Source organism: Paenibacillus sp. LX16, from assembly GCF_036252815.1.
Classification (GTDB): Bacteria; Bacillota; Bacilli; order Paenibacillales; family Paenibacillaceae; genus Paenibacillus; species Paenibacillus polymyxa_B.
Genome location: NZ_CP141152.1, coordinates 185001 through 415686 on the forward strand (window position 1 = coordinate 185001; position 230686 = coordinate 415686).

The following is a 230686-nucleotide window of genomic DNA, read 5'->3' on the forward strand; positions in this document are numbered from 1 at the left end:
AAACACACCACCGAAGCTATGGCTTGATGCTTTGCATCAGGGGTAGGGGAGCGTTGAATGTGGGTTGAAGGTGTACCGTAAGGAGCGCTGGACTGCATTCAAGTGAGAATGCCGGTATGAGTAACGAAAAGATCTGTGAGAATCAGATCCGCCGAAAGCCTAAGGGTTCCTGAGGAAGGTTCGTCCGCTCAGGGTAAGTCGGGACCTAAGGCGAGGCCGATAGGCGTAGTCGAAGGACAACAGGTCGAAATTCCTGTACCACCGTAATCCGTTATGAGCGATGGGGTGACGCAGTAGGGTAGTGACGCGGACTGATGGATGTCCGTCTAAGCAGTGAGGCTGGTGTGTAGGCAAATCCGCACATCGTAAGGCTGGGCTGTGATGGGGAGCGAAAATTATAGTAGCGAAGGTCATGATCTCAGACTGCCAAGAAAAGCCTCTAGCCAGGAGAAGGTGCCCGTACCGCAAACCGACACAGGTAGGCGAGAAGAGAATTCTAAGGCGCGCGGAAGAACTCTCGTTAAGGAACTCGGCAAAATGACCCCGTAACTTCGGGAGAAGGGGTGCCTCGGTAGGGTGAATAGCCCGAGGGGGCCGCAGTGAAAAGGCCCAAGCGACTGTTTAGCAAAAACACAGGTCTGTGCGAAGCCGCAAGGCGAAGTATACGGGCTGACGCCTGCCCGGTGCTGGAAGGTTAAGGGGAGTGGTAAGCCCTTCGGGGCGAAGCTATGAACCGAAGCCCCAGTAAACGGCGGCCGTAACTATAACGGTCCTAAGGTAGCGAAATTCCTTGTCAGGTAAATTCTGACCCGCACGAATGGCGTAACGACTTGGGCGCTGTCTCAACGAGAGATCCGGTGAAATTTTAATACCTGTGAAGATGCAGGTTACCCGCGACAAGACGGAAAGACCCCATGGAGCTTTACTGCAGCTTGATATTGAATTTGGGTACGATCTGTACAGGATAGGTGGGAGCCGTAGAATCTTGAGCGCCAGCTTGAGAGGAGGCATCCTTGGGATACCACCCTGATCGTATCTAGGTTCTAACTTGGTACCGTGAACCGGTGCGAGGACAGTGTCAGGTGGGCAGTTTGACTGGGGCGGTCGCCTCCTAAAGAGTAACGGAGGCGCCCCAAGGTTCCCTCAGAATGGTTGGAAATCATTCGAAGAGTGCAAAGGCAGAAGGGAGCTTGACTGCGAGACCTACAAGTCGAGCAGGGACGAAAGTCGGGCTTAGTGATCCGGTGGTACCGCATGGAAGGGCCATCGCTCAACGGATAAAAGCTACCCTGGGGATAACAGGCTTATCTCCCCCAAGAGTCCACATCGACGGGGAGGTTTGGCACCTCGATGTCGGCTCATCGCATCCTGGGGCTGAAGTAGGTCCCAAGGGTTGGGCTGTTCGCCCATTAAAGCGGTACGCGAGCTGGGTTCAGAACGTCGTGAGACAGTTCGGTCCCTATCTGTCGTGGGCGTAGGAAATTTGAGAGGAGCTGTCCTTAGTACGAGAGGACCGGGATGGACGTACCGCTGGTGTACCAGTTGTTCCGCCAGGAGCACCGCTGGGTAGCTATGTACGGAAGGGATAAGCGCTGAAAGCATCTAAGCGTGAAGCCCCCCTCAAGATGAGATTTCCCAATTAGTAAGACCCCTTGAAGACGACGAGGTAGATAGGTTGGGGGTGGAAGTGCAGTAATGCATGGAGCTGACCAATACTAATCGGTCGAGGGCTTATCCTAAAATAAAACGCAAATGAGTTTCGGATCCAGTTTTCAGGGTGTAACCTTGAAATTGCGCTTGATATTCCAAATCACTCTGGTGAGATACAGAATAACTTGCGGAGTTTTGCTAAGCGAGTCCGTTTATATGGAGAGATACCCAAGTGGCTATAAGGGGACCCTCTGCTAAGGGGTTAGACTGCGAAAGTGGTGCGAGGGTTCGAATCCCTCTCTCTCCGCCATTTAGGACAAGCTAGCGAAATGTTATGGCGGTGTAGCTCAGCTGGCTAGAGCGTACGGTTCATACCCGTGAGGTCGGGGGTTCGATCCCCTCCGCCGCTACCATACATACCCAGGAGGCTTAGCTCAGCTGGGAGAGCATCTGCCTTACAAGCAGAGGGTCGGGGGTTCGATCCCCTCAGCCTCCACCATTGTGCCGGTGTAGCTCAACTGGTAGAGCAACTGACTTGTAATCAGTAGGTTGGGGGTTCAAGTCCTCTCGCCGGCACCATTTTTGAATTTTGAAAAATCTAGGGAACTGTGGTGTAGAGGCCTAACATGCCTGCCTGTCACGCAGGAGATCGCGGGTTCGAATCCCGTCAGTTCCGCCATTTTTCAATTCAATAGTTTTACCGTACTAAAGTGGGAAGGGGTATCCCTCCGCACTTTATTTTTTTGTTAATGGATATGGCTCGGTAGCTCAGTCGGTAGAGCAGAGGACTGAAAATCCTCGTGTCGGCGGTTCGATTCCGTCCCGAGCCACCTTTATATGGAGGATTAGCGAAGTGGCCAAACGCATCAGACTGTAAATCTGCTCCCTTACGGGTTCGGTGGTTCGAATCCATCATCCTCCACCAGTTTTACGAGCCATTAGCTCAGTTGGTAGAGCACCTGACTTTTAATCAGGGTGTCGAAGGTTCGAGTCCTTCATGGCTCATCAGAAGTCATCAACTATAGGTTGATGACTTTTTTGTATTGTTTTAAGTTATGTTTTAATATAGCTTTTTTATTTTACGGTATCGACAGGTTATAATGAGTTCATTATATTCGCTTAGTGCTTATTCTATATTCTAAAAAAGTGAAGTGGTGATCGCGTGACTCTGGATACAGAATGGATTCAACAACAGCTTCAGAATATTATTCAAGCGCCTTTTACCATACTGCCTTGGTGCCCGGAAATGATGGCAGAAGGAGAGACAGCCGATTCAGTTATTCCGGATAGATCGTTTGTCCGTGACAACAAGTTATATTTTCCGTTTCGTGCGTCAGCAGGTGAACTGGCTGCCTTTGTGGTAGAGGCCAGATATTTGACGGATCGAGAACGTAAACTGGTTGAAGCGCTATTGGGGAACATGGAGCAGGTCTGGCAGAACGGTCCACAATTGTCGGACAACCCGATTTATAGCGAGGAAGAGCGGATGAATCGTTTTGGACAATGGCTCATACAGCAGGCTGCCAATCTAAACAGGGAAGAAGAGGTTCCTGATGAATTGCAGCTTCGTGATTCGCTATCAGCGTGTATGGTTCCGATTTTACTGAATGGCGAGGGAACCCAGGAGGGGGCTATTACTTATACGCAACTTCATCGATTGTTCGCGAGCTATTTTGGAGGGGATGTGCTGCTTACTCCATTGGACGAACAGTCTTGGCTGATTATGGCTAAAAAGGAGCTTTTATTAGGAGCGGACGATGAACGGGATAAAGACACTGAGTCCAGGGATGCAGATTTTACGGAATCGCTGGAGGAGGTTCTTACAGCTTTTAGCTTGGGCCTATATGAGCTTATTGCGAATGAGTGGGTGGGTGTATTCCATTTGGCGGTTTCTAAGCCTTCGATCCCTTTGCAAAGTCTCCCCCAAGAGCTGAATTTGTTATGGGAGACCATACATTTGGGCAAGATTTTTCATGTAACAGAGCACATCCACTTTTCATGGGAGCTTCATTTAGAAAGGCTATTAAACCGCATTCCCAAGGAACAACGCGTACTATTTTTAGAGCAGGTAATGAAGTCATCTGTCATACTGGAAGACTCAGAGACGATGGCTACATTAGATATCTTTTTTCAATTGGATTGTAATGTGAGTGAGACAGCTAAGCGTCTGTATGTGCATCGAAATACGTTAATTTACCGTTTGGACAAGATCAAACAGGAGACCGGATTGGACGTGCGGACGTTTAATGATGCAGTTTTGGTCAAGCTCTATCTCCTATTGTACAAAGTGACAAAAAGGAAATAGCATTTTTGTGCAGTTTGCGAATAGCCACGTTACGGGGACTAGGGTAAGATACAAGTAAGAAATGTATTCGATTTCATAACTTGATCTTAGGGAGGCAAAAGCTATGGCTGGTGTACGTTTAGAGCATATTTTTAAGAAATATCCGGGTGCAGATAAAGCTACAGTTGTTGATGTCAATTTGGACATTCAAGATAAAGAGTTTCTCGTATTGGTTGGTCCTTCCGGTTGTGGTAAATCTACTACGCTCCGTATGATCGCTGGTCTGGAGGAAATTTCAGACGGTAAATTGTACATTGGAGATCGTGTTGTGAACGACGTGGCTCCAAAGGACCGCGATATCGCGATGGTATTCCAATCCTATGCCTTGTATCCGCATATGAATGTATACCAAAATATGGCTTTTGGTCTGAAGCTCCGTAAGGTGAAGAAAGAAGAAATTGATAAACGTGTACGTGAAGCGGCTAAAATCCTTGATATTGAGCATCTGCTGGATCGTAAGCCGAAAGCGTTATCAGGTGGTCAACGCCAGCGTGTTGCCTTGGGACGTGCGATTGTCCGTGACCCGCAAGTGTTCTTGATGGATGAGCCACTGTCCAACTTGGATGCCAAGCTGCGTGGTCAGATGCGTGCGGAAATCACGAAGCTGGCTAAGCGTCTGGAAACGACTGTTATCTACGTAACCCATGACCAGGTCGAAGCCATGACGATGGGTGACCGGATTGTAGTTATGAAGGATGGTATTATCCAACAAGCTGCATCCCCAGATGAACTGTACAACCGTCCAGTGAATCTGTTCGTAGCTGGTTTTATCGGCTCTCCTACGATGAACTTTATCACAGGTAAGCTGGTTGAAAAAGAAGGTGCATTGCACTTTAATGCGCCAGGTCTGGATCTGTTCGTACCAGAAGGTAAAGGACAGATTTTAAAAGCGAAGGGCTATATCGGCAAAGAAGTGATCTTGGGTATCCGTCCTGAGGATATTCATGAAGAGCCTGTATTCTTGGAGGCTTCTCCGAATACGATCTTTACATCCACTGTGGATGTAACGGAAAATCTCGGTCATGAAATGCTGTTGTACCTGAGCGGTGCTGGAAACGATACGATTATTGCCCGTGTAGACGGACGCTCCAATACTCGTGATGGTGTTAAAGCGAAGTTGGCTGTTGATATGAACAAGGTTCATATTTTTGATAAAGAATCGGAATTGAGTATTCTGGTTGGCGAATAAGATTTGCCTCTGGAAGAGAGTCGCAGTTTCCCCCAAGCGGAGAACTGCGACTCTTTTTGTATATCGCATACGGCTACTAGCTTCGGCATTGCATTCATTGGAAAATTCCGATACGATGGGTACAATGGTGCAGGTCTAGATGCAGGCAGGGTTCGTTGGCAGGAGTCCTAGATGGGATCAACCCAGCTGTCGGAATAAAGTTAGCCTGGAACCATAGTGTTAAATTAAGTAGAGTGTGGATTGGTGCAGTGCAGCATAGACTGGCGTTGGGCTGTATGGTTAATAGGGTAAAGCTACATAAATCAAATGACGTATAGAATCCGGTTTTGCAGATGAAGGGGAGAATACAATGGCTAAACAGGTAAAGGTATCCGAGCTTGTACAGCAGTTTCAAATGGAAGTTATTTCCGGTGAAAAAGGTCTGCGAAGACTGATCACAGTGGACGATTTGAATCGCCCAGGTCTGGAGATGGCCGGGTATTTTGAATATCATACACAGGAGCGGGTACAGCTTCTGGGAAGGTCTGAGTTGGCTTTTCTGGGGATGCTGCCACCTGAGGAGCGACGGGATCGGATGGAGCGTCTGTGTACAGAGCTGACTCCATGCATTATCATCACGCGTGGTCTGGAGGTACCGGCTGAGTTAGTGGAGGCGAGTGCAGAGCGAGATATTCCTGTACTGCGCACTAATATGGCGACGACGATTTTATCAAGCCGCATCACAGGCTTTCTCGAAAGAAAGCTGGCTCCTACGGCGACTATTCATGGTGTACTGTGTGACGTGTATGGCGTGGGAATGCTTATCACAGGGAGTAGTGGAATTGGTAAAAGTGAAACGGCACTGGAACTGGTTAAACGTGGACATCGCTTGGTAGCAGATGATGCGGTAGAAATTCGGCAAACGTCCGATTTTCAGCTGCATGGTACAGCACCGGAGCTGATCCGTCATCTGTTGGAAATTCGTGGCGTGGGCATTATTAATGTGATGACGCTATTTGGTGCTGGTGCAGTTCGTAATAACAAACGGATTACATTGGTTGTCCGTCTGGAGGCATGGCAGCAGGACAAACAGTATGACCGTCTTGGTCTCGATGAGGAAACGACACGCATTATTGATACAGATGTTCCACTGGTTACGATCCCAGTTCGTCCGGGCCGAACTTGGCTGTTATTATCGAGGTTGCGGCGATGAACTATCGTTTGAAACAAATGGGTGTTAATGCAGCCCTGCAATTTACAAACAAGCTGACTGCTACGATTTCTGAAGATATGGAAGAGATGGACTAAGGTTTGTTCGTTTGCAAGGAAGAACGAGGAGTGAGAGAAACATATGTCAACGGCAACATTACTGCTGAATCCGATCGCTTTTTCAATCGGGGCAATCAAGGTCCACTGGTATGGGCTTATTTTGGGGCTGGCGGCGCTTGTGGGTTTATATCTCGCTATCCGTGAAGGAAAAAGATTCGGTATTCCGCAGGACTTTTTTATGGATATGCTGCTTCTGGTGTTCCATCAGCTATTATTGGAGCGCGTATTTATTATGTAGCCTTCAAATGGGAAGACTACCGAGATATCTATGGGATGTTTTTAAAATTTGGAATGGCGGTATGCGATATACGGTGCCTTGATCGGGGCCATTATATGTGCGGTCATTTATTTCCGGTATCAAAGGGTATAATTTCTGGCGTATCGCTGATATTTGCGCACCAGGTCTACTAATTCGGTCAAGCGATTGGACGCTGGGGTAATTTTGTCAATCAGGAAGCCTACGGTGGACCGACGGAAGAGCTTTTTGTTGCGAAATCAACTGCATCTGCCGGACTTCATTGTGAATCAGATGAACGTTAACGGGTGTTTCATCATCCTACATTTTTATATGAATCACTGTGGAGTATTGTAGGTGTGATTTTGCTGCTCGGCATTCGTCGTATGAAATTTGTACGTGCAGGCGAAATGTTTGCGTTTTACTTCATTTGGTACTCGATTGGTCGTTTTTTCATCGAGCGTGTACGGACGGACAGTTTGGCTTTTCAGGGACCGGATTGGCTCGCTTCCTTTGTAAATGCTCTGTGGTCTCCTATGGTATGGTTAGGGTTTGAACCAGGGCATCTGGACCCAAGTTATGGTAACGTACGGATATCACAAATTGCTGCCTATTTTCATTGTGGTGGCTGCCGTGATTTTCATTTTGGTTTCGTCGCCAGAAGGGCACATCTGTTGCTCGGTATAGCGACCCGATTATCTCCAACAAAGCAGGGATTGATCAGGTACCTGACGTGACGCCAGAACAGGTATCCCGTCCAGGACAAGATGCGGGTTCCTCCAACAGCTACGGCGGATAAGCTACCTAAGAAAGACACGGACGAGGGACAAGAAGGAGCATCTATGATAAATACGATTTTGTTTGATTTGGACGGCACCATCATGGATACGAATGAGTTGATTATCAGCACATTTCTACACATTTTGAATCAACCGGATGCTGATCCGCTGACGCGGGAGCATATTATTCCTCATATGGGTGGAACACTGGATGATCAACTCCGTACTTTTTCGGGATTAACGGATGTATCTGGGTTGGTTAAGGACTACCGTGCTTATAATCAGATTCATCATGATCGAATGGTGAAGCCATTTCCATATTCATTGAGGTTATTCAGGAGTTGCGTGCGAGAGGAATTAAGCTGGGGGTTGTGACAACCAAAATACGACCATCCACGATACGTGTACTTAATCTGTTCAATCTGACTTCCTCTATGGACTATATTGTGACGGTAGACGATGTAGAGCATCCAAAGCCACACGCTGAGCCAGTGCTCAAGGCCTTGGCAGGTTTGAATGCTGAAGCAGAGCACACATTGATGGTCGGAGACAGTTCTTTTGATATTTTGTCAGCTCAGGCAGCAGGTGTGAAATCGGCTGGTGTAGCTTGGTCGCTCAAGGGCGAGGAAACTCTGCGCGGATATGGGCCTGACTACATGTTGCATGATATGCGAGATTTGCTGAAGCTGGAGCTTCAAGGTGTCAATGTATCGTGAGAAAGGTGAACCGCTATCCTGTAGAAGGTCCCAATGCGTTGTGGCAGATTTATCGGACGGTAAGCCGCTGGAAAGGTATTAAGAACTTTATTTTTATACAGATTGCCCGGTATTGTCCTGTGCTTTCTCTGAAAAACGTCATTTACCGCAGAATGCTGGGAATGAAGGTGGGGCAACATGCGGCCTTCGGCCTGATGGTGATGGTGGATGTTTTTTTTCCAGAGCATATTACGATAGGGAACAATTCGGTCATTGGATATAACACGACGATACTGGCCCACGAATACCTCATTGAGGAGTATCGTATCGGTAAAGTGGTGATTGGTGATCATGTGCTGATCGGCGCCAACACAACCATTCTTCCGGGTGTCACCATTGGTGACGGAGCTATCGTAGCTGCCGGAGCGGTCGTGCATAAAGACGTGCCCGCAGGTGCATTTGTGGGTGGCAATCCGTTGCGTGATTTAAGACGCTCTGGTGTGGATGAGTAGTAAATAGCACAATAAGAAAGACCCCTTATGTATTAAGGGGTCTTTCTTGTGTTGTTTTTCTGTATAATAAGTGGGGTAATGCATGTTGATTATGTTTAAAAATTGATAAAAGACATATTTGCAAGGCGATATGGGAGCGTGTTGATTTGGTCAAAAAAGAACGTATACCAGAGCTTGATATTTACCGGGGAATATTAATTGCAGCTGTTGTTACCATTCATGCGACTTCAATGGCTTTAATTGATGCGCGTCATTCTCTATTGTTTTATCCTTTTTTATTTTTAAATGTGTTTAGTAGCTTTGCAGTGCCCGTATTTATTTTTGTGAGCGGGTTTGTTTTATTTTACAATTATGTCGATAGGCCGCTTCGTGGTAAGAATATGCTTATATTTTTCCGAAAAAGACTGATGTTTATTGTGTTACCGTACGTTTTGTTTTCTCTTGTGTATTATTTGACCTTGGTAACACGCGGGTTGATGCCGCTCAGTGATCTTCCGCTCGTGCTGTTAACGGGAAAGGCGTACACGCATTTGTATTATGTCATCATCATCATCCAATTTTATTTGGTCTTCCCGCTGTTGTTGAGGGGAGTGCAGCGCTTATGTCATTGGATATCGAGTCCGCGGAGAGCAGCCTGTATCATTTTGGCAGTAGGGTTAGTCATTCAATGGGGGTTTGTATTGCTGAACAAATATGTTTGGCAAGAGGAAAGAGGAAGTCTCGCGATTACGTATATCAGTTATTTTGCCTTGGGCGCAGCTGTAGCGATTGGATATGAAGGGTTTAAAAAGTGGCTTTTTCCAGTGTCAGGTACAGTAATTAGACGTGGTCAGTTGATCAGTTGGTGGGGGTTGTGGGTGGCTTGGCTACTCCTGGGTATAGCTTATGTACAAATATGGTTTGTAGCATACCGCAAAGCCATCTATGCAGACTCACTGATCTATGAACTGCTCCATAGTGCATATGCTCTCGTATCCGCGTTAGTGTTGTTTCAATGCTCGGTTTTATTATATCGTCATACTAACGATAGGCTGCGAATGTTAATCAGTTGGTTGGGGGCATGTTCTTTCGGTATTTATTTACTTCACCCGGCGTTACTGCGGGTGTATCGCAAGTTGGATTTGCATGGGACGCCGGTAGAATATATCTTCTCTGTTGCGGGTGGATGGTTGTTGGCGCTGTTTGGCTCATGGCTGATTGTGACGTTGTGTTTTCGATATGTACCATTCGCATGGATCGGTTTGGGCACGGTTCCGAAGTTTCCTTCCCGGAGTAAAGATGAACAGGTGAATAGCTAAATATTTTGATTTGGACTGTTAGCTTAAAGCTGGCAGTCTTTTTTTAGAGTATAGAATTTATAAATTTTCAGTGGAGCTAAACAACTCTATATGCACAAGAAAAATTAACGTAAGCGCGGTCTTGCTCCGTGAAAATACGTTGATAGATGTTTTTCATATAGGATTCATGTATTTTGCATTGGATAAAATATAGAGAGGGGCAGCTGCTTGGCGAATCTGTAAAAAAGGGCTGCGTCGTTCGGTTGACGTTCACAAGTAGAGCATGATAATATATCGAATATACTTTAGTTTGTTAGCACTTTACCATGATAAAGATATTGTGAAATCATGAGGTGATAGAGATGTCTAAGCCAAAAGGATTCGAGATCCCTGTAGGGGTTCGAGATTATCTTCCGCGTGCAGTGTCGAAGCTGCGGGCCATTGAACTGAATGTACTCGAATGCATGGAGCGTTGGGGTTACCGCCAGATTATGACGCCTACGATGGAATACTACGATACGGTGGGAGTGGCTAGTTCTACTTCCGATCGGAAGCTGTTTAAATTACTCAATAACCGGGGCACCACGTTGGTGCTGCGATCGGATATGACCGCTCCAATTGCACGGGTGGTATCTTCGTTGCTAAAGGAAGAGGAAGTACCGCTCCGACTTTCCTATCACGCAAATGTATTTCGGGCGATTGAGGAAGAGGCAGGAAGAGAAGCGGAGTTTTTTCAGACGGGTGTGGAGCTGGTGGGTGATGATTCACCTGAGGCTGATGCAGAAGTTGTAGCATTGGCAATTGCATCATTACAGGCAGCAGGGGTGAATTCTTTTAAAATTGCCATGGGACATGTGGGATTCCTGAACGGCTTATTTGAGGAAATCATTCCAGGCCGTCAGGCTGAACAACAAGCGCTAAAGGAACTGTTGCTCAGTCGTGATGTGGTGGGCTACCGAACAGCGATTGAAGCTTTGGGCTTGGCTCCTGAACACCGGGATAAACTTGAGGCTATTCTGCGGCTGCGCGGTGGAAAAGAAATTTGCGAACAGGCTACCCGTCTTAGTGTGGAGCAGCAGACGATTCAATCCATTGCACATTTGTGCGAGGTATGGGAAGTGCTGGAGGCTTACGGCGTGTCTGAGCATGTGTTAATTGACCTTACCATGATTGGGGATTTCTCATATTATACAGGAATGACTTTTGAGGGCTATGCGGCGGAGATTGGGTTCCCGGTATGCAACGGAGGTCGCTATGACAATCTGCTTCAGCAGTTTGGTCGATCCGTACCTGCAACGGGATTTGCATTGAAGACAAACCGGATCGTCGATGGTGTGGATGGTATCCAAATGGAAACGAAGCTTCCTGTACTTATCCGTTATGACGAACAGGGACGCCAAGAGGCGTTATCTGCAGCGGCAGAACTACGCGCAACAGGTCTTACTGTGGTGACAGGACTCACGGGCGGACCGGAAGACCGACGTCGTGAGCAGCAGGGCCTGTATGCAGAGGTATACAGCTATACAGCTGAAGGAAGACAGCCAGTACAAAGGAGGGAATTGCCATGACGGAAACATTGAAGGTAGCCATGCCAAAGGGACGGATTTATAAGCAGGCTTCTGAGCTATTTCGCCGAGCAGGGGTTCCCATTCCGCTGGATGTGGACGAGACGCGCAAGCTGGTCATCCCACTGCCCGAGCTGGGCATGGAATTTATCATGGCGAAGCCCGTTGATGTTCCTACGTATGTGGAGTACGGGGCGGCGGACATTGGCATTGTGGGCAAGGATGTTTTGCTGGAAGAAAACAAGGATGTGTATGAACTGCTGGATTTGGGCATTGCCCGTTGTCGGATGTCGGTGATTGCTTTACCAGATTGGCAGCCAGGTATTCGTCAGCGGGTCGCTACAAAATATCCAAATGTAGCTTCCCAGTACTTTCGGGAGCAAGGCCAGCAGGTGGAGGTTATTAAGCTGAATGGCTCCATTGAGCTGGCGCCGTTAATTGGTCTGGCAGACCGCATTGTTGATATGGTGGAAACGGGGCAGACCTTGCGGGAGAATGGATTGGTCGAGCAGATCAGCATACTGGATATTACCAGTCGTCTGATTGCCAATCGGGTCAGCTACCGGATGAAAAACAACTCGATTCAGGCATTGTGTGATCGATTGCATCAGGTGATTCCAAATACGGTGGCACCCCGGGAGTACATGAACTAAAGGAATAAGCCAATGGGTAAAGGGGCATTCTGCAAGCTTGCAAGTAAGGGGGAATGGACAAATGAAGATCGTATCAGCCCGTAATTTCAGTCTCCAACGGGAGGTGGATTACGGCACACCTGAGCAAAATGAGGCTGTGCGTACCATTGTTCAGTCGGTACGCCAAGAGGGGGATGAGGCTGTCCTGCGGTATACGCAATCGTTTGATGGTGTATCGCTGATAGCAGAGCAACTTCGTGTGACGGAGGAAGAATTGAAGGCGGCATATGACAAGGTAGAGCCTTCTTTTTTACAGGCGATTCGAGAGGCGGCGGATAATATCCGTGCTTTTCACATGAAGCAAAAACGTAATTCGTGGATGGATTTACAGCAGGATGGTAGCTTGCTCGGCCAAATTATCCGACCGTTGAAACGTGTAGGCGTGTATGTTCCGGGCGGTAAAGCAGCCTATCCATCCTCGGTGCTGATGAATGTCATTCCCGCTCAGGTGGCTGGTGTACCTGAGATTGTCATGGTGACACCCCCGGCGACAGGCGGCAAGGCAGGGATAGATCCATATACACTGGTAGCTGCGGCAGAGGCTGGTGTAACGGAAATATATAGGGTTGGCGGAGCGCAAGCGATTGCTTCCCTCGCTTACGGAACACATAGCATTAAACCAGTCGATAAAATTTGCGGTCCCGGCAACATTTACGTAGCGCTGGCGAAGCGCGAGGTGTACGGCGCGGTGGATATCGACAGTATAGCGGGACCAAGTGAAATTGTTGTGTTGGCTGACGACACAGCGAATGCCTCTTATGTAGCGGCTGACCTGCTTTCACAGGCAGAACACGACGAAATGGCCTCAGCCATACTGGTTACGCCCTCGCAACGCTTGGCCGAAGAAGTATCAGCTGAAGTACAGCGCCAATTGGCGGAGCTGCCGCGCAGAGATATTGCTGCTGCATCGGTGGAGGCATACGGGGCTATCATTGTCGTTGACACTTTAGAAGAGGGCATCCATATTGTAAACCGACTGGCACCAGAACATTTGGAAATTATGACAGAGCAGCCGATGGAGCATGTGGGTCTGATCGAAAACGCGGGGGCTATTTTCCTGGGAGCGTACAGCTCGGAGCCGGTAGGCGATTATTTTGCCGGACCTAACCATATTATCCCGACGAATGGAACGGCGCGGTTTTCTTCGCCAGTGGATATTGATGATTTTATCAAGAAGTCGAGTATGATCTATTACAGCAAGGAAGCGCTGCTGCGCAATGGAGAGACGATTATGCAGCTTGCCCGCCATGAAGGACTGGAAGGTCACGCACGGGCGATACAAGTTCGATTGGACAATGAAAAGAAGGCGGTGGATGGCGATGGGGAACGAAAATAACGTAACAGAACGTACAGGCAGCGTCAGCCGAAAGACGAATGAAACGGATATTCAGCTATCTTTTGCAGTAAACGGCACAGGGCAAGCTGAGATTGAAACGGATGTTCCGTTTCTGAATCACATGCTGGATTTGTTCACCAAGCACGGACACTTTGACTTGAATGTACAGGCCAGAGGGGATGTTGATATCGACGATCATCATACCGTAGAGGATATTGGTATTTGTCTGGGGCAAACCTTGCTGGAAGCGTTGGGTGATAAAAAAGGAATCAAGCGCTATGCCAGCGTCTTTGTACCGATGGATGAGGCGCTCGCGCAGGTTGTCATTGATCTGAGTAATCGCCCTCACTTTGAGTATCGTGCGGAGTATCCGTCACAGCAGGTAGGGAGCTTTTCGACGGAGCTGGTGCATGAATTTCTGTGGAAATTTGCGTTGGAGGCTCGCATGACGTTACACGTCATCGTTCACTACGGGCAAAATACCCACCATATGATTGAGGCGGTGTTCAAAGCGCTGGGACGTGCACTGGATGAAGCGACATCCATTGATCCGCGGGTGACGGGAGTGCCTTCAACGAAGGGAGTGCTGTAGTCCATGTCCATTGCCATTGTGGATTACGGCAGAGGCAATCTGCATAGTGTGAGCAAGGCGGTTGAGCGTCTTGGCTATGAGGCTGTAGTAACGGGAGATGCCCAGGTGATTCGTTCCTCTAGCGGTGTGATTTTGCCGGGTGTAGGAGCATTCGGGGATGCTATGGAGCATTTGCGTTCCAGCGGACTGGATCGGGTGATTCAGGAGGTTGCAAGCGCTGGACAACCACTGCTCGGTGTTTGTCTAGGAATGCAACTGTTGTTCACTCGTGGTGAAGAATACGGCAGTCACGAAGGGCTTAATATTTTACCAGGCGAGGTCGTTCGATTTGCTCCTAATCTGGGGGTTAAAGTGCCGCATATGGGCTGGAATCGTCTGCGTATGACTCAGCCGGATCATCCGTTGTTACAGGGCTTGGAGGAAGGACATGTGTATTTTGTGCATTCCTATCATGCGAAGCCGGAGGTCGAAGGTGATCTGCTGGCGGTGACCGACTACGGTGGGCCCGTAACAGCTATCGTGGGCAGAGGCCATGTATATGGCATGCAGTTCCACCCAGAGAAAAGCGGGGAAATGGGGATGCGACTGCTTCGTCAGTTTTTGGAACTAGCGGAAGCGGAAAAGCGAGCGTAACGATTCGTGAGTATGCAGTTGGTGGTACGCCAACTTTGGTCGTTGATTGATGTAAAGGCATATAGATGTTGAATAGCTCACAAGGGGGTCATACTTTGTTCACGATATACCCGGCGATTGATATTCGCGATGGCAAATGTGTACGACTGGTACAAGGAGATTATAACCAGGAGACGATATACAACGAAAACCCGGTGGAGGTTGCCCAAGAATGGGAGCGTTTGGGCGGCTCCTACATTCACTTGGTTGATTTGGACGGTGCTAAAGCAGGTCAACCGGTGAACGATGAGCTCATTGGGCGCATCGCTTCTGCGGTGCAAGTGCCTGTACAAGTGGGTGGCGGCTTGCGTACACGTGAACATGTGGAGCGACTGTTGTCGCTGGGCGTGAGCCGTGTGATCTTGGGTACGGCAGCGATTGAGGATCGTGCTTTTACGGAAGCAGTATTGGGTACCTACGGTGATCGGATCGCCATTGGTCTGGATGCACGGAATGGCTATGTGGCCACGCGCGGATGGCTTGAAACCTCGGAGGTTCGAGCGGATGAATTGGCTGCTGAGTTGGCCTCCAAGGGAGCGGAAATGTTCATTTTTACAGACATTTCCCGCGACGGAATGATGCAAGGCCCGAATGTGGAGGCTATCGTAGCGCTTGCGAAAAGCAGTGGACGAACCGTGATCGCTTCCGGCGGTGTCAGCAAGATGGACGATCTAATCACGCTGAGCACCTATGCGAAAGAGGGTGTAGGCGGTGCTATTGTGGGTAAGGCATTGTATACGGGCAGCATTGATTTACAGGTCGCCGTACAAGCTGTAGCAAAGGCATAGGGGGAGTAGGCATGCTGGCTAAACGTATTATTCCCTGCTTGGATGTAAAGGATGGCAGGGTGGTTAAGGGCGTTAATTTTGTGAACTTACGCGATGCAGGCGATCCGGTGGAATTGGCGGCACTTTATGATCGGGAAGGGGCGGACGAAATCGTATTCCTGGATATTTCTGCTTCTGTTGAAGGGCGTGCCACCATGGAAGAAGTAGTTCGTCAGACAGCCGGGGAAATTGCCATTCCTTTCACCGTAGGTGGCGGGATATCTCATGTCGATGATATGAAACGCATTTTGCGTGCCGGAGCTGATAAAATCGGCGTAAATACGGCGGCTGTTCGTAACCCTCAGCTGATTGCGGAGGGTGCGCGCAGCTTTGGCTCACAATGTATCGTTGTTGCCATTGATGCCAAGTACAACGAGGCGTGGGGCGAATGGGAAGTGTATACACACGGAGGCCGCACGCCATCTGGTATCCGCGCCTTGGCCTGGGCCAAGGAAGCTGAACAGTTGGGAGCCGGTGAGATTCTGCTGACCAGCATGAATGCGGACGGAACCAAGGACGGATTTGACCTGCCACTGACTTCCGCGGTATCGGATACCGTCGGGATTCCAGTTATCGCTTCTGGCGGAGCAGGCAAACAGGAGCATTTCTATGACGTGTTTACGGCGGGCAAAGCGGATGCTGGATTAGCAGCAACGATTTTTCACTATAAAGAAATAGGAATCCCTGAGCTAAAACGGGATTTGAAGCGCAGAGGAGTGGAGATACGATGAGCAACGAATTGAACCAACAGCTATCTCTGGAGCAGATACTGGATAATGTCCGCTGGAATGAGGCAGGACTTGTCTCGGCGATTGTGCAGGATGATGCTATGCTTCAGGTGCTTACGCTAGCCTACATGAACCGCGAGTCGCTGAAACTATCTTTGGAGTCGGGAGAGACCTGGTTCTGGTCACGTTCCAGACAGGAGCTGTGGCACAAGGGGGCTACATCGGGGAATACGCAAAAAATCACCTCCATCCAGCTGGATTGTGACGGTGATGCTCTGTTGGTACGTGTCATTCCGAGCGGTCCTGCCTGTCATACAGGAGCAACGAGCTGTTTTTTTCGTAATATATCCGCGCCAGGAACGGCTGTAGCCCCTGTTGCAGGAAATGCAGGAGACCACACGTTGGTAAATGATGTTTCCAGTGCTTCAGCAGACCGCTTTGAGGTACTTGCCCAGCTGGAGGCGATTATTAAGGAGCGCGAAGAGACACGTCCTGAAGGGGCCTACACGACTTATCTTTTTGATAAAGGTGTAGATAAAATCTTGAAAAAGGTTGGCGAAGAAGCATCCGAGACAATCATTGCCGCCAAAAATAAAGATAATGACGAACTGCGCCTGGAGGTCAGCGATTTGATTTATCACCTGCTGGTGCTGTTGCAGGAGCGCAAGCTACCGCTCGATGACGTGCTGGCTGAGCTGAATCGCCGTCATGAACGTCCTCGTCGTGATTAGTACGGTTTGTTGTAGTCTTGAAAGGGGGAGGGTCGCATGAAAATCGACTATCATACGCATCACGCCCGCTGCGGGCATGCCATAGGGAGTCTGGAAGAGTATGTACAGCAGGGAATTCGGCTAGGGCTGGATCAACTTGGCTTGTCCGATCACATGCCACTACTGCATGTAAAACCGGCTGACTATTACCAGGAAATGGCGATGCCTATGGAGGAGCTGCCCCGATACGTGGAAGAATGTTTGGAACTGAAGGAACGTTTTAAAGGGCAAATTGATATTCGTGTTGGCTTGGAAGGCGACTACATCGAGGGCTGGGAACGAGAAATCGAAGACATCATCACCGCGTATCCCTGGGATTATGTGATTGGTTCCGTCCACTTTCTCGGTGAATGGGATGTCACGGACTTCCGTCAGGTACACCATTGGGAAGGCAAAAATGTGCTTGAGGTGTACCGCATGTATTATGATGCGGTTTCCAAGGCGGCAGCTACCGGTTTGTATGACATCATGGGGCATTTGGATGTCATCAAGCGCTTCGGCTATCATCCGAGGCCGGAGGAAATGGAGGAGCTGCGTGAACTGGAGCGCGCTGCAATCTCAGCCGTTGCCCGTAGCGGTCGGACGATGGAATTGAATGCATCCGGGCTTTCGAAGCCCTGTGCCGAGATGTTCCCGAGCCGCCGCATGCTGGAAGAAGCTTTTTCGCTAGGCATCCCGCTGACCGTAGGATCGGATGCTCATGATCCGGCGAAGCTGTCCGAGCACTTGGAGAAGGCACGCGCGCTTCTATATGAAGTCGGCTATCGCGAGCTTGCCGTATTTCAGCATCGCGAGCGCTCGCTGGTGCCGCTGAGACTTTAATTATTACGTTTATTGGGTCTAAGTATCGTATCCAGTGGTTAGCCGAACGCTCCCTATTTATACAGGGAAAAAGCGCTCGGCTATTTAGCGTATCCTTATATGCATCTCTATAGGTATACAAAAGTGTATCCGTTTTTTGGAATGCGGCAGGATCGACTGTCAAGTCGTTTTGAAGTTGTGGTATACTGAAGGGTATGAACATGCCAGTTACTTTTAAAGGAGGTGCCTTGGTTATTTATGAAAGGGAAACATCTGCGAGTATCGGAACCTAGCCCTAAAATTATTGCTTTGCGTTTCGACGCATCTTTCTTTTTTGAGAAAGCTGTGCGCTCGCTTGATCGCAATCATTATGACAAGGCATTGAAATATTTTCGCAAAGCCGTTGAATATGAACCGGATAATCCGGTGAATCATTGCAATATGGCGGGTATATTATCAGAGATGGGGGATTATGCAGGTTCGAATGAGATCCTGTCCTCTGTTCTGAGTGACGTAGACTCGTCGATGACAGAGTGTTATTTCTATATGGCGAATAATTACGCTAATATGGAGCAGTTTGAAGAAGCGGAGAAAGCATTGGTCACGTACCTGGAGGAGGACGAAGAAGGCCAGTTTCTTGATGAAGCGGAGGAAATGATGGAGCTGCTCTATTATGAGCTGGACCGTCCAACGAAGCTGAACCGCATTAAGGCCCGGCAGGGAGTAGTAGAGCATGATCAGGCTCGTGTCCTGCTGGAGGAGGGGAAATTTGCTCAGGCAGCCCAGTTGCTCAAGCAAATTTCAGAGGAACAACCGGATATGTTCGCTGCGCGGAATAATCTGGCGCTGGCGTATTACTACATGGGATTGTTCCAAAATGCTAAGGCTACCATTATTCAAGTGCTGGAAGATGAGCCGGGTAATTTACACGCATTGTGCAACTTGGCGATCTTTTATCAGCACGAGGGCGGCGGCCCGGAATTGGATCGTCTGGTGCAGACTTTGGCGGTCACTATACCGTTTCAGGAGGAGCAGGTATTCAAGCTGGCGACCACTATGGGGATTCTCGGACGCCATGAGGAGGCCTACAGACATTTTCGCAGGTTGCTTCATGGCGATGGAGAGAACAATGCGGATGCTTCTTTGTACCATTACACGGCGGTAGCTGCCAGCAATACCGGAAGATATGCGGAAGCTCGGCGGCTGTGGAGTCATTTGCAAAAGCAGGATGCTTCCTCGGAAGTTCCGCGGTTTTTCCTGTCCCGACTGGAGGAACTCCAGCAGGAGGGGACACCGCTGCAAGTGCTCAGCTATCATTATCATCTCCCGTTTGAGGAGCAATTCCGCATGTGGGAGAAGTTTGGTGCTGACCAGGTGCCTGACAGTATGAAGAAGGACCCGCTAATCCGGTCATCCTTCTTCTGGGCCTTGCGCCACGGGGACCGGGCGACTCAGCTTCAGGTCATTCAGGCGTTAAGCTTGATCGGTGATGATGAGGTGCGTCAGGCACTGGAGTCCTTCGTAGAAGACCCGGACCAGGAGGATGAGCTGAAACGCCGTGCCTTGCAAGTATTGCAAGAGCTGGCGGAGCAGGGTGAGCAGAAAATGTACCCGGAAACGGAACATTCTGATCAGTTGGAGGTTGAGAACGATCCGCATACAATTGAAGGTGGTGTATCTGCTTCCCCGGTCGATCCACAATGGCAGGCAGTGCTGGATAAGGTACTGACCGTCATGAGCAAGCCATCAGATCCGGCCATGCAGCACGATTTGAGATCGCTTTGGCTGGAGTATTTGGATCGGCTTGCCCCGGAAGTTCCGATGGTTCAGCATACTGAGGGATGGGCAGCGGCGCTGGAATATTTGACAGCTAAAATGCATCATCATTCAGTCACCTATCAGGAAGTAGCCGATCGTTATGGTATTTCCGTATCGACCGTAAGCCGCTATGCGCGCCAGATTGACAGTGTGTGTGGTATCAAACAGAAGCTGAAGCAACCGCTCTCCACGTTTAAAAAGCAGGTCTGAGACCTGCTCCAAACATCACTTAAAGGAGGCAACAAACGTATGTATAAATCCATAATTATTGGTACAGGTCCTGCAGGCTACACAGCCGCTATTTATTTGGCACGCGCTAACATGAATCCGCTGATCATTGAAGGGATGCAGCCCGGTGGGCAGCTTACTACAACGACCGAAATTGAAAATTTCCCGGGTTTTGAGCAAGGTATCCTCGGGCCTGAACTGATGGATAATATGCGCAAGCAGGCTGAACGTTTTGGCGCTGAATTTACTTCCGGTTGGGTTGAGGAAGTGGATTTCAGCAAACGTCCTTTTAAAGTGAAGGTAGAGGGTAAAGGCATCATTGAGGCGGAGTCGGTCATTATTGCTACAGGTGCGTCCGCCAAATATCTAGGCATTCCGGGTGAGCAAGACAATGTAGGTCGCGGAGTCAGCACGTGCGCAACTTGCGATGGCTTCTTTTTCCGCGGGAAAAAGATTGTCGTGGTTGGCGGTGGCGATTCAGCCATGGAGGAAGCGAGCTTCTTGACCCGTTTTGCTTCCAGTGTAACCTTGGTCCATCGTCGTGATGAGTTGCGGGCATCCAAAATTATGCAAGATCGCGCGCGTGAGAACGAAAAAGTACATTGGGCATTAAACCGGACTCCTCTGGAAGTTGTGACGGGAGAAGCTGGCTTAAAGGGTTTGAAGGTTCACAATAATGAGACCAATCAGGATGAGCTGATTGAGGTAGATGGCGTATTCGTAGCCATCGGGCATACACCGAACACAGGTTTCCTGAACGGACAAATCCATACCGATGAACACGGCTATATTGTAGTGAAGCCAGGCACAACAGAAACGAATATCCCCGGAGTTTTTGCCTGTGGGGATGTACAGGATAACCGTTACCGTCAGGCTATTACGGCTGCGGGAACGGGCTGTATGGCGGCTATGGACTGCGAGAAGTATCTCGAAGGCAGTGCTGTTCACGACTGGAGCGAAACACTGAATCAATAAAAGAGTGTCTATAGTAGATAAAAAGGCTAACGGGAGAGCGAAGGAAGCCTCTGTTATGCCGTATCTTTTGTTCAGGAAGAGAAAGCCTGCTGCGTTTGCACAGGCTTTCTCCTTTTTATGGGTGCATGAGGTGAAAAGTTCCGCTAATCGTACACTTTTCAACAAGGAAGTGTCCTTGACCGTAACGGGGGCTTCAATTATAGTTGGAACGTAGGATTACTATTATGAAGTAGGAATTGTAAGCATATATTTCATACCAGGTTTTTAAGTAAACATAAAGGTGGCTTGGAACATGTCTGAAAGTATCTATGTAGGTGTCGATTTGGGCGGTACCGCGATTAAAGTCGGCATTTGTAATGAAAACGGACAGCTTTTGCACACATATGAGGGACCAACCGAAACCGATAAAGGTGTAGACGTTGTCATCGGTAATATCGAAAAATATGTGCGGCATATTGTTGAGCAATCTCCTTATGAGTGGGATCAACTAAAGGGTGTCGGTGCAGGCGTTGCAGGTTTTACGAATGTTCGTGATGGTATTATTGTCCTCGCTCCTAATATTGGCTTTCGTGACGTACCGATCCGTGCGCTCCTAGAGAACCGGATTGGCAAGCCTGTGAAAATAGACAACGATGCGAATGTTGCTGCGCTGGGTGAGGCTTGGGCTGGTGCAGGCAAAGGCATAGAAAACTGCGTATGCTATACCCTGGGAACAGGAGTAGGTGGCGGTATTATTATAAACGGTAAAATATACCAAGGTTCTTCGGGCATGGCCGGAGAAATTGGCCATATCAGTGTCGTACCTGATCTGGAGGCTATTCAGTGTGGGTGTGGCAAAATGGGTTGCTTGGAAACTGTATCTTCCGCAACAGGCATCATTCGTATGGCCAAGGACGCTGTGGAACGTGGCGACCGGACCTCTCTGGCGCTGGAAGATAAAATTGCTGCCAAGGAAGTATTTGATGCTGCTAAAGCTGGAGATGAGGTTGCGCTGCGTATCGTGAACCGGGCTGCCTTTTATTTGGGGAAATCCATGGCAGCGGTTGCCGCTGTGCTTAATCCAGAGTTGTTTATTATAGGCGGCGGTGTTTCTAAAGCAGGCGACTTTTTATTTGAAGAGATGCGTCGCGTATACGCCAAGCTGGCACCTGAACCGCTTCAAAAGGGTGTATATATCGTACCAGCGGTGTTAGGCAATGACGCAGGTATCGTAGGGGCTGCAGGGTTGCTGCTACGCTCCTGATCCACAGGTATTGATAATACGGGTACTGGCATAGAGCGAAGAAGCAAAAGGAGAGGGAAGTCCATATGACAGACAACCTAAAAAATGCTGCGCCGTGGGCAACGCTCATTATTATTACGGGGATGTCAGGCGCAGGGAAGACCATTGCGGTTCAGAGCCTGGAAGACTTGGGCTTCTTCTGCGTTGATAATTTGCCCCCTGTACTGATTCCCAAATTTGCCGAGTTGATTGAGCAGTCGAACGGTAAAATAGGCAAGGTGGCACTCGTAATTGATTTACGCGGACGAGAATTTTTTACTGCCTTGTCGGAATCTTTGAATTATATTAAAGATCATTTTACGATTCATTGTGAAATTTTATTCTTAAATGCGAATGATGGCGTTCTCGTACAGCGGTATAAGGAAAGCCGTAGACGTCATCCGCTGGCTCCAGACGGCATGCCTTTGGATGGGATTCGTTTGGAGCGCAAGATGTTGGAAGAACTAAAAAGCTCAGCTACACAGGTTATTGATACAAGTGTGATGAAGCCTGCAACCTTAAAGGCGAGGATTATTTCACGATTTTCTCATCTGGAGAGTAGTATGCTTTCCGTGAACATTACTTCTTTTGGCTTCAAGTATGGTATTCCCATTGATGCCGATCTTATATTCGATGTGCGCTTCCTGCCTAATCCCCACTATGTGGACCAACTACGTCCCCACACGGGACAGGATAGCGATGTATATGATTATGTCATGAAATGGCCCGAGACTCAGGCGTTCTTGACCAAGTTGCTGGATATGTTACACTTTTTGATTCCGCAATATCGCAAAGAAGGCAAAAGCCAGGTCATTATCGGCATTGGCTGTACTGGCGGTAAGCATCGTTCTGTTGCAATATCGGAGTATTTAGGAAAAATGCTGGGTTCCAGCGAGACAGAATCTGTTTCTGTTTCGCATCGGGATGCTGATCGGGACCGGCATTAATGAGGTGAAATCATGAAAGAGACCGGATCACAACGGGAGCGCCCACGTATTGTTGTTATGGGCGGCGGAACCGGCTTGTCCGTCATGCTGCGGGGCTTAAAGCAAAAGCCGCTAGATATTACGGCTATTGTTACAGTCGCTGACGATGGCGGAAGCTCCGGGATTTTGCGCAGTGAGCTGCAGATGCCCCCTCCAGGGGATATTCGCAATGTGCTGACTGCCTTGGCTGACGTGGAACCAGTGATGTCAGATATGCTGAAATACCGTTTCGGTGCGGGATCAGGATTGTCAGGCCATAGCCTGGGTAATCTGATTTTAGCAGCGATGACCGATATATCGGGAGATTTTGTAACGGCAGTGCGTGAGCTTAGCCGTGTATTTGCTGTCCGGGGACGTGTGCTACCGGCAGCCGAGGAAGGCGTTGTGCTAAGCGCTGAGATGGAGGATGGAACGGTGATTACTGGGGAGTCCAAGATCCCGGAAGCGGGCGGACGAATCAAACGCGTCTTTCTTGAACCGACTCACGTGGAGCCGTTGCCTGAGGCTGTAGAGGCCATTAATGAAGCCGATGCGATTTTGATTGGCCCCGGCAGTCTATATACCAGCATATTACCGAATTTGCTTGTACCTAAACTCGCTGAAGCTGTAGTAAAATCAGACGCTATCAAAATATTTGTCTGTAACGTTATGACCCAGCCTGGCGAAACCGATGGTTATACGGTAGGGGATCACCTGCAAGCTATTTTTGAGCATGTAGGGCATCATCTCTTCGACTATGTCATTGTAAATAACGGAGAAATTCCACCCCAAGTACAGGAAATGTATGCTGAGCAGGGAGCCAAGCCAGTTCAAGTAGACATGGGCGAGCTGACCGACCGGGGATATAAAGTGGTGGCAGATACATTAGTTCTGTTCCGCACGTATTTACGGCATGATGCCGACAAATTGAGCCAGCATATTTACCAATTGGTACAAAACTGGATATTAAGAAGGAGGTGAGTCCCTTGTCCTTTGCGGCACAAACGAAAAAAGAGCTTACGATGATTGAAAGCCAGTCCTGCTGTGAGAAAGCGGAACTATCTGCGCTCATACGTATGCTCGGATCCGTACAACTGTCGAATAAAAGGGTGATATTGGACGTGTCCACAGAAAATGCCGCGATTGCAAGGCGGATTTACTCCTTGATCAAGAAGCATTTTCAACTTCATATCGAACTGCTTGTACGGAAAAAAATGCGCTTGAAAAAAAATAATGTGTACATTGTCCGTATTCCCAATGGTGTGCAGCAACTGCTAAAGGATCTTTATATCGTCTCAGAAGGTTTCTTGTTCACTGACGGGATTAATCGGGATATCGTTCGGAAAAACTGTTGTAAGAGGGCTTATTTGCGGGGCGCCTTTATGGCAGGTGGATCTGTCAACAATCCTGAAGGATCGTCTTACCATCTTGAAATTTCTTCGATGTATGAGGAGCATTGTCAGGCACTCGTTGATCTTGCGAATGAATTTCATCTAAATGCTCGCTGTATTGAGCGAAAAAAAGGTTTTATTCTCTACATCAAGGAAGGCGAGAAGATCATTGAGTTGCTTAGCATCATTGGGGCGCATCAAGCCTTGTTCAAATTTGAAGATGTACGCATTATGCGAGATATGCGTAATTCCGTAAATCGCATTGTCAATTGTGAAACGGCTAATTTGAACAAGACGATCGGAGCTGCTGTCCGGCAAATTGAGAATATTAAGTTGCTGGAGAGGGAAGTTGGTTTGGAGACCTTGCCGGATAAACTGCGTGAAGTGGCAGAAATTCGGCTCGCTCATCCCGATTTGAATTTGAAAGAAGTCGGGGAAATGCTCAAAGGGGTCGTGAGTAAATCGGGTGTAAATCATCGACTTCGCAAAATTGATGAGATGGCTGACAAAATTAGGGGCGAAAATGGCCTGATTCCGTAAAAAGAGTGTCCATGGGGCTTTTAGCCCCGGTTTTTTTAGTTTTTTTTCTAGTGTCTGTCCCGGGTTAATGTTATAATGTGATAAATAAAATGGAGTAAGTAGTGTCCAGATTTATTTGATGAGGGGGTAAGCTGACATGTCAAAACATCCGGTAGTCGTACGCTTGAAAACAGGACTGCACGCCAGACCTGCTGCGTTGTTCGTACAGGAAGCGAATAAATATTCATCTGAGATTTTTGTGGAAAAAGAAGACAAAAAGGTTAATGCCAAAAGCATCATGGGTATTATGAGTCTTGCCATCAGTACAGGTACTGAAATCAATATTAGTGCTGAAGGTGCGGACGCCGAACAGGCTGTAAACGCTTTAGTAAGTCTGGTTAGTAAGGTAGAGCTGGAAAATCAATAAACAAAGATTTACTTTGTAATATGGTGTATGCTCTTAGTGAAAAGCCCCTTCGGGGCTTTTTTTTGTATACAGAAAAAAGTCTTCGAACGCTCCTCCGTTAACTGTTCTATGTGTGGATTTGTTGAATATAGAGACCGTATTAAGTTCAAGTTATAAATAATTAAAATTCCCGTGGTCATGCTCTGTTTCGGAAATTTGTATGCTTGGCTGCAACCTTTTTCCGTCATTTCCGTCTGGAAGGTACAAACATTTACAAGAAAGAGGTTGAATTCAATGAGACTTTGGACAAAAACAGTAGCCACGGCAGTTCTCGCAGGAGCATTAATGGCAGGGGGAGTAGCAGGAGGATTATGGACAGGGGCAGATCGTGCTTATGCTGCGTCAACAGCTTCGACGGTAAACGGTGTAATTAATGTGACTGGAAGCGGGGAAGTATTGGCGAAGCCCGATATTGCTTATCTCTCTATCGGTGTACAATCGGAAGGGAATACGGCAGCCGCTGCTCAAAAAGCCAATGCTACAAAATTGAACAAGGTTACACAACTGCTGAAAGAAAAGTGGAGCATCAGCGCAGATGACATTCAGACCAGCCAGTTTTATGTACAGCCTAACTACACCTATAACGAAAAAGAAGGGCAGAAGCTCAAAGGCTACACTGCCAACCATACACTTTCCGTCAAATACCGCGATTTGGATAAAATCGGTCAGTTGTTGGATGAGGCGACCAAGTCCGGAGCCAATAACGTAGATAATGTACGTTTTTCCGTGGAAAATCCTTCGACTTATGAAGAAGAAGCCATTACTAAGGCATTGGGAAGCGCACAATCTAAAGCCAGTGCTGTAGCTAAAGCAGCCAAACGCGGGTTAGGTGCTCTTGTGAATGTGACGGTAGATGGCGGAGAAGCACAAGTCTTTACACAACGTGAAAATGCCATGTCAAAATCGCTCTTGGATGTAGCGGGTAGCGGGACAGAGATACAATCGGGGCAAGTAACAGTGACAGTTCAGGTATCGGCTCAATACGAAATGAACTAAAACGGGCCATCAAACGAAGCCACAAGCCGCCTGCATCATGCGCAGGTTGGCTTGCTGGCTCTTTTTGTATATCGAAACCTTTTTGTAATGAGTCTGTCATAGCTAAGGGTTAGTAGGTGTACATATTGAAATCGGAGAGTGTACAGATTGTAAACTACATACAATAGGGTATAGATATAATAAGAAAAGTAATTATTACGCATAGACAACACAATCAATAACAGGAGGAATACTTAATATGAGTAAGCATACGAAAAAATGGGGTTCAGCACTGCTGGCAGCAGGGATTTTCGCAGGAGTCGCAGCTGTTCCCGTTTCCTATATCCAGGCAGCACCGACCAAACAGCAGCAAGCGGCAACACAGCAACCGGGAATCGCCATCCAATGGAATGGTAAAACGTTGCCCGCTAAAGGTGTTAAAGTGAATGGGAGTACAATGATTCCGGTGGCCGCACTGCGTGACAGCCTGGGGATTCCAGTAAGCTATGATGCGAAAACAGCGACATATACTGTAGGTAGCGGGTACAATAAACTTTACATTATGGCTTCTTCCTCGGATGCCTACGTCAACGTCAATGGAATCAATACACGTAGCATGGATGCCAAACAGATCGCTGGGAAGCTATACATTCCTATGAGTCTGCTGAAAGACTATCTAGGCATAGATGCTCAATGGAATGCAGCTCAGAAAACAGTAACGCTGAGTAAAAGCCAGCTAAATTCGATCACAATTGCGTCTCAAACCCTTCCAGCTTCGAGTAATGCGAAGGTGTCCTACAAGATTAAGTACCCGCAAATCAGCGGCAGCCAGCTGAATCCTGAGGCTCAACAGGCCATTAACAATATGCTTAAAAAGCATGCAGAGGGTATATTGGCAGCAGGCAAAAAGATGATGGCTGAGGGAGAGGCTACAACAGAAAGACCGTATGAGTTCGGAAATGATTTTGCGATTGCCTATAACAAAGATGGTATTCTGAGTGTGATTATGCAGGATTACTCGTATACGGGTGGCGCACATGGCATGACAGCACGTAAAGGATATACGTTCTCGCTCGCTGATGGTAAACTGCTGCAATTGTCTGACGTATTGAAGGCAAATCCGAACTACAAAAAGTTCCTCAATGCTGATTTGAAGAAAAAAATCGATGCGCTTCAGGCTGGCGAAGGATTCGGCAAATTTAAAGAGCTGGCGGCAGATCAGAATTTTTATGTAACGAACAGTGGAGTGACAATTGTGTTTGATTTGTATGATTATGCGCCATACGCGTATGGAATTCCGGAGTTTACCTATTCGTTCGGTCAATTGCAGCCTCAAGGCGGAAAGCCTTTTGCGGGACAGAATGAATAGTAGAAATAAACAAGTCCAATTGTCTATAACCTAAAAACAATAAAGCAAAAAAGCTGCCTTTCGGATAAGAACATCCGGGGCAGCTTTTTCATTTATCAGCTATCGAGAGCCGAATTTCTTCTCTTATACACCTTCTGGAGAGGAGCTAGTTAGCACTTTATCAATAATACCGTATTCCTTGGCATCATCAGCAGACATGAAGTAGTCACGGTCTGTATCTTTTTCAATGCGCTCCAGTGGTTGGCCTGTGCGATCTGCGAGAATGCGGTTCAGTTTATCACGCATTTTCAGAATGCGGCGTGCGCGGATTTCGATATCCGTTGCCTGGCCTTGTGCACCACCCAGTGGTTGGTGAATCATAATTTCACTGTTTGGCAAAGCAAAACGTTTACCTTTGGCGCCTGCATTCAGCAAGAACGCGCCCATGGAAGCCGCCATACCTACGCAAATCGTAGATACGTCAGGTTTAATGTATTGCATCGTATCGAAAATGGCCATACCAGCTGTAATGGAACCGCCAGGACTGTTAATATACAAGTGAATATCTTTTTCAGGATCTTCGGCAGCCAAAAACAGCATTTGCGCAATTATAGAGTTGGCTACAACGTCATTGACGTCCGAGCCTAACAAAATAATGCGATCCTTCAACAGTCTGGAATAAATGTCATAGGCGCGTTCGCCGCGGTTACTTTGTTCTACTACCATAGGAACATAGCTCACGTCAAAAAACCTCCCTTAAATATCGTTATTGGATTTGGTGGACATGCCGATTACACGTCCCTTATTTATAAACTGTTACCGTATTAACCATATGATAAACAATTTCAAACAAAAAGTCAAAGAAAGTCAAACTAATGATTAAAAAAAAGAGCCCTCAGCGCTCTTATTGGTTAAAACACTATATAGAAGCATTTATGCGTTCATTTAAAAATGGCGCGCCCGCGAGGAATCGAACCTCGATCTCAGGCTCCGGAGGCCTACGTCATATCCGTTGGACCACGGGCGCATAGTTCAATCAATGCAAACAACTAACTAATTAAACAGCTAATTGGAAACAAAGATGATTATATGATATACAGCAGTGAATTGCAAGCTTTTATTAAATGCGCATATTCAGGCAAATGGTTGAGAAATATAGGTTCAGATAGACTTGCATGTGGAGCAAATATTGGTTAAGATATACGTGGGACTTAAAAAGTTATCCCGGGACGTTTTAAGACCAGTTAGAGATAGAGCATTAGAGACAGAACTTAGAAGTGTGCGGGAGTGGAAAGCATGCGAAAGATATTAGAAATACAGAAGCAGCTTCTGCCCGACCTCATGGATGTTTTGAAAAAAAGGTACACGATCCTGCATCAGATTATGCTGTCCGATGTTGTTGGACGCAGAACGCTGGCAGCTTCACTGAACATGACCGAGCGCGTGTTGCGCGCCGAAACCGATCTTCTTAAAGCTCAGGGGCTAATTGAGATTGAGAGTGTAGGCATGAAGGTGAGCAAAGCAGGACTGGATCTGCTGGAACAGCTGGAGCCGATTGCGAACAACTTGTTCGGCCTGTCCCAATTGGAGGACCAGATTCGTCAAGCCTATGGTTTGAGGAAGGTGGTTGTCGTTCCAGGGGATTCGGATGCTTCTCCGTTAACAAAGCAGGAGCTGGGGCGCGCTGGAGCAAAAGCGTTGCTGAGTGTTATGGACGACGAGGATGTGGTCGCTGTAACAGGTGGCACGACGATTGCCGACGTGGCGGAACAACTGGCACTACCTTCTAATGGCCCGCTTAAGGGTGGGTGGTTTGTACCGGCACGCGGGGGTTTGGGAGAAAGCATGGAAATGCAGGCCAACACAATTGCTTCCACAATGGCTCGCAAGGTAGGCGCTCAATACCGTCTGCTCCATGTACCGGATTTGCTCAGCAATCATGCTTACAACTCCTTGCTTGAAGATACGAACATTCAGGATATATTGAACCTGATTCGCGAGAGTCGTATCATCATTCACGGGATAGGCAACGCCATAGCGATGGCACATAGACGTAAACTTGATCCCGAAACCTTTGCCCAGATCAGCAGTGAGGGGGCCGTTGCCGAATCGTTTGGCTACTACTTTAACGAAGATGGCGTCGTTGTTCACAGAATGCTGACGCTTGGACTCCGATTGGAGGACATTAGGCGTACCGATACGGTTCTAGGTGTAGCTGGAGGCAAGAGCAAGGCGGCCGCTATTCATGCGGTACTGCGTTTCGGGCAAGAAGACATTCTAGTCACCGACGAAGGCGCTGCTGCCGAGATTGTAAGTCATTATTTAAATGGTTAATATGGATTTATGAATGGTGTTGTCTTGACAGGCTTTCGGGTCTGTCTTGAATATATAAAACTAAACTAAACGAACTTTGGGAGGAACTCACTCATGACAGTTAAAGTTGGTATTAACGGTTTCGGACGTATTGGACGCCTTGCTTTCCGCCGGATTCAAAACGTGGAAGGTATTGAAGTAGTAGCAATCAATGACTTGACAGATTCCAAAATGTTGGCACATTTGTTGAAATATGATACAACACAAGGTACTTTCCAAGGAGAAGTAGAAGTACATGACGGCTTCTTCAAAGTAAACGGTAAAGAAGTTAAAGTTTTGGCTAACCGCAATCCTGAAGAACTGCCTTGGGGAGACCTGGGTGTAGACATCGTTCTGGAATGCACAGGTTTCTTCACAACTAAAGAAGCTGCTGAGAAACATTTGAAAGGCGGCGCTAAAAAAGTTGTTATCTCCGCTCCAGCTACTGGCGACATGAAAACTGTCGTTTATAACGTAAACCATGAAATTCTGGACGGTACTGAAACTGTAATCTCCGGTGCTTCTTGCACAACAAACTGCCTGGCTCCTATGGCTAAAACACTGCAAGACAAATTCGGTATCATCGAAGGTTTGATGACTACAATTCACGCTTACACTGGCGACCAAAACACTTTGGATGCTCCACATGCTAAAGGTGACTTCCGTCGTGCTCGCGCAGCAGCTGAAAACATCATTCCTAACACAACTGGTGCTGCAAAAGCCATCGGTCTGGTAATTCCTGAGCTGAAAGGTAAACTGGATGGCGCGGCTCAACGTGTTCCAGTAGCAACTGGTTCCCTGACTGAGCTGGTAACAGTTCTGGAGAAAAACGTAACTGCTGAAGAAATCAACGCAGCGATGAAAGAAGCTTCCGATCCTGATACTTTTGGATACACTGAAGATCAAATCGTTTCTTCCGACATCAAAGGTATCACTTTCGGTTCTTTGTTTGATGCAACTCAAACTAAAGTTCTGACTGTTGGCGACAAACAACTGGTGAAAACTGTAGCTTGGTATGACAACGAAATGTCTTATACTGCACAATTGATCCGCACGTTGGAATACTTCGCAAAACTGGCTAAATAAGAACAGTCTTATTGAGCAATAACATAGAGCGGAAACAGGTTATTGTTTCCGCTCTTTATATATCAAATGTGCCTTAAATTCCTGTTTCGTAAAATTATAAGGGTGCGGAGGAATATGGAGATGAATAAAAAGAGCGTACGTGATATAGAACTGAATGGAAAACGGGTGTTTGTTCGTGTAGATTTTAACGTTCCGGTTGAGGACGGTAAAATTACGGATGACAAGCGTATTCGTGAAACCTTGCCAACCATTAACTACCTGATTGAAAAAGGTGCAAAAGTTATTTTGGCGAGTCACTTTGGACGTCCAAAAGGTCAGGTTGTTGAATCCATGCGTCTGACTCCTGTCGGCGTACGTTTGTCTGAACTGCTGAAAAAGCCAGTAGTTAAAGTGGACGAATCGGTAGGCGAAGCTGTTAAAGCGAAAGTGGCTGAACTGCAAAACGGCGACGTGCTGTTGCTTGAAAATGTACGTTTTTATGCAGGAGAAGAAAAGAATGATCCTGAATTGGCGAAGCAATTTGCTGAACTGGCCGACGTTTTCGTAAATGACGCATTTGGTGCGGCACACCGTGCTCATGCTTCCACTGAAGGTATCGCTCATATTCTTCCAGCTGTTTCCGGCCTGCTGATGGAAAGAGAATTGTCTGTCATTGGTAAAGCTCTGTCGAATCCAGACCGTCCTTTTACAGCCATTATCGGCGGTTCCAAAGTAAAAGACAAAATCGACGTGATCGACAACCTGCTGAACATTGCAGATAACGTAATCATTGGTGGCGGTTTGACTTATACATTCTTCAAAGCTCAAGGTCATGAAGTGGGTCAATCTTTGCTGGATGAATCCAAACTGGACGTAGCTCTTGGATTTATCGAAAAAGCGAAGAAGCTCGGCAAAAACTTCTATCTTCCGGTTGATATTGTTGTGTCTGACGATTTCAGCGCTACGGCGAACACAGACATTGTGGATATCGACGGCATTCCTGCAGATTGGGAAGGCGTGGACATCGGACCAAAAACACGTAAAATCTATGCAGATGTGATCAAAAACTCCAAACTGGTTGTATGGAACGGACCAATGGGCGTATTTGAAATCGAGCCTTTCGCTGGTGGTACTCGTGAAGTAGCGGAAGCTTGCGCAACAACAGAAGCATACACCATCATTGGTGGCGGTGATTCTGCAGCTGCGGCTGAAAAATTCCACTTGGCTGACAAAATGGATCATATCTCCACTGGCGGCGGCGCATCCTTGGAATTTATGGAAGGCAAAGCACTTCCGGGTGTTGTTGCACTGAACGATAAATAATCAAACGCACTAAATAAAGCTTTAGGGCACCTAATAGTTAGGAGTTGAAACCATTGAGAACACCGATTATCGCGGGTAACTGGAAGATGTTTAAAACCGTACCAGAAGCTAAAACTTTCATCGAAGAGATCAAAGGCAAAGCAGAGGTTGCAGGAGTGGAAAGCGTGATTTGCGCACCATTTACGAATCTTCCTGCTCTGGTTGAAGCAGTAAAAGGCACGTCTATTAAAATTGGCGCGCAAAACCTGCACTTTGCAGAAGATGGTGCATTTACAGGTGAAATTAGCGGTGGAATGCTGAAAGATCTGGGCGTGGACTACGTTGTGATCGGACACTCCGAGCGTCGTGAATATTTTAATGAAACAGACGAAACGGTGAACAAAAAGGTTCATGCAGCATTCCGTCATGGCCTGACTCCAATCGTGTGTGTAGGCGAAAAGCTGGAAGATCGTGAAGCTGGACAAACCAAAGAGGTTGTAAAAGTGCAAACTGTAGCAGCTTTTGCTGGTTTGGCTAAGGATCAGGCTGCACAAGTAGTTGTTGCTTATGAACCAATCTGGGCCATCGGAACAGGCAAATCCTCCACTTCGCAGGATGCGAATGAAGTGATTTCCTATATCCGCAGTCTGATTAAAGAGCTGTATGATGAAAATACAGCAAATGCTGTACGTATTCAGTATGGTGGCAGTGTAAAACCTGAAAATGTTACTGAGTACCTGGGTCAAAGCGATATCGACGGCGCGCTCGTGGGCGGTGCCAGTCTTCAACCGGCGTCGTACATCGCGCTTGTTGAGGGGGCGAAGTAAGATGACAGCACCAAAACCGGTAGCTTTAATTATTATGGACGGGTTCGGACTGCGTGACACCGTGGAAGGCAATGCGGTTGCACAGGCCAACAAACCGAATTACGACCGGTATTTACAGCAATATCCTCATACAACGCTGACGGCTTCTGGCGAAGCAGTAGGTTTGCCGGAAGGACAAATGGGTAACTCTGAAGTGGGTCACTTGAACATCGGCGCAGGCCGAATCGTATATCAAGACTTGACTCGTATTTCGAAGTCCATCCGTGAAGGTGAATTCTACGACAATGAAACACTGGTTAAAGCAGTGCAACATGCCAAGAAGAACAACACGAAACTTCACCTGTACGGACTTCTGTCCGACGGCGGCGTGCATAGCCATATCAGCCATCTGTTCGCTATGCTGGATTTGGCGAAAAAAGAAGGCTTAACAGAAGTGTACATTCATGCTTTCATGGATGGACGCGACGTTATGCCTGACAGCGGTGTAGGCTTCATGCAGCAGCTGATCGCTAAAATTCAAGAAGTGGGCGTAGGCAAAATTGCGACTGTACAAGGACGCTATTATGCTATGGACCGCGACAAACGTTGGGAACGTGTAGAGAAATCCTACCGTGCAATCGTATACGGAGAAGGTCCTCAATACACAGATCCAATGGAAGCATTGAAAGAATCGTATGAAAAATCAGTGTTCGACGAATTTGTGGAGCCAACTGTTATTGTGAAGGCTGACGGAAGTCCTGTAGGGCTGGTCGAAAGCAATGACTCTGTTATCTTCCTCAATTTCCGTCCTGACCGTGCGATTCAACTGTCTCAGGTATTTACAAACGCGGACTTCCGTGGTTTTGACCGTGGCCCGAAATGGCCTAAAGATTTGCACTTTGTTTGCCTGACGTTGTTCAGCGAAACGGTTGAAGGCTTTGTAGCTTACGAACCGAAAAACCTGGATAACACGTTTGGTGAAGTGTTGGTTCAAAACAACAAAAAGCAATTGCGTATTGCTGAGACTGAAAAATATCCGCACGTTACTTTCTTTTTCAGTGGTGGGCGCGATGTGGAGCTTCCTGGCGAAACTCGTATTTTGATCAACTCGCCTAAAGTGGCTACATATGACTTGCAGCCGGAAATGAGTGCGTATGAAGTAGCGGATGCTGCTGTTAAGGAAATCGAAGCCGACAAGCATGATGCGATTATCCTGAACTTTGCCAATCCGGATATGGTTGGACACTCCGGTATGCTGGAGCCAACGATTAAGGCGGTAGAGACGACGGATGAATGTGTTGGACGTGTTGTAGATGCGGTTAAAGCCAAGGGCGGCGTGGTTATTATCATTGCTGACCATGGTAACGCGGATATGGAAATTGATGAGCAGGGACGTCCGTTCACAGCTCACACAACTAATCCGGTTCCGTTCATTTTGACTGATGAAAATATCGTTTTGCGTGAGCATGGAATACTGGCTGACGTAGCTCCAACGCTTCTGGATTTGATGCAACTTCCGCAACCTGCGGAAATGACAGGAAAATCTATGATTGCATCCCGCAAGTAAGCTTGATTTAATAAGTATAGGCTTGACCAATAAATCATGATTCACAAAGGAGATTAAGTACAAATGACTATTATTTCTGACGTGTACGCTCGCGAAGTCCTCGACTCCCGTGGTAACCCTACGGTTGAAGTTGAAGTATATCTGGAATCCGGTGCTATCGGTAGTGCTATCGTTCCTTCCGGTGCCTCCACAGGCGCTCACGAAGCTGTAGAGCTTCGTGATAACGACAAATCCCGTTACCTGGGTAAAGGCGTTCTGCAAGCTGTTAAAAACGTGAACGAAATTATTGCTCCTGAAGTAATCGGCTTGGATGCTGTGAACCAAGTAGAAATCGACACACTGATGATCAAATTGGATGGTACACATAACAAAGGTAAATTGGGTGCAAACGCAATTCTGGCAGTATCCATGGCTGTAGCTCGCGCTGCTGCTGAAGCTCTGGGCTTGCCACTGTACACTTACCTGGGCGGATTCAATGCTAAACAATTGCCAGTACCAATGATGAACATCGTTAACGGTGGCGCTCATGCCGACAATAACGTTGACGTACAAGAGTTCATGGTTCTGCCTGTAGGCGCTCCTACATTCAAAGAAGCTCTGCGTGTAGGCGCAGAAATCTTCCACAATCTGAAATCCGTACTGAACTCCAAAGGTTTGAACACAGCTGTTGGGGATGAAGGTGGTTTTGCTCCTAACTTCAAATCTAACGAAGAAGCTCTGTCCACTATTATCGAAGCGATCGAAAAAGCTGGTTACAAACCAGGTGTTGACGTATTCCTCGGTATGGACGTTGCTTCCACTGAGTTCTTCAAAGATGGAAAATATACTTTGGAAGGCGAAGGCAAATCCTTCACTTCTGCTGAGTTCGTTGACCTGCTTGCTTCTTGGGTTGATAAATACCCAATCATCACTATTGAAGATGGTTGCTCCGAAGATGACTGGGAAGGTTGGAAATTGCTCACTGAAAAATTGGGCAACAAAATCCAATTGGTTGGTGACGACCTGTTCGTAACAAACACAGAGCGTCTGGCTAAAGGTATCGATGAAAACATCGGTAACTCCATCCTGATCAAAGTAAACCAAATCGGTACGCTGACTGAAACATTCGATGCTATCGAATTGGCTAAACGTGCAGGATACACAGCTGTTATCTCTCACCGTTCCGGTGAATCCGAAGACAGCACAATCGCTGATATCGCTGTTGCAACAAATGCAGGCCAAATTAAAACAGGTGCTCCTTCCCGTACTGACCGTATTGCGAAGTACAACCAATTGCTCCGCATTGAGGATCAACTGGGTGAACTGGCTCAATACCACGGCCTGAAATCTTTCTACAACCTGAAAAAATAATATTGCGCAAAAATGCTGATGGCGTCTCTTGACTCATGGTTTATGATCATGAAGTCTGAACGCTCAAAGCTTTTACGCATGAATAAAACAGGCCTACTCGCCACCGCGAGCAGGTCTGTTTTTTGTTATTATGGATGTGTATGAGAATTTATAACTTTGCAAAGGCTTAATGGCTGAGTGACTTGCTATAGCAGTTGTTATCTACTGGAAGCTGTGGTAGAATAAAAATAGTGTTTTGCGTTAATTTCCGGCTATTTATAACATGATATGTACATGTTTTCATAAAAGAGGCTGTGTTGTTTTGCAAAACAGATGTATAAGCTCAGGAGGTGGGATTTTTCATGGAAATCTTTTTGAAAGTGCTGCTCGTTGTGTTCTCGATTGCTGTTATTGCGGTTGTTTTACTGCAAAAGGGGAAAAGCGCAGGTTTGTCCGGTGCCATCTCTGGCGGTGCTGAGCATCTGTTCGGCAAGACAAAAGCTCGCGGTATGGATTTGATTTTACAACGCGCAACTGCTGTTTTGGGTGCGGGTTTCATGATCGTTTCTGTTTTAGTTGCATTTTTTGCAAAATAAGATAAATATGTACCTTAAGCCTTCGTTTCGCGGGAAACGGGGGCTTTTTTTAGATTTTGGACAGGCAGGGATGCCGTCGATTAAATTCGTGTATACTAGGGTATGAGTATATTAAGAGCCTTGTATCAGGAGCAAGGACATGCGGATTTTATTACTGAAAATTAAAGGTCACCCGAGGTGGACAATATTATGATAACAGAGCAACAACTACTCGATTTTATGCGCGAGACCGCATACAAACCCATGACTTACCAGGAGCTAGAGCAGCACTTTGATATTAAGGATGCGGAAGATTTCCGTGAATTTCTTAAGCTTTTGAATGCCTTGGAGGAAGAGGGGAAAATTCTGCTGACCCGCACAAACCGTTATGGCGTGCCGGAACGGATGGATTTGCAGCGTGGGCGTTTGCAGGCTCATGCCAAGGGATTTGCTTTTTTGATTCCAGAGGACCGGGAGCACCCGGATGTATATATTCATGCGAACGACTTAAAGAGTGCGATGAATGGAGATACGGTACTGGTAAGAGTGACGTCGAAGGGACCTGCGGGTGGCCGATTAGAAGGCGAAGTTGTGCGGATCGTGAAGCGCGCAGTGCTTCAAGTAGTAGGCGTGTTTCAGAGCCACGAAGCATACGGTTTTGTTTTGCCGGATGATAAGCGCATTAACCGGGATATTTTCATTCCAAAGGATAGCTTCAACGGAGCTGTGAACGGCCAAAAGGTCGTTGTGCGCATTGTGAGCTATCCAGAAGGACGAGCTGCGGCGGAAGGCGAAGTGTTGGAGGTTTTGGGTCATAAGGATGATCCAGGCGTTGACATTTTGTCCGTTATTCGCAAGCATCAGCTTCCGGAAGCTTTTCCAGATGAAGTGACAGCGGAAGCGGAGAATGCTCCCGACGCGATTACGGAAGAAGAGATTGTACGTCAGGGACGGCGCGATCTGCGTGATAAGATCATTGTTACCATTGATGGTGAGGATGCCAAGGACCTGGATGATGCTGTCAATGTAGAGCGCATGCCGAACGGAAACTACCGTCTGGGCGTTCATATTGCCGACGTAGGGTATTATGTGCGTGAGAACTCCAAGCTGGATCAGGAGGCATATAACCGCGGTTGTAGCGTTTATTTGGTTGACCGTGTCATTCCTATGCTTCCACATCGACTTTCGAACGGAATATGTTCTTTGAATCCACAGGTGGATCGACTGACTTTATCCTGTGAGATGGAATTCAATGAGCATATGAAGGTTGTAAAGCATGATATTTTCACCAGTGTGATTAAAACGAAGGAACGGATGACGTACACTAACGTTCGCAAAATCCTCGAAGAGGAAGATGCTGAACTGATGGAACGGTACAAGGATCTCGTTGAAGTATTCGGCACGATGAAGGAATTGGCATTGAAGCTGCGTGCTAATCGAATGCGCCGAGGCGCGGTTGATTTTGACTTTGATGAAGCCAAAGTAATTGTGGATGATGAAGGCAAGGCCGTCGATATTGTGAAGCGGGATCGTACGATAGCTGAACAAATTATTGAAGAGTTTATGTTGGCGGCCAATGAAACGGTAGCCGAACATTTCCATTGGCTCAAAGTACCTTTCTTGTACCGGATTCATGAGGACCCAGATCCAGAGAAGCTGCAAAACTTTATGGCCTTCGCTGCTAATTTTGGGCACCAGATCAAAGGTAGAGGAAATTCCATTCATCCGCGTGCACTGCAAACGTTGCTAGAAGACATTCAGGGTACGAAGGAGCAAACCGTGCTTAGCACGATGATGCTGCGTTCGATGAAGCAGGCAAAGTATGATGCGGAGTCGACAGGGCATTTTGGATTGGCAGCGGAGTATTACTCTCATTTTACATCCCCGATTCGTCGTTACCCTGACTTGGTGATTCACCGTGTCATTCGTGAGGTATTGGAGAATGGAGGGGCTTTAACAGCCGAGCGTCAGGAATATTTGACTGCACGTATGCCTGATATTGCGCAGCAATCTTCCGAGCGTGAGCGTGTGGCTGTGGATGCAGAGCGTGATACAGAGCAGATGAAAAAGGCTGAATACATGCTGGACAAGGTCGGCGAGGAATTCGAGGGGATCATCAGCAGTGTAACCAGCTTTGGGATGTTTATTGAGCTCGACAATACGGTGGAAGGCCTGACGCGTCTGAGTGCGCTTACGGACGACTATTATCATTTTGATGAGCAGCATATGGCGTTGATTGGCGAACGCACCTCCAAGGTCTTCCGTATTGGGGATGAGGTTAAGGTTCGGGTCGCGCGCGTGAATATGGAAGATTACACAATTGACTTTGAACTCGTCGATATGAAGCAACGGCAACGCCGTGAACGCACGGGCGGTACAGGACAGGGCGGAGACTTTGCGCGTGGCGAGAGCCGTGGTAAAGGCAAAGGCCGAGAAGGGCGTGACCGCAAGGGCGGCAAGGACAATACTGGCAAAGAGCGTAAAGGCAGTCGTGATGTTACCGGGAAGCCAAAAGAGGCTGGCGCAGGTAACGGAGGTATTAGCACCGCAGGTCGCTCCGGGCGCGGCGGCGGAAACGGAACTGGAGCCGGATCAGCTAGCAGCTTCGGCTTTGGCAGTGGCAAGGGCGGGTATAACTCGCCAGCATCCGGGGCAAGCAAGCGACGGAAGAAGACGTCTGCCAGCGGTATTTTCATCGGCGGAGCAGCTACACCAGGTAGTGATGCCAGACCAAATGGTGAAGGCGCAGCACGTCGCAAGCGGAAGAATAAGGGTGGCAGTGGCGGCAATAGCACCGCGGGCTTTGTGCGGAAAAAGAAGAAGTAGGTAGCTAGAGCTTACTTACTTTGAAGGCTGGAGCTTCCATTGCAGTGAATGAAGCTGACTTGAAGCATAAGTTATACGGGCGGTTTCTGTCTGCTGTATTGGATGGAAGCCGCTTTGTTTTAAGTGTGATGTAAGTGTAAGTTAGCTTGACCTTTCTTGCTTTTACCATCTGAAATTTGTTACAATATATTTCTAGGCGGCTCTTTGTAGCCAGATTTTGATGCCTAGATTTCAAGAGTGAATTACGTTATTCATAAGGAGTGGTATTCATGGGTAAGAAGGCAGACGGGAAAGTGCTCGCCCAGAACAAAAAAGCTTCCCATGACTATTTTATTGAGGACACCTACGAAGCGGGCATGGTATTAACGGGAACGGAAATTAAGTCTCTACGGAATGGTCGCTCCAATATAAGTGATGCATTTGCTACGATCCGTAATGGCGAAATTCATATTCACAATATGCATATCAGTCCCTTTGAGCAAGGCAATCGTAATAATCCTACTGATCCGACGCGTACGCGTAAGTTGCTATTGCATAAAGAGCAGATTCGCAAGCTTATCGGTTTGTCCAAGCAGGAAGGCTACACGATTGTACCGCTCAAGATTTACGTTCGCAACGGTTATGCCAAGCTTTTGCTCGGATTGGGCAGAGGTAAAAAGCAGTATGATAAACGTGATGCTGCGGCTAAACGTGATGCACAACGTGATATCCAACGCGCTTTGCGTGAGAAGCAGAAAATTGCAAGATAAGTTGCTGTATTATTGGGTATGGTACAAATTACGTGGAGAAGTTACTTGTTCCTGTAATGGTGCTATTTTATAAGGCTTAAATAGCTTCATTTCGTTTCGTAATGACCTGTAATATGGTATACTAACGAAGTAGTCAGTTTTAAAGCTTTTAACTTTGTTCGAGTGTTGAATCCTAGGATTCAGCTTTTGATATTATGCATGCTTATGCTCCGGTATTTCCGGTTTTATCCGTGGAGCCCTTTTATAATAAGGGGGCGTTTATGGATTCGACGGGGATAGTTCGAGCATGGGTAGCGGGTAGTGGGGACGCGTCCGCTTCATCAACGCTAAAGCCTATTAAACGGCAAACAACAAAACAACTACGCTTTCGCAGCCTAAGAAACTGTGTGCGTGCTTCTACTCTGCATCGCCCATGTGACAGGGATAGGGGCTAACAAATAGTGGGATACGCTGTCTCATCTCCGCCTGTGGTGAGCTGAAGAAGATAATCAGGCTGACCCAACGTATAGCCGGTTACGGGGCGATACTCGGGTGACATCAAAACTGTGACTACACCCGTAGAAGCTTATGTGTCGTTATCTTCGGACAGGGGTTCGACTCCCCTCGCCTCCATTTGAGTAAGACAAGAAAGCCATCAGCCAGTGATTCTGGTTGGTGGCTTTTTATTATGTCTCTAGTAATTGAGTTGAAGAGGTTTTACACAACATGTAGCTTGAAGGTGTCTCTAAGTGTTCCTGCTGCTTTTTCACCGTAAGCAACCCAAGGATTGATCTTCTTTTAGAAAAAGTATTGACACGGATAGAAAAGTATTATATCTTTATATCAAGATAAATAAATTAAAGATAAAAACAATCAGAAAATTTTGAATAGGGAGGTATACACATGATCACCATTTTAGAAAGAATTAATCAGCTCGCAAAAAAAGCAAAGGAAGTCGGATTAACTGAAATTGAAAAAACGGAACAAACGGATCTTCGCAAAGAATACCTTCAAATCTTTCGGGGTTCTGTACAGAGCATTCTCTTGAATGCTACGATTTATGATCCGAATGGAGATGATGTTACTCCTGAAAAACTTAGAAAAGAACAGGCCCGTGTCACTAAGCAATAGATTTAATTTCGTCTAATATCTCTAATTTAATAATCTTTGAATGAATATAATATGGAGAGTGATTTTTATGTTGGCAAGTGGATTGTTACTGATACGTTTGGTGGTTGGATTGTTATTGGTGGGGCACGGAGCACAGAAACTTTTTGGCTGGTTTGGCGGTTATGGCCCAAAAGGTACCGGCGGTTGGATGGAATCGATCGGAATTAAGCCCGGGGTATTCATGGCAGTGTCTGCTGGGTTGATGGAATTGTTGGGAGGAGCTCTATTTGCTGTAGGATTGCTCACTCCACTGGCTGCATTGTTGATTACGGCGACTATGCTCGGAGCAATTTTCAAAGTACATGGCCCAAACGGGATCTGGGCAACAGCTAATGGCTATGAATATCCGCTAGTTCTTATTGCAGTCGTAATAGGTATTGCGTTGACAGGAGCAGGTTCATATTCCATTGATGCAATCCTTAATTAATACATGAACTTAGGTCATTAAAAGTCATCAACAATAAAAAACAAAGGTTTCTACAATTAAAGGAGGGTTTCATATGTCACTTCAAACTACAGGTATCCATCATATTACAGCTTTTGCCAGTAATCCGCAGGGAAATGTCGACTTCTATGCCGGCGTCCTGGGACTTCGGTTAGTGAAGAAAACGATCAACTTCGATGCTCCTGAGGTTTACCACTTGTACTTTGGCAACGATGCAGGAAGTCCTGGAACGATCATTACTTTTTTCCCTGCACCAGGAACTCCCAAAGGGCGAATCGGAGGTGGCCAGGTGGGCATAACCTCGTATGTGGTACCCCCAGGTTCACTTGATTTTTGGCAGCATCGTTTGCAAAGCTTTGATATTCAAGTTACGAAAACGAGCCGTTTTGCTGAACAATATCTTCAATTTGAGGATAATGAGGGCTTACGCCTTGAGCTTGTCGAGCGTGAAGCGGGAGCGAATAGTACTTGGTCTTACGGTGGCATTTCAGCCGATAAAGCAATTAAGGGGTTTGGAGGTGCCGTGCTATTTAGTGTCAATCCACAGAGAACGATGGATGCATTGGAGAGCATACTCGGATTTACGAAAATCGCTGAAGACGCCGAATATGCGCGTTATCAGTCCGTAGGAGAAATCGGCAACATCGTGGATGTTCCACTCGCCAAAATGGGTCTAGGCTTTGGTGGAGCAGGCACGGTACATCACATTGCATGGCGTGCAAAAGATTTCGAACAACATGAAGAATGGAGAAGCGCAGTCCAGCATTATGGCTATCAGCCGACTCCAATCATAGACCGCCAATATTTTAATGCTATATATTTCAGAGAAGCGGGCGGCATATTATTTGAAATTGCAACAGATCCACCGGGATTTGCTAACGATGAACCTGCTGAATCTTTGGGGCAGAAATTAATGCTGCCAGAGTGGTATGAACCGCAGCGGGCTCAAATCGAGGCCAATCTGCATCCTATTAAAGTGATAACATTAACGGAAAAACAAAAGTAAGAAAAAGTTGCATATGACTCTTCCATAAGACAGCTTGCCGAGTTTGGCCTGCTCCCATATGGAGGAGTCTTTTTATTACGGGAAAAATTCATGTGTCTCGTGCCCTTCCAGCCTCTTGCTATTCCACCAGCTTTTCAGACTTCACTAGCATTTCTCGTAATACGTGAGCGACTCGACTTTTCCGGTTCGCTGCTTTCCTTTTTATCAAGTGTAATGATTTTTTGTATGCATGAGTATGGCCTTGGTCGTAGAACTGCTTGGCTGCAATGCGTAGTGTTCTTCTTAATAACAGTGCTGATGAGCGTGTTAACCTAGAGCGGAATCCCCTGCGCAATACCCGCAATGTATTTTTGTAGGTCTCAAAATCCTCGGATGGAGGGATAAGGGCGAATAAATTTAACGAGGAGTCATTGAATCCGTAGGTTTCATACATGATTCTCAGATTTTCCGTATTTAACACGTTACCTCTGAGATAGGTGGGATGTTCCTGATGGTATCCGACCACTTCTTTTATGCAATAAAAAGGGATCTTCAAGCGATGCAGTCTATAGCCAAGGTCCCAGTCTTCGAGTCCATAGAGCACAAACCGTTCATTGAAACCTCCAATACGAATCAAGTGACTGCGTCTGATGGCTACACAACGAGTAACCAGCAGCATCCAGGGGGCTACGTCCGTTGAGGCAAATTGTTTCTGCGTATGGGGAGGAACCCTTGTGGGACTAACTACTTTAGACAGTGCACCCGTTTGGTGAAGGATATCTTCTGGGGTTATGATCGGAGTAATTTCGTTCGCTGCTTCATAGTCAGCATTCCATAAGTTGGACTGCGTAAGTATGTTGCGACATTGTTCTTTTTCTTCAGGAGAAAAGTCAGGGTAATAATGGGTAAAAGCATCGTCCCACGAGTGAGGAATGCCTGAAAGCACGGACTTGGGATATTTACGGTGATAACGGCTCACGATCCTAATAAATTCCGGTAATACTACAAAGTCAGCGTCGCAGAAGATGATGTATAACCCTTTTGCACGGCGCAGTCCCAAATTTCGAACGGCAGATCGACCGCGTTGTTCCTGATGTGACACATAGATAAGAGGATAGGATGCTTTGAAGCCTTCGACCATTTCTTTCGTTCCATCTGTAGAACCGTCATCAGCTACAATGACTTCGAATAGTTGCTTTGGATAGGTTTGTGTCTCAAATGAAGCGAGTGTAAGCAACAATTGCTGGACTCGATTATAGGTTGGAATGATGACGCTGTAGCGGATAGCCAATATGATCTCCCCCCCACCATTCTTATTAGTGAACGTATGAACAAGATAAATAATAACAATGTATTCAAGGATTTTAGCCTGGTCTAGTCAAACATCCCTCAAGGTTCGAAACAGGCTTGGTCTTATTACCGATATTAAGGTGGGGGGTTCTGTATTTTCTGCTGTTTTGCAGGTACGTTCAGTGGTGTTATGTATGTGTAATCATGGTATTATGCATAGAGATGTAAAGTAAAAGCGAGGGCACTTCCTATCCGCTGAAAGCCCACTCATCATATAGAAACAAACATGAGATGAAATGGGCAAGTTATGGTAAACTATATAGAGTTATAGAAGACCTGAAAGAGGAGTACTATATGACACAATTTGTCTATAAGCAAATTATTGACGATCTCAAGATGAAAATTTTTGCTGGAAAGTTTGCAGATATGAGATTGCCAGATGAACGTAGTCTTAGTGAGACTTACCAGGTTAGTCGTAGTTCAATTAAACGTGCTCTGACTAAAATGGAGAATGTCGGAATCATTTTCAAAAAACAAGGTTCCGGGACATTTATTAATCCATTATACATAAGAAATGAATCTATCTTTAACTATGAAGGCTCTAATCTAGGGGTCACTGATAATTTTCAAATGCATGGTAAAAAGCCAAAAATCAAAGTATTGAGTTTTGAGGTCATTCCGCCAACAGAAGAGCTACAGCGCGATTTGTTCTTGGAGACTCATGATTTTGTTTACAAAATTGTTCGCTTACGTCTATTTGATGATGATCCTTTTATGATTGAAACGGGCTATATCCCCATTAAAATTGTCCAAAATTTAAATCAGACAATTATCGAGGGGTCCATTTTTAATTATTTGGAAGACTCGCGGAACTTGGCCGTCACCAAATCTTTTTTATCCATTTTTGCAGAACCGTCCCAAGAGAATGATCAAAAGCTGCTACATTTAAATGAAAATGAGCCTGTAGGTATTATGGAAGGTGTGTTCTTTTTAGATAACGGTACGCCATTTGAGTTTTCTCATATGCGATTTCATTACAAATATTTAAAATTTAATACCTTTGTATCGGTTCACTAATGATAAGACTGGAGAATTCTCCAGTCTTTTTTTTATGGTTTTTAGAAAAGGGTTGGAGCCTGCGATAGCTTCGTTTATAACAAATTTTATTGGTTTATACTTCTATATATTTTAATGTAAGAGCTTTTTTACTGTCTTTTTAATTTATATTTCATAGTATGTTCAAAATTTCACAAAATTGGACCGTATCACTTGTGAAAAAGGTTGAATTTAATCGGCGCAGCGTTATGATGTACATGTAGATGAAATTTCCGGAAATAAATTACAAACAAAACTACTTAGGGAGTGGACACAATGTCGTTATCACCCGTGTTAGCAGATTATTCATCTAAAACATATTTAGAAAAACTTGATGCATATTGGCGTGCAACGAACTACATTTCGGTAGGTCAGCTTTATTTAAAAGATAATCCTTTGTTGAGAGAGCCTTTAAAAGATTCAGATGTGAAGGTTAAGCCTATTGGACACTGGGGCACAATTCCGGGTCAAAACTTTATTTATGCACATCTAAATCGTGTTATTAATAAATATGATTTGAGCATGCTTTACATTGAAGGTCCTGGTCACGGCGGCCAGGTTATGGTTTCAAATTCTTATCTGGATGGAAGTTACACTGAAATCTATCCGCAAATTACGCAAGATATCCCAGGCATGAAGAAATTGTTCAAACAATTCTCTTTCCCTGGCGGTATTGCTTCACATGCTGCTCCTGAAACACCTGGATCTATCCATGAAGGTGGAGAATTAGGCTACTCTCTTTCTCATGGTGTAGGTGCCATTTTGGATAATCCTGATCTGATTTCGGCTGTTGTTGTTGGTGATGGCGAAGCTGAAACTGGTCCATTAGCCGCTTCGTGGTTCTCTAACAGATTTATCAACCCCATCACGGATGGTGCAGTGCTGCCAATCTTGCACTTGAATGGCTTTAAGATTAGTAATCCAACGATTATGTCTCGTCAATCAAAAGAAGAATTGACCTCATACTTTAAAGGTTTAGGTTGGGAGCCGTTCTTTGTTGAAGGTGAAAATCCGGATCACATGCATCCAGAAATGGCGAAAGTATTGGATACGGCCATCGAGAAGATTGAAGCTATTCAAAAGAATGCGCGTGAAAATAATGATCTTACTCGTCCGGCTTGGCCGATGATTGTATTCCGTTCACCTAAAGGCTGGACAGGTCCGAAGGAATGGGACAACGTGCCGAATGAAAATTCATTCCGTGCCCATCAGGTTCCAATTCCGGTTGATCAAAAAAATATGCAGCACGCACCTGCTTTGTTAGAATGGCTGAATAGCTATAGACCAGAGGAATTGTTCGACGAAAACGGTCGTTTAAACTCTGAGCTTGCTGAAATTCTGCCTACAGGCGATAAACGTATGGGAATGAACCCTGCTGCGAATGCGGGTAACCTCATTAAAGACTTGAAATTACCGGATTTCCGTAACTATACGCTGGATAATTCCGTACCTGGTAAAGTGATTGCGCAAGATATGTCGGTTTTAGGGAAATACGTTAAAGATGTGGTTCTTTTAAATGAAGAAAATCGTAATTTCAGAATCTTCGGACCGGATGAAACGATGTCTAATCGCTTGGCTCCTGTTTTTGAAGTAACCAAACGCCAATGGATGGACCAAATTATTGAACCTAATGATGAATTCTTATCATCCTATGGCCGCGTAATTGATTCTCAATTATCCGAACACCAAGCTGAAGGATTGCTGGAAGGTTATGTATTAACAGGTCGCCATGGTTTCTTTGCAAGTTACGAAGCCTTCCTGCGTGTGGTTGACTCGATGATCACCCAGCACTTTAAGTGGCTGCGTAAAGCAACGGATCAAGGATGGCGTGCAGATATCCCATCACTGAATGTCGTAGCAACTTCAACAGTGTTCCAACAGGATCATAATGGGTATACACACCAAGATCCAGGTTTGTTAGGTCATTTGGCTGATAAAAAACCAGAATTTATTCGGGAGTATCTGCCAGCGGATGCCAATTCATTGTTGGCTGTTTTCGACACCATTTTAAACGACCGTCAAAAGATCAATTTGATTGTTTCGTCTAAACACCCACGTCCACAATGGTTTACTGCTGATGAAGCGAAAGAATTGGTGGATAAAGGGTTGAAGATTATTGACTGGGCAAGTACAGATCAAGGTGGAGAACCTGACCTTGTCATTGCTTCTGCTGGTACAGAGCCAACTATTGAAAGTTTAGCTGCAATTTCTATTTTGCATGAAAAACTGCCTGACTTGAAGATTCGGTACATCAACGTGGTAGATTTGCTGAAACTGAGAAGTCAAAAACTAGACCCGCGTGGATTATCCGACGCTGAGTTTGATCATTTTTTCACAAAAGACAAGCCCGTTGTTTTCGCTTTCCATGGTTACGAAGGTCTGATCAAAGATCTGTTCTTTGATCGTCACAATCATAACTTGCATGTACATGGTTACCGTGAGAATGGCGATATTACGACACCATTTGATATGCGTGTATTGAATCAAATGGATCGTTTTGACTTAGTGAAGGAAGCCGTTCTTAACTTACCTGACGCTGGGAAGTACACCAACATTGTGGATGAAATGGATGCTACGATTAAGAAACATCATCAATTCATTCGCGAAGAAGGCATTGACTTACCTGAGGTAGAGAACTGGGTATGGAAAGGCTTGAAATAAAAATAAAGACGCTTCAACCTTGTGTTGGACAACCAAGCAATTCAGCATGAAGTGGATTATATGATTTGGTAGTGGTATACAAGTGCCTGACCCCTTGACTTCAAGTATGATTTCAATGGGGATCAGGCGCTTTTTGATTTAGCACACAGAGAACTTGGTAGGGAAGTTACGAGCTAGTGGGTATATACATATATAGGGAACGGAATGTATTGTATTGGATTGCTATATTTTGCCGGAGCTTTGAAGAGGTGTTACGTTTATGAGAATAGTAAAGGAGGCTGTAATATGAACCAACAAATTCCGGAGAAGGTATTGAATGATGGCGTTAAAGTGCCCGTCATTGGATTTGGGACAGCTGGATTGAAGGGTGCAGACGGAGTGAGGGCGATTACCAGCGCGATTGATGCAGGTTACCGTCTGATCGACACAGCGTTCAACTATGAAAATGAGGGTGCTGTTGGGAAAGCGGTCCAGCAGAGCTCTGTGCCCAGAGAAGAATTGTTGATTTGCTCCAAACTACCGGGTCGCCGACATGCTTACCAAGAAGCCATTGTAACGATCGAAGAGTCATTATATAGAGGAGGACTGGACTATTATGATCTTTATCTGATCCATTGGCCGAATCCCCAAATTGATCGATATGTTGAAGCCTGGCAGGCGTTGATTGAGGCAAAGAAAAGGGGCTATATCCGTTCCATTGGGGTCTGCAATTTCTTGCCCGAGCATAATGAACGTTTAATTCGGGAAACAGGTGTCACGCCGAGCTTAAATCAAGTTGAATTGCATCCATTATTTAATCAGGAACATCAGCGTGCAAAAGATGCTAAACAGGGCATCGTGACGGAATCGTGGAGCCCCTTGGGTCGCGGTCACAGCATGCTGGAGAATGAAGAGATTGGGAAAATCGCTGCTGCTCATGGTAAAACGACTACACAGGCGATTTTACGTTGGCATATCCAACTTGGAGCAATCCCGATCCCTAAGGCCTCTTCTGTAAAACACCAAACGGAGAATCTAGATATTTTTGATTTTGAGTTGTCTCCAGAGGAAATGAACGTGATTTCGGCATTTAGCAGTGAGGATGGACGGATATGGGGGCAGGACCCCAAGTCCTATGAAGAACTATAATCAGGAACAATAATAGAAGGGTTCAAAAATCTGTCGCGGGTTTTTGGACCCTTTGCTTTTATAATAAAACGAACACACATCTGAAAGTGATCAATGGGCCAGTATGTATGGCTGGGATGAACATTTTTTACCGGATATGATGTATGATATGGTGGAATGTAGTCCTTTCGAAGGAGGTCATCATGGGGATTTTGTCAAGGTTTAGGGATATTATGAAAGTGAATGTTAACGCCTTAATGGATAAGGTGGGAGATCCGGAGAAGACCATTGACGATTATATGCGGAATTTGAACAGTGATCTAGGCAAGGTGAAAGCGGAGACGGCTTCAGTGTTGGCTGATGAGAGAAGGACGAAAAGAGCATTGGATGAATGCAAAGCCGAGATCAAAAAGCTCCAGCATTATGCCAGTAAGTCTGTGGAAGCTGGTAATGAAGAGGAAGCTCGAAAGTTTCTGGAGAGAAAAGGTTTGCAGGCGGAGAAATTGGAACAATTACAAACCTCCTATGATTTAGCTTCGACAAACGCCGTAAATATGAAGAAAATGCAGGAGAAGTTGGTGTCCGATATGGGGCAACTAGAAGCGCGGCACGCTGAACTTAAAGGGAAGATGGCGGTTGCCAAAGCACAGCAAACCTTGAATTCTATAGGTAGCAAGAATTATGCTTTCGAAGTTATGGAAGAGCAGGTGAACAGAGCGTATGATGAAGCGATGGCTATAGCCGAGCTTCGGGCAGGAACGAAGGACGACCTGGATGCCTTATTTGCACAATACGAGAAGAGTACGAATACAGAAGATGAATTGGCTGCAATCAAAGAAAAAATCAACCCTAAGGAATCATAACAGTATCTACATGAAGAGGTGAGCAGATGCCGGTTATCGAATACAAATGCCCCAACTGCGGCAGCGGCATGGTCTTTGACAGTGAGACAGGGAGGTTATCCTGTCATAGTTGCGGAAGAGAGGACAATATCGAATCTATTCCTGATCCTCTGATAAATCGTATTTTTTCAGAAGATGAGGCTCATGAGTATCATTGTAATAACTGCGGAGCGGTGATTATGACCGAAGTGGAGACGAGTGCAACGGTGTGCAGCTTTTGTGGTTCTGCCGTGGTTCTCGGGGATCGACTGACTGGGGAGCTGGCTCCAGCGCAGGTTATTCCTTTTTCAATCAGTAAGGAAGAAGCCATAGCTGCTTTCAAAAAATGGTGCAAGAATGGCCGTCTGACGCCGAATCGGTTCATGATAGCAGACCGAATCAAGGGAATAACCGGGATGTATGTGCCCTTCTGGTTATATGAATTACATAATAAAATTGAGGTTCAAGGTGAAGGTACCCAAGTGCGAACCTATACGAGTGGAGACTACGAATATACGGAAACGAAGCATTTTGATGTATATCGGAAAATCCGTTTGAATTATGTAAAGGTTCCGATTGATGCTGCGGAGAAAATGAACGACGAGCTGATGGATAAATTGGAGCCATTTCCATACGATCAGCTAAAACCCTTTAAAACGCCATATCTAGCAGGTTATATTGCGGAGAAGTACAGTTATAACGAAGAAGAGCTTTTCCCGCGAGTTAAAGAAAAAGTGAAGGAATATATTGATGCTTATATTCATTCTACGGTGTCAGAGTATACGGCCGTGAGTTATACGGAAAAGCAAATTGATACTACATTAAAACAAGCGGATTATGTCCTGCTCCCGGTGTGGGTCATACACTATGACTACAATCAATTGGAGCATACGTTTGCTATGAACGGACAGACGGGCAAGGTAGTCGGTAAGCCTCCGATTAGCAAGTTCAAAGTGACGGCTTGGTTTGCAGGCATTTTCGGCATTACTCTCTTCTCATTAAGGTTAATCACTTGGCTGATGATGGGAGGGGAATTCTATTGAAAAGACATAGAGCCATTGTAGCCGTCTTGTTGTTCTTTGCTGTTTTTCTGGCGCTTCCTATGGAAATGAAGGGCGAACCAGCTACGACAGAAATGAAGCCATTGATTTATGATGAAGCGGGTTTGCTCAATCAGGAAGAGTATGATGTGTTGAACGCTATGGCTAATCAATACGGAGCGGAAAGAGAAACGGACATTATTATTTATACTACCCTTAATCCCGACAATATGGATGTTATGAAGATGACGCAGGACTTTTATGATGACCATGGTCCGGGGTATGACAGATCTCATGGGAACGCGGTCATTTTAACGATGGATATGAGAAATAGAGAGATGTACTTGGCCGGATTTTATAAGGCAGAACGGTATCTGGATGATGACAGGCTTACTAAAATACGCCATGAGATTAGCCCGGATCTGACGAACGGCAACTATGGGCTGGCATTCCAAAAGTATATTCTGAGCGCGCACAAATATTTGGCCATCCGTCCAGGGGTGAATCCAGACAGTATATTTTTTAAAGGCTGGCTTCATTTGGCGGTTGCACTGGGACTGGCGGCGATGATCGTGGGCAAGATGGTTTCCAATTCTGGCGGTCGGGTTACGGTAAATCGACAGACCTACGAGGATGCGAACGCCTCAGGAGTTCTGGAGCATCGAGATCAGTATCTTCACACAACGACAACGAAACGGAAGATTGAAAAGAGCAGCAGTAGCAGCAGCTCAGGCGGTGGTGGCGGAACTACCAGCGGCGGTCATTCGCATAGCGGCAGCAGAGGATCATTTTAACTGAGGATTTTGTAAAAATCCAATAAGCGACTTTCAATAAATAATATATAGATCGAAATGGTCTAGTTCGTCTATATATTGCACTTTGGAGCGACTGGAATCGAATTTTGCAAAATCCTAAACTGAAAGGATGGATACAGTATGGGATTCTTCAGAAATCAATTTGCAAATGTTGTAGAATGGGAAGAATTTAGAGATGATATGATTTTCTGGAAGTGGAGTAATCGTGAAATTAAAAAAGGCAGTAAATTAATCATCCGCTCCGGTCAAGATGCGATTTTTGTAAATAACGGCAAGATAGAGGGTATTTTTGAGAATGAAGGGTCGTATAACATGGACTCTGACATTATTCCATTTCTATCCACCTTAAAAGGGTTTAAATTTGGTTTTAACAGCGGCATGAGGGTAGAGGTCTTATTCGTTAATACGAAGGAGTTTACGGTCAAATGGGGGACGCAGAATCCAGTGCTGATCCCGACCCCCCAGCTGCCAGGCGGTATGCCGATCCGTGCCAATGGCACATTTAATTTTAAAGTGAACGATTATGTTACGCTCATCGATAAGATCGCCGGAGTGAAGGACAGTTATCTCGTCGAGGATGTTAAAATACGCATTACTTCGGTGTTGGATCAGTTATTAATGAAGTGGATCAGCAGAGAAGGAAAGGACATGTTCAATCTGCAGGCGAATGCTTCTGACATTTCAAAAGGTATTCAAGAAGATCTGGATATGCAAGTGATGGACAATGGTATGACGATTACTGGCTTTCATGTGATGAGCTTCAATTATCCTCAAGAAATCCAAGATATGATTACGAAGACAGCTTCTCATGAAATGATCGGTAATCTGCAAAAGTACCAACAAGTGACGATGACGGACGGGATTGCATCGGGTAATGTAAAAGGCGGCGGTGCAGCTTCGGATATGGCGAGTATGATGATGGGGATGAATATAGCAAATGAAATGATGAAAAATTTGAACCCGAACCCAGAGCCTTCGGCTGAGACTCAGCCTACACCTGCTGCCCCCTCTCCATCTGGAGACGGTAATAAGCCCAATTTTTGTCCGAATTGCGGTACAAAAAATGAAGGGGCTAACTTCTGTCCGAATTGTGGACAAAAATTGAACGGATAACATAGCTATGGCCACACTTCTTTATTTCAGAAAAGCTCCGACTGGGTCAAGCAATCCTGTAAGCCGAAAGGCAGTTATCGCAGAGTATCTTCTGTGATGGCTGCTTTTTTATGTAGTTCGTTCAAGTATTTTCTTCATAAATCCGATTTATTGGATTGAAAAAGGTACTCAGGATAAGGTACTATAGCTATATAGTATGTATTTATATTAACTAATTAGTTATTACATTAATAAACTATAGGTATAGGAGCAACGATGATGACCAAATTCCAAGATCAAATCATTGCGCGTTACAAGTTTGATGATGCAGAGAACGTCGGCAAAGATAGCTCAGGGCAAGGTAACGATGGGGTTGCTTCAGGCACAGTAACACCTACGATTTCCCATGCTACCGGTAGAGCAGCTTTGACGCTTGAGGGAGGCCCCAACGGTACATCGTATATCCAGCTTCCTTCCGATCTATTCAAAGATGTAAGCGATAACACCGGTGTGACGGTTACTGCGTGGGTCAACTTCGGCAGATTCACAGATATGTGGGAACGTGTTTTTGACTTTGGTAAAGCCCATACAGGACCCTATATGTTCATGACACGGAATCTGCGCGGAACCCTTTTCACCGAGGCGGATTTATCCGTAGACCCGGGAAGAGGCTTTGTCAGGGATGAGTGGATGCACATAGCCCTGTCTGTGATCGGCACGGAAGGCGGCACATTAAGCAGTGCCGGTCCGGTGATATATGTCAATGGTGAAGTGGTAGCGGATGGTTCCATCAGCCAAACTTCCAGCGGTAACTATGCCAAGCTGCGTAAATGGTTCGAAACGTTTACAGACTCGTCCAACTACAGCAACAATTTTATCGGTCGCTCCCAGCATGCGGCGGATGTAGACTTTGCCGGCTCCGTTTCAGACTTTAGAATTTATAAAGCAGGCTTGTCGGCAGATGAAGTCATTGAGGTCATGTGCGATTCGTTGACAGATGAAGAGATCGTGAAGCTTGCTAGAGATAAATATTTGTCCTTTCCAACGACGATTGTGACCAAGGACTTATCTCTGCCAACCGTTCTGATGGGCGGTAGAGTAGAAGTGACCTGGAAATCCAGCCAACCTAGTATACTCTCTGACAATGGGCAGGTGCAAGCGATTACCTCCGCACAAGGGGTTACCGTCACAGCTTTGTTAACGAAGGGCTTAAGCCAGATTGAAGAAAGCTTTGAAGTATCCGTTCTTCCTGAACAGCTGCCTCCGTACACGCTGACCATTCATGGAAATAAGGAAGTACTGGATGTCAGCGAAGTGATGTACGGCTTGTTCTATGAAGATATCAATAACGCAGCAGATGGCGGGATTTATGCAGAACTCGTTCAGAATCGCTCCTTTGAATCTTTCGAGTTTGATACGTATTCCCATGCTTCCGGTGAATGCGGCTGCTCTACAGGACGGAACCGCAACCCGTTGTTTGCCTGGTCTGGTGATACGGACAAGATGACTCCACAACATAGCGGTGGATTAAATGAGTTTTTAGGCGCAAAAGACAAAGAAGTGAACTCTTATTATGTGACGGTAGCGGATGGTGCAACGATTCGGAACAAGGGCTTTTCCGACTCTAACCAGAATTGTGCCATGTCCATCCAAGAGGGCGCCAAGTATGAGTTTACCATCTGGGCGAAGGCCGATTCAGCGGGCACAATCACACTGCAACTGCAAGACTCGAATGAAAAGGCTATTAGTGATTCGGTAACGGTACAGGTGGAAGGTGACAACACGTGGAAGAAGTACGGCATCGATTCCAAGCTTGTGCTGACAGGCTCAGCTACGGTTCTCGGGCAACTGGCGCTTACATTTGAAGGGGACATTTCGGTTGATATGGTTTCTTTATTCCCACAAGATGTATGGGGCGCAGGAGAGGAAGAGCAATCCCCATCGGCACATGCTAACTTCCAGGGTAATCCTAACTACCGACTGAGAAAAGATTTGGTGAACGCACTGGTTGGCATGCATCCGAAGTTTTTGCGGTTTCCAGGTGGTTGTATTTCCGAGGGTTCATTTATATGGGAAAACGTATACGATTGGAAGGAATCGATTGGGGATATCGAGCTGCGCAAGGAAAACTTTAATGTATGGGGCTATATGATGACCATGGGTCTTGGTTATATGGAATATTTCCAGTTGGCAGAAGACCTGAATGCAGCTCCGCTTCCGGTTATGGCCTGCGGCGTGCTCTGCCAAGCCCGCTCGGATTATGCTCATCCCGCTGGAGGCGCATTGAGAGAATACTATATTAAGAACTTTACGGATCTGATCGACTTTGCGATTAGTGTGGATTTTGAACATAATGAATGGGCTGCTATGCGTAAAAAAATGGGCCATGAAGCTCCGTTCGATCTGCGTTATTTGGGGGTAGGTAACGAGAACTGGGGCACAGAGTTTTTTGCCAACTTTGAAGTGTTCAAGACATCGATTGATGAGTACATGGAGAAAAACTATCCGGGTTATGAGCTGCACATCATCTCCACGGTTGGCGCTCAAGCAGACGACGATGCATATCAGCAGGGCTGGAAGTTCTTAAGCGGTAATATGACTGGTTCGGCTAAGGTTGCTTTTGCAGATGGTAACCAGGTGACGGAAGAAACGGTAACCTGGTATGAGAAGCAAAAGGACTATATGGACACCATTGCAGACGAGCACTATTATCGTTCTAACGAGTACCTGCTGAATAACGTGGACCGCTATAACTACTACTATAGAGCTTATAACGTGGACGGCAGTATAAATTGGAAAGCAACATCAAAGGTTTTTGTCGGAGAGTACGCCTCAACGGATAAAAATACACTGGCAGGCGCTGTAGCAGAGGCAGCGGTGATGACGGGCTTCGAAAATAATGCCGATGTCGTTCGGTTGGCTGCCTATGCACCGCTGTTTAACAAGGTGCTGACAGATGGAACCTACAGATGGACGCCAGACTGCATCTGGTTCGATGACGAAACAGTGTGGTTTACGCCGAACTACTATGTACAGCAAATGTATGCTAAATATTTGGGGAATAAAGTATTGAGCACTTCTTTCTCTACGTACAAAAACGGCAAGCCAACGGACCTCATTCCTCAGGGTGGTATTGAAATTGCAACAGGCAACGCTGAGGTTATGATTAAGCGTGTGACTGTTACTTCCAACCAGGACGGCAGTGTGCTGCTGGATCAAGACTTTACCCAGGGATTGAATTCGGCCTGGCAGGTCATTCCCGGTTCCGTGGGCTCTACAGTGGAGGAAGGCAAGGGGCTTGTCCTCAAAGCTCAGGATAGCGGTCTGAATGGTCTGTACATCTTGAACGACAGCTGGAGCAATTACAAGGTAGAGGTGGTCGCTTCCCGCATTTCCGGCACGGACGGCTTTTATGTGGGTGCGGGTCTCACCGATATTTCTGCGGAGAAAAAGGACGTCGTTGAATACGCGATCGGCTATGGCGGCAAGGCTACCGGCGTGAAGGTTTACAAGCAAGGCATAGAAGGCTACACATTGGGTGACTACTCTTCCAGTACAGCGGCAGGTAACTTGAGAGCAGCTAGCTATGAAGAGTTGGCTGACAACACGGACTACACCATAACAGTGAACTACGGCGGTGAAACGGGCAGCAATCTGATTTGCTCATACACCGACGGCGAGACAACCAGCAAAGTGCTGGACTACAAGCTGGAGGCCTACAACAGAGACGTGTTCAACTCGGTAACCCAAGATGCTGAGCATGTATATGTGAAGCTGGTGAATGCCGACAACGTGGATAAGGTAACACAGCTGAATCTACAAGATTTGAATGTTGAGTCCATCGCTAAGCTGATTACACTAACCGGCGATTCCTCGCTTGTTCATGTACCTAACGTGAACAAGAAGAATGATGAGAAGGTAGTGCCTACCGAACAGCAGATCACGCTTCATTCGGATTCTGTCCTCTTAGACTTACCGGCCAACTCGGTAAATGTGCTGGTGCTGGATCTTAAACCTTTTCCCGCTTAAAAACAAAAAGGGGTGTCCCAAGTAGCCGTTTTATGGCTTTTGGAACACCTCTTTTTTTCTATGGATAAAATCGGAATGTTGAGTTAATTTCCCCGACAGGCATTACTGCGTGCTTCTGTTTACCAATTCACGCGGGTTGATGCCATCGTCTATCGTTAGCGGGGTAGGGGCTCCCGTAGCGATTCGCTCCCAGGGCACCATTTTAAAGTTCTGATTCAACTTTTTGCCATTTTGAAGATTTTCGTCATCTTGTGCAACGAAGATACCATGAGGGAAATTTTTGCCTAATCCGTAGCCGAGAACATCAATACCGTCTGTGACAGACGTACCGTCAACAGTAGGGCTCGCGCTGATCGTAAAGTTGCTTATATATGCATTGTCGCCTTGTCGTTCATAGATCGCATAGCTGCTGTTTCCTTGACTAGAGGCCATGAGATACCCCTTGCCATCTTTACCGTAATACAATGTAAGTCCTTCTATGTCATCGTGAAGTCTGCGCCCATCTGCAATATCCACACGTCGCAGCGGCTCGGATGAACCGTCTGGCTCGGCACTATACTTCCAAATGGCGTAATCCTCTTCAGCGATGTAGATCGTACCATATTCATCATCAGCAACCATGCCTTCGGATTGCGTAGCCAGCTTGAACTGGCGGACAAGCTTACCTGCAATTTTGCCGCTTCCGTCATCAGTTAGCTCATATTGTTCAAATTCACCCTCTTTGCCCAACACGAGCGCGTAAAATTTATCTGTCTTGAGGCTATGGTATAAGCTGAATCCGTACACTTCTTTCATAGATGCTTTAATAGGTTTGCCAACCACGTTGGTCAGCTTTCCTGATGCACCGTCAATGGCAAAGATATCGATCGTGTTGTTGGTTCGATTGGTTGCCCCTGCGATATCAATTTTTTTGCCGCCCAACGTGAAACCGTAACGAAGATCCACGTTATTCATTTTTCCGACCTTCATGTTTTGCAGTTGTTTGCCTTCCAGATCATAGACTAAAATCCCGCCGCCTTTATTGGTTGCTAAAATTCTACTTTTCTCCGGATCGACCGGGTTGAGCCAGATTGCAGGGTCGTCGGCTGCGTCTTCTCCATCTTCCACAGCTTCTGTTTCGGCAGAGGGGATTACTTTATAGGTGGGAACTGCGTCCTTAGGATCTGCATATTTGCTGTTCTCTGCTTCAAGCGCTGTAAGAAGTTTTGTAGGAAGATATACATTTCCATTCACTATTTTAATTTCCCGGTCCGCTTTTCCGGTTAGTCCAGCTAAACGATATTGCTTCTCACCAACTGTAAAGGTCCCAACAATGCCATTTTTCAGTTTGACCAAAACAGACTGGTCATCACTGTCCCATGTAATGGTCGCCCCCATTTTATCTGCCTGTGTTCGTAGTGGTGCATACCCGGATGGCTGAATGTCTGCCGCATGGGTCAGTTCTGGTGATACCAGAATCCCCGTTAACATGGCTAATAATGCTAGTTTAGTTGACTTCATATGTATGCCCCTTTTCTGAAGTGAAAATGATATAACTGACTCAGTATAAAGCGAGAATATGAAAAGGATACAATGAAAATGTAAAAGGAATGTAAAGGCGATGTAAGCATTCAATGGACTGGTTTCCAGTATTGTTGTCTGTAATTCTTTGGAGACATTCCGAATTTTTCTTTAAAGCATTTGGAGAAATAGCTTGCTTGGGAGAATCCCGTTTCCTCGGTGATTTGTTGGACGGACCAGTCGGTTTGTAGCAAAAGACTACGCCCTTGATCCAGGCGGTAATCCATTAAATACTCAAGCGGTGTGCGCTGGAAGGCGACCTTCATACATCTGGCGAGATAGTTCTGATGTACGTGAAAATGGGTCTCCAAATCTTTATTGGTGATTGTATTTTTGTAATTCTGTTTTAGGTATATTTCGATCTGTTCCGCCAACTTAGAGGAGCTGTCTTTATTATTCTGATCATACTCCAAACTCTGAAAAACATTCACAAACGTCTGTTGGGCCTCCCATAGTGCCAGTTTTCTAGGTTTTAAAGTAGAGGCTAGTAAATAGTCTAATTTCGAAAATAGCTCATGTGGATTCACCACTTTTTGAATTTTGGGCAAATGAATGGTCGTATGTTCTGAATGAAAGTGCAGCTCGGGAATGGGGGTGCTGGGTATAATAGGATTGGGCGAGGATTGTGCGCACCACATGCTATTGGTTTGAAAATGGAACCAGTAAAAGGAGGTTTGTTCTGTACATGCCTCAATGGGAAAATGATGTTTATCCGGTTCAAGAATGAGAGCGTAATTTTCAGTTACCTTCCACACTTCGTCCTCTTCGCCAATGTGCAGCAATCCTTCTTTAATGATTATTACGTCAAAATAACCCAGATTATACCGATTCGGGTGCCAATCCCCTTTTTGATATGTAGTAAAATTCCCCTCAATGAAATAAGGCAGCGGAGGGACAAGGAATGATAGAAAGTCTGTTTTGCTCATGGAAGCCAGCTCCTTTGTGTGTGAAATCGTATAAGTTTTAGTTAAAGATCGCGATTTTTTTTATAAATTCAGGTTGATAAAATAAGGACTGTAGCAAGGGGAGATCAGGTTAGCTTGTACGATATTATCATTACTTTATCCTTATTTTTTCAAAAATGAAAGCGTTCTATTTCCAGGAAGGGATGTTTATCCAATGAAAACGGCAAAGCCAGTTAAGCATGTCATCGTTGACGATTTATTTTGGAAAAAGTATAAGCAGGTTGTGGCGGAAGAGGTTATTCCTTATCAGTGGAAAGCATTAAATGATGAATTACCAGATACAGAACCCAGTCATGCGATTGAAAACTTTAGGATTGCAGCCGGGGAATCCAGTGGGGAGTACTATGGAACCGTTTTCCAGGACAGTGATCTTGCCAAATGGCTGGAGACGGTTGCCTTCAGCTTAAGGGATCATCCGAATCCTGCGCTTGAAGAGCGGGCTGATGAAGTGATTGAATTGTTGGGCAGAGCTCAAGCTGAGGATGGGTATCTGAATACGTACTATCTGCTCAAGGAACCCAATAATCGCTGGACCAACTTAAGAGACAATCATGAGCTGTATTGTGCAGGGCATTTTATAGAAGCGGCTGTTGCTTATTATGAAACGACGGGCAAAACGAAGTTTCTTCACATTATGGAGAAATACGTAGACCTAATTCAGCAGGTTTTTGGTACGGAAGAAGGGAAACGGAAAGGCTACCCGGGACATGAAGAAATTGAGTTGGCCCTGATCAAATTATACGACGTAACTGCAAAGGATCAATATCTCAAATTAGCGCAATATTTTATTGAACAGCGGGGACAGCATCCTATTTACTTTGCAGAGGAACAAGAAAAGAGAAAACATATTCAAACAGAGCCCACCTGGAATGATGATAACAACATTAATTTTGGCTTAGGCTTCGAATATCAGCAAGCACACCAACCTGTGCGGGAACAAAAAGAGGCAGTCGGCCATGCGGTGAGAGCGGTGTATCTGTATATAGCGATGGCGGACTTGGCCGCGAAAACAGGGGATGCTTCCCTGTTACAAACCTGTGAAACGCTGTGGGATGATGTAACGAATCACAAAATGTACATCACCGCAGGGATCGGTTCTACTGTAAACGCGGAAGCGTTCACTTGCCATCACGATCTTCCCAATGACAGCATGTACTGTGAGACCTGCGCCTCTGTAGGGCTGGCCTTTTGGGCCAATCGTATGCTGCGCTTAGCGCCAGACCGGAAATATGCCGATGTGCTGGAGCGTGCGCTATACAACGGAACGATTAGTGGGATGGACCTGGACGGGAAACGGTTTTTCTACGTGAATCCGCTGGAGGTTAACCCTTTTCAAAAATCCAGAAAAGATCAGGAGCATGTAAAAACAGAACGGCAAAAATGGTTTTTCTGCGCCTGCTGTCCGCCAAATTTGGCACGAATGATTGCATCAGTTGAGGACAATATGTATACCCAAACGGATGATACGTTGTATACGCATCTGTATATTGCTAGCAAGGTGAGCATGACTTTATCTGGTCATGAGGTTGAAATTACACAAACTCATCATTATCCATGGGATGCGGATCTAACCTTTTCGATCCACGTAACAGAGTCGACTTCCTTCAAATGGGCACTGCGGATTCCGGGTTGGTGCAAGCAGGCAGAGGTAAAGGTGAATGGGGAAGCTATATCATTAGACCATCTGGAAAATGGCTATATCGAGATTCAGCGTACTTGGAAGGACGGAGATGTGGTAACTCTGCATTTGGCTATGCCGGTTGAGCGCATTCGGAGCAATCCACTGGTCTCCATGAACCAGCAGCAAATTGCTCTCCAACGCGGCCCAGTCGTGTTCTGTCTGGAAGAAGTGGATAATGGGGCGAATTTGGCAGGATTAAGATTGACGAAGGACAGCCTCATTACAGAAGAGTTCAGCGAAAACCTGCTGGGTGGCATTGTAAAGCTGACCATAGAGGGACACCGGCTAAAAAATTCGAATGCATTATATAGCTCGGAGCCTCCTGAATTTGTTCCTCAACAAATTACCGCCATTCCTTACTACGCCTGGTGCAATCGGGCTAAAGGGGAAATGCGTGTATGGGTTTATGAATCATAATTCATTCGCATGGGGAGAGGAAAGATCATGAGTACGAGAATTGTGAGTACGGAACCACCGGAAAAGGCAGCAAGTACCGTTCCTTTTCATCGTAAAATCAGCTATTCATTAACGGATACAGCAGGCAATCTACTATACTGTGTTATTTCCAGTTATCTATTATATTTTTATACAGATGTGTTCGGTCTTTCTATTGGGATTGCCGGGACATTACTATTTATCACCCGTTTTATCGATGCCATTGATGCCCCGATTTGGGGCATCCTGATTGACCGAACCAAGTCAAAATACGGCCAGAGCAGACCCTATTTTCTATGGTTAGCGATCCCGTTCGCTGTGTTCATGGTCCTTACGTTTACGACACCCAATTGGAGTGAGTCGGGCAAAATTGCATATGCCGCCATTACGTATATCATAGCCGGCATCCTGTACACAGGAATTAGTACGCCGATTACGTCTATTCTGCCTAATCTGAGCACCAATTCCAATGAACGCGTAGTCTTGAACTCCTTCCGCATGGTCGGGGGGAATGTGGGTTTCTTCATCGCCACGACGTTTACGTTACCTTTGGTCGCTTTCTTTGGACAGGGAAATGATCAAAAAGGATTTTCCTTAACACTCGTTTTATTTGGAATCATGGCGATTATTATGTTTTTCATAGCGTTTGCCGATTTGCGAGAAAATGCAGCAGTGAAAACGAAATCCGTTCCGATTGCTAAAAGCTTTACAGCCATCAAACGAAACTGGCCTTGGATGCTCGTTGTAGCTGCCAACTTGTGTTACTGGATTGGTTTGAATATTCGTTCAGCAACGCTCATCTTTTATCTGCAATACAATCTGGACAGTAAGGACTTAGTACCTTTAATCAATGGACTGACCTCCTTACAATTGATCTCGATGGTTCTGATTCCGTTTTTCGCCAGAAAATTAAGTAAAAATGCGATTATGATTATCGGATTGATATTAGCTGCGCTGGGTCAAGTCGTGATTTTAATGGGAAGTACAGACTTAACTCTCATTATTATCGGCTGGATTATTGGTGCGTTAGGATCAGGCTTTGCATGTTCTATGCCGTTTGCGATGTTGTCAGATACAGTCGATTATGGGGAATGGAAAAATGGTATTCGGGCAAGTGGCTTCCTGACCTCCATTGGAAGCGCATTCTGTATTAAAGCGGGTAGTGGAATCGGCGGATTATTGCCAGCATGGATCATGGGCAGCACCGGTTACATCGCTGGGCAAGTTCAAACTCCTACGGCGTTGTCTGGCATTCAGTTCAGCTTTATCTGGCTGCCGTTTATCATCTTCTTGATCGGAATCATTCCTATGTTTTTTTATAAAAAATTCGAAAAGAATGAAGCTTCTATTCAACAAGATTTGATTGCGAGAAGATCATAGACATTCTTTTAACAAGGTTTTAATGACATATTAAGGCATTGTAATACTGCTCCAAAACCTGTTCACTGAGCTGAGCAGGTTTTTCTGTTATTTTCTATTCAAATGTGAGCAAGACCATTGACAGGATTTTCTTTTGGAGTAATACTTCTATGTAGAGAAAGTGTACAGAATCAGGAACTAGACACATCTAGCCTTGCAACTTTATACATTTTTTCGCCATGAAGGCTCTTCTGTTGAAGGGTTTTTTTCAATTTGAGAAAAAGAATGTGATGATATGAGTCAACTGAGTGTAAGGATGAGGACACATGGCTTTCTGAATAAGCATTTTTCAGGAGAGTCTATTGATTATCGACAGATTATTGCGCTGTTTATCCCGCTTCTGATTGATCAGGCTTTTATCGTGGGTCTTAATTTGGTGAACACGGCAATGATTAGCTCGTCGGGAATGGCGGCAGTCAGTGCTGTAAATATGATCGATTCTTTGAATATTTTTCTGATTAATGTGTTTGTTGCAGTGTCTACCGGGGGAACAGTTGTCGTAGCACAGTATAAGGGGAGCGGTAACGACCTCATGGTCTCTAAAGCCGCATCCGGCACCATTTCCTCCGTTTCCTTGCTGGCCTTATGTATCAGTTTGTTTATGATGGTTTTGTACAATCCGATTTTAAGTGTTCTGTTTGGTTCGGCCTCGCCTGATGTTATAGCTAACGGTAAGGTATATCTGCTGGGAAGCTGTATGTCTTTTGTGGGAATTGCAATCGTTGAGGCGGTGTGTGGAGCGCTGAGGGGGATCGGGAAGACGAGGGCATCGCTGGCTCTTTCGCTCATCATGAACCTCTCGTACGTGCTCCTCAATGTGGTATTCATTAATGTATTAGATATGGGTGTGCTGGGCATGACGATTGCCGTCAATGTGTCCAGATATGCAGGAGCAGTGTGCGCGCTGATCTATTTGGTCAGGGTAGATGATGACTTGCGTGTTCAGCTTAGAGATATGCTTTATTTTAATCTGGCTATGCTTAAAAAGATTCTGTTTATCGGGCTTCCCTTTGCAGCGGAACAGATGTTTTTCAATGGGGGCAAAATTTTAACCCAAATTTTCATTGTGAGCCTGGGGACCAATGCATTGGCGACGAATGCCATTTGCTCATCCCTAGCTAACGTGTTCCAAATCCCTGCGAATGCTTTGGCTCTTACGATTGTAACCGTGGTCGGTCAATGTATGGGGCGTCGAAATGTCGAGGATGCCCGGAAGTTTACCAAATCGTTTATTTGGCTATCGTCTTGTTCGTTTATTGTAATGGGATTAATCCTGATGCCTTTGTTTGAGCCGATGGTGGGGCTGTTTCATCCGCCTGCTGAAATCGTAGATGACATCTTTGTTGTCATACTGATTAATACGTTGGCCCAGATTCCGCTCTGGTCCATTGCCTTTATTACACCCTCTGCACTAAGGGCAGCAGGTGATTCAAAATTTACGTCCCTCACCTCAATGCTGTCCATGTGGTTGTGCCGGGTGGTGCTCGGGTATATTTTGGGCATTGTGTTTAACCTGGGGATTGTTGGTGTCTGGCTGGCTATGGATATTGAATGGGGCGTGCGGGGGATCGTCTTCCTTTGGCGCTTCCGCGGCAACAAATGGGTCCAGCATCGTTTGATCGACTGAATAGGTCCACTACCATAAAATTGACTTCTGGATGAAGGCATTTTACGGTAGTGGATTTTTTTCTATTTCTATACTTCGTTCAGGCCCCTTACTCCATCCTGATCCCTATATTGCCTAGCTGCGCTCCCTGCTGCATACGGTGGAAGGCTTGCGTTGTGTCTTGTAGAGGAAATACGCTATCTATAATCGGATGGAGTGCATGGCGCTCCATAAACTGAAGCATAGCTGCGAATTCCTCGCCACTGCCCATAGAGGTGCCGATGATGCTGATTTGAGGGAAAAATATAGACCGCAGCGGAAGGTCTATTCGGTCTCCTGAGCTTGCGCCAAATGTAACAATCCGACCGTTCGGCTTGAGGATATCAAAATATTTATCGAACGTAGCAGGACCGATACTGTCAAGGACCAGATCCACAGTGTCTCCGTTCATACTTTCTTTCCATTCGCTATGGCTGTCGAATGCATGATTAGCGCCATGGGCGAGGGCAGCCTGACTCTTTGCTTCGCTGCGTGATGTGACGGTGACCCGTGCACCTGCCGCTAAAGCCATAAGCATGGCACACGTGGCTACACCGCCACCAATACCGGGAATGAGGACGTGCTCACCCTCCTGCAATTGGCCTCTTGTGAAGAGCGCGCGGTAAGCGGTCAAAGCAGACAAAGGCAGCACCCCTGCTTCTTTCCATGAAAGGTATGCTGGCTTGCTGACCGCATTTTGGACGGGGATGATAACCGATTCAGCGAATGTCCCGTCTGAAGGTCCGCCCAGAATGGCTGGAACCAAGGGAACATGATGCGTATTCTCCCATCCGATACATGGATTGATAATTACATCGGTGCCTACTAGCGAGGTTGGGACACCATCACCCACAGCCTCGATCACGCCTGCTCCATCCGACCCCAGAATGAGTGGAGCATCGTTGGCTGTTCGATCTGCCATGAGGAATAGGTCCCGATGGTTCAAGCCTGCGGCTTTGAGTTTTACCTTCACTTCGTTGTGTCCCGGCTGTCTGTCCGTAATGTCTGTATACATCAGGCCCTCAGGGCCGCTTTTGCTGGCATGGATTACGGCTTTCATTTTAAAACCTCCCGTGGTTCGAGTTTAGATGTATTTGCATGTACATTGAATTGTACAGAGCGGCAAGCGTCCGGTAAAATGAACAAAATCGAACGTGAGTATCATAAATGATCATACCAAGCAGGTGACGTATACATGGAAAGCAGTGATTTGAAAATTTTTCAGGCTGTCGCTCGCGAGGGCAGTATCACGAAGGCTGCGCAAGCCTTGAATTATGTACAGTCCAATGTGACCTCGCGGATTCAGCAGCTTGAGGCACAACTGAACGTACCGCTATTTCGCCGATCTAATCGGGGAATGACGCTAACGTCGGCAGGAGAGAATCTGCTGGAATATGCGGATACCATACTGACCTTGCTGGACGAGGCTGTAAAGTCCACTCAATATTCAGACCATCCTGCGGGACCTTTGCGACTGGGGTCGATTGAGACGGCGGCGGTTACGCATCTGACTTCTTTATTGACGGAGTATCACGCTCAATATCCTGATGTCCATCTATCGCTTATGACAGGCATCACCCATGATCTCGTACAAAAGGTATTGAATTACGAATTAGATGGAGCGTTCGTCTATGGCCCCGTCGATGATCCGCATATAGAGTATGTTGCAGCTTTTGAAGAGGAATTGGTGCTCATCTCGGAACCAGGGAAAAAGGACATGAACGAGCTGCTTGCCAAGCCTATGCTGTTTTTCGACGTAGGGTGCACGCATCGTACAAGAGCGGAAAGCTTTCTGAGCGAAGCGGGTGTGGATGCCTATCAGGTTATGGAGTTCGGAACCTTGGAAGTCATTTTGGGTGGTGTAGCCTCTGGTCTGGGGGTGTCTATGTTGCCACAATCGTCGATTGCAAAGGCAGAGGAGGCGGGAAGTATTGCTTCTCATCGTTTACCTGAAAAATATCGCAAATTAGAGGTGTGGTTTGTTTATCGGCGGGATTCGGTTTACTCCAGTGCACTGTCAGGCTTGCTCCGCTGGATGAAAAAGGATGTTATACTTAACTGGGATTAAATTGACATCAGGGGTGTATCATTTGGAAGAACAAGATGTAACGAACAATCCATCTACAGTAGCTCCGGGACCATATGCGACGAATGGCAACTACCATCGACGAGAACCGGATAAGATGGCGGTATTATCAGAAACATACGGAGCCTCTATCTTCTTCAGAAGATGGGCGGCCTGGATGATTGACTTCATTCTTATCGTCTTTGGGTATGGAGGGCTGGTTTATTTTACAGCGAAAAAAGTATCTGAAGCGGCAACCCCAAATATGGGCTTGGTAGTGATGCTCTTCCTGATTGGCTCCTTCTGCTATTATCTGTTACTGGAAGGACTTACAGGCTATACGCTGGGCAAGTTTGTACTTCGCATTCAGGTCGTAAATGGAGAAGGGAAACCGCCGGGCATGGTTAAATCCTTGATCCGTACCCTTATACATTTGGTGGATACGAATCCGCTGCTTTTCTTCGGGCTGCCCGCTGGTATATGTGTGCTGGTGACACCTCGGAAACAACGGATTGGAGATATGGCTGCGAATACATATGTGGTTAAGGTACGGGATTTGGGGACAGTGAGCAGAAAAAAAACCGGAATTTTGTCCGGGGTAATCATCCTGATGACGATCATTTCGGTCATCTTCGCTGTATCCCTTATTTCTTCGCTCATCACACAAATGGTGAAGCCCGAGGTTTTTGTTAGTAAGGATGATCAGTTTGCGGTTACGGCTCCGTGGAATTGGTCACGAGATAACATGATTAATGAGGATGCGGACATCTCCATTAAAAATGAATTTACCGAAAGATATCTGATTGTATTGTCTGAACCGAAAAGCGATTTTGACAGCAGTATGACTCTTCAAGAATATAAAGGAATCATTGAGGATCATTTGGTATCAGGAATTATGGCCCCTGAATTGGGGAACCCTTCCGACATCGAGGTAAATGGATACCCTGCCATCGAATTTACCCTGAAAGGGGAAGTGGAAGGTACTCCAATTATGTATAACGTGACTACGATTGAAACACCTTCGCATTATCATCAGGTGCTTGCCTGGACCTACGCTTCCCGATACAGCAGGGCACAGCAAGAGCTACGCAAGATTAGAGACAGTTTCCGTGAAATGAACATGCTGTGAAGTGAACATGAAGCAATAACGATGATTCGAAGGTATAAGGCAGTAAGCAGAACAAGCAGAACAAGCAGACAGCTTATAGGAGCGTCTGCTTGTTGTTATATAAGCTTACTTTAAAAAATGAACAATTAAAACGGAGTAGGCGAAATGATGCTATAGGTAACTTTTGATCACTCGTAATCCAGCCACTTTCGCCACCTTGCCTTGTGGATGGGCTTTGAATTGAATCGTCACTTCATTCTTGTGGTTCGTCACAGATAGAGGAAGCTCATAGGTGAACGTTTCGAATTTATTCATTTCCTCAGACTCCAGCTTGCCTTCCCCTAAAATTTGACCATCCGCAGTGATGTCAAAGTCACCATGGGGACGGCTCAAGTCCTTCAAATAAGTGACCGCCAATTGGACAGGCTCATCCGGAAGCACCTTCATGACAAAAGAGAACCAGCCCCCAGGCCAGGTATCGCGATATTTGCGGTTATAGATGGACCCCAAACCTACATGCTCTCCAGTAAAGGCATGATCCCGTTCTGGCTGCATTTCGGCAGGCTGCACAACGTCCACTGTAAGTCGTTCCAGCTCTAGCTGATACGCTAACGCGGTACGATATTCTGCCTCTGTTGCTACCCAGTCCTCCTGGGAAAAGAGATCCCAATAGACGGTATATGAACGATCATACATCTGATAAAACGGACGAAGCTTCAAATCTCCGATATAGCCTAAGTCGGTCATATGGAATGTATTAGGCTCGTTCCCGTCAGCAATTAGCTTCGTTGTCAATGAGTCGGCCGCTCCGATCAGAACAGACGCAAGCAGACGTTCCTCGTTGAACTCCTGTTCAACAGGGCCAAGGTCCCCAGCCAGCACAAGCGGGCCGTACACAAAAGCAATTCGGCGCGGATTATCCGGCATTTCCTCGACTCTCACGGTCATAGGAATATCGTACTCGATCGTATCCCCATTGCTCCATTCCCGTTCCATTACAACGTAGCTGGTAGGACAGGCCTCTGTGACGTACTCTTCCCCGTTGATTTTAATCATCATCCCTTGCTCCGCCCAATGCGGGCATCTTAGCTTGATCGCGAAGGATTTGGGTTCCTTGCTGATGACGCGCAGCGTTCCCCGTCCATTTTGCGGAAAGAGAGTGTCTTGTTTGAGCTGTACGCCCATCTCGTCCCATGTCACGGTAGAAGGGACATATTGATTGACATAGATCGTTTCTGGCGTGTGAAAATAAATCGCAGTGCCGTACATGGAGTGGCTTTCCATACCGGAACCGACACAGCATGTGAAATCCTCATATTGAGAATTAAAGGACTTGTGTCCCCCCATTTCCAGCGATACAAAATAGCACACACGTCCATCTACAGGCTGCTGTGAAGCCAGGATATGATTGAACATCGCTCGCTCATAGTAGTCGGCATAGGCTGCATAGGCGTCCCACTCGAACATATGTCTTGTTAATTTCAGCATATTGTAGGTGTTACAAGTTTCACAGGTGCCTTCGCCCAAACGGTCATTCAGCTTGCCAGGTTCACCAAAATGTTCATTATAGCTATTGCCGCCGATCACGTAGGAATGCTTGTGAACAACCCGATCCCAGAAAAAGCGAGACAGGTCCGCATAGTGAGGTTTGCCTGTCATTTCAAATTGCCGTGCAGCGCCAATGATTTTGGGAATTTGCGTATTGGCATGTCGCCCTGCCAACGTATCTTGGCTATCTGCGAGATCATTTAGCACCTCTCCGTGATAAAAGCGTTCTGCCAGGCTCAAAAAGCGTTCTTCTCCTGAATGTTCCGCCAGATCCGTCAGTACCTCATTCATACCGCCAAACTCGCAATGCAGCACCTGCTGCACCTGATCATCGTCCAGCCCTTGAAGTACATCTTCCAGCCAGTTGCCGAGTTTAATTTCTATAGACAGGGCCTTGGGATGATGTGCCAGCAGATGTGCATCACGCAAGCCAGCAAAAAGTTTGTGCATGGTATATAGCGGAACCCAGCCGCCGTTCAGATCAAAGCCCTGGGAGCGGATATCTCCGGCTTTTACTTCTTCAAAAATCTCTTTCCCACGTGGAATGCCGGAAATGTATCCGTTTCCATGACTGTTTTGGCATATTTCCAGTTCGTCGACTACATAGTTCACGCGTTCCAACAGTCTTTCGTCGCCTGTGGAGGCAAACATCAGCGCACATCCGGACAGGTAGTGACCGAGTGTATGTCCGCTGATGCCACGCGCTTCCCAGCCTTCATAGTGAGCCGCTTTGGGCTCCAGTCCCGCATATTCACGAAAGCGTGATAATAAACGGTCGGGTTCCAAACTCAGCAGATAGGCTGTATTCAGTTCCATCGCATGTAAAAGTGGACCGGAATCAATTCTTACTTTATGCAAGTCAAAAGCTTTAGCTTTCAAAATCATCGCTCCTTAGCTAAGATGAAAGTGTATATTTCTCCACTACATTAGCATTGCAATCGCGGTATGTCAGTAGCTTAACCATACAATGGGTGGACAAATCCGAACATGAATCTAAAGAGGCGATAACATGACCTATCTGAAAGTAAATGTAGATGCTCCGATCCAACTGATCTCGGCAGGCGAGTTTGTTAACGAGGTACCTTGGAAGCATATGAGTCGTTCCATTGAGAATTTTGAGCTGATCCTGGGTGTCCAAGAGACGGTATATATACGGGAGGAACGGGAAGATTTTGAAGTAGGCGAGGGAGATATTCTATTGCTGTACCCCGGTCGTACGCATAAAGGATACCGGGAATCGTTGCCGGGCGTGAAATTTTATTGGTTCCATTTCGATGTTTCCACGACCCCGAATGTATTATCTAATGAGGAAATGAAGCAGGAAACAAGTGCTTTGGATGGACGTTTGCAGCGTCACGGTGTGATGCGGAATATCTATTTACCGCAATGTGTACAGGCAGATAACGGGGATCGGATTCATATTATTGTCAATCAGATTTTGCATGTAGCCAACTCACATTATCTTACGTATCACAGCGCAAATTATTTGTTCACCTCGCTGCTGATCGAGATATCTGAACTGGCGCTCAGCCGCTTGCTTTCCAATCCTGCCAGTTCACAGGGGAATGTGAGTTTTAACAAAATTATTGAGTGGACCCGAATTCATGCTGAAGAGCCCCTGACCGTGACGGATTTAGCTCGAAAATTCAATTACAACAAGGATTATATATCTCGTTTGTTCAAGCAAAATACAGGCATGCGTCCCCTGGAGTTCATTCATAGTATTCGTATTAACAAAGCCAAAGAATTGATTTCCCGTACAGATATGAGCATTAAGCAGGTTGCCGAAGAGGCAGGATATACAGATGAGAAGTATTTTATGCGTTTGTTCAAAAAGAGAGCCCATATGACTCCTTCCCAATACCGGAATGCCTATCACAAAACATTTATGAACAATGTCTAGTCCATTTCCGTTGAAAGTTGGGTGTCACCGTCATAGGGAGCAACTGGTGCAGTATTTGGTCAATTGACGGAGTCACTTAATATGGTAATCTGAGGTAAGGGTTTAATTGGTTGCAGGCTATGTTATTACTTCATGAAAAAGGGGCGAGCGAGATGCTACAACCACCATTAAAGGATGAACTGACTCGAATACTGGAAGGGTATTCACTGGATGAAGATTTAAAAGAAGAGATTCATCAGGAAGCTCAAGCTGCTATACAATTTCATGTGGAGCATGAGGAAAACTACGAACACATTGGAAATAGTCGGATCGCCGGCTATCCAGATCTGCCACCCACGATAGAGTGGCCTTGTAATTCAGACGGGGAATATTATACATTTATTGCTCAAATTAATTTGAGCGAGCTGCCTTTTTCACCATTTGAGGGATTGCCTCATCAGGGCATACTTTACTTTTTTCTTGGGCTGGATGAGCCCGCCTATGATATTGACCATAAAATCTTTTACTATAACGGTGACAGCAGCGTTTTGCAGAAAACATTACCGCCCGCTGGGCGCGTAGAGGTGTCAGCGGAGCAACGGGGTTTCACCGCGTATGCAATTTCTTTTCATCCGATCCTGACGCTACCATCGGAGGGTGAGCTAGGAGATATTCTTGTAGATCAGTACGAAGAGCTTTATGAGCTTCTATATGAACATAGCGACACGGTGTGGGGGCAGCATCAATCTTTTGCCGGGAATACCCGGCGGGATGCTTATCTACGCCGAAACGGGCTGGAGGGCCTTCTGTTTAACTGGCATAAGAGTGAGAGCCAGATTCATAAGGAAATCGAGCAAGCTATGCATAGGGGAAATACCGATTATGCGGAGCATTTACGATCCGAAGTGCTGCCTCAGCTACAAGAATATCAGACGAATCTGGAAAAGCACGATCAGGCTTCGGAAAATTGGCATGTTCTGCTCTCGGTCTCTTCTTTGGATGAGGTTGGCATGTGCTGGTGGGACGCAGGGTATTTGGAATTTTTGATCGATCAAAGAGACTTGAAGAACCTTGATTTCTCGAAGACATATGTCAATCTTGCTACGAGCTAGCCCGGTGCGGCAGACTCATGCTGATTTAGGGCAAATGATGGCGGTTACAGCAGGGCGGTTTTTTTGATTGATAAAAGCAATGAATTGAGCATGTGGCACAGTAGGTTTGTTTTGCCTGAGTATCGGGAATCGAACGATCAATAATAGGTGGTCCTATATAGGGCCGCCTTTTTTCGATGTAAATGAACGATTGTACTCCGTTATTAGTCTTAATAGATGAGACCACAACAAGGGAGGTGCACGTATATGACTGATCGAGAGCTGTTTGAACTATATAAGGAGCAGATATATTATTTTTGTTATTATCTAATGCAAAATCAAGCAGATGCAGAAGATGTTTGCCAGGAAGTGTTTGTCAAAGCACTTTTGGCCGACAGGTCCAAAGTACAAGATCTCAAATCATGGATTTTGCGAATTGCTTCTAATGAGTGCAGTAATGTGCTTAGAAGGCGGAAAACTGGGCTGATGAAGGAAATACGAACTTTTTTATTGTCACGCCCTCATTCATTTAATCCGGTGGAAGAGAGCTTATATCATCAAGAAACTAAGACAGAGTTACACAAGCTATATAACAAGCTTCCAGATAAAATTCGAATGGTCGTGGTCCTTCGTTATGTAAACGAATTGACTGTGCCGGAGATCTCTAGAGTTATAAATATACCCGAAGGAACAGCTAAATCTAGATTAAATCGGGGGCTTAAACTGCTAAAAAAAATGGTGATATCCCAAGTAAAGGAGATGAGTAGCAGTGAGTCGGTATTTTGAAAAAGAACAGAACATTCCTCAACCTGAATATGATGCAATGTGGGTAAATATAGAACAGGAAGCAACCAAACGAAAAGCAACTCTGCAACAGTCACAGGAAGCACCTATGCATAGAGCAAAAATTGTTCCAGCGAGTATCGTATTCTCATGTTTTCTGCTCGTCGCCATCCCTGTATTCGCTAGTGTGACTATCAATTGGGATAAAATAGGCGGACGGAGTGTAACCAATGCGCTAAATAACGATATTGGCCAGCGGTATGATCTAAAAGCATCCAGTGCAGGCATTACGATGAATTTGAATGGTGTTGTAACGGATGGCGAAAAAATGAAAATGCTTATCTCTCTGGATCCAGGAACCGATCCAACCAGTTATATTGGGTTTGCTATAGAGAAAACTATGGTAACTAGCAATTCTGATACCAAGGAACAAGCACACGGATATTTAAATTACGACCCTAAAAGCCAGAAACTCCTTGGCATTTATGAAACTATTGATACTTTAAAGGATCGTAAAAAAGATTACACACTTGAGGCTCAGAATCTAATTTTTTATCGTAATCAGGATATTCCTTTAAAGACGGATCATCAAGCCGGGGATACCCTCGTTACCGGGACCAAGCAGTATCCTAACATTTATATAGAATCCGTTCGACAAACCAACAACAAGACTGTTGTCCGCTTTAGAGTTGCTGCAGCTCCATCCGATTTAGGACGTGGGAACCCGCATTTGGTAATGAAAGCGGGCGACAAAGAGATAGACGCAATCCCAACTATTCTACCTAGCGACAGCCCAGACTTGCATATTGAGCAGGTATTCAACATGACTGCACAAGATTGGAAAAAGGCAAACCTTCATTTTTGTTACATTGAGGAAGCAAAAAGAATTGAAGGTACTTGGAAGTTCGAATTTGAAGCGGATGGAAAAAAAGCAAGTGAAGCGATTTATTCCAAGAAGCTGCATAGTAGCGCTGAATTCCAAGAAAATACAGGCACTACCTTAGAGCAACTGATTGTTACCCCCTTGGATATTGAAATTCTAGTAACAGAGCGTGATTCACTTAAAAAAGGAATTGTTCATTATAAAACAGCTCAGCTGGTTATAGGTGATAAAAAAATTAACGGAGGGTGGAATATTAAAGGAGCTGGTCCTGAAAATTATCAACACTTATATCAATTTGAATCCCCAGAGTGGTATAAGGACTGGTCTGATGTTCCAATGAAACTTATATTGAAAGATGCTGTCATCGAGAAACGTGATACGTCTAAGAATTGGATCACTCTTCATAAACCTAAAGATGAAAAACAGTTCGCTGGGCTTAATGTGGACGGTTATCAAATTGATTTCACATACTATAAAGAGGGAAAAGATTTGATTGTCGAATCGAAATCCGGTTCCCCTGGCTTCAAAGGTGTCAACCAAACAACGATGCGAATTAACGGCAAAGAAGTAGTGCCTGAGATCATTGCGAAGGGTATGGTATCCACAGGAGTTAATGTAGACCGTTATAAAGACATTGAATTAGACGGAAAATTAGAACTAAATCCTGGCATCTACAAGTACAGCGATCCTGGACGTGATATTGAAGTTATATTGAAATAGATATGGCCATCGCTGCCTATTCTGCAGATACGTAAATACAAAAGCCCTTCCAGCTTTAGCTTCTCATGAGGGAAGCTGTGGAAGGGCTTTTGTTATATCTACTTGTCTATGCAGGGAGTATATTTATACTCGTTGCACGGTAAATTCGAATTCCAGCTTTTGATCGGCTGTAATTTGGTATTCTTCATGTACCGGAGCTCCCCAGCTATCGTCGCCGCCTACGCCCATTTGTTTACCGGCTATGGTGACAACGGTGTAATACACGTTGGGTAGCTCATACAGATGGTAGGCACTTTCCAGCTCAAACGCTGTATATGGCGAAATATTGCATTCCACAGGTGCGGTAGCAGGTGCAGTAATGCGAATGCCCCGCTGGGAATCATCAGTAATATCGACACGGCGCACGCCTGTACGATTGCCGGATTCCTGCGGTACAACATACCCGGATACGTTATCCGTAGCTTTGTTGTGGAATACACCTAGTCTTGCGCCAAAGGCGCGGTCGATGTAATTCTCTTCCGGTCCCATCGCATACCAGTCCAGATGGCGGTAGTCCGCTGGAACCTTGAACGAAAGGGCAAAGATCGGCAGGTTAGGCAGTCCTGAGACGCCTTCATAAGTCGATTTTACGTTCAGACTGCCATCCGCCAAGACGGTGTAGGCTACCGTTACTTGTACGTCTGCATGGATGCTCAGCGTGTAGCGGAATGTAACGGTTACACGGTCTGTCTGCTCTTCCGTGACCTCAATGTCCACGCATTTACGTGTCAGACTTGCAGCGAACCAGCCACCGGCTTCGAAGCCCAGAGCAGTTCCCCGATCATTGTCTGTGGTCGCCCGCCAGAACAATGGGGCAGGAGGTATGGCGATCATCTCACGCCCGGCGTAGCGAAGTGAAGTCAGGCTGCCTGCTCCTTTGGAGAACATCAGACTGAAATCTGCACCGTGAACGCCAATGTTAACATCGCCATGCACCACTCGTAGGGCTCCACCTGTAGGAGCTTTCAGCGGATTTGAATCTTCCACAATGAAAATATGCTGTCCGAAGGCCACTTCGTGTCCAGCCTCAGCCCAGAGCGTGGATTCTTTCAGAACTAGAGCGGTGTGAATGACGTACTCACCGGGCTTTCCGTCCGTAATGGGGAACGTCAGTGGAATATACGCTTCGGTCTGAGCCGCCACATCTACATGAATGGCATTACGTACGATTTCTTGGCCTTCATGCAGTAGACTGTATACTAGCTCATAGTCGCCCGTTCCCTCGAACAGGTTTTCATTGCGAAGGGTTACACCGCTGCGATCCGGGGTGAGCTTCAGATTTTGATACAGGAATTTGACCTCCTGCATCTTCGGTGAAACCTTCCGGTCCGCATAGACAATTCCGTCCGTACAGAAGCCATAGTCTGTGGCACGGTCGTCAAAGTCGCCGCCGATCGCGAGGTACTCGCGTCCGTAGCGATCTTTTTTCATAACAGCCTGATCAATATAATCCCAAATAAAACCGCCCTGATACAGCTCGTATTTGTTCTCCAGCTCTGTATACTTGTGCATGCCGCCTACGGAATTACCCATCGCATGCATGTATTCGCAACTGATATACGGTTTTTGCGGATTGTCGTTCAGATATTGCTCGATATCTGCGGGTTTGGCGTACATCCGGCTCTCCATATCGCTGGTATCATCGTACGTACGGTTGTGAAACACGCCTTCGTAGTGCACCAAACGGCTCGGGTCGGTGGCACGGAAATAGTTGGCTACATTGCGCAGCACTTCACCTGCATACGACTCATTGCCGCAGGACCAGATCAGAATGGACGCATGGTTTTTGTCCCGTTCCAGCATGGAAATGGCGCGATCCATGACGATATCCTGCCACTCAGGCAGATTGGCGGGAATATTCCACGATGGCTCGACGGCACCGAGTTTTTGCCAGGAACCGTGTGTTTCCAAGTTCATTTCATCAATTACATAGACCCCGTACTCATCGCATAGCTCATACCAAAGAGTCTGATTTGGATAATGAGAGGTACGAACAGCGTTCATATTGTTCTGCTTGAGTGTTCGGATATCCCACAGCATATCTTCACGGGAAATCGCACGTCCGGTGCGAGCGTTAAATTCATGGCGGTTCACACCTTTAAAGACGATACGTTTGCCGTTCAAATGCATGATCTTGTTGATCAGCTCAAATTTACGGAAGCCGATTTTTTGTGGAATGACTTCCACGAGCGATCCACTGGCATCATAAATTTGAATGTACAACGTGTACAAATAGGGTTTCTCCGCGCTCCAGCGCTGCACTTGTTCCAAGGTTGCTGACAGCGAAGCTGTGCCATCCGTAAAGTCAGCTTTTAAAGAAGCTACAATATGACCAGCAGCATCCTTCACATCGACAGTTGCATAGGCCGTTGTCGGCTTTTCTAAGGACAATTTCAGCTCCAGAAGGCCCTGTGTGTAGGAAGCATCCAAATCTGCCTTGGCATGCAGGTCACGTACGTGAACCGTAGGGATGGTGTAGAGATATACGTCTCTGAAGATACCGGAAAAACGCCAAAAGTCTTGATCCTCCAGCCACGCTCCCGTACTTCTTTGATATACCTCTACCGCCAGCTTGTTTTCGCCTGCTTGCAGGAACGGTGTCAGTTCGAAATCAGACGGTGTAAAGCTATCCTCACTGTAACCGACAAATTGTCCGTTCAGCCATACATAGAAAGCCGACTCGACGCCTTGGAAAGAAATGAATACAGGCTGCGCGTCGGAAGCCATATTTTCCGGCAAAACAAAGCTTTTGATATAGCTTCCGACTGGGTTGTGATCCTCTGGAATATGGGGTGGGCGAACGTCCGAATGTCCGTCCCATGGATACATCGTATTCACGTACTGCATTTGGCCAAAGCCTTGCGTCTGAATGTGACCCGGCACCTGAATATCGCTCCAGCCGCCGTACTCAAAGCCAGGGGTATAGAACTCTACCGGACGACTGGCTGGATTCGTTGCATAGTTAAATTTCCAGCTCCCATTCAGGCTATGGCGCCAAGCCATATCAGCTTGCTGCTCCGCTTCCTGAAGCGTAGCGTAATATTTGTGATCGGAATAGGCGGGCAGCCGATGTACAGCAAATTTGGTTACGTCGGTCAGCCAGTCCAGACTAGGGGTATGGATGGTCAATGCGAACACTCCTTATTTATAAAATGAAATGAAGAACGTACACAGAAATCTGTTATTTTACCGAACCCACCATGCCCGCTACAAAGTGTTTCTGCATCAGGAAGAATACCAGTGCAGTCGGTAGTGTGGACAGGACAATGGCGATCATGATGACACCGTAATCCGGTGCATAGCTGGAGCCGAGGTTCGAGATCAACAGCGGAATCGTTTGATTCTCCGGCGTTTGCAGCACAATCAGAGGCCAGAGGTAGTTGTTCCAGCTGGACATGAACGTAATAATCGCGGCAGCGGCATAGGTTGTTTTCATCGTAGGCATATACACCCGGAAGAACAGACCCAGCTCGGATAATCCATCCATACGACCTGCTTCCAGTAGATCCTTTGGAAACATCTTGGTGCTTTGACGGAAAAAGAAGATCAGGAACGCCGTAGTTACGGTCGGAATGACGACAGAAGAAAGTGTATCAATACCGATCCACGGTATGACATTAGAAATGCTGCCGAACATCCGGTAGAGCGGGATCATGATCGCCGCAAACGGAATCATCATAGACATCAGCAGGATATTGAAGACAACGTCTTTTGCTTTGCTTCTGTAAATTTCAAAGCCATAACCGGCCAGTGATGCGATTAGCATAGCCAGCAGTGTAGTTGAGATGGAGACTTTTGCAGAGTTACTTAGTGCGGTAACGATGTCTACTTTTTCAAGCAAATTGTGCATGTTATCCATCAAATGGGAGCCAGGCAGCAGCTTGCCCTTGGTCACATCGACCGACAGGTTCGTGGCGCTGGATAGCATCCACAGGAACGGGAAAATCGAAACGAACGACACAAGGATCAGAAAGGCGTACGTAAATGCTCTTTTTGTTTTCATCATTTTTTCTCACCTGCCACTTTGAACTGGATAATCGACAAGATAATGATCATAATGACGATGGAATAAGATACGGTCGCCGCATAACCAAAGTCGGATGAATACTTGAAGGATAGATTGTAAATATATTGCGAAATTGAAGATGTCGCGTTCCCCGGTCCACCCTTGGTAATATTCATAATTTCATCGAAGAGCTGGAGTGTACCAATCGTCGATGTAATCGAAGTGAACAGGATAATCGGCTTAAGCAGTGGAACCGTAATGCTGAAAAACTGTCGGATCGGGGAAGCTCCGTCAATACGGGCCGCTTCGTAGATGGAACTGTCAATGTTCTGAAGACCGGACAGGTAAAAGATCATATTATAACCAGTCCAGCGCCATGTGATCGCGATAATAATCGTAACCTTGGCCCAGAAAGGATCTGTAATCCATTGGATGGGCGTGCCAATCACGTGCAGATTCAGCAATAAGGAGTTCACCAAACCGTCGGACGAGAACAGGTACTTGAAGACAACCGAATAGGCTACAAGGGATGTGATACACGGCAAGAAGATAGCTGTGCGGAAAAAGCCCTTGAATTTCAGGTTTTTATCATTCAACAATACCGAAATGAACAGAGCCAGAATGACCATCAAGGGTACCTGAAAAATTAAATAGATAAACGTGTTTTTCACGGCGGTTATAAACATTTTGTCGGTAAACAATCGCTTGTAGTTATCAATGCCGTTAAAGCTCAGATTAGACCCTGTACCTGTCTTAAAGGACAAGATAAGCGCCTGAATCATTGGATAGAAATAAAAAGCGGCGATCATGATCACTGCGATGGATATGAACAACCATCCTGTCATACCTGCTTTGAGACGTGTTGTAGTTATTTTGGGCGCGGCTGTCTTCATACCATGTCAACTCCCTGTGCAGCAATAAAACCTTGAACTCGCAAGCCCAAGGTTTTAAGTGCTTATCGTTTTATTGTTTAGCCTTGGCTAGATGGACTGTCTTATTTAAGCTGTGCTTCCGCCTGTCCTTGAGCATCTTTCAGAACTGCGTCTACATCTTTTCCGTTCAGATAGTTTTGAATTTCAACGGTCATGATATCCTCAATGGCATACGTGTGCAGGCCATAATTGACTTTTGGAACTTGTTTAGTCCATTCTGCAAATTTCTTGTATACTTTGTCGCCTCCGAAGTACGGATCTTCCACGTCATAAGCTTTACCGCTGGAAGCTGCGTTCAATGAACCGACAATTCCAATTTTGCTCAGCATATCTTGATACAGCTCTGTATCTGTTCCGAATGTTTCTTTCAGGAAATCAGCAGCGGTATCTTGACCGTCCGAGTTAAGGACATACCAGGAGCTGCCACCGAGGCTGGAAGCATTCACGGATTCAGGTATATTTTTCAGCTTAGGGAAAGGAACAACGGCCCATTTACCCGATTGCGAAGCTTCTGCTTTGATTGAAGGTGTAATCCAGTTACCTGTAGGTACGGAAGCAACCGCACCGCTGTTGAATGCGGCCAAGAACTGACTCCAGTCGGCATTCATTTTAACAATGTTAGCGTCGAACAAGGATTTGTACGTCAAGAGCGCTTCTTTCAGAGCTGGATTACCAGCCAAGTTTGGTGTTTTACCGTCTTCTTTCAGGTACCATGAACCTGCGGTTTGGATCATACCACGGATCAGACCGAGGTCATTGGGATCTTGAGTCAGCATTTCTTTGCCTGTTTTTTGTTTTACGGCTTTACCAATTTCAATAAATTTGTCCCAATCAATATTGGTCAGGTCTGCTACTTTGTAGCCGGCTTGTTCCAGATAATCCGTTCTTACATACAGTCCCATAACACCGGAGTCGAAGGGAACACCGTACTGCTTGCCATTGTAGCTAGTCGGTCCGATTTTATAATCAGCGAAGTCGGATGCTTTGATCGTGCTGCTCATATCATGGAAAGAATCGGGATAGGCTTGAAGGAAGTTCTGTGCCCGATAATCCTCGATCAGAACCACGTTCGGCAATCCTTTGGTAGATCCGGAGTTAAGGCCGGCATTCATTTTTTGTACGATATCGTTTTGAGCATATTCAACAATGTTTACGGTTACATCAGGATGTTTGGCAACGTAGCGATCTTTTGCCAGCTTCAGGGCTGCGATATTAAAGTTCGGGTCCCAAGCCCAGACGGTGATTTCTTTTTTGCCTGAATCTGTGGTAGTAGCTGCTTTCTCGGAATTGCTGGAGCACGCGGATAGCAAGATCAAGCTTGCAATCAGCAGAAGGAAAGTCATTTTTTTCATTTTGTTCAACCCCTACTCTTTTTTTATATGTTGCTTGCTAGTTCTAAATCTCTTAAATGAAAGCGGTTACCTTATTTATAAATCTAGTGTACCATCCGTACTTTATCGGTGTTAGGAATATCTTTATACGGTTTGGTCTTATTATTATGATTTATCAAAAAAGGTACCGCTTACATTTGTATTTTATTTTGGTTTAGGTACTTTTTTTAGGTTGAATTAAAGTTGTTCACGAAGCGCCACTGCGCGGCCGGATGGTGCTTCCCATCGCTGTTGTATCCAGATTTCTTAATTCAAATTATATAAGGTTGAAATCCGGATACAAAGGCGACCGCTACGCTTGTACAGCACCATTCCGCCCACTCCGTTCTTGTTCCACCTTCTTTGTTTAGTTCAGCCTATATTTGTTATGGGGTAGGAGGGGCGGGTTTTACGATCAGTGGGAGGGTCATTCTTACTTTGGTGCCCTCGCCTTTTTTACTGGAGATGGTCACTCCATATTCTCCTCCATATAAAAGGGTAATACGGTTGTGTACATTCTGGATACCGATGCCTGTGAACAATTGGCGCTTGCTCTTGGGATTCGGCAGTCCGTCTTGCGCTGTATGCCCATCCAAATCCATACCGTCTCCATCATCGACCACCTCACAGATCAATGTATTCTCCGTTTTGGACACCAATATATAGATGTGGCCTACATTTTTTTCATTAAATGCATGGAAAAATGAGTTTTCGATAAAAGGCTGAATGATGAGCTTGGGCACATGGTACTCCAGACAATCGGGTGATACAAAATAATTCACTTGTACCCGTTGCCCGTAGCGAACATGGTTAATGAACACATAATTTTGCATGTTAGCCATTTCCTGCTCAATGGTGATTGTTTCGCTCACATTACTGATTGTATTTTGCAGTAAAGAAATGAGTGCATTGATCGTCTCGGCGGCTGTTTCCTTGTTTCCTTTGAGCACCAGCATTTTGATCGAAGCCAATGTATTGTACAGAAAATGCGGATTGATCTGCCGTTGTAGTGCAGCAAGCTCTGCGTTCCGTTGACCCTTTTGCGTCTCTAAAAGCTTACGGATATAGTCATTTAGTTCATCCAGCATGTAGTTGTAAGCATGACTTAATTGTCTAACCTCATAGCTGCCCGTTACCGGGATATAATTATCAAAATTTTTCTCGCGTATGGTCGACATTTGCTTCACCAGTCGAGTCAGCGAACGAATCAGTCGACGGGATATCAGAAAAACGATCACCAAAGCAATCAGTACGATGGCAATGCAGATCCATACAACGGATTTAACGTCTATAATTTGCCCAATGGCGGCTTGTCTGTCAATCATGTTCACCAGATAAAAATCAAATGAAGGGATATAGTTGGAAAGGAGGATACTCTCCTTATTCATCACATCCGCATTAATGTAGTTCAATCCCTGTTCATTGATTTTTGTGGCATAGCCTAGCAGCTCACTGGAGCGTTGTCCGATCAGGTCCTGGCGGTTGCTCGATACAATTAATCCCGACTTGTCCAAAATAAGCACATCATTGCCGTTGCTCGTGAAATTGTTGTAGAAACGGCGAAATTCAGGCTCTCGGATAGCGATGTAGATCATGCCGTACAGGGTGCCGCTTGTCCGCTCCATAAATGGTTTGGAGGCGATGATATAGGGTGTTGGCTTTTGCGCGGTACTATTCATTTGTTGCTGAAACAATTCAGTATCCAATTGATACATAAGCTGTGCCGGTCGTGCTACACTTCGGGCTGTAATCGCACTGCTCTTAAGCTCTTCCGCAGTTACAGGCCAATAGGACGAGTCGGAGTAAAAGCTCCGGCCGTTCAGACCTGTTACAGCGACACCGACATCATAGGCATCGACGTTCGATTTAATTTGCTTCATTTGCTGTGCCATTCCGAAGTAAATCCTCGCCGAGTTAATCGAGTCAGATTGACCGCCAGTCAGATAGTTCTTGACCGTTCCATTTTCCGAAGCATGGGTTACAGCATTCACGATAGAATCATTGAAGGATTCAAAGCTGGATTGAATCTGGCTGAGTACCTTGGCATTTGTAATACTGAATGTCTCAGCAAAAAGTCGTTCAGACATCCGAATCGTCACCAAAGAGGTCAGCAAGGACACCGCAGTGATGCTGACCACCATAACAATAAAGATTTTGAAGAACAGACCTTGATATTTGATCTTATGGATATATCTTTTCATATGCAATCTCTTTTCTGCTGGCAGATGTGGCTTACTCTCTAATAGAGATGCTCCCGGCGGTACTGACTGGGCGAGTAACCCTTCACTTTTTTGAACACTTTGGTAAAATAGCTGGGGTCCGAATAGCCTACCGTGCTGCTAATATCCGAAATGGACATCATCCCCGACCGTAGTAACTCTGCGGCTTTTTCAACCCGAATTTTGTTGAGATACTCGCTAAAACCTTCTGTATGGTGTGCCGTAAAATAACTGGACAAGTAGGAAGGGTTAAAGTGAAAATATTGCCCAAGTGTCGTCAAATTGAGCGTTTCAGCATGATGCTCCTCAATATACTCCAGCAGTTTTTTCATGCTTGCGCTACTTCCTTGCTGTGTTTTAGCCATGATCTGACTGTTCGCTTCCTCCAAAAAAGTCTCCAGAAGGCGCACGGCTTCATGTACATGAGGGGCATCATTAATTGTTTTGAAATAGGAATATTTCGCCGCATCCAGCTCCTTCATATCATACCCCTGATTCCCGAGCAAAATCGTAATGTTGAACACGATATTTCCGAGAAGCGATTTGAATTCAAAAGCGGTAGAGGTATAGTTGCCGGACATGGCGGCTACATAGGATCTCAAATCCTGAAAAGCTGTATCAAAATGCTCACGCTTCATCTCTTCTGTAAATTGTTTTAAGTTAAACGAGCTGTTCACTTGTACAGGCTGAGGGAGTTCGTCTTCTATTAACAGCGCTGTTCCTGGGAAATAAAAGCGGTAACTCAGCAGTTTTGGCAGTTCATCCTGATAGACGTCACTAATCTGATTGAACTCATCAAATAAATGGCTAACTGCCCAGCCTGTCTGTGGATCGACTCGCTTTGTCTCCTGAGCAACTTCCCTAACCGCAGCCATCCAGGCGTCTACTTCCCGTGGATCAAGATTGGCTAAAAATACAGCCGCATAGCCATCAGATGGCAGTTGTCGCAGTACGATGTACTCACAGGCAGAGGATACTCGATCTGTAAGCTTGGAAAATAGGTCCGAGGCAGAGATGGAGCGCCCTTTATCCTGCTGTGCCAGCTGTTCTATACCTATGAGCGCAAAACGGGCATAAGGAAATGCTTGCTTCAGCAGCTCGGCGTCATAGTCCATGCTATACCCGGAGATCAGCTTTTCGATCACATGATCTATCGTAATTTGACTATTCCCGGCATTTGCTTGATATTGAATGGATGGAATTTTGCGAGCGGTTCTCTGGAGCACTTGGAGCAGCTCATCCGTGTCCAGCTTGGGCTTTAAAATATAGTCAGCAACCCCTTGCTGAAAGGTGGATCGCACGTAATTAAACTCGCCGTAACTGCTAAGTACAATGACTTCGATATCTGGATAGTTCTGTCTGACTATGCGCGTCAGCTCCTCGCCATCCATGATCGGCATTACGATATCTGTAATGACAATATGAGGGTGCAAGGTTTCAATCAGCTCCAATGCTTCTTTCCCGTTAGAAGCTTCACCTACAATTCGAAATCCATACTGTTCCCACGATAAATGGTGTTTAATTCCTTGCCGTACCAATATCTCATCATCCACAATCAAAATGTTGCATAGCTCATTCATGGCAGCACTCTCCGTAATTATACCTATTCGAGGATTTTGCAAAAATCCTGATTCAAAAAAGACCTCCATCACGTGGACGTCATATCATCAGAGGCACATATTTGACAACGCTTCCAACTTAGCTTAAATCTAAAGCATTTAATCTTTACATGCTAACATAAACCACACGGGGATTCCAAAAAAATTTAGTCCAAATGGCATATAAAGCAACAAAAAAGGCAGCCGAGAAAATCTCGACAGCCTAAACAACCGGGATTACCTTATACAGTACCCCATGTCCGATCTCCTGCCAAATATTTTTCAGTCAAAATAGACAGCAGTTGAATACCAACCTCATTGTGTCCTCCCTCAGGAAGGATCAGGTCAGCATATTTCTTGGAAGGCTCAATAAATGCCTCATGCATCGGCTTAACCGTAGTCAAATAGTGATCGTGGATCGAATGGATGGTGCGGCCGCGTTCCTCAATATCGCGAAGAACCCGACGGAGAATACGCACATCAGGGTCCGTATCCACAAATACTTTGATGTCAAGCAGACTGCGGAGCTTTTCGTCTGACAGTACGTGCAGACCCTCCAACATAACGATATGATTCGGCAGAAGCTCTACCGTCTCGTCCGTGGAGCGGGCATGAACCGTAAAGTCATACACGGGCGCTTGTGTCGCTTGTCCTTTTTTCAGACATTGGAGATGCTCAATAAGCAATTCGTTGTCAAAGGCAAACGGATGATCATAATTGACCAAAGCACGTTCATCATAACTCAGATGTGAATGGTCTTTATAATAGTTATCCTGAGATATGAAAGTCACTTTATTAGATCCCAGACGCTCAACGACGGCGCGTGCTACCGTCGATTTACCGGAACCTGTACCGCCGGCAATACCAATAATAAGCATGGCGTTTCACTTACCCTTCCCTAAATGTATCCCGATACAACTCAAGTATTGTAGCACAATGCACACTTTTTTTCATCACTGTTGAACTTTGTATTTCTTCCATTTCCGTATCTTGGCTCTGAATGTTTTAAACGGTGCCACCGAGTTGATGTGAATCCATCTTGCCATGGGCCAGTTCGGGTTAGTCCCTGTCCAGTTGTGAACGCCCTGAGTGAAGAGCTCTTCATGGCTAAGTGTGTCGATCCAATCCAGCCACTTTTGCTCAGTCAACTTGAACATATCGCGTAATTCACGTAAAGATTGGTGGGAGTAGGTCTTGTAAAATGATTGATATAGTTCACCTAGTCTATTCCACTTATAATTGGGGGCGGGCATGATGACGGTTTTTCCTTCCCGTTCGTCCCTGTCCCATGCCATGACAAGATGAAGCCATCCGAGCTGGTAGGCGATCATTTCTGCGGGTGTTTTATCTACTTCGGGGATGCGAATATCCTTTTGGCTCTCGTCGATCTCCTGGAACTCACCGTCAAATCGTAAGTAGGAGGCATGAATGGCTTCTTTTAACTCTGATTTGGAGGCGTAGTCGTAACTGGACATCTCATCGCTCCTTTACATGATAGGAATAATACTCACTCCTTTATATGTACCATTCCCAATATGACAACCGTATGTCTTATTCAAAAATAAAAGAATATCGTTTTTTGTGATTTTATGTAATAGCATTTGGTGTGTTCACGAAAAAGGATGAAAAATTAATAGAGAAATTAAGACAAAAGATAAGTAATTAGGCATATTTTAATATTCATTTAAGTGTCTATAATTATTGGAGTATAGCGCTTAGGGCCCTCATTGGTGTTGGGATATTATTCCCTTCATCAGTACGTTATATACCGTTGGGCATGTCATGTCCGATAAACGGTGCAATCTTTGCTTTAGTATTCATGAATCTAATCGAGAAGGAGACTGTTATATGAAGTCGAGTTTGTTAAAAAAATGTGCAAGTGTAATGTTAAGCAGTACGTTGGTACTGTCTTTATCATTACCGTTGCTAGGTCATGCACATGCGGATGGGAATTTACAGATAAGTGATGATTTCGAGCAAGGAGAAGCTCAGGGCTGGACCGCAGGTTCGGGGAACTGGTCTGTGGTCAAGGATGGGAATGGTTCTACATACCAACAATCTAGTCGAAGCGAAAGCCATTCCGTCAAAGGTAATGCCTCATGGACGAACTATAGCGTGCAAACAGATGTATATGTAAATGATTTTAATGGCTCCAATCGAGTCTACGTTGCAGGTAGATACACAGATTCCAACAACTTCTATGCGGCTACGTTGTACAACAAGAAGGGCGGAGCTCTTGAAATTCGTAAAAAGGTAAACGGCTCTATGAAGACACTGGCTACCAACAAGAATTACAAACTGGACACGAATACATGGTACAGAGTCAAGCTGGAACTATCCGGTTCGGAAATCAAAATGTATGTCAATGATCAATTGGAGCTGTCCGCAACAGACACCAGCCTCACTGCTGGAGCCATCGGTTTGGTAACCTCCAAAGCAGCTGCCCAATTCGATAATGTGATTGTATCCGGTGCTTCTTCTGAGGTAGATCCAGGAACACCGCCTGTGAACCCAACACCAGGTACAGAACAACCGACTCCTGGAGTGAACCCTGATGTAACCTCTAAAAATAACTATAATTTGACTGGCTTTTCGTATAGTAATACAGGTGGTGGCAACATTGCGGATACAGATGCCAACTACAAAAAAGTTTACAACGCTGTAGATCTCAATGAAGCACTGAAGAAAGGCAGCAAAGTCAAAGTGATTGAGATTATGAACGATCTTGATCTCGGTTGGAATGAAATTCCTAGTGCTGCCAAAGTAATGCCTTTTAGTGCCAACAATCCTGTACAGACGCATCCTGTTCTGAAAAAGACAGGTGTGAGCAAAGTCTATATCGAAAATATGAATGGGGTTACGATTTTCTCTGCCAATGGCGCTAAGATCAAACATGCTGGCTTTGTCATCAAAAGAAGCTCTAATTTGATTTTCCGTAACCTCGAATTTGATGAGCTTTGGGAGTGGGATGAAGCAACCAAAGGGAACTATGATAAGAATGACTGGGATTATGTTACCATCGAAGGTACAAGTTCCAAGGTATGGATCGACCACTGTACATTTAACAAAGCCTATGATGGCTTGGTAGATGTGAAAAAAGGCAGTAACGGAGTTACGATTTCCTGGTCCTTGTTCAAAGGAGATGACCGCAGCTCCAACAGCTGGGTAACCCAACAAGTCAACGCGATGGAAGCAGACAAGTCTTCCTATCCTATGTACGCGTATCTGAGAAGCAGTGCAGTAGGCATGAGTAAAGAAGATATCATTGATATTGCTGCCGGACAAAAGAAAGCGCATTTGATCGGTGCTACGGAAATGGCTTCCGACAATGCAGATCTGGAAGTGACGCTGCATCATAATTACTACCTGGATATTCAGGATCGCATGCCGCGTTTGCGTGGTGGTAATGCTCATGCATATAACATCGTTATGGACGATGCCGGATTGGCCAGAGCCAAAAAAAGAATTACTTCTGACATGGCTAAAGCAATTGCCGCAAAAGGATACCATTTTGATGTTGTGGGTAATGGTGCAATTTCAACTGAAAACGGCGCGGTATTGCTAGAAAAGTCTTATTTAATTGATGTGTTTTCTCCAGTGCGTAATAATCAAAAAGATCCTAACAAAGCGGATTACACAGGTAAAATCAAGGCCGAAGACGTTATCCTTTCGGATAACGGTACCGTATTCAGAGGAGGCAGTGACGAGGCGAATAGCCCGTTAGCCCCTTATCCTGCGAAGGCCAAGAGCTTCTCTTGGAATGGGTTCACAACGTTGCCATACAGCTATACAGCCGAAGACCCTGCTAACCTGGTTGCTCAATTGCAGGCCAAGGATGGAGCGGGTGCAGGCAAGCTGAACTGGTCGAGTGAAAACTGGCTCAAAACGGTGTACAATACGTCCGTTACGAAAAATGCAATAGTGGAAGAAGATTCCGAATAGGTAGGCCATATAAAAAAGCAGCCAGGACAGTATGCTCTGTTTCTGGCTGCTTTTTTGATTACCCACGTTAAGGTTGTGTTCGGTACGAACTTAACCGATAACGACAAACGAGGACACGCCAGCAGGTACGGTTCTAACCCGGAATAGCGTTCCATCGTCTCTAAAGGTACGCAGAATAAAAGCCTGGTTCGTAGGTGTACGGACTCTGCTGAATCGGGCAGTACCAAAACCATCGAAGCCTGCAGCTTGCACAAAGCTTCCATCTAGACGCCGGAGTATAGCAAAAAATCCGGTTGTGTTAAAAGGAACACCGTTTGTGTTAGCCCAGATGACCGTAAATCGGCGCAGGGTTTGTGTTGGACTCACATTGCGATATCTCGTAACAGGAACCTTCCTGCCCGTAGATTTCAATGTTTGTGGAGGACGAATGGCCACTTCAAATCAACTCCTTTGTTGTGATGAGATAGTAAATGCACACAAAGGAGTTTTGGACTGTGTTATAAACTACGACTTCTTAAAAATAGGTATATATCGAACTCAAAATGGCATTCCATGTACATTATAGTTCGATTTGGGACCTCCTTATGCCCAATCGCGTCGTAGCGTAAAGAGGTCTTTTAACGCGTCTGTAGACAGCTCAGTAATCCAGCCCTCGGTACTGGTTATGATTTGGTCGCTAAGCTGCTGCTTGCTCTCCAGCATTTCATCAATGCGTTCCTCAAGCGTGCCCAGCGAGATAAATTTGTGCACCTGTACATCCTTCGTTTGCCCCATCCGGTAGGCGCGGTCTGTTGCCTGATTTTCAACAGCTGGGTTCCACCAGCGATCAAAGTGAAAGACGTGGTTGGCGGCCGTCAGATTCAGACCCACCCCCCCGGCTTTGAGCGACAAAATAAACACGGAAGGCTGCTCGGCAGGGGGGAGCGTGTGAGATTGGAATTGATCAATCATTCGGTCACGCGCAGTTTTGGATGTGCTGCCGTTCAGATAGAGCACGGGCTCTTGCAGCTCCTGAGCGAGTACCCGCTGGAGCATTTGCCCCATACCAATATACTGTGTAAAAATAAGGCAGCGCTCGCCCTCCTCCCGCAGTTCCTTGACCATAGCCAGAATGCGCTCCAGCTTGGATGAACGGCTAATGACCGCTTCAAGATCGGACTGACTATAACCGGAAGCCGCGCTATCTGGGAGCGCCTCCTTGGTTAAGAGGGCAGGATGGTCACAAAGCTGCTTCAGCTGGGTAAGGGCGGATAAAATGGCTCCTTTCCGTTCAATCCCTTCCAGCTTCTGCATCCGTTCCATCAACTCTTTGACAATCTGGTCATAGAGCGCGCCCTGCTCAGAGGTCAGATGAATGTAGGTTTTCATCTCATTCTTGTCAGGCAAATCAAGCTGTATAGCAGGGTCCTTCTTCTTTCGCCGCAGCATGAAGGGCTGAACCAGCTTTTGCAAATCTAACGTGCGCTGCTCGTTATGTTCCTTCTCAATAGCATTAATGAAGCGATTGCTAAAGGCGCGTGAGCTGCCCAGATAACCTGGATTGATAAAATCATAAATGGACCATAGCTCGGATAAGCGATTTTCAATAGGTGTCCCGGTCAACGCAATCCGATGACGTGCAAGAAAGCTACGCACGGCTGTGGATTGCTTGGTTTGCGCATTTTTAATATTTTGCGCTTCATCCAGGCAGACTGAATCCCAAGTCATGCTTTGTAGTAGCTCTTGATCCAGGGTTGCCGTAGCGAAGGAGGTCAGGATGACATCGGCCTGCTCGACTTCTTCGCGGAACAAGTCTCCCTGCTCCCGCTTGCTTCCATAGTGCAGCATCACCTTTAATGAAGGGGCGAAGCGGCTGAGTTCCTTCTGCCAGTTGCCCAGCACCGAAGTCGGGCAAATCAGCAGCGAACTGGAGCGGACGCCCGTCTCGGCGGCAATATCCTGTAGGTGCAGTAAATAAGTAATAAACTGCACTGTTTTACCGAGTCCCATGTCATCGGCCAGACAGGCACCCAGTCCAAAACGCCGTAAAAAGGCAAGCCATGCATACCCGTCCCGCTGATACGTTCGCAGCTCGGCTTGCAGCCCGTCCGGCACGTCCAATGCAGGCCATTCCGACTGCCGTCCGAGCTGGCTGATCAGCTTCAGCAGATGGGCATTCAGCTCGACTTCCAGTCGGAAGCGTGCCGCATCCTCCGGCTGCTCGCCCGAGGCGTCGCCTTCAGGCTCGTCGGCGTTGCCGAGCAGGTGTAGCTGCAGGATGTCCTGAAAGGACAATCCCTGAGCACTGTCGATCCCGGCCATGGCCCGGCGGATCTGTGCCAGCAGCGCGGGGTCGAGCGCGATCCATTGCCCGCGGAAGCGCACCAAGCGCTCGTTGCGAGCGACCAGCTCGGCGAATTCCGACTCGCTCAGATCGGCATCGCCAATGGCAACGCGCCAATCGAACTGGACAATCGAGTCCAGTCCGAACAGCGAGCTGCCCTTCGTGCGCTCTCCCGCCCCTTCGCCCGGGCGTACCTTGGCCCGCAGCTTCGGCTTCTTGCGGGTAGCTGCCTCCCACCAAGCCGGGAGCAGCACTTGCCAACCGCTTTCCAGCAGACGCTGGCTGTCGGTCGTCAGGAATTGCCACGCCGCTTCGTCGGAGAGCGGGCGATTCAGCACGTTATCGCGGCTTCCGGCACGCTGCCCGGCAGGCAAAATCGAGGTCAAGCCTTCTAGCCACCCGGCTGAGCGCTCACGGACATGTGCTGTCCAGGCATCGGGCCATGAGCCGGATGCGTACCCATCATCGGCGAGCTGTACAGACACCAGCAACGCCGGGTCTTGCTTGTCCTGCAACACAAGCTTGAGCTGCCAGGACGGCTCGTCGTCCTCCAGCTCTGGCTCCAGCAGTTGCAGAAGCGGCCGAAAGGGCGCGGTATCAGCTTTCCAGCCGATGGCGATGAGCCAGGCCCGCGCGTCTAGACCCGCCGCGGCTGGGCGGTTGGAGGCGAAGAGAATCGGATATTCTCTTCGCAAATCGGCGGCTTCCGCTTCGGTGCCGTACCAGCGTTGAAATACGGCAGCCGAGAACGCCGCTATCAGCCCATCCTGCTCGTCCTTCTCCAAGTTGCCTAGCAAAGCAAGCTCTGCCGGCTGGATGTTTTCCAGTGCTTCCGCATCCCATTCCCATTGCAGCTTCCCCGCCTGGAACGCCGTGAAGCTGGGCACATAGGCTTTCGCTTCAATACAGTGAGCAAGCGAAGGGATCAGCTGAAGCCATGGGGCATGGGCCTCGTCCCAGATCCATTCGATATGCTTTAGAAGCTCGCGCTCTGCCAGAAAAGGAATCACCTGCTCCGAAGGCAGCAGGATAATATCCGTGTCTTGAACATGTTGAATCTCCAGCTCGGTGCCATAAAACGAAGCCTCATGCCAAGCAAACAAACGCTGCTTCAGAATTTGGCCGGAAATGCTATAGTTCATGGAGGAATCGCCATAGATCAGCGCGTCTCCATAGGTAGTTAATTGGATATGCACGGTAATCGTTTCGGTATATTGACTCATGATAACAATTTCCCTTTCCGCAATTCCTCCTGTAGCGCCCGCAGGCGGCTATGACGGCTGGTGAAGGTCGTAAAGAACAGCTCCCAGCGTGATTCTTGCTTCATTTTCTTGTACAGCTTGAACAGCCGCTTTAATAGCTTGACTGCTGCTTTATAGCTGGATCTGTTTTTTTCTAGCACATAGCGTTCTACCGCTTGATGGTAAAAGGGGAGTAGTAACTCAGGCGCGTTCTTTTCAATGGGTTGTAACACGCTCACTCGAAAACTCAAAGGTTCACTGCGTATGCTTAGCTGATAGTCGATCCATGACCGCCATTTCTCGTGAGCAAGCAGTGCCTCTTCATACATTCCTCCGGCAAATGGAAGCATACCCACCAGCGTGTCCCACATGTCCTGCTCCGCTTCTGGAAGGTGCTGCAAAACCAGATCCCAATTATGCATATAATCCTGTAAATGGTCATCCCGATGGCTGTGAAGCAGGGGACCGATATGTCGCAGTCCGTCCTTGAGACGTGCCCAATTCTCAGCTTTACGCAACGCCTGTAAGAACAAAAGCAATTGGTTGGAAGAGATTTTTAGTGGAAAAGCTCGTTCCGCCTCCTGAAGCAGTGCCCAGGCTTCGTTATCGTGCGATTGGAAAATATGCATCCAGCTGCGAGCTAACATCCACGGAAGCCGTGCTAAAGTTGTGCCGAGATCCTCCTCAGCCGCCTGTAAATGCTGTAATTCCTCCGTATATATGCTGGAGTCCTGCCTTTCGGGATACACCCAGTGCAGCCAAAACTGATAATACGTGTCTGAAAAATAAGTACCGTTACGCGATTCTGTCAGCATTTTTCGGCGTAAATAGGCTAAGGATTCTGCCATACGGGCTTCTTGCATCGGTTCATCGGTCAGCTCCAGCGGGCTTTCAAAATCACGCTCGATCGCTTCTTTAAGCTCATCGGCGGCGATTTGCGTGTAATACCCCATATACGTATGAGAGGGATAGCCCGGCATGGGGGACTGAGGTACCAGCTTTTCCAACACACGCAGATGAGCATGCAGTCCGTATAACTGTTGCATGCCGGGTGAAAGCGGCGGCTTCACAGCATAGATCGAGGCTAAAGCGCTTTGGACATATTGGGAATTTTGTGTGTTCACATGGTTAAGGGCGATACACTGATCGAACAGATCATGCCACTCTGAAATGGGCATGTCCGGTATTTTACTTGCTGTTTTACTGAGAGCGTTTCTTGTGGTTTCCTTGTGATCCGGCGAAAGGTTCGACCGGGAAGGAGGTGTGGTACGCGTGTCGGCTTTTGCCGCCAACCGAGTGAATCCCGCCGAATGAGCGTTCACTAAAGCATGTACAGAACGTTCCTGTTCATTCGCGTAATTCAGTAGTACGGCGATCATATGCTTGCAGTTGTTGTGGACAGGGCATGTACACCTGCTGGCAGCAAAAGCGCTCAAGTGAAGATCCACCTCGTATAGCTCGCTTCCATCCACGACAGCTGCGATATGGTCGGCATCAGGCATTGCGAATTCTTTTACCTTTCCTTGCTTAAAATATTGGAAACCTCGTTTGATCGTCACGTCATTAAAATGGTCAGCCACGTTTTGAATAAGCTGTTGCCACTGTATATCATCCATAAGATAGGTTGGTTTCATATGCATTAGTCTCCTAAGAGAGAATAGTTAATCCGATGACTGCTTAACTCTTCCATTATATCAGTTCACGGATATAAATTGAGTGGAGGGAGCAGTTGGAAAATTCCGAAGAATAACCATCGGGTAAAAAAGTGAAAATCCCCTTACGCTATAGCATAAGGGGTTTGATTCATTGGCAAGAATGGGGAGGCATTCTCTATTGTTTCCCATCCGGATTCTCTGTTCGATGGAAGACCATAGAGATAACAAGAAGCACCAAGGGTACTACTGCGCATACAGCAATTCCAAAATAACCTATTATTTTATCGAAGTTGCCTATCTCAACAAAATTTTGGGGATACATGCTCAGGCAAAATAATATAATTAACGGGAGATAACAGATATACCCGTTCCACTTTTGGGTGAGCTGGCTGATCCCCGTTACAATATAGAAATAATAGTTTGAGGCGGTCATGAAAATTTTGATCGTCCACAAAATGATAAATAATATTTCAAATCGTTCCAGGAACGCGCCGGGGAATTCAATTTGCTGTGCAAAAGAAACGACCGGCCACTGCAGTTGGGAAACCTCCTCAACTGACATACATCCAACGACCATCGTTACCATTAGAATATACAAACCCATTGCAATCGAGTAGCCGATCCACCCAGCCTTCCATGCTTTTTGTGGATTGGCCATCACATTAGTTAAGATAAGGATGGATTCAAAACCCATTGTAGAGAAAGGGATAACTTTAAGTGATTCAAAGATCGGACGCCATCCTTTATGGAAAACCGGGCGCAAATTATCAAGATTAAAATGGTTGATATTAAAAACGATCAACAATAAAAAAACAATAAAGGTTAAAGGGAAAAAAAGCTCGATCAATCGAACCATTGCATGGAGACCGCCCCAGGTCAAATAACCAATAAGCAGAAGAAACGGCAAGAGAATCATGCTTATTGGCGTTCTCTCCAGCGCAAGACCTTTGAGGAATTCCGCCATCATTCTACATACCAGAGAGCAGATCATCATGCAGAATACGATAAATGCGATATTGATCAGAAAGCCGAGGAGTTTACCTGCAATCACAGGATTGAACTCATAGAACGTTTTTCCTGGAAATCGATGACACAATTTAACATGGATAAAAATAACGACGATCCCAAGTAGAGTTGCCAGCAAAAGTCCCTGCCACACGTCGGGCGTTTTCGTCTTTTCCGCGATGGTTCTTGGTAAGCTGACAATACCCACAGCATATACAGTGGAGGTGACGGTGAATAAGGCTTGCAGGGTAGATATTTTTTCCTTTTTCATGGAAGGTATGTTAGACATTTACTCACCCTCTTCTTTTGTATAAGCACCTGTTCGTTCAATCTGTACTTTAGCCTTAACATCGATCGGTATTTGACTGAATGTGTCTTGCCAATTTTCCTTTACCCGATCCCAGTAAGCGGGATAATTTACTTTTACTTTTGTGCCAAAACCGACTACATCTGATCTCATTTCTTTCTGGAGTGTTTTTAGCGATTGGGATACAGTCTGTTTGATTTCATCCTGCGCCGCTTCTTTAGCAGTTTGGATGAATGATTCCTTCAGGAAGTCTACAGAATTAACCGTGCTTTCGTTTAGCTTGATATCTGTTTTGATACGAACCGTGAATGAGAGATCCTGTCCATTGAGGTGGGGAATAAGTTTACTATGAACATCCTCAACTTCAAAGACCATGTGTTGTTTCGTCTTTGGGTCTTCAACTTTAATAATGGAACCCTTCGTTTTTTCCAGCATCCAATTGATTCCAATAACATCCTCTTCGTCCAGCCAATAAGCAAATTTCTTCGTTTTGCCGCTGACCAGTGCTGCTCCTGAGAAGTGATTACCTCCATCGGTTTCTATGCCTTGAATGAGGAAGTCAGCCCCTTGTGAGATATGGGTAGAAATTTCCCCTAATGTTATTCTATAAGGTATTTTTGAGTTTAAATTGCTATTTTTAGCTAATGCTTCAAGGTCGATAGAAGGTATCTCCTTATGTTTGCCGATCTTATTGAGCGCTTCTTTTGCATTGCCTTTTATGATCATCACAAGTGATTTTCGACTTGGTTTATAGGAGCGAGTAAACGTATCTAATAATTGGTCGATTCTTCTTTTTTGTATGGCTTGGTCACTAATCAAAATCAAGCGAATAAAACTGTATAAAGGAGCACGGGATACCTGCTTGGCCTGTTCCCTAGAAGCAGACTGAATGGAATCCTTGTTAGAAGTAGTTACGTTGCTGTACATATTTTTTCTGGATTTCTGCGCTATTAAGTGCTGGTAGGTAAGTTCCAGCATATCCTGCTGATCGGTATCAATGGCGACACCCTGGATAATACTCAAAGTATCGATCTCTTTACTATCCCAGCAACCGGCGAGAAGAGCACATGCGATCCATGCGGCAAAGCACTTTTGTATCCTTAGGGTTCGACGAAGCAGAAAGATAAAGGAGCTCATAGGCTTACTTCCTTTTCCATTTAGAATGTATTTCGTCCTGTGTCTTAAGCATGATAGGACGTTTTCTGAGGTATTTAAAAGGAACCCGAACCAAGGTGTCTTGTTGATCTCTTAGTCGAACTGGGGCTAGCGGTGACATGTAAGGAACTCCAAAGCTTTTGATCTGGACCATGTGTACGCCTAAACAAATAAAGGCTAAAATTACTCCATATAGCCCGTAAATCCCTGCGATCATCATAATGGGGAAGCGAAGGAGCCGGATTCCGATACTGCCGCTGTACTGTGGGCTCGCAAAGGACGCAATGGCCGTAAGACCAACGATAATGATCAGGATAGGACTTACGACCGCCGCCTCAACAGCTGCTTGTCCAATAACAAGACCACCTACAATCCCAATGACCTGCCCTATCCCTTTGGGTAGACGCAGACTTGCCTCACGTAATATTTCCAATGATGTCTCCATAATTAAAGCTTCCACAAAAACGGGAAAGGGGATCCCCTCCCTTGCCGCAACAATAGATATGACCAGCTCAGGCGGGATCAACCCAGGATGGAAAGAAATGAGTGCAACGTACAACGATGGCAGGAATGTTGCAATGAACAAAGCCGTTAAACGCAGCATGCGGAAAAATGTTCCTAAAGGAAACCGCTCATAATAATCTTCTGGAGATTGAGCCAACATCCAGAAGGTCATGGGAGCAATTAGGACAAAAGGAGTCCCATCTAGCATGATGACAACTCTCCCTGACATTAAGGCCGTTATAGCTTTATCAGAGCGTTCAGAGGCTTGAATCTGTGGGAACGGAGACCCTGGATGTTCCTCAATCCATTGCTCAATAATCCCGGTATCGGAAGCATCGTCCACATCAATCGTTTCAACTCTTCGTTTAACTTCCTGAACTAGCTCCGGATTTGCGATATCTGATATATACAAAATCGCTAACTTCCGTGAAGATCTTCTTCCTATGGTCATTTTATCTATTTTGAAACTTAGATCTTTGATATGCCGCCTTACCATTGCCAGGTTGCTTTCCAAATCTTCAATAAAACCTTCTCTCGGTCCTCTAACCAAAGTTTCGGTGCTTGGTTCATCGACACTTCGCGACGGAAACTGGCCCGTAGACGCAAAAAAGACTTCATCGGTTCCTTCGATCAGCAGACAGGTATTTCCCGATAACACTTCGTGTACACACGTCTCAAGGTCTGTCTCTTCTTCCATATCGATCGTAAATGCTGTCTGCTGTATCAGCTCCTCCTTTATTTTCTCGGGATTAACTTGGGAGTGACTTTCACGAATTCCAGTTAAAATGAGCGGCTTGACGATTTGTTCGTTAATGATGCTCGTATCCGCAATACCAGAGAGATAGATCATAATTACATGAATCCCGGTTTGACCCACATTCATTTTCTTGAAGACGACATCAGGAAGATGACCCAGGGTCTTTTGTAGATGGTCCAATTTCGCCTCGAGTGATCTTGCCATGACTCGTCCTCCTTCAAAAGATATGCATGTAATATGTGTAAAATGGTAATAAATATTCATGGAATGGTAATCTAATGTGTTCAACGATGGAGGATCTGAAGACGCGAGAGACAGAGGGAGTTTTTTTGAGTATATGTAATAAACAAAAACGAACACCAGTGGTGTCCGTTTTTGGTCATACTTATGAGGCGAGGGTACTCTCTCCTAGAGATAACGCCATATAAATTCCTCCGAGTGGAGTCACTTTTTGAACTCGTAAAAATGGGCCTCCAACATGCTCAGAGAAAGCTCGGCAGTCGTGGCTACCACGATATCTGCCCCTTGCATTTGTGAAGGTGTTCCTACACCGACCGCAAACATCCCGGCGCCCTTGATCGCCTGTATGCCAGCCTGTGCGTCCTCTATACCGATACAATCGGCAGGCTGAACGCCCAGATTTGCAGCTCCAGCGAGGAAAATTTCCGGGTCAGGCTTGCCATGCTGAATGGCGGTAACATCCACCACACTGTCAAAATAGTACGCCAGCTCCAGTCGCTCCAGGATAAACGCTGCATTTTTACTTGCAGAGGCCAGAGCGATGCCGATTCGGGCTTCACGAAGTTCTGTCAGAAGCGCTTTAATGCCTGGAAGAATGTCCGAGGGAGTTACAGCTGAGATGAGCCGCTGATACTCCGTATTTTTCCGTGTGGCTAGTTCTTGCTTGCCTTCTTCTGAAAACGTATTGGACAGGTTACCGCGCGCAAGTATTTTGTCGAGCGATTCCGTACGGCTGATTCCTTTTAACTGTTCATTAAATTCCCGATCAAAAGGGATGCTGAGCGCTGCCGCCAAGCTGCCCCATGCCTGAAAATGATATTCGGCGGTATCTGTAATGACTCCGTCCAAGTCGAAAATGACTGCCTTCATTTGCTTTCCCCCCTGTCTGCCCGATTTATGAAATGCTGTTTGTCATTAACGTCTGCCCACTGGTAATGTGCGTTGGCTGTCCATACAGCTCCAGCGTCAGCGGTTCTCCGTCCAACAGGGTTATGTTCACTTCATTTTCCTGTACGAGAATACTTAACAAGCGACCGCGATAGTTGATTTTAAACGTATATTTGTTCCAGTCTTGAGGCAGGAAAGGGGAGAAGCTTAATGTTTCATTATAGGTTCTCATCCCGGCAAATCCCTGTACAATCGCCAGCCAGCTTCCCGTCATGGAAGTGATATGAAGGCCGTCTTCGGTATCGTTATTATAGTTATCCAGATCCAGACGGGCCGTCCGCTTATACATCTCGACTGCTTTTTCCTCCATTTTGAGTTCGGCAGCCAGCACGGCGTGTATAGAAGGAGAGAGACTGGATTCATGAACAGTCATGGGCTCGTAAAATGCAAAATTGCGCGCTTTTTCCTCCAGCGTAAACTGGTCTCCAAAGAAATACAGCCCTTGCAGCACATCTGCCTGCTTAATGAAGCATGAACGCAGGATTTTATCCCATGACCATTTCTGGTTTAGTGGAAGGTTGCTGGGATCAAGGGCGGATACAGGCTGCAAATCCTTATCCATAAAGGTATCGTGTTGTACGAAGACTTCCCGCTCCTCATCATAGGGATAATACATGTGAGTGACGATATCCTGCCAATGTGCAAGCTCATCAGCCGTAACTGCCAGGCGCTGCGCTTTCTCAGTCGAAATTTGAGGCAAGACCGATAATGTATATTTCAAAACCCATGCAGCCAGCGTGTTGGTATACCAGTTGTTATTGACGTTATTTTCGTATTCGTTCGGCCCGGTAACCCCGTGAATCATATACTGCTGCTGGCTTTTGGAAAAGTGAACCCGGTCGGCCCAGAAGCGGCTAATTTCGACCAGTACATCTATGCCGTACTGATGAAGGTAGGAGGAGTCCCCCGTATAGTTGGTGTAATTATAAATGGCATACGCAATGGCCCCGTTACGGTGGATTTCCTCAAAGGTAATCTCCCATTCGTTATGGCACTCCACGCCTGTAAAAGTGACCATAGGGTATAGTGCACCCCGTAGCCCTTGCTGGGCTGCGTTATGCTTGGCACCCTCTAGTTGTTGGTAACGGTACAGCAGCAGATTTCGGGTTACATCCGGGTCTGCAAGCGCCAGGTACATAGGCACGGCATATGCTTCTGTGTCCCAATAGGTGGCACCGCCATATTTTTCACCTGTAAAGCCCTTGGGACCAATGTTCAGACGGGCATCTTCGCCGTAGTACGTAGAGAACAGCTGGAAAATGTTAAAGCGTATTCCCTGCTGGGCCTCTGTATCTCCCTCGATTTCTACATCTGCTTTGTCCCAACGTCGGGCCCAAGCTGCGACATGCTCCTGCTTGAGGGAGGTGTAGCCTTTGTTTACAGCCTCCACAGCGATGCGTTCAGCTTGTGGAATCAGTGCATCCTTTTCCATATCCCGTGAGGTGGTAACTGCCACAATTTTTTGCAGCTGGATACTGTCGCCCGGATCGACGCTGTATTGATAGTGGCGTGCAGCATACAAAAAGTTCTCTTCCGTCGTCTGCAGATCCTGTCCCTCGGTCACAATACCCATGGTAGCGTTTACGGTAAAGCGCGGAATACCGAAGGGATTATCTATAGTTGTTGTGGACAGGCTGATGAATTGTTCTTGAACCTCTCGGGCCTCCTCCAACCAAAAAACCTCATCATAGTTCGTGTCTTCATTCTTCGTATTGCCGTCCAAATAAGGGACAAGCTCTATGGTTAGAGGCTGCTCGCTTATATTCGTCGCTTGGTAATCAATCAGGCATAGCTCACGAGTGGTGATGCTCAGAAAACGCTCCGTAGTGATACGAACCTGATCGTTCACGGTGCAGGTGCGTCGCAGGATCCCCTGTTTCATGTCCAACTCCTGCACAAAATCGCTGATGTGTGCCGTAAATAAGTCTACTTCCTCTTGGTTTACGATCAGACGGATGCCGATGAAGTTCATGGCATTGATGACCTTGCCAAAATATTCAGGATAGCCGTTTTTCCACCAGCCGACCTTTGTTTTGTCGGGGAACCATACACCGGAGATATAAGTTCCCTGATGATGATCACCTGAATAAGCTTCTTCAAAATTGCCGCGCATGCCCATATAACCGTTGCCTATGGACGTTATGCTTTCCTGTAATCGCATGTGTGTGCTATGTAGAGTGTGTGTTGTCAGCTTCCAGCTATCTACGTCAAATAATCGGTTGTAAACCATGATTGCGTACCCCTCTCGGAAAATGAGATCGTTGTTTTAACGAAACCAGTATATGAGCGAGTTCAGTATATAGTGCAACCGTTTGCCCTGTCAACGCAAAAAAAACTGATTTTATGGGTTTCCACAAAATCAGTTCTTGTTCATTCCGCTAAGAATCATAGTAATTGGCTGGATTTGCGCTCCACGATTCGGTGGGGAACAATGATGTGTTTGGTCAATTCCTTGGGGTCCTCGATTTTTTCAATCAGGCTTTTGGCTGCCTGATAACCCAGAGTAAAGATATCAATATCCACGGAAGTCAGAGGGGGATTCATCAGCTCAGCCAGCATTAGATTATTGAAGCTCACCATGGATAACTGCTCTGGCATGGACACGCCTAACTGAGCAAGCATTTTCTGTACGGCCATGGCTACAAGGTCGTCGCTAACGATCATCGCAGTAGGCGGCGGGGGAGCCTGTAATAACGCGCGCATGTCCTCCAGATTAAAGGGCTCTCTGACCACGTATTCCTTGGGTAGAGGCAAGCCAACCTCTCGTAGCGCATCTTGGTAGCCTCGGAGTCTTTCAAGATTCACGATGTGTTCCTGATCACCGCCAACATAAGCAATGCGCTGATGATTCAGCCCAGTCAAATAAGTGACCACATCCTTGGCAGCCTGGTAGTTATCGTTATCTACATGGGTAGTTTCACTGACAAATTGCTGAGGTTTACCGATTACGGTGTAAGGTATTTTTTCTTTATGAAGATACTCCACGATGCTATCTTTTTGCTTGGAGTACAGAACAATATAGCCGTCAACACGCCCGGTCCGGGCCATCAGCTTCACGCGGGATAGCAATTCATCGCTCGTTTTTCCTGTGACAATGGACAGTGTATAGTTGTGCTCATTTACCCATTCGCTGATCCCGCGAAGGCTTTCTGGAAAGAACGGATTTTGAAAGATTGCCACATCCGATTCAGGCATAATGATGCCAATTGACTGTGTGACACGGTTAGCCAGACTCTGAGCTGAATAGTTGGGTTCATAGCCAAGCGCCTTCATTTCTTTACGGACACGTGCCTTGGTCGCTTCGCTGATTTTAGGGCTGTCTTGAATGACACGGGATACGGTGGAAGTAGCAACATTAGCACGTTTTGCGACATCTTTGATGGTTACTGCCATCGTCTTCGTCTCCTTTTGCTATCTCAAGCAGGAAATAATATGTTCTATCATACGATATTGCTCGAAAATCAACAAATTCGCGGCTTTTTCGAGTATTTCTATGATCATCAGCCAAGATATTTACAATTAGGGTATTGCCAATAGAAAGCGATATCATTATAATAATTGTGCAACCGATTGCATAATGTTTATAGGGTACAAACAACGCTGTACATACTATAAGGGATGGGGATTGAAGGAGCATGAAAAAACTTCTATCATTTGATTTTTGGCAAAAGCTCGGGAAAGCACTGCTAGTGGTTGTTGCTGTTATGCCGGCAGCCGGGATTATGATTTCGCTTGGCAAAGTAGTGGCGATGTTGGCTGGTGATATCCATTTCTGGTTGACCGTCGGCGGGGTTATGGAGAATTTGGGTTGGGGTATTATCAATAATTTACACATTCTATTTGCCGTGGCGATTGGTGGTTCTTGGGCTAAGGAACGGGCGGGCGGGGCTTTTGCTGCCTTAATTGCCTTTATTCTCATTAATATTTCAACAGGGACGATTTTGGGTGTGTCCTCGAAAATGCTAACCCAGGAGGGTGCCACCACCCACACTCTTTTTGGTGCATCCATTCCGGTTAGTGGCTATTTTACCTCTGTCTTAGGGGCACCTGCACTTAATATGGGTGTGTTTGTCGGTATCATCTCCGGCTTTGTCGGAGCTGTGGTATTTAACAAGTACTACAATTACCGCAAGCTGCCAGACGCTTTAGCCTTTTTTAACGGCAAACGTTTTGTTCCTTTTGTCGTGATTTTATGGTCTGTCATCGTAAGTTTGATTATGTCTGCCATCTGGCCATTTGTTCAGGGGGGGATTAATCAGTTCGGTATTTGGTTGGCGACTTCGGGGGAGTCGGCTCCTTTTGTAGCGCCATTTGTCTATGGTACACTGGAAAGACTACTAATTCCTTTTGGACTTCACCATATGCTGACCGTTCCTATTAACTATACTCAACTTGGTGGCGTTTACACGACACTTACGGGTTCCGGGGCAGGAAGCGTCGTTGCCGGGCAAGACCCGCTGTGGCTGGCTTGGGCAAGTGACCTAAGTGCTCTTCGTGGTACTGATCCGACAGCCTACAATAGCTTGTTGGAGGGCGTGACGCCTGCCCGCTTCAAGGTAGGACAAATGATCGGTGGAGCAGGAATCCTTATGGGACTAGCGGTGGCTATGTATCGCCGTGTAGACAAAGATAAACGCAGCAAGTACAAGTCGATGATCTTTTCGGCAGCCGCAGCTGTCTTTTTAACAGGGGTAACGGAGCCACTGGAATTCATGTTTATGTTCGTGGCGCCTGTGCTGTATGTGGTTTATGCTATTCTTACCGGTATTGCGTTCGGAATGGCCGACATCATACATTTGCGTTTACATTCGTTTGGTATGATTGAACTGCTGACTCGAATGCCGTTGTCTATAAATGCAGGTTTGGTGCAGGATATTATTAACTTCGTGCTGACTTGTGTGGTGTTTGCGGTAGCAACCTACTTTATCGCGTATTTTATGATCGGTAAATTCAAAATGGCTACGCCGGGAAGACTGGGGAACTATACGGATGAGGAGCCTCAAGGGACTTCCGAGGCTGGGAGTACGAAGGCAGAGGGTGTGGCAGCTGTTTCCACTCAAAATCAACTGGCTACGGATATCATCAAGACACTTGGGGGTGAGCAGAACATTGTCGAGGTGGACGCTTGCATGACCCGTCTGCGTGTGACGGTGAAGGATACGGATGCCGTTGGGGACGAAAAGACGTGGAAAGCGCTGGGTGCCTTGGGCTTGATAAAAGTAGATAATGGGGTGCAGGCAGTTTACGGACCGAAGGCTGATGTGCTTAAATCAGATATACAAGACATACTCAACAGGTGATTACTTTGAAGTTGTTAACCTTAAATGCACATGCTTGGATGGAAGAAAATCAGCATGATAAGCTAAAGCAACTGGCTGCTTTTATTGATGAACAGCAGTTTGATGTCATTGCTTTGCAGGAAGTAAACCAGTCCATGGAAGAGACTCCTTTGTCGCCGGATGATTTGGGCGCTTATTATAGCGCAGATCCTGAAGTTGTCATTAAGCGTGATAACTATGCTTATGTGCTAAACGGGCTATTGTCTGATACCTATCATTGGACGTGGGCTCCCGCGCATGTTGGTTTTGCCAAATACGACGAGGGTTTGGCGATTCTGTCCAAAACACCGATTACAGCTACGGTGAACGAATATGTTTCCTCGCTACAGGATTATGACAACTACCGCTCGCGTAAAATTGTCGGCATTCAAACTGTGGTGGACGGAGTGCAGGCCTGGTTTGTAAGTGGACATTATAACTGGTGGAATGATGAAGAATCCTTCCGTGGACTATGGGATCGTACAACAAAAGTGCTACATTCTTTTGCTCCGACTCCTGTGTTCATGATGGGTGATTTCAACAACGCGGCTGAAGTACGCGGAGAAGGATATGACTATGTACTGCAATCCGGCTGGTCGGACACCTATCCGAATGCAGCAGTACGTGATGAAGGCCACACGGTGATTAAAGCTATTGCTGGCTGGGAAAGTAATGCGGAGCCGCTCCGTATTGACTTTATCTTCTCCAATAAGGCTGCACAGGTTCAATCCTCAACCGTTGTACTGAACGGGAAAACTGGACCAGTTGTATCGGATCATTTTGGGGTTGCAGTTGAGTTGGAGCTGTGATGAAAAGAAAGGAGGCCAGTTGCTTATGCAATTGGCCTTTTTCTTATAGATTTCGACTTGAATCGAATAACATATTGGATAACCATAGCGATCAACACCAAAATCAAATTGTAGTAAAAGGGAGTGTTGATGCTAAACTGTTCCATGAGTGCGCCTGCGATGATTGGAGAAACGATGGCCCCTAATTCTGAAAGGGATACGACGTTGCCGATAAATGTACTTCTGTTTTCCTCAGGAATAACATCCCCTAGTTGCGAGTAAAAAGAATCCAGGTAACTGGCTCCGCCAATGCCTCCGATGAACATCCCCAAGTATACGATCCACGGTTCTGTGAACCAAAGAAATAAGATGATTTCCACCATGATCAACAATAGACCGATGATACAAAGCATCAAACGGTCCTTAAGTAGGTCAGATATTTTGCCGATAAAGGGGGCTGATATGAAGGTTGATATGCCGATAATTGTAAAAGCTAAGCTGATTTCTGCGGGACTCCAATGGAGCTTGTAGGTTGCATATATGGAGAAGTACGTTAAAAAAATGGCGAATGCACTCATTTCAAGGAAATGAACGGTGGAATAGAGCAGTAGCTGTTTCGTTAGCATGGTTTTTCTTTTCGACTCATGAAGGGGTGCGTGCTGTTGCTGAGGTTTGGAAGAGAGACTGGGGAAGGTCATTCTGGAGACGGCAACGAAGGATATACATGAGAAAATAGCAACGAAATAAAACGGAATGGATAAAGAAAAATAAGAAACAATAGCTCCACTCATAAGAGGCCCCAAAATCATACCGGCACCTTCACTGCTGCTGATATATCCATTGATCGTGCCTCGATTATCTGCGGTGCTTATATGATTGATCGTGACTCTTACAAAGACGGTTAGCCCTATGGCTACCAAGCCTTGAAGGAGTCTTAGTATGGCTAGAATGATGAAGCTTGTTGCAATCGGAAACAGGAGCATACAAGCGATTTCGGCAATGAGTAAGCTCAACCCCAAGCGTTTTGCGCCAATCTTTTCATAAATTCGTCCTGCCAAGCCCCCACCAAGAAATCTCCCTACATAAAACAGAGAAAATAAAATGCTCATGCCGAGTACGGATATCCCGAATTGCTCTACATAAATAGCAAAGAGTGGAAGGATCATACTTCCACTCATGTTAGCAATAAGGCTGATCACGATCATACAGGCGATATTACGATTTAAATATAAGTGTCTCACCATAACCTCGAAACCTCTCTTTGATCTTGCATCATGGGAAACGTTATTCGGATTGCACCTGCTTACGGGTAAACGGCTTCAGGTCGAGTTAGCGGGTTCCCATATAGGGTACGCAAGCGGGTTCCTCGCGGTGCCTAAATCCCAATGAATGATGGAGGTATGAAGCAGCGGATGGGGGAAATCTTGATTAGAGCGTGGTGTTGCCTTTAGGCTGGAAAGCCGCCTCCTGGTGGTGGCCAAGCTCCATAAATCCGGCGTAGCAGTACGATTTCACCCAAATGATATGAATTGTGGGAAGCGATATTCCGCAACAGTCCTGCTTTCGTTTCACCTGGAAAATGAGCTAGTGAATCATCCAGTTGCGCAGTTTCGGCAATCTGCACAGCCTGATCTACGCCCTGTAAAAATTCGTTAATGACAGCCTGCCATGCCTCTTCGCTTTGCGGTCCGGTCTCTTCGGGCCAGCTTTCCATGACATTGCCCGGAAGCTGGGGCTTCCGTCCTTCCAAATGCTCCAGCATGAACTGCTGCCAGTAAATCATATGCTTCAGCAGTTGATAAATGCTGTAAGGCATTTCTGCATTTTTCTTCCCTGCCAGCTCGACGTCGATGTCTGGTAAAGCCCGAGCTACTCGAATATGTCCACGTTCCCCGACCAGTGATTTAACCAGTGCTTGACCGAATAATTGGTTTGCATCCGACATGTATCATCATCCCTTCTATGGAGAACTTGTTTCTAGCTTATCCTCATTTTACGATTATACAATTATATTTTATAAAATGGAAATGAATGCATGATTTAAAGTAAAGGGTAGAAATCTTTTTAATAAAGTGGTTGATAATTGTTCTCAATTAAATTATAATAATATTGTTTCAATAGAAACAATAAAAAATGGCTGTATATGTTTGTTTGATATATACGGAAATGTTAATGGGAACTTTCTGTATGTATATATTGTTTCATGTGAAACAATTAGGTGGTGGGAATAAAGATTTTAGATAGGGGTGTGAACATGGATTACGAAGTGATTGTAGTAGGCGGCGGACCTGTTGGAATGTGGTTAGCTGCTGAGTTGGCATTAGCAAGCGTAAGCGTATGTGTAATTGAACGTTTAGAGGAGCCTAGTGGCCAGTCGCGTGCGCTTACGCTACATCCACGGACGCTTGAAATGTTTGATATGCGTGGATTGAAGGAGCGGTTTATGAAGCGCGGCAGACCTATACGTACGGGTCACTTTTCAATGCTGAATACCCGCTTGGATTTTTCTGTGCTTGATAGTTCTTCTAATTATACGTTGTTTATTCCACAGGTGATTACAGAGCAAGTGATCGAGGAGCATGCGCTCAAGCTGGGAGTTGTCGTCCATCGTGGCATGGAAGTGGTATCTGTGCGAGAGCACGAGCAAGGCGTAGAGGTGGTGAGTGTATGCACATCTGGACCACAAGCTAATGTATCGGTGATGACTGCTGCTTATGTCGTAGGAGCGGATGGGGCTGGGAGTATCGTGCGTAAACAAGCCGGGATTGCTTTTCCGGGCACGGATACGACTCTGACCGCTGTATTGGCAGATGTAGAGTTAGCCAATCCGCCTGAAAGTGGCATACATTCCGAATATAGTGAACGAGGTGGGGTGATGATTGCCCCCGTGTATCCAGATATTTATCGGGTTATTTTGACTACACCGCGAATGATGGAGATTCCGAAGGACGTACCTGTGACGCTGGAAGAAGTGCAGACAGGACTGTATGATCTGCTCGGTACAGATCTTGGCGTATCCAATCCTCGCTGGTTATCTCGATTCGGGAATGCAACGCGGCAGGCGCAGACCTATCGTAAAGGGAGAATCCTGCTAGCAGGTGATGCTGCACATATCCACTTCCCAGCAGGTGGGCAGGGAATGAATGTTGGCTTGCAAGAGGCGGCAAATCTGGGATGGAAGCTGGCCGGAGTGATTCGTGGCTGGGCTCCAGACACGCTGCTGAGTAGCTATCATGACGAACGTTATCCGGTTAATACGCAGTTCTTACGGAATACCGAGGTTCAGACCCGCTTATTGGGCTTTACGCCTGCTGTATTGGCACACCGCCAATTACATGAGGAATGGTTCCGCCATCCGGGAATTAATCAATCTATGGCAGAGCAGATTAGTGCACTGGATGTATGTTATCCGGCGGCTGGCAATATACCGCAGCATCCACTGAACGGGAAACGGTTTGCTGATTTTGAATTGCATTTGCCTGACGGAATGACATCGTATGCTTACGATCTTCTTCATGAAGGCTGCTTTGTACTTCTCCATCTTGCACACGATAATGAGGTATCGAATGAGTTTCGCCATAGCTCACTTTCACATATTTCATATGTGGAGGCCGTAGCCGAAGAATTGCCCGTGGGATGGAGAGATGTGCATACGGTTCTCATCCGTCCGGATGGGTATATCGCTTGGGCCATTTCTATGAAACAAACGGATATATTGAGTGTGATTAAGGACGGTATTGCCACATTGGTATAAAGGGGAAAGGGGATGTTCATAACATGACCATATTGTTTCTTGTGAAACAAATGTGGGCTATAATGAAAGGAGGAGTATGCCAAAGGAGTGACTACTTGTTCGTATGGAAAAGGCGACATCGGTTCAGCATGTCTATGATTTGCTTATTAAGATGAATCATCAGTGGGAGCAGCATCAGCAAAGAGAGAGCATGACCTTTCTCGAAGAAATCCGCGAGCACTTTGATGGAATGACTTCGCTCAATATGACGGATGTGCACGTTATGGATTGTATCGGGCGGCATGAGCCGATTAATGTTACGACATTAGCGGATCGAATTGAGCTGAGCAAGGGTACAGTTTCGAAAGTCAGCACCAAGCTGCTCAAGGAAGGCTGGATTCGCAGAACCCAGCTTAACGACAATAAGAAAGAAATTTATTTTCGGTTAACCCCTTTGGGGAAAAGACTATTTCTTGTGCATGAACGACTGCATGTTAAGGTACAGCAGCAGTTATTTCAATTTTTAAATCGTTATAGCTCGGAAGAACTAAATGTCTTGAAACGTCTGCTGTCCGATGGTGTAGATCTCTTGGAAGCTATGGAGTGGCAGGACAAGAGTCTGGACTAAGGGGATATCGAATCATCAACGATGAGCACCTGTTTTATCTCCAAGTAATAGATACATGGGGATATGCAGGTGCTTTTCTTTTAATGTAATAACCGTTTTGCTTCCATATAGAGCACCTGTACGAACTTTTTCGTATTAATGCGGGCTTGGGACAGTGAAGGCTCCACATTGTTTTGCAGCTCCAGCATTTTTTTGCGAATTTCTGTAAAATCAAAAAATTTGGATGCATAATTCTCAAATTTAGGATGGGTATAGTCAGTCAATCCGAGCGATACTATATGGCTTAGTGTCTGGAAAATAGCGCGGCGGACACGCTGCTCCGATGCTTTGATTTCCTTACTCAGCTCTACTGCTGAGGCTGAAGCCCCTAGCCGTTTGGACGCTACATTAGCAAATATATCCTTCAACGGCGGGAACAGATAGGGAGATAGATTGCCTGTTTCCTCCTCATACTGGTCAAGAAATTCCAGCATGTCCAGTAAATCCATACTCCCGGCTTCGCCGATCATTCCCATTTCGGAGAGCAGAAACTGCCCGGAAGTTACGATGTTTCTGGTCGGTTCAATCGTTGCCGTTGGATTATTCGATGTGAACATCGACAACCCTTGAAGCGTGCGTTGGATATCCGTAATCGATTGCTGCATGCGCAGACGCTCAGCCACTTTATGAATAACTGCAATAATCTCCAGTCGATTCAAAGGCTTGGCCACATAATATTCAATACCGAGCGAGTATGCCTCGCCGATCATGTTTTTGGATTCGATGCGAGAAATCATAATGATTTTGCCGCTGAATTGATCGCCGAGTGCACGCACGGTCTGAATGCCATCACGAAGCGGCATTAGCAAGTCAATCAGCAATACATCAATCCGGTTCAGCTCCAGCAGGCCGCTATTCACGTAGGAACCATCCTCTGCTTCCCCGATGACTTCCCCTAGACCTTCGTCTTCAATAATATCTGCCAGCATAGAACGAATTCCCTGATCGTCATCCACAATATAAAAACGCATCCGGGCTATCTTCCTTTCTCCGTCAGTTTCCGTAAAGGCAATGTAATTCTAAAAGTGGTCTGTAATCTATCTGTATTTTCTTCTTCATCCTGTTGCAGTTCAATCGTTCCTTCAAGGCTCTCCGCGACCTCACGTACATAAAACAATCCCATACCGGTCGACGGCTGCCCCTCCTCATCATACTTGGTCGTATACCCTGGTGTGAAGACCATTTCCCGTTTCCGCTGAGGAATACCCGGACCGTTGTCGGTAACGCTAAAGGAAGCTATATCCTCTTTTCCCGGTAGACAGCGAATGGAAACGTCAATCCTTCCGTTGTCCTTCATTGCTTCAACCGCATTGGCTGTCAGGTTATTAATAAGTGTCAAAACGGTATACACATGCAGCTTGGGTAACAATGGATCGACATCTAGGGTAAAACGAATAGACTTGTCCAACGATTGGGCGTATTTGCTGTTCGTTCGGATGATTAGCTCCCCGAGCTCTTGAGAAGCCATGTAATGTACTCCGCTTTCGGCATCAATCAGCTTGGACAAACCAGCAAAGATCCGCTGGCTGTCTTTTTTAATCTCGTGAACCTGTCCGGAAATACGAAGTGCCTGTCTGGCGTAATGTTCTCTATCCTTCAGAGATTCATCCTGTTGCAGCTCACGGTACAGCTCGTAGCTTTCACGAGTGATTTGTTCTGCATGTGATAGTGTTTTGCCTAACTGGACCGACTCCTCATACAAGTCCGATACGAGGAGTAAAACTCGCTCCGTCTGCTGCCTTTGTGCCTCTTCATGCTGGACCGATTGATTTAACCGAATCATATTATAAAACCCAAGTACGAAGAAGCTACGGATCATAGCCATGAAAGCTACTTTGCTAATCTTAATGATGTCCCAAAAATCGCCGTCAATGCTCCACCGGACGCTAAGTTCCGATACACTTGCGGCAACCTCAATCCCTACAGAGAGGATGCCCACGCGGAGTGCGCGGTAAGGCTCAGCATTAATGTTAAGGACCTGGAAGAGCAGACCGTAGACCATGTAATAAAAAAAGGTAGGGCCGTGCAATGTCAGCAACTCTTCAAAGGGAAGGCCGGGCTGAGTGTAATGATTGAGTAAGATGCGAAAGGCGACTACCGCTATCCCTGCAAGCACTCCCGATAATGCAGGTGGAATATGACGAATAGATAACAGAAAGAAAAAAAATACAGGCGTACCAAAGCTGAGACGGAATGTATTAGCGAACGGGTGAATATTCAGCTCACCTGCGAGCGGTACAAATACAAGCATGAGCAGGAAAAGGAGCGTATTCAACTTCATCCATATTCACCTCCTGGGTATTCAGTCAGAAAGACAATGTGAGCTAAATTCACAGGCTCGCCGTTAAAGTTTGTGAATTTATAGAAAAAAATAAATGCAGCTGTAGATAATTGTCGTTTTTTATAGATCAGATTGTAGTATAAATAACATCATTTGAATATTAAGAACAGCATACTGCAAAAATATACAAATCAGCCAGGGGGGACACGAAATGAAAAAGATTAATTTGACGATGCAAATCTTTATCGGTCTGGCTTTAGGTATTATTATTGGTGCCTTATTTTACGGCAATTCAGGGGTGGAAGTCTACTTAAAGCCAATCGGTGATATTTTCATTCGATTGATCAAGATGATTGTCGTGCCTATTGTGATCTCAACACTCATTATCGGCGTTGCCGGCGTGGGCGATATGAAGAAACTGGGTAAACTAGGCGGAAAGTCTATTCTGTACTTTGAGATTGTAACGACAATCGCCATCCTTTTCGGACTGCTCGTTGCCAATCTGGTTCGACCTGGTGACGGCGTGGACATGTCCCACCTGGCGAAGAGTGATATCCATTCTTATGTGGAGACTGCAGAGAAGTCAGGCCATAGCTTTATAGATACGATTGTGCATATTGTTCCTACCAATGTTATTCAAGCCCTGGGCGAGGGGGATATGCTGGCTATTATATTCTTCTCCGTACTGTTTGGACTAGGGGTAGCGGCGATTGGTGACAAAGGCAAGCCTGTGCTGAATTTCTTTGAAGGCGTAGCCGACGCCATGTTCTGGGTAACCAATCAGGTCATGCGCCTGGCTCCGTTCGGAGTATTTGCACTGATTGGAACGACAGTGGCCAAGTTTGGATTGGCCTCGTTATGGCCTTTATTGAAGCTTGTTTTGTCGGTGTACGGCTCCATGATACTGTTCATTGTGATTGTTTTTGGTATTATTGCCAAGCTTTGCGGTACCCGTCTCTGGACCATGGTTAAAATATTGAAAAGTGAGCTGTTGCTTGCATATTCGACGGCCAGTTCGGAAAGTGTACTGCCTAAGATCATGGAGAAGATGGAGAAGTTTGGATGTCCTAAAGGAATTACTTCCTTTGTCATTCCGATTGGGTATTCTTTTAATCTGGACGGTTCCACCCTGTATCAGGCACTGGCTGCGATTTTCATTGCCCAGATGTATGGCATTGACCTGCCAATCACGACACAGATCACACTGGTACTAGTACTGATTATTTCCTCCAAAGGTATTGCAGGTGTGCCAGGTGCTTCCTTTGTCGTTTTGCTCGCTACACTTGGAGCAGTGAACCTCCCGCTGGAGGGGTTGGCTTTTATCGCTGGTATAGATCGTATTCTGGATATGGCGCGTACGGTAGTTAATGTATTAGGTAACTCGCTTGCCGCTGTGGTCATGTCCAAATGGGAAGGCCAATATGATAAAGAAAAGGGCGAGGAATACGTTGCTTCAATTAAATAAGATATAACGAACTGAATAGTTGACAGAAAGAGCACTTTTGCGCAGTAATGCAAAGGTGCTCTTTCTGTTTCCAGACTTGTTAGAATCTTTCCTTTTTCGACATTTTTCGATGTTTATTGTATGAATATATAGGTATATGGACGTAAAAATGATTCTTATTACCTAGATAATTGTAGATTTATTTATAATGATTCTTAATAAAATTCCGATATTAAACTATATCGTTTTATATATTGGCTTAGAAGGGAAGAGCATATATGTTTCTTAAAAAAAATGAGACCCACTCACTTGCTCCTTTAGTAGAAGAAAGCCGCAAACTTTCACAAAGAATACAGCAGAAGGATTATTCTGCCGCAATACAAGTTTCATCCAAATCTTCCGAGGTTCAAGAAATCGCAAACAATGTCAACCAAGCGCTTGAGTCCATGAAAAATGATGCTCAACATGTTGACATTCGTCTGAAGCTTGTTACCAAAGCTATAGAGATTGGCTTATGGGACATGGAGGTGGTTGCGGGTGATCCCGTCAATCCAAGTAATACGTTCACATGGTCAGAAGAATTTCGTGCTATGCTGGGGTATCAGAGCGAAAAGGACTTCCCCAATGTATTAAACAGCTGGGGATCCCGGCTGCACCCCGAAGATCATGACAGGTCAATGGCGGCTTTGTCAGATCATTTGCTGGATTTTACGGGAAAGACGCCTTATGACGTACAGTATCGTTTGAAGCTGAAGCATGGAGAATACCGCTGGTTCCGGGCTACCGGAACGACGATCCGCGATCAGCAGGGAGTGCCGCTTCGAATTGCGGGCGCTCTGTTGGATGTGCACGATCAGAAGATTAAGTCCGAGGAGCTTCAGGCTCTAGTTACAAGATTTGATCTCATCAATCGTGTTTTAGTGGAGGCTCCATATGATGTCATTCTGGCTGATGGAGACATTGAGAACCCGGATAATATATTTTGGTGGTCCCAGCAATTCCGCCACATCTTGGGCTTTAAGGATGAGCAGGACTTCCCGAGTGTACTAAGCAGTTGGAGCTCGCGTATACATCCTGACGATGCCGAGCATGCGTTTAAGGCTGTAGTTGATCATTTAAATGACTATTCAGATCGTACGCCATATGACATGGTGTGTCGCTTGCAAAGTAAAAATGGCGAATATCGCTGGTATCAAAACAGTGGAAGAAGCTTACGCGATAGCAAGGGAGTGCCTATTCGTATTGCCGGGACCATTCGTGATATCACAGTGGAAAAGGAAAAGCAGGCTGTGGCGGATGAGCTTACGCTCAAAATCCAGCATCTCTCCGATTCCATTACGGAAATGGTGAACGGTGTTAACTCGGTTAGTAATCAGGCGCAGGAGCTGGCTACGGCTCAGGAGCAATCGACAGAGGCAGCAAATCAAGCCAAAGTCAGTGCAGAAGAGACTCAAAACATTTCCAACTTCATTAAAGAGATTGCGAATCAAACGAATCTACTGGGTCTGAATGCTGCCATTGAGGCATCGCGTGCGGGCGAGCAGGGGCGGGGTTTTGCGGTAGTCGCAGACGAAGTGAGAAAACTTGCCATTCACAGTGCTGATGCGACCGGAAATATCGAGACCAGTCTGGACGAAATGAAGACACTCATCGAGCGGATTTTGCACAATATCGGTAACATGTCTACGCTGACACAAACACAAGCCGCGCTAACGCAGCAAGTGAATGCATCTACGGACGAGATCAACAGTATGTCCAAAGCTTTGTTGGATTTTGCGAGAACGATGTAAGGCATCATGTAGAAATGAGGCCGGGCCATAGGCTCGGTCTCTTTACTGTTTTTGGAAGATGAACTATACTTTTTGAGGATCGATCTAAAAATCACCTCATAGTAACTTTATGTGGAAAAGAGGAACATACCTTGAGCTTACTTAGTTCAATATTGGTCGGAATTGTAGCTCTGGAGCATGTGTACATTCTAATATTGGAAATGTTTCTGTGGACGACTCCGCGGGCAATGCGTACGTTTGGCACCTCGAAAGAGCTGGCGGAAGCAAGCAAATCCTTGGCTGCAAATCAGGGGCTGTACAACGGCTTTTTGGCAGCAGGATTGGTGTGGGGCTTGTTCTATCCAGATACTGTGATCGGGCGGCAAATCCAATTATTCTTTGTCATTTGTGTGGTAGTGGCTGCGGTGTATGGTGCATTGACTGCCAATAAGTCAATTTTATTAAAGCAAGGCCTGCCTGCCATCCTGGCACTGATCAGTTTGTGGATACTCTGAAGACACCCTTAACGGGTGCCTTTTTTCTAGATTCGATCACATAATGTCTGGAATGCTAATGACAAGGGGAATAAACAGTTTTTGACCGATTGTAAATCCGACTATTCCGATTTATAATAAATTTATTACATACTAAGTGGACACGGGGGCTAGAGCGATGCGTCGTAATTTGACTGGTGTATTGGTATTTATTGTATTGATGTTGGTTGTAAGTGCATGCTCCGGCGGGAATTCTGGATCTACGTCTGAGACGAATGGGAATACATCCAGTACAGCTACCACAACAGCTGATAACGGACAGCCTAAAGATGGCGGCAGCCTGATCATTGGCGTACAAGCTGATCCGGTGGTGCTGAATCCGAACTATGCGGGTGATCGGGTAAGTCTGACGATAGACCAGGCGATATTCGCACCATTATTTCAAGTAAACAATGGCAAAAAGACATTTTATTTGGCGGACAGTCTGACTCCTTCAGCAGACAAGCTGACTTATACACTAAAACTGAAAAAAAATCTGACTTGGCATGATGGCGAGAAGCTGACAGCTGACGATGTTGTTTTCACCATTAACAAAATTTTGGATGAGAAGCAGCACAGCTTTTTGAGAAGTAATTTTATGGTTAATGGAAAACCGGTTCAGGCGAGCAAGGTTGATGATACAACGGTGGATTTCAAGCTTCCTCAGCCAGCTCCTGCTTTTGAGGCAGCACTGGTACAGGTATCCCCGATTCCGAAGCACATTTTCGAGAATGAAGCGGATATTGAGAAAAGTACAAAAAACAACTCTCCGGTTGGATCAGGTCCTTTCAAATTTAAAGAGTACAAAACCGGTGAGTACGTTACACTCGAACGGTTCGATAACTATGTTGGCGGAAAGCCGCATCTGGATTCAGTAACATACCGGATTGTTAAAGATTCAAATGCTGCGAATTTGGCCCTTCAAAATGGTGAGATCAATGTAAACTATCTCGATCCGCAAAATGTAGAGACCATTAAAGCAACAGATAAGTTTGACATTTTCCCTTACAGCGAAGGTCGCTTGGCTTATCTGATGTTTAATGAAAACAGTGATACGAAGCAGTTGAACAAAAAAGAAGTGCGTCAGGCGCTTTCTTATGCATTGAATCAGGATGAATTGATTCAGGTATCCTATGGCTCCAAGGATTATGCAGATACTGCGAAATCGGCTCTGACACAGGATGTACTGTATCATACGAACGACGTTGCATTTTTCAATAATGATGTGAACAAGGCAAAAGAGCTGCTGAAATCGGCTGGCGCTGAAGGACTGAAGCTGCGCATTATCATTCCGGGCGGCAACAAGGTACAGGAAGCACAAGCGCTCTATATCCAGCAGAAGTTCAAAGATATTGGCGTTCAGCTGGACGTGAACAGCATGGATTCCTCGGCATGGTCGCAAAAATTCGTCGATACGAATGCCAAGGACTTCGATCTGGCGATCAGCGGCTATATCATGGGGTATGACCCTGACGCGTATCGTATTTTGTATAGCACCGGATCGTCCTCCAACTATTCGCATTATTCAAATAAAGAAGTGGATAAGCTGCTGGAAGAGGGCGCGGGTGAGTCGGATACGACTAAACGTGGAGCAATTTATAAAAAGGTACAAGAGCTGCTGGCTGAGGATGCTGTCATCTACCCGATTGCTTACACCAAGACTATTGTAGCTTTCGACAAGCAGTATGGTGGTATTGATCAGGCTGTGTTAAAGCCGGTCGTGATTTTCGAGGATTTGTCCAAAATTTATCACAAATAAGACAGGGTTTTCAAAAATAAGCTGGGCTAACCAGCTTATTTTTTTCGAAAACAGCAAGGGGAAGGGAAACGTATGAGACAACTCATCGCCAGAAGGTTGCTGCAAGTTATACCGATGCTATTTTTTGTGTCCATCGTCTGCTTCGGCTTGATCAAGCTGGCTCCAGGTGATCCGGTTCTCTCTTTTGTTACACCGAATATGCATCTGGAAGACATTGAACGAATGAGGCATAGCTTGGGGCTGGACCAGCCCGCTTATGTCCAGTACATATTATGGCTTAAAAAGAGCCTGACGGGTGATCTCGGCTACTCGCTAATTAATCACCAGCCTGTGCTGGATCAGATTCTCGATCGTCTCCCGGCTACAGCTGGGTTGATGGGTGCATCCATCATACTGGCTGTGCTAATTGCAATTCCACTCGGTTTGACGGCTGCGGCTAATCGGAATCGCTGGATCGACAAGCTCATTAATCTGATGTCGTACATTGGGATTTCTGTTCCGCTGTTTTGGCTCGGTATTTTACTTATTTATTTGTTTGCGATTTATCTGCATTGGCTTCCGAGTACAGGAATGCGTACCATCGGTACGGACTCGGTGCTAGATGTAATCAAGCATGGGATTTTACCATGTTTTGTACTGGCCTTCGGCTTTCTGTCTGTGTATGTGAGGTACATCCGTTCCAGCACGATTACGCAGCTCAAGGAAGAGTATGTGCAGATTCAATACGCGTTCGGATCTGGAAAAAGACTGGTTTTGTTTCGACATGTGCTTAAGCATGTGCTGTTGCCCATCATTACGCTGCTCGGAATGTCGGTTGCGGACCTGGTGGCTGGAGCCATTGTGACGGAGACGGTATTTTCCTGGCCGGGCATTGGCTCGCTGGGCATGACGGCGGTAAAAGGGATGGATTATCCCGTCATCATGGGGATTACTTTATTTTCCGCTCTGCTGCTGATCCTGGGTAATCTGCTTGCAGATATCTTGTATAGCATCGCGGACCCGAGAATTAAATCAACGAGGTGAATTCATGAATCGGAGCAAATGGCGCAACATCGGGATCGAGCTGATGACGAGCAAAATGGGCGCCGTCGCCCTCATACTATTGATCGTATTCTCGCTGGGGGCGATTTTCGCATTTTTATCGCCACAGGACCCGAATAAGTTGAACGTGCTGGAGCGTCTCCAACCACCGGGAGCGGCACACTGGTTTGGGACGGATGATTATGGGCGGGACTATTTTACAAGAGCACTGTACGGCGGACGTGTATCATTGCTGGTAGGCTTCGCGTCCATGATTATTGCGACTAGTATCGGTGCAGTGGTAGGGGTTGTGAGCGGGTATTTTGGAGGATGGATCGACAATCTGCTTATGCGGGTTTTGGAGCTGATCATGTCAATTCCGTCTTTCTTGGTTATTTTGCTGCTGAGTGTGTTTTTGAAGCCGGGCGTCGGCAATATCATTGTCATTATCGCACTGCTCATGTGGATGAACATTGCCCGTGTGGTTCGTGCAGAGACAATGACGTTGCGCGAACGGGAGTATGTACTATACGCCAAAGCCTCGGGACAAAGCACGTTTGGTATTATTATGAAGCATATCGTACCGAATCTGATTCCGGTAATTATCGTAGGGGCGACGAACAATATCGCTTCAGCGATTATGATGGAATCGTCACTGAGCTTCCTCGGCTTTGGTGTTCAGCTGCCGAATGCTACGTGGGGCAGTATGCTGAATAATGCCCAAGGATATATTGCACAGGCCCCATATATGGCATTATTCCCAGGTCTACTTATTTTACTGACTGTGTTGAGCTTTAATGTTTTGGGGGATGTGCTGCGTGTAGGTTTTGAACCCAAATTAGTAAAACGATGATTCATAGTTTCATAGATTCATAGTACAGGCCCATTACAAATGGCTCCAGGAGCGATAGGAAGGAGCGAAAACACAATGACAGAACATCTACTGTCCGTCGAACAGCTGGAGGTCTCCTTTTTCACTCGTGAAGGGGAAAATCAGGCAGTTCGAGGGGTTAGTTTTCATATTGATGCTGGAGAAACGGTAGGAATCGTAGGAGAATCCGGCAGCGGCAAAAGTGTTACAGCGAAAGCGATCATGTCGATGATTGCCCCGCCGGGCAAGCGGTTGAACGGCGATATCCGTTATCGGGGACAAAGTCTGACCGCTCTGACGGAAAAGCAATGGCGCAAAATACGCGGAAACCAGATAGCGATGGTCTTTCAGGACCCGATGACCTCACTGAATCCGGTCAAAAAGGTTGGCTATCACCTGGTTGAGGTGATCCGCAGACATCGAGGACTGAGCAAGGAAGCGGCTACGCAAGCAGCTGTAGAACTGCTGCGACAAGTAGGCATTACCGAGCCGGAGCGCCGAATGAACCAATACCCGCATCAATTCAGCGGCGGGATGCGCCAGCGGGTGATGATTGCCATGGCGCTCTCGTGCAGCCCGGAGCTGCTGATTGCAGATGAGCCGACTACAGCGCTGGACGTGACGATTCAGGCGCAAATCTTGGAGTTGCTCAAGACGCTGAAGCAGCAATCCGACATGTCGATTGCTCTAATTACCCATGATCTGGGCGTCGTCGCCCAGGTGTGCAGCCGTGTCATCGTCATGTACGGCGGTATGGTGATGGAGGAGGGGCGCGTGGACGATCTCTTTTATCGTCCGGGCCACCCGTATACGCAGGGTCTGCTGCGTTCTGTGCCCCAGCGCACGAACGGCTTCCGCGAGCGGCTGGTGCCGATTGAGGGCACGCCGCCAGACCTGCTGAACCCGCCATCGGGCTGTCCGTTCATGGAACGGTGCCCGCATGCGTTTGCCCGCTGTGTGGAGCGGCCACCGATGGTGGAGCTGCGCCCGGATCAGCGAGCAGCCTGCTGGTTGAACGAGCCGGATGCAGTGCCTGCTGAAGTCTACGAGACGCCCGAAGCGGGCCAAGCGGAAGGGGGGAATAACGGTGAGTGAAGCAAACGATGTATTGGGTGAGCATCAGCCCTTGGTAGAGGTACACCAGCTTAAGAAGCATTTTGTGACCGCAAAGGATTTGTTAGGGCGTAGCTCTGAGGTGCTCAAGGCGGTGGATGGCGTGAGCTTTCAAATCAAGCGTGGCGAGACGTTCGGACTGGTCGGTGAGTCAGGTAGTGGGAAATCAACGGTTGGACGCTGTCTGACTCGATTATATGATTATACAGAAGGTACGGTACGCTTTGACGGTCAGGATATTTCCAAGCTGAACGACAAACAGCTCAAGCCGCTGCGTCGGCGCATTCAGAGCATTTTTCAGGACCCATATTCCTCTCTTAATCCGGGTATGAACGTGCTTGACCTGATCGGTGAGCCGATGGATATTCACAGATTGCATCAGGGGAGTGAGCGTAAGGATGCTGTAGTGGCTTTGCTTGAAAAGGTAGGGCTGAAGCGAGAGCATCTGTACCGCTATTCGCATGAATTTAGCGGCGGACAACGCCAGCGGATTTCCATCGCTCGTGCCCTGTCTGTGAACCCCGAGTTCATCGTCTGTGACGAGCCGATTTCGGCACTCGATGTGTCCATTCAGGCGCAGGTCATTAACACGCTGGAGGATCTCCAGCAGGAGTTCGGGCTGACGTACCTGTTCATCGCCCATGACTTGTCGATGGTGCGGCATATTTCAGACCGAATCGGTGTGATGTACCATGGCCGACTGGTAGAAGTAGCCGATGCAGATGAGTTGTATGAGCAGCCCGCTCACCCTTATACGCAGGCGCTGTTGTCCTCTATCCCTGTGCCTGATCCGAGAGCGGTCGGAGAGCGAGGGGGACTGGGAGAAGGCATGGCCCAACCAGACGGTTCATTAGTATGGGACAAGGATAACAACAGTACAACCGAGCTGAGAGAAATCAGTCCCGGCCATTATGTAGCGTACCCGGTTAACCATTAGGGTTAAGATCGGTTGTACGATGTGCATGACCCAAAGGAGGTAAAAAACGATGACTGAATCGACGACGAAAAGAGTACGTATTTCCCAATGGGACGCGCTCTTGCTGGAATCATTACGCTCTTTAGGCTGGTCCCAAGAGGAATTAATCCGTCGGGTGCAGCAAAATGAGCTGCCAACGGACGGACCATCCGATTTTGATTATACAGAGCTTGTCACCGGGCTGGCGTCCAAAGAGCCGGAGGTGTTTGTCAGCGCGGTAACGGACGGATATCAGATCAAGTACAATACGATCCGGGGCATTCGTTCGTGGATTGCCGTTGCGTTCGGGCGGGAGCCTGAGCTGTCCTTGGAGGAAGGAAGCGAAGCCGTTACATCCGAACTGACGAAGGCTGAGTATGATCGGCTGGAGAGAGTGCTGTCGTTAGGATGGTTCATCCAGGAAGTACGTCCCGCCGCTGGCGAGACTTCAGGATTATACCGAATTGTACCTGCTGCACAGACAAATTAAATATTGTTTATGGAGTAAGACGCTTTACCGAAAATTGAAACGAGCTGACCGTGAAGGCCAGCTCGTTTTTTAATGCAATCCTTCTTCATCTTTTTTATTCAGCATGACCAGACTATTGTGAATGACCCGTGTTATGCAGTAAAAGAAGGCCATTCTGGTGGTTTGCATGATAGCTCCCAGCAACATGGACATCGACTCCATATGGGAAAAATGTATGATAAGAATCCGGTTAATAATCCCTTCACCAAACCAGACAAAATATAGCGGAACAATCATCTTTTGAATATAACGGGCTTTGCGCTCCAATTCGGGGTGGAGCGCAAAGTACCTATAAATATGGGTGAATGTATTGGAGAATCCCCACAAGTTAATAAAAGGAATCATGCGAGTAATGGCTCCCACGGTACGAATCGGATAATCGGAATGCTTTTGCCGGATGGCTTTATGTACTTGAACTAGCCAGATCAGATAGGTTACAAAACACAAGTAGTACAGCACAAAGCTAAAAACTGTAAATTTTTGCTCCAGCTCGTATAGATGATCATAATAAAAATCATTTGCGTAGATATACACTAATGTAAAAATAAGGATGAGGAATTCGCCTATAGTGCCCACTGCTAGTAAGGCTTGATGTACGCTGCCAGCTGTCTTGGATGGGAATGCTTTGGAATCTGGATCATTCAAGATGTACTTCCTCCCAATCTAGTTGCTTCAAATACACGATAGCATCCTCCAGTGTTTCTACGGGGATAATGCGTAACTTGAGTCCATGCTCCTTTTGAACTCGGGCAGCCTCTGCTTCGTTGCCTTCCTCACCGTACCATTCATAATCTGCCGGTACGAAGAATAGATCAACCTTTGCGGCCTCGGCTCCCAGCAGCTTTTGCTCCAGCCCACCGACCGATCCGACATCTCCGTATTCTTCCATCGTGCCAGAGCCAGCGATTTTGTGACGTCCGCCATCTGAAAAGTCGATGTTATTGGCTTCCTCATACAGTCCGATGCCTGTCATCAGACCCAAGGAATTTCCCGAAAGATCCTGCAAATGAGTCAATAGCTCCGCATAGCGAGCATCCTCCAATTGGCTAAGATTCGAGAACGTCGCCGTAGCCTCAGTTGTGTCGCTGTCTACGCTTAATTCCGTTGCTGCATGTACCGCTTGCATGGCAGAATATTTTAGCGTGTCCGTCTCTGTGAGGTCCTTCAAATAAGAGTCCACTTCATCAGGAGCAAGGGGTTCAAATGTAATCGCTCCCCCGGATACATTTTCACTGGAATATAGATTCCAACGCTCCAGGAGATTATTAGCAATACCCGTTTGAACAGACGCAAAAAACACGCTTCCCTGAACGCCAAGATCTTTGACCGGATGCATTTCTCCTTGCAAAATATACTGTGCAGGCATAGGCCGTGTTCCAATAAAGGCAGCGATAGCCGGGATCAGCAGCAGCGCGAAGATGAGTATACGTTCTTTGTTTATGCCAAATATCTTTTTGAGGAGATATGGATTACGGCTTGGCACCTCATTCACAACCTTTCCATCTTTTCTCATACGGATATCATCGGTTGAAATGATTAGAAAGGTTACATTTTTCACCATAAATGACCGATAAGAGTATAGTGATATTTATATTTTATGGTAAATGAGGAAAGGGGATCTTTTAAATCTGATGAGTGAACAAGAAATACATGTGGGTGAACGTGGAGGTGGGACGATTGCTGCTGAACCGAACGCAGCTCCACCACGTCCACAAAGAATTGTTTTGACCTTGGTTGCAGGATTTATTTTATTGATCCTTGGTTTGTTTCTGTCGCTAATCACAGGTATATTTCCTATCAGCTATGCAGAGGTATTGGAAGTGTTGTTTTCTTCAAATCCCAATCCTATGCTTGTGGAAGTTGTATACCATACTCGTATGCCATTTTCATTGGATATGTTGTTGCTTGGGGGATGTCTGGCCGTTACAGGAACTCTTTTACAATTACGAACAGCTAATCGCTTTGCATCACCAACCTTAACCGGACTTATGCCTGGGGCAATGGTAGGGCTATGTGTTGTCCTTTTACTTGGGATGGACATAGACTCTTTTGGTAGTATGGCTCTTTGTATTGCAGGAGCGGTATTTGGGGGATTCATTGTATTTACATTGAATAAAATCCGTTTCATTCGAGGACGGTCTGCGGGAGTTCATTTATTCATGATTGGTTTCATTATTGATGTTGTCCTTCATTCAGCGTCAGGATTTATTATGTTACTTGGAGAATATGGAGGATACCAGCAAGAGTGGGCAATCTCTCAGGGAGGTTGGGGAATAAGAGAAGGATCATTCACGTTTTGGCTTGCATTGCTTACAATTCTCGTTGTGTGCTCTGTCTTTGCATTCCCCAAGCAGCTTAGTCCGCTATACATTCCCTTCGCGATTGTGTTGACCGCCGTTACTGTGTGGGCATGTGGTACCATCGGATATATAGGACTTATTGTGCCTTATTTCATGCGTTGTATGATCGGAAACCGTCCACGGCTTCTCATTTTGGGCTCCGTCTTTTGGGGGGGAGGTCTGTTAATGCTGGCCAAAGTTATTTCCGCTAAAATCAACGAGCCGGTTGGGTTTCCCGTAACCCCGGTGCTGGCCTGTATCGGCATACCCTTTTTGATCTTTTTGGTGTGGATAGAATGGAAAAGAAGCTCTCTGCTTGAAAGCAGTAGATTTTGAACGAGAAAACTTTTCCCAGAACACTGGACTGTTATCATAGGTGCTCTGCCAGATCATCAGACGCTCATTTTTTATGCTATATTTTATACATAAGGAAAATTTGAGAGTTGAGGTGCAGCATGACATCAATGACTATTGTCGAATCATCCGTCAAACCAGGATTAATGGCTTTTCAGGCAAGCACTGAAGATCAGGCTGAGGTTCAGGAGTTAATTTTAAAGACGGCCAGATGGCTGCACAGCAAAGGCTCTACGCAATGGGGACGCTTATTAAAAGGAAAAGATGATCACAACCTAGGCGGCGCTATTGCACGCGGAGAAGTGGTTATTTTTCGAGCATCAGAGGATCATGGCTTGGCAGGCGCAGTGATCTTGCAGCAGCAGCCCAGTGCATGGGACCGTAAGTTGTGGGGACTAGACGAAACGGATTCTGAAGGAGGAACCTCAGTATATCTGCATCGTTTGGTTGTGGATCGCGATAGCACCGGGAAAGGGCTAGGCCGTGAGGTGATGCAATGGATTGAACGAGGTATCCACTTCACAGGCAAGGATCGAATCCGTTTAGACTGTATTGCGGGAAATGACAAGCTTAGCGAGTTTTACAGACAATGCGGTTATACGTATATAGGCGAAACGAACGGCTATAATATTTTTGAAAAGATGCTAATAAAGATTTAGAAAGTTGAATTATAGCTCAAGGAATACGAAAGAAGGAAGCAGGTGATCTGCATCCTTCTTTTTTTTGTTGTGGAGTCTTTACTTTCTCTTGGTTGGTGTCATATCAGAGCCCCCCAAAAGAAAAAAATTTATATAAAAATGAAAATGGGGATATCGTGTCTCCCCCTCCTACATATGATGATAGGGAAAGTTTTGTAAGCGCTTCAAAAAAAGGGTGACATACAACCATGCGAAGCTACAGGAGGCGGTTAAGGTGGACAATTACATGAGCTGGATAAAGATTGGATTTTTCCTCAGCGTTCTGTTTTTACTTGCAGCGGCATGCAGTACATCTCCCAAAATAGAGAACACAGAAGGGCAAAAAGTGCGACTTACGATGCAGGCTTGGGGTAATCCTGCGGAGGTGAAGGTGTATCAGCGGGCGCTGGATGCATTTGAAAAGGAAAACCCAAATATCGAGGTTAAGCTGGTGCCTGTACCGGGAGATCAATATGAGCAAAAGCTGTTGACACAGCTTCAGGGAAGTCGCGGACCGGATGTGTTTTATTCGTATGAATCGACGATTGCGCGTTTGATCGGGGCGAAGCAGGTACAGCCTTTGGGTGATTTTTTAAAAAGTGATGCGAGTGATGTGAAGGCTGAGGATTTTCCGGAAGGATTGTGGGGACCGGCAAAGCGTGACGGGGAAATCTATGGGGTCACTCCCGACTCCAACCCGATGGTTATGTATTATAACAAAAAGGTATTTAAGGAAGCAGGCGTGAAGACGCCGCAAGAATACTATGACGAAGGCAAGTGGAATTGGGACGCCTTTGAGGAGGTTACATCCAAGCTGAAGGCAGCCGGAAAGCAGGGTTATATTGCGGAAAACTGGTGGGCTCACTGGTATTCATGGGTGTGGTCGAATGGCGGCCAGATCTTTGATGAACAAGGAAAATATGTGCTGGACCACAATGAAAAGGGCAAGGAAGCCTTCGGTTTTATGTACGATATGGTGAAAAAGGGAAATGCGGTATATCTCGGCTCGCTTCCCAAAGGGCAAGGGGCTGACGCGATGTTCATGTCCAATCAAGTCGGTATGCTGGCGGCGGGAAGATGGCTGGAACCCTTGTTTAGTCAAAATAAAAGCCTCGACTTCGATTATATCTACTGGCCATCTAATACCGGTAAGAATGAGCCCGTTGCCATTCCGGTTGCCTATGTAGCTGTAAACAAAAATAGTCCGCATGTGCAAGAGGCCATGAAGTTGGCAGCATTCTACGTCTCTGTGAAGGGGCAGGAGGCCCGGCTGGTTGAAGGCGGGAATGCCATGGGTACGCTTGCTGCCGCAGATAAGAGCATTATGAAAAAGGCGACAATTGAGCATTCAAGCTATTTGACTGAGGGACGTAACATAGGGCATGCTCATGGATCTGCACTGGCCTATGATGCTCAGGTGCCAGGGCTGAACTCGGATATCACGGAAACCATCGACCTGATGTTCCTGGGCAAGCAGGATGCTGCGGCAACCATTGAAAAGTTGAATCAGATCATATCCAAGGCGGTCAAGTAGGCACGGGATGGGCCGTGACCGGGGAGGAAGGTGACAAGATGCAGAAAAAGCATCAAGCGCTGTGGGGCTATCTATTCATTGGCCCCCAGTTTTTGGGTCTGTTATGTTTTTCGCTGTTGCCGTTGCTATATGCGCTTTACTTAAGCTTTGTAAACTGGGATGGATTTGGCGTCCCCTTGTTTGTCGGCTTGGACAATTTCAAGGGCCAATTATCTGATCCTGATTTTTGGAAGGCACTCATGAATACGATGTACTATATGGTGCTAGTCATCCCGGCGGGGATTATATTGGCTCTGCTCGTAGCCATCGTGCTCAACAAAGTGAAGGGCAAGGAAATCTATCGCTTGTTCTTTTTCATGCCCGTCGTAACCAGTTCGGTATCGGTTGGCGTCATCTGGATGTGGATACTGAACGGCGAGTTTGGCATTTTAAATCATCTGCTGCGAGCGATTGGGATTACAGGCCCGATGTGGCTTACTGATACGCAGTGGGTGATTCCGTCGATTGCGCTTTTGAGCGTATGGCTGGGACTGGGATATAATATGGTCATTTTTCTGGCAGGACTTCAGGGTATCTCCAAAAGCTATTACGAGGCAGCTGAAATTGACGGGGCCAGCAAGTTCCAGCAGCTAAGGTATATTACATTGCCGCTGTTGTCACCGACGACCTTTTTTGTGACCATCATGATGGTCATTAGTTCTTTTCAGGTGTTCGATCAGGCGTTTGTCATGACGAATGGAGGGCCAGCCAAAGCAAGCTATACGCTGGTGTACCACATTTACGATCAGGCGTTCATTGACTTCACAATGGGAGAAAGTGCTGCGGCTGCAATGATTTTGTTCGTGATCATTCTCGTATTTACATTGCTGCAATTTAAAATGCAAAAGAGGTGGGTGCACTATGGAGATTAGTTCCAGAGGTAGGGTATTCCTGCGCCATGTGCTGCTCGCTGTCGGCTCTTTAGTCATGTTTTTTCCATTCCTGTGGACTGTTCTCAGTTCCCTGAAGGATATTTCTCAAATTTTCGTCGTCCCGCCTCAATGGATTCCCGATCCGTTCGTATGGAGCAACTATCCGGCCTCGCTGGAGGCGATGCCCTTCGTCCAGGCGTACATGAACAGCTTTTACATTACGGCGATCATCGTGACAGCGACGCTGATTAGCGCGTCTATGGCGGCGTATGCTTTTGCTAAAATCCGGTTTCCGGGCTCGAATATACTGTTTATCTTGTTCCTCGCTACGATGATGGTACCCAAGCAGGTGACGATGATTCCGTTATATTTGGTGATGGACCGCATCGGTTGGCTGGATACGCATTGGTCGCTGATCGTGCCTGGAGCCTTGTTTAATGCATTTGCGGTGTTTCTGCTCCGCCAGTTTGTCATGGGTATTCCACGCGATCTGGAGGAAGCGGCAGTCATGGATGGGGCGGGCTACATTCGTATTTACTGGAGCGTCATTCTGCCACTCATTCGTCCGGCATTGGCGGCGATAGGGATTTTCACCTTTTTGGGTGCCTGGAACAGCTTTCTTGATCCGCTTATCTATCTCAACACACCGGAGAAATTCACGGTTCCGCTTTTACTTAACAATTTCAAAGGGTTATATACCGCCGATTGGTCACTGATGATGGCGGGTACCACCATTTCTGTCGTCCCGGTGCTGATCGTCTATATCATTGCCCAAAAGCAAATTATTGAAGGCATCACCTTGACGGGAATTAAGGGGTAGGGGCATCTCTACTCCTTTTTGTATTTTTTTCGGTACTGTAGCGGGGTGTGCCCGGTAAGATGCTTGAATACACGACCAAAGTGAGCGATGCTATCAAAACCCGTTTTTTCAGCAATGGAAGTCACTTTCCAGTTTGTTTCTCTCAAATATGCACGAGCCTGCTGGACCCGCACATCCTGAAGATATTCTACTAAAGTAAAACCTGTTGTCTGCTTGAAAATACGGCACAAATACGTGCTGCTAATATAAAAATGCTCAGCCAGCTGATCTAGCGACAGGCTCTCGGCATAATGAGCATGCAGATATGCAATGACCGAGTACACGCGCTGCTGCTTTTCGCTACGTTCCGGTGCAATGATATCGGCAGTGGCCGATTGTATGCGCCGGATGCGGATAAGGAGCTGGAGTAGCAAGCTCTGGAGATATAGCTGGCGGTAGGCATGTTCTTGGTGGTATTCATCCAGCATTTGCCGGAATAGATGCTCCAGCTCGCATTGTTCTTCCGCGGAGGGGCGAAGCAGAAAGCTTTTTTCTGGCAGAAGAAGCTGGTTCTGATCGCTGGAGGGAGAGACGGTCATTGACGAGGCTGCAAATTCTTCATCAAAGTTAATCAAAATCCGTTCATGGCTACCGCTACCCTTGTTACTCGTACGGTGAAAATCATGTTTGCTAATCCAAATCAGATCGCCTTTCTGGAGCGCATATACCCGCTGATTAATGTAATAGTAGCGCTCTCCTGCCAGCAAATAATAGATTTCGTGCGCTTGGTGGACATGGTCGGCGGACATGCTGAATGGCACCTTCCGCAACGCTTGCTCGATGGCAAAACGGGGTGTAGCGATCATATCGATAGTCTCCTTTAATGAAAGAATGCATGAGGATAATATATGTATACTTTACGGGAAAAATCATAATAAAAGCGAAGATTTTGCTCTTTCTTATACTATAAAATAAAAGCAATTCATGTAAAGGGTGTGAACCAATTGGCTAAAATCAAATATGCACTTGTGGGTACCGGAGGAAGAGCCGAATTTTTTTACGGTGAAGTTGTTACCGTTTTCAAAGATACCTCGGAGCTGATCGCTTTCTGTGACGTCAATCAGACGAGAATGGATTATGCCAATCGGCTGCTGCAGGAGAAATACGAGCATGAGCCGATTCCGACCTATAAAGCTCACGAGTTTGATCGGATGATCGCGGAGACGCAGCCGGATATCGTCATTGTCACGACCATTGACCGGGTGCATCATCGGTATATTATCCGGGCGATGGAGCTGGGCTGTGATGTCATTTCTGAGAAGCCGATGACGGTGGATGAAGATAAATGCCAAGACATTTTGGATGCCATAGACCGCACGGGACGGAAGCTGCGCGTCACCTTTAACTACCGCTATGCGCCGCATAATACGAAAATCCGTGAGCTGATCATGGACGGAACGCTCGGAGAGGTGCTGTCAGTCAATTTCGAATGGCTGCTGAATACACAGCATGGCGCGGATTATTTCCGTCGGTGGCACCGGGACAAGCGCAATAGCGGCGGTCTGCTGGTGCATAAATCGACGCATCATTTTGATCTGATGAACTTCTGGCTTGGCTCGAAACCGGAGACGGTGTATGCGATGGGAGATCTGAAATTTTACGGCCGGGAAAATGCGGAGCAGCGTGGCGTGACGGAGTTTTATCAACGGGCTTACGGCAGCAAGGCAGCGGAAAATGACCCCTTTGCGCTACACCTGGACCGTAACGAGCATCTAAAAAGCATGTATCTGGACGCTGAGCATGAGGATGGCTATGTGCGGGATCAAAGTGTATTTGGCGACAATATCAGCATTGAAGATACGCTGAGTGTCATGGTGAAGTATCAGAACAAGACGGTGATGAACTATTCGCTGAATGCTTACATGCCTTGGGAGGGCTTTATCATCGTATTTAACGGCACGAAGGGACGGATGGAGGTTCGGGTATCCGAGCAATCCTATGTTAATTCCGGTGGCAGCAAGGCAGATGAGGGTGCGCTAAAAGAGAAGACCATCACCATCTATCCCCACTTTGCAGCGCCTTATGAAGTCGAAGTGGAGGAAGGCGTTGGTGGTCATGGCGGAGGAGATCCAGTTATGCTGCGTGATATTTTTGATAAGCCGGCAGAGGATCGGTTTCATCGTGCGGCCTCACATATCGACGGTGCATGGTCCATTTTAACAGGCATCGCCGCCAACCGCTCTATGCGTACAGGTCAACCGGTGAAGGTGGAGGAACTGGTGCGCTTGTAATGAGCAGTAAATTTAATACCGAAAAGCCCCCTCTAACTAGATGAATAGAGGGGGCTTTTCGGTTGTATTTATATAAAGAATGCACCTTACATCTTACGGCACTTTATTTTATTATTTATCGGCAGTCAGTTCCCGGGTTCCCAGTTGTTGTACAGGACGATGGTTATCGGGGAAAATGGCAGCAAACTGGTTGATTTGGTCTGCGGACATTTCAATAGGCTGCTCCAGCACTGTCCAATTTACATGTTCTGTGCATGGCGGGGTAGTCAGCGATCCGTTGTAGCGAACGGAGTGCAGGTCTTTTGGCAGCAGCGCAGCGAGATTTATTTCTTTATCTAGAGCCGCCGCTTCTTGGGAATTATCCTTTGGTAGTTTGGACCAAATGCGGTTGAAAGCCTTGTTTTCTTTGCCGCTTTGGATAAGAACCCCTAAGACAGCTGTGCTTCCGTTGTCGCTTTGATGGACAAAATGAAGCTCCATTTCAGCATTTTTACCATCTATTTGGTGTTCGCTCGGGTGATGGAAATGAAACTGCTTTAAAGTGAATTTAGTACCGTCCAGCATGATGCTATTGCTGGCATCGGCAACATTGATTTGCACAGTGTGCCCATTATTCAAAATGGATGCTTTCGTATTGGTGTAATGAACTTGCAGCGGGTGCTGCGTTTGCGATGCTTCCAAATGGGTATGCTCTATATTGACAGGAGATTGTTCGTGGCCGTTACCACAAGCAACAAAATCTTTTTCCAGCTCTCCCCAATGTTCCGGTCCCTGGTCTCCTTCATAGGACCAGTGCGGGCCTTTCTGAACAACTGCTTGAGCGTTATTAACTGATGAGGATGAAGTGCTGGGGGTACTAGAAATGGCGGGCTGTGAATTGCATCCTGTTACCGACACAACCAAGATAATGGCAAATATGCTGAACAGGCAACCTTTCCAGTTTTTTTTCATGTTTCTTTATCCTTCTTCCAAAATAGAGTATGTGAAACTTTTTACATTGTAAATTATTGTACAAAGTTCCTACAAGGGTCCAAGGACTTAGAAAGAAACGTTTTTCGATTAAATAGTTTAAGTTAGATTTATTATGTTTGTCCTTTTTGGGCAAAAATTACTATAATATTGGAGTGTGCATTACAAAATAATTCCATATTTATTTAAAGGAGAGATCTACATGAAAGCAGCAATTGTTACAAAAGACAAGAAAGTTAGTGTAGAAGAGAAACCTTTACGCTCCCTGAAGCATGGGGAAGCGTTAGTCCAAGTTGAATACTGCGGAGTTTGCCACACAGATTTACATGTAAAAAATGCAGATTTCGGTGATGTCACAGGCAGAGTTCTGGGGCATGAAGGTATTGGGAAAGTCATTGAATTAGGTGAAGGAGTAACCAGTCTTAAGATTGGCGATCGCGTAAGTATTGCCTGGATGTTCCAAAGCTGTGGTCACTGCGAATATTGCTTAACTGGGCGGGAAACGCTGTGTCGTGAAGTGAAGAATGCCGGATACACGGTAGACGGTGCAATGGCAGAGCAATGTATTGTCACAGCTGACTACGCGGTCAAAGTACCAGATAGTCTTGACCCCGCCGCTGCAAGCAGTGTGACTTGCGCAGGGGTTACAACATATAAAGCAGTTAAAGTAAGTGAAATCAAACCAGGACAATGGATCGGTATCTTCGGCATTGGCGGCTTGGGTAACCTGGCTGTACAATACGCCAAAAATGTATTCAATGCTAAAGTTGTAGCCTTTGACATCAGTGATGAAAAACTAGAACTGGCCAAACAAATTGGTGCTGACTATATCGTTAACAGCATGAAAGAAGATCCGGTCGCTCGAGCCAAGGAGTTAACAAACGGTGCTGGTCTGGATGCAACCGTGGTTACTGCTGTTGCCAAAACGCCTTTCAACCAGGCCATCGACGTTGTGAAGGCTGGTGCGCGTGTCGTAGCTGTAGGTCTTCCAACCGATAAAATGGATCTGGATATTCCGCGTCTGGTTCTGGACGGCATTCAAGTGATCGGCTCCTTGGTCGGCACTCGTGAAGACCTTAAAGAAGCGTTCCAGTTCGCTGCAGAAGGTAAAGTCGTCCCTCTTGTACAAAAACGCCCGCTTGAAGACATTAATGAGATCTTCGAGGAGATGGAGCAAGGCAAAATCCAAGGACGTATGGTCATTGATTTCACAAAATAAAATAATGTCCTATTCGTAGCTCTTGGAATTTGGAGAAAGAGGAAGCGCCTGCTGATGTATTGCAGGCGCTTTTTATGTCTTACAGCTTATTCAGAATGTTATCTTCCAAAACAGCGGATTTATCCCCGTATTCTTTAATAATATGTCTTTCTCCCCAGGCACAAAGAGAATCTAAAATGCCTTTCAGACTACATCCATATTCACTAAGCTCGTACTCTACTTTGGGTGGAACCTGATTATAGCTAATCCGATTGACAATGCCGTCTTCCTCTAATTCACGAAGCTGCTGGGTCAGCATTTTTTGTGTTATGGAAGGCATCATCCGTTTTAATTCACTTGTCCGCATTTTTCCATGTGTCAAGTGACACAGAATCACGCATTTCCATTTCCCTCCGATCACCTCTAACGTCGCCTCAACAGAGATATTATATTTTTTCTTCCCCAATGCCGATTCCCCCCATGTGCATCGCTTTCTGTTATACATACCTGAACCACCTGTTTTGATCGAAAAGAACTTTATTTAGGGTACTTTTTAGTACCTATATCACTAAAAAGTACGTACTGTTCATATTTGCTTGAATAACTCATAATAACATTTGCTGGTCGAAGATTTCTATAGATAGGAGTGAAAAACATGTCGCCAGAATCAAAACGAAGCATCTGGCCATTACTGGCTCTAGCCGTAAGCGCCTTTGCGATTGGGACAACTGAGTTCATCAGCGTGGGACTGCTTCCCCTGATTGCTGAAGACTTGCACATATCTGTAACGATGTCTGCACTAACTGTAACGCTGTATGCATTAGGGGTTACCATCGGGGCACCTGTCTTGACCTCATTAACATCAAGTGTTCCCCGTAAAACGTTGCTGCTGTGGATCATGATTATATTTATTGCAGGTAACAGCCTCGCTGCGGTCTCTAGCGGAATTGTCTTGCTGCTGATTGCACGTGTGATCTCGGCGTTCGCCCATGGGGTGTTCATGTCCATCGGTTCCACCATCGCGGCCGATCTTGTGCCGGATGATCGGCGAGCGAGTGCGATTTCCATTATGTTCTCCGGGTTGACCGTAGCCACGGTCACAGGTGTACCTTTGGGTACCTACATTGGGCAGCAATGGGGTTGGCGGGCTGCATTTATGGCGATTGTGGTCGTCGGTGTAGTGGCACTCATCGCCAATTTGATTCTACTGCCATCTACGCTGCGCAAAGGGAACAAGACTCCTTTCCGCGAGCAGGTCAAACTGGTTACCAATGGTCGCTTGCTACTCGCATTTATCATTACAGCTTTGGGGTATGGAGGCACATTTGTGGTGTTTACTTATTTATCTCCATTACTTCACGACATAACCGGGTTTCAGCAAAGTACAGTAACGTTTATTCTTTTGCTGTATGGAATTGCGATTGCCATCGGGAATGTCATTGGCGGAAAAGCAGCAAACCGCAAGCCGCTTTCAGCTTTGTTTTACATGTTTCTGATTCAAGCAGTGATCCTTTTCCTCCTGTTGTTCACGGCACCCTTTAAAACGGCAGGACTGATTACGATCTTCTTTATGGGATTGCTTGCGTTTATGAACGTACCCGGGCTACAGGTATATGTCGTCATGTTGGCCGAACGGTTTGCACCCAAAGCTGTCGATGTCGCCTCTGCTGTTAATATTGCAGCTTTCAACGCAGGGATAGCAATCGGAGCTTATGTAGGCGGGATTGTAACGGATTCACTCGGTCTCATTCATACGGCCTGGATCGGGAGCATTATGGTTTTCGTTGCGGTTTTGCTCACAGGCTGGAGTCGTATGCTCGAAAAAAGGGATACAACCCCCATTACAGGTTAAAGCTTTTAAAAAATAGAGAGGAAGATAAAAAAATGACACAAAACTTACAAAGCACAACATTGTTAAACAACGGAGTTCGTATGCCTTGGTTTGGCATCGGGGTATTTAAAGTGGAAGAAGGTTCGGAGCTGGTCGATGCTATAAAGGCTGCTGTAAAGCATGGCTACCGCAGTATAGATACAGCTGCAATCTATGCGAATGAAAGCAGTGTAGGACAGGCTATTCAGGAAGCCCTACAGGAAAATAATCTGTCCAGAGAAGATCTGTTCGTCACGTCCAAAGTGTGGAATGCAGATTTAGGCTATGAAGAGACACGAGCCGCTTATGAAGCCAGTCTGGACAAGCTGGGTCTGGAATATCTGGATCTATATCTGATTCATTGGCCAGTTCAAGGAAAGTATAAAGAAGCTTGGAGAGCGTTGGAATCCTTGTATAAAGAAGGACGGATTAAGGCAATTGGAGTCAGCAACTTCCAGATTCATCATTTGGAAGATCTCATGAAGGATGCTGAAATTAAGCCAATGATCAATCAGGTGGAATTCCATCCACAATTAACCCAAGCCGAGCTGTTGCAATTCTGTCAAAAGAACGACATTCAAATGGAAGCCTGGTCCCCGTTAATGCAAGGCCAATTGCTCGATCATCCGGTACTGCAAGACATAGCGACCAAGTACGGCAAATCGGTGGCGCAAGTGATTTTACGCTGGGATGTGCAGCAGGGAGTTGTCACCATTCCCAAGTCCACTAAGGCGCATCGGATCGTAGAAAATGCCGACATTTTTGACTTCGAACTGACGCGCGAGGATATGGATCAAATTCAGGCGTTAAATGCCGATCTTCGGGTAGGTCCAGATCCGGATAACTTTGATTTTTAAAATTACGTTCATCATGAGACGCCGTTTTCTTCTTCACTGAAGGGACGGCGTTTTGTGCATGATGGGTCTGGAGCTACAGCAATCCAATCCCGTCATATGGTATTATAGGGTTATATGAAAAGAGACGTTTTGGAAGCATATGAATATGAAAAATCTCCGGGGGACTTCATGAATAAGACGATTGCAGATATAGCCCAAATGGCTGGTGTATCCAAGAGCACGGTATCCCGTTTTTTGAACGGCGGGTCTGTCAGCTTGGATACGAAACGTAAAATTGAAAAAGTGGTTAAAGCCACGGGGTATGTGCCCAATGCCTTTGCCCAGAGTCTTAAGGCGAAGCGGACCAACATCATCGGCACTGTTGTGCCGCGTCTGGATTCTTTTGCGACATCCCATACGCTGATGGGGATTGATGAGGAGCTGCGTTCTCAGCATTATCAGATGCTGATCTCTAATACGAGCCAGGATGTACAGCGTGAAATCGAAGCTATTTATGAGCTGGGACGACAAAAGATTTCGGGTATCATTTTGCTGGCTGCTCAAATTACAGACGACCATCTGACCGCGATTCGTGACATCGGTATTCCGGTGTTGCTGGTGGGCCAGCAGCACGAGCAGCTTCATAGCCTTATCCACGATGACTATCGTGCAGGATATGATATCGGCACGTACGTTTTGTCACAGGGACACCGCGAAATTGCCTACGTTGGTGTTACTGAAAAGGATGTTGCCGTCGGTGTGCAGCGCAAGGAGGGCTTTAGGCAGGCTGTTCGCGATGCATTGCCTGCTGAGTCTCATACGGACGATGCGATGCGAGCAGCAGGATATGATATCAGATACTATGAGACCGGATTTAAAATGTCCGATGCACGGATTGCTGCATCCGCCATTTTGGACAATTTCAAGCCATCGTTAATGGTGTGTGCTACGGATAATATCGCGCTGGGCGTAATCAATGCTGCTTATTCCAGAGGGATTGTCATCCCGTCGGATTTGTCGGTAACTGGCTTTGGGGGATACGATATTACGGAGGTCATTCACCCTGCCCTGACAACCGTTCAATATCCGTATATGGAGGCTGGACGTGTAGCAGCGCAAAATATTATGCGGCTGGTAGAACATAAATCGGTAGAAAAAGTGACGGTCATGAATTATTCTCTTATCGAAAGAGAAAGCGTTGACAAACGCTGAACAAGTGGATTATAATTTCTACGAAACCGGTTCCATAGCATTCGGGCACAAATGGAATCGGTTGCAAATCCATGGATGAGCATTTTTTTTAATCGTATAGGAACCGGTTCCGATCAAATATTTTTTCATTAATTTGGAACCGGTTCCTGAAGCGAAGTTTTAATAAAAATGAGGTACAACTATGAAAATGACAAGAGAACAAAAGTATCGAATGATCGAGCAGGCAGAGCCCGGTGAAATAGCCGGCTTGGAGGAGAAAGTGGAGCAATGTCACTGGCGGCAGGCGTTTCATATCCAGCCACCGACCGGTTTGCTCAATGACCCCAATGGATTTTCTTATTACCAAGGTGAATACCACTTGTTTTATCAGTGGTTTCCGCTCGGAACGGATCATGGGATGAAATACTGGTATCATCTGAAATCCAGAGATTTGGTCACATGGAATAGTGCGGGCATTGGGATCGCACCGGGGAACTATTTTGATTCGCATGGGGCTTATTCCGGCAGCGCACTGGAGCATGAGGGTAAGTTACACATGATGTATACAGGGAATACACGAGACGAAAACTGGATTAGACATCCTTATCAATGCATGGCTGTTATGGATGAGAGCGGTCACATTACCAAATGGGAGCATCCTGTTATTGCCAATGTACCAGAAGGCTATACAGACCATTTTCGTGATCCCAAGCTATGGAAAGACGGCGATAGCTTTTACTGTGTGATTGGTGCCCAGAGAACGAATTTAACAGGCTGCGCGGTCCTCTACCGATCAACCGACCTTCGTACGTGGGAGTTTGAGGGAGAATTGTGCACAGGCCTGGAGTCGTTTGGCTACATGTGGGAATGTCCAGATTATTTTGAACTGAACGAAGCGGGGGTCTTGATCTTTTCTCCTCAGGGCTTGGAGCCTTCTGGGGATGAAAATCACAATATTTATCAATCGGGCTACGTAATCGGCAAGCCGTTGGATACCGGAACAAGAAGACTGGAGCACGGTGCATTCCACGAGCTCGATAGAGGCTTTGACTTCTATGCGCCACAGACGATGATTGACCCACAGGGGCGGCGTATTATGGTGGCATGGATGGGCCTGCCGGATATCGAATATCCCACAGATCCGAACGGATGGGCTCATTGTCTGACATTACCAAGGGAGCTTACGCTTCATGAGGGCAAACTCTTGCAGCGGCCAATCCCTGAGCTGACTACGCTGCGTAGAAATCGTGAGGATCGGGTAGCTGACACGTTATTCTCAGAGAGCAAAACCTATGAAGGATTTACAGGTACAGCCTATGAGCTGATTTGTGAGGTAGATCTTTTAAGCGCTAAGGTGTTTGGTATTGAATTCCGTGCGAGTGAGACTGAGAAGACGGTGATTAAATATAATGCCGTCAGCCGCAAACTAGTATTGGATCGTTCGCAATCAGGTGAACCTGTAGCCACTTCGTATGGTGAGGTACGGCAGTGTTCATGGGACAAAGATCATATCAAACTACATTTGTTTGTAGATGCGTCTTCAGTTGAGATTTTCGTCAATGATGGGGAAGAAGTGTTCACCAGTCGTATTTTTCCGCAACCGGAGAGTGACGAAATACGCTTTTTTGCCGACAAGGGAGAGGCTCTCTTCCAAGCGGTGAAATGGGATTTTACATGAGTAGGCTAAAACATCAAGTGGTTCGTTAATCATCAAACATAACGGAATGAACGAGAGGATGAACATCATGGCGGAAAACAGAGAAATAGCTAAAGAAGTGATCCAGGCAATCGGTGGGCAAGAAAATATTGCATCTTTTGCTCATTGTGCGACGCGCTTGCGGATTATGGTGCATGACAAGGAGAAGATTGATCAGAAAAAAGTTGAGGAGATCGACAAGGTCAAGGGTGCTTTTTTCAATTCCGGGCAATATCAGATTATTTTTGGTACAGGTACGGTAAATCGAATTTTTGAAGAGGTCGAAAAGCTTGGCGTGACTGGTTCATCTAAAGAAGAGGTGAAGAGTCAGGCGAAAAAGGAAGGAAATGTATTCCAGCGCTCCATTCGTACCTTTGGCGATGTGTTTGTACCGATTATTCCTGTGCTGGTCGCTACAGGGCTGTTCATGGGGCTACGTGGCTTGCTCACTCAGCCGCAAATTCTCGCTCTACTCGGCATGACGCCACAGGACATTTCACCCAATTTTCTATTGTACACACAAGTATTAACGGATACGGCCTTTGCTTTTCTGCCAGCGTTAGTTGCATGGTCAGCCTTTAGAGTATTCGGCGGTAGTCCGGTGCTGGGTATCGTTCTCGGTCTGATGCTGGTAAACCCGGCCTTGCCCAACGCTTATAGTGTTGCGGACGGCTCAGCCCACCCGTTGACGATGTTCGGGTTCATTCCTGTGGTGGGCTATCAAGGCTCGGTATTGCCAGCTTTCTTCGTGGGCTTGATCGGAGCCAAACTGGAGCGGGCGCTGCGCAAACGGGTGCCTGAAGCGCTAGATTTGATTCTCACACCGTTTTTAACACTGTTGATCATGATCACTTTGGGATTGTTTGCCATCGGTCCGATTTTCCATTCACTCGAAGAATGGGTGCTGCACGGAACAACGTTTGTGCTGGATTTGCCTTTCGGTATTGCAGGGATTGTCATCGGTTTCTTGCATCAGATTATCGTCGTTACAGGTGTGCATCATATCTTTAATTTCTTGGAGATTCAACTGCTTGAAAAGAACGGCGTAAATGCCTTTAACGCTATCATTACCTGCGCTATGGCTGCTCAAGGTGCTGCCTGTCTGGCGGTTGGACTGAAAACGAAGAATAGCAAGCTGAAAGCATTGGCACTTCCTTCCTCGTTGTCTGCTTTTCTGGGGATTACGGAGCCAGCTATTTTCGGGGTCAACCTGAGATATATGAAGCCTTTTGTCATGGGTCTTATCGGTGGTGCGGTTGGTGGTTTTATCGCTTCTGTCTTCCATTTAGCGGCTACAGGTATGGCAGTTACGGTCATTCCAGGCACGTTGCTCTACATGAACCATCAGCTTCCGCTTTACATTTTGGCGAACTTGGCTGCTATGGTTGTAGCCTTTGTTCTGACCTGGATGTTTGGCTATAACGATAAAATGTTGGAAGAGGTCAAAACAGCGGGTTCTTCAACTTAATATGATTTCGGAATAAGCACAGATTCGCATATAAATGAACTATAACGGTCGCCCTACTTTGGAGCGCTCTTGGCCCTTGTTGAAAAGGGATGCTAGAGAAGCTTCCAGGTGGGGAGACCGTTTTTTATAGACTTTATCATTACGTATCCGGATACGTAATTTGGCTTTGGCCAACAGTCGGCTCATAACGCAATGGGTTTCAGAGCATCTCAATGAAATGGACTTCCCACCATATTCTTCAATTGCTAATTCGAATTCACTATTGAGCGGTTTGACGCCTGAAGAATATAATGAAGTTATCAAAAATGCGAAACCCATAGAATCAATTGCTGTTGAAAAAGAAAAGACTCAACTCGATCAAAAGATTTCTCCTATGTCATTGGGAGCATGTTCAAGGCTTTTTTGGCGTTGATTTCGATAAGGATGTGGCTCAAATAGGTTTGCGTATAGGCTCTAATCAATCTAATTAGGTCGATATTGTGGATGATCCTGGATAACGGCCGCATTCATCATGCAGCCCAAGTGCAAGGTTTCTTGAAGCAGAATCACCGATTACAATTTGTTTTTCTGCCGAAGTACTCGCCTGACCTTAACCTGATTGAAGGTTTATGGAAGTGGCTAAAGAGCGATGTCGTTCACAACGTATTTTACAAGAAGTTTTATCATATTCGAATCAATGTCGCAGCCTTCATGAAACGCGTCAATGACAAATCGTTGGAGGTCATTGATCGCTTGTGAATACGAATGTAATTCAAAAATTCAGTCTATGTAGAATTTATATAAACTATCAATTTTACAAATATCAATAAACATATTATTGTAAAAACAAAGAAATTGGAGGTGGCTTGACAATGAAAATTCTTATAGTAGGCTATTTTACACAAATTTCAAAATCAAATATTAAAAAATATTTTCCTAATGACTGGGACATTGTAATTGTGCCGCCGGGAAAAGAAATGCTGCATCATATTGGAGACTGTCAGGTAATCATACCTGAACATATCAAAGTGGAGCGCGACTTACTTTCCATGGCAAAAAAATTGAAACTGGTACAGACGGGTGCAGGGTATGATAATGTAGATATTGATGCCTGCACGCAACTAGGTATTTGGGTAGCTAATGCTGCAGGAGTTAATGCGCAGGCAGTGGCCGAGCATGTAATGGCGCTGATGTTGTCATATTATAAAAACATACCCTACCTTGATAGATTCATGAAAACCAGAATAGATGAAAAACAGTTGGATTATACAGGAAGTGAATTAAAAGGTAAAACGATAGGGATTATCGGCTTTGGTGCTGTCGGTAAAAAAGTAGCTGAGTTTTGCAGGGTTTTTGATATGAATGTGCTAGTTAATGCTAGACATGCCGTTGTACAACCTGACAGCTTTGTAAAAATGACGGATTTCGATAATCTTGTAAGCGTATCAGATATAGTCACTGTACATACGTCACTGAATCCGCAAACCAAACAACTGATTGATAAAGGAGTATTCAAAAAGATGAAGAATACCGCACTTTTTATCAATACGGCTCGCGGTGGGATTGTCAATGAAAATGACTTAATAGCTGCTTTAAAAGATAAAGAAATTTCAGGAGCATGCTTGGATGTGTTTGAATCTGAACCGCTTTCAATTGACAGTGAACTAAGGGATCTGAGTAATGTCATACTTACTCCCCATACTGCCGGCATGCCAGATGGCGTCAAGTTGCATAAAAAAAGATATGATTTCTTTGTGAATAATATAAAACATATAAAAAACGGTGAAGAACCCGAAAGTAAGCTTAATCAGGTGTTATAGTTCTGATAATTTTTCATTTTATTAAAAAAGCAGTCGATCAATTGGCCGTTCTTTATACGTATCCTGGTCATACGCCCGCTTCCTCCTCCGGTCTCGCTTGCTCGGAATCCATTACCGAATCATCTGCCTGTCCCGGTGTCAACTCAAAGCGGAGCGGATTCCCCAGTGCATCAACCACGAACGCCAGAAAAAGCTGTAGGCTGAAGACCAAGGGCCATTATAATCGGGTAAATAATGCCATGAAGCACCGGTACGGGCAACCCAGAGGACGGCTTCACAGTTTGCGTACACACCCTAGCTTCAAATTCAAAATTGCTTCGTATCATCTTCCCATAATCCTATTTCTGTAGTTCTAAACGATTGAGGAACGTTCATCCAGAAATTCGGACGGCGAGCAGCCTGTTAACCGTTTGAAGATCCGATGAAAATAGGAAACATCACTATATCCCACATACTCCGAAATTTCACGAATCGTTAGCCGGGACTCGGTCAGCATGTAGATGGCGGTTTTAATACGTTGCGTATGTACATGCTCACTGATCGTTTGGCGTGTTACCTCACGCAGCAGCGTCGCGGCATAATTGGGGGTTTTACGGATGGCGTCGCCAAGCTCCTCCTTGGTCACCTTTTCCCGGTAGTGGTTCTGGATATACTGTTTCATATGTTCCACATGTCGCTCTCGATCGCAAGAAATGGCGCCTTTGTCCCATTCCTGATTCATATATATCATGGCCTCGGTCAGCAGACAGTCAGCCATCATGGTGTAGTAGCTTGGGTGTTCAGTCCATTGATAGTACATCGATTTGATCCGTTCATGCAGCATATCGTAGCATCCAGGTTTGATCAACAACGGCTTGTCAGTATTCAATATGGGAAGTGTGCTGTTCGTACATGTTTTGCGGCAATGTATCACATACTTGGTATGAAAAAGCGTAGGAATGCTCTTGCCATAGTAATCCAGATGACCGGGTAAAAGCAGTGTTTCACCCTTACCGAGAATGAATTTGCAATCGTTCACCCAATATACACATTTGCCAAAGGTGACCAAAATGAACAGTAAGTCATCGTTGTCGCTATTTGCACCAGCCTTTTCATACCAGTCCACACCGTTATCCTGCCGTATATCCATCAATGTAATCACGAAAATCACTCCCCGATGTCTTCAACTTTCGTTATACTGTAGTACATTCATCATACTATAGTTCATAGTCTTGGTGCACGGGTACAGGTAGAATAGAGCTATATAAGTTTAATGTAGATAGAGAAGCAAAATGGATTTAGAAACCATACAGTAAAGACATTCAGGAGGATGACATTACTATGCTTAAAACGAAAATTATTTGTACTATGGGACCTGCCTGTGACTCCATTCATTTGTTAAAAGAAATGATCCAGGCTGGTATGACTGTAGCCCGCTTGAATATGGCTCACGGGGAGCTGGAAGATCACGTTAAACGTATTGAAAATGTGCGTCAGGCTGCGAAGGAAATGAATACCTTTATACCTGTCATGATGGATATTAAAGGACCGGAAATACGGATTGGCAAGCTGAGAGAGGCATCTTGTTTGCTGAAACCAGGTAGCCAGCTCATTCTGACCACAGAAGAGATTTTAGGGGACGAGCATCGTATTTCAGTGAATTACCCGGATATGCCGAAGGACATCAAACCAGGCGACCGCATTCTTATTGACGACGGTTTGGTTGATCTGACTGTAACCTCCATCGAAGGTACGGAAATGATTTGTAATATTGTAAGCGGCGGTATCTTGAAGCCGAGAAAAGGTGTAAACCTGCCAGGGATTCATACGACCCTTCCAGGCGTGACGGAGCGAGATGTGAAGCACATCCAATTTGGGGTGGAGCAGCGTGTTGAGCTTATTGCGGCTTCTTTTGTGCGTAAAGGCGACGATATCCGTGAAATTCGTGAGATTTTGAAGGGACATCATGCTGAGCATGTACAAATTTATTCCAAAATTGAAAATGCTGAAGGCATGGAAAACCTGGATGATATTATCGAAGCTTCCGATGGCATTATGGTAGCCCGTGGCGATCTGGGTGTCGAAGTGCCGATTCAAGATGTGCCTGTAATGCAAAAAGAAATGATCGACAAGTGTAATCTGGTCGGCAAGCCCGTTATCGTAGCTACCCACATGCTGGAATCCATGCAGGTGAACCCGCGTCCGACGAGAGCCGAAGTTAGTGACGTGTTTAATGCCGTTATGCAAGGAGCCGATGTTGTTATGCTGTCGGGCGAATCAGCTGCGGGTAAATACCCTGTCGAGTCTGTACGGACCATGGCCGCTGTAGCTGCCAGAGCAGAATCGCAATTCGATTATCAGGAGCAGTTCGATAAGCGCAGAGCACGTCAAAGCACCAACATTACGGAAGTGATTAGTCAGGGAGCAGTGAGTTCGTCCCTGGAGCTGGATGCGAAAGCGATTATTACGTCGACTGCCAGCGGATTCACGGCACGTATGGTATCCAAATATCGTCCGAAGGCACCTATTATTGCGGTTACTCCGAATAATACGGTATTCGCTAAAATCTGCCTGTTATCCGGCGTATTCCCGATCAAGGGGGATAAAGTAGCAACAACGGATGAAATGTTCGAATCCTCCATCCGTAACGCCCTGAATGCAGGATATATCCATAAAGGCGATACTGTAGTCCTGTCAGCAGGTGTTCCTGTAGCTGAGGCGGGCACCACTAACTTGATCCGAGTATATCAAGTGTAATTTAAAACAAAATATAGACAAGGCAAAAGGCGCTGGCCCCCCATGGGTTTAGCGCCTTTTTCACATTCTGTCGTGTCACTGCTTACAGCCCGAACACACTTTTAGCAACGACCTGTGTCAATTCTGCCTTATGGGCTTGGTATTGCTCAGGCGTAATGCTCTTATTGGCCAGTCGTTGATCCAACTGCTCCGTTAACTGAGCTACCTGTAAATCAACAACAGCCTGGACGTCCTGATTATTGGTGTGTGCAATATCAGCCAAGGTTTGACCGTTATACAACGCCTCATATAATTGCTCATCCGAGGATGCGCCCAATGTTTTCAACAGTTCATCATCCTTGGAAGCTTCATTATCCTGTACCTGAGGGGCTCTCTCTGGAGCCAGTGTAGCAGCATTAGCCCGACTTCCCCAAGTAGAAGACTGCCCAATAGACAACGCTAGCAACAGTGTACAGATGACCAACATTCGTTTTCGATTCATAAGTGTAAAATCTCCTTTGTGTTTCATTCAATTTCTGACAGAGTGGAGCCTTATATGGATATCCAACGGGAGTAATGTTTATGCCTTTAGCCGATCCGGCTTATGTAGTTACCAGATTCTAATATACATCATACACACCCAATCTTAGCGCCAGCTTAATACTCGTTTAAAATAAACTAAAAGAGCAGGATATAAACAGGTAAAGCCAAAAAAAATTCACGGATGCGAATAATGGATGTGATTTACCCTTTGGATTCTGCCCTTTTCTTTGACCACATTGTTCGTATCCCATGAATACAGAGCAACAGTAAGGGGAACAACAACCCGATGGATAGTGCATAAGGAACCCACGTCTTTGTATCATAGGTGTGTTGGTAAGGGACATTGGGATACACGATGATGGACAGGATGACTAAAATCATCCCGAGAGGAAGCACCAATTGTCGGTCTTCTTTCAAACGGAAGATTTGGGCTATTGCTGTCACCGTGGTGTGCATATACAGCGTAATTCTAAAAAAGAGCGAAATAAACCACATAGTAGCCATGATTGCTTCGATGCGCTGTAGAAAATTGCCGATGCTAATTTTTTTGGCTAACGCATAGCTAGGATATATATTTCTTGCCGTTAATTCAGGACCTAATACCAATATTGCCAATGCAACCACCACGACCAACATCAATCCGCCAATCACGCTGCCTATGAAAAAAGCTTTACGGGTTTGATCGGAACGATTTATAGAAGCCGGGAAGATCATGAGCAAAATAATATGAGGCATAAACACAGTGCTACAAAAGGACAGGGCAGCAGGCCAAATAGGTCCAACTCCCGCCTCCAATACAGGTTGAACATTTTCCAGCTTAATATCGGACACCACTAAACCTACAAAAGAAATATAAAGCAGAGTAAATAACGGAAACAGCAGTTCAGCCGAACGGACCAGCACTTCGAGACCCAGTCGAGCAGCCAATACTACAATAAGCGCAAAGAGAATATTTACCGCTAAAATCGGTGTCTCCGGTATCATTTGAGTAGTCATAAAATTCCCTATATAAAATAAAACGGGTGCAGGGGCATTGATGAATAGTGTGATGAAAAACAAAAGACCGACGGCTTTGCCTAACCATTTTCCGAGCAGGGTTTCCATAATCCCAATCAGGGTCATCTCTGGATACAGAGATGCAATCTTGCTGTACATATACAAGATAAGGAGCCCTACCCCGACTCCAACGAGCGCGGCAATCCACGCATCTTGTTTGGCTACCGATGCCATGCCTGAAGGGACGATGAGGATTGCACTCCCGATCGTAAATAAAGTTGTTAATATCATAATTTGGCGTGCTGAAATTTTAATCTGTCCGGGCACCAATGTTCACCTCGTCTTATCTGATTAGACCGATATGGGTCAGGAAATCGCTAAATGGCCTATATACGGCTGTTATCCAATCCAGGGGAGTGGGAATAAGCCAATGTAATGCCTTGGCGCAGCTGATTCCGACCGCAACAAAGAGAAGGATGGAAAATAACCAAAGTTCTTTTTTTAATCCCTTTTTCCACATGTAGGGGACCTCGACCAAGCTGATTGCAGCAGCGATCAGTAATATACCCAAAACGTTCACCATATGAGACAGCATCTTGGAAAACACCTTCTTTTGTAGGGTAAGGGATTTTACTCCTTAATATCATTCAAAAATGAGCTGCCAATCGTACCCAAGCGCCGAATCTTGAAATCCACCTTGATATGTACAGGTAATTCTGCAAAGTATTCATAATCCCAATTTTTTTTAATGGATTTCCAGGTTCTCGGGTCAGCACGGTGAATGGCTTCACCGAATCCGAAAATATCAGCTTTGTATGATTTTTGAGCTTTTCTGACAGCCAAGTTCATAATCTCTTCTATCTTTTCTTCCTCTTTGTTTTCAAGGTCATAAATCGTCCCCACCTGGGTCAAATCAAGGCCAGTACATTCAACTTCCCCCACGTTGGCCTCAACCTGCATTTTTATATTAATCTGGGGCTCCCCCCTATAAACGCTCCCTTTTATAGAGGTTTGGGTTCGAATGATTTCCGAGACGACTTTGCCGCCTTCGGGGCAAGCCACAAAGCCGACAGAGCTCTGCACTTTGCCGAGGATGAAGTTGTAGCCCCTACTTTCAGTTTCATTTAACCAACCGATTAATCGGTCTTTTCTAAATACAGCAAGTCCGGAATACTGTAATCGGGCGGATGGGGCGATCTCTTGCACATTGCCGCTGGTTTCTCCCATTTCTTTATTGCCAACGATCCGGAGTCCTGTCAAGACAGGCTGCATTCCTTCACTGGTGAGTGCTGATACCAATTCATCCAAAGTTACTGTCGTAGTGGGCGACCAGTTTTTCTGTGATGTTTCCAGAGAGGAGAAAAGGTCATTTGCGGGAATCGGATCTAAAGGTGTCATAATTTTTAATGTATCCTCCGCACTAGTGCCCTTGGACACTACAATATAAAAATCGGTTCGGAACTGATGATATCTGGAGAGTAAATCTAAAGCTTTCGCCATTCCTTCGGTGGCCATCGACTCACCGATTACACATATACGCAGATGAGAAAAATACATTCTCCGGGGGCTAATCGTTGTTATTTTTCGGATCGCTTCAAATATGGTATCCGCTTCCTCTGTATACAAGGTGGCTGGAGCGCCGCCGCCTGATCCTTTTTTGGCCGATGCTTTTCCAGGGTCCACCACTTGGAGAGAGACCCGGAATTGATCTCCTTGTTTATCAATCCCCATCCCAACGACGATGGCAAGCTCATTCAACTCTCTGCGATTCCAACAGCCCGTCAGAAGTAAAACGAGTGCAAGAATCAGGAACAGAATCGCTTTCTTCCGCTTCATGATTATCCACTCCTTTCCGACTGTTTCTCTTTTCTTTTATTCCCTTGATTTGCGAGGTGGAGCGCTGTTTCGACGTTTGACATTCTTTTGATCGACTAACCGGGGACGTGAAATCATCATCCAGTGAGGAAGTCGAAATATGGTATCTTTGGTGTCCGTCGGTATTAGAGGTGCAAAAGGAGTCATATAGGGAACGCCAAACGAACGAAGGCTGCACATATGCAGGATCAGGGCAATGCCTCCAACGATAATTCCGAACAGCCCAAAGGAAGCGGCAAGTCCCATCAAGGGGAACCGCAGCATACGAAAAGCGATGGACATATTATAGGCAGGAAGCACAAAGCTGGAAATCGCGGTAATCGATACGACAATAACCATCGCAGCCGATATGATGCCCGCTTCGACGGCAGCTTGCCCGATGACGAGTGTGCCCACGATAGAGACGGCTGCCCCGATGTACTTGGGCATGCGAACGCCAGCTTCCCGCAATATTTCAAAAGTCAGTTCCATCATGAGTGCTTCAATAAAGGCAGGGAAGGGAACAGCCTCCCGCTGTGCCGCTAGACCGATCAGCAGTGAGGTCGGCAGCATTTCCTGATGAAATGTAGTGATAGCAACATATAAGGACGGACCGAGCAGGGAGATAAAAACTCCGGTGTAACGTAGAACCCGGATAAAGCTGCTAATGTCTGCACGCTGATAATAATCCTCTGCCGCATGCAGGAAGGAAACAAACAGCGCAGGCACGACAAGCACAAACGGGGTTCCATCCACCAGGATCGCGATTTTTCCTTCCAACAGCTCCGCGGCGATCACGTCTGGGCGTTCAGAGTTGTATACTGTCGGAAAAGGGGTAAAAGTTTCGTCTTGGATTAACTCCTCGATATACCCACTTTCGAGAATACCGTCCACATCAATGCGGTTCAATCGCTCATGCACTTCCTCAACCAATTTAGGGTTCGCAATCCCCTTGATATACATGACAGCGACATCGGTCTGGGTCACACGACCGATTTGTTGGGTCTCCAGCCACAAATTCGGATCTTTAATCTTACGCCGAATTAAGGCCGTGTTTGTGCGCAGTGTCTCAGAAAATCCTTCCTGCGGCCCACGGACGACATTTTCCGAGGCAGGCTCCGTGACCCCGCGATCCTTCCATCCACGTGCGCTGGCTACTATTCCCTGTGTTTCACCGTCAATCAAAATCACAGCATCCCCGGACAACAGCGCGTTATATAAGGTTTCAAAATCGATAATCTCCCGGATGCCCCCGATGGTTAGAGCGTAATCTTTTAATATTTGCATGACACTGGAGGAGTTCTGGAGCCTGCACTCTACGTCTCTGGACAAGCTACTATCCAGCATCATCGATTCCATAATGAAGTCGGAGACTATATTTTTGTCCGCCAAACCGTCCGTATAGAGGATTGCAATGAGCTGGTCACCATCCTTGCCGATACGAATTTCTCTTATGATGATGTCGGTGCTGTTACCGAGTGCTTGTCTGATTTGCTGAAGATTGCTTCCGATACTCGCACTGAGCTGCTCTCCTGAATGCTCAGGCTTACTTTCGCTGTGCTGGACTGGCGGTTTTTTAACTTTGTTCGGGGGGGTTCTTTTCCGAAAACGCATAAATGTTCTCCCTCTCCTTGAGGATACTTTTTATTCCAGTATGGACGCAGGGGTCTCCAGATAAACTTATTGCTGGAATTTCGATAGGGGAGATGTGGATATGAAAAAAACCTCCTTCACAAAAGTGAAAGAGGTTTTAGACATCTACAACCATTACAATTTAGGGTTTTTTCCATACTTATTGTCGCTAGGCTGACTGTCTTGGCAGAAGAATACAATCAAAATAATTGACCCTACCAGGGGAATCAGACTGATTAGAATCCACCATCCGCTTCTACCTGTGTCATGCAGTCTACGGGCCATAACGGCCAAGGATGGCAACAGGACAGCAAGAGAATAAATCAAAGTCAATACCGGTGATAAGCCTACAAGACTATCAATCAGGCTGACTACAAAGCTAGCGATTGCACTAAATAGTACAAACATCCAATACTCTGTACGTCTTGCTCTGCCTTGAAACCCTACATAGTTCTTTAAAGCATTTAAATACCATTGCATATATTTTCACCTCCTCATAAAATTTAAATGTTTCTATACACGTAAAATTGTTCTTTTAGGTATATCGGCAGGAAACATATAAAATTTAACTTGTAAAATTATAACTTTAAACTAGAAATTTACGCAATACTTTTATTAATGTTAATAATTAAATAAATAATTTATAAAAACATAAAATTGCATATTGAATTTTCCATATCTATTGAATAATATAGAGGTACGGTTAACCGCCAGGTTTGAATCGGCCTTCTTAACAGAAGGTGATTTTGTTTTTCAAATAAATTGAAAGCGCTTTAGTTATGAATGGGAGGGATAAACAACTTTAAATTCGAGGGTGAAGAAGTTAATACAAACATAATCCTGACTGCTTTCTCAATATTGTTTTATGTTATCAGGTATGTTCAAAACGAGAGGAGATTGATTTATGAAGCAATCATTTGTTCGTAAAGTAACGGCAGCTTCACTCGCAGGTGCGCTGTTGTTGCCTGCTTCTTTGGTAGGCGCCGAGCAAACACTCAATTCAGATACAGATGGAATTCAAAATGTGGTGCAAACTTCCCTTCAAGCTCAAGACCTAGAAAACTTTTCAATTCAAAGTAAAAAGGCTGTCTCTTTCAAGGAGACTTCCGTACATGATCCATCCATCCTGAAAGTGAAAGACACCTTTTACATTTTTGGCTCACATCTGGCGGCTGCCAAGTCCAAAGACCTCATGAATTGGGATACGATTGCTACAGGAGTGGCGAATGGTAATGCATTGATTCCCAACGTCAAAGAAAAATTAAAGGAAGCACTGGATTGGGCACAGACGGACACGCTGTGGGCAGCTGATGTCATTCAACTGGCAGATGGCAAGTTCTATATGTACTATAACGCTTGCAAGGGTGACTCACCGCGTTCAGCAATGGGTCTAGCCGTTGCTGATAAAATTGAAGGGCCTTATAAGAATAAAGGAATTTTTCTAAAATCCGGCATGTGGGACCAACCGAGTGAGGATGGGACGATCTATGACGCAACCAAGCATCCGAACGCCGTGGACCCGGACACCTTTTACGATAAGAACGGCAAGCTGTGGATGGTATATGGCTCCTACTCAGGAGGCATCTTCATTATGCAGATGGATGAAAAGACAGGGAAGCCGCTCCCTGGTCAAGGCTACGGGAAAAAGCTGACAGGCGGTAACCATGCTCGTATGGAAGGGCCGTACATACAATACAGTCCGCAAACGGACTACTATTACTTGTTCCTGTCCTTTGGTGGATTGTCAGCGGATGGCGGATACAACTTGCGGGTGGCTCGGTCCAAAACACCGGATGGTCCTTTCTACGATGCTGAAGGCAATGATATGATCAAGGTCAAGGCGAATCCTGACAAACCACTTTTTGATGACGCTTCCATTGAACCATACGGTGTCAAACTGATAGGTAATTACCTGTTTCCAAGAGAAATTGGTGATCCAGGTACAGGATTGGGTGCAGGCTATGTGTCGCCCGGACACAACTCGGCTTATTATGATCCCAAGACGAAAAAGCATTTTGTCATTTTCCATTCCCGTTTCCCGGGGAGAGGCGAACAGTTTGAAGTGCGGGTACATGAAATGTTCATGAACGCTGACGGTTGGCCTGTAGTTGCTCCTTATCGTTATTCAGGAGATGAGGATTCACTGAAAAAGCTGTCAGAAAAGGATGTCCTCGGTCAATATTCGTATGTAAATCATGGGAAGGAAATTTCGGCAAATATTAAGCAGGCCGTTAACGTCGGTCTGGGTAGCGGCGGCAAGCTGTCTGGTGGAGTGAACGGTACATGGAAGTTGGGGGCGAACAATCAGCTGGAAATTACAGCAGAGGGCACGAAGTACAAAGGTGTATTCCTGCGGCACCGTGATCCAGACACAGGTGCAAAGACGCTTGCTTTTACCGCGTTGTCCTCCAAGGGTGTTGCGGTATGGGGTTCGCTAAAGCCTGACCTGAAGGCCAGCAAAATTGTAGCTGCTGTGCAGAAGGATCTGAGCCTGGGCGATACGAGCAATGTTCTTTATAATCTGACGCTACCTACTCAAGCAGCACAAGATACCACTATTTCATGGGAATCCACCCACCCGGAGAATATTTCTGTGACAGGTGAAGTATACCGTCCAGAAGCCGGTTCTCAGCCTGTAACAGTTACATTGACAGCGACCATCAAAAAGGACAAAGCCACCGCTAAGAAAAGCTTTACAGCCATTGTCCCAGGGCAGGCCCAAGGTCCTCAGCTCGCACACTATTCGTGGAGTGAGGATCAAGGAACTTCGGTTGTCGACAGCACATACAATCAATTCGATGGTAAGACCTATGGTGGTGCTGCATGGGATAAAGACGGGAAGCTTGGTGGTGCGCTTGTCCTAAACGGTAAGGATGGTTACGTGCAACTACCAAATACAGTAACAGATGCGAAGGATTTTACCTTTTCCGCTTGGGTGAACTGGAAGGGCGGTGCAGCTTGGCAACGGATTTTTGACTTCGGCAACGGCCAAGCCCGGCATATGTTTCTTACCCCTTCCCAAGGAAACGGTGCACTCCAGTTTACAATCCATGAGGGGACGGATCAGAGCTTGCTTTCCAAATCATCATTACCTCTTAACCAGTGGACGCATGTAGCGGTTACACTGGAGGGGGATACAGGAAAGTTGTATGTTAATGGTGAGGAAGTAGCTGTTAATGACAGAATTACCTTTAATCCCAATGAGTTGCTGACGAGCGAGGCTTATCTCGGCAAAAGCCGCTTTGCCGCCGATGCTTACTTCAATGGCAGCCTGGATGAAGTTCAAATGTATAACAAAGCGCTGACAGCAGAGGAAATTAAAGCACTGGCAGAATTGTAGTTCAAAATGAGCAAATAAACGCAGGAGATGAGCTTTTAGTAAGAAGTTCGTCTCCTGCACAATGTTTTGTATATTTATTTCTTGATTGCTGGTATAATAAAAAGCAATTGCGGATATAATGTTTTAAGTAGGCGTTAATGACTCACTCCCGCCGAATGAACACAGCTTTGAAGCAGCAATAGAGAACATAAGCACTCTGCACAAATTAAATTCTCCAGTGCTTGCGTTTTCAATACACTTATGGTAATATGAGTATATTGAAATTGTGACCTGAGATTCGCATATTGTAGAGGGCTATTGTTTTAGGTTGAAATAACCTTGTGCAATATGTGAATTTTTATTTGTAAAAAATAAAGGTCATATAAATACATTTTGGAGGTAATTCCATGCAAACAGGTACAGTTAAATGGTTTAACGCAGAAAAAGGTTTCGGTTTCATCGAGGTTGAAGGTGGAAGCGACGTATTCGTACATTTCTCCGCAATCCAAGGCGAAGGTTTCAAATCTTTGGACGAAGGCCAACGCGTAGAATTCAACGTAGTTGAAGGAAACCGTGGACCACAAGCTGAGAACGTTGTAAAACTGTAATTTAAAATTACAGCCTACTTCAGATGCCCCGAACATAGCGTTTGGGGCATTTGTTTTTATCTGTTCACAAGACCGTTTTTGAACTGATTACATCTTATCGCTTTATAAATCATGAAGAAAGAGGGATGTTTATGTACAATTCACGGAAAAAGCCAATGGATGAGATTCCTGAGGAAATTACAACTGTCTGGAATTGCGCCAGCGATACATGTAACGGCTGGATGCGGGATAACTTCGCTTTTTCTGTCGAGCCGACATGCCCCATTTGCGGTTCTGCCATGGTGAAGGGCGAGAAAAAGCTGGCTGTTTTAAATAATACGAGCTTCAATCATACCAAACAATCCTAAGCGGATAAATGTTTGTAGTGAAAGATGCCCCATAGCCATTAACGGCGCTGAGGCGTCTTTTTGTTTTTTATAAATATAAATTATACATAAGAATGAACAGGCTTTCAATTATGGTGTGGAGGATGGGGCTAGTATGCTCAGTAAGATAGAGTTAAATTCGGGTAGCGCTTCGTAAAACACACCGTGGCCGCTTCGTTCGAAAGGAATAAGTCTTGATCCGGCAATTCCTTTTTGAGTTTGGACAGCCAGGGGGAAAGGACAGACCCGATCCAGCTTGCCGTGTAGAATCCAGGTGGGCACGTGTATATATGGCAAATCAGGGCGCAAATCAGAGTCACGTAGTGAGTACAAAGTACAAGCCATGCTATGAACTGTTGCCGCAAAGCCCTGGTCACGTAACCAGTCGCGTAAGCTCTGGCTGACGGGATTAGCAAACAACATTTCGCCAAAAGAAGTTACCAGTTGTGGACGATCTGTATAGGCTTGTTTGATGAGTTTATCTACCTCTGTGACAGGAGTACCGTAAGGGAAGTCGCTGGTTGGGGTGAATCGGGGCGTAGCTGCTCCGATCAAGATCAACTGATTGACGCCAAATCCCCGGTGCCTGCTCATGTAGCGTGTGACTACAGCTCCCCCCATGGAAAAACCGATCAGCCGTACCTGATTTAACTGTAGCGCCTGCATAACAGCCAGCAGATCGTCCGCCAATCGATCATAATTGTATCCATGCCATGGTCGATCAGACTTGCCGAACCCCCTAAGATCAACCTGAATACAGCGATACCCGTAAGCAGGCAACAAGGCGGACTGGTATTCGTACATTCGGTGATCCAGCGGCCAGCCGTGCACCATCAGAACAGGGATGCCTTCTCCAATATCCTCGACATACAGCTTCACGCCGCGTTCCACCTCAATATAATATCCCATCGTGTTCACCCCTTTAGAATCAACGGAATTTCGTTCTCTCTCACATATATGTAGCCAGAGCTTAGCTCATTCGAGAAAGAGATGAGACTGTCACGATATAAGTATATAGTATGGTAAAAAATGTATGTCATCCTGTATAGGGATAGGATATAATTATGGAATGAAACAGCATCGGGAGAGTGGAACAATGACACCATCAAAAACATTAAAATGGATTACAGGCGGATTGGAGCTATTTTTAGCTATTCCCGTTTTGGGCGGGCTACTCATCGTAAATTCCGCGTATACTATATTGTTCTTTATGCTGATTTTCCACATTGTTACGTTGGTGCTATCGGTGACGAATAGAGAGTCTTATTATGGATCTATTTTAGGGATCGTGACCTCGGTTATTGGATGGATTCCGATTGTGGGCTGGTTGATGCATTTGCTTTCAGGCATATTTTTGATGATTACCGCAGCCCAGCAGCCGCGTGATCAGTATCGCAATCGCAATCCTTATGATGATTATCGCTACTAGGGTAAGTGATTGATACGAAGATGAAAGATCCTGTTGAACAGGGTCTTTTTTTATTTATGAAATCTCCCCATGAGGATGGTGTTGTAGTATTTGCCATCTGAAAGAACCTTATCGTTTTTTAATAACCCTTCGATCTCAAATCCATGTTTTTTATAGAGTTCAATGGCTTTATCATTCGTTTCCAAAACTTGTAGAGTCATTTTCTTGATGCCATTGGAGTCAGCCCAGGAAATAGATTTTTTTAAAAGATTCGTCCCGATCCCATAACCCCAAAAATTCTTTAGTACGCATACGCCAAATTCAACTTTATGAGAGAATCTGCTCAGAACATGGCCCTCACATCTTGAAAAGCCGACGATTTTATCATGAACTACTGCAACTAAAAATAGGTTTCTGTTATTCTCTGTATCTGATTTAATGAGCTGTTCAAAACCGGTTGTACTTATAAACGCTTCTCCCTTCTCTCTGTCTAAATTTTCAGTCTCTCCATCAATCAGCAAACGGATTTCAGACAAAATCTTCGCATCTTGAATCATGGCAGATCTGATCGTATAACGCATTCCTTGCATATCAAATTCCTGTTTATTTATTTTCATTACATTCTCCTTATTATGAATTAGAGTGAAAAGTGACCTCTGGATCATGTTAGTCTACCACATATTATCTTGTTTACATGACAAATAAGCCTGTCTCCTTCTGTTGTATCGCAGCAGGGGACAGGCCTATTGATTTCTCTATCCGTACAGGGAAGCCGAATGGAGATTTATTATACAAGCTACAGCTCTTTGGAAAACAGGAGTTGTAGCTATTTCTGCTTAGCAGAGGCTTTAGCTGCATTGGTTTTAGCAGGAGCCTGGGCATCTCCTTGAGCAGGAGCTTTACCTGCATCCGCTTTATCGCCATCTACTGGTGGTTTGGATGGTTTTACGCCATTCACCATATCTGCCATCATTTTCTTTAGATTAGAGACACGTTGGTTATATTCAGTTGCCGTAATCTTGCCGTTTTGTTTTTCCGTAGCCAGTTTTGCTTTCATATCTGAAACCATTACATCAATAACGGAATTTACGCTCACGCCTTGTGCTTTGGCGATCGTAGCAAGGGATTTACCTGCTTTCAACTGTGTATCCAACTGACTGGAGGACAATTTCAATAATTTCAGGAGAGCTTTGTTCTCAGCATAGTTTCCTCCTGCGATTTTAGGGCCATTAGCATCGCCGGGGTTACCCTTAGGTGCCTGTGCTTTGTCTGCGATGGGAGCCTTCTCAGGTGTAGTTGAAGCAGCATGGGCTGCGCTTGTGGAGTACAGTGCCCCGCCTCCTAAAAATGCCAAGGCCATCGTTCCAGCCAAAATTGCCTTTTTGGTGCTCTTCATCTTCATTTTCCACCTTTCGGTATGGTTTGTTTGGTACGTGATACATCATAAGGGATCAACTTGAATGTTATCTGAGCGCAAGCTGAGCATTTACTGAATGAAATTTGGGTGGCATGACTAAAATTTCAGCTAAAATAAACTTGTATTACATGTATTAAGTGATATAATACACTACAGGCACGAAAGATTCAGCCGATTAGGGGGAAACACCCATGGAAGAACAACGGGTTGGCTCGTTCCGATTTTTAATTGACTTTAGCCAGCCATTATATGAACAAATATTAAATCAAGTACGAAGCTCCATTGCTAAAGGGGAGATCGAAATGGGAAGCAAAATGCCATCTGTTCGTGATCTGGCGCAGGAATTACGCATGAATCCGAATACCGTGATGCGGGCGTATCAGGAGTTGGAGCGGGACGGATTGACTGAGAAGCGACGCGGGTTAGGCACTTATGTTACTTCGTCCAGTGAACGGATTGCCAGCTTTCGGGAACAATTGGCTATAACGTATATAGATCAGTTTCTCGGACAGATGAGTAGCCTGGGGTTATCGTGGGAAGATGTACAGCAGTATATACGAAGCAAACAGGACGGAAATGCCAAGGAAGGAGGCGATAAGGCATGACGGAGTCTGTTGTGGTTGCGAATCATTTGGTGAAGCAATACGGCAGTAAAAAAGCACTGGATCAATTGGATGTCGTCATTCCGGCGGGACGCATTGTAGGGGTGCTTGGACCCAATGGCTGTGGGAAGTCCAGCTTGTTTCGGGCGATCACCGGATTGATTCGGCCGGACGGAGGCGAGCTTTATGTGTTGGGGCAAAAGCCAGGTTGGGAAACCAATCGTGGCATATCCTATCTTCCTGACCGGGCACGCTGGTACCCCAATCATACAGTTCAGCAGACGCTGGAATGGGGGAAGTCTTTTTTGCCTGGCTTCAATATAAAAGACGCGTATAAACTTGCTGATCATATGGACGTCGAGCTGGAACTTAAAATGACTGGGCTGAGTCGCGGACAGGAGGCACGTGTGCTACTGATTTTATGTCTGGCACGTGAGGTTCCACTCATGATCCTGGATGAACCGTTTGCGGGTATTGATGTCCTCTCCAGAGAGGCGATTGTGGCCGGGATTATTGATTATTTGGAGGGTCGGCAGCAGTCGATACTCATTAGCACGCATGATATTCAGGAAGTGGAAGGCTTGTTTGACTACACGGTCATGATGGACCGCGGACGGATCATATGGTCTGGTGATTCGGATGATTTGCGTGCAGAGCATGGCTCGCTGAATCAGGTGTTCCGCAATTTGTACAAAAAGGGGTGGAAGGCGTGAATTCATCAGGGCTGTTCAAAGATTTGATACGCCATGAATTTCGAAATAAAGGAAGCTGGAGAAAGCAGGGCCGCAATCGACTACCGAGATCGTGGAGACTCGTATATTTCTCATTATTTCTAATTGCGGCGTTCGCTATTTCCTTGTACTTCGCACTTCACAACCAGCTCGAATTGACAAGGCTGTGGTATGTCACCCTGGGCTTGCCGTACATGATCATTTTCATGGGTGTGGGAAGTTTGAGAAGAGAATGGGAAAATGATACCTACGGATGGTGGCTGACCCTTCCCTATCCGCGCATGTGGCTGATGAGCGCCAAATGGATTGCGGCTATTTTACAAACCATTGTTGTAATATTGCTTCTGTTTGTGGTGGGTTCTCTGTACGCGTTGTTCATCTCATCAACCATACAGCCTTATACGTTTGCGGATGCAGCGTCTTTTATTGTAGCCGGATTGAACTGGTTTGTGATGATTATCGCCTTCACGCCGTTGGTTATTGCGCTGGGTCTATTGACGGCCAGTACCAAATACAGCACCTTGCGGCCGCTTAACCCGATACTGTGGATTCTTTTGATGGGTGGCGGGAGTGTCTTTTATTGGTCGGGCGATCAGGGGCTTTATGAGCAGTTTGATCATGCTCAAACAGGACAATGGTTTCCGTTTACCTGGCATTTCCCGATTGCGGTGTTGATCAGTTGGGTTGCTGCATATGTATTAATCCGCTTGAGCGCTTATCTGTTGGAGAAAAAACTGTCGATTTAGGCTAGCGTATCTATATGATCTATGAGGAAGGAGTTTCACCATGACGACGATATTTATATATGCATTGTTGGCTATTTTGGTGGGGCTGATGATCTGGTTGAGAACCAAAAGACGAGGGGGGCCGGTAAAAGGAAACGGAATCCGGATTCTGCTCCCCTTGTTTATCGCGTTCCCGCTTATGATGATGTCTGTGTACCAATTAATGCATATTCCGGGTCAAACGTACGCGCCCCCCGCCTTTTGGGAACTGCTGGTTGCCGGGCTATTAGGGGCTCTGTTTGGCTATGTTATTTTGCTGCATACGGCGTATGAAAGACGGACTGACGGTCTTATTTATCCCAAGCCGAACCAATATTTTAAATATATTATTATCGCTATTATCTTGATTCGCGTTGTTTTGACCCAGTACCTCAGTAGTTTGGGTACAACCGCAATTAGCATGCTGGCAATTACGATGGCGCTGGTGTATATTTCAATCTGGCGAATCGGGAGCTTTATCAAGTTTCGGAGAACGTTATCCGTATAACAATAGCAAAGGGGTTAACAGCGGCTTACTATTCAAAAAGCGTTCATTCGCTTGGCAATAGGAGCCGCTTTTTTTGCGTTTCGGCATTAGCAAGTTATCACACATTGTTATTGCTCCCCATATCCTTTATTCTAAGGCTTGTGGCTTGCATTGTAGCAGTACAATTATAAATTTTTGAAAGGAGGGTTATTGAGGTTTCAAAAGATTTAAATGGGGTTTAAAGTTAGATAGGCGTGGAAAAGTTGCTTCTTGCGATTAGGTGTAACTATATAAGTTACATAAAAGGAAATTGTTTTCCACATTCTATTTTATAGGTTGAGAGGGGTTCACATTCATGAGAAAACATACGGTTACTGCTGCACTCGCTGGTTTGCTTGTTCTGTCTTCTGCTGTACCGGCTTTAGCAGCCGAGGTAAAACCTGCTACAGGTATTCAGGTTTGGGTAGATGGCAAGAAGGAGGCTTACAAAGTTGCACCTATCGTAAGAAATAAGCAGGTCTTAATTCCCTTGAGACAATTGGCTTCCAGTTTGGGGATTCCGATGGATGCCAAGCATATTACGTTCAATACGGCGCGTCAAAGCACAACCATTCGATATGATCAGGCGACAGTTGTGCTGGTGTCAGGCAGTCCGGAAGCAATAATCAACGGGATTAAGGTGCCGCTATCCACTTCGACCATCTTGACCAAGCAAGGGGTAACTTATGTGCCGGTTGATGTCGTCAAAGAAGCGTGGGGCAAACAAGTGATTTGGGACCCAACCAGCCAAACGGTGCAAATCGGGGTGAGTAATAAGGATAAGGTCATTGAAATCGTGAAAAGCTTTGAAACCGGAGACACGAAAGCGGCCGAGACTTGGATCAGCAAGGATCAGTACATTCAGCACAATCTGAGCTTTGCTAGCGGAAGAGATGCGTTGCTGCAAGGGATTAGCCAGTCGAAGGGAGCCAATGTGCAGGTTGAAATCCAACGTGTAATTCAGGATGGCAATTATGTAGCGGTTCATTATAAAAAGTCCATTGCAGGGAAAACGAGCATTGTTTTCGATATTTTCCGCTTCGATAGCAATGGTAAAATTGTTGAGCATTGGGACAACATGCAGGACTCGGCTCCGGCCAATTCAAGCGGACACACCATGATTGATGGAACAACTCAAATCACGGATCTCAACCAAACCGAGACCAACAAAGCGCTGATCCGCAAGTTTGTGGATGATGTCTTGGTTGGCAAAAATCGTGCTGCATTGGAAAGTTATTATAATGGTGATCAGTACATTCAGCATAATCCTCTTTTTGGTGACGGTGTATCCAATTTAAAGCAAGCATTTTCCGCAGCGGGAAGCCAAGGAGCTTCTTTTGGATATGGTCAGGTTCACATGGTTATTGGAGAAGGCAACTTCGTGCTGGTTGTGAGTGAATTGACATCGTCTAAGGGAACTTCAGCCGCTGTCTATGATCTGTTCCGGGTAGAGAACGGCAAGGTAGCGGAACATTGGGACGTAGTTCAGGAGGTTCCAGCTAAAACAGAGTGGAAAAATACAAACGGCAAGTTTTAAGAAGTGCGTTTGTGGTATGGCATAGTTGGCTTGCTTTCCCAACCGTCCTGTTCCTGTTAAAATGATGCAAACATATAACAGGGGGTTGAACGATGGAAGGCTTGAAGCAACGTGTGGGCTGCCTGCATGCACATCACTCGAACATAGCCTATGTGGAACGAGCTTTTGCTTCTTATGAGGTGGAGCTGATACATTTTGTGGACCCTGGGCTTATGCGCCGGATCTCGTCAGACCCGCATTTTTCTGCGGACGATGCCAGCCACAAGGTAGAAGAGCAACTAAGATGGATTGCTCAAAGCGACATAGACGTTATTTTGATAACGTGCACGAATTATATCGTTTTGGCAGAAAAGGCTCAATTGACCCTGTCTACACCAGTAATTGCGCTGGATGAGCCCTTTTTTCATGATATATGCGATGATTTGCTGCCACGGACCTTGGTATTCACGAATCCGGCTACTGTAGAGGGAACGATGAAGCGTCTTTACCATACGGCTGCTCTGTTAGGCAAACCAGATATCTCTTCTTGGATAGAGGTTAAGGTGGTGGAGGACGCTTTTGAACTGATTATGCAGGGCCGTGAAGACGAGTATAAGGAATTGCTGGTTCGTTCGCTGTATGAGCTAAGGGAGGCTGATCCAAGCAGAGGGCTGGCTGTAGCACAGTTGTCTATGGTTGATGCTGCGTTACAGGTGGAGCTGGAGACGGGGCAAACGATTGGTAATCCCTTACGGTCGTTGTCGAATTCAATTGAGGATTTGTTAGGTTAAATAAGTATAACCAAAAGAACTTCCACCCCGTGTTTTGGGCCTGTGGAAGTTCTTTTTTTGAAGGAGGCTGGCGAGCAGGTTACTTCTGCGTCGTTCATCACAGATTCTGTTGATCTTGGGTGATGAATGCTGCGCCTGCCGATTCTCTTTGGACAAGCGTAACGTATAAACGTTCATGCTCCACGTCTTCCCCAGCAATGATTTTGAGAACTTGTTCGGCAGCCACAGCGCCCCATTTACGCTTGGAATAGTCAATCGTTGTCAGACGGGGCTGAATATATTGCGCCAGCTCGATATTATCAAAGCCGACGATATGAATATCCTTGCCAATCGTCAGCTCTGACTGAGCCATTCGATTGTAAAAGCCCACGGCCATTTCATCATTGAGACAAAATACGGCTACAGGTTCCGAACCCGGGCTAACTTGTTGCTGCAAAATGATCTCAGCCGCCTGTTCACCGCCCGATTTCTCAAAATCGCCGTCAATTTCGATCATTTCAGCCACGCCGCTACGCTCAATGGTCTGCTTGACCGCCTGCATCCGTTGCCATGAATCGTAAGAACCTTCTGGTCCGGTAACCACATAAAGCTTACGGTGTCCCAATTCCAATAAATGTTCGATTGCGAGAGCGGCGCCCGCCTTGTTATCCAGCAGCACCTGGTTAATGTTAGGATGATTCAGTTCACGGTCCAACACGACAATTTTATGTCCTCGCTCGGCGTAGTTCAGTAGCTCCTGACTATCAAACGTCTGATCCAGCACAATGGCGCCGTCGATCATGCGTTCCGGCAGCATTCGGTGAGACTGCTTACCGCTGCATACGATGAGATCATAGCCCTTGCGATTTAAAATTTCCTTGATGCCATACAGTAAATCTCCATAAACGTCTCCACGAAAATCAGTCAGGAAAACGCCAATAATTTTGGTCTGCCTTTTCTTGAGATTACGTGCGGCGGCATTGGGCACATAGTTAAGCTCTTTGGCAATGGCTAGAATACGTGCACAAGTTTCTTCTGTTACCTTATCGCTACCATTCAAGGCATATGAAACGGTAGATATGGAAACGCCCGCCTGTTTGGCGATATCTTTAATGCTGACCACATCGTCACCTCCTTGTCGTCCGTCTTATAATTGCTATTGTATATTCATTATTAACCACATATCTATTCCAAATGTCGTAGTCCTACACATAAGCAGCAAAGGGCGATCCCGCAAGATCGCCATCCCTTTGTTGCCTATACCAGATTTAGCATTAAAAACGCTTTATAAAATAATTTCCAGACGGTGTACACCGTCATGTTCTGCTAAGGCTTGCTCGAAAATCTCGCGTTTGATGCGCAAGGCACCGGAGCGGTAGCGATTATCATCGGCTGGCACGCTTTCCAGTGGTGTTCCGTTCAATGCTGTACGGCCTTGCTCACCGCCAGTATGCTCTTGCAGCATGCGGTAGACGAAGGTAATTGGTTTTCCTGCAAAGGAAAATTCAAATTCCAATCCGTCGAGATGATCCGGCAGCACAGGGTCCAGGATCAGATCTTCGCCCGACTGACGAACACCAAGGACATTCGATATAAGCTGATTCATATAGATTCCTGGACCGCTGGAATAGATTCTCCAACCGCCTTTGACAGGTACAGCTCCTTCACGCAGTTCGCCAAACCGTTCCTGTGCTTCATAGCGGGTGTTAAATTTACCGTCCGAGCTACTGAAATAGGCGTTGCTTTGGCGCCATTCGGCATTCGGTACGGACGCACGGATGCCGACCGGATTGATGAGCTTCAGGCTGTGCCAAGCGTCATCCTTGCGTCCCAACTTGGCCATCGCTTCCGCAAAGCGGATATGGGCATGCACATATTGCAGCCCGACCTCACGTCCAAAGTTGGCCGCTTGCTCTGCACGCTTGAAGTGCGAGCTCACACCGCCATCATACTGTGCAGGGCGGTTCATCAGACGCACCCCATCCGGGCAGAGGAACTGCTCCCGGATGAGTTGCTCATGAGCCAATGCTTGCTCAGGCGTGAGCAGCTGGCTGATCATGCTGCGTGTCATCGGCAGCAATCGATAATGGATTCCCGTCTCGGTGTCAGACGGATGGAGCATCAGCTTAGGTTGGCCGGGCTCTTCCATATACACGAAGCCCGGAATAATTCCGCTCTCCAGCATGTAGCGGTTAAAGTCTTTACGGATGCCATTGGCCATCTGATGTAGATCTTGTGCGATCTTGTCGGCTTCGCTTACTACACCCGCAGGGGCCTGCTCCAAAGCAGCAGCAAAGTTACTAATAACTTGGTAGGTGAGTGCAACCGTCCAGCTGCTCGCCATGTATTGTTTCAGCTGAGCATTGGCTGGTTGGAGGGTATCATCCCAATCGCCGTCGCCATAGGCCGACAAATACGTATCATGCAGGAAATTCTCCCGAATATATTCGATTTCCTTCAGGGCATGTTCCATGAGAGTCGCGGTCTGCTTGGTATAATCGAAAGTATGCCGATGGGTGTAAGGCACATTTTCTCCCAGAATACTGTAATCACGGGTAGCGGTCAAATAATCGCCCAGTACCTTGAGCGGCCAGACGATAATATCCCCATGGCTTTCTTCTTGCTGCACGTGAGTATAGTTGTCAAACATAAACCATTGCGGCCAGTTTCCGCTGTCCTCGTACTGATGGCTGAAAACAGTCAGCAAAATGGAGCGAACCTCATCGAACTTCTGCATAGCTGAGAAATATTCCACAGGCCCCTGACACACATCGCGTGTTCCCCAGGCTGCACCGCCGTATTGCTCCAGACCGTGAGGCACAGAGTAGTGAACGAGCATATTGTGAGTGTACCACCAAGCCACTGCGTTCACACGGAACAGCTCGCTCGTTTCGTGTTGACCCAGCGACAGATGGAAACCGTTCATAAGCTCGGCAAAATATTCCCGATAGCGCTCGCGCTCATCTTCAAAGGAAGCGTGACGCTCTTTGTGCGTTGATTCTTGCCCGGCTGAAGGCCCATTCAGCCAACCCTGCACGGTGCAGGTCCATTCGCTGCTGTCACCCAGCTCCAGCACAACCAGAGACGCATCAGGGGAAGCATTCCCCTGTAGCAGTACGTGAGCGTCGCTCACATGCTGTAATGGAGCGCCCTCTATGTGCATTCGGTACAGCAGGTCTGGGTAGGCTTCGGCGCTCAGGGAAGCGGAGTCTGCCCGGAAGAGCAGGGCGTCACCTTCACGTTCCATATGAAATGGAAGCTCATATTCGTTCACATGCATAGACATTTGCTGAGTGATGAGGAACGGATAGGTTTTGCCGCTTGCCGCACGCATATGAAGCCGTACTTCTGGGCTATCGGCATTCGTATGGTTTGTAATAATGAATGTATCGTCAGCCGTTTTGTAGTACCAGCGCACATAATTAAAGCCAATCTCGAACAGGGAAGGCATCGTGAGCAGGCGGTATTTCCCTTGGATTCCGACATAGATACGTTGACCGGATGTCTTGGGAATATTGAGCGCATTACGCGCGTTGGTAATCATTTTGTTGAAATTTGTATTGCCGATTACGAGCTGGGAATTGAACACCCCGTACATATAGGAGGTGGTTGTAATGGTTTCTTCCTTACCTCCTGAGTAATGCCCGCCCATTAAAATGTGCCCATGGGGACGCTCTACACGAAGCTCTTTGGATTTAAGTACAACATGCTCATAGCTGTCCGTGAAAAAGGAAAGTAGTTCATCGCCATCCCGTTCTTCTTCCTGCCGTTTCGGGAAAAGTTGATTCACTTCGGCATCGGTTAAGTCCAGCGTGCGCAGCGGCTCACCGATGGTTTGAGCTGGAGCCACACGCCCTGCCTGAAGATCACTTGTCGCGTGTGCCGGTATGCTGGTCTCGGAAGTGTCCGCTAGAACGGCAGCTACTTCGTCGCGTGCCTTTGTCACCAGCTCCTGATACTCCAGCTTTGTCACTGCGGCTGGATGATTGGGCTGGAACAGACCGTAAAAAGTAAAGCGAGCTTCCCCGGCAAGTTTCACCCGCTCAGATTGCAACGCGGTATAGGCGAATTCGTATTGGTACACTTCATTGGCGAGCGAGTCACGATGGAGTACTTCCGGCTCATTCGTTTCTTTGTACGAAAGTCCAAAGAACTGAAATCCGTCAGTCGAGTAACCAACAGTGCGGGTTAACGAGCCTTGTTGAATGTATGGGAACGCCTGACTTTGAGGCTGGTTTTGACGTGAACAAACGGTGTAGCCTCTTTGTTCATCATGGTAGACGGTGTGGTCAATATATTGAGACAAATAAGCTTCATTACTGCGCACAGCAGCGGTATCGGCAATGCCGATATCCTGACCGTACACGATATCTGCTTCCACGTCATCGCCCTGTAGGGTTACATCCCAGAACCATACTCCCAGGCGGCTTAGCGTGAAGGTCACCTGATAGCCTACACCAGCGGTGAAACCTTCCCAAATAATCTGCTGATCCGTTTGTCGGATTACTCCCGGTGAGCGAACTCCAAGCAGGGGAGTGATACTTACACCGGACGGACGGTACAATCTCAAGTACAGATTGTTCAAGGAACCGTCGACTGAATTGGTCAACAGCTGGTTGATCATCGTTGAGCCGTGGGCGATCTTATACACATCACCGCTGCTCAAGAAGGTAAAAGACAGGTCGCCAGCCCGCAGCAAAATATTTTGATCCAGACTTGTATTCATCAAAGGGAACGCCTCACTTTCCTGTTTATTTCATTAACCGAAAACGGCTTTCACTAGTATCTCGGCTGTTAGGTCCTGTAAAGACGGCAAATTCACCGCTGTCACTGCTGAAGCTCAAATCTGCATGATGATAGCGCAGCTGAGGCTCGGTCAATGCAAATTCCACTTCCCGGCTTTCGCCTGGGGCAAGAAGGACTTTGCAGAAATCTTTCAGTTCTTTCATTGGACGAACCGTATCACCGCTGATATCACGAACATAGAACTGGACGGTTTCCTCGACCGGACGTGTTCCTGTGTTCGTTACCTGCACTTTAACGGTCAGTTCCTGACCAGGTATAAGGGTATCGCCGGAAAGCTGTACGCTGTCATAGGCTACATCGGTGTAACTCAGTCCATAGCCGAACGGGAATAAAGGTTCGTTTGGTACGTCTAGATATTGAGACACGTAGCGTTCTTTTGTATTCGGATCTAACTGCGGGCGTCCCGTATTAAAATGATTGTAATACACGGGCACCTGTCCGACCGATTGCGGGAAGGACATGGTCAGGCGACCCGTAGGTTCGGCATCACCGTACAACAAATCAGCAATCGCCGCGCCGCCTTCACCACCAGGGAACCAGGCTTCCAATACGGCGTCTGCTTCTTCAATGACACCGTGCAGATCCAACGGACGACCATTAAATAATACGGCTACCATAGGCTTGTTCAGCGTCTTCAGGCGCTTCACTAGTTCCAACTGGGCTTGTGGCAGGCGAATATTGGAACGGCTGCCTGCTTCACCACTCATATCCGAGCGCTCTCCAAGCGCCAACACGATAACCTCTGCTTGGCTGGCAGCTTGCAGAGCTTCTGTATATTGCTCCTCAGTCATATCGTCGATAGAGCAACCTGCCGCAACCGTGAGCAACGAGGAGGATATTTTCGATTGGAACCCGTCAACAACGCGAATAGCTTCCTCTTGCGAACCACTCCACGACCAAGAGCCTAGGATATCACCGCTCTCTGCAAAAGGTCCAATCAACGCAATAGGTTGATTGCGATTCAATGGAAGAACGGAATCATTTTTGAGCAACACGCAAGATTTAATAGCTAATTCTTTGGCAACTGTGCGATGAGCTTCGCAGAACACAACTTCACGTTCACGCTCAGGGTCTGCGCCGCGTAGCGGATTTTCGAACAAGCCCAGCTTTTGCTTGAGCTTCAATATACGCATCACGGCTTCATCAATGAGCGCTTCATCCAGTTGTCCGCTGCGAACCAGCTCAGGCAGATGCCCGTTATAGCAGGAGGTCATCATTTCAATATCTACGCCAGCCAGCAGTGCTTTCTTCGCTGCCTCGCGCTCATCCTCTGCGATGCCGTGAGGGATAAGCTCCTTGATGGCGGCCCAATCCGAGATGAGTACACCATCAAAGCCCCATTCATCACGAAGCAAATCACGCATCAGGCGCTTATTGCCTGTTGCGGCTACGCCTTCTACGGTATTGAAGGACGTCATCACCATTTCGCAGCCTTCATCTAAAGCAGCTTTGTAGGAGGGGAGATAATACTCTCGCAGTTGCCATGCGGATACATCTACAGTGTTGTAATCCCGTCCGCCTTCACCAGCTCCATATGCGGCAAAATGCTTCACGCATGCGGCCACCCGGTCGGTATCGTTCGTCAGATCTTTACCCTGAAAACCGCGCACAAACGCACGGGCAAATTCGCTGTTGAGGTAAGGGTCTTCCCCTGTAGATTCCATCACACGGCCCCAGCGTGGGTCACGCACTAGATCGACCATAGGGGCGAATGTGACGTGAACACCGGATACAGCCGCCTCGCGGGCAGCAATGGTAGCGCTCTCTTCTGCAAGCCGCATATCCCATGAGCAACCAATGGCCAGCGGTATAGGGAAAATCGTTTTGAAGCCGTGAACTATATCTGCCATAATTAAAAGCGGAATACCCAGACGATTTTTACTCAAATGAGCCTGTTGAACACGAATCGCTTCCTTAGCCCCTGCGAGGCCTAGCACGGAACCGACGTTATGGACATTTTTTTCTGCGATGCCGAGCGAAGCCATAGGGCCGGTAATTTGACTATCCGTTCCCGCTTCTTCAAAGAAGGCACCCACAAGCTGTAGCAGTTGATCGACTTTTTCTTCAAGCGTCATGCTTTCTAAATAGGAATTCAGGTGTTGTTCCATCATAATCCTCCATAAGCTGTATTGTTGGTGGACAGCTCTTTTTTTCAGATTCATGAGATTTTTTGGATAAAAATGATTCAAAAAAGTGCTGAACAGGCTAATAGCTAGTATAGAAGCATAATATTCAATCGTATTATTAATCGAAACGTTTCTATTGTTGAACTCAGTTGGATTATATACGCTTTCAAATACAGAGTCAAATCCAATTCAGGGAGTTTCTATAGGCTAAATAACGTAATAAAGATGATACAAACGAAAAAAAGTCGGGATTCTGTACAAATAAAAAATAATATTCCTATTGAATACGGTTTCAATTTGTTCTATAATGACTATCGAAACGTTTCTATTGATGGGTATGGTCCTTGTGCTTTGAACATAAGTGTTATAGCGGTATGCTTTAATCGCTATGTATTTACATGCATCAGGATTTTACAAAATTCGATTCTTGTCGTTTCAAAGTGCAATATATGGACGAACTAAACCATTTCGATCTATATAATGTTCATTGGAAGTCGCTTATTGAATTTTTGCAAAGTCCTCGTATTTGAATCCGTTATCATATTGCATGATCGGTAAACCGGTCATCTCGGGAGGAATTCGTATGATGAAAAGAACATTGGGGATCATTTTGGCAAGTACCTTATTACTGGGAGGCGCGCTGGTAGGCTGCTCGTCTAAGGATGATTCGTCTGGCAAAGATGCGAACGGCAAGACGACCATCACCTTATGGGGTATGGGAGCAGAAGGAAAGCTGCTGCCTGAAATTGTGAAAGATTTTGAGAAAGAAAACCCAAATATTCACGTTGATGTACAGGCGTTGCCTTGGGATAACGCTCACGATAAATTGCTAACGGCTGTTGCCTCGAAGTCTGGTCCGGATGTGGTGCAATTGGGCACGTCATGGGTGCCAGAGCTTGCAGCTGCGGGTGCATTAACAGACATCACTCCTTATATCAGCAAGTATCCTGAACTGGAATCGAAGAATTTCTTCGAGGGTGCTGTAGGTACGGCCCAATTTGAAGGTAAACCGGTCGCTGTACCTTGGTACACTGAAACGCGAGTTTTGTTCTATCGTACGGATCTACTGAAACAAGTTGGATATAATGAAGCACCTAAAACGTGGGAGGAACTTTCCGATGCTGCCCAAAAGCTGGCGGCTCGGGGCAAGGGCAAATATGGTATCTCCTTTAGTGCAAAGGAGCAGTCTATGGGCTTTATGTTTGCTCTCCAGAACGGTTCCAAACTGGTTGACGAGCAGGGCAATCCGCTGTTCAACCAACCACCGTTTGTAGATGCTGTGAAGTATGTAAATACCTTTTTCCAAAATGGCTCTAACGCAGTGGATATTGGAATTGATTCCGTTCAAGGTTTGCAAGGCGAGGGTATCGTTCCAATGTTTATCAGCGGTCCTTTTATGATTAAAGAAATCAAGAGCAAGGCACCAGAATTGGAAGGTAAGTGGAATATAGCTGAGCTTCCTGGCAAAGTAAACAACCTGTCCGTTTTGGGTGGAGCCAACCTTTCAATTATGAAATTCAGCAAGCACCCAGAGGAGTCGGCCAAATTCCTGGCTTACATGAGCAAACCAGCAACACAGCTGAAATGGATGGATCTGTCCAGTAACTTGCCTGCGACTACTAAATCGTGGGAAGATGCCAAGCTTAAGAGTGATCCGATGCTTCGGACGATTCGCAAACAGCTGGATCATTCCGCAGCATTGCCGCAACTGGCCGCATGGGAAGAGGTTTCTCAACAATTCATCAAGAGCTTCGAACGTATTTACCGCGGTCATGCCGATGTACAGAAGGAAATGGATGACTTTAATCAGCAGGCTGCAAGTATAATGAAAAAATAATGATCCATATCCGTCATTGTCAAAGGGAGTGAAGGCATGAAAGGAAGCTCGCAGAGGCTTGCGCCATACTTGTTTATCGGTCCCTCCATCATCCTGTTAACGCTGTTTTCGTTGTTGCCGATACTACTGGCGCTCGTGATCAGCTTCACGGATATGGATCTGTCCGGACTCGTTAACTATGAAAGTATTCGCTTTATAGGATTGGAAAATTACACGAACGTGCTTTTGGACCCTTCCTTTATAAAGTCCCTTGGTAATACATTGTTCTTTGTCATCATTGGTGTTCCGTTGGTGCTGATATTTTCGCTTAGCATCGCGATTCTGATTAACATGGGTAAATCACGTGCTTTCAAAGTATTCCGCGTCGTGTTCTATCTACCGTCCGTAACGAATGTGGTTGCAGTCGCAGTCGTTTGGAGCTACCTGTATAATCCGACGCTTGGATTATTCAACTATGTACTTGGTCTGATGAATTTAGGCCCCGTCCCATGGTTGACCGATCCAACAGTAGCAAAAATTTCGCTGATTGTGTTAGCAGTTTGGCGGGGCATCGGCTTAAACATGATTATTTTTATTGCGGCTATTAAAGGGATCCCGGGTTCTTATTATGAAGCGGCTCAGCTTGACGGTGCCAATACATGGCAGCAAATTCGTTATATTACGCTTCCGCAGCTTCGTTACGCTATTTTCTTCGTGTCCATCACGACGATGATCGGCTGGCTGCAATTTTTCGAGGAACCGTTTGTCATGACCAAAGGAAAACCGCTCGACGGTACGCTGACGGCATCCCTGTTCATTTACAATAACGGCTTCCAATTTAGTAAATTCGGGTATGCCGCGGCGGGATCGTTCATTCTGTTCTTCGCGATCATCGCGGTGACGCTGATTCAGTTCCGTTTGCAAAATAAAGCGGAGTCCTGATAGAGAGAGGTGATGAACGTGAAAACAGCTGTTCAGCAAGCCCGCGCCAACTCGCGCAGTGGTGAAAAAACATTTCAATGGTTCGTGGCGATTCTCCTGACCGTGGGAGGTCTGTTGATGGTGCTGCCTTTTGCGTGGATGATTCTATCCTCCTTTAAGACAGAGGGTGAGGTAACCAAAATTCCTCCGACCATCTGGCCGCAGCATTTTACACTGGATAATTTTAAATTACTATTCGATAGCATGGCTTTTGGAACCTATCTGACGAATACGCTGATCATTGTTTTAGCTTCCTTCTTCGGATTATTCCTGAATGCCATGGCGGGTTATGGTTTTGCCAAATTCCAATTTAAAGGCAAAGGATTTCTGTTTTATCTGGTATTGGCAACGATGATGATTCCAGGCCAAGTGACGATGATCCCCGTCTATTTGATCCTGAACCAGATGGGATTGACCAATTCCATGCTAGGGATTGTCCTGCCTGGATTGGTAGGCGCGTTCGCGATCTTCCTGTTCCGGCAGTTCATGTCCGATATCCCGGAAGAACTGCTGGAGGCGACACGTCTCGATGGAGCAGGGGAGTTCCGTACTTTTCTGCAAATTGTATTGCCTATCTCAACACCAATTATCGCGGTACAGGCCATCTTAACCTTTATCGGCGGATGGAACAGCTTCCTGTGGCCGCTCATTATTGCGAACGATGAGAAGCTGTACACCTTGTCCGTCGGACTGTCCCTGCTCAAGGGGCAGAACGAAAGTCAATTTGCCCTTCAAATGGCAGGCTCGACCTTTATGGTCGTTCCGATCATGATTATCTTCATTGTTTTCCAAAAGTATATTATCGAGAATTATACGATTTCGGGGATTAAGTAGTAGTGTAGTACGCAAAATGATAAAAACACAAAACGGAGAACTTCTTAGTTTAAGTCAAAGAAGTTCTCCGTTTTTTGCGTTTTTGTTTTATAGAAAAATAGGAAATCCAGACTAGTTGACATTCATTCTTAAAAGCTGCATCAGGTTTTGTTTATATATGAGAACGGGAGAAGAAAGATTTAGAATTCAGATTGCGTGTTACTAAGGTGAATAAAAGTTGCGACCTCCAGAATCATTAGGGTATGCATTACATTAACAACGACCAGTTTTTTTTAGCAAAGCGAATTATACTTTTATTATATTTAATTGAATATATTTCAAAAATAATATGTTAACAAATTTTATACAATTGTTTTAAAAAAAGTATAGAAATGCAATGAAAAACTGACTATATTGGAAAAGAAATAACAAAATATAAAAAATGAGGTGAATCAAATTGTTCGATCCTATTAACCAAGCAGCTGAAGGTAGTGTTTCTCCTATGACTTGCGTTCTTTGTGATACACGTGATCGTTGTGTAGGTTGTGATGCTACTGATTGGTTTTGTAGCAAAGAAAGTGGTCATTGGTGTACTAATAATGATAGCGATTAATTGAAGTAAAACTCGCAGCGATAGGGCTTTCAAACACAGATAGTCAATTAGGAGGTCTGGGAACTGATCTTCTTGGACTTCCTCCTATTTTGTTAACTTTGAAAGGATGGTTACTAGTGATTAGTGCTCCATTTGAAAAAAATCCCGTCAAAATCATAGAACAAAATGAAAAGTTATACTTATACAATATAAAAACAAATGGGCTTTTTCAGATTGATGATGTCGTAGTAGATATATGTAATAGCGAAGGTAAGGAAATTGAAGAAATATATGAATTACTTAAGCATCGTTCCAGTAGAGAAGAGGTAGATAGGCTATTAGCCAGTCTGGAGGAAGCATCGGTTATATATAATAAAGATTTGTCTATTCAAAAGGAATGTAAAAGTTGCAATGATGAGCAAGTAAGTCTATCATCTATAATCCTTATGCTGGTTCAAGAGTGTAATCTAAGATGCTCTTACTGTTATGGAGGTGACGGAGAATATAATGACCGAGGACGGATGGACACAGAGACCGCATTAAAAGCAGTTGATTATCTGTTTAATCATTCTGGCGAAGAAGAAGAACTGAATATTTGCTTTTTTGGAGGGGAGCCACTTCTGAACATTGAAGTTATTAAAGAAGTTGTAGCCTACACTAAGCTAAAACAAGAAAAATCAAATAAACGTGTTACATATAGTATGACAACGAACGGCACCTTGATTTCCAAAGAAATTGAAAACTTCTTATTAGATCATCATATTTCTATTCAGATAAGTCTAGATGGTGATCAAATGACGCACGATTTCAATCGATATTATCAGAACAGAAAAGGTACCTATGAAATCATTTTAAATAGAACAGAAAGTTTAAGAAAAAAAGGTGTCATAACAGCAAGAGCTACGATTTCACCAGTACAATTGGATATAACACATACACTTACACATTTAATGGGGATTGGTATCCGCCATGTTGCGATGTATCCTGCAGTCGAGATGCTTAGTGAGGAAGACTTTGAGAAGTATGCACAGGAATTCACCAAATTGGTTGTTCATTTTGAATCTTTGCTTCAAGCTAAAAAATATGGGGAAGCACGTCAAATATCGAACATTTTAAAATACTTGAAGATGATTCATTCTTCTTCTAAGCGAGATTATTTTTGTGGAGCGGTCTCGCATATGCTTGCCGTTGATGTGCATGGTAATCTTTATCCTTGTCAACGATTTGTTAATGAAAAAGATTATTCTTTAGGGAATGTAAGGGAAGGGATGGATGTAAGAAAGAAGAGTGGCATGCTTAGTGAGATGCGTTTAGAGAAGAGAACTGTATGCGGAGAATGTTGGGCTAAGAATCTATGTGGTGGAGGTTGTCCTCAAGAAAATATGGTGCTTAGTGGTTCGATTAATGAGCCAGTGGATAAATACTGTAACTTTACTCGTAGTGCAATAATGGATTGTATGGAATTGTATTTACGATTAACTAAAGAAGACAAGAAAAACCTGTTCTCTGCTAAGCGGCAGCGAGAGCAACTATTGGAGGATGTCTCATTTGACAATTGATATTCAAGCTTTAAGTAAGTCATATGGTTCTCACCAAGTACTTAACGAGCTTCATTTCCACATTGATAATGGTATTTTCGGACTGCTCGGAGACAATGGGGCGGGTAAGACCACTTTAATGAAAATTCTTGCCACTTTACTTAGATTCGACCGAGGGGAAGTTGAAATATTCGGACATTCTTTGAAAAAAGAACCTGATGCTATTCGTTCCTTACTAGGGTATTTGCCACAACATTTCGATTTTTTTCCAAATGTAACGATTATGGAATCTATGCACTATTTTGCAGCTTTAAAAGGTATTCAAGGTAAGCGTCATATTCAAGAGGAGACATCTCAGCGATTAATTGAGGTGGGACTTATCGATCAAGTTCATAAAAAAATAAAACAGCTGTCTGGGGGAATGAAGCAGCGCTTAGGAATTGCCCAAGCTATGTTAGGACAGCCTAAGTTGTTAATTGTTGATGAGCCGACGGTTGGACTGGACCCCAAAGAAAGAATTGCTTTTCGAAACTTGCTTCAGAATTATGGAGAAGAGCGGATTATATTGTTATCTACTCATATTGTTCCTGACGTTTCGAGCACATGTGACAAACTACTCGTTTTAAAAGAAGGCCGTTGTCTGTATCAAGGGGCTATAGACGATATGATTCGAACTGTCGAGGGTAAAGTATGGTTGGTTGATGTTGGCAAGCATCAATTGGAACAATTAAGCCAACAAGCTCGAATCACCTCCATTGTGCGGAAGGAAGGAAGAATTCAGGCTCGATTATTGTGTAACTACCCTCCAGATTGTTGTACAGAAGTCACACCTGAAACGGCTAATCTTGAGGATGCGTATTTGTACATTTCCGATCCGGAGGAGAGTTAGCAGAATGGGACAAGTAATCAGAGCCCTAGTTCGATTTGAAGTTTTGCTTATGAAGAAAAGTGTAGTGTTTTTTATAGCACTAACGTTCTCTTGTTTTTTAATTCCTTTATTTTTATATCTAGGAGCAGGGAATAAGAATAACGAGTTATGGATATTTTTGCATCATGGACAAATGTTCTTTACCATATTACTAATGCCGTTAATGTATTCTGTTCTTTATGATGGCGAGAAGCAAAAAATGATCTCTTCTGTTATTATGCCTAAATTGCTTAAAGGAGCCCAATATTTTTATTGTAAGAGTTTTGTATTATGGGGAGTGGTTTGCTTATTTCAATTTGTCGCTTTAGCTATGATTTGTGTAGTTCAATGGTCGACTCATGGTAAGGCTCCATTCTTGATACTGCTTCATCTAACAGTAGCAGGTTTAGCAACTATGGGATATTCTGTTCAAATTACTGTCATATTGAACTTGCTCTTACGTAAACAACTGTATGTGAACATTGTAATGCTCGTTTACCTTTTAATCAGTATTACTATCAACTTTCCCTACATTTCAATCTGGTTTAACCCAGATTGGATTATTTCCAATTTCTTCACACAGTCGTTTCATTTTGGAAGAATATTCCTATTTTTGCTTATGTGGGTATTGATGAAAGTCAGTAATCATCTATGGATGGCGAGGGTACAAGAATGAATGGAATTATAGTTCGTTTCTGGCTACAGCTTTTACTTCGAAGAGAACAAGCAGTAACCTTGCTCGTTTCCTTTAGTGTGGTTATTTTATTCAATTTAATAATGAATGAAGGTATTGCAATAACTTATAGTGTTAACTTGTTATTTGTAGCTTTTTTTTCTTTACAGATTGCGAGTATACATAATCGTAATCATACAGAGCCGTATATATATATTTCCGTCTTTCCTAATTACCGTCTAATCACTTACCAGCTTTATGTTTCTTTAATTCTTTCGTTTCCTCTCTTGCTCATGATGATAGGACTTTTATGGAAATCATTCGCTGATGTATCATTATGGAATTTGGTTATCATTGTGTTTTTTTCTAGTGTTTTTTCGTCGATGTTGGGTCTCTTGTTAGGGCAGGTAGTAAAGCATTATGGGTTGGCCTTCACTTTTCTCATTGCTTTTTACCTTCCTATAGGTTTAGTTTCCTGGTCTTTTAATGAAAAGTTACGTTACATATCTCCTGTAGTGAATATATTCAACCCCTATATGATCAACTGGCGAAATCTCTTTGGACTCTTAGGCTGTAGTTTATTATTTTACGGATTAGGCACATTGTTATCCAGTCGGCGCGGAGGGGGCAAAAAGTCTATAATCCCTTGGATTAGTACGGTCCTTGCTTGTAGTATACTGATTGGCGTATGGGGATATGAGAGGCTATTTAATGAGAATCTACAGACATCGTCGTTTCAAAAAATAACTGTGGGACAAACACAAGTAGAGTATAAGGGGATTAGTTCGTATCAGGCGAGGCAATTTGCCACCCTCTTTGAAACGCTGTATCAAGTGGCTAAGAAAAAGGAGACACATCCGGTTCGCTATACCCTGGAAATCACCCGAATACACTCCATGTCATCGTTCGAGCCGAAAATAATAGTGCAAAATCATAATAAACTTCAAATCAATATTTATTCAAATAAGCTTTTAGAGTTTAATTTCGGAATGGATTGGGCGAGCAAGTGGATTGATTACATTTTGCCCCAATCGACCCACTTATCCAATGAGCAAGTTGACGCTTTTAAACACCTCAAAAATGACATTATTATGGAAGTTAGAAAGAAAAATCCCGAAAATGTCTATACAATTCATGGGGGCTGAGAGCTAAAATAGCGAGGTTTCATAAAGAACGAATAATAGTAGATAAAAAGAAAGGGATGGAATGCATGGAACGTGAGGCAGAACATTTGAATTTCAGAGCTATATTTCATTCATTCCAATATTGGCCGAAGTTAACTAAGTTATTATGGAGTACAGAACCTATCTACTTTATTATCATTATTTTTGGCTATCTACTAAAAGGAATACTCCCGATTGCTAACCTTCTTTCCATACAGTATTTGGTTTCTGAATTAGAGACTAGCACGGTATGGCATAAGCTTCAAATAAGTGCAGTGTTCCCTGTAATTATCGTGATGTTTTCTAGTTTGCTTATTTCAAGTTTAATTGAATATTCTGATAAATTATTTCAAATTTCACTGATAAATAAATTACAAACATTAATAGTATCACAAACATCAACATTTAACCTTGCGGATTTTGAAAGTCCGCAAGTACATAATCAGCTCAAAAGAGTACAAAACGACTCAATAGATAGACCTATTCAGATCTATAAAGAACTCATTAATTTGTTAAGTTCCATGGTTACGTTATGCTCTAGTATTGTCATTTTAATAGCATTCAGATGGTGGATTTTACTGATTCTTGTTGTTTCCCCCCTAGCATCTTTTTATTCTTTATTGAGGTTCACACAAATTCAATATGTAGCCAAGAAAAAACGGGCTCCTTTACAACGTAAATCCAGGTATATTAATTACTTATTGACTAATGAGAAGTCTTTTAAAGAAATCGTATTGTATCAACTTAGTGACTACTTTACAGCAAAATATAAGGACATTTTTGATGTTTTCTACAAAGAGGATAAGTATTTAGCCAAAAAACGTATTGCGTTATATTTGTCTTTTCAAGTAATAAGTACATTATTTATAGCCATTGCTTTGATTATGATTATACAAATAGCTTGGAAAGAAGTATTTCTCGTTGGCAGTATTTATGCATTAGTTCAAGCAGTATTATTAGCTAATCAAAATATTAACACAGTATCTCAAGGATTGATTTCATTGTGTGATCATAATCTGTATCTAGATGAATTATTCGCTTTTTTTAACATAAAACATAAACAAGACAGTTCTAGTATGTTGCTAAGAGAATCAGGTATACAAGCTGATTCGACGATAGAATGCATAGAATTTAAAAATGTTTCATTTGCCTACCCAGATCAAAAAGAATTGGCTCTCAGAGATATAAGTTTTAAAATGAAGCGTGGTGAATCTCTTGCTCTAGTGGGCAGGAATGGCTCAGGGAAAACAACAGTGATAAAACTTTTAATGGGGTTATATGAAGATTTTAAAGGGGATATTTTAATTAATTCTATCTCGATTCGAAATTATCATAAAGAAGTACTTTATAAAAAAATAGGTGTTATATTTCAAGATTTTGTTCAATTCGATTTTTCAGTAAGAGAAAATATAGGTTTTGGTAGTATAGAACATCTTGAATTTGATACTAGGATATGGAAGTCGGCACAACATACAGGAGTAGATAAGGTAATACGAGATTTGCCTAATCAATTAGAACAACAGCTAGGAAGAAACTTTGAAGGGGGTATACAGCTTTCAGGAGGGCAGTGGCAAAAGATAGCTATATCCAGAGCGCTCTTCAAAGATGCTGACGTTTACGTATTAGATGAGCCTAGTTCATTTCTTGATCCAGAATCAGAAAAACAAGTATTTCGCCAATTTCAAAATTTTGTTATTGATAGGCTTTGCCTCTACATTTCTCATCGTTATACCTCTGTTCTATATGCAGGTAAAATTTTAGTTCTGGATAAGGGGCAGATTATAGAAGAAGGAACTCACCAAGAACTAATTGAAAGTCGAGGGCTTTACTATGATTTATTTTCTGATGAAATTAATACATTCCAGGAAGCGCTAGTTACTAATGATACACGCTAACTGTGTATAGGGATTCTGGCATATATTTGGACTGTGAACAGTATTGTTTTTTACCTAAAGAAGTAGACTAAGTAGAATATACAAGTCATAGTCACAAGAACGACAGCGGAGCTTCTCTTTGGGAGAGGGGCTCCGCTGTTTTTACTTTACATAGATATATTTATATATGAGTTAGACAATATTGATGGGACAATGTGCGAAGTTTTCTTTTCAGTCTGTAGATTCGAGTCGTTGTAGCCGTAACCGAAATATTATATTTGGTAGCGAGCAGGGGCACAGCCAGTTGTCGACAAAAGTAGTCTTCATAGAGTGTATATTCAATGTTGGAAAGCTGCATTAGAATATTAACGATAACCGTATCCACATCTCCCAATCTACGATTTTCCCACTCCTCCTCTACCGAATTTGAATAACTACAGATCTTCTCACATTCAAGCGTAGTTTCATGCTTTTTTTGTGTATAGTAGTACCTAAATGATTTATATATAAGATTTTTAGCCGTGAGGTACAGCCAACCTTTTACATTGGGGTGTTGTTTGAGCTTGACCAATTGCTGTCTTGCCGCTACAAAAGTATCTTGTGTACATTCTTCTGCCATAAATGTAAAGCAAGACTGATTCTTGACTAAATGCATACAGAAACGGTATACCTCGCTCAGATAAAGTTCACAAATTTTTCTGTAAAAGCATCTGGAACTACCTCTGCACTGATCCTCTTTGCAACAGTCGATAACCATCGTGGTCGGCATTTGTTAAAGCCCCCTTTGGACGGATAAAAAAATAAGTGAATTTTGTATGTGCCAATCATATACATTAATTCCAATTTTCAAGAATGACATAAATCATATTTAATCTCGTAAATATGGAATTACTAGAACAGTTAAAAGATGTTTTAAGGTGATTTTGATTCTGATACGGAATTAGTTAATAGGGGGAGAAGGTGCATCTGATGAAAGGGGGAAAAGGATGAAAGAATCCATAGTATATAAACGTTTGGCAGCAACATTTAGACCTTATCTGAAGACGGTCACTATCATTTTGATATGTCTTATCCTATCAGCGGGCTTGAATATATTATTGCCTTTAACAAGCAAGATTATTGTGGATCAAGGTCTTCTGAAAGGGAATATGCAGGCTGTAATCCTGTACACATCTGCTGTGTTTTTAATCGTTTGCTTGGACAAGCTGTTGAATGTGTGTAAAGAAACCTTTCGGGCAGGCTTAAGCGCACAGGTTACCTTTTCATTATTTGAAAAGGCGTATCTGCATCTGACAAGAGTACGAATGAGCTATTTTAACCGAACCAATGAAGCGGAGCTGCTGAACCAAATTGGCACGGATGTAGGTAATGTATCGAGGATCACAGATAGTGGAGTATTTTTTGTCATTATGCAGGCGTTCAGCATGATTGGTGGTTTATGTGGTTTGCTGCTCATTAACTGGAAAATGACTGTAATCGTGCTGTGTTTTTTACCCATCAAATATGTTGTGGTGAAGTATTTTGTGAAGCGTAGAAAAAAACTAGTGGGGGATTTAATTGAAGGCAGTAGTGATTTTGCTCAGTGGTTTGGGGAATCTGTCGGGGGCATGAAGGAGCAGCGAATGTTTGGTCTTATTCCACATAAGCATCAGCAGTTCTCATCCAAGCAGCGTCGAATTGTAGATTCAGAACGAAAATTATCACTTCTGGACGCTTGGAATATCGCTTCGGAATCTATTTTAATTCAGCTTCTAATGATGCTTTTGTACGTTGTGGGTGCTAATCTTATCTTTCGTTTACAGCTCACTGTAGGGGGTATTTTTGCCTTTGTTTCTTACAGTGCTTATGTTACCACTCCTGTATTCGCTATTTTAAACATTGGCTACATGCTGGCTGAAGTCATTCCCTCCGCCATTCGATATTATCAGTTCTTGGATTGGGCAGAGGAAGAAACATCTAATTCAGTCACTCCAGCGTCTATACTAACTGAGCCGCCATTCGAAAATCACATTGCATTTCATCATGTTTCTTTTTCCTATACCAAGGATGAACCCATCCTATCCGACGTGAACTTTAGGATTGCCCGAGGGGAAAAAGTAGCTATCATTGGAGCAAATGGGGCAGGGAAGTCTACGCTGCTGGATTTGATAATGAGATTCAGTCAGCCTGATCAGGGGATAATCACTTATGACGGCATTGACATCCAAAGCTATGAGATAGATGAGTATCGAAGTCAAATAGCTTTGGTCAGTCAGCAGGTGTATTTATTTGATACTACTATTTTTGGAAATATCCGCATAGGCACAGAAGTCACTAATGATGAAATAGAGGCCATTATCGCGGAGGTTGGTCTGGAAGAATTGGTTCAGAACTCGGCAGATGACTTCCCTATAGGCTCGAATGGCTCCAGATTGTCGGGTGGGCAAAGACAGAAAATTGCTATGGCCCGGGCATTGATCAGGGAAGCGCCATTGTTTATTCTCGACGAGGTGACCTCCAATCTAGACACAGCAGCTAGGCTAAATGTTCAGCAATTGTTGAAGACCCGGTTGCGTGAAAAGACTGTAATCATCGTTACACATCGCAGCGAGATATTAGCGCATGTCGATAGAGTTATTTTGTTGGAGAACGGCGAACCAGCCCAAATAGGATCACACTCCCATTTTATGACCTGTCATGCAGAATACAGAGGATGGATATTAGGGGAAGAAGAGGTCTCCATAAAATGATGAAAAAAACAAACGCTTTCATAGTGTGATTTAACATCATGTACGGAATTAGTATAGGTGAACACCTTTTTAAATCATATCATGAATGGGAGGAGTAGTTTAACATGCGTAAGCTTGTGAAAAGAAGCACGAATGTAGGCGACACAATTGAGGCATTTGGCTGTGGTTGTTCCTGTTATTGTCCTTGCTCCTGTTATTGCGCAGGCAGTTTGACTCGAAGCTCCAATACTCAGCGTGAAAGTGACGGTTCTTATCGCAGAGATAACGGAACTGGAATTGGTAATTATTAAGCTTGTATCTGTATGGAGGAGCCTGGGCATTCCAGGCTTCTGTCCACATCAAAACAGAGTAGGTGTGAATCATGAACATGTGCCAACCCTTTATATACACATTTCAGACGAGACTCCACCATTATGTATATGATGTAAATACCAATTTAATTTTGCGGATTAAAGAGGAGGCTTACCATTTCCTGAATTCGCATTCCAGCTTCGACTTGGATCAGATGGAGGCTACACCGGAATTGCAGCAGTATATCCGTGACTTGTTGGATAACGGATTTTTATCTTCACAGCGTCCGCAGATTATGAATCATCCCAAGACAAAGCACCTGGAGCATATGCTTCAGCATCAGCTGAAGACCCTCACCTTACAGGTAACTCAAAATTGCAATCTTAGATGCTCTTATTGCGTTTATTCAGGAGGATATGACAATCGAGGTCATACCAGTCTGATGATGGATTTTGAGACAGCGCGCAAGTGTATTGATTTTGTCATTGATAGGTCAGTAGACAGTGACCGTTTGGATTTTGGTTTTTATGGGGGAGAGCCGCTTATTAATTTTCCGTTAGTCAAGAAGTGTGTGGAATATATCAAGGAACAGGTAGCGTATAGAGATGTAGGCTTTCATTTGACGACCAATGGTACGCTGCTTAATAACGATATTCTGGACTTTCTGGATGAACATCATTTTGTGCTTACGATCAGTCTGGACGGAGATCAAGAGAATCATGACAGAAACAGACGATTTGCTGTTAACGGGCGGGGCACCTTCGATACGATTATTGCCAATGTGGATAAAATTAAGAGAAATTACCCGGACCTCTTTGAATGGATTAATTTTAATGTGGTGTTGGATACCCGTAATGATTTTGGTTGTATCAATGATTTTTATACGAATTATGAAACCTTCGAAAGTCTGTATAGTGTAAGGTCGTCCTACATTAACGATGCTTATGTGAAGGATGAAATTTTGTACAGAAATGAATTTATTGAGCAGAGAGGCTATGAGGTAGTTAAAATGATGCTTTCCAAGTTTGGAAGAGTAGATGAAAATCATGTCTCCAAGCTGATTAAGGACTATTATATTCAGATGTATTTCCGAATGTTTCATTATAGAAAGCCTTCTGCGGGGATGCCGATAGAAGCGCATCATGGCGGACCCTGTGTGCCTGGTGTACAGCGATTGTTTGCGGATGTGCATGGAAATCTGTATCCATGTGAACGGGTCAGTGAGCAGTCGGAGGTGGTGCAGATTGGAACGGTGGACACGGGCTTTGAAGTGGATAAAATCAACCAAATTTTGAATGTAGGGACAATCACGGAGGATGCATGTAAAAACTGTTGGAATCTCCGTTTTTGTACGTTGTGTGTTGCTGTAGCAGATGATTTGCATACCTTGTCCAAAGAAAAGAAGCTGAGTCATTGTTCGGTAGTCAAAAATGATATTCGGCACACATTACTTGATTATTGCATGATGAATGAGCTCGGCTATGATTTCTCCGAGGATACGATTCTCGATTTTGAAAAAGCATGAGGGGTGTCTCCATGACCAATAAATTAATCATTTTTCCGTTTGATTATGAAACGATAGCCCTGGTTAGGAACTTGAATCTATTAGGAAGTTATGAGGAAGTTGTACTTATTTCTTTTCAAGGGTCGGGGATGATCGGGAAAGATGCCTGTGTAACGGACAAGGGGGAAGTGACAGGCTTCATCGTGAAGCCAGAGTCTTGTTTGGAGCAAGAAATAGAGCGTTGTGATGCTATATTACTGGTAAAATCCAATTTCAAGCTGGATGTAGCTGAGGTGTATCTTCCCGTGATCAAGAAGGCTGGACAACTTGGCAAAAAAGTCATGTGTAATTTCACTTTGCCAGACTCATGTATGGAATTCATCGAACCCTGTGAGGAGCGTGAGGACAAGCTGATTTTAAAAAATACATTTGATGTAGGCACGAAAGATATTTTACCGCCTGACCCGGGCTCTGTTATTCATGATTTTTTTACACCGGTTCTATTTGTATTAGGGCTGAACGAGCGAACGCATAAGCTTAATTTACAGTTTAACCTTCGGCAGAAGCTTGAAGCACAAGGATATCGGGTGTCGCAAATCACATCTAATGGATGCGGGGAGCTGATTGGTGCACATTCTTTTCCACAGTTTATGTTTGAGAGTGGTATGACGGAAACCCAGAAGATTATCATGTTTAATCGGTATTTGAAAAAAATAGAGCAGAGCGAAAAGCCTGATCTAATACTCGTGGGCATTCCGGGTGGGATTGTTCCCTTTAACAATACGTTCACGAACTATTTTGGAGTAACCTCGTTTTTGGTATCTCGTGCTGTTAGACCGGATGGCCTGATCTGCTGTCTCCACTATGATGAATACAATATAAAATATTTGGAGCATGTGAAACAGTACATGGAAAACCGTTTTTCCTCTTCATTATTGGGATACGCCATATGTAACAATGTATTCGACAGTTATTCTTCTTCCACGGTCAATATGCAATATGCATCTGTTGATCATCGTTTCGTGGAAGAGAAAAAACAGGAATTTTCCGATTATTCCGTGTCTGTACTCCATCTGTCCAACGATGAAGATATGAATAGGCTGACGAAGGATATTTTACATTATTTTTCGGTTGATCATCACGTAGTTCAGTTGTAATGGAGGGAAGAATATGAACTTTACTCAGGATGTAACGGAAACAGGAGTGAAACTGGAAAATATATTTTGGAAGCTTTTTAAATTAAAAGCGGGCGACATAAATAAAGAGGCTACATTACTAGGTCCTGATATGGGGTTGTTTCCCGGAGATCTGGTATATCTATTATTTGAAGTGGAACAAAGCTTTGCTATCCTAATTCCGGAAGAGCGTATAGTGGGAGGGGGGTTGCTTACATATAACAGCTTGTATGAGACGATAAAGGACTGCTTAAGTGTGGAAAAGGAATGAAGGATTTGTGAAAATGATGATAAAACATACAAAAACATACAAAAAAATCCGATAAACCTCTAGAATCACTTATTTCAGGATTTTGGAAAAATCCTCATTTAGAAGAGAATTGGAGGTTTTAGGATGAATGTATCATTTACATCATCTCACCAATCGCCGTTTCGCACCGCAGATAACAACCGACTTGAACTACGGCATCCCCTTTCCGCTCAGGCTGAAAGGAAGAGTATAGGCAAGCCACAAAACAAGGTTATTGAACAATTGACAGAGCAAAAGCAAAATTTGATGGAGAGGCGTTCGGATTATTTAAGTAATGCTCTCAAGCGTGGTCTCGGTCCGGAAGCTGTAAAAGCTGAAATGGAAGAGATAGATAAGCAGATTCAGCAAATTGACGAGAACATTCAAAAGCAGTCACTGGAAGAGCAAAAAAAGGCTTTAGGCATGGATGAGGAGAGTAAAAAAGAAGCTCAGAAAGGTAAAAAGGAAGAATATACGCCTAAGACTGCTGAGGAGCAGCAGCAAAGATTGATCACCTATACAATGCATAGTGTTGTATCTGCAAACAATGAGTTGAAGAATGCCAAAATAGCCAAAATGGCACAAATCACGTTGGGAAGCGAGGCTAAGGGGTGGGAAAACGCTAACCCTGCTAAATCAGCCGCTTTGCGTGAAAAGGCTGAAGGACTTAATGGGAAGATCATGGAAATCGCTGCGAATATTAATGAGCGTATCAGTGAAGCAGTGAATAACGAACCGAAGATTACTGATCGGGTTGAACCTAAGGATGAGCAGGAGGCAAATGCAGAGACAGGCAGGGTGTGGACTGAACAAGAGCTCAATGCCTATCTGGACTCGGCTAAAGACGGGGAGAAGACTTCAGGCACGAAGGTAAATATTGCAGTCTGATCCAGCTATTATGTACATGGTTTGCTAAATTAGGAGGGTGCTTTCAGACGAACGCTATCGTTCGCAGAGGCACCCTCCGCTTACTCTAATGGAACGGAACAGAACCATGAGATTTATTTCACAATCCAAAGAGACAGGGGGAGAAAAAATGAATAGTAAGGTCCATGTTGCCATTATTGACGACGGGGTTAATGCTGGCTTTTTAAACACCGAATTATTATATAACGTCGAAATAGCTCATGGAGACGTAGAAGAGGGACGTACCTTAAATCACGGTACACTATGTGCAGCTATTGTACAAACGTATTTTCCAGATGCGATCATTAGCAGTGTGAAAATAATGAACCATAGAAAAGGCAATGCAACTCAGTTTTGTGCTGCGCTGGATTGGTGTGTAAAGCATGGTGTACAGGTAGCCAATATCAGCCTGGGAAGTATAAATTATCGAGATCGAGGCATGATGCGGGAAGCTGTAAATGATGCAGCTATGGCAGGATTAATTATGGTATGTGCTGCACAAAACGGAGGACTTCTTACTTATCCGGCCTCCTTTGCCAATGTGATTGGAGTGCGCTGCGATCGTAGCGGCATACTCACATCAGGGCAATATACATATGATGCTGAGAGGGCCTTCTCAAGCGGTATCGATTTTACTGCTTTTGCCAAGCATGAGCTGATAGGTGCAGCTGGAGAGGTTGTACAATGCCCCAACAGCAATAGCTATGCCACTCCATTGATTACAGCACAGATATGCAGAGTTTTGCAGCAGTCCAAGTCTGTTCCTTCCATAGAACAGCTAAAACATATGTTACATGAGTATAGCTATCATCCGATACAGGATACCCTATTACTCGTAATGCGTTACAAACATCCGGATTGGATACGGCGCGCCTATGTGTTTAAGGAGGATTGTACAATTGGCTCAAAGGCACCCTATTATTTTCAGACCCAATGTGAAGCTCAACTCCCTGGCGACAACATTGCTGCCATCATTGAACAAGCCATCCTGCGGGAGCGAGAACAACAGGAAACAGCGCTCGAAGGTGGACAACGGGTATACGGCCTTACAGATACGATTGTCTTGCTAGGGGACATGGAACCAGTCAGTTTGCAGGAAGTGGAGCAATTGGCTTCACGTTATGGAAAACATGTCGTCTGTATCTTTAAAAATCAACGATACATCCCTACGCTGAATTTTTCATCTTGCTTTTTGCGCTGGTGGCAGCAAGAGGAGTGTTTCTCTAAGAGGCAGGAGCAGACTATCGCAATAGAGGATTCTCGCATTCCGCTTATTTGTATTTATTATGACAAGGGCATTGACATCATATATTTTTTGCATGAGTTGAGAGAATCCTTTTTCCGGAATGGATACCAAAGCTGGATCGTGGTGGACCAGTCTGCGGCAGTGTTGCATGATATGGAGTATATGTTTCCTTCAGATGCAAGCAATGGATTACAGGAACTGCTAAATGTTACTGGTACAATGGCATATAGTTCTTATACGGATATTGCTATTTTGTGTGTAGAGACTGCGAATATTATGGATTGCACCAAAGAACGAGTTTTATTAGGCGTTGATATTGAGCTTTCTTTGCTGGTGAAAGTGGAAATTGAACGTATTCACATATCTATACGGACAGAGCAAGGAGATTTGAAAGATTGGGTCCTCACGAAATTAAACGTGGGCGATATAGGTGGTATTTATACATATTTAGAACAACTGTTGGTAGACTGATATTCACTATTTAAAACAGACTGCAAGATATGGCAGTAGGCACTACTTTGAACGCACCTGTAATCCGTTATTATTATTTAGCAAAGTGGTTATTCACTCAATAAGTTTGTTTATAAAACGAAATATTTAGAAATACGTAACCAATTGCTTATCGTTTATTATAAACGTTAATAATAATATTAAGTATTTAATGATAATGTTGACTATAATAAATATGGTGTGTTATATTAAAACCGTAAATAAAACGGCATCTTAGTCTTGGTGGTACAACGGATTTTATTTTCGCATTCAGAGAGGATGGTTTAGGTGGCAGCAGCTGTAAAAGCAAAGATGATTGTAGACAAATCTTTTCGTATTGCTGAAGTCGATAAACGCATTTATGGCTCTTTTGTAGAGCATCTCGGGCGTGCCGTATATGGTGGCATTTACGAGCCTACTCATTCAACTAGTGATGAAAGCGGTTTCCGAAATGATGTTAAAGAGTTGGTAAAACAGCTTGATGTTCCTATTATACGCTATCCGGGAGGCAATTTTGTATCCGGTTACAATTGGGAGGACGGTGTCGGCCCTGTTGCGTCCAGACCTAGACAGTTGGAGCTGGCGTGGAGAACGGTCGAGCCGAATGAAGTGGGTACGAATGAATTTTTCAAGTGGGCCAAGGATGTAGGTTCCGAAGTCATGATGGCGGTTAATCTGGGTACGCGCGGAATTGATGCTGCGCGTAATCTGGTGGAATATTGCAACCACACAGGCGGCTCTTACTGGAGTGATCTACGTCGTAGTCACGGTGTAGAGCAACCACATAAGATTAAAACCTGGTGTCTTGGTAACGAGATGGATGGCCCATGGCAGATTGGTCACAAGACAGCAGAAGAATATGGCCGTCTGGCTGTTGAATCTGCAAAAGCCATGAAGCTGATTGATCCTGACATCGAGCTTGTATCCTGTGGCAGCTCCAGCTCCACAATGCCGACGTTCCCGGAGTGGGAAGCAACCACCCTGGATCATACCTATGAGGTAGCGGACTATATTTCCTTGCACCAATACTACGGCAATCATGACAATGATACGGCTAATTATCTGGCACGCTCTATGGATATGGATCATTTTATTCATACGGTCATTTCGACTTGTGACTATATCAAAGCAAAGAAACGCAGCAAGAAAAAAATGATGCTCAGCTTTGACGAATGGAACGTATGGTACCACTCTAATGATGCGGACAAAAAAATTGATCCGTGGTCTGTAGCACCACCGCAGCTTGAGGATATCTATAACTTTGAGGATGCATTGCTGGTAGGTAGCATGTTGATTACGTTCCTGCGCCACGCGGATCGTGTGAAAATGGCTTGTCTCGCCCAACTGGTCAATGTTATTGCGCCAATCATGACCGAGAATAACGGAAAAGCGTGGAAGCAAACAATTTTCTATCCATATTTGCATGCTTCCCGTTATGGTCGTGGGATATCGCTGATGCCTGTCGTGGATTCGGAAAAATACGATTCCAAGGACTTCACAGACATTCCTTATCTGGACAGCGCTGTAGTTTATGATGAAGAGGGAGACGCGCTGACTGTCTTTGCAGTGAATCGTCATCTGTCTGAATCGCTGGAACTGACAGTAGATGTACGCAGTTTTGAAGGCTACCGCATTGTCGAGCATACTGTATTGGAGCATGATGATCTTAAAGCGACCAACAGTCCAGCCGGTGAAAAAGTTACGCCTCACAACGGCGGCAACGCCAAGCTTGAAGACGGAATTGTAAAAGCTCATTTGGGCAAAGCATCGTGGAACGTTATCCGTCTCGCTAAGTCTCATTAATTCTCTTCTGTAAAAGGGTGCAGCTTCGACTGTACCTAAATAAGCTCGCATTCTCTCTTGTAAGAGTATTACAAGAGTGGCAATGCGAGCTTTTTGCGTAAAATGAGCCATTTGTCCCTCCATAGATATAGGGTTCTAAGAGAAGGGTGGATTTTAAATAAATATTATGTTTATTACTAAATTTAACTAGACAAAGATGATCCTTATTCACTAAGTGATCGTACTCCGTACATTTTTGTGAAGTTAATTAGACCCAGTGCCAGACTTCCCGGGTGAAAAAAGGCCCTGTTATATCGTTATCAACGTGCTGATACCTGAAATGCAGGGTGTGCAATCCGACTTAAATCCACGTTATACTTTAAAAGACAGTCTATTTAAACCAGATGATGGCAGTAGCATTTCGAGAAAGGAATGATCTCTATGAGTCAAACAGACGAATATCGTTTTCAAGTGAACTTGGGCGGTATGATTGATATTTTGGCCAATCATTTATATAGCAGTCCACGAGTGTTTATACGTGAGGTTCTGCAAAATGCAACAGATGCGATCACGGCTCGCAAGGAGCTGCGGAAGGTTGCTGCTGAAAGTAAAGTATTGAAAGAAGACAAGACCCTTGAAGCTACAGCTTCTGAGAGTAACGACTATGAAGGTAAAGTCATCGTGGAGTTATCTGGTTCTGGGGAGCATCAGGTATTGATGATTCAGGATAACGGCATTGGATTGTCAGAAGAAGACATTCACCGTTTTTTGTCGATCATCGGTCAGTCTTCCAAGAAGGGAGCCGATTTGCTGGCTTCTGAGACTTCGTTTATCGGACGATTTGGGATTGGGTTGCTATCCTGCTTTATGGTGAGCGATGAAATTGTAGTGCTGACCCGCTCGGTGAAGGAAGGAGTCTCCATGGAATGGAGAGGGAAGCCGGATGGGACGTATACGATTCGTCGATTGGAGACCGAACTGCCTGTAGGAACGCAAATTTATTTGCGCTGCAAGCCGGGAAGTGAGTTTTATTATGAGCCAGCGCATGTAGAGGAGTCTTTATTCTATTATGGTGCGTTGCTGCCGTATCCAGTCATGCTGTCTGTAGACGGGGAGACCAAGCGCGTCAATCTTCCATCGACGAGCTGGATGCAGGACCCAGAACAATTACGGAGCCGCCGTAGTGAGGTGCTGGATTTAGGCTATCGCCTGATGGGCGAGCGCTTCAGTGATTTTATACCGTTGCGGACGGCATCGGGCAGAACAGGCGGGATTGCATTCATTTTGCCACGCAGTGTTAATCTGAACAGCAAGCGGCTGCATCGGGTGTACCTGAAGCATATGTTGGTGTCCGATAAGGCGGAAAACGTATTGCCAGAATGGGCATTCTTCATTAAAAGCCTGATTTGGACAGATGAATTGCAACCAACGGCATCACGTGAATATTTTTATGAAAATGAGCAGCTCGATGCCGTTCGTTCTGAATTGGGGACCTGTATTCGGGAAGAACTGCTACGCATGGCGCAGTATGAGCCAGACCGCTTGCAGCACTGGATTCATTTGCATGAGCTGTCCATGAAGGCGCTCGCCGTGGAGGACGATGAATTTTTGCGGATAATGTACCGTTGGTTTTCCTTCGAAAGTACATTTGGGCGGCGTGAGCTGAGTGAACTGATCCGAGAGGCGGACGGACGTCCGCTGCATTACACATCGACAGTAGATGAGTATCGTCAGATTACGCATGTGGCGGCGGCGCAATCCATGTTGGTGATCAATGGCGGCTATATTTATGATTCAGACATTTTGGAAAAACTGCATTGGATTGACCCTAACCTGCAAACAGAGCGTCTTAGCCCTGAGGAGGTATCTCTTTCATTTACCGGGCTAACGCAGGAAGAGCGCGAGAGTTATTACGGTGTGCTTCGTGTCATGGATGCTGCTTTGCAGCCGATGCGTTGCCGTGCTGAGTTGAAGCGTTTTGAGCCTGCGAGTTTGCCGGTGTTGTATACCATTTCTCAGGATGCACTGACCTTGCGCTCCATGGAAAACACGGTTGAGGAGACAACCTCACTTTTCTCCAATGTGCTTGATAGTCTGAAAGCAGGAGTCCAGCAAAATTCGGGCTATTCTACCTTATACTTTAATCTGAACAACCCGGTGGTGGCGCGGATTCTTGAAGCTACCGATACGCAGATGGTCACGGCTGCTACAGAAATGATGTATGTGAATGCGCTTATGATGGGGCACTACCCGATGAACCGCAGTGAGCTGGGACTGATGAATCGGAGTGTACTGCATTTTATCAATTGGGGATTAGGGAACGGACACAATACGTAATTGCGTAATTATAGGGGGAGCCAAATGGAAGATACGATATATGAATTGATGGAACAGGCGCAGGATCTGCCCGGGGGTGCAGCAAAGCTGGCGATTCTAGAAGAAGCAGTCCGCTTGGCAGACACTTCCGGGTTGAAGGAGCTCGCTTATGAAATCCGGGGAGAGATTGTAGACTGCGCTATTTTTAACGGATATCCATTGAAGTCGCTGATTGCTTTTTCGTGGCAGTTGGGCCAATTTGATCAAAATCCAGAGGAATACGACGCAGATGAGCTGTTGTGGAATTACAAATGGATACTCGGGAAGGTGTGCAGCTTTTCCAATATATCAAAGACACAAATAGAAGATCTGGCGGAGGATATGCGTAGGCGTTATGCCGAATACGGGTATAATGAGCGTCCATATTACTATTATAAGTTCCGCATCGCGATGGACATGGGTGAACTGGATGAAGCACGGCGATATCTGGATACCTTCCGCTTGGTCGAGCGGGACAGCATGAGTGATTGTGAGGCCTGCGAGCAAAGCCAGATGGTGCGTTTCTACTACTTAACAGGAGAAGATGAGCAGGCGCTTGCCGTGGCAAAACCGATTTTGTCGGGACGGATGAAATGTGCAGAAGTACCGCATGTGACGCTTTCTCAGGTGCTGTTGCCGCTTTATCGTCAAGGCGAGGTTGATCAGGCAAAAGACAATCATCGCAAAGGCTATCGCCTGATTCGGGATGACCGCGACTTCCTGAAAACGATATCGGAGCATATCGAATATTTGGCGATTGCTGATCCGGTTCAAGGAATCGAAGTGGTAGAGCGTCATCTACATATGGCGCTGGACTATGAGAGCGGGCTGGAGCAGATGTATTTTTACGCGACGATGGTGAGTCTACTGCAAAAGTTGGATACTTCGGGAGAAAAACGGTTGATCCGGTTGCCGGCTTCCTTGGAATGGGGTAAAGAGGATCGCACATTGACAGAAATCATTGCGTATTTTAGGCCACTGGCAGAGTCAGCGGCGGCTGATTTTGATCGACGGAACGGGAATACGTTTTATTCCGATTGGATCGGGAAAATTGTTCAAACGGCATAGAAGAAGGGACAACTGTGACGAATATTTTATACAGCCCAAACAATGAGCAGGTATAATGTTCCTGTGAAATGACAGGAGGGGTTATGTTGTGACTGTAACCGAAAAGGTGATTAATTTCGCACACCGCGGAGCTTCAGGTGTATGTCCTGAGAATACGATGGCGGCATTCCGCCACGCCTTGGAACTGGGAGCAACAGGTATAGAAACGGATGTGCAGCGTACCCAAGATGGGCATCTGGTGCTAATTCACGATGAGTCGCTGGAGCGTACGACAGGTTGCTCAATGGATGTAAGGGATATTACGCTGGAAGAATTAAATAAACTGGATGCGGGCGGTTGGTTTGATGAGAAATTCCGGGGTGAGCGGGTCCCGATGATGGATGAGCTACTGGAACTAGCCCAGTCCTCCAATACAATTATTAATTTAGAGTTGAAAAATAGCATTTATCTCTATCCGGGAATGGAGGAAGAGGTTATTGCTGCTGTGAAGCGTTTTGGATTGGAACAGTGGGTAATCATATCCAGCTTCAATCACGAATCGCTGGCGCTCTGTGCGCAGCTTGCTCCTGAAATCAAGACGGGGGCGCTGTATATCGAGATTATGGTTCGTCCATCGGAGTATGCCACCCAATTCGGGGTTACAGCACTTCATGCCTACAAACAAGTGGTTACACCAGAAGCTGTATCAGAGGCTTTGGCATTAGGTGTCGTCTACCACCCATGGACGGTGAATGAGCCAGAAGAAATGAAGCGTCTGCTGGAGGCCGGGGTGAACGGCATCATCACGGACTATCCTGATCGGTTGGCGCACTTATTGGCTGTCCGCTCTTCCTAGGTTGAAGACACAGTGGAACTGCAACTAAGGTTTGCAGGGATATGAGCGTGGCTATTTATTGAAGAAAAAGACTCTCCTGTACGCACTCGTTTTTACGAGGCGAGGGAGAGTCTTTTTTGCCCTAAGCCGAAGAGCGTATCATGCACGATGGCCTTGATTTCTTTCTACTTGATGCCGAGCCGCATACGATAGCTGAACAGGATGTCTAGTGTTCTGCCCTGAAAATAATTCTCTACCAGGTTCACGAAGCGGGCTACATCGCCGTCAAGCGTTCTATTGCCAAGTTTGAAGAGACTTTGAATACCCCCTTGGCTGAGAGCGAGCCCTGTATAACGAGCTGCGTCACACTGCTCACGGTTGTGGAAGACAATCTCCCGGGTATATCGGAATTGCCCGCTACGGTGCAGATTAGCTAAATGCTGATCCTTGCTCCATTTATGAGCTTGCTGCTCTACTGGGGCTTCCTGTTCCAAAAGGGTATCCGCTTTGGTGATAAGCTCTGTATAAGCTTGCTCTATCTGCCATTGCAGCACCGGAGGCCAGTCACAGTCAAAGGCTGCGAACACGCCGCCCTGAGCCAAGACCCTGCCCGCTTCCTGAAGCGTGCTCTCGGGGTCCATCCAGTGAAAGGATTGAGAGCAGGTGATGACGTCTACAGTTCCGTCCTCAAAGGGCAGGTTGTTGGAGAACCCGCTTTTGAAGGAAATGGTTCCTGCCATTGTCGTTCCTGCTGTCTCCAGCTTGCGCTGCGCCTTTCCTCTCATATCTGGGTTAGGTTCGATACCGACGATTTGCCGAGCGGCGTTTTCCCATATGAAGGTTGAAAGTCCTGTACCGCAGCCAAGATCGGCAACTAGCTCTACGTCTCGCTCCAGATAGCGGCTGATAATTTCCACGACGAGTGACGGCGCTTCCGGGCGGTGCTGATCGTAGTTGTCGGCAAAACCGTTGAAACGATCCACATTACTTTGCAGATTTCCTTCAGGTATCATAGGTCCTTTTCCTCCTTAGTTTTGGCTGGGCGGCCGTGCAGATTCAAATGCTGCTGTACTCCTATATTGTACAAGTTTACATGTTTATCCATCTACTCTCGTGATTTCACAGCACCCGTCGGATTTCGGAGGAAGGCAATTCCCCTATTTTATCATTGAAGCAAGCGCCCACTCGCGCATCATGGAGTCAAGCATTGGACGCAAATCTTCGCGTTGCATCCCCATGTGGAGCACGGCTTCCAGATATCCAGCTTTATCTCCAATATCATAACGTGTGCCTTCCAGTTCTAATGCGAGCAGTTGGTTCTGCAAGGCTACTTGATGAAGGGCGTCTGTCAATTGGTATTCACCGCCCGCTCCAGTGGACAGGTTTTCCAATATAGAGAAAATGGAAGGCTCTAACACATACCGACCAATGACTGCCTGCCGCGAGGGGGCCTCTGCCGGAGATGGTTTTTCAACAAGTCCACCGACTTCGTGAATGAGACCGTTCTGGTGAGTGGAGTCAATAATGCCGTATTTACTCACATCCTGTTCTTCCACTGTGCGCACGCCGACGACTTGCTTGCCAGTCGCTTCGTAAACATCCATCATTTGACGAATCGCCGGGGTGGAGGAATTCATAATATCATCGCCCAGCAACACGGCAAAGGGCTCATCGCCAATGAACTGACGAGCGCAGCTTACCGCGTGTCCCAAGCCGAGGGGTTCTTTTTGACGGATATAGTGAATGACTGCTTTACCCCCGATGCTTTGAACTTCACGTAGGAGATCATATTTACCTTTGCTCTCCAGTACCTGCTCCAACTCCACAGACTTGTCAAAATGATCCTCGATGGCTTTTTTATTACGCCCCGTTACGATAATGATGCTCTCAATTCCGGACTTGATGGCTTCTTCTACGATATATTGAATAGCCGGCTTGTCTACGATTGGAAGCATCTCTTTCGGTAAAGCTTTCGTAGCTGGTAGAAAACGGGTTCCTAATCCGGCGGCTGGAATAACAGCTTTTGTAATTTTTCTCATAGAAACTCACTTTCCTTTCGGGATGGGGAACCGAATACCCAGTATCGGCTCCCGATATAATTGATGATCATTCCGGCTGCGGTCGCGATCAGCTTGCCTAAAGCAAGTGGCAGCTCGGTTCCAGTGTGAAGCACCTGCAGTAATAAGGAGGTTATCCCCAATACGATGAGGTTGATAACGATAAATTTAGGTAATTGACGCTTATTATTGTCGTTTGATAGTTGTTTGTTGAATGTCCATTTGCTGTTCAAAATATAACTGTTGGCTGTGCCGCAGCTGTACGAAATGACCTGCGCTACAATGACCGGCACTCCGCCCCAAGCCAGCAGCATAAAAATGATATAATCTACACCCGTATTCACCAGACCTACGATGCCAAATCGGATCATAGGAAGCAGCTGGACCATGCGACTTTTCATGGGTTAGGCTCCATGACCGGATTTGGGTCCGGTATATACTGCACTGTTGCCGCGCACGGTGCGTCCTGCCGAAATCAGACTTTCACGGGCTCCTTGCATGTACAGGGATTCACGGGGTTCAGGGACTTTCATAGTATGTGTCGGACCGTTTTCGTATTGTCCACCTAGATGCTCACGGACAATGTAGAGCGGGCGTGCTTTGGTTTCGTCATAGATCCGTCCAACATATTCACCCATAATACCGAGAATGATCAGGATCACTCCGTCGAAGATCAGGCTGATACTAATCATGGACGACCAGCCCTTCATCACATAGGAATCGGTAAAAAAGTTGAGAAATAATACGTACATCAGATACAGGAAGCCGGACATGGACAGAAGTGCGCCGATATACCCTGCCAGCTTAAGCGGTTTAATCGAAAAGGATGTGATCCCGTCCAGACTGAGCTTGATCATTCGTTTCAACGGATACTTGGTTTCGCCTGCGAGCCGCTCATCGCGCTCATATTCTACAGCAGTTTGTTTGAAACCGATCCAGCTGACCAGTCCACGAACGAATCGGTTATTTTCCGGCAGCCGTTTCAATTCTTCTATGACCTTGCGATCCATTAGGCGGAAGTCTCCGGTGTCGACCGGGATATTAATATCCGTTGATGCTTTAAGTACACGGTAGAAGAGGCTGGCAGACCATTTCTTGAAGCGAGTTTCGCCATTGCGTTTGAGTCGTTTGGCGTAGACCACTTCATAGCCTTCCTTCCACTTGTTAGCCATCTTAACAATCAGTTCCGGCGGGTCCTGGAGGTCGGCGTCAATGACGACGACCGCCTCCCCAACCGCATAATCCATCCCGGCGGTAATCGCTAGCTGATGACCAAAATTGCGAGAGAAATCAATCAATACAATGGTGTCATCTCTGAGACTGAATTCCTTGATCAATTGGACGCTGCGGTCCGAACTTCCATCATTTACGAAGATCAGCTCGTAGGGCTCACCCATTGAGCCCATGACTTGTTTCAGCCTCCGGTAGGTTTCCGTAATAACGGCTTCCTCGTTGTACATCGGAATAACTATGGAATAACGGATGGGTTCACTCATTCGTAGTTCCTCCTCATTTATAATGTGATTTCGTATAAAGTACCGCTTCCGCCACGTTCGTCTCCGCCAGGGCCACCTTGACCATCCTGGGCGTTCGCATTGCTGTTCGTGGCGTCGCTTCCGCTCTTGGTTGCTTTAACGTCTGTACTTGTTTCGCCTGTTGTTGTTTTCCATTCATCTGTAGGAATCACTTTGCCATGTTCTTTGATCCATGCAGTGACTTCAGAGTTACCGCCGTCCGGTCCGCCGCCTCCACCAGAAATCATGAAGTACTTCACTTGGCCGCTTTCGACCAGCGCCTTGATTTTATCGACGGTATAGACTGGATCGGAAGATACAAAACCGTTCATAATAATTACTTTTTGTCCGGCCTCGACCAGGTAAGGAGCAGCCGTTGAATAATTACTTGCTGCGAAAAGGTAGGTTTCACCTGTGTTATTTTTTTGCAAGTAGCTCAACGTTTTTTGATCTAAACTTTGGCTACCATTGGGTCCCCCCATTCCTCTGGAACGGGTAGAAGATTTTTGTTCCGTGTCTGTACTTGTTTGTGTGCTTGAAGTATTTCCATCAGGACTGGAATTCTCTGCATTATTGGTCTGGTTATTCGTTTGAGTTCCTTCGGCTTGTTGCCCATTGGCGCTCTGACCTCTATTGCGATCATTGCCGCCCGGCATTCCGCCACCACCACCGCCAAATTGAGTGGGTCCGGCTTGTGGAATCATGCTGTTCCCCCCGTAGATGATCGGTGTCAATGCCCAGTATGCAGGACCGATAAACATAGCGAGTACACTTGCAATGATGGCGAATCTTGTGAACTTCTCAGATTTCATTCGTGCTACTATCAGCAGCACCGTGCCGATGATCCCTAGGATCAATACCGCGATGGACCAGCCACTGCCAATCGTATCGTTGTAATTTTGCAAAACAAACCAGCTAAATACCGAGGTTGCCAGTACTGCTGCGGGTAACAGCCAGGAGAGCCAGTTGGAACGCTCACGATACTGCTTCCACAATTCTACGAATCCTGCTCCAAAGAGCGCTGCAATTGGTGGCGCGAGCATAATCAGGTAATAATGATGAAAGAATCCTGCTACGCTGAAAAATGCAGCTACGGGAATCAACCAGGCCAGCCAGAAGATGACCTCTTTGTGTTTTTGTGTGATATTACGACGTCGAATGCTTGCAAGCAGGCCGATGGAAGCAATTAATGCGAATGGAAGCAGCCAGCTGGCTTGACCTGACAGGGAAGATTGGAACAACCGCAAAGGTCCTTTTTCGCCAGTGCCGAACATACCACCACCGGAATTCCCGCCAAATCCACCACCAGGGCCACCTTGACCGCCGCCAGGGCTGCCCTGCCCGTTGTCGCCAAATCCGCCCGGCGGCAATTGGCCACCTGCACCGAATCCGCCTGCGGCCATGTTGTTGGTACCAGAGTCACCCGTAGTGGTAGTACTGTCCGATGATGTAGTTGTCTGAGCCTGATCCGTGCTCGTATTGCTGCTATTCGTTGCAGCGTTATTGTTCCGATCCGTGCGTTCACCGCCACGATTGCCACCTGTACCCTGATCTCCTGTCAGACGGGACAGGCCGTTATAACCAAAGGCCAAATTCAGTACAGAGTTCGTACCGCTACTCCCCATATAGGGGCGTTCATCTGCCGGAGTAGAGTCCACTACGACTGCCCAGGAGAGCGATACGATCAGGAGGACAACTGCTGATCCTACCAGTGTTACTGCTTTTCGCTTCCAGTTAAACTTGGAAGCCAGCAGATAGAACAGACCCAGTGCGGGAACGATCATATAGGCTTGTAGCATTTTTTCGTTAAAGGCGATGCCCACGACTGCGAAAGCAGCAAGGATCAGCCCGGTTTTGCTATTTCTAATGCCTCTGAACAATAGCCATGTTGCGAGCAACAGTGTGAAGACCAACATAGCGTCGATGTTATTCGTGCGGCTAACCGCTACGGCTATCGGTGTCGTTGCCATGGCGAAGGCGGCCAATCGTGCGGCCATCGTACCGAAACTCGGTTTGACGAGTAAGTAAACGAGCAAGACTGATCCGACCTGAGCCAGCGCCTGTGGCAAGATAACGCTCCATCCGTGAAGCCCGAATATATAGGCGCTCAGTGTCTGAATCCAGAACACCACAGGCGGTTTGTCTACCGTTACCGATCCGGCAGAATCAAGTGAGGCGAAAAAGAAGTTGTGAAAGCTCTGTAGCATGCTTGCTACGGCCGTCGTATAGTAGGTGTTTACATATTTGTCTTGCCAGATGTTGTATCCGTTCAAAAATGCGGATATCAGCATAATGATGATCAGGGGGATGTCCGCCCTGGTCTTAAACCATTTCTTAATCATGTTCATTCCACTCCCTGTGAAAATTCTTTGTATTTATTCCGTTGTTCTAGCCGCTATCTTCAGGACTGCGGAATGACCAGTCGCTTCTGATCTTGGCCCGGTGAACTACCGGCTTGCTATTATCATGCCAGACGTACCTTAATTGGTTCTGAGCGCTCCCTGAACGTTAGCTGAAAGCTGAGCAGGGGTGCTTTTTTTACGACAAGATTCAGGTATATTAGATACAGGTGAGAAATGAACTGACTTTTTTATGAGGGAAATGCGGCAATATGAAAGGGAAGATGAATAATGAATCCAATACATGGAGTTAAAATTATGCTGGCAGACGATGAGCCTCATATTTTGCAATTTTTAGAGCTTGGACTGATTAATGAAGGATATGAAGTCAGAACTGCAGAGAACGGGAGTGATGCGCTCGATCTGGCAAAGGAATTCCATCCGCATGTAGCAGTGCTGGATGTGATGATGCCGGAAATGAACGGTTTTGAGGTGTGCCAAAGCCTCAAGGAGACGGAGGATAACATCGCAGTCATTATGCTGACTGCCAAGGATGATGTGGACGATCGGGTAAAGGGATTAAAACTCGGCGCGGATGATTATGTCGTAAAGCCCTTCAGTTTTAATGAGCTGCTGGCTCGCATTGAAGCGCGCTTGCGCAATCAGTTCCCCGATTTGCTGGGGGAAGTGGTTCACGGCCCCTTTCAAGTGGATGATCGACGGAAGGAAATTCGTTATCAGAGTCAGGTGCTGGAGCTGTCGCCTACCGAATATGAACTATTGAAGTTTCTGGTGTTGAATCACGGGATTGTGCTGAGTAAAAGTCGTATTCTGGACCGGGTATGGGGGTACGATTTTGGGGGCGAGGATAATATTGTTGAGGTGTACATTCGCTCCTTACGTGAAAAACTCAAAGACAAGGAGCATCGGGTCATTCGTACGCTGCGCGGTGTGGGCTACCGGGTGGATCTGCTATGAAGGCGGGCGGGAAAAGTCGGAGAAAATATGCACTCCGTTCTCTCCGATCCCAGCTTTTGGCCAGAACGTTACTCATTTTGGCTTTGCTGCTCGTATTGATTGGTTTTCTACAATATTTTCTGATGAAAGATTTTCTGTATCGCAGTCGGGCAGAAGCTATGGATACGCAGTTGAATTCAATTCCTGCTGATTTATTGATTAAGGATTCACAGGAGCAGAGAGAGGTAACCGCTCCCCAAGAACAAACCAACCGGAGGAATAATCGACCAGGGCCGTTTTTGTTCTGGCCGGATATGTCGCTCGCTTCTATAGATACAGACGGCACCTTCCAGAGCCTGTCCAACGAAAACGGGCTTAAGCCGCCACGTCTCACCACTGAGCAATATCATGCGATGCAGCAGAGCAAACGCATGCGTCACGGCTATCAATTAATCACGGATGCTCAGGGGAAAGAGCAACTGGTTGTATTCCGTCCGCTCGGTCCACCTGACCGTTCGTTCGGTTTACTTCAAATGGGCGTATCCACGACTTCTATGCAAGAGCAGTTGATTAACCAGCTCCGCACCTTTATTTTATTATCACTGATTGCGCTTGCGATTGGGTTGGCGCTTATGCTTCCTGTGCTGCGCCGCACGTTGGTGCCCCTTTCCAGGATGGTCGAGGCAGTCAAACGTATTGATGCGGGCAATCTGGCCGAGCGCTTTGACGCAGAGCAGGGACAGTATGAGGTGGATCGTTTGGCGGTTTCATTTAACGGGATGCTGGAACGGTTGGAGCATTCTTTTGCTGCCGAACGGGAATTGCAGATGCAGATGAGACGATTTATTGCGGATGCTTCCCATGAACTGCGCACCCCGCTCACATCTATTCACGGTTTCTTGGAAGTGCTGCTTCGTGGAGCAGCATCTAATCCGAAGCAGCTTCAATCGGCACTAGAAAGTATGTACGGTGAATCCAAGCGGATGAATAAACTTGTCTCTGATTTACTATTGTTGGCTAAGCTGGACCGAACACCGGAGCTGAAGCTGGAAGACATACCACTAGATGCGTTGCTGCTGGAAATGAAACCTCAGCTCCTTATGCTGGCAGGTACACGTAAGGTAGTTTTTGATATGACGGCAGGTATACGGGTGTTGGCAGAGGGGGATAAAATCAAGCAGGTCGTGCTCAACCTGTTTCACAATGCTGTTCAGCATACTGATATGGAAAGAGGTGTGATCCAGGTAAACCTGTCTGCAGGTAAGAAGTTGGTGGATATCCAAATTCGTGATAACGGGCCAGGCATGAGTAAAGAACAGCTGGAGCGAATATTTGAGCGTTTTTATCGTGGAGATGAATCGCGTACACGTAGCTCAGGCGGGGCGGGTCTTGGTCTGGCCATTACACAGTCCATCGTGGAAGCACATGGCGGGAACATTACGGCCGAAAGCACCCTGGGAACGGGAAGTATATTCAAAGTAACGCTACCTTTAGCGGGAACAGTATAGTATTGCAGATTATGGCGTAACATAAAAACAGCCCCCCGAACCGCAGCTTTGGTTATAACACGGCTCGGGGGGCTTTTCTATTGTTAGTTAATCAGCGAAGCTTTCTGTAAAAGCACATGCAGCACCTTGGCAGATGCCTCACGGGTTGTAGGTGCATTCGGCTGGAAGTAGGAGGAGCCTTTAATCGCTTCTCCGTTGATGATGCCTGCTGCACTTACTTTTTCAATACTGTCCTTGGCATAGCCTGCAAAGGATGAAGCATCATGGTACGGTGTACGTGCAGGGCCATCGGCTGCTGCTTTGATTTGAAGCAGGTCTACAGCTTTACCCAGCACGACAGCAATCTCTTGACGACTGATATTAGCGTTCGGATCAAACTTGTCGCTGCTGCGACCCGTAATCAATCCAGCTTCATAAGCGGCTGCCACATCGCCGGAATACCAGCTACCTGCCGGGATATCACTGAATGGTGCAGAAGTACCCGGTGTCAGGCCGAGTGCCCGAGTGACCAGGGCTGCAAATTCTGCACGTGTCACGTTCTTCTTCGGTGAGAAAGTCGTGTCGGTCGTGCCGTTAATCAGCAACTTGTTCGCTAACGATTGAATTTCGGATTGGGCATACGACGATGAAATATCTTCAAAGCTAACGGGACGTGTCGCCGCTGCATACGTCGAGAAGCCCGGACGGCTTACCTTGACGACGGTAGAGCCATCAGCCTGCTTGGTGAAGACGGATGGAACGGGATAGACATTTCCGTTTGCCGTATAGAGTACACCGGCTGTATTGGAATCAATTTGACCAGGTACGGTAAAGGATCTGCTAATAAACTGTCCTGAAGCAACTTTGAGCGATTGACTCTTGCCACCAGTGACAACGTTAGCTTCAAACCCTACCGGGGTGCCGATCACATTGGAGCCTTTCAGCTTGCCTGTAAATGTATCGCTCGCCTCTGCCTGGCTGCTGATGATCACTTCAATGCCTGCACCAGCAGGAACATTTTTCAGAGCGGATACTGGCAAAGCCAGAGAGGAGCCTGTATTGCTTACAATCAAGCTGCTTCCTGCTGCAGCCTTGCCCAACATTACCAGTTGTGTGGAAGTGAGCGATGCCTTCGTCGTTTGGCCTGCTTGGCTAGTAGCCGACAGTACAATAGCTATCGGGCTGGAACCTGCTGCTGTCACGGCAGTCCGCAAATCTGCATCGGTTACTGTCAGCGACTGTACATTATTGTTCAATGCAACGGCTGTAGTGATAGTTTTAACAGCCTGTCCTTGTTTCACAACGCTTTGAAGTGAAGGGGCAGATGTAGGGACAGGGGTGGATGTGTTCGTTGCAGCAGAAGGTGTAGTATTGCTTCTGCCACCTCCACCACCGCCGCCTCCACCACTACCGCTGGATGCGGCGCTATTATCCACACGAATAGCTTTAGTGGCGGTGAACAGTTTAGGACCATCGGTATTGCGTTCGACTTCACCCTTTTCATTCAGTTCCGGAGAACTGACTTCCAGCTTGTACACGCCATCTTTCAAGTGTTGAATAACGGGCTGACCGTTAGCATCCAGCACAGGCTTGCCATTGTCATCTAATTCGACGTAACTTCCGTCAATACCCTTAAAGGAATATGCGCCTTGTTTGAGGCGAGCGTTAGCTCCTTGTTCTTTGGAAGTCGTTATTCCATCAATCAGACCGATCAATTTATCATCTACGCCGTATACATAAAGCGCGATCTGGTTGGTTTTATCTGTGGTCAGGCGAAAAGCCAAATCTGTTGAGCGCTGAGCACCTGTCCGACTTGGGTAAATAATCGGATTGGTAACACTCAGGTCCTGCAAGCCGAAGCCAGTTGTAGGATTTTCCTTGCCAACATGAACGACGAACGGCAGATGAAGGGTTGGCAGTCCGGCGCTTTTCAGAATAACTTCCCCTTCATATACACCTGTGGCTGCACCCGAATTTGGTTGTACAGACAGGAAGAACGGTTGCGATTTACCCGGTTCTGCCGAAATTGCTCCATTCGCGCCCACACCTTGCAACTGAACGGCAATGTTGCTCACGTCAGGTGTAGCAATCGGCTTAGTTGGATCAGAGGTTACATTATCATGTAACACGGTGCTGGCTTCATATTGCACAGTGTTAGCCGACAAGTTTTTGAGTTGAAGCTGAATCTGCTTCGCATCACTACCAGGTCGTAACACCCCGAAGCTGGCGGAAGGATTGTAATTCACAACCTCCTGCCGATTAAAGTTTTTGTCGAGAATCGTAATCTTTTCGACGGTTTCCAGCAGGGCTGGCGTCTGAATCGCATTAGCGATGTTTACAAGGCCTGCACCTTGGGAATACACATCATATTGGATTTTATCCTCATCAAAGAGTGTAACCGAAGTGTTTGCCAGAGCAGCGCGGATATCAAACGGATTCCAGTTTGGATGCTGCTGCTTCAGCAGCACAGCAAGTCCAGCCACATGCGGAGATGCCATACTTGTTCCGTTACTGCGTTTGTAGGCTTGCTCATAAGAAGCATCCGGATAGAACTTGGCGAAGGCAGGGTAGGTTGATAAAATGCCAACACCCGGTGCGCTCACATCCGGTTTGATACTGAGCAGTTCATCTCCGTTCGGTCCGCGGGAGCTGAATCCGGCCATCGTATCGCCTGCATTATCTGTACGAATATAATCTGCCCCAAAGGAGACGGAGAACTTCTCTCCAGCGTTGTCCACGATTTGTTTAGCCAGCGCGCGACCTTCCTTACCTTTCATGTCAAAGGTCGGAATAAAGTCAAAGCTATCACCCAAATTGGAATTTACGTAGTCATCGCGACCTGAAATACTTTCTCCTAAATCAGCTTTGGTGATGTCGCCCGCTTTCGTATTCCCATTAAAAACGATCACAGCCTTCGCACCGTTTTTTTTCGCATTTGCGATTTTATCCACGAATGCCAAGTTGCCGCGTGAAACAAGGACGATTTTGCCTGCTACGTCTTTCCCTTCAAAATCATCAGGTTGTCCCAGATTCCCATATACGAGCTCATAAGGGGCAGTTCCCAAAATGGAGGCAAAGTCTTCTCTGCCTGTCTCCCAGCCCATCAAATTAAAATCATAATGTGCATAAGCGTCATCAGTTACGGTCTTTTTCAATTCACCGTTAGCCTCCCAATAGGAGTCACGGGTGACCGAAGCTGTCCCCGAGAAGCTTTTGCTCGGCGAAGTAGCTGCACCGACGGAAATCGCCAGCTGTGATGTTGCGGGAGAACCCATGGAATAAAAATAGGGCCCATCCTCTGCCGCATTACCATTCGCTATGACCGCGACTACGCCGGAAAGTACGGCATTATTAATAGCAATGGAATCCGGGGAGTTCGGGTCCTTTTCGGAATCCGAGCCCAGCGACAGGTTAATGACGTTCATACCATCTTTGACAGCGCGTTCAATGCCATCAATGACCTGTGCGGAGGAACCGGAGGAGCGACCCGTTTTGGTATTGCGTCCAAGCACTTTATACACGTATAAGTCCGATTTATAGGCAATACCCTTTTGCACAATATCCGAGGATTTATTTGCGGCTTTACCGGCAATCGTGCCGGAGACGTGAGTACCATGTGTCGTTCCGCTAAAACCTGTGCCGTATGGGTCATTCTCTTTTTCAAGGAACGGTTCCTCGTAAGGGTCGTTGTCCTGTTCAAAAGAGTCATATCCGCCTTTATAGGCTTCTTTCAAATCCGGATGCTCATAATCGATACCGGTATCAATAACCCCGACCTTGATTCCCTCGCCATTCAATCCTTTGGCCCAGGCTTCAGGAACACCAATCTGGTCCAGCGGTGCGTTATCATAAGTGGCTTCACTGGCTGTAAGTGTTGGCGGGTCCTGTACGGGGATGGAATAATACGTTTTGTTTTCATGAATGGATTTCACGCCTGGCAGTTTAGCCAGTTCTGGAATCTTATTGGCCGGCAGTGTGACCTCCAAGCCGTTAAGCACCGTGTTGTACTGGTAATTCACCTGAAGAGAAATACCATGCTCAGCGGCTTGGTCTACGAACGTAGTTTGCTCGGTGGCAATCGCGGATTCCGCTTTTTGCTCAGATTGAGCTGTGAAAGCTTGGGCGCCTGAACGTGCCACATATTTGTCCACGGCTAAGGGCTCACCATCAAGCTGTACGATGACTCTGACCTGGCGGGAAGAGTCTGTGCTGAGCTCTGGCGAAATGAAGGCCGGAGCCGCCTCAATAGTCAATGCTTGTTGAGCTTCCAAAAATGAGTTGAGTTGCATATCTGCGGTAGCAGCAGAACTGACAGACGGCAGAGATAAGCTTACCGTCAAAGCAAGAGCGAGTGATACGACAGGTATTTTTTGCAAAATGATCGGCTTTTTCAAAGATTTCCCTCTTTTCAATCAAAATATGATATCTCTACATACTAGGATTTGAAGCCACTGCCGTTGTTCTCACGCCTCCCTTAATATCTAAAATAATAGAATTGACCACTGGTGACTAACTTGCCAGTTTTGAGGCATATCTTACCATATTGGTGGGATATATTACTATATGTTTTTTATATTTTTAGAAAAAATAAGGGTAACATTACATGTAGATTCCATGGAAATGTTATGAATTTACTAGATTATTTTTGAAAACAATCGAAGGGGAATGGGAGAATGCTAGATTTAATGATATAATCTGCATTGGAATTGTTGAGGTTTCACAATCATGTAAAATGCCTAAGGCAAAGGAGTCGATTATGTTGGCAAAAACATTGATTTTCGGGCATAAAAATCCGGATACGGATACCATTTGCTCAGCTATTGCTTATGCAGACTTGAAAACCAAACTGGGCGCGGACGTAGAGCCGGTTCGTCTGGGCGAGGTGAACGGGGAAACGCAGTATGCACTGGATTATTTCAAAGTGAGCGCGCCACGTCTGGTTGAGCAGGTTGCTGCTGAAACGGACAACGTCATTCTGGTCGATCATAATGAACGCCAGCAAAGCGCCGCTGATATTGACAAGGTACGTGTAACTGAAGTCATCGACCATCACCGGATCGCTAACTTTGAAACAAGCCAGCCGTTATACTTCCGCGCTGAGCCAGTGGGTTGCACAGCCACCATTTTGAACAAGCTCTACAAGGAAAATGGTGTAGCGATTCCGAAAGAAATCGCAGGTCTAATGTTGTCCGCGATTATTTCCGATTCCCTGTTGTTTAAATCCCCAACCTGCACGGATCAAGACGTAGCTGCTGCTCGTGAACTGGCTGAAATTGCTGGTGTAGATGCAGATCGTTACGGATTTGACTTGCTTAAAGCGGGAGCTGATTTGAGTGGTCATACCATTGAACAGTTAGTAAGTCTGGATGCCAAAGAATTTCAGATGAATGGTCGCAAAGTGGAAATTGCTCAAGTGAACGCAGTAGACGTCAACGATGTGCTATCGCGTCAAGCTGACCTAGAAGCTGCATTATCCCAAACCATTGAGGCCAAAAATCTCGATCTGTTCCTGTTCGTTGTAACAGACATCGTGAACAGTGATTCCATTGGTATTGCCCTGGGAAGCCAAGCACAAGCGGTTGAGAAAGCCTATAATGTTCAATTGGACGACAATAAGGCTGTTCTAAAAGGCGTTGTATCGCGCAAAGCGCAAATTGTGCCTGTATTGACTGACGCTTTTAACAGTTTGTAATGATAAATAATAAGCCTCCTGAACCCGACTGTATGATGGCAGTGGGAGCAGGGGGCTTATTTTTATTTCTTCAGTTCTGCCAGGACGTCCCCGATGCGGAATTCAAATGCCAATTTCAACTGATCGCTCATCAGGTGCCAGGCGTTTTCAGCTACAGCGAGATCGCCGCTATGGGTAAAGGCATGTGCGGCACCCATGTATTTTTTATACTTCACAGGGACATCTGCTTCAATCAGCCGTTTGGCATACAACTCGGCTTCGTCAGCCAAGGAGTCCAACTCCGCGGTTATGATCAGAGCAGGAGGGAGATTATGTAGTGATTCTGCAAAAATGGGGGAAACTAACGGATTTCGCGCCTCATCTGGTGAGTTCAGATAACTTTCATTAAAGATTTTTGCTACTCGTGGCGGAATCCCCTTCTCGAATTGGGGCTTCAATTTGGGATCTGTAGCAATATCCAGTGGTGGGTAATCCAGTACCTGATATACAATCGGAAATTCCTTGCGCTCCCGGGACATAAGACATAGCGCTGCCGCTAGATTGCCGCCCGCACTGTGTCCCCCAACCGCAATGCGTTGAGGATCTACGTTAAGCACATCAGGATGCTCGTACAACCATTGGGTCACATCATAGCTTTCCTGTAGCGGGATAGGGAATTTATGTTCCGGGGCCAAGCGATAATCAACATTAACGACGACGCAATTCGCACGTTCAGCAATGACCGGGCACCAGGGATCATCCATTTCGGCGCTGCCCATTACAAAACCGCTGCCATGGAAATTAACGAATACAGGGAGTGGATCAGCAGACCGGTGAGAAGGTTCATATACAATCACCCTGGAGTCACCAACAGAGGTGGGGATGATCCTTTCTTTCCGATGTACTTTGGGAGAATGCGAAGGTTTGAAATCGGACGCAGCTACCATTCTGCCAGCCGATATGCGGGCGAGTTTGACGAACAGTTTTTGTCTCAGTCTTCGCACCATTTTTCTCTCTCCTCTCTGGAGTCGGTTAGACGCGAACCTTTAACATCTTCAAATGCAGAACGTACACGTGACAAATAGGTTTGGAACTGACAGATTTCCGACTCACTAAAGTCTGACATCAAACGTGACGCCAGCCCTACGAAAAAGGGATCCATCTGTTGAATTTTACTTCTTCCTTTATCGTTCAGGGACACAAACACTCCCCGCTTGTCATTGGGATCGTCATATTTATTAATGAATCCCTCTTGTTCGAGAGAAATAACCATAGAACTGATTGCTGCCCGGCTTACACCCATCTTATCAGCCAAAGCAGAAGGAGATGACATTTCATCTCTTTGCGCTGAAAGTACACAAAGCGCGATATATTGCCCGTAGGAGAGACCAAATTCACGTGAACGTTTTTCCATATTTTTACGTATTTCATACGTTATGGAAAATAAATCTACCAAAACACCAATCGGTTTATTGCCACCTGGAAAGAGATTATAGGCCAGTTGACGAATTTCGGAGTCCAAAAAAAAGAACATGCGATCCACCTCGATGTAGTTAATTAGTTAACTGTAATTTAATTAACCACTGGTTGCAATGATTTATACAAACTTTGTTCCGCATTTTTTTAAAATATATCTGTAAAACGTCATATCCAGGGACCGATACACTGATCGAGGCTCTGATTCACAAAGGCTTGTATGGAGGGCTGACGCAGGGTGCGTCCTTCTTGCCACCGCCACTCACTATATTGAACCTTGGCCGTATACATGGGTTGCACCCAAAATGCGTCTTGATGCCGATCCGGTTTATTGCTAAAAGGTCGCTCCGATATGGTATGTGGCAGCAGGCGCTCGGTAAGCTGACGCCAATCTTCCCGAGTCAGCTTACCCGTACCCACATGCCCGATATAGCGCAGCATTCCTTGTTTATCATATTGGCCCAGCAACACAGCATTGATAATGCCTCCGTTTAGGGTATAGCCACCGATGACGGCAATGATATCGCCATAATTTTTGACCTTGACCCATCGTCCGTCCTTTCCGCCCAATGAGTACGGGCTATCCAGCTTTTTACACACAATGCCTTCCATTCCTTGGCTGCACATAACCTGAAATAGAGCTTGTCCATCAGGATGAGCGGGAGCCAGTTGAATCCGTTCATTCGGTATGATGATCTGATGCAGCAGTTCAAGCCTTTCCTGTAACGGTTTAAGATGAACCCACTCCCCGTTCAGATAAACAATATCAAACAACATGTAAGTAGCGGGTACAGCTTCATAGGCTGACTGAATTCGATCCGTCCGACGAATCAGATCCCGTCGCATAATTTCATGGAACGATGGCTTACCGTCGGCACCGAGTGCGATCATTTCCCCGTCCAATATGACCGAATCAGCCTTACAGTAGGAGGGGAAGAGAGCAAGCTCCGGGTATAAAAGCGTTCGTTCATGCTGCTTTCGGTTGAACAGACGCGTACCGCCCTGGTCGTGATACGTCATAATTCTCGTACCATCCCATTTTATTTCGTAACGCCAAAGGCCGGTTGCATCTACAGGTACTTTTTCGCTCAGTTCCGGTTCAAACGGGATAACAGGTTTTAATTCCGTACGCAACGCAGCACCTCCCTTGCCTTAATTGGAATAAATATAGTGTCGACGATAGATCTTATTTTATGTATGTGATGTTTCGCTGATTCCTCAATAGGGGAATGATAAGGATATCTTGCGTCGGCATGAAGTGATTGCAGTAATTCGTTAGCATGGAGTTGTAACGGGATGTTCTTCAGTCAGAAAGGAGATTGGTTACATGAGACAAATTCGCGAGGAGGACCATGCAGTAGTCATGATGGATGATGGACAGGTAGTTGCAGAAGTAGGCTATAAATCCATAGATGACCACTCATTGGTCATTGACCATACATTTGTATCCGAGCAGTTACGGGGTCAAAAAATCGGCAAGGAGCTCATCGACAGAGTGGTTGATATGGCAAGGAATCAGCATAAAAAGGTTATCCCTGCTTGCTCGTACGCGCTTGCTCTGTTCAAGCGCCATAAGGAATACAGTGACGTATGGCAGCAATGAATATGAATCGTCAAGGCTGCTTAATTGCATAACCGACACAACACCGGAGCGGGTAATCAGACCTTCCCGGTGTTTTTTTGTGTGCATAAAGCTTGTAAAATCAATGCATTCTACCGTTGATATAGGGAAGTAAAGAGCTATCCTCAAATGTTGAAGCACATTTCCTGCCGGATGGCTGTGAAATTGTTCATACTGTTGTCACTTCACAGGCTGTCTATGAGTTCTATATAATATATTATGGTTATGACCGCAGAAATAACGAAAACCTGAATTTAAACGAAGGAGACGCTCATGATGAATAAAGCGAGTGAGGACAAGCAGTACGTTCCAACGAGCAATCGTAATTTTACAGCCTTGATTATCACCGTTTCCATTATAGCCAACGTGATTATTTTGCTGCTGTTCTTTTCGCCGATCGGATACCAGGGGAGTGTTAGTTTTGATCTCACTATTTTCCCAAGGCTGAATGCGATTTTTAACAGCTTCACATTTATTTTTCTGGTGGCTGCATTGGTTGCTATTTTCAAAAAGAACATTAAGCTTCATAAAACCTTTGTTTTGCTGGCCTTCGCCAGTACTGTTTTATTTTTATTTTCCTACCTGACCTTTCACTACATTTCGCCGGAAACTGCAAAATATGGTGGGGTAGGTATCCTTCGGCCGATTTACTTTACGTTGTTGATTTCGCATAGCATACTGGCTGCGATTATTGTACCGCTGGCCCTGTTCACGGTTGTATGGGGATGGACGATGCAGGTAGCAAAACATCGTAAGATTGCGCGCTGGACGATGCCGATTTGGCTATATGTGAGCTTGACCGGGGTACTGGTGTACGTTTTCATGGCCCCATACTATTAATAAATGTGAACCCTTTGCGGGTTGATTTAGGGAAATGGCGTCTCTGCTGAAGAGACGTCTTTTTTGTATCCAATAAAAGAAAAATTATTCCTTCTAAATTTATTTTATTGAAAAAATGTTCCTTCTATAACGGTATTTCTGCTATAATTTACCTTAATCAACTAAGAACAAGGGGGTCAACATGTGACAAAGAAAGCGAAAGGCAGGTTACGGTTGCTTGTATCTATGCTAGCGCTGGTTGTACTGCTGAGCAGCTGCGGTGGTGGAGGATCAAAGTCGGAAAAGGTTGACGGAGGGAAAGTAACACTGCAATTTTGGACCATTGCACTACAACCTACATTTACCCCGTATTTCAATCGGGTGATTGCCGATTATGAGCAGAAGAACCCCAATGTCAAAATTGACTGGAAGGATTACCCTTACGACGCAGTAACCAACAAACTGTTGACGAGTATCGCTAGCAACAGCAGTCCGGATGTAGTGAATCTCAATACAGAATTTGCTAGCCAAATGGGCTCCAAGGGTGCTGTTGTTGATATGAATGAGCATTTGTCGCCCGAAGAAAAGGCTGCATATTTCGAGGGTATTTATAATTCTACAGTTATTAACGGTAAAGCTTATGCGCTACCCTGGTATACCGGTACAGAAGTGCTTTACATGAATACAAAGCTGGTCAAAGCTGCCGGATTGGACCCTGCTCATCCACCCAAAACCCGGGAGGAATTGTCTGAGTGGGGCCGTCAGATCAATAGAAAAATCGGCAAAGCAGGCTATGCTCAGCAGCTTGTATCCAAGCTTTTCGCTGTTGACGGCATTCCCATTCTAAATAAAGAAAAGACAGCAGCGGCGTTCAACACACCAGAAGCAGTCACCATGATTGATAATCTAAAAAAACAGATGGAAGATGGCGTTGTACTCAAGGAAGACGCTGAATTCTCACAACAAGTGAAATATTATGCCGGCGAGCAGGTTGCTTTCGAGCTGGCAGGCCCAACGTTCATCAATTTTATCAAAACAGCAGCGCCGGATGTTTATAAGAACACAATTGCTGTCCCTGTCCCAACCGGCAAAGCCGATGTGCGGCTCTCCAATTCCATGGACCTGGTCGTACCTGCTAAGTCTGCACATGTGGACGAAGCAGTGAAATTTGCTGTTTTCTTGACAAACGCAGAAAGTCAAACAGCTTTTTCTAAAGCAGCAAATACACTACCTTCCACGAAAGACTCCATTAAAGATCCATATTTTACTCAGTCTGACAAATCATTAGAAGCACAAGCCAAGGTAGTATCCGCGCAAAGCTTGGATAAGGCGACAGATTATATGGTCGGTGTGCCTAATGCCAAAGATGTGAACAGTGCCATCGCACGAGCTTTGCAAAATATTCTTTTGAACGGAACAGATACGAAGCAGACGCTTACTGCCCTGGAGCAGGAAGTGAACGATATTTTAAAGCAATAGGTTTGACAGGGGAGTAAGTGATACTCCCCTGTTCATTTATCAAAATCAGGTGGTGATGCAGCATGATCAAATGGTTGAGGTCGGAGTCCTTTACGGCCTGGGCCTTTATGACGCCGGGACTGTTATTGCTTGCCGTCTTTGTATTTTGGCCTATTATTTATAGCATTCCGCTGGCATTGACGGACTACTCTGTCATATCAGATACCCATTTTGTTGGCTTGGATAATTTTGAAGCGGCGTTTAAGGACCGTAACTTTCTTATTTCGATTTGGAACTCATTGTTGTACGTGCTCATTGTCCCCTTTCTTCAAATTTTCTCCATCTTGATGGCTGTGCTTGTGAATAGCCGTATCCCGGGAATTAAAATATTTCGTACGACCTACTACATCCCTGTTGTGACTTCGATGGTAGCGGTAGCCTTAATTTGGAGCTGGCTGTTGGGCAATAACAGCGTAGTGAACTACTTGCTCATGCAGGTCGGCTTGATTAGCAAAGACATACACTGGTTATCGGACAGCAACTTGGCCTTGTATGTACTAATGTTCATCACAATGTGGAAGGGACTCGGGTATTATATGATGCTCTATCTGGCTGGATTACAAAATATTCCCCAAGATCTGTACGAAGCCGCTAGAGTCGACGGAGCAAGCCGATGGCGTCTGATTGTCCATATTACTCTTCCACTGCTGAGACCCTACGTTCTGTTCTGTACCCTTATATCGCTCATGTCAGCTATTCGCGTATTTGATGAAGTATATGTACTAACCAAGGGTGGACCGGGAACGGCCACGTTGACATCCAGCTTGTATATTTTTCAAAAGGGCATGGAGCAGTTTAATTTTGGATATGCTTCCGCGCTTGGCTTAATTGTCGGTGCAATGATTGCCGTACTTAGTATTATCGTATTCCGATTCAATAGGAAAGGCGGTGTCAATCCCTATTGATGAATTTAAAGGATGACAAAATGCTACGCTCATCTCTTCCTAAAAAGGAAAGCAGCCGCATCATGCGCAGTCTTGCTCGAATGCTGAGAATGACGGTCATCTACGTGCTTCTAGTGCTACTCGCCCTCTTTTTAATGGGGCCGTTCCTATGGCTGCTCAGCGTATCCCTCATGCCAGGTCGCAACATTTTTTCAACGCCACCCGCTATTTTTCCGACCTTTATTGATTTCGACAACTATGTTCAGGTGTGGCAGTTCATGAATTTTCCAAAATATATGCTGAATACGGTCATTATTACGGTGTTGGGCGTTGTGCTCAATGTGATGCTCGCCAGTCTGACAGGATATCCCTTGGCTGTGTTTCGTTTTAAGGGTAAAAATCTAGTGTTTACGCTGCTGATTGCCACGATGATTATTCCTTCCTATACCGCATTTATTGTGCATTATCTGACCATTCAAGGGCTTCATCTGGGCAATACATATTTGGGTGTGGTGTTGCCCGGCGCAGTCTCCGTGTTCAACATTTTTCTAATGCGACAGACGTTTATTCATATTCCCACCGATGTGCGTGATTCAGGTAAAATGGACGGCGCTTCGGAGTTCCGAATTTGGTGGCAGCTGGTGCTTCCACTGGTCAAGCCAGCGCTCGCTGTAATTTCTCTGTTGGAGGCGATGTCGTTCTGGAACAGCTTTCTGTGGCCTATCGTTATTTTGAACGATACGGAGCTATATCCGCTGGCAGCTGCGCTCACGTATCTCAACGGTCAATTTGCCTATAACTTCGGCTGGATTGCTGCAGGCACAATGATTTCGGTACTGCCGATTATTATATTGTTCCTGTTTACACAGCGCTACTATATGGAAGGTCTGTCGGGAGCGGTAAAAGGATAAGCCAGTAGTCACGGCTACGAAGAGCCTGTGAAGGGAAGGAGACGATTGCGATGGAATTGTTCAAAGGAATGGGGCCTCATTCGGGTGCGGGGCTAACACCGCAGGAGATTCAGTATTATTTTCGTGATGTGTATGACAGCGGGGAAAGGCTGGTTATCTCCGAACCGCGCCTGATCTGTGAACTGTCCTCTCGCTTTGCAATGAATCAGGAATACGAAGGTGTGCTGAACCCCGAGGGACCGATCAAGCTCATTGTACCTCCAGGACCGGGTGTACCGACTGAAACACGGGGAAGCGTGCAGTTGGTGCTCGAATATGACGGAACGCTTGCTGCAGATGGGTATCGGTTGGACATTCAGAAGGACGGGCGGATTGAAATCCATGCTTCCAATAAAAGAGGGCTCAAATACGGCATGGATGCCCTGCATCTCCTGCTTCAAGTGGAACAGGAGCGATGTACTTTGCCGGTGATGTCTATTCGGGATGAGCCTTCATTCCCGGTCAGAGGAATTATTGAGGGCTTTTACGGGAAACCGTGGAGTTTCGCGGATCGGCTGGATGCCGTTCGGTTTATGGCCGCGCATCGGATGAACACGTTCATGTATGCCCCCAAGGATGATCCATATCATCGTGAGCTATGGAGAGAGCCGTACCCTGAGGATACGTTTGCCCAGATTTGCGAATTAAAGGAAGCCTGCGAACGGCATGAGGTTGATTTTCATTACTGTATCAGTCCAGGGAACGACCTGAGCTTTGGCAGCGATGAAGATTTCCTCAAATTGACGGAAAAGCTGGCGGCCGTGATTGCGATTGGCGTACGTCATTTTTCTGTATTAATGGATGACATTGACTATGTACTCAAGGGGGAAAATCGACATTTGCTGGGCCGCTCGGGTCACGCTCATGTCTTTTTGACGAACAAGGTTCATACATGGTTGGCTGAACGGCTGCCTGAGTTTACGCTGACGGTATGTCCTTCGGAATATTGGTCGTATTGGGATACCGAATACAAAAAGGATTTCCGTGAGCGGCTGCATCCGGAGATTAAGGTGTTCTGGACGGGGTACTTTGTTTTTGCTCCACAGATTAGTCGCGAGCACGCCACCAATAACCATGCATTCTTTGGCCATGAGCTGTGGTTGTGGGATAACATCCCGGTGAATGATTGTGACCATGATCGGTTATTCCTCGATCCGCTGCGCGGACGATATTCTGGGTTGCCAGACTGCGGACATACCGGTATGGTGGCCAACCCGATGAATCAGTGGGAATGCTCCAAAGTGACGCTCATTACGATGTCCCACTTTATGTGGAACAGTGAACGGTATATGCCTGAGCTATCATGGGAATGGGCTGCGCGGGAGTTGGCGGGAGAGCGTGCGGATGAACTGATGTTTTTCTGTCGTCAAAACAGGAACAGCCGACTAGGCGGCAACACGTATGAGGACGTGGACCTTGCTTTGAAAATGCGCGATATCCCTGCGCTGGATATATACTTCGAGCGGCTGCTTCAGGCGGTGAGCGTCCTACGGAATGTGCCTGCCGATGATCTAGCCGCAGGGTTCGTGTCCCAGGCTGCACCGTGGCTGGAACGTGCCGAGCTGGATGCGGGCCTGTGGCAGGTGTTGCGTCAAGCCGCGCTCAGCAGCGAGCGACAGGACGATGCACAGTCGGGGGAGAGCAGCACGTCGAGCGAAGCAGTTGAAGGCCCAGAGGCGTTGCCTCTGACGGACGAAATCGCAGGAGAACTGCGACGCGGTATCACTGCTTGCTTAGAAGCGGAGGCTCGGCTGGGTAGCAATCCGGCGATCCGAGCTGCCGCGCAGTGGGGTTATGTGGATCAGGATGAACAAGGCAAATATCGGCTGATCTTGTAAGTGTCTGCGATGGATTAAGAAACCAAGGCAGCATAGCTGCCCTGAAAATAATCATTTGCCGTTAGGATAACGGTAATTTTCAGGAGAGGTGGAATGTACGGTGAAGTCAAACACCCGATTACTTTTTATACCGCTGGATGAGCGGCCCTGTAATTATCAATTTCCTTATTTACTGGCACAAGGCACAGACTTGGAAATGGAGCGGCCCCCATTAGAATGGATGGGACAAAAGAAAACCCCTGGCGATACGACCAGACTATGGGCATGGGTCGAAGAACGCGCAGCAGCAGCTGATGGAGCCATTGTTGCGATGGATACGATGCTGTACGGAGGAATCGTACCTTCTCGACTACACGGTATGTCGAGCGAGCAGGTCAGAGATAGAGTGAATCGGCTTCGCAGGCTAAAGCAACAATATCCGCAACTGACTCTGTATGCATTTCAACTGATTATGCGTTGTCCGCAATACTCTTTGGCTGATGAAGAACCGGATTACTATGCCGATTGGGGTCGTGAGATATTCCGAAAGGGCTTCATTGAGCATCGTCAGGAGCTGGGGATCGCTACCGCAGAAGAGTTGCTTGAATTAGTTGATATTAACGAGCGTTTGCCAATGGAAATACTGGATGATTACTTGGGGCGTCGCCATGTGAATTTGGAGGCCAATGAAGTTGCACTGGATCTCGTAGCAGAAGGTATCATTGATTTTATGATCATCCCACAGGATGATTCGGCTCCCTACGGCTACACCGCCAAGGATCAGCAGCGGCTAAGAAGTCGTATTTCTGAGCTTGGGCTGGATTTTAATGTATACATGTACCCGGGGGCAGATGAAGTGGGTTGTACGTTGCTGGCTCGATGGGTTAACAAGATGAATAATGTAGTCCCACTGGTGTATCCTCGATTGTCTGCTTTGCAGGGGGCATTTGTAGTTCCGCTTTTTGAAGATCGCTATTTTTACGAAACCCTAAAATATCAGATTATGGCGGCAGGTGGGCTGATCGCTTCCTCAGCAACGGAGGCTGATTTGATTTTGTTGGCTAACACACCCGGTGACACGATGGCAGAAGCTTCATCCCAGCAGCGTGCAATGACCGGATATGATGTACATCGGAATGTAGTGGAGCTGGTTGAGTACGGTTCTTATATGCTGCAATATGCAGGTCAAAATGTTGCAGTTGCTGATGTGGGCTACGCCAACGGCGCAGATCTCAAGCTACTTAGACTATTGAAGCAAAAAGGACTGCTCTTTAAGCTGGCGGGTTATGCAGGCTGGAATACCAGTTCTAACACGCTGGGCACCGTCATTGCCCAGTCTATGCTGTATACCCACTATGGCTCTACGGGGGAACATTTGGATTTTCTGTCGCTGCGCTACGCCGAGGATGCCTGTTATTGCGCTGTGGTACGTACGGCTATGAATAACGGGATTGTGGAGCAGATGGGTTTTACCAAGTTTATGCTCGATGGACCGAGAGGCTCGGTAGCTGCGGTTATTCGCGGACGGCTGGAGCAGGCGCTCAATGAATATGTGAACGGGCCGGAAGGCCGCGTGGAAATTACAGATTGCTACATGCCGTGGAACCGCACCTTTGAAGTCGGATTAACCGTACGGCATCATGCCGAGAAGAGAGGGTGATTCCTATGGGAATGGAAGGTGTGTTATCCAAAGTTCAGCACGGACTGATCGTATCCTGTCAGGCGCTACCAGGCGAACCGTTGCATGGAGCAGATTCTATGGTCAAAATGGCGCTTGCCGCACAGCAGGGTGGTGCTGTAGCGATTCGCGCCAATGGCGCATCGGATGTACGTGCGATTAAACAGGCGATTTCTCTACCGGTCATTGGCTTGATTAAGCGGGATTATGATGATTCTGATATTTACATTACGCCTACCCTTCGTGAGATGGAGGAACTGGTGGAGGCAGGCGCGGATATCATTGCGCTGGATGCCACATTACGACCGCGCCCAGCGGGATGCAAGCTGAAGAGGCTCATAGATTATGCCCATGAGCAGAGAGTCACTTCCATGGCAGACATATCGACACTGGAGGAGGCGCTTCATGCGGCCTCCCTTGGCGCAGACTGCGTATCCACCACATTATCCGGGTATACGCCGTACTCGACTCAGATTGAGGGCCCTGATTTGGAGTTGGTTCGGAGAGCGTCGGAACTGGTTCCCGTTCCTTTAATTGCAGAGGGCAAAATCTATGATCCAGCGCAGGTTGAGGAAGCATTCCGAATGGGAGCACATGCAGTGGTCGTAGGCTCGGCGATTACCAGACCCCAATTGATTACGCAGCGGTTTGCCGATGCCGCAAGGAAGGCAGTGAAATGCATCTATGGAGATGAACGACCGAATTAACACGTATTATCCTTCATTAACGAAATCGGAGCAGAAAGTCGCCCTGTGCGTACTGGAGCATCCCGCAGACATCATATATTTCTCCGTGACAGAGCTGGCGGATTTTGCAGGTACAGGTGAAACGACCGTCATGCGCTTTTGCCGGAAGATTGGTTTCAAAGGTTATCAGGATTTTCGACTGTCCCTGGCGCAAAGCCAGACTTATCGTAAAACCGATATGGGCGAGGAGAACATCGACCCAGATGACGAACAAGATATTACGCGTACGGTGTATCACAATATGCTCGATATTTTGCACTCCAGTATGGGGCTGCTGGACCATTCAGAGCTTGGTCGTGCGATTGCGTGTCTCGATCAAGCGGGTTATGTCCAATTTTTCGGCGTAGGTGCTTCGGGGATTTCCGCGCAGGATGCTAAAAATCGTTTCTTACGGATCGGGCGCCGCGCCGAGGCTGTGGCAGACGGACATATTCAGTCGATGATGGCGGTGTCTATGAGCCCGGGCGATGTCGCTATCGGCATCAGTGTATCAGGAAGTACGTTGGATACGAACGATATGCTGCACAAAGCCAAGCAAAACGGTGCAACTGTTATCGCAATTACGAATTATGCGAAATCACCCATTACCTCCATTGCAGATATCGTGTTGCTGACCGCAGGCAAGGAAGCGCCGATAGAAGGTGGTTCAATCGGCGCTAAAATCTCACAACTATTCGTGATTGACCTCATTTGCGAAGGGCTTGCTCGCAAGCACACGAATCACACCAAACAGATGAAGGAAAAAACAGCGAGGGCCGTTATTGAACGAAGCTATTGAGGTTTTTTAGTTGTGAATTGAAAACTGTGCGCTCTGACAGTTCAATGACTTATGTTTGTGCTGCTTATGAATGGCTATTTCATGTATTGCTATTAATAGAAGGTTTGTACAAAGAGCTAGTAAGCTTTTATGTGGGGCAACAAGGAGGTTGGTGTGGTGGCAGCTGCTGTGAACAGAGTCATTGGGATCGATATTGGGGGCACATCGGTGAAGGCCGCCATAGTGGGACGGGATGGATCGGTGCTCGATGAAATCCGGTTGGATACGGACGCTTCCCGTGGACGTGAATGGGTGTTGTCGCAGGTGTCAGAATCTGTGCTCGGACTGTTGCGTTCTTTTGGGGATACCAGCATCGGTGCCCATATAGATATAGGCGCTCTAGGCATTGCTACTGCTGGCAGAGTAAATGTGGAGAGTGGTGTCGTTGTGTATGCCACAGATAATCTACCTGGCTGGCAAGGTACATCCTTAGTAACGTGGGCTAAAGAAAAGCTGGCTTTACGAGCGGTTGCTGATAATGATGCGAACGCCGCTTTACTTGGAGAAGCGTGGCAGGGAGCGGGGAAGGGCAAGCGGCGCTTGGTGATGCTCACGTTGGGAACAGGTGTCGGAGGTGCATATATGGAAAATGGCCTCTTGTGCAGAGGGGCTCATTGGAGCGGCGGTGATTGGGGGCACAGTATTCTATTCCCCGGAGGACACCCCTGTAATTGCGGAAAAAAAGGGTGCACCGAGCAATATGTATCGGGGAGCGCCCTGCTACGTCGAGGTAGGGAACACGTCGGTAAATTGTACTGCTCGGGAAACGAGATTGTGAAAGAGGCCGCTCACGGTAACCAGGAAGCAATCCAGGTGCTGGATGATTACACCGCAGATTTAGCTGTGCTTCTGGCTAACATCTCAGTGACTCTTGATCCTGAGGGGATCATTGTAGGCGGAGGAGTAGCGGACACGGGAGAGGTCTGGTGGCCCATGCTGGAAAAGCATCTGCACCAATTTGGAGTTCAAACGGAAGTAAGTCGAGCATTGTTGGGCAATCGCGCTGGAATCATCGGCGCTGCACGGCTTGCCTTCGAAATGACCGAGTCCTAGTACAAGAATGAAAGGGGAACGAACCATGACGCAAAAACGGCTAGATACCGACATTGTTGTGATTGGCGGAGGTCTGGGGGGGACATCGGCAGCTCTTGCGGCGGCGAAGGCTGGCATGAGAGTCATCGTGACAGAGGAGACGGACTGGTTAGGGGGGCAGTTAACTTCACAGGCAGTTCCCCCAGATGAGCATCGATGGATCGAACAATTTGGTTGCACAGCAACATACCGTGAGTTCCGTAATCGTGTACGTGACTATTACCGTCAGAACTATCCGTTAACCGAAGAAGCTCGAAATAATCCCATTCTCAACCCTGGGAACGGTTGGGTAAGCCGTCTGGCCCATGAACCACGGGTAGCTCTGCGGGTGCTTGAAGATATGCTCGCTCCCTATTTAAATACGGGGCGCGTTCATGTATACTATCACACCGTGCCTATTGCCGTTCAGACGGATGGGGACTGTATTACTTCTGTAACTGTCCGTACCTCGAATAGCGCTGATCATAAGTGTGGATTTAGAGTGCTGCACGGAACGTTTTATCTGGATGCGACAGAGTGTGGTGATCTCCTTCCGATGGCGGGCGTGGAGCATACGAGTGGAGCGGAGTCACGGGCTGCTACGGGTGAACCTCACGCACTAGAGTGTGCTAACCCTTTTGATATGCAATCTATCACACATGTGGCTGCCGTAGACTATATTCCCCAGGAAAGCTTCATTATAGAGCGGCCGCAACAATATGATTTCTGGAGAAATTATATTCCGTCCTTTTCCCGTTTTCCGATTTTGAGCTGGTTTGCTACTGACGCGGATGATACCAGTAAACTAAAACAGTTCACATTGTTTCCTAACGATCAGGGCATTGTATCCTTATGGGATTATCGTCGTATTGTAGATCCCTCGATATGGAGCAAACCGCTAAATGATGGTGAGGTAACTCTTTTAAACTGGGCGCAAAATGATTATTACCTAGGGCCATTGATCGGTGTCACTGCTCAGGAGCAGGCAAAACATCGAGAAGGAGCACGTGAGTTGACTCGTTCATTAATATATTGGCTTCAAACCGAAGCGCCCCGGTTAGATGGAGGGTTCGGCTATCCGGGAATTCGACCACGGGGTGATATTCTCGGCACATCTGACGGTCTGGCTAAAACGGCTTATATTCGCGAGTCACGCCGAATTCAGGCCAAGTATATGATATCTGAGTTTGATGTAAGTCGTGAGCTTCGGGTAGAAGAGGGACCCAAGCGATATATAGACAGTGTAGGTGTAGGTAGCTATCATTTGGATCTTCATCCAACTACGGTATCTCAGAGAACATTCTACATCCCTAACTATCCCTATGAAATTCCATTGGGATCACTTATTCCGGTGAGAGTGCGCAATTTACTTCCTGCCTGCAAAAATATAGGGATGACCCAAATAGCCAATGGCTGCTATCGATTGCATCCTACAGAATGGAATATAGGAGAATCAGCGGGAAGCCTAGCGGCTTACTGTGTCTCCAACGAAGTATATCCCATTGAAGTGAGCCGATCAGCAGAGCATCTTGGATGTTTTCAAAATGTTCTTCTTCGGCAAGGTGTGGAACTGCACTGGCCTGCAGAGGTATTCGAGCCAGAGGGAGTCATCAGCTAATGAAGGGGCAACTAGCCCCTTGACTGATTTAAATGAGCTGGAAGATGAACGGATTTATTCTAAAACAAAAAAACAAAAAAAAGTGCTTGCTAAGTTGCTTGGCTTTATGATATATTATTTGAGCTGACAACAAAACAGCAGTTTCAAAAGCGAAAAGCTTGGGTGAAATGATCTTCAAAAAAAGAAAAAAATAACCCTTGCATTTTTGAAACGAACATGATATGATCTTATAGCTGCTGAAAAACGCAGCGAAAGAGAAATGTTTGATCTTTGAAAACTGAACAACGAGTGAGTAAAACGATTTTGTTCGCAAAATCAAACAAGAGATATTTTTATCTCGTCAGTTTCAAAATGAGCTTATCGCTCTTTCTATAAACCAGCTTCGGTTGGTCTTTAATGGAGAGTTTGATCCTGGCTCAGGACGAACGCTGGCGGCGTGCCTAATACATGCAAGTCGAGCGGGATTGTTTAGAAGCTTGCTTCTAAACAATCTAGCGGCGGACGGGTGAGTAACACGTAGGCAACCTGCCCACAAGACAGGGATAACTACCGGAAACGGTAGCTAATACCCGATACATCCTTTTACTGCATGGGAGAAGGAGGAAAGACGGAGCAATCTGTCACTTGTGGATGGGCCTGCGGCGCATTAGCTAGTTGGTGGGGTAAAGGCCTACCAAGGCGACGATGCGTAGCCGACCTGAGAGGGTGATCGGCCACACTGGGACTGAGACACGGCCCAGACTCCTACGGGAGGCAGCAGTAGGGAATCTTCCGCAATGGGCGAAAGCCTGACGGAGCAACGCCGCGTGAGTGATGAAGGTTTTCGGATCGTAAAGCTCTGTTGCCAGGGAAGAACGTCTTGTAGAGTAACTGCTACAAGAGTGACGGTACCTGAGAAGAAAGCCCCGGCTAACTACGTGCCAGCAGCCGCGGTAATACGTAGGGGGCAAGCGTTGTCCGGAATTATTGGGCGTAAAGCGCGCGCAGGCGGCTCTTTAAGTCTGGTGTTTAATCCCGAGGCTCAACTTCGGGTCGCACTGGAAACTGGGGAGCTTGAGTGCAGAAGAGGAGAGTGGAATTCCACGTGTAGCGGTGAAATGCGTAGAGATGTGGAGGAACACCAGTGGCGAAGGCGACTCTCTGGGCTGTAACTGACGCTGAGGCGCGAAAGCGTGGGGAGCAAACAGGATTAGATACCCTGGTAGTCCACGCCGTAAACGATGAATGCTAGGTGTTAGGGGTTTCGATACCCTTGGTGCCGAAGTTAACACATTAAGCATTCCGCCTGGGGAGTACGGTCGCAAGACTGAAACTCAAAGGAATTGACGGGGACCCGCACAAGCAGTGGAGTATGTGGTTTAATTCGAAGCAACGCGAAGAACCTTACCAGGTCTTGACATCCCTCTGACCGGTCTAGAGATAGACCTTTCCTTCGGGACAGAGGAGACAGGTGGTGCATGGTTGTCGTCAGCTCGTGTCGTGAGATGTTGGGTTAAGTCCCGCAACGAGCGCAACCCTTATGCTTAGTTGCCAGCAGGTCAAGCTGGGCACTCTAAGCAGACTGCCGGTGACAAACCGGAGGAAGGTGGGGATGACGTCAAATCATCATGCCCCTTATGACCTGGGCTACACACGTACTACAATGGCCGGTACAACGGGAAGCGAAATCGCGAGGTGGAGCCAATCCTAGAAAAGCCGGTCTCAGTTCGGATTGTAGGCTGCAACTCGCCTACATGAAGTCGGAATTGCTAGTAATCGCGGATCAGCATGCCGCGGTGAATACGTTCCCGGGTCTTGTACACACCGCCCGTCACACCACGAGAGTTTACAACACCCGAAGTCGGTGGGGTAACCCGCAAGGGAGCCAGCCGCCGAAGGTGGGGTAGATGATTGGGGTGAAGTCGTAACAAGGTAGCCGTATCGGAAGGTGCGGCTGGATCACCTCCTTTCTATGGAGAATCGTTTCCTGCAACGGAAACATTCAAATATGAAGCGTAAGCTTCAAAAACTACTCACTCGTTGCTCAGTTTTGAGAGTTCAAACTCTCAAAAAAAAGCTGGTTATTTACAGCTTTGCACCTTGAAAACTGGATACCGAAACGAAATTGCGTTTTAGAATATTCCTTTAAGCTGATCTTGTGTAAACAAGTGAAATAAAGGTAGCAGCCTTGAATTTCATTCACATGTAAGTGTTGGACCGAAATTCAAAGCAAATCGTATTTACGATGTAAATATTAGGTTAAGCTACAAAGAGCACACGGAGGATGCCTAGGCGCCAGGAGCCGACGAAGGACGTGGCGAACAACGATAAAGCCTCGGGGAGCTGTAAGCAAGCTTTGATCCGGGGATGTCCGAATGGGGAAACCCGGCTGTCTTCATCGACAGTCACTTTCTGCTGAATACATAGGCAGAATAGAGGCAGACCAGGGGAACTGAAACATCTAAGTACCCTGAGGAAGAGAAAACAATAGTGATTCCGTCAGTAGCGGCGAGCGAACGCGGATTAGCCCAAACCAAGGAGCTTGCTCCTTGGGGTTGTGGGACGTCTCACATGGAGTTACAAAGGAACCGGTTAGATGAAGAGGTCTGGAAAGGCCCGCCAGAGAAGGTAAAAGCCCTGTAGTTCAAAACTTGTTCTCTCCGAGACGGATCCCGAGTAGTGCGGGGCACGTGAAACCCCGTATGAATCCGGCAGGACCATCTGCCAAGGCTAAATACTCCCTGGCGACCGATAGTGAAGCAGTACCGTGAGGGAAAGGTGAAAAGCACCCCGGAAGGGGAGTGAAATAGATCCTGAAACCGTGTGCTTACAAGAAGTCAGAGCCCGATCTATGGGTGATGGCGTGCCTTTTGTAGAATGAACCGGCGAGTTACGTTCCCGTGCAAGGTTAAGGTGAAGAGCTGAAGCCGCAGCGAAAGCGAGTCTGAATAGGGCGAATGAGTACGTGGACGTAGACCCGAAACCGGGTGATCTACCCCTGTCCAGGGTGAAGGTGCGGTAACACGCACTGGAGGCCCGAACCCACGCATGTTGAAAAATGCGGGGATGAGGTGGGGGTAGCGGAGAAATTCCAATCGAACCCGGAGATAGCTGGTTCTCCCCGAAATAGCTTTAGGGCTAGCCTCGGAAAAAAGAATCGTGGAGGTAGAGCACTGATTGGGTGCGGGGCCCGCAAGGGTTACCAAGCTCAGTCAAACTCCGAATGCCATAGATTTAGTTCCGGGAGTCAGACAGTGAGTGCTAAGATCCATTGTCGAAAGGGAAACAGCCCAGACCATCAGCTAAGGTCCCCAAGTGTGTGTTAAGTGGGAAAGGATGTGGAGTTGCACAGACAACCAGGATGTTGGCTTAGAAGCAGCCACCATTGAAAGAGTGCGTAATAGCTCACTGGTCGAGTGACTCTGCGCCGAAAATGTAACGGGGCTAAACACACCACCGAAGCTATGGCTTGATGCTTGCATCAGGGGTAGGGGAGCGTTGAATGCGGGTTGAAGGTGTACCGTAAGGAGCGCTGGACTGCATTCAAGTGAGAATGCCGGTATGAGTAACGAAAAGATCTGTGAGAATCAGATCCGCCGAAAGCCTAAGGGTTCCTGAGGAAGGTTCGTCCGCTCAGGGTAAGTCGGGACCTAAGGCGAGGCCGATAGGCGTAGTCGAAGGACAACAGGTCGAAATTCCTGTACCACCGTAATCCGTTATGAGCAATGGGGTGACGCAGTAGGGTAGTGACGCGGACTGATGGATGTCCGTCTAAGCAGTGAGGCTGATGTGTAGGCAAATCCGCACATCGTTAAGGCTGGGCTGTGATGGGGAGCGAAAATTATAGTAGCGAAGGTCATGATCTCAGACTGCCAAGAAAAGCCTCTAGCCAGGAGAAGGTGCCCGTACCGCAAACCGACACAGGTAGGCGAGAAGAGAATTCTAAGGCGCGCGGAAGAACTCTCGTTAAGGAACTCGGCAAAATGACCCCGTAACTTCGGGAGAAGGGGTGCCTCGGTAGGGTGAATAGCCCGAGGGGGCCGCAGTGAAAAGGCCCAAGCGACTGTTTAGCAAAAACACAGGTCTGTGCGAAGCCGCAAGGCGAAGTATACGGGCTGACGCCTGCCCGGTGCTGGAAGGTTAAGGGGAGTGGTAAGCCCTTCGGGGCGAAGCTATGAACCGAAGCCCCAGTAAACGGCGGCCGTAACTATAACGGTCCTAAGGTAGCGAAATTCCTTGTCAGGTAAATTCTGACCCGCACGAATGGCGTAACGACTTGGGCGCTGTCTCAACGAGAGATCCGGTGAAATTTTAATACCTGTGAAGATGCAGGTTACCCGCGACAAGACGGAAAGACCCCATGGAGCTTTACTGCAGCTTGATATTGAATTTGGGTACGATCTGTACAGGATAGGTGGGAGCCGTAGAATCTTGAGCGCCAGCTTGAGAGGAGGCATCCTTGGGATACCACCCTGATCGTATCTAGGTTCTAACTTGGTACCGTAATCCGGTGCGAGGACAGTGTCAGGTGGGCAGTTTGACTGGGGCGGTCGCCTCCTAAAGAGTAACGGAGGCGCCCCAAGGTTCCCTCAGAATGGTTGGAAATCATTCGAAGAGTGCAAAGGCAGAAGGGAGCTTGACTGCGAGACCTACAAGTCGAGCAGGGACGAAAGTCGGGCTTAGTGATCCGGTGGTACCGCATGGAAGGGCCATCGCTCAACGGATAAAAGCTACCCTGGGGATAACAGGCTTATCTCCCCCAAGAGTCCACATCGACGGGGAGGTTTGGCACCTCGATGTCGGCTCATCGCATCCTGGGGCTGAAGTAGGTCCCAAGGGTTGGGCTGTTCGCCCATTAAAGCGGTACGCGAGCTGGGTTCAGAACGTCGTGAGACAGTTCGGTCCCTATCTGTCGTGGGCGTAGGAAATTTGAGAGGAGCTGTCCTTAGTACGAGAGGACCGGGATGGACGTACCGCTGGTGTACCAGTTGTTCCGCCAGGAGCACCGCTGGGTAGCTATGTACGGAAGGGATAAGCGCTGAAAGCATCTAAGCGTGAAGCCCCCCTCAAGATGAGATTTCCCAGTATGTAAGACCCCTTGAAGACGACGAGGTAGATAGGTTGGGGGTGGAAGTGCAGTAATGCATGGAGCTGACCAATACTAATCGGTCGAGGGCTTATCCTAAAATAAAACGTAAATGAGTTTCGGATCCAGTTTTCAGGGTGTAACCTTGAAGGTATGTACAAGTGACATACAACAAGCGCATGGCTATTCATTCACACGATAAGTGATGAACCGAATAACCGTACGGAAGAATTTGCATAGCAAATTCATGTTTGGTGGCGATAGCGGAGGGGTTCCACACGTACCCATCCCGAACACGACCGTTAAGCCCTCCAGCGCCGATGGTACTTGGACCGCAGGGTCCTGGGAGAGTAGGACGTCGCCAAGCGATATCCTTTAGAGGATGATAAAGATTTACATGTTAGGGCCTTTAGCTCAGCTGGTTAGAGCGCACCCCTGATAAGGGTGAGGTCGGTGGTTCGAGTCCACTAAGGCCCACCACTTCTAGAATAACAAAAAGATTGGGGCCATAGCTCAGCTGGGAGAGCGCCTGCCTTGCACGCAGGAGGTCAGCGGTTCGATCCCGCTTGGCTCCACCAATATTCCCTGATAGCTCAGTTGGTAGAGCACTCGACTGTTAATCGAGTTGTCACAGGTTCGAGTCCTGTTCGGGGAGCCATATTTTGAATATTTCTGACTTTTATATATTAAGGTGGCGGCGTAGCTCAGCTGGCTAGAGCGTACGGTTCATACCCGTGAGGTCGGGGGTTCGATCCCCTCTGCCGCTACTCGGAGAGATACCCAAGTGGCTATAAGGGGACCCTCTGCTAAGGGGTTAGACTGCGAAAGTGGTGCGAGGGTTCGAATCCCTCTCTCTCCGCCATCAATTTATTGAGACCAGGACTTATTTTGCAAGGCCCGTTGGTCAAGGGGTTAAGACACCTCCCTTTCACGGAGGTAACAGGGGTTCGAATCCCCTACGGGTCATAATATGGAGGCTTAGCTCAGCTGGGAGAGCATCTGCCTTACAAGCAGAGGGTCGGGGGTTCGATCCCCTCAGCCTCCACCATAAGAAAATTTGAGAAATGCTTTTTAATGTCGCGGGGTGGAGCAGTTCGGTAGCTCGTCGGGCTCATAACCCGAAGGTCGTAGGTTCAAATCCTGCCCCCGCAATTAATTTCCTATTGGAAATGCCTCTGGAACTGTGGTGTAGAGGCCTAACATGCCTGCCTGTCACGCAGGAGATCGCGGGTTCGAATCCCGTCAGTTCCGCCATTTTAACTCCATATATAATTGGCATATATAGTGCGGTTATATGATGTAGTAATAAAATAAAATATGGCTCGGTAGCTCAGTCGGTAGAGCAGAGGACTGAAAATCCTCGTGTCGGCGGTTCGATTCCGTCCCGAGCCACCTTTCAAGTGGGAAATGAGTAATGTGCCGGTGTAGCTCAACTGGTAGAGCAACTGACTTGTAATCAGTAGGTTGGGGGTTCAAGTCCTCTCGCCGGCACCATTTTGGAGGATTAGCGAAGTGGCCAAACGCATCAGACTGTAAATCTGCTCCCTTACGGGTTCGGTGGTTCGAATCCATCATCCTCCACCAGTCTTTTCATAATCATATGGCGGTCGTGGCGAAGTGGTTAACGCACCGGACTGTGACTCCGGCATTCGTGGGTTCAAGCCCCATCGGCCGCCCTTTATTCTTAATCTATTGGGGATTAGCCAAGCGGTAAGGCAACGGACTTTGACTCCGTCATGCATAGGTTCAAATCCTATATCCCCAGCCATTAAGAGCCATTAGCTCAGTTGGTAGAGCACCTGACTTTTAATCAGGGTGTCGAAGGTTCGAGTCCTTCATGGCTCACCATTTATAATTATTTTGCGGTCGTGGCGGAATTGGCAGACGCGCACGGTTCAGGTCCGTGTGGGCTAACCCCCCGTGGAGGTTCGAGTCCTCTCGACCGCACCATATTTTGCGGACGTGGCTCAGCGGTAGAGCATCGCCTTGCCAAGGCGAGGGTCGCGGGTTCGATTCCCGTCGTCCGCTCCATTATCCATACGGCGCCATAGCCAAGTGGTAAGGCAAAGCTCTGCAAAAGCTTCATCCCCAGTTCAAATCTGGGTGGCGCCTTGACTACTCATTATGGAATTTAATATGCGCCCTTAGCTCAGCTGGATAGAGCGTTTGACTACGAATCAAAAGGCCGGGAGTTCGAATCTCTCAGGGCGCGCCATTTCTTAAAAAAATGTATAATGTCGGGATGTAGCTCAGCTTGGTAGAGCACCTGGTTTGGGACCAGGGGGTCGCATGTTCAAATCGTGTCATCCCGATACTGTTTTGCGGGTGTAGTTCAATGGTAGAACTCCAGCCTTCCAAGCTGGTAGCGTGGGTTCGATTCCCATCACCCGCTTTTTGCTATAGCGGATTCTTGTTGCCTCAGTGGTGACACCTTATAAATAAAGAGAGCCTGTCTGGGGACAGAGCTCTCTCTTTTTTTTGTATTTATCCTCATGTAATCCACAATGTGTTGATTATCCATAATCTTCGGTATCGGTGTATATCGTTCTGATCATACAACTGGTATACACCGATAACCGATCTAGTGGACAGTTTTTACACGGGAATGGTCAGCTGGATGGAGGTTCCCTCATCTGGAGCAGAGCTCATGCTCATAAATCCCCCTACCCCTCTAGCTCGTTCTTCCATACTGAACAATCCAACTCCCTCTCCTTGGGAATTTCCAGAGAATCCAATGCCCTCATCCCGAATGGTCACTTGTATCATTTCATTTTGATCCTCAACGTCGACATATGCCTCCGCTACATCTGCGTATTTGGCTACATTCGTCAATGCCTCCTGTACAATCCGATAAATTGCTATTTCCTTACGAATATCAAGGCGTTTACGTAGAGTGCATTGAAAATGCACCTCAATCCCGTAATGAGAACAGAAGTTTTCGATATAGGTTCTTAAGGCTGGGACGACACCCAAATCATCCAGAACTGAGGGACGGAGTTCCCACGCTAGACCACGAACATCTTTGATGATGTCGGTCACCTGCGAACGAAGACTCTCCAGAG

Annotated in this window: 179 protein-coding genes, 30 tRNA genes, 4 rRNA genes, 1 other RNA gene and 4 pseudogenes (2 of these 218 only partly in view); 162 read left to right on the forward strand and 56 right to left on the reverse strand. The window is 46.1% G+C overall.

Translation table 11 applies throughout. The features are described 5' to 3' along the window. The 35 genes and pseudogenes from T3H97_RS00780 to T3H97_RS00950 all read left to right on the forward strand — a co-directional run. Positions 1 to 1739, forward strand: a 23S ribosomal RNA gene (locus T3H97_RS00780); it begins 1188 nt to the left of the window's first position. 129 nt (positions 1740 to 1868) lie between these two features. After that, positions 1869 to 1960 (forward strand) — tRNA-Ser (locus T3H97_RS00785). Positions 1961 to 1986: 26 nt separating this feature from the next. Beyond that, positions 1987 to 2063, forward strand: a tRNA-Met gene (locus T3H97_RS00790). A gap of 10 nt (positions 2064 to 2073) precedes the next feature. Then, positions 2074 to 2149: transfer RNA gene (locus T3H97_RS00795), tRNA-Val, on the forward strand. 4 nt (positions 2150 to 2153) lie between these two features. Next, a tRNA-Thr gene (locus T3H97_RS00800) sits at positions 2154 to 2229 on the forward strand. A 23-nt stretch (positions 2230 to 2252) separates the two neighbouring features. Next, positions 2253 to 2329, forward strand: a tRNA-Asp gene (locus T3H97_RS00805). A 78-nt stretch (positions 2330 to 2407) separates the two neighbouring features. Next, a tRNA-Phe gene (locus tag T3H97_RS00810) sits at positions 2408 to 2480 on the forward strand. 9 nt (positions 2481 to 2489) lie between these two features. Further along, positions 2490 to 2575: transfer RNA gene (locus T3H97_RS00815), tRNA-Tyr, on the forward strand. A gap of 7 nt (positions 2576 to 2582) precedes the next feature. Continuing rightward, a tRNA-Lys gene (locus T3H97_RS00820) sits at positions 2583 to 2655 on the forward strand. 157 nt (positions 2656 to 2812) lie between these two features. Further along, positions 2813 to 3955 (forward strand): PucR family transcriptional regulator, encoded by a 1143-nt coding sequence (locus T3H97_RS00825; protein ID WP_328801418.1) that lies wholly within the window; start codon positions 2813 to 2815, stop codon positions 3953 to 3955. Between the two features lie 103 nt (positions 3956 to 4058). After that, entirely contained in the window at positions 4059 to 5183 is a 1125-nt protein-coding gene (locus T3H97_RS00830) for an ABC transporter ATP-binding protein (RefSeq protein ID WP_250241705.1), read from the forward strand. Between the two features lie 349 nt (positions 5184 to 5532). Next, positions 5533 to 6470: pseudogene (gene hprK / locus T3H97_RS00835) on the forward strand (HPr(Ser) kinase/phosphatase). Positions 6471 to 6513: 43 nt separating this feature from the next. After that, the gene (locus tag T3H97_RS00840; RefSeq protein WP_328801419.1) at positions 6514 to 6729 is read left to right on the forward strand and encodes a prolipoprotein diacylglyceryl transferase family protein; all 216 of its coding nucleotides are present in this window, start codon (positions 6514 to 6516) and stop codon (positions 6727 to 6729) included. A 185-nt stretch (positions 6730 to 6914) separates the two neighbouring features. Next, positions 6915 to 7463, forward strand: a pseudogene (locus tag T3H97_RS00845) (prolipoprotein diacylglyceryl transferase family protein). Positions 7464 to 7568: 105 nt separating this feature from the next. Further along, positions 7569 to 8221 (forward strand): annotated as a pseudogene (ppaX, locus tag T3H97_RS00850) (pyrophosphatase PpaX). After that, positions 8218 to 8712, forward strand: coding sequence for an acyltransferase (locus tag T3H97_RS00855; RefSeq protein WP_134902363.1), 495 nt, complete (start codon positions 8218 to 8220; stop codon positions 8710 to 8712). The pseudogene ppaX and the gene T3H97_RS00855 overlap by 4 nt, the downstream one beginning before the upstream one ends. A 146-nt stretch (positions 8713 to 8858) precedes the next feature. After that, the gene (locus T3H97_RS00860) at positions 8859 to 10010 is read left to right on the forward strand and encodes an acyltransferase (protein ID WP_328801420.1); all 1152 of its coding nucleotides are present in this window, start codon (positions 8859 to 8861) and stop codon (positions 10008 to 10010) included. 341 nt (positions 10011 to 10351) lie between these two features. Next, positions 10352 to 11557 carry an ATP phosphoribosyltransferase regulatory subunit gene (locus T3H97_RS00865; RefSeq protein WP_328801421.1) on the forward strand — a complete coding sequence of 402 codons (1206 nt, stop codon included), beginning with the start codon at positions 10352 to 10354 and terminating at the stop codon, positions 11555 to 11557. Further along, complete coding sequence (hisG, locus tag T3H97_RS00870; RefSeq protein WP_328801422.1) at positions 11554 to 12207, forward strand: ATP phosphoribosyltransferase; 654 nt, start codon at positions 11554 to 11556, stop codon at positions 12205 to 12207. The genes T3H97_RS00865 and hisG overlap by 4 nt, the downstream gene beginning before the upstream one ends. 61 nt (positions 12208 to 12268) lie before the next feature. Then, positions 12269 to 13582 (forward strand): histidinol dehydrogenase, encoded by a 1314-nt coding sequence (hisD, locus tag T3H97_RS00875; RefSeq protein ID WP_328801423.1) that lies wholly within the window; start codon positions 12269 to 12271, stop codon positions 13580 to 13582. Continuing rightward, a complete protein-coding gene (hisB, locus tag T3H97_RS00880) occupies positions 13566 to 14174 on the forward strand; it encodes an imidazoleglycerol-phosphate dehydratase HisB (protein WP_328801424.1) in 609 nt (202 codons plus the stop codon). Before hisD ends, hisB begins: the two co-directional genes overlap by 17 nt. Positions 14175 to 14177: 3 nt before the next feature. After that, complete coding sequence (hisH, locus tag T3H97_RS00885) at positions 14178 to 14807, forward strand: imidazole glycerol phosphate synthase subunit HisH (protein WP_328801425.1); 630 nt, start codon at positions 14178 to 14180, stop codon at positions 14805 to 14807. A gap of 95 nt (positions 14808 to 14902) precedes the next feature. Then, positions 14903 to 15634 carry a 1-(5-phosphoribosyl)-5-[(5-phosphoribosylamino)methylideneamino]imidazole-4-carboxamide isomerase gene (hisA, locus tag T3H97_RS00890; RefSeq protein ID WP_328801426.1) on the forward strand — a complete coding sequence of 244 codons (732 nt, stop codon included), beginning with the start codon at positions 14903 to 14905 and terminating at the stop codon, positions 15632 to 15634. Positions 15635 to 15645: 11 nt separating this feature from the next. After that, entirely contained in the window at positions 15646 to 16404 is a 759-nt protein-coding gene (hisF, locus tag T3H97_RS00895; RefSeq protein WP_013308248.1) for an imidazole glycerol phosphate synthase subunit HisF, read from the forward strand. Continuing rightward, positions 16401 to 17132, forward strand: coding sequence for a bifunctional phosphoribosyl-AMP cyclohydrolase/phosphoribosyl-ATP diphosphatase HisIE (gene hisIE, locus T3H97_RS00900; RefSeq protein WP_328801427.1), 732 nt, complete (start codon positions 16401 to 16403; stop codon positions 17130 to 17132). Before hisF ends, hisIE begins: the two co-directional genes overlap by 4 nt. Positions 17133 to 17168: 36 nt before the next feature. Further along, positions 17169 to 17993 (forward strand): histidinol-phosphatase HisJ, encoded by an 825-nt coding sequence (gene hisJ, locus T3H97_RS00905; protein WP_328801428.1) that lies wholly within the window; start codon positions 17169 to 17171, stop codon positions 17991 to 17993. Positions 17994 to 18230: 237 nt separating this feature from the next. Further along, positions 18231 to 20000, forward strand: a complete 1770-nt coding sequence (locus T3H97_RS00910) for a tetratricopeptide repeat protein (RefSeq protein WP_254329963.1) — start codon at positions 18231 to 18233, stop codon at positions 19998 to 20000. Positions 20001 to 20039: 39 nt separating this feature from the next. Further along, positions 20040 to 20993, forward strand: a complete 954-nt coding sequence (gene trxB, locus T3H97_RS00915) for a thioredoxin-disulfide reductase (RefSeq protein WP_328801429.1) — start codon at positions 20040 to 20042, stop codon at positions 20991 to 20993. 292 nt (positions 20994 to 21285) lie between these two features. Beyond that, entirely contained in the window at positions 21286 to 22236 is a 951-nt protein-coding gene (locus T3H97_RS00920) for an ROK family glucokinase (RefSeq protein WP_328801430.1), read from the forward strand. Positions 22237 to 22301: 65 nt separating this feature from the next. Further along, complete coding sequence (gene rapZ / locus T3H97_RS00925; RefSeq protein ID WP_328801431.1) at positions 22302 to 23201, forward strand: RNase adapter RapZ; 900 nt, start codon at positions 22302 to 22304, stop codon at positions 23199 to 23201. A gap of 12 nt (positions 23202 to 23213) precedes the next feature. Then, positions 23214 to 24200 (forward strand): gluconeogenesis factor YvcK family protein, encoded by a 987-nt coding sequence (locus tag T3H97_RS00930; RefSeq protein WP_023986485.1) that lies wholly within the window; start codon positions 23214 to 23216, stop codon positions 24198 to 24200. A 5-nt stretch (positions 24201 to 24205) separates the two neighbouring features. Beyond that, positions 24206 to 25150: a DNA-binding protein WhiA gene (gene whiA, locus T3H97_RS00935; protein WP_013308256.1), complete on the forward strand. Its 945-nt coding sequence runs from the start codon at positions 24206 to 24208 to the stop codon at positions 25148 to 25150. Positions 25151 to 25286: 136 nt separating this feature from the next. Next, positions 25287 to 25556: an HPr family phosphocarrier protein gene (locus T3H97_RS00940; protein ID WP_013368811.1), complete on the forward strand. Its 270-nt coding sequence runs from the start codon at positions 25287 to 25289 to the stop codon at positions 25554 to 25556. A 273-nt stretch (positions 25557 to 25829) separates the two neighbouring features. Continuing rightward, positions 25830 to 26591: an SIMPL domain-containing protein gene (locus T3H97_RS00945; RefSeq protein WP_328801432.1), complete on the forward strand. Its 762-nt coding sequence runs from the start codon at positions 25830 to 25832 to the stop codon at positions 26589 to 26591. Between the two features lie 238 nt (positions 26592 to 26829). Further along, entirely contained in the window at positions 26830 to 27939 is a 1110-nt protein-coding gene (locus tag T3H97_RS00950; protein ID WP_328801433.1) for a PdaC/SigV domain-containing protein, read from the forward strand. A gap of 123 nt (positions 27940 to 28062) precedes the next feature. Here the strand turns inward: T3H97_RS00950 and clpP are convergent, their stop codons facing one another. Further along, a complete protein-coding gene (gene clpP, locus T3H97_RS00955) occupies positions 28063 to 28659 on the reverse strand; it encodes an ATP-dependent Clp endopeptidase proteolytic subunit ClpP (protein ID WP_013368815.1) in 597 nt (198 codons plus the stop codon). Between the two features lie 211 nt (positions 28660 to 28870). Then, a tRNA-Arg gene (locus tag T3H97_RS00960) sits at positions 28871 to 28945 on the reverse strand. 269 nt (positions 28946 to 29214) lie between these two features. On the opposite strand from T3H97_RS00960, the gene T3H97_RS00965 reads away from it, so the two are divergent. The 13 genes from T3H97_RS00965 (at position 29215) to T3H97_RS01025 (ending at position 43089) form a co-directional block, all read left to right on the forward strand. Further along, positions 29215 to 30252, forward strand: coding sequence for a sugar-binding transcriptional regulator (locus tag T3H97_RS00965; RefSeq protein ID WP_013308261.1), 1038 nt, complete (start codon positions 29215 to 29217; stop codon positions 30250 to 30252). 93 nt (positions 30253 to 30345) lie between these two features. Then, the gene (gene gap / locus T3H97_RS00970) at positions 30346 to 31356 is read left to right on the forward strand and encodes a type I glyceraldehyde-3-phosphate dehydrogenase (RefSeq protein WP_013308262.1); all 1011 of its coding nucleotides are present in this window, start codon (positions 30346 to 30348) and stop codon (positions 31354 to 31356) included. A gap of 120 nt (positions 31357 to 31476) precedes the next feature. After that, the gene (locus T3H97_RS00975; protein ID WP_013308263.1) at positions 31477 to 32658 is read left to right on the forward strand and encodes a phosphoglycerate kinase; all 1182 of its coding nucleotides are present in this window, start codon (positions 31477 to 31479) and stop codon (positions 32656 to 32658) included. A 53-nt stretch (positions 32659 to 32711) separates the two neighbouring features. Continuing rightward, the gene (gene tpiA / locus T3H97_RS00980) at positions 32712 to 33464 is read left to right on the forward strand and encodes a triose-phosphate isomerase (RefSeq protein ID WP_013308264.1); all 753 of its coding nucleotides are present in this window, start codon (positions 32712 to 32714) and stop codon (positions 33462 to 33464) included. 1 nt (position 33465) lies between these two features. Further along, positions 33466 to 35010, forward strand: a complete 1545-nt coding sequence (gene gpmI / locus T3H97_RS00985) for a 2,3-bisphosphoglycerate-independent phosphoglycerate mutase (protein WP_013308265.1) — start codon at positions 33466 to 33468, stop codon at positions 35008 to 35010. A gap of 63 nt (positions 35011 to 35073) precedes the next feature. After that, positions 35074 to 36360, forward strand: coding sequence for a phosphopyruvate hydratase (gene eno / locus T3H97_RS00990; RefSeq protein WP_013308266.1), 1287 nt, complete (start codon positions 35074 to 35076; stop codon positions 36358 to 36360). A 341-nt stretch (positions 36361 to 36701) separates the two neighbouring features. Next, on the forward strand, positions 36702 to 36935 hold the full coding sequence (secG, locus tag T3H97_RS00995; protein WP_013308268.1) for a preprotein translocase subunit SecG: 234 nt from the start codon (positions 36702 to 36704) through the stop codon (positions 36933 to 36935). A 189-nt stretch (positions 36936 to 37124) separates the two neighbouring features. After that, entirely contained in the window at positions 37125 to 39740 is a 2616-nt protein-coding gene (rnr, locus tag T3H97_RS01000; protein WP_328801434.1) for a ribonuclease R, read from the forward strand. Positions 39741 to 40009: 269 nt separating this feature from the next. Next, positions 40010 to 40489, forward strand: coding sequence for an SsrA-binding protein SmpB (smpB, locus tag T3H97_RS01005; protein WP_013308270.1), 480 nt, complete (start codon positions 40010 to 40012; stop codon positions 40487 to 40489). Positions 40490 to 40739: 250 nt separating this feature from the next. Then, positions 40740 to 41104: a transfer-messenger RNA gene (gene ssrA, locus T3H97_RS01010) on the forward strand. 267 nt (positions 41105 to 41371) lie between these two features. Then, entirely contained in the window at positions 41372 to 41599 is a 228-nt protein-coding gene (locus T3H97_RS01015) for a DUF896 domain-containing protein (RefSeq protein WP_190298397.1), read from the forward strand. 67 nt (positions 41600 to 41666) lie between these two features. Then, entirely contained in the window at positions 41667 to 42065 is a 399-nt protein-coding gene (locus T3H97_RS01020; protein WP_190298398.1) for a DoxX family protein, read from the forward strand. A 73-nt stretch (positions 42066 to 42138) separates the two neighbouring features. Continuing rightward, positions 42139 to 43089: a ring-cleaving dioxygenase gene (locus T3H97_RS01025; RefSeq protein ID WP_328801435.1), complete on the forward strand. Its 951-nt coding sequence runs from the start codon at positions 42139 to 42141 to the stop codon at positions 43087 to 43089. Positions 43090 to 43207: 118 nt separating this feature from the next. On the opposite strand, the gene T3H97_RS01030 is transcribed toward T3H97_RS01025, so the two are convergent. Beyond that, positions 43208 to 44359 carry a glycosyltransferase gene (locus T3H97_RS01030; protein ID WP_328801436.1) on the reverse strand — a complete coding sequence of 384 codons (1152 nt, stop codon included), beginning with the start codon at positions 44357 to 44359 and terminating at the stop codon, positions 43208 to 43210. Between the two features lie 353 nt (positions 44360 to 44712). Between T3H97_RS01030 and T3H97_RS01035 the strand changes: the two genes are divergently transcribed. From T3H97_RS01035 to T3H97_RS01070, 8 genes are all read left to right on the forward strand, one after another. Continuing rightward, a complete protein-coding gene (locus T3H97_RS01035; protein WP_023986502.1) occupies positions 44713 to 45435 on the forward strand; it encodes a GntR family transcriptional regulator in 723 nt (240 codons plus the stop codon). Between the two features lie 294 nt (positions 45436 to 45729). Further along, on the forward strand, positions 45730 to 48114 hold the full coding sequence (locus T3H97_RS01040; RefSeq protein ID WP_328801437.1) for a phosphoketolase family protein: 2385 nt from the start codon (positions 45730 to 45732) through the stop codon (positions 48112 to 48114). A 285-nt stretch (positions 48115 to 48399) separates the two neighbouring features. Beyond that, complete coding sequence (locus T3H97_RS01045) at positions 48400 to 49242, forward strand: aldo/keto reductase (protein WP_328801438.1); 843 nt, start codon at positions 48400 to 48402, stop codon at positions 49240 to 49242. 182 nt (positions 49243 to 49424) lie between these two features. Continuing rightward, positions 49425 to 50084: a PspA/IM30 family protein gene (locus tag T3H97_RS01050; protein WP_328801439.1), complete on the forward strand. Its 660-nt coding sequence runs from the start codon at positions 49425 to 49427 to the stop codon at positions 50082 to 50084. A gap of 26 nt (positions 50085 to 50110) precedes the next feature. Then, the gene (locus T3H97_RS01055) at positions 50111 to 51145 is read left to right on the forward strand and encodes a TFIIB-type zinc ribbon-containing protein (RefSeq protein WP_328801440.1); all 1035 of its coding nucleotides are present in this window, start codon (positions 50111 to 50113) and stop codon (positions 51143 to 51145) included. Further along, entirely contained in the window at positions 51142 to 51936 is a 795-nt protein-coding gene (locus T3H97_RS01060; protein WP_328801441.1) for a TPM domain-containing protein, read from the forward strand. Before T3H97_RS01055 ends, T3H97_RS01060 begins: the two co-directional genes overlap by 4 nt. Before the next feature lie 141 nt (positions 51937 to 52077). Further along, positions 52078 to 53070, forward strand: coding sequence for an SPFH domain-containing protein (locus T3H97_RS01065; RefSeq protein WP_025718824.1), 993 nt, complete (start codon positions 52078 to 52080; stop codon positions 53068 to 53070). Positions 53071 to 53328: 258 nt separating this feature from the next. Continuing rightward, positions 53329 to 57078: an alpha-L-arabinofuranosidase C-terminal domain-containing protein gene (locus T3H97_RS01070; protein WP_328802761.1), complete on the forward strand. Its 3750-nt coding sequence runs from the start codon at positions 53329 to 53331 to the stop codon at positions 57076 to 57078. A gap of 102 nt (positions 57079 to 57180) precedes the next feature. Here the strand turns inward: T3H97_RS01070 and T3H97_RS01075 are convergent, their stop codons facing one another. Beyond that, positions 57181 to 58578 (reverse strand): phytase, encoded by a 1398-nt coding sequence (locus tag T3H97_RS01075; protein WP_328801442.1) that lies wholly within the window; start codon positions 58576 to 58578, stop codon positions 57181 to 57183. A gap of 110 nt (positions 58579 to 58688) precedes the next feature. Beyond that, entirely contained in the window at positions 58689 to 59564 is an 876-nt protein-coding gene (locus T3H97_RS01080; RefSeq protein ID WP_023986520.1) for a helix-turn-helix transcriptional regulator, read from the reverse strand. A 193-nt stretch (positions 59565 to 59757) separates the two neighbouring features. On the opposite strand from T3H97_RS01080, the gene T3H97_RS01085 reads away from it, so the two are divergent. From T3H97_RS01085 to T3H97_RS01095, 3 genes are all read left to right on the forward strand, one after another. Beyond that, on the forward strand, positions 59758 to 61701 hold the full coding sequence (locus T3H97_RS01085; protein ID WP_103048394.1) for a glycoside hydrolase family 127 protein: 1944 nt from the start codon (positions 59758 to 59760) through the stop codon (positions 61699 to 61701). Between the two features lie 27 nt (positions 61702 to 61728). Next, complete coding sequence (locus tag T3H97_RS01090; RefSeq protein ID WP_254329901.1) at positions 61729 to 63099, forward strand: glycoside-pentoside-hexuronide (GPH):cation symporter; 1371 nt, start codon at positions 61729 to 61731, stop codon at positions 63097 to 63099. Between the two features lie 274 nt (positions 63100 to 63373). Beyond that, the gene (locus T3H97_RS01095) at positions 63374 to 64765 is read left to right on the forward strand and encodes an MATE family efflux transporter (protein WP_220026663.1); all 1392 of its coding nucleotides are present in this window, start codon (positions 63374 to 63376) and stop codon (positions 64763 to 64765) included. 88 nt (positions 64766 to 64853) lie between these two features. On the opposite strand, the gene T3H97_RS01100 is transcribed toward T3H97_RS01095, so the two are convergent. Continuing rightward, positions 64854 to 65843: a zinc-binding dehydrogenase gene (locus tag T3H97_RS01100; RefSeq protein WP_328801443.1), complete on the reverse strand. Its 990-nt coding sequence runs from the start codon at positions 65841 to 65843 to the stop codon at positions 64854 to 64856. Positions 65844 to 65978: 135 nt separating this feature from the next. On the opposite strand from T3H97_RS01100, the gene T3H97_RS01105 reads away from it, so the two are divergent. Continuing rightward, positions 65979 to 66851 (forward strand): LysR family transcriptional regulator, encoded by an 873-nt coding sequence (locus T3H97_RS01105; RefSeq protein WP_103048488.1) that lies wholly within the window; start codon positions 65979 to 65981, stop codon positions 66849 to 66851. Next, entirely contained in the window at positions 66829 to 67977 is a 1149-nt protein-coding gene (locus tag T3H97_RS01110; protein WP_328801444.1) for an RDD family protein, read from the forward strand. Before T3H97_RS01105 ends, T3H97_RS01110 begins: the two co-directional genes overlap by 23 nt. Before the next feature lie 150 nt (positions 67978 to 68127). Here T3H97_RS01110 and T3H97_RS01115 read toward each other — a convergent pair whose 3' ends face one another. After that, positions 68128 to 70383: a beta-L-arabinofuranosidase domain-containing protein gene (locus T3H97_RS01115; RefSeq protein WP_328801445.1), complete on the reverse strand. Its 2256-nt coding sequence runs from the start codon at positions 70381 to 70383 to the stop codon at positions 68128 to 68130. A gap of 130 nt (positions 70384 to 70513) precedes the next feature. On the opposite strand from T3H97_RS01115, the gene T3H97_RS01120 reads away from it, so the two are divergent. The 4 genes from T3H97_RS01120 (at position 70514) to T3H97_RS01135 (ending at position 74863) form a co-directional block, all read left to right on the forward strand. After that, a complete protein-coding gene (locus tag T3H97_RS01120) occupies positions 70514 to 71407 on the forward strand; it encodes an AraC family transcriptional regulator (protein WP_328801446.1) in 894 nt (297 codons plus the stop codon). A 152-nt stretch (positions 71408 to 71559) separates the two neighbouring features. After that, positions 71560 to 72498, forward strand: a complete 939-nt coding sequence (locus T3H97_RS01125; protein ID WP_328801447.1) for a YwqG family protein — start codon at positions 71560 to 71562, stop codon at positions 72496 to 72498. 246 nt (positions 72499 to 72744) lie between these two features. Further along, complete coding sequence (locus T3H97_RS01130; RefSeq protein WP_190298410.1) at positions 72745 to 73263, forward strand: RNA polymerase sigma factor; 519 nt, start codon at positions 72745 to 72747, stop codon at positions 73261 to 73263. After that, entirely contained in the window at positions 73247 to 74863 is a 1617-nt protein-coding gene (locus T3H97_RS01135) for a DUF4179 domain-containing protein (protein ID WP_328801448.1), read from the forward strand. The genes T3H97_RS01130 and T3H97_RS01135 overlap by 17 nt, the downstream gene beginning before the upstream one ends. A 123-nt stretch (positions 74864 to 74986) precedes the next feature. Here the strand turns inward: T3H97_RS01135 and T3H97_RS01140 are convergent, their stop codons facing one another. The 8 genes from T3H97_RS01140 to T3H97_RS01175 all read right to left on the reverse strand — a co-directional run bounded on the left by T3H97_RS01140 (position 74987) and on the right by T3H97_RS01175 (position 86502). Further along, the gene (locus T3H97_RS01140; RefSeq protein ID WP_328801449.1) at positions 74987 to 78031 is read right to left on the reverse strand and encodes a beta-galactosidase, LacZ type; all 3045 of its coding nucleotides are present in this window, start codon (positions 78029 to 78031) and stop codon (positions 74987 to 74989) included. Between the two features lie 52 nt (positions 78032 to 78083). Continuing rightward, complete coding sequence (locus T3H97_RS01145) at positions 78084 to 78908, reverse strand: carbohydrate ABC transporter permease (protein WP_013308300.1); 825 nt, start codon at positions 78906 to 78908, stop codon at positions 78084 to 78086. Continuing rightward, the gene (locus T3H97_RS01150) at positions 78905 to 79801 is read right to left on the reverse strand and encodes a carbohydrate ABC transporter permease (protein WP_013308301.1); all 897 of its coding nucleotides are present in this window, start codon (positions 79799 to 79801) and stop codon (positions 78905 to 78907) included. Before T3H97_RS01150 ends, T3H97_RS01145 begins: the two co-directional genes overlap by 4 nt. A gap of 101 nt (positions 79802 to 79902) precedes the next feature. Further along, positions 79903 to 81192: an ABC transporter substrate-binding protein gene (locus T3H97_RS01155; RefSeq protein ID WP_029516911.1), complete on the reverse strand. Its 1290-nt coding sequence runs from the start codon at positions 81190 to 81192 to the stop codon at positions 79903 to 79905. A 404-nt stretch (positions 81193 to 81596) separates the two neighbouring features. Then, on the reverse strand, positions 81597 to 83411 hold the full coding sequence (locus T3H97_RS01160) for a cache domain-containing sensor histidine kinase (RefSeq protein ID WP_328801450.1): 1815 nt from the start codon (positions 83409 to 83411) through the stop codon (positions 81597 to 81599). A 38-nt stretch (positions 83412 to 83449) separates the two neighbouring features. Then, positions 83450 to 85009 carry a response regulator transcription factor gene (locus tag T3H97_RS01165; protein ID WP_328801451.1) on the reverse strand — a complete coding sequence of 520 codons (1560 nt, stop codon included), beginning with the start codon at positions 85007 to 85009 and terminating at the stop codon, positions 83450 to 83452. Positions 85010 to 85269: 260 nt separating this feature from the next. Then, the gene (udk, locus tag T3H97_RS01170; RefSeq protein ID WP_013308305.1) at positions 85270 to 85905 is read right to left on the reverse strand and encodes a uridine kinase; all 636 of its coding nucleotides are present in this window, start codon (positions 85903 to 85905) and stop codon (positions 85270 to 85272) included. 75 nt (positions 85906 to 85980) lie between these two features. Next, complete coding sequence (locus tag T3H97_RS01175) at positions 85981 to 86502, reverse strand: ClbS/DfsB family four-helix bundle protein (RefSeq protein WP_190298416.1); 522 nt, start codon at positions 86500 to 86502, stop codon at positions 85981 to 85983. Positions 86503 to 86875: 373 nt separating this feature from the next. Between T3H97_RS01175 and T3H97_RS01180 the strand changes: the two genes are divergently transcribed. Beyond that, complete coding sequence (locus T3H97_RS01180) at positions 86876 to 88969, forward strand: pectate lyase family protein (protein WP_328801452.1); 2094 nt, start codon at positions 86876 to 86878, stop codon at positions 88967 to 88969. Between the two features lie 90 nt (positions 88970 to 89059). Here the strand turns inward: T3H97_RS01180 and T3H97_RS01185 are convergent, their stop codons facing one another. From T3H97_RS01185 to T3H97_RS01230, 9 genes are all read right to left on the reverse strand, one after another. Beyond that, positions 89060 to 89404 (reverse strand): hypothetical protein, encoded by a 345-nt coding sequence (locus tag T3H97_RS01185; RefSeq protein ID WP_023986544.1) that lies wholly within the window; start codon positions 89402 to 89404, stop codon positions 89060 to 89062. 147 nt (positions 89405 to 89551) lie between these two features. After that, the gene (locus tag T3H97_RS01190; RefSeq protein ID WP_442955629.1) at positions 89552 to 92515 is read right to left on the reverse strand and encodes a DEAD/DEAH box helicase; all 2964 of its coding nucleotides are present in this window, start codon (positions 92513 to 92515) and stop codon (positions 89552 to 89554) included. Continuing rightward, complete coding sequence (locus T3H97_RS01200) at positions 92512 to 94167, reverse strand: SWIM zinc finger family protein (protein WP_328801453.1); 1656 nt, start codon at positions 94165 to 94167, stop codon at positions 92512 to 92514. Before T3H97_RS01200 ends, T3H97_RS01190 begins: the two co-directional genes overlap by 4 nt. A gap of 196 nt (positions 94168 to 94363) precedes the next feature. Further along, the gene (locus T3H97_RS01205; protein WP_328801454.1) at positions 94364 to 95464 is read right to left on the reverse strand and encodes a GerAB/ArcD/ProY family transporter; all 1101 of its coding nucleotides are present in this window, start codon (positions 95462 to 95464) and stop codon (positions 94364 to 94366) included. Between the two features lie 18 nt (positions 95465 to 95482). Then, a complete protein-coding gene (locus tag T3H97_RS01210) occupies positions 95483 to 96637 on the reverse strand; it encodes a Ger(x)C family spore germination protein (protein WP_328801455.1) in 1155 nt (384 codons plus the stop codon). A gap of 4 nt (positions 96638 to 96641) precedes the next feature. Then, a complete protein-coding gene (locus tag T3H97_RS01215) occupies positions 96642 to 98120 on the reverse strand; it encodes a spore germination protein (RefSeq protein WP_025722092.1) in 1479 nt (492 codons plus the stop codon). A 240-nt stretch (positions 98121 to 98360) separates the two neighbouring features. Continuing rightward, a complete protein-coding gene (pgmB, locus tag T3H97_RS01220) occupies positions 98361 to 99026 on the reverse strand; it encodes a beta-phosphoglucomutase (protein WP_328801456.1) in 666 nt (221 codons plus the stop codon). 25 nt (positions 99027 to 99051) lie between these two features. Then, positions 99052 to 101334: a glycoside hydrolase family 65 protein gene (locus T3H97_RS01225; protein WP_328801457.1), complete on the reverse strand. Its 2283-nt coding sequence runs from the start codon at positions 101332 to 101334 to the stop codon at positions 99052 to 99054. A 155-nt stretch (positions 101335 to 101489) separates the two neighbouring features. Continuing rightward, complete coding sequence (locus T3H97_RS01230; protein ID WP_328801458.1) at positions 101490 to 102497, reverse strand: LacI family DNA-binding transcriptional regulator; 1008 nt, start codon at positions 102495 to 102497, stop codon at positions 101490 to 101492. A gap of 242 nt (positions 102498 to 102739) precedes the next feature. Here T3H97_RS01230 and T3H97_RS01235 point away from each other — a divergent pair, with 242 nt between their 5' ends. Together T3H97_RS01235 and T3H97_RS01240 are read left to right on the forward strand one after the other, a co-directional pair. Next, entirely contained in the window at positions 102740 to 104404 is a 1665-nt protein-coding gene (locus T3H97_RS01235; RefSeq protein WP_025722088.1) for a PTS transporter subunit IIBC, read from the forward strand. A 5-nt stretch (positions 104405 to 104409) separates the two neighbouring features. Further along, the gene (locus T3H97_RS01240; protein ID WP_025722087.1) at positions 104410 to 105231 is read left to right on the forward strand and encodes an endonuclease/exonuclease/phosphatase family protein; all 822 of its coding nucleotides are present in this window, start codon (positions 104410 to 104412) and stop codon (positions 105229 to 105231) included. Positions 105232 to 105254: 23 nt separating this feature from the next. Here the strand turns inward: T3H97_RS01240 and T3H97_RS01245 are convergent, their stop codons facing one another. Beyond that, entirely contained in the window at positions 105255 to 106454 is a 1200-nt protein-coding gene (locus T3H97_RS01245) for an MFS transporter (RefSeq protein ID WP_328801459.1), read from the reverse strand. A 203-nt stretch (positions 106455 to 106657) separates the two neighbouring features. Continuing rightward, on the reverse strand, positions 106658 to 107155 hold the full coding sequence (locus T3H97_RS01250) for a DinB family protein (protein WP_023986557.1): 498 nt from the start codon (positions 107153 to 107155) through the stop codon (positions 106658 to 106660). A 309-nt stretch (positions 107156 to 107464) separates the two neighbouring features. Here T3H97_RS01250 and T3H97_RS01255 point away from each other — a divergent pair, with 309 nt between their 5' ends. Together T3H97_RS01255 and T3H97_RS01260 are read left to right on the forward strand one after the other, a co-directional pair. Beyond that, a complete protein-coding gene (locus tag T3H97_RS01255; protein ID WP_328801460.1) occupies positions 107465 to 108964 on the forward strand; it encodes a monooxygenase in 1500 nt (499 codons plus the stop codon). A 103-nt stretch (positions 108965 to 109067) separates the two neighbouring features. Next, positions 109068 to 109571: a MarR family transcriptional regulator gene (locus T3H97_RS01260; protein WP_250259873.1), complete on the forward strand. Its 504-nt coding sequence runs from the start codon at positions 109068 to 109070 to the stop codon at positions 109569 to 109571. Positions 109572 to 109651: 80 nt separating this feature from the next. On the opposite strand, the gene T3H97_RS01265 is transcribed toward T3H97_RS01260, so the two are convergent. Both T3H97_RS01265 and T3H97_RS01270 read right to left on the reverse strand, forming a co-directional pair. Further along, on the reverse strand, positions 109652 to 110581 hold the full coding sequence (locus T3H97_RS01265) for a response regulator (protein WP_013308322.1): 930 nt from the start codon (positions 110579 to 110581) through the stop codon (positions 109652 to 109654). 5 nt (positions 110582 to 110586) lie between these two features. Next, positions 110587 to 111891: a sensor histidine kinase gene (locus T3H97_RS01270; RefSeq protein ID WP_328801461.1), complete on the reverse strand. Its 1305-nt coding sequence runs from the start codon at positions 111889 to 111891 to the stop codon at positions 110587 to 110589. Between the two features lie 211 nt (positions 111892 to 112102). Here T3H97_RS01270 and T3H97_RS01275 point away from each other — a divergent pair, with 211 nt between their 5' ends. The 9 genes from T3H97_RS01275 to T3H97_RS01315 all read left to right on the forward strand — a co-directional run bounded on the left by T3H97_RS01275 (position 112103) and on the right by T3H97_RS01315 (position 121845). Next, positions 112103 to 113356, forward strand: coding sequence for a cation:dicarboxylate symporter family transporter (locus tag T3H97_RS01275; RefSeq protein WP_134904531.1), 1254 nt, complete (start codon positions 112103 to 112105; stop codon positions 113354 to 113356). Between the two features lie 257 nt (positions 113357 to 113613). Continuing rightward, a complete protein-coding gene (locus tag T3H97_RS01280; RefSeq protein ID WP_025722082.1) occupies positions 113614 to 115125 on the forward strand; it encodes a methyl-accepting chemotaxis protein in 1512 nt (503 codons plus the stop codon). A 131-nt stretch (positions 115126 to 115256) separates the two neighbouring features. Beyond that, entirely contained in the window at positions 115257 to 115619 is a 363-nt protein-coding gene (locus T3H97_RS01285) for a DUF1304 domain-containing protein (protein ID WP_025722081.1), read from the forward strand. 157 nt (positions 115620 to 115776) lie between these two features. Next, positions 115777 to 117396, forward strand: a complete 1620-nt coding sequence (locus T3H97_RS01290; RefSeq protein WP_328801462.1) for an ABC transporter substrate-binding protein — start codon at positions 115777 to 115779, stop codon at positions 117394 to 117396. Positions 117397 to 117468: 72 nt separating this feature from the next. After that, positions 117469 to 118419 (forward strand): ABC transporter permease, encoded by a 951-nt coding sequence (locus T3H97_RS01295; protein WP_023986565.1) that lies wholly within the window; start codon positions 117469 to 117471, stop codon positions 118417 to 118419. Positions 118420 to 118423: 4 nt separating this feature from the next. Beyond that, complete coding sequence (locus tag T3H97_RS01300; protein ID WP_254327273.1) at positions 118424 to 119269, forward strand: ABC transporter permease; 846 nt, start codon at positions 118424 to 118426, stop codon at positions 119267 to 119269. A gap of 75 nt (positions 119270 to 119344) precedes the next feature. Further along, the gene (locus T3H97_RS01305) at positions 119345 to 120382 is read left to right on the forward strand and encodes an ABC transporter ATP-binding protein (RefSeq protein ID WP_328801463.1); all 1038 of its coding nucleotides are present in this window, start codon (positions 119345 to 119347) and stop codon (positions 120380 to 120382) included. Beyond that, positions 120375 to 121337 carry an ABC transporter ATP-binding protein gene (locus T3H97_RS01310; protein ID WP_328801464.1) on the forward strand — a complete coding sequence of 321 codons (963 nt, stop codon included), beginning with the start codon at positions 120375 to 120377 and terminating at the stop codon, positions 121335 to 121337. The genes T3H97_RS01305 and T3H97_RS01310 overlap by 8 nt, the downstream gene beginning before the upstream one ends. Before the next feature lie 49 nt (positions 121338 to 121386). Beyond that, complete coding sequence (locus T3H97_RS01315; protein WP_328801465.1) at positions 121387 to 121845, forward strand: hypothetical protein; 459 nt, start codon at positions 121387 to 121389, stop codon at positions 121843 to 121845. Positions 121846 to 121914: 69 nt separating this feature from the next. Here the strand turns inward: T3H97_RS01315 and T3H97_RS01320 are convergent, their stop codons facing one another. After that, positions 121915 to 122529 carry a hypothetical protein gene (locus T3H97_RS01320; protein WP_328801466.1) on the reverse strand — a complete coding sequence of 205 codons (615 nt, stop codon included), beginning with the start codon at positions 122527 to 122529 and terminating at the stop codon, positions 121915 to 121917. Then, a complete protein-coding gene (locus tag T3H97_RS01325; RefSeq protein WP_328801467.1) occupies positions 122522 to 123397 on the reverse strand; it encodes a hypothetical protein in 876 nt (291 codons plus the stop codon). Before T3H97_RS01325 ends, T3H97_RS01320 begins: the two co-directional genes overlap by 8 nt. Before the next feature lie 118 nt (positions 123398 to 123515). Here T3H97_RS01325 and T3H97_RS01330 point away from each other — a divergent pair, with 118 nt between their 5' ends. The 5 genes from T3H97_RS01330 to T3H97_RS01350 all read left to right on the forward strand — a co-directional run bounded on the left by T3H97_RS01330 (position 123516) and on the right by T3H97_RS01350 (position 128519). Beyond that, positions 123516 to 124559 carry an iron ABC transporter permease gene (locus tag T3H97_RS01330; protein WP_328801468.1) on the forward strand — a complete coding sequence of 348 codons (1044 nt, stop codon included), beginning with the start codon at positions 123516 to 123518 and terminating at the stop codon, positions 124557 to 124559. A 119-nt stretch (positions 124560 to 124678) separates the two neighbouring features. After that, complete coding sequence (locus tag T3H97_RS01335) at positions 124679 to 125236, forward strand: GNAT family N-acetyltransferase (protein WP_328801469.1); 558 nt, start codon at positions 124679 to 124681, stop codon at positions 125234 to 125236. A gap of 253 nt (positions 125237 to 125489) precedes the next feature. Further along, positions 125490 to 126788, forward strand: a complete 1299-nt coding sequence (locus T3H97_RS01340; protein ID WP_328801470.1) for an ABC transporter substrate-binding protein — start codon at positions 125490 to 125492, stop codon at positions 126786 to 126788. 38 nt (positions 126789 to 126826) lie between these two features. Further along, positions 126827 to 127699, forward strand: coding sequence for a carbohydrate ABC transporter permease (locus T3H97_RS01345; RefSeq protein WP_274483597.1), 873 nt, complete (start codon positions 126827 to 126829; stop codon positions 127697 to 127699). Further along, complete coding sequence (locus T3H97_RS01350; RefSeq protein WP_250242020.1) at positions 127689 to 128519, forward strand: carbohydrate ABC transporter permease; 831 nt, start codon at positions 127689 to 127691, stop codon at positions 128517 to 128519. The genes T3H97_RS01345 and T3H97_RS01350 overlap by 11 nt, the downstream gene beginning before the upstream one ends. Before the next feature lie 8 nt (positions 128520 to 128527). On the opposite strand, the gene T3H97_RS01355 is transcribed toward T3H97_RS01350, so the two are convergent. Continuing rightward, a complete protein-coding gene (locus T3H97_RS01355) occupies positions 128528 to 129364 on the reverse strand; it encodes a helix-turn-helix transcriptional regulator (RefSeq protein ID WP_328801471.1) in 837 nt (278 codons plus the stop codon). Positions 129365 to 129502: 138 nt separating this feature from the next. Between T3H97_RS01355 and T3H97_RS01360 the strand changes: the two genes are divergently transcribed. Beyond that, positions 129503 to 130789, forward strand: coding sequence for a Gfo/Idh/MocA family protein (locus T3H97_RS01360; protein WP_328801472.1), 1287 nt, complete (start codon positions 129503 to 129505; stop codon positions 130787 to 130789). A gap of 111 nt (positions 130790 to 130900) precedes the next feature. Here T3H97_RS01360 and T3H97_RS01365 read toward each other — a convergent pair whose 3' ends face one another. After that, positions 130901 to 131740: a carbonic anhydrase gene (locus T3H97_RS01365; protein WP_328801473.1), complete on the reverse strand. Its 840-nt coding sequence runs from the start codon at positions 131738 to 131740 to the stop codon at positions 130901 to 130903. 220 nt (positions 131741 to 131960) lie between these two features. Between T3H97_RS01365 and adhP the strand changes: the two genes are divergently transcribed. Beyond that, the gene (gene adhP, locus T3H97_RS01370) at positions 131961 to 132977 is read left to right on the forward strand and encodes an alcohol dehydrogenase AdhP (protein WP_250242032.1); all 1017 of its coding nucleotides are present in this window, start codon (positions 131961 to 131963) and stop codon (positions 132975 to 132977) included. Between the two features lie 79 nt (positions 132978 to 133056). Here adhP and T3H97_RS01375 read toward each other — a convergent pair whose 3' ends face one another. Further along, positions 133057 to 133422 carry a winged helix-turn-helix transcriptional regulator gene (locus tag T3H97_RS01375; protein WP_013308345.1) on the reverse strand — a complete coding sequence of 122 codons (366 nt, stop codon included), beginning with the start codon at positions 133420 to 133422 and terminating at the stop codon, positions 133057 to 133059. A gap of 189 nt (positions 133423 to 133611) precedes the next feature. Between T3H97_RS01375 and T3H97_RS01380 the strand changes: the two genes are divergently transcribed. The 8 genes and pseudogenes from T3H97_RS01380 to T3H97_RS01415 all read left to right on the forward strand — a co-directional run bounded on the left by T3H97_RS01380 (position 133612) and on the right by T3H97_RS01415 (position 141816). After that, positions 133612 to 134808, forward strand: coding sequence for an MFS transporter (locus T3H97_RS01380; RefSeq protein WP_328801474.1), 1197 nt, complete (start codon positions 133612 to 133614; stop codon positions 134806 to 134808). Positions 134809 to 134840: 32 nt separating this feature from the next. Then, positions 134841 to 135683 (forward strand): aldo/keto reductase, encoded by an 843-nt coding sequence (locus T3H97_RS01385; protein ID WP_328801475.1) that lies wholly within the window; start codon positions 134841 to 134843, stop codon positions 135681 to 135683. 168 nt (positions 135684 to 135851) lie between these two features. Continuing rightward, positions 135852 to 136874 (forward strand): LacI family DNA-binding transcriptional regulator, encoded by a 1023-nt coding sequence (locus T3H97_RS01390; RefSeq protein WP_071559707.1) that lies wholly within the window; start codon positions 135852 to 135854, stop codon positions 136872 to 136874. Positions 136875 to 137055: 181 nt separating this feature from the next. Continuing rightward, positions 137056 to 138531 (forward strand): glycoside hydrolase family 32 protein, encoded by a 1476-nt coding sequence (locus T3H97_RS01395; protein ID WP_328801476.1) that lies wholly within the window; start codon positions 137056 to 137058, stop codon positions 138529 to 138531. Between the two features lie 67 nt (positions 138532 to 138598). After that, positions 138599 to 140017, forward strand: a complete 1419-nt coding sequence (locus T3H97_RS01400) for a sucrose-specific PTS transporter subunit IIBC (RefSeq protein WP_081326318.1) — start codon at positions 138599 to 138601, stop codon at positions 140015 to 140017. 160 nt (positions 140018 to 140177) lie between these two features. Further along, positions 140178 to 140429 (forward strand): hypothetical protein, encoded by a 252-nt coding sequence (locus tag T3H97_RS01405; RefSeq protein WP_328801477.1) that lies wholly within the window; start codon positions 140178 to 140180, stop codon positions 140427 to 140429. A 71-nt stretch (positions 140430 to 140500) separates the two neighbouring features. Further along, a pseudogene (locus T3H97_RS01410) lies at positions 140501 to 140755 on the forward strand (transposase); the annotation flags it as partial. A gap of 113 nt (positions 140756 to 140868) precedes the next feature. Continuing rightward, positions 140869 to 141816 carry an NAD(P)-dependent oxidoreductase gene (locus tag T3H97_RS01415; protein ID WP_328801478.1) on the forward strand — a complete coding sequence of 316 codons (948 nt, stop codon included), beginning with the start codon at positions 140869 to 140871 and terminating at the stop codon, positions 141814 to 141816. Positions 141817 to 142168: 352 nt separating this feature from the next. On the opposite strand, the gene T3H97_RS01420 is transcribed toward T3H97_RS01415, so the two are convergent. Next, positions 142169 to 142957: a helix-turn-helix domain-containing protein gene (locus tag T3H97_RS01420; protein ID WP_025722577.1), complete on the reverse strand. Its 789-nt coding sequence runs from the start codon at positions 142955 to 142957 to the stop codon at positions 142169 to 142171. A gap of 179 nt (positions 142958 to 143136) precedes the next feature. Here T3H97_RS01420 and pyk point away from each other — a divergent pair, with 179 nt between their 5' ends. Further along, positions 143137 to 144552, forward strand: a complete 1416-nt coding sequence (gene pyk, locus T3H97_RS01425; RefSeq protein ID WP_013308352.1) for a pyruvate kinase — start codon at positions 143137 to 143139, stop codon at positions 144550 to 144552. A gap of 82 nt (positions 144553 to 144634) precedes the next feature. Here the strand turns inward: pyk and T3H97_RS01430 are convergent, their stop codons facing one another. The 5 genes from T3H97_RS01430 to T3H97_RS01455 all read right to left on the reverse strand — a co-directional run bounded on the left by T3H97_RS01430 (position 144635) and on the right by T3H97_RS01455 (position 150036). Further along, positions 144635 to 145033 carry a hypothetical protein gene (locus T3H97_RS01430; protein ID WP_103048447.1) on the reverse strand — a complete coding sequence of 133 codons (399 nt, stop codon included), beginning with the start codon at positions 145031 to 145033 and terminating at the stop codon, positions 144635 to 144637. A gap of 242 nt (positions 145034 to 145275) precedes the next feature. After that, on the reverse strand, positions 145276 to 146397 hold the full coding sequence (locus T3H97_RS01435; protein WP_272639676.1) for a GerAB/ArcD/ProY family transporter: 1122 nt from the start codon (positions 146395 to 146397) through the stop codon (positions 145276 to 145278). Between the two features lie 303 nt (positions 146398 to 146700). Continuing rightward, positions 146701 to 147906: a Ger(x)C family spore germination protein gene (locus T3H97_RS01445; protein WP_328801479.1), complete on the reverse strand. Its 1206-nt coding sequence runs from the start codon at positions 147904 to 147906 to the stop codon at positions 146701 to 146703. Between the two features lie 36 nt (positions 147907 to 147942). Further along, the gene (locus T3H97_RS01450; protein WP_328801480.1) at positions 147943 to 149538 is read right to left on the reverse strand and encodes a spore germination protein; all 1596 of its coding nucleotides are present in this window, start codon (positions 149536 to 149538) and stop codon (positions 147943 to 147945) included. A gap of 153 nt (positions 149539 to 149691) precedes the next feature. Further along, positions 149692 to 150036: a DUF805 domain-containing protein gene (locus T3H97_RS01455; protein WP_103048451.1), complete on the reverse strand. Its 345-nt coding sequence runs from the start codon at positions 150034 to 150036 to the stop codon at positions 149692 to 149694. A gap of 424 nt (positions 150037 to 150460) precedes the next feature. On the opposite strand from T3H97_RS01455, the gene T3H97_RS01460 reads away from it, so the two are divergent. From T3H97_RS01460 to T3H97_RS01470, 3 genes are all read left to right on the forward strand, one after another. After that, positions 150461 to 152896: an arabinan endo-1,5-alpha-L-arabinosidase AbnB gene (locus T3H97_RS01460; protein ID WP_328801481.1), complete on the forward strand. Its 2436-nt coding sequence runs from the start codon at positions 150461 to 150463 to the stop codon at positions 152894 to 152896. Positions 152897 to 153282: 386 nt separating this feature from the next. Then, positions 153283 to 153483, forward strand: a complete 201-nt coding sequence (locus T3H97_RS01465) for a cold-shock protein (protein WP_007428290.1) — start codon at positions 153283 to 153285, stop codon at positions 153481 to 153483. 131 nt (positions 153484 to 153614) lie between these two features. Beyond that, positions 153615 to 153830, forward strand: coding sequence for a cold-shock protein (locus T3H97_RS01470; RefSeq protein WP_013308357.1), 216 nt, complete (start codon positions 153615 to 153617; stop codon positions 153828 to 153830). A gap of 108 nt (positions 153831 to 153938) precedes the next feature. Here T3H97_RS01470 and T3H97_RS01475 read toward each other — a convergent pair whose 3' ends face one another. After that, positions 153939 to 154757, reverse strand: a complete 819-nt coding sequence (locus T3H97_RS01475) for an alpha/beta fold hydrolase (RefSeq protein ID WP_328801482.1) — start codon at positions 154755 to 154757, stop codon at positions 153939 to 153941. A 187-nt stretch (positions 154758 to 154944) separates the two neighbouring features. Between T3H97_RS01475 and T3H97_RS01480 the strand changes: the two genes are divergently transcribed. Beyond that, positions 154945 to 155277 (forward strand): hypothetical protein, encoded by a 333-nt coding sequence (locus tag T3H97_RS01480; RefSeq protein ID WP_061830729.1) that lies wholly within the window; start codon positions 154945 to 154947, stop codon positions 155275 to 155277. 50 nt (positions 155278 to 155327) lie between these two features. Here T3H97_RS01480 and T3H97_RS01485 read toward each other — a convergent pair whose 3' ends face one another. Both T3H97_RS01485 and T3H97_RS01490 read right to left on the reverse strand, forming a co-directional pair. Further along, positions 155328 to 155873, reverse strand: a complete 546-nt coding sequence (locus T3H97_RS01485) for a GNAT family N-acetyltransferase (RefSeq protein WP_328801483.1) — start codon at positions 155871 to 155873, stop codon at positions 155328 to 155330. 209 nt (positions 155874 to 156082) lie between these two features. After that, positions 156083 to 156652: a hypothetical protein gene (locus T3H97_RS01490; protein WP_328801484.1), complete on the reverse strand. Its 570-nt coding sequence runs from the start codon at positions 156650 to 156652 to the stop codon at positions 156083 to 156085. 212 nt (positions 156653 to 156864) lie between these two features. Between T3H97_RS01490 and T3H97_RS01495 the strand changes: the two genes are divergently transcribed. The 6 genes from T3H97_RS01495 to T3H97_RS01520 all read left to right on the forward strand — a co-directional run bounded on the left by T3H97_RS01495 (position 156865) and on the right by T3H97_RS01520 (position 161603). After that, on the forward strand, positions 156865 to 157278 hold the full coding sequence (locus tag T3H97_RS01495; protein ID WP_328801485.1) for a GntR family transcriptional regulator: 414 nt from the start codon (positions 156865 to 156867) through the stop codon (positions 157276 to 157278). Beyond that, a complete protein-coding gene (locus T3H97_RS01500; protein WP_328801486.1) occupies positions 157275 to 157988 on the forward strand; it encodes an ABC transporter ATP-binding protein in 714 nt (237 codons plus the stop codon). Before T3H97_RS01495 ends, T3H97_RS01500 begins: the two co-directional genes overlap by 4 nt. Next, positions 157985 to 158752, forward strand: coding sequence for an ABC transporter permease subunit (locus T3H97_RS01505; RefSeq protein WP_328801487.1), 768 nt, complete (start codon positions 157985 to 157987; stop codon positions 158750 to 158752). The genes T3H97_RS01500 and T3H97_RS01505 overlap by 4 nt, the downstream gene beginning before the upstream one ends. A gap of 40 nt (positions 158753 to 158792) precedes the next feature. Next, positions 158793 to 159278 carry a CcdC protein domain-containing protein gene (locus T3H97_RS01510; RefSeq protein ID WP_328801488.1) on the forward strand — a complete coding sequence of 162 codons (486 nt, stop codon included), beginning with the start codon at positions 158793 to 158795 and terminating at the stop codon, positions 159276 to 159278. Between the two features lie 334 nt (positions 159279 to 159612). Then, the gene (locus T3H97_RS01515; protein WP_328801489.1) at positions 159613 to 160833 is read left to right on the forward strand and encodes a stalk domain-containing protein; all 1221 of its coding nucleotides are present in this window, start codon (positions 159613 to 159615) and stop codon (positions 160831 to 160833) included. A 92-nt stretch (positions 160834 to 160925) separates the two neighbouring features. Continuing rightward, positions 160926 to 161603 (forward strand): hypothetical protein, encoded by a 678-nt coding sequence (locus T3H97_RS01520; protein ID WP_328801490.1) that lies wholly within the window; start codon positions 160926 to 160928, stop codon positions 161601 to 161603. 97 nt (positions 161604 to 161700) lie between these two features. Here T3H97_RS01520 and T3H97_RS01525 read toward each other — a convergent pair whose 3' ends face one another. From T3H97_RS01525 to bglX, 3 genes are all read right to left on the reverse strand, one after another. Beyond that, positions 161701 to 162705 carry a LacI family DNA-binding transcriptional regulator gene (locus T3H97_RS01525; protein ID WP_103048462.1) on the reverse strand — a complete coding sequence of 335 codons (1005 nt, stop codon included), beginning with the start codon at positions 162703 to 162705 and terminating at the stop codon, positions 161701 to 161703. 162 nt (positions 162706 to 162867) lie between these two features. After that, positions 162868 to 166308 (reverse strand): GH36-type glycosyl hydrolase domain-containing protein, encoded by a 3441-nt coding sequence (locus T3H97_RS01530; protein ID WP_328801491.1) that lies wholly within the window; start codon positions 166306 to 166308, stop codon positions 162868 to 162870. A 25-nt stretch (positions 166309 to 166333) separates the two neighbouring features. After that, positions 166334 to 168496 (reverse strand): beta-glucosidase BglX, encoded by a 2163-nt coding sequence (gene bglX, locus T3H97_RS01535; protein ID WP_328802763.1) that lies wholly within the window; start codon positions 168494 to 168496, stop codon positions 166334 to 166336. Positions 168497 to 169097: 601 nt separating this feature from the next. On the opposite strand from bglX, the gene T3H97_RS01540 reads away from it, so the two are divergent. The 8 genes from T3H97_RS01540 to T3H97_RS01575 all read left to right on the forward strand — a co-directional run bounded on the left by T3H97_RS01540 (position 169098) and on the right by T3H97_RS01575 (position 178892). Next, entirely contained in the window at positions 169098 to 170351 is a 1254-nt protein-coding gene (locus T3H97_RS01540; RefSeq protein WP_328801492.1) for a sugar ABC transporter substrate-binding protein, read from the forward strand. Between the two features lie 36 nt (positions 170352 to 170387). Then, positions 170388 to 171272, forward strand: coding sequence for a carbohydrate ABC transporter permease (locus T3H97_RS01545; protein ID WP_190298451.1), 885 nt, complete (start codon positions 170388 to 170390; stop codon positions 171270 to 171272). A gap of 18 nt (positions 171273 to 171290) precedes the next feature. After that, on the forward strand, positions 171291 to 172145 hold the full coding sequence (locus T3H97_RS01550) for a carbohydrate ABC transporter permease (RefSeq protein ID WP_190298452.1): 855 nt from the start codon (positions 171291 to 171293) through the stop codon (positions 172143 to 172145). 708 nt (positions 172146 to 172853) lie between these two features. Continuing rightward, entirely contained in the window at positions 172854 to 174275 is a 1422-nt protein-coding gene (gene papB, locus T3H97_RS01555) for a PapB family radical SAM/SPASM ranthipeptide maturase (RefSeq protein WP_328801493.1), read from the forward strand. Continuing rightward, complete coding sequence (locus T3H97_RS01560; RefSeq protein WP_250267224.1) at positions 174256 to 175143, forward strand: ABC transporter ATP-binding protein; 888 nt, start codon at positions 174256 to 174258, stop codon at positions 175141 to 175143. The genes papB and T3H97_RS01560 overlap by 20 nt, the downstream gene beginning before the upstream one ends. 4 nt (positions 175144 to 175147) lie before the next feature. Then, the gene (locus tag T3H97_RS01565; RefSeq protein ID WP_328801494.1) at positions 175148 to 175837 is read left to right on the forward strand and encodes an ABC transporter permease; all 690 of its coding nucleotides are present in this window, start codon (positions 175148 to 175150) and stop codon (positions 175835 to 175837) included. Beyond that, positions 175834 to 176979: a hypothetical protein gene (locus tag T3H97_RS01570; protein ID WP_328801495.1), complete on the forward strand. Its 1146-nt coding sequence runs from the start codon at positions 175834 to 175836 to the stop codon at positions 176977 to 176979. The genes T3H97_RS01565 and T3H97_RS01570 overlap by 4 nt, the downstream gene beginning before the upstream one ends. A gap of 65 nt (positions 176980 to 177044) precedes the next feature. Then, a complete protein-coding gene (locus T3H97_RS01575) occupies positions 177045 to 178892 on the forward strand; it encodes an ABC transporter ATP-binding protein (protein WP_328801496.1) in 1848 nt (615 codons plus the stop codon). Positions 178893 to 179052: 160 nt separating this feature from the next. Here T3H97_RS01575 and T3H97_RS01580 read toward each other — a convergent pair whose 3' ends face one another. Further along, on the reverse strand, positions 179053 to 179640 hold the full coding sequence (locus T3H97_RS01580; RefSeq protein WP_328801497.1) for an RNA polymerase sigma factor: 588 nt from the start codon (positions 179638 to 179640) through the stop codon (positions 179053 to 179055). Positions 179641 to 179857: 217 nt separating this feature from the next. Between T3H97_RS01580 and T3H97_RS01585 the strand changes: the two genes are divergently transcribed. From T3H97_RS01585 to T3H97_RS01635, 11 genes are all read left to right on the forward strand, one after another. Then, on the forward strand, positions 179858 to 181600 hold the full coding sequence (locus T3H97_RS01585) for an ABC transporter ATP-binding protein (RefSeq protein ID WP_328801498.1): 1743 nt from the start codon (positions 179858 to 179860) through the stop codon (positions 181598 to 181600). Between the two features lie 104 nt (positions 181601 to 181704). Continuing rightward, a complete protein-coding gene (locus T3H97_RS01590; protein ID WP_071559456.1) occupies positions 181705 to 181890 on the forward strand; it encodes a CLI_3235 family bacteriocin precursor in 186 nt (61 codons plus the stop codon). A 71-nt stretch (positions 181891 to 181961) separates the two neighbouring features. Further along, the gene (gene ccpM, locus T3H97_RS01595) at positions 181962 to 183416 is read left to right on the forward strand and encodes a Cys-rich peptide radical SAM maturase CcpM (RefSeq protein ID WP_328801499.1); all 1455 of its coding nucleotides are present in this window, start codon (positions 181962 to 181964) and stop codon (positions 183414 to 183416) included. An 11-nt stretch (positions 183417 to 183427) separates the two neighbouring features. Then, complete coding sequence (locus T3H97_RS01600; RefSeq protein WP_328801500.1) at positions 183428 to 184552, forward strand: TIGR04066 family peptide maturation system protein; 1125 nt, start codon at positions 183428 to 183430, stop codon at positions 184550 to 184552. Between the two features lie 13 nt (positions 184553 to 184565). Beyond that, positions 184566 to 184841 carry a peptide maturation system acyl carrier-related protein gene (locus T3H97_RS01605; protein WP_328801501.1) on the forward strand — a complete coding sequence of 92 codons (276 nt, stop codon included), beginning with the start codon at positions 184566 to 184568 and terminating at the stop codon, positions 184839 to 184841. A 123-nt stretch (positions 184842 to 184964) separates the two neighbouring features. Further along, entirely contained in the window at positions 184965 to 185747 is a 783-nt protein-coding gene (locus tag T3H97_RS01610) for a muscle M-line assembly protein unc-89 Uncoordinated protein 89 (RefSeq protein WP_328801502.1), read from the forward strand. 148 nt (positions 185748 to 185895) lie between these two features. Next, positions 185896 to 187482 carry a S8 family serine peptidase gene (locus T3H97_RS01615; RefSeq protein WP_328801503.1) on the forward strand — a complete coding sequence of 529 codons (1587 nt, stop codon included), beginning with the start codon at positions 185896 to 185898 and terminating at the stop codon, positions 187480 to 187482. A gap of 306 nt (positions 187483 to 187788) precedes the next feature. Beyond that, positions 187789 to 189303 (forward strand): arabinosylfuranosidase ArfA, encoded by a 1515-nt coding sequence (gene arfA, locus T3H97_RS01620; protein WP_023986630.1) that lies wholly within the window; start codon positions 187789 to 187791, stop codon positions 189301 to 189303. A gap of 420 nt (positions 189304 to 189723) precedes the next feature. Further along, positions 189724 to 191619, forward strand: coding sequence for an HSP90 family protein (locus tag T3H97_RS01625; protein ID WP_328801504.1), 1896 nt, complete (start codon positions 189724 to 189726; stop codon positions 191617 to 191619). A gap of 24 nt (positions 191620 to 191643) precedes the next feature. Further along, positions 191644 to 192705, forward strand: a complete 1062-nt coding sequence (locus T3H97_RS01630) for a hypothetical protein (RefSeq protein ID WP_328801505.1) — start codon at positions 191644 to 191646, stop codon at positions 192703 to 192705. An 88-nt stretch (positions 192706 to 192793) separates the two neighbouring features. Then, positions 192794 to 193540: a glycerophosphodiester phosphodiesterase gene (locus T3H97_RS01635; protein ID WP_328801506.1), complete on the forward strand. Its 747-nt coding sequence runs from the start codon at positions 192794 to 192796 to the stop codon at positions 193538 to 193540. Between the two features lie 164 nt (positions 193541 to 193704). Here T3H97_RS01635 and T3H97_RS01640 read toward each other — a convergent pair whose 3' ends face one another. The 5 genes from T3H97_RS01640 to T3H97_RS01660 form a co-directional block, all read right to left on the reverse strand. Next, positions 193705 to 194532 (reverse strand): class I SAM-dependent methyltransferase, encoded by an 828-nt coding sequence (locus T3H97_RS01640; RefSeq protein WP_328801507.1) that lies wholly within the window; start codon positions 194530 to 194532, stop codon positions 193705 to 193707. 144 nt (positions 194533 to 194676) lie between these two features. Then, entirely contained in the window at positions 194677 to 195558 is an 882-nt protein-coding gene (gene galU, locus T3H97_RS01645; protein WP_025723867.1) for a UTP--glucose-1-phosphate uridylyltransferase GalU, read from the reverse strand. Further along, positions 195555 to 195977 carry a GtrA family protein gene (locus T3H97_RS01650; RefSeq protein ID WP_328801508.1) on the reverse strand — a complete coding sequence of 141 codons (423 nt, stop codon included), beginning with the start codon at positions 195975 to 195977 and terminating at the stop codon, positions 195555 to 195557. Before T3H97_RS01650 ends, galU begins: the two co-directional genes overlap by 4 nt. Positions 195978 to 195980: 3 nt before the next feature. Further along, on the reverse strand, positions 195981 to 197072 hold the full coding sequence (locus T3H97_RS01655; RefSeq protein WP_328801509.1) for a glycosyltransferase family 2 protein: 1092 nt from the start codon (positions 197070 to 197072) through the stop codon (positions 195981 to 195983). Between the two features lie 17 nt (positions 197073 to 197089). After that, positions 197090 to 199432: a glycosyltransferase family 39 protein gene (locus T3H97_RS01660; RefSeq protein ID WP_328801510.1), complete on the reverse strand. Its 2343-nt coding sequence runs from the start codon at positions 199430 to 199432 to the stop codon at positions 197090 to 197092. A gap of 288 nt (positions 199433 to 199720) precedes the next feature. On the opposite strand from T3H97_RS01660, the gene T3H97_RS01665 reads away from it, so the two are divergent. Then, positions 199721 to 200407, forward strand: a complete 687-nt coding sequence (locus T3H97_RS01665; RefSeq protein ID WP_328801511.1) for a response regulator transcription factor — start codon at positions 199721 to 199723, stop codon at positions 200405 to 200407. Further along, entirely contained in the window at positions 200404 to 201894 is a 1491-nt protein-coding gene (locus T3H97_RS01670; RefSeq protein WP_328801512.1) for a sensor histidine kinase, read from the forward strand. The genes T3H97_RS01665 and T3H97_RS01670 overlap by 4 nt, the downstream gene beginning before the upstream one ends. 83 nt (positions 201895 to 201977) lie before the next feature. Here the strand turns inward: T3H97_RS01670 and T3H97_RS01675 are convergent, their stop codons facing one another. Then, a complete protein-coding gene (locus T3H97_RS01675) occupies positions 201978 to 206267 on the reverse strand; it encodes a S8 family serine peptidase (protein WP_328801513.1) in 4290 nt (1429 codons plus the stop codon). A 362-nt stretch (positions 206268 to 206629) separates the two neighbouring features. Between T3H97_RS01675 and T3H97_RS01680 the strand changes: the two genes are divergently transcribed. Further along, on the forward strand, positions 206630 to 207565 hold the full coding sequence (locus T3H97_RS01680; RefSeq protein ID WP_328801514.1) for a manganese-dependent inorganic pyrophosphatase: 936 nt from the start codon (positions 206630 to 206632) through the stop codon (positions 207563 to 207565). 62 nt (positions 207566 to 207627) lie between these two features. On the opposite strand, the gene T3H97_RS01685 is transcribed toward T3H97_RS01680, so the two are convergent. The 3 genes from T3H97_RS01685 to T3H97_RS01695 all read right to left on the reverse strand — a co-directional run bounded on the left by T3H97_RS01685 (position 207628) and on the right by T3H97_RS01695 (position 210154). Beyond that, on the reverse strand, positions 207628 to 208551 hold the full coding sequence (locus tag T3H97_RS01685; protein WP_190298462.1) for an alpha/beta hydrolase: 924 nt from the start codon (positions 208549 to 208551) through the stop codon (positions 207628 to 207630). Further along, positions 208536 to 209078, reverse strand: coding sequence for a MarR family winged helix-turn-helix transcriptional regulator (locus T3H97_RS01690; protein WP_069290889.1), 543 nt, complete (start codon positions 209076 to 209078; stop codon positions 208536 to 208538). The genes T3H97_RS01685 and T3H97_RS01690 overlap by 16 nt, the downstream gene beginning before the upstream one ends. A gap of 110 nt (positions 209079 to 209188) precedes the next feature. After that, on the reverse strand, positions 209189 to 210154 hold the full coding sequence (locus tag T3H97_RS01695) for an ATP-dependent DNA ligase (protein ID WP_328801515.1): 966 nt from the start codon (positions 210152 to 210154) through the stop codon (positions 209189 to 209191). Positions 210155 to 210347: 193 nt separating this feature from the next. Here T3H97_RS01695 and T3H97_RS01700 point away from each other — a divergent pair, with 193 nt between their 5' ends. The 35 genes from T3H97_RS01700 (at position 210348) to T3H97_RS01870 (ending at position 230016) form a co-directional block, all read left to right on the forward strand. Beyond that, positions 210348 to 210623 carry a GNAT family N-acetyltransferase gene (locus tag T3H97_RS01700; protein WP_328801516.1) on the forward strand — a complete coding sequence of 92 codons (276 nt, stop codon included), beginning with the start codon at positions 210348 to 210350 and terminating at the stop codon, positions 210621 to 210623. A gap of 291 nt (positions 210624 to 210914) precedes the next feature. Further along, positions 210915 to 211481: a DUF420 domain-containing protein gene (locus T3H97_RS01705; RefSeq protein WP_013308403.1), complete on the forward strand. Its 567-nt coding sequence runs from the start codon at positions 210915 to 210917 to the stop codon at positions 211479 to 211481. Positions 211482 to 211664: 183 nt separating this feature from the next. Beyond that, positions 211665 to 212939, forward strand: coding sequence for an ABC transporter substrate-binding protein (locus tag T3H97_RS01710; RefSeq protein WP_250242244.1), 1275 nt, complete (start codon positions 211665 to 211667; stop codon positions 212937 to 212939). Between the two features lie 62 nt (positions 212940 to 213001). Further along, entirely contained in the window at positions 213002 to 213883 is an 882-nt protein-coding gene (locus tag T3H97_RS01715) for a carbohydrate ABC transporter permease (RefSeq protein WP_071639225.1), read from the forward strand. Further along, positions 213883 to 214773: a carbohydrate ABC transporter permease gene (locus T3H97_RS01720; protein ID WP_190298465.1), complete on the forward strand. Its 891-nt coding sequence runs from the start codon at positions 213883 to 213885 to the stop codon at positions 214771 to 214773. The genes T3H97_RS01715 and T3H97_RS01720 overlap by 1 nt, the downstream gene beginning before the upstream one ends. Positions 214774 to 214823: 50 nt before the next feature. Next, positions 214824 to 216650, forward strand: coding sequence for a protein O-GlcNAcase (locus T3H97_RS01725; protein ID WP_328801517.1), 1827 nt, complete (start codon positions 214824 to 214826; stop codon positions 216648 to 216650). Positions 216651 to 216750: 100 nt separating this feature from the next. Next, the gene (locus T3H97_RS01730) at positions 216751 to 218289 is read left to right on the forward strand and encodes a DUF4127 family protein (protein ID WP_328801518.1); all 1539 of its coding nucleotides are present in this window, start codon (positions 216751 to 216753) and stop codon (positions 218287 to 218289) included. Positions 218290 to 218294: 5 nt separating this feature from the next. Then, positions 218295 to 219014 (forward strand): N-acetylmannosamine-6-phosphate 2-epimerase, encoded by a 720-nt coding sequence (locus T3H97_RS01735; RefSeq protein WP_134904129.1) that lies wholly within the window; start codon positions 218295 to 218297, stop codon positions 219012 to 219014. Then, entirely contained in the window at positions 218992 to 219831 is an 840-nt protein-coding gene (locus T3H97_RS01740) for a MurR/RpiR family transcriptional regulator (RefSeq protein ID WP_134904128.1), read from the forward strand. The genes T3H97_RS01735 and T3H97_RS01740 overlap by 23 nt, the downstream gene beginning before the upstream one ends. 129 nt (positions 219832 to 219960) lie before the next feature. After that, positions 219961 to 220923 (forward strand): ROK family protein, encoded by a 963-nt coding sequence (locus T3H97_RS01745; RefSeq protein ID WP_328801519.1) that lies wholly within the window; start codon positions 219961 to 219963, stop codon positions 220921 to 220923. A 25-nt stretch (positions 220924 to 220948) separates the two neighbouring features. Further along, complete coding sequence (locus tag T3H97_RS01750; protein ID WP_328801520.1) at positions 220949 to 222559, forward strand: FAD-dependent oxidoreductase; 1611 nt, start codon at positions 220949 to 220951, stop codon at positions 222557 to 222559. A 393-nt stretch (positions 222560 to 222952) separates the two neighbouring features. Continuing rightward, positions 222953 to 224508: ribosomal RNA gene (locus T3H97_RS01755) — 16S ribosomal RNA — on the forward strand. Positions 224509 to 224795: 287 nt separating this feature from the next. After that, positions 224796 to 227723: ribosomal RNA gene (locus T3H97_RS01760) — 23S ribosomal RNA — on the forward strand. Positions 227724 to 227874: 151 nt separating this feature from the next. Continuing rightward, positions 227875 to 227991, forward strand: a 5S ribosomal RNA gene (gene rrf / locus T3H97_RS01765). Together the 16S, 23S and 5S rRNA genes with 21 tRNA genes alongside form the textbook arrangement of a ribosomal RNA operon. Positions 227992 to 228027: 36 nt before the next feature. Next, positions 228028 to 228104 (forward strand) — tRNA-Ile (locus T3H97_RS01770). A gap of 22 nt (positions 228105 to 228126) precedes the next feature. Then, positions 228127 to 228202: transfer RNA gene (locus tag T3H97_RS01775), tRNA-Ala, on the forward strand. 4 nt (positions 228203 to 228206) lie between these two features. Continuing rightward, positions 228207 to 228282: transfer RNA gene (locus T3H97_RS01780), tRNA-Asn, on the forward strand. Positions 228283 to 228317: 35 nt separating this feature from the next. Beyond that, positions 228318 to 228391: transfer RNA gene (locus T3H97_RS01785), tRNA-Met, on the forward strand. A 3-nt stretch (positions 228392 to 228394) separates the two neighbouring features. Continuing rightward, a tRNA-Ser gene (locus T3H97_RS01790) sits at positions 228395 to 228486 on the forward strand. A 32-nt stretch (positions 228487 to 228518) separates the two neighbouring features. Continuing rightward, a tRNA-Glu gene (locus T3H97_RS01795) sits at positions 228519 to 228590 on the forward strand. A gap of 6 nt (positions 228591 to 228596) precedes the next feature. Next, a tRNA-Val gene (locus tag T3H97_RS01800) sits at positions 228597 to 228672 on the forward strand. A gap of 30 nt (positions 228673 to 228702) precedes the next feature. Then, positions 228703 to 228776, forward strand: a tRNA-Met gene (locus T3H97_RS01805). A gap of 25 nt (positions 228777 to 228801) precedes the next feature. Next, positions 228802 to 228878 (forward strand) — tRNA-Asp (locus tag T3H97_RS01810). A gap of 65 nt (positions 228879 to 228943) precedes the next feature. Beyond that, positions 228944 to 229016 (forward strand) — tRNA-Phe (locus T3H97_RS01815). A 26-nt stretch (positions 229017 to 229042) separates the two neighbouring features. Beyond that, a tRNA-Thr gene (locus T3H97_RS01820) sits at positions 229043 to 229118 on the forward strand. 4 nt (positions 229119 to 229122) lie between these two features. Further along, a tRNA-Tyr gene (locus tag T3H97_RS01825) sits at positions 229123 to 229208 on the forward strand. 19 nt (positions 229209 to 229227) lie between these two features. Next, a tRNA-His gene (locus T3H97_RS01830) sits at positions 229228 to 229300 on the forward strand. 17 nt (positions 229301 to 229317) lie between these two features. Continuing rightward, positions 229318 to 229392: transfer RNA gene (locus tag T3H97_RS01835), tRNA-Gln, on the forward strand. A gap of 4 nt (positions 229393 to 229396) precedes the next feature. Beyond that, positions 229397 to 229472 (forward strand) — tRNA-Lys (locus T3H97_RS01840). Between the two features lie 14 nt (positions 229473 to 229486). Beyond that, positions 229487 to 229574: transfer RNA gene (locus T3H97_RS01845), tRNA-Leu, on the forward strand. A 6-nt stretch (positions 229575 to 229580) separates the two neighbouring features. Then, a tRNA-Gly gene (locus T3H97_RS01850) sits at positions 229581 to 229655 on the forward strand. Positions 229656 to 229665: 10 nt separating this feature from the next. Continuing rightward, positions 229666 to 229736 (forward strand) — tRNA-Cys (locus T3H97_RS01855). Positions 229737 to 229762: 26 nt separating this feature from the next. Beyond that, positions 229763 to 229839 (forward strand) — tRNA-Arg (locus T3H97_RS01860). A gap of 23 nt (positions 229840 to 229862) precedes the next feature. Continuing rightward, positions 229863 to 229936, forward strand: a tRNA-Pro gene (locus T3H97_RS01865). A 9-nt stretch (positions 229937 to 229945) separates the two neighbouring features. Next, positions 229946 to 230016: transfer RNA gene (locus tag T3H97_RS01870), tRNA-Gly, on the forward strand. 203 nt (positions 230017 to 230219) lie between these two features. Here T3H97_RS01870 and T3H97_RS01875 read toward each other — a convergent pair. Beyond that, positions 230220 to 230686 carry the 3' portion of a PAS domain-containing sensor histidine kinase gene (locus T3H97_RS01875; RefSeq protein WP_328801521.1) on the reverse strand. The gene runs 637 nt beyond the window's last position, so the window shows 467 of its 1104 coding nt (coding positions 638-1104); the start codon falls outside the window, past its right edge; it ends in the stop codon at positions 230220 to 230222.

Coding starts and splice junctions, on each gene's coding strand:
- T3H97_RS00830 (WP_250241705.1), top strand. CDS start 4,059: ATGGCTGGTGTACGTTTAGAGCATATTTTTAAGAAATATCCGGGTGCA.
- T3H97_RS00840 (WP_328801419.1), top strand. CDS start 6,514: ATGTCAACGGCAACATTACTGCTGAATCCGATCGCTTTTTCAATCGGG.
- T3H97_RS00865 (WP_328801421.1), top strand. CDS start 10,352: ATGTCTAAGCCAAAAGGATTCGAGATCCCTGTAGGGGTTCGAGATTAT.
- hisG (WP_328801422.1), top strand. CDS start 11,554: ATGACGGAAACATTGAAGGTAGCCATGCCAAAGGGACGGATTTATAAG.
- hisD (WP_328801423.1), top strand. CDS start 12,269: ATGAAGATCGTATCAGCCCGTAATTTCAGTCTCCAACGGGAGGTGGAT.
- hisB (WP_328801424.1), top strand. CDS start 13,566: ATGGGGAACGAAAATAACGTAACAGAACGTACAGGCAGCGTCAGCCGA.
- hisH (WP_328801425.1), top strand. CDS start 14,178: ATGTCCATTGCCATTGTGGATTACGGCAGAGGCAATCTGCATAGTGTG.
- hisF (WP_013308248.1), top strand. CDS start 15,646: ATGCTGGCTAAACGTATTATTCCCTGCTTGGATGTAAAGGATGGCAGG.
- hisIE (WP_328801427.1), top strand. CDS start 16,401: ATGAGCAACGAATTGAACCAACAGCTATCTCTGGAGCAGATACTGGAT.
- hisJ (WP_328801428.1), top strand. CDS start 17,169: ATGAAAATCGACTATCATACGCATCACGCCCGCTGCGGGCATGCCATA.
- T3H97_RS00910 (WP_254329963.1), top strand. CDS start 18,231: ATGAAAGGGAAACATCTGCGAGTATCGGAACCTAGCCCTAAAATTATT.
- trxB (WP_328801429.1), top strand. CDS start 20,040: ATGTATAAATCCATAATTATTGGTACAGGTCCTGCAGGCTACACAGCC.
- T3H97_RS00920 (WP_328801430.1), top strand. CDS start 21,286: ATGTCTGAAAGTATCTATGTAGGTGTCGATTTGGGCGGTACCGCGATT.
- rapZ (WP_328801431.1), top strand. CDS start 22,302: ATGACAGACAACCTAAAAAATGCTGCGCCGTGGGCAACGCTCATTATT.
- T3H97_RS00930 (WP_023986485.1), top strand. CDS start 23,214: ATGAAAGAGACCGGATCACAACGGGAGCGCCCACGTATTGTTGTTATG.
- T3H97_RS00940 (WP_013368811.1), top strand. CDS start 25,287: ATGTCAAAACATCCGGTAGTCGTACGCTTGAAAACAGGACTGCACGCC.
- T3H97_RS00945 (WP_328801432.1), top strand. CDS start 25,830: ATGAGACTTTGGACAAAAACAGTAGCCACGGCAGTTCTCGCAGGAGCA.
- T3H97_RS00950 (WP_328801433.1), top strand. CDS start 26,830: ATGAGTAAGCATACGAAAAAATGGGGTTCAGCACTGCTGGCAGCAGGG.
- T3H97_RS00965 (WP_013308261.1), top strand. CDS start 29,215: ATGCGAAAGATATTAGAAATACAGAAGCAGCTTCTGCCCGACCTCATG.
- gap (WP_013308262.1), top strand. CDS start 30,346: ATGACAGTTAAAGTTGGTATTAACGGTTTCGGACGTATTGGACGCCTT.
- T3H97_RS00975 (WP_013308263.1), top strand. CDS start 31,477: ATGAATAAAAAGAGCGTACGTGATATAGAACTGAATGGAAAACGGGTG.
- gpmI (WP_013308265.1), top strand. CDS start 33,466: ATGACAGCACCAAAACCGGTAGCTTTAATTATTATGGACGGGTTCGGA.
- eno (WP_013308266.1), top strand. CDS start 35,074: ATGACTATTATTTCTGACGTGTACGCTCGCGAAGTCCTCGACTCCCGT.
- secG (WP_013308268.1), top strand. CDS start 36,702: ATGGAAATCTTTTTGAAAGTGCTGCTCGTTGTGTTCTCGATTGCTGTT.
- rnr (WP_328801434.1), top strand. CDS start 37,125: ATGATAACAGAGCAACAACTACTCGATTTTATGCGCGAGACCGCATAC.
- smpB (WP_013308270.1), top strand. CDS start 40,010: ATGGGTAAGAAGGCAGACGGGAAAGTGCTCGCCCAGAACAAAAAAGCT.
- T3H97_RS01015 (WP_190298397.1), top strand. CDS start 41,372: ATGATCACCATTTTAGAAAGAATTAATCAGCTCGCAAAAAAAGCAAAG.
- T3H97_RS01020 (WP_190298398.1), top strand. CDS start 41,667: ATGTTGGCAAGTGGATTGTTACTGATACGTTTGGTGGTTGGATTGTTA.
- T3H97_RS01025 (WP_328801435.1), top strand. CDS start 42,139: ATGTCACTTCAAACTACAGGTATCCATCATATTACAGCTTTTGCCAGT.
- T3H97_RS01035 (WP_023986502.1), top strand. CDS start 44,713: ATGACACAATTTGTCTATAAGCAAATTATTGACGATCTCAAGATGAAA.
- T3H97_RS01040 (WP_328801437.1), top strand. CDS start 45,730: ATGTCGTTATCACCCGTGTTAGCAGATTATTCATCTAAAACATATTTA.
- T3H97_RS01045 (WP_328801438.1), top strand. CDS start 48,400: ATGAACCAACAAATTCCGGAGAAGGTATTGAATGATGGCGTTAAAGTG.
- T3H97_RS01050 (WP_328801439.1), top strand. CDS start 49,425: ATGGGGATTTTGTCAAGGTTTAGGGATATTATGAAAGTGAATGTTAAC.
- T3H97_RS01055 (WP_328801440.1), top strand. CDS start 50,111: ATGCCGGTTATCGAATACAAATGCCCCAACTGCGGCAGCGGCATGGTC.
- T3H97_RS01065 (WP_025718824.1), top strand. CDS start 52,078: ATGGGATTCTTCAGAAATCAATTTGCAAATGTTGTAGAATGGGAAGAA.
- T3H97_RS01070 (WP_328802761.1), top strand. CDS start 53,329: ATGACCAAATTCCAAGATCAAATCATTGCGCGTTACAAGTTTGATGAT.
- T3H97_RS01075 (WP_328801442.1), bottom strand. CDS start 58,578: ATGAAGTCAACTAAACTAGCATTATTAGCCATGTTAACGGGGATTCTG.
- T3H97_RS01080 (WP_023986520.1), bottom strand. CDS start 59,564: ATGAGCAAAACAGACTTTCTATCATTCCTTGTCCCTCCGCTGCCTTAT.
- T3H97_RS01085 (WP_103048394.1), top strand. CDS start 59,758: ATGAAAACGGCAAAGCCAGTTAAGCATGTCATCGTTGACGATTTATTT.
- T3H97_RS01090 (WP_254329901.1), top strand. CDS start 61,729: ATGAGTACGAGAATTGTGAGTACGGAACCACCGGAAAAGGCAGCAAGT.
- T3H97_RS01095 (WP_220026663.1), top strand. CDS start 63,374: ATGAGTCAACTGAGTGTAAGGATGAGGACACATGGCTTTCTGAATAAG.
- T3H97_RS01100 (WP_328801443.1), bottom strand. CDS start 65,843: ATGAAAGCCGTAATCCATGCCAGCAAAAGCGGCCCTGAGGGCCTGATG.
- T3H97_RS01105 (WP_103048488.1), top strand. CDS start 65,979: ATGGAAAGCAGTGATTTGAAAATTTTTCAGGCTGTCGCTCGCGAGGGC.
- T3H97_RS01110 (WP_328801444.1), top strand. CDS start 66,829: ATGTTATACTTAACTGGGATTAAATTGACATCAGGGGTGTATCATTTG.
- T3H97_RS01120 (WP_328801446.1), top strand. CDS start 70,514: ATGACCTATCTGAAAGTAAATGTAGATGCTCCGATCCAACTGATCTCG.
- T3H97_RS01125 (WP_328801447.1), top strand. CDS start 71,560: ATGCTACAACCACCATTAAAGGATGAACTGACTCGAATACTGGAAGGG.
- T3H97_RS01130 (WP_190298410.1), top strand. CDS start 72,745: ATGACTGATCGAGAGCTGTTTGAACTATATAAGGAGCAGATATATTAT.
- T3H97_RS01145 (WP_013308300.1), bottom strand. CDS start 78,908: ATGATGAAAACAAAAAGAGCATTTACGTACGCCTTTCTGATCCTTGTG.
- T3H97_RS01150 (WP_013308301.1), bottom strand. CDS start 79,801: ATGAAGACAGCCGCGCCCAAAATAACTACAACACGTCTCAAAGCAGGT.
- T3H97_RS01155 (WP_029516911.1), bottom strand. CDS start 81,192: ATGAAAAAAATGACTTTCCTTCTGCTGATTGCAAGCTTGATCTTGCTA.
- T3H97_RS01160 (WP_328801450.1), bottom strand. CDS start 83,411: ATGAAAAGATATATCCATAAGATCAAATATCAAGGTCTGTTCTTCAAA.
- T3H97_RS01165 (WP_328801451.1), bottom strand. CDS start 85,009: ATGAATGAGCTATGCAACATTTTGATTGTGGATGATGAGATATTGGTA.
- udk (WP_013308305.1), bottom strand. CDS start 85,905: ATGCTTATTATTGGTATTGCCGGCGGTACAGGTTCCGGTAAATCGACG.
- T3H97_RS01175 (WP_190298416.1), bottom strand. CDS start 86,502: ATGTCCAGTTACGACTACGCCTCCAAATCAGAGTTAAAAGAAGCCATT.
- T3H97_RS01180 (WP_328801452.1), top strand. CDS start 86,876: ATGAAGTCGAGTTTGTTAAAAAAATGTGCAAGTGTAATGTTAAGCAGT.
- T3H97_RS01190 (WP_442955629.1), bottom strand. CDS start 92,515: ATGAGTCAATATACCGAAACGATTACCGTGCATATCCAATTAACTACC.
- T3H97_RS01200 (WP_328801453.1), bottom strand. CDS start 94,167: ATGAAACCAACCTATCTTATGGATGATATACAGTGGCAACAGCTTATT.
- T3H97_RS01205 (WP_328801454.1), bottom strand. CDS start 95,464: ATGAAAAAGGAAAAAATATCTACCCTGCAAGCCTTATTCACCGTCACC.
- T3H97_RS01210 (WP_328801455.1), bottom strand. CDS start 96,637: ATGAGCTCCTTTATCTTTCTGCTTCGTCGAACCCTAAGGATACAAAAG.
- T3H97_RS01215 (WP_025722092.1), bottom strand. CDS start 98,120: ATGGCAAGATCACTCGAGGCGAAATTGGACCATCTACAAAAGACCCTG.
- pgmB (WP_328801456.1), bottom strand. CDS start 99,026: ATGAAGGCAGTCATTTTCGACTTGGACGGAGTCATTACAGATACCGCC.
- T3H97_RS01225 (WP_328801457.1), bottom strand. CDS start 101,334: ATGGTTTACAACCGATTATTTGACGTAGATAGCTGGAAGCTGACAACA.
- T3H97_RS01230 (WP_328801458.1), bottom strand. CDS start 102,497: ATGGCAGTAACCATCAAAGATGTCGCAAAACGTGCTAATGTTGCTACT.
- T3H97_RS01235 (WP_025722088.1), top strand. CDS start 102,740: ATGAAAAAACTTCTATCATTTGATTTTTGGCAAAAGCTCGGGAAAGCA.
- T3H97_RS01245 (WP_328801459.1), bottom strand. CDS start 106,454: ATGGTGAGACACTTATATTTAAATCGTAATATCGCCTGTATGATCGTG.
- T3H97_RS01250 (WP_023986557.1), bottom strand. CDS start 107,155: ATGTCGGATGCAAACCAATTATTCGGTCAAGCACTGGTTAAATCACTG.
- T3H97_RS01255 (WP_328801460.1), top strand. CDS start 107,465: ATGGATTACGAAGTGATTGTAGTAGGCGGCGGACCTGTTGGAATGTGG.
- T3H97_RS01260 (WP_250259873.1), top strand. CDS start 109,068: ATGGAAAAGGCGACATCGGTTCAGCATGTCTATGATTTGCTTATTAAG.
- T3H97_RS01265 (WP_013308322.1), bottom strand. CDS start 110,581: ATGCGTTTTTATATTGTGGATGACGATCAGGGAATTCGTTCTATGCTG.
- T3H97_RS01270 (WP_328801461.1), bottom strand. CDS start 111,891: ATGAAGTTGAATACGCTCCTTTTCCTGCTCATGCTTGTATTTGTACCG.
- T3H97_RS01275 (WP_134904531.1), top strand. CDS start 112,103: ATGAAAAAGATTAATTTGACGATGCAAATCTTTATCGGTCTGGCTTTA.
- T3H97_RS01280 (WP_025722082.1), top strand. CDS start 113,614: ATGTTTCTTAAAAAAAATGAGACCCACTCACTTGCTCCTTTAGTAGAA.
- T3H97_RS01290 (WP_328801462.1), top strand. CDS start 115,777: ATGCGTCGTAATTTGACTGGTGTATTGGTATTTATTGTATTGATGTTG.
- T3H97_RS01295 (WP_023986565.1), top strand. CDS start 117,469: ATGAGACAACTCATCGCCAGAAGGTTGCTGCAAGTTATACCGATGCTA.
- T3H97_RS01300 (WP_254327273.1), top strand. CDS start 118,424: ATGAATCGGAGCAAATGGCGCAACATCGGGATCGAGCTGATGACGAGC.
- T3H97_RS01305 (WP_328801463.1), top strand. CDS start 119,345: ATGACAGAACATCTACTGTCCGTCGAACAGCTGGAGGTCTCCTTTTTC.
- T3H97_RS01315 (WP_328801465.1), top strand. CDS start 121,387: ATGACTGAATCGACGACGAAAAGAGTACGTATTTCCCAATGGGACGCG.
- T3H97_RS01325 (WP_328801467.1), bottom strand. CDS start 123,397: ATGAGAAAAGATGGAAAGGTTGTGAATGAGGTGCCAAGCCGTAATCCA.
- T3H97_RS01330 (WP_328801468.1), top strand. CDS start 123,516: ATGAGTGAACAAGAAATACATGTGGGTGAACGTGGAGGTGGGACGATT.
- T3H97_RS01335 (WP_328801469.1), top strand. CDS start 124,679: ATGACATCAATGACTATTGTCGAATCATCCGTCAAACCAGGATTAATG.
- T3H97_RS01345 (WP_274483597.1), top strand. CDS start 126,827: ATGCAGAAAAAGCATCAAGCGCTGTGGGGCTATCTATTCATTGGCCCC.
- T3H97_RS01350 (WP_250242020.1), top strand. CDS start 127,689: ATGGAGATTAGTTCCAGAGGTAGGGTATTCCTGCGCCATGTGCTGCTC.
- T3H97_RS01355 (WP_328801471.1), bottom strand. CDS start 129,364: ATGATCGCTACACCCCGTTTTGCCATCGAGCAAGCGTTGCGGAAGGTG.
- T3H97_RS01365 (WP_328801473.1), bottom strand. CDS start 131,740: ATGAAAAAAAACTGGAAAGGTTGCCTGTTCAGCATATTTGCCATTATC.
- adhP (WP_250242032.1), top strand. CDS start 131,961: ATGAAAGCAGCAATTGTTACAAAAGACAAGAAAGTTAGTGTAGAAGAG.
- T3H97_RS01380 (WP_328801474.1), top strand. CDS start 133,612: ATGTCGCCAGAATCAAAACGAAGCATCTGGCCATTACTGGCTCTAGCC.
- T3H97_RS01385 (WP_328801475.1), top strand. CDS start 134,841: ATGACACAAAACTTACAAAGCACAACATTGTTAAACAACGGAGTTCGT.
- T3H97_RS01390 (WP_071559707.1), top strand. CDS start 135,852: ATGAATAAGACGATTGCAGATATAGCCCAAATGGCTGGTGTATCCAAG.
- T3H97_RS01395 (WP_328801476.1), top strand. CDS start 137,056: ATGAAAATGACAAGAGAACAAAAGTATCGAATGATCGAGCAGGCAGAG.
- T3H97_RS01400 (WP_081326318.1), top strand. CDS start 138,599: ATGGCGGAAAACAGAGAAATAGCTAAAGAAGTGATCCAGGCAATCGGT.
- T3H97_RS01415 (WP_328801478.1), top strand. CDS start 140,869: ATGAAAATTCTTATAGTAGGCTATTTTACACAAATTTCAAAATCAAAT.
- pyk (WP_013308352.1), top strand. CDS start 143,137: ATGCTTAAAACGAAAATTATTTGTACTATGGGACCTGCCTGTGACTCC.
- T3H97_RS01430 (WP_103048447.1), bottom strand. CDS start 145,033: ATGAATCGAAAACGAATGTTGGTCATCTGTACACTGTTGCTAGCGTTG.
- T3H97_RS01445 (WP_328801479.1), bottom strand. CDS start 147,906: ATGAAGCGGAAGAAAGCGATTCTGTTCCTGATTCTTGCACTCGTTTTA.
- T3H97_RS01450 (WP_328801480.1), bottom strand. CDS start 149,538: ATGCGTTTTCGGAAAAGAACCCCCCCGAACAAAGTTAAAAAACCGCCA.
- T3H97_RS01455 (WP_103048451.1), bottom strand. CDS start 150,036: ATGCAATGGTATTTAAATGCTTTAAAGAACTATGTAGGGTTTCAAGGC.
- T3H97_RS01460 (WP_328801481.1), top strand. CDS start 150,461: ATGAAGCAATCATTTGTTCGTAAAGTAACGGCAGCTTCACTCGCAGGT.
- T3H97_RS01465 (WP_007428290.1), top strand. CDS start 153,283: ATGCAAACAGGTACAGTTAAATGGTTTAACGCAGAAAAAGGTTTCGGT.
- T3H97_RS01470 (WP_013308357.1), top strand. CDS start 153,615: ATGTACAATTCACGGAAAAAGCCAATGGATGAGATTCCTGAGGAAATT.
- T3H97_RS01475 (WP_328801482.1), bottom strand. CDS start 154,757: ATGGGATATTATATTGAGGTGGAACGCGGCGTGAAGCTGTATGTCGAG.
- T3H97_RS01480 (WP_061830729.1), top strand. CDS start 154,945: ATGACACCATCAAAAACATTAAAATGGATTACAGGCGGATTGGAGCTA.
- T3H97_RS01485 (WP_328801483.1), bottom strand. CDS start 155,873: ATGAAAATAAATAAACAGGAATTTGATATGCAAGGAATGCGTTATACG.
- T3H97_RS01490 (WP_328801484.1), bottom strand. CDS start 156,652: ATGAAGAGCACCAAAAAGGCAATTTTGGCTGGAACGATGGCCTTGGCA.
- T3H97_RS01495 (WP_328801485.1), top strand. CDS start 156,865: ATGGAAGAACAACGGGTTGGCTCGTTCCGATTTTTAATTGACTTTAGC.
- T3H97_RS01500 (WP_328801486.1), top strand. CDS start 157,275: ATGACGGAGTCTGTTGTGGTTGCGAATCATTTGGTGAAGCAATACGGC.
- T3H97_RS01510 (WP_328801488.1), top strand. CDS start 158,793: ATGACGACGATATTTATATATGCATTGTTGGCTATTTTGGTGGGGCTG.
- T3H97_RS01515 (WP_328801489.1), top strand. CDS start 159,613: ATGAGAAAACATACGGTTACTGCTGCACTCGCTGGTTTGCTTGTTCTG.
- T3H97_RS01520 (WP_328801490.1), top strand. CDS start 160,926: ATGGAAGGCTTGAAGCAACGTGTGGGCTGCCTGCATGCACATCACTCG.
- T3H97_RS01530 (WP_328801491.1), bottom strand. CDS start 166,308: ATGAATACAAGTCTGGATCAAAATATTTTGCTGCGGGCTGGCGACCTG.
- bglX (WP_328802763.1), bottom strand. CDS start 168,496: ATGGAACAACACCTGAATTCCTATTTAGAAAGCATGACGCTTGAAGAA.
- T3H97_RS01540 (WP_328801492.1), top strand. CDS start 169,098: ATGATGAAAAGAACATTGGGGATCATTTTGGCAAGTACCTTATTACTG.
- T3H97_RS01545 (WP_190298451.1), top strand. CDS start 170,388: ATGAAAGGAAGCTCGCAGAGGCTTGCGCCATACTTGTTTATCGGTCCC.
- T3H97_RS01560 (WP_250267224.1), top strand. CDS start 174,256: ATGTCTCATTTGACAATTGATATTCAAGCTTTAAGTAAGTCATATGGT.
- T3H97_RS01565 (WP_328801494.1), top strand. CDS start 175,148: ATGGGACAAGTAATCAGAGCCCTAGTTCGATTTGAAGTTTTGCTTATG.
- T3H97_RS01570 (WP_328801495.1), top strand. CDS start 175,834: ATGAATGGAATTATAGTTCGTTTCTGGCTACAGCTTTTACTTCGAAGA.
- T3H97_RS01575 (WP_328801496.1), top strand. CDS start 177,045: ATGGAACGTGAGGCAGAACATTTGAATTTCAGAGCTATATTTCATTCA.
- T3H97_RS01580 (WP_328801497.1), bottom strand. CDS start 179,640: ATGCCGACCACGATGGTTATCGACTGTTGCAAAGAGGATCAGTGCAGA.
- T3H97_RS01585 (WP_328801498.1), top strand. CDS start 179,858: ATGAAAGAATCCATAGTATATAAACGTTTGGCAGCAACATTTAGACCT.
- T3H97_RS01590 (WP_071559456.1), top strand. CDS start 181,705: ATGCGTAAGCTTGTGAAAAGAAGCACGAATGTAGGCGACACAATTGAG.
- ccpM (WP_328801499.1), top strand. CDS start 181,962: ATGAACATGTGCCAACCCTTTATATACACATTTCAGACGAGACTCCAC.
- T3H97_RS01600 (WP_328801500.1), top strand. CDS start 183,428: ATGACCAATAAATTAATCATTTTTCCGTTTGATTATGAAACGATAGCC.
- T3H97_RS01605 (WP_328801501.1), top strand. CDS start 184,566: ATGAACTTTACTCAGGATGTAACGGAAACAGGAGTGAAACTGGAAAAT.
- T3H97_RS01610 (WP_328801502.1), top strand. CDS start 184,965: ATGAATGTATCATTTACATCATCTCACCAATCGCCGTTTCGCACCGCA.
- T3H97_RS01615 (WP_328801503.1), top strand. CDS start 185,896: ATGAATAGTAAGGTCCATGTTGCCATTATTGACGACGGGGTTAATGCT.
- T3H97_RS01625 (WP_328801504.1), top strand. CDS start 189,724: ATGAGTCAAACAGACGAATATCGTTTTCAAGTGAACTTGGGCGGTATG.
- T3H97_RS01630 (WP_328801505.1), top strand. CDS start 191,644: ATGGAAGATACGATATATGAATTGATGGAACAGGCGCAGGATCTGCCC.
- T3H97_RS01640 (WP_328801507.1), bottom strand. CDS start 194,532: ATGATACCTGAAGGAAATCTGCAAAGTAATGTGGATCGTTTCAACGGT.
- galU (WP_025723867.1), bottom strand. CDS start 195,558: ATGAGAAAAATTACAAAAGCTGTTATTCCAGCCGCCGGATTAGGAACC.
- T3H97_RS01650 (WP_328801508.1), bottom strand. CDS start 195,977: ATGAAAAGTCGCATGGTCCAGCTGCTTCCTATGATCCGATTTGGCATC.
- T3H97_RS01655 (WP_328801509.1), bottom strand. CDS start 197,072: ATGAGTGAACCCATCCGTTATTCCATAGTTATTCCGATGTACAACGAG.
- T3H97_RS01660 (WP_328801510.1), bottom strand. CDS start 199,432: ATGATTAAGAAATGGTTTAAGACCAGGGCGGACATCCCCCTGATCATC.
- T3H97_RS01665 (WP_328801511.1), top strand. CDS start 199,721: ATGAATCCAATACATGGAGTTAAAATTATGCTGGCAGACGATGAGCCT.
- T3H97_RS01670 (WP_328801512.1), top strand. CDS start 200,404: ATGAAGGCGGGCGGGAAAAGTCGGAGAAAATATGCACTCCGTTCTCTC.
- T3H97_RS01680 (WP_328801514.1), top strand. CDS start 206,630: ATGTTGGCAAAAACATTGATTTTCGGGCATAAAAATCCGGATACGGAT.
- T3H97_RS01685 (WP_190298462.1), bottom strand. CDS start 208,551: ATGGTGCGAAGACTGAGACAAAAACTGTTCGTCAAACTCGCCCGCATA.
- T3H97_RS01690 (WP_069290889.1), bottom strand. CDS start 209,078: ATGTTCTTTTTTTTGGACTCCGAAATTCGTCAACTGGCCTATAATCTC.
- T3H97_RS01700 (WP_328801516.1), top strand. CDS start 210,348: ATGAGACAAATTCGCGAGGAGGACCATGCAGTAGTCATGATGGATGAT.
- T3H97_RS01705 (WP_013308403.1), top strand. CDS start 210,915: ATGATGAATAAAGCGAGTGAGGACAAGCAGTACGTTCCAACGAGCAAT.
- T3H97_RS01715 (WP_071639225.1), top strand. CDS start 213,002: ATGATCAAATGGTTGAGGTCGGAGTCCTTTACGGCCTGGGCCTTTATG.
- T3H97_RS01720 (WP_190298465.1), top strand. CDS start 213,883: ATGAATTTAAAGGATGACAAAATGCTACGCTCATCTCTTCCTAAAAAG.
- T3H97_RS01725 (WP_328801517.1), top strand. CDS start 214,824: ATGGAATTGTTCAAAGGAATGGGGCCTCATTCGGGTGCGGGGCTAACA.
- T3H97_RS01735 (WP_134904129.1), top strand. CDS start 218,295: ATGGGAATGGAAGGTGTGTTATCCAAAGTTCAGCACGGACTGATCGTA.
- T3H97_RS01740 (WP_134904128.1), top strand. CDS start 218,992: ATGGAGATGAACGACCGAATTAACACGTATTATCCTTCATTAACGAAA.
- T3H97_RS01745 (WP_328801519.1), top strand. CDS start 219,961: ATGTGGGGCAACAAGGAGGTTGGTGTGGTGGCAGCTGCTGTGAACAGA.
- T3H97_RS01750 (WP_328801520.1), top strand. CDS start 220,949: ATGACGCAAAAACGGCTAGATACCGACATTGTTGTGATTGGCGGAGGT.